Genomic DNA, 224,275 nt, shown 5'->3' with positions numbered 1-224,275 from the left:
CAACTTCATCTTCTTCCGCCTGCGTGTGAGTTGGGCGCAGATTGCCGGCGTCGTGCTGACCATCGCCGGCGTGATCCTGACCGCCTGCCACGGCGACCCGCGCCGGCTGCTGACGCTGGAGCTCAATTTCGGCGACGCCATCATGCTGGTCGCGGTTGTCCTCTACAGCGGCTATACGGTCGGCTTGCGGCTGAAGCCGGTGATGCACTGGCAGAGCCTGATGCTGTCCCTGGCAGTCGCCGCGCTCATCACCTCGCTGCCCTTCCTCCTGTGGGAGGTCGCCGCCGGCAAGGCCGTCGCGCCCGACGCGCGCGGCTGGACGGTGATCGTCTATACCGCGATCGGCGCTTCCGTCATCTCGCAGGTAACCTACATCAGGGGCAACGAGTTGATCGGCGCCAACCGCGCCGGCCTGTTCATCAACCTGGTGCCGATCTTCGGCACGCTGCTTTCGGTGCTGATCGTCGGCGAGACGTTCCAGCTCTATCAGGCACTGGCGCTGGTCCTCGTGCTGGGCGGCATCGCGCTTGCCGAATACAGCGGGCGAAAGGTGGCGATGCTGGACCGCCGATTTCGATAACGTGCTACTGCGGCAATTCCTTGCGGACCGACGCGATATCGTCGGATGAAACCGCCGGAGCTGAGTTGCCCCAGCTGCTGCGCACATAGGTCAAGACGTCGGCGATTTCCTGATCCTTCAGGCGCCACGCCAGCGAGGGCATGGCCGGTGTCGTTGGTGCGCTGGCCGTATGGACAGCCTGGCTTCCGGCGAGAATCACCCGGGCAAGCGTTTCAGTATTGCCCTGCGCGACGATCGAGTTGCCGGCCAGCGCCGGGAAAAGCGCCCCGGCCCCGGCACCATCGGCTCCATGGCAAGCCGAACAATTGTCATGGTAGATCGCCTCGCCCGCGATCATGCGCGCTTCGTCGGGCTTCGGTACAGGCACAATGGCAGTGTCCGGGCCCAGGCTCTTGAGATAAACGGCCACCGCCTTGAGGTCCTGATCGGTCATTTTCGAGGTCGAGTTTTCGATGGCCTCGGCCATCGGACCGGACGCGATCGAATGCGCGTTGACACCGGTCTTGAGGTAGCTGACCACATCATCCTGCGACCATTTCCCCAGGCCGGATTGGGCATTGTTGGTGATGTCGGGCGCGAACCAGCCCTGCAGCGATGCCCCTTGCAGGAAGCTGCTATCCTGGTCGGCTCCGAGGAAGGATTTGGGCGTATGGCAGGTGCCGCAGTGCCCGGCCCCCTGCACGATATAGGCGCCGCGATTCCATTCCGCCGACTTGGAAGGGTCCGGCTTGAAGCCGTCCTCGGTGAAGTTGAGGAGATTCCAGCCCCACATCGCCAGCCGGATGTTCAGAGGAAACGGCAGTTGATTGGCTTCGACCTTGTTGGACACCGGCTCGACCGTGGTGAGGTAGGCCCACAGGTCTGAAATGTCCTGCTCGTTCATCCTGGTATAGGCGGGGTATGGCATGGCGGGGTAGAGCCGCACGCCATCGTGGCCGATGCCTGACTTCATCATGCTGCGGAAATCGGCCTCCGACCAATTGCCGATGCCCGTTTCGTGGTCGGGGGTGATGTTGGGAGGCACCAGTGCGCCGAACGGCGTTTCGAGCGGCAGGCCGCCGGCGAGCGGCTTGCCGCCTGGCCTTGTGTGACAGCCCGCGCAGTCACCGAGAACGGCCTGGTACTGGCCGCGCATGATCTGGTCCGCCTGGTCGGCTGCGATTGCCGGAGCAATCGCCAGAAGCGCGGCGCCGGCGGCAAGCGTGACGGCGAGCCTCCTCATGCCTGCACCAGCGGCGTACCGGGATTGCGCAGATACTGGTTACGGATGGCGTCGGCGGCACGGAAGGCCAGCGCGCCTACCGTTCCGGTCGGGTTCTTGCCGGCATTCTGTGGAAAGGCCGATGCCCCGATGACGAAGACGTTGGGCACGTCCCAGCTTTGCAGGAAGCTGTTGACCGCGCTCTTCTTCGGATCCGTCCCCATGATGGCGCCACCTGTATTGTGGGTGCTTTGATAGGGGACGCTGTTCCAGCCCTTCTTGAGACGATTGACGTTGTACTGCTTGCCGCCAAGCGCCTTGGCGATCTCCTCCATCCGGTCGCTGACATAATTCGACATGCGGATATCGTTGTCGGGAAAATCGAACGTCATGCGCATCAGCGGCCGGCCGAAGCGATCCTTGTAGGTCGGGTCGAGATCTAGGTAATTTGTGCGCGTCGCGTAGCTGCTGCCCTGCGACGAGTAGCCGAGCGTGCTCTTGTAGCCGTCGACGGTCGCCCTCTTCCAGGCGCTGCCCCATTTCGGCGTGCCGGGCAACGTTGGCCTCGTCCCGATCGGACGCCCGTTGGTCGGGATGCAGTTGATGCCCGCGCCGCCGACGAAATCGAGCGCTCCATGATCGAAGGCGTCGCCATTATAGTCATCGATCGTCTGGCCGAGCGCGCCGGCGGCGATGAACGGATTGAAATTCTTGTCGTCGAAGAACACCTGCGCGCCGGCATTGGTCTGGTAGCAGTAATTGCGGCCGACCGTTCCCTCGCCGGTGGCGGGATCGTAGATCTTGCCGATGCCCGACAGCATCATCAATCGCGCATTGTGCAGGCCGTAGGCGCACAACAGCACGAGATCGGCCGGCTGGAAGAATTCCTGCCCCGAGGAGTCCACATAGGTCACGCCGCGCGCCGACTTGCCGCCGGCGGCGAGATCGACATGCAGCACTTCGCTGTCTGTCCGGACCTCGAAATTGGCCTTCCTCATCAGCACGGGAAGGATGGTGGTCTGGGCGCTCGACTTGGAATAGTTGGCGCAGCCGAAACGCTCGCAGAAACCGCAATAGGTGCACTGCCCCATGGTGATGCCAAGCGGATTGACATAGGTCCGTGACATGTTGGCGGACGGCGTCGGGAACGGGTGCAGACCGATCGAGCGGCCAACATTGGCGAACAGGGTCGGCGCGTAGGTCATCTCCATCGGCGGGTTCGGATAGTCCCGCGCCCTTGGATCCTCGAACGGATTGCCGCCTTCCTGCAACTTGCCCTTGATATTGCCGGCCTTGCCCGAAATTCCCGCCAGATATTCAAACTGGTCGTAGTAGGGCTCCATTTCGGCACCGGTCACGCCCCAGTCCTCGACCTGAAGGTCCGCGATCCTTGCCGCCCCGTATTTCCGTGTCAGGTTGGTCTTGATCTGAAAGTCTGAATCCCAGAAGCGCCAGGTGTGGCCGTTCCAGTGCACGCCTGCGCCACCGACACCGTTGCCGGGCAGGAAGGACCCGAAATCGCGCATTGGCAGTGCCGTCTGCGACGTATCGTTGCGCATTGTCATGGTTTCCACGGCGGGCTGCAGGAACAGGTCGCGCCGAACGCTGTAGCGCAACTCATCCTGCGCATAGCCGATGTTGAAATCGGTTGCCGTGTCACGCCACGGACCGCGCTCGATTGCCAGCACGTCCAGCCCCTGATCGGTCAATTCATGCGCGAGAATTGACCCGGTCCAGCCGAGGCCGACGATGACGACATCTTTGCGGGGCAGGATCGTCGTCATGGGTCAGCTCCTTTTTACACGCCATTCCGGGCTGCCCTCGATGGACACGGGCGGCCTGGGATAAGGCTGATTGTGCTTGCTGACATGATCCCGATAATCATAGCGCGCGCCGGGAAAGCCGAGCATGCGCCACGACACCATGTCCTTGTTGCCGCCATAGACCGGATCGGCAAAGAACCCTTCCATGGTGTTCTGCAACAGAAGTCCGAAGAAGCCGGCGGCCTTGACGCCATCAGGCAATTCGACCTTTCCAGCCTCCATGTCGGTCAGGAATGCATCCTGCTCGGCCGGCTGAAGCTGGATAAATGTCTTGCCGTCCCGCTGCTTCAGGAAAGCGTCTATGGCCGCGAGCCCGGCGCGGTAACGCTGGGCGGGATTGGCCTCGTCCTGATATCCCTGCGTGGGCAATCCCGGCAGGAACGGCCCTTGCGTGTAGAGCCGGCTTGAAGTTCCGAACGCGCCCGTCAACTGACTGTCGATATAGACGGCGCAGCCGGCCTCCTTGCCGCCCACGCTGAGATCGTCGGCGGGAACGAGACGATCGACGATAGCCTCGACCAGGGCCGCCTCCTGCGGCGAGAAGAATTGCCAGCCGCCAGGGACGACCCGCATCGGCGGATTGGCCGACATGGGCGCCCAAGGCAAGGACCCCGAGAACGAGCGGGCAAGGCCGGCCGAGGTAGCCGTCACGGTAAACATCGCGACTGAAGACAGGAAAAGACGTCGGTTCAGTCGGACAGTATTGTGATGGTCCATCGTCGACACCTCGACAACAACGGGCGCACCTCTAAAAAGGGCGCACAAATCATGATGAAACTAGTAAAGTTTAATTCACGCGAGTCGATAGATGACAAAGTGAGGAAAGAAAGCGGGATCGTCAAGCAGATCACAAAATCGTTAGAGTGAGCCAGGCTTTCTGCTTGTCGGGCTTCCTAATTTACCGGGAGATGAAAGGTGATCCTTGGACTGGCTCCGCTGCTCGCCGGAGGTTAAACATAGCTGCACGAACGCCGAAATTGCCAGGAAACAGGCAAGCCAACGTTCGCCTCGAGGTGGCACGAGCTGCCAAAACTGAAACGGCCCACGTGCTTGCCAAAGCACGCGGGCCGCGTTTCAGGAGGATACGCTTGCCGGTTATGAGGATACCAGGTCTAGACCCCGCCCACGTCGAACTGCAGCCGCTTGGCCGAGTCGATCGACGTGTGCGCCCGCACCTGCTCCAGCACCTTTTCCGGGAACGGCGCATCGAGATAGAGCAGCGCGATGGCGTCGCCGCCCGGCCGGTTACGGCCAAGCTGGAAGTTCGCGATGTTGACGCCATTCTCGCCGCACACCGTGCCAAGCAGGCCGATGATGCCGGGCGCGTCGGCATTGGTCGTGTAGAGCATGTGCTGGCCAACCTCGGCGTCGAGGTTGATGCCCTTGATCTGGATGAAGCGCGGCTTGCCGTCGGAGAAGCAGGTGCCGGCGATCGAACGCGTCATGTGCTCGGTCTTGACGGTGAGCTTGATGTAGCCGTCGAATACGCCCGACTTGTCACGCTTGACCTCGGCGACGATGATGCCGCGCTCCTTCACCATGATCGGCGCCGAAACCATGTTGACGTCGGCGACCTGCGGCCGGATCAGCCCGGCAAGGGCGGCACTGATCAGCGCGCGCGTGTTCATCGTCGCGGTCGAGCCGTCGAACAGGATCTCGACCTCCTTGATCGGATCCTCGGTGACCTGGCCGACAAAGGCGCCGAGCACTTCGGCGAGCTTGACGAACGGCTTCAGCCGCGGCGCTTCTTCCGCCGTGATCGACGGCATGTTGATGGCATTGGAGACGGCGCCCTTGATCAGGTAGTCCGACATCTGTTCGGCGACCTGCAGCGCGACGTTCTCCTGCGCTTCCGCCGTGGAGGCGCCGAGATGCGGCGTGGCCACCACGTTTTCCATGCCGAACAGAGGGTTCTGCTCGGCCGGTTCGACCTCGAACACGTCGATGCCGGCGCCCGCCACCTTGCCGCTCTTCAGAGCCGCGATCAGATCGGCCTCGACGACCAGTCCGCCGCGGGCGCAATTGATGATGCGCACGCCGTTCTTCATCTTGGCGATTGCCCCGGCATCGATGATGTTGCGCGTCTTGTCGGTCAGCGGCGTGTGCAACGTGATGAAGTCCGCGCGGGCGAAGAGCTCGTCGAGCTCCACCTTGTCGACGCCGAGCTCCTCGGCGCGCTTGTCCGACAGGAACGGATCGAAGGCAACGACATGCATCTTCAGGCCGACGCCACGCGTGGCGACGATCGAACCGATGTTGCCGCAGCCGATGACGCCCAGCGTCTTGCCGGTGATCTCGACGCCCATGAAACGGTTCTTCTCCCACTTGCCGGCATGGGTCGAGGCGTTGGCTTCCGGGATCTGGCGGGCGAGCGCGAAGATCATCGCCACGGCGTGCTCGGCCGTCGTGATCGAATTGCCGAAGGGCGTGTTCATCACGATGATACCCTTGCGGCTCGCCGCCGGGATATCGACATTGTCGACGCCGATGCCGGCGCGTCCGATGACCTTGAGCCTGGTGGCGGCGTTGATCAGCTTTTCGGTGACCTTGGTCGCCGAGCGGATGGCGAGGCCGTCATACTGGCTGATCACCTCGAGCAACTTTTCCTTGTCCTTGCCGAGATCGGGCAGATAGTCGACCTCGACACCGCGATCCTTGAAGATTTGTACGGCGGTGGGAGAGAGTTTGTCGGAGACGAGAACACGGGGCGCCATGGCGACCTCCTTGAAAAATGGGATTGATCCGGGAATGGGCGGCCCGCGGGCCGCCACTGAAATCTCAGGCAGCCGCTTTCAGCGACGCCTTCTGTGCCGCGAAGGCCCAGTCGAGCCAGGGCAGCAGCGCTTCGAGATCGGAGGTCTCGACGGTCGCGCCACACCAGATGCGCAGGCCGGGAGGCGCGTCGCGGTAGGAGCCGATGTCGTAGGCGACCCCTTCCTTGTCGAGCGCCGACACAAGACCCTTGGCGAAAGCCGCCTGTCCGTCGGCGTCGAGCGCCGCGATATCCGGATCTGTGAAGGACAGGCAGATCGAAGTATTCGACCGCGTCGCCGGCAAGACGGCAAGATGGCCCAGCCAGGAGGATTTGCCGACAAAGCCATCGAGCACGGCGGCATTGGCATCCGCCCTTGCGACCAGCGCATCGAGGCCGCCGATCGACTTCGCCCAAAGGAGTGCGTCGAGATAGTCCTCGACACACAACATCGACGGCGTGTTGATGGTCTCGCCCTTGAAGATGCCTTCGATCAGCTTGCCGCCCGAGGTCAGGCGGAAGATTTTCGGCAGCGGCCATGTGGGCTTGTAGTTCTCCAGCCGCGCAACGGCACGCGGCGACAGGATCAGCATGCCATGCGCACCCTCGCCGCCCAGCACCTTCTGCCAGGAGAAGGTGACGACATCGAGTTTTTCGAAATCGAGCCTTTGCGCGAAGGCGGCCGAAGTCGCGTCGCAAATAGTCAGGCCCTTGCGGTCGGCGGGAATGAAATCGCCGTTCGGCACGCGCACGCCAGACGTCGTGCCGTTCCAGGTGAAGACCACGTCGCGGTCAAAGTCGATCTTGGTGAGATCCGGCAATTCGCCATAGCCGGCCTCGAGCTTGCGCACGTCGGGCAGCTTCAACTGCTTGACCACGTCGGTGACCCAGCCGGAACCAAAGCTTTCCCAGGCGACCATGTCGACGCCGCGCTCGCCGAGCAGCGACCACAGCGCCATCTCGACTGCACCGGTGTCCGACGCCGGCACGATGCCGATGCGGTAGTCCGCCGGGACCTGGAGGATTTCGCGCGTCAGCTCGATCGCCTGTTCGAGCTTGGTCTTGCCGATCTTGGCGCGATGGGAACGGCCGAGCGCGGCATTTTTGAGCGCCTCGACCGACCAGCCGGGACGTTTTGCGCAGGGACCTGAGGAGAAATTGGGGTTTGCCGGACGGAGTCCGGGCTTCGTATGCGTCGTCATCGTGGTCTATCCTTCCAGATAGTGGCCCCTCGTTGGGGAGGGGTGGCCCACGGACGGCGATATGCGTTCAGGCTTCGGGCGTCAAGAGGAAAGTTTTTGTCGCTGCCGGGATACCGGCGATCAGCAATCAGGATTGCGTGATTTCAAACGCAAACGGCGGACCGCAGGGATCCGCCGCCGAGGTCGTGGTTTGCCGCAGGCCTACCAGAGATCGTAGCGCAGCCCGACCTTGACCTGGTGATTGCTGATCCCCTTCTTGACCGGAAAGGAGGTCAGGCTTTCGGCCGTCACGTACTCCGCGCTCGGGGCGGAAAAATACTGATAGCCCAGATCGACGGAAACGTTCTTCGTCACCTGGTAGGCAAGGCCCGCATTCAGCGTATAGGCGAGGGAATACTGGGTCTTGCTATCATTAAGGGTGAAATCGTTGGTGGGGTCAGCCTCGTCGGTGTAGCTCGCCGAGACGCTGCGCTTGCTCCTAACTACACCGACACCCGCGCCGACATACGGTGTGATTCCGACATAGGTGCCAAGGTCGACATAGCCATTGAGTATGCCTGAGAACGCATAGTTCTTCAGGTTTCCCGATCCCGCGATCGACGTTCCAGCCGGTGCGGTCGTGGTATCGTCATAGCCGAAGCTGGCCTTGTTACCTGGCAAATAGCCGAAGTTGACATCGGCGCGGAGGTAATCGTTGAAATGATATCCGAAGCCGACGCTCGCAAAATATGCGTCTTCGCTCTCGCTGAAGTTCTCGTTGTTGATCGCCGACGGGAAGGTGAAATCCCCATTCTCGAAGCTCTTCTGCGCCAGGTACGAGACGTCGCCGCGCAGATACCAACCCGAGCCGACCTCGACCGGCACGTAGTCGGGCGCTTGGTCGACATAGATCGGCGGATCATAGTCGGCGGCCAATGCTGGCGTCAGCGGCAAAAGCCCGAATCCGGCAAGCGTCAGCACAATACGCGATGTGAGTGTCATGGTCCCCGACTCCCGGATTTGGCGGCGCTTGCAATCAAAGCGGCAGCCATCGTTTCAAGGACCATTGTTAACCATAGTGGTTAAGTCGCGGTTAAGGCTAACAGAGCATTAGCGAATTCATTATCGCTAATGCATGACGTCCTAAATTGTCTTTGCCTGCCTGGGCACTTCATTGGCGGCAGCTCAAACGAAAACCGCCCGGCCAGGCCGGGCGGTTCCACGTATATTCGAAGCAGTGGATTTCTTACTTGGTGTAGATCGGCTCGGGTTCGGGCTGGTAGGCCACCACCGGTGCCGCGCACCCATTGTTGCCGCCGAACTGATAGCGCAGGCCACCGCGCACCTCGTGGGTGTTGATGCCGCGGTCGAAGCCCGGGCCGGAGCTGGTCACATCCCACTCGAACATGCGGCCACCCTGGATATGGGAGAAGCGATAGCCGGCATCGAGGATGACCTTGTCGGTCAGGCAGTAGGACGCGCCGGCCATCAAGGCGTAGGCGAAACGCCAGTTGGATGCACCGGTATTGCGCTCGGTAGCGCCCGGGGTCGGGTCATAGACAGTATCCCACTTGACACGCGCGCCGCCGATGCCAGCGCCTACATAGGGCGTGATGCCGTGCCAGGTACCGATGTCGACATAGGCGTTGGCAAGCAGCAAAAGGGCACTCATTTTCGACGACTCAGCCGACGAGACCAAGACTGGCGAACCGCCAGCCGTGCCCGTTGTCTGACCGCTGAAATTCGACTTGAACCAGTAGTCGGCGGTCAAATCGGTGCGGAAGTGATCGTTGATCTTGTAGCCTACGCCGGCGCCGAGCGAGAAGCCGCCCTTGAGCTTGCCATAGTCGAAGCTCTTGCTGCCCGGCGTCACCGTACAATTACAGGGGTCGACGGTATAGGTCATATAGTCGATGCCGGACAGATTCGACTTGTGATAGTCGATATCGCCGCGGATATACCAGCCGCCGACGTCGACCGGCTGCTCGTAGACGGGCGGCGGCGCTTCTTCGACCTGCGGCTCTGGCAGGTCGGCTGCGAACACTGGCCAGGCAAGGCCCGCGAACAGCAACGCGAACAGGGCCTTTCTTGCTGTATTGAACATGCTTGTCACCCCTAGGAACCCTCGTAACGCGATCGCGTCCGAATGAGATTGGCTTTCAGGCGTGGATAATGAATTGCAAAAGTTAAAACGCGTTTAACCCTGTCGATTAACCACGAATCGCTAAAATCCAAGGGATTCAGAAGCTAGTTTCGACAACCGGAGACCGGCTCTCCGGCCAACAAGAAAGCCCGCCGGAAGGCGGGCCTGTATGCGGCAGAGGCGGCTATGACGCCCTGGGGGCGGCGGAAATCAGGCGGCGCTGCGGGTTTCCGATATGACTTCGACGATGTCGTTGACGACGGCCTCGACCAGTTGCGGATCGTCGCCCTCGGCCATGACCCGGATCAGCGGCTCGGTGCCGGAAGGACGGATGACCAGCCGGCCGGCCTTACCGAGACGGTTGCGCGCATCCTCGATCGCGGCCTTGACCGGAGCTTCCTCGAGCGGCTTGCCGCCGGCGATGCGAACGTTCTTCAGAAGTTGCGGCACCGGCTCGAACTTCTTCGACAACTCGCTGACCGGGCGGCCTTGCCGCTTGATGCAGGCCAGCACCTGCAGCGCCGACACGAGGCCATCGCCGGTGGTCGAGAAATCCGACAGCACGATGTGGCCCGACTGCTCGCCGCCGACATTGAGCCCATGGGCGCGCATATGTTCAACGACGTAGCGGTCACCGACCTTGGTGCGGTGGAGTTGCAACTTCATGTCGCCGAGGAAGCGTTCGAGACCGAGATTGGACATCACCGTCGACACGACGCCGCCGCCGGCAAGCCGTCCGCTCTGGTGCCAGGACTCGGCGATCAGCGCCATGATCTGGTCGCCATCGACGATCGCGCCATTCTCGTCGACGATGACGACACGGTCGGCATCGCCATCGAGCGCGATGCCGATATCAGCGCGCACTTCATGCACCTTCTTCTGCAGGCCGGCCGGATGGGTCGAGCCGCATTCCTTGTTGATGTTGAAGCCGTTGGGCTCGACGTTGATGGCCACGACTTCGGCGCCAAGCTCCCACAGCGCCTCGGGCGCCACCTTGTAGGCCGCGCCGTTGGCGCAATCGACGACGATCCGCAGACCCGAAAGCGACATCGAGCGCGGCAAGGTGCGCTTGGCGAATTCAATGTAGCGGTCATGCACGCCGTCGACGCGCTTGGCCCGGCCAAGCCCGTCGGAATCGGCGAGTGAGAGTTCGATATCCTTGTCGAGCATGCTCTCGATGCGCTCTTCGATCTCGTCGGAGAGCTTGTAGCCGTCTGGTCCGAACAGCTTGATGCCGTTGTCGTAGTAGGGGTTGTGCGATGCCGAGATCATGACACCGATATCGGCGCGCAGCGAACGAACCAGCATCGCGACAGCCGGCGTGGGAATCGGGCCGAGCAGGAACACATCCATGCCGGCGGCGCAAAGACCGGCCACCATGGCATTCTCGATCATGTAGCCGGAAAGCCTGGTGTCCTTGCCGAGAACGACACGATGGCGGTGGCTGCCGCGCTGGAAAGAAAGGCCGGCAGCCATGCCGACACGCATGGCGATTTCGGCGGTCATCGGAAACTTGTTGGCGCGTCCGCGAATGCCGTCCGTGCCGAAGTAATTCCCTGCCATGCTGGTTAGATTCCCTGACGGTTCTTTGCCGGCGTCTCATGCCACAATTGGGAGGTCCGCCATGATCACATTGTGTGATTATATGTTACCAATCCTTAGAAAATCCTTGTTGTGCACCGCACACAAGAACGCCCAGCGTAACATGATGGAACTGTAGCACTGCAACATACCAGTTATGCGAGCTATTCGGCGCGGGTGCACGCGGAAAATCTTGTTTCCAGCCCGGCAAGGGGCAATGATTTCATCACCTTATCGGGAGGATCGGCCCTCCGGCGATATATACCTCACTTAGCATCTGGCGCAACCGATCGTTGAGCGTTATTGATTCGCAGGGACGTATAATGGGCTGCAGCAACGGAGAAACGCTATGCTCATCCACCGACTTGCCACTCTGACCGGCCTCGCCGTAGTGACGTTGTTCCTGGCTGCGCCAGCCAACGCGCTGACGATGGCCGAGTGCAGCACGAAATATAACGCGGCCAAGGACGCGGGGACACTTGCTGGCGCCACCTGGAACCAGTTCCGCAAGGCGCAGTGCGGCACCGACGCGGCTGCCACCACGGACACCAAGCCGGCCGACACGAAGAAGGCGGCCGAGACCAAGCCGGCCAAGGCCGCCAAGGCAGCGGCCGCTGACGACAGCGCCGCCAAGGGCCTGACGGCCAAGGAATGCAGCGCCAAGTACCAGGCGGCCAAGGCCGCCGGCACGCTGAACGGCCAGAAGTGGAACGACTTCCGCAAGGCCGAGTGCGCCGCCGGCGCATCCGCCGCCGCCGCCACCACCAAGCCGGCGACCACCAAGGCCGCTGCTGCCGCCGACGGCAAGGGCCTGACCATGGCCGAGTGCAGCGCCAAGTACCAGGCGGCCAAAACGGCGAACACGTTGAAGGGCCAGAAGTGGAACGACTTCCGCAAGGCCGAGTGCGGTGCCGCCGCCTCGGATGACGACAGCGTGCCTGCTCCGAGCGAAGCGAACTACACCAACGAGCCGGCAAAGCCGACGACGGTTGCGCCCAAGGGCGTCACCTTCCCGTCCGCGATCTCGGCTAAGTATGCCAGCGAGACCCCCGGCAAGGGCCGCATGCATACCTGCCTCGACCAGTACTATGTGCTCAAGGATGCCAACGCGCTTGGCGGCCTGAAGTGGATCCAGAAGGGCGGCGGCTTCTACAGCCTGTGCAACGCCAAGCTGAAGGGCTGATCGCGTAGCCATTTTCCCCGAACGAAAGCCCGCGCATCTCGCGATGCGCGGGCTTTTTGTTACGCGCGAAGACGCCCGCGACCCTACCCGCATCTCCATATCACGGAAGCTGTCGGCATCATCAATTCGCTCACACTGCACAACGACAGTTGGCTGCCCCGCAAAGATTCTGGTTGAACATATGAAGAACAAACCATATACAAAGAGACGCCAAACTTGTTATCAACCAGGGAGGGTCTTATGCGTGGTTTGAAATTGGCGGTATTGGCTGTGACGGTATTGGTTGCTTGCGGCGTCGCCCCTGCAAGTGCACTGACGATGAAGGAATGCGGCGAGACCTATCGGACAGCCAAGGAAGGCGGCACTCTGAACGGCATGGACTGGGCCGCTTTCCGCAAGGAGAAATGCGCCACGCCAGCAGCGGAGAGTGTCAGCGCTGATACGGTCAAAACCGCGCTGCCGCCGGAAACGGAAACCAGCGCGGCGGTCGCCCCCAGCGTAGCCCCGGCGGGCGTGACATTCCCGACCACCCTCGCCGCCGAGTTCAAGACCGAAAAGCCCGCGAAGGCACGGATGAAGACGTGCCTGCAGGGTTATCACGGCAACAAGGAGGCGGGTACGTTGAACGGCCTTCGCTGGATCCAGAAGGGCGGCGGTTATTACAGCCTGTGCAATGCCAAGCTGAAGAGCTGATCGCCAGCGGCATCTGAAGAAATCAAAGGCCCGCGAGCCGCAAGGTTCGCGGGCTTTCCGTTGGCGGCTTCAGGAAGAATCCCATTCTGCGCTGGGGAGACGCGCGGCCGGCGACGCTGCCAATCTCCCCCACTGGGCCCCCCACGGGGGAGATCGGCTGAGCCCGGGTTTCTCCCGATCGCCAAAGCTTTGGACGCAAGATCGCTGACGAGTCGAAATCCAAACAAAAACGCCGCGGACCAAGCCGCGGCGTTTCTCGATCAGTCTCTCTCGCGCGAACCTCAGCTCGACGGCTGCGGTTCCATGCCGCCTTCGGGCTCGGGGCCCTTCTTGCGGCGACCGCCGGACTTCGGCACCGCCGACCCACGGCTGGGCGGCGTGTCGTCGCCGAGGTCGCGCGCGGGCTTCTGGCCGGCGATCAGCTGCTTGATCTCGTCGCCCGACAGCGTCTCGTATTCGAGCAGGCCCTGCGCCAGCGCGATCCATTCCTTCTTCTTCTTGGTCAGGATTGACTTCGCCGTCGAATAGGCCTCGTCGATCAGGCGGCGCACTTCGGCGTCGATGATCTGCGCGGTCTCTTCCGAGATGTTCTGCGTACGCGCCACCGAATGGCCGAGGAACACCTCTTCCTGGTTGTCGCCATAGGCGACATGGCCGAGCTTGTCGGAGAAGCCCCAGCGCGTGACCATGGCACGCGCCAGCTTGGTCGCCTGCTCGATGTCCGAGGACGCACCCGAGGTAATGTTCTCCTTGCCGAACTTGAACTCCTCGGCGACGCGGCCACCCATCATGATGGCGAGACGCGAGATCATGTACTTGTAGCTCATCGAATAGCGGTCGCCTTCCGGCAACTGCATGACCATGCCGAGCGCGCGGCCACGCGGGATGATGGTGGCCTTGTGCAGCGGGTCGGCCGACGGCACATTGAGCGCCAGGATGGCATGGCCGGCCTCGTGATAGGCGGTCAGCTCCTTCTCGGCCTGGGTCATGGCCGACGAGCGTCGCTCGGCGCCCATCATGATCTTGTCCTTGGCGTCCTCGAACTCGGCCATGGTGACAAGGCGCTTGTTGCGCCGCGCCGCCATCAGCGCGGATTCGTTGACTAGGTTCATCAGGTCGGCACCAGAGAAGCCCGGCGTGCCGCGCGCGACGACCTTGAGGTCGACATTGGGCGCCAGCGGCACGTTGCGCACATGTACCTTGAGGATCTTCTCGCGGCCGACGATATCGGGGTTCGGCACCACCACCTGGCGGTCGAAACGGCCCGGCCTGAGCAGCGCCGGATCGAGCACGTCGGGACGGTTGGTGGCCGCGATCAGGATGATGCTTTCGTTGGATTCGAAACCATCCATCTCGACCAGCAACTGGTTCAGTGTCTGCTCGCGTTCGTCATTGCCGCCGCCGAGACCGGCACCGCGATGGCGACCGACGGCGTCGATTTCGTCGATGAAGATGATGCAGGGCGCATTCTTCTTTGCCTGGTCGAACATGTCGCGGACACGGCTGGCGCCGACGCCAACGAACATCTCGACGAAGTCCGAACCGGAGATGGTGAAGAACGGCACGTTGGCTTCGCCGGCGACCGAGCGGGCGAGCAGCGTCTTGCCGGTACCCGGAGGGCCGACAAGCAGCACGCCGCGTGGGATCTTGCCGCCGAGGCGCTGGAACTTCTGCGGATCGCGCAGGAACTCGACGATCTCCTCCAGGTCTTCCTTGGCTTCATCGACGCCGGCGACGTCCTGGAAGGTGACGCGGCCATGCGCCTCCGTCAAAAGCTTGGCCTTCGACTTCCCAAAACCCATGGCCCGACCGGAGCCGGACTGCATCTGGCGCATGAAGAATATCCAGACGCCGAGGATCAGGATCATCGGCAGCCACGAGATCAGGTAGCCGAACAGCGAATTGGAGCCGTCGGTCTCGGGCCGCGCGTTGATGGTGACGTTCTTGTCCTGCAGCCGCGACACCAGCTGGGGATCGCCGGGCGAATAGGTCTGGAAGCCGCTGGAATTGTCGGTGTAGGTACCGGTGATGCGGGCACCCGCGATGGTCACCGTCTTGACCCGGCCGGCCGCGACATCCTGCAGGAACTGCGAATAAGGCACATCGCTCGAAGCCCCACGCGTCTGCGGCGTCTGGAACAGATTGAAGAGAGCGATGAGCAGGACCGCTATGATCGCCCAGAGCGCGAGGTTGCGATAGTTCGGATTCATCAATTGTCCCGTTGGTGTCCGCGGACGGACAGCATCATGAGAGGAAACTTGGGCCTAACATAGGGAGAGCGCCTCCCCTTGCCAAGCAGAACAGCACGTCTGGGTTAAGCTTTCGACCACCATCAGCCGGCACTGTGGCCGCTGAAAGGCGGGGCGGGAGGTGGCGGCGCGCCGATCAGTTCGGCGACGGCCCGCGCCGGCGCCAGATCGAAGGACGGCAGGAAGCGGGCAAAAGGTGCAACCACCGGCCGCACCGCAAACCCTTGGCGGGCCGGCTCGTCGCCTCGCGATCGAGCGTTTTCAACGGCTTGCCATAAGCTCGGTTCAGTGGCAGACGCGGCGCGCATCAGGCTTTGCGGTGTCTCTTCCCTGGCGGCTGCCAGCCGTCTCGTCGCCGCGCTCCCCAACGGTGCGATCAACAATGCGCCGGAACTGTCGTCCAATGTGATGTGGCGGCGGCCGTCCCAGATGGTGTTGTCGATGGCCGCGGCGGTGGGCGGCAATCCCCTTGCCTCGCGCCGCAGGAAGATGCCGGCGCGCCGGAAATCGACCACGGTCCGCGACAATGTGGCGCAAAGGAATCCGGCCTTCAGCCGGCCGAACAGAGCCTCGCTGCGCGCCTGGTCCGGAAGAAAGGCGACGCCTCCGGCTGTGGCCAGCAAGATACGCAACGCATAGATGGCCGCCCGGTCGACGCCGGCCGAAAGCAGGCGTGGATCGAGGCGGATAAGGCCGATGGCGGGCTGGCCGGCGAAACGACGGATCAGATCGGCGGCGCTTTCGCCAAGCCGCCTGCGTTCGACAGCCGCCTGGTTGGCCAGTGCCAACGCATCGTCCATACGCCGGAAACTGTCACCGGCAAGCGAGGCACGCATTCGCGGCCGCTCGAAGGCCTCGTCGATGTTGGTCGGATCCTCGGCCCAGCCGACATGTTCACGCCGCAGGAAATCGCGAAGCGCCGAGCGCCGCGTGCCCAGCAGCGGGCGAATGATCCATTCGCGCCAGTCGTAGAGGGTGGCCGGTGCCATGCCGGCAAGCCCACGGCTTGCCGTTTCGGCAAACTCCCGGGGCTCATCCCGCGCCTGCCGCATCAGCACCGTCTCGGCCTGGTCGTCGGCCGTATGGCCGGTCACAATCAGGCCGATGCCATGCGCGCGCGCCGCCTCTGCAAGCAGCCGATAGCGCGCTTCCCGCGCCGCCGCCGGTAGGCCGGCCGATGGTTTGTTTCCGACCCAGACCATGGTGTGGTGGGCAATGCCGCGCTCGGCGCACAGCTTCGCCACGGCTTGCGCCTCGGCCGCCGAACCGTGCCGAAGGCCATGGTCGACTGTCACGGCCAGCAGCCGCACGGAGGGCGCGGTTCGGTCAAGATGTTGTTTGAGAAGCAGGAGCAGGGCGGTCGAGTCGCTGCCGCCGGACACGGCCACCACGGCGCCGTGGGTAAAATCGATATGCGAAAAAAGTCTGGTCGAAAGATCAGGCTCGGTCTCGAGCATCAACGCGTGTCGCCCAAAAGTGGTCCCGGTTTCGGGAATAGGGCATGCGGGAGAAAAATCAGCAAGCAGCCAGGGCCTTCTCCTGCTTGACCCGTTCCTTGAGCGCATTGGAAATATCGGGGTAGCGCTTGCCGACCTCGCTGAAGGTGGCGCAGGCGACATCGTGCTGCTTGAGGCCGACCAGCGACACGCCGAGCTTCAAAAGCATGTCGGGTGCCTTCTTGGCCTTGGGATAGTCCTTGCTGGCGGCGAGGAACACCTCGGCCGCGTCGCGGTATTTCTGCTGGCCAAGCAGCGATTCACCCAGCCAGTAATGCGCGTCCGCCGTCTTCGCATCGCGGGGGAAGCGGGAAATATGATCGCGAAAACCCTGTTCGGCGGTGCTGTAGTCGCCCGACAGGATGAACTGGTAGGAATTGCGGTAGAGTTCTTCCGGGTCTTTGGTCGAAGGCAGTGCGGCAACCACCGTGCCGCCGGACTTGCCGGCCTTGGCCGGTGCGCCGGTGGCCGGGGCGGTGTCTTGCGCCGGGGCGGTTGCCTGTGTGCTGCCACCGGCATCGATCACGTTGCCGTTCTTGTCGACGGTGATGGAGCCAAAGGTTTTTTCCGGCGCTCCCGTGCCGGGGATCACCTTGCCGGGATCGCCATCGGGTGATTCGACGATGACATCCTCAACCGTCTTGCCGCCGCTCGACTGATCGCTGCCGGTGGCGGCGCCGGCATCAGCCGGCGCTTGGGTTGCTGGGGCCGCAGCCACGTCGGTGTTGGTGTCGGTGGTGGCGTCGGACTTCTTCTTTGGTGCCGCCGGTGCCTGTCCGCCCTGCGAGCCGCCTTCCAGCTGCTGGAAGCGGAACTCGTTGTCTTCCTGCTGCTTGCGGATTTGCTCCTGCATCTGCAGGACCTGGAAATTGAGTTCCTCGATCTTTCCGTTCATCTGCCGCAGCTGGTCTTGCAGGCTGGTGACGGCAGTAGGATCGGACTGCACCATCTGGACCTGATCCGGCTTCTTCTTTTCACCGAAAAGGCTGGGCAGCTCGATGCTGGGCAGATGGAAGGAAAAGCCGCTGTCGGTTGATTGCCCGGTGCCGCTGGCCCCCAGGCCACTAGCCGGGGCGGTGACGCCTGATAGGAGCAGCAGCGCAAGCGTGCCGCTCAGAACCGATCTCAAATGCATGTGCCTCTCGCCGTGTGTCGTTAGTCTTTTCGCGCCTTCCAACCAGAGTGGGACCAGCCAAGCGCCCTCGGCTCATAGCAGGGCCCGAGACTTCGGCCAAATTTTGTTTCAGGTGTCTAGACATGAAAAAGGCGACCCGAGGGCCGCCTTTCGCAAGGGTGTGTTGTATTTTTGTCGCTCGACGGCGCATCTCGCAACGCGCCGATCGGATGTATCCGACTCAGGAGCCGGCGCCGCTGAGCGTGGTGACCGCGCGGCGGTTCTGCGACCAGCAGGAGATGTCATCGCAGACAGCGACAGGACGCTCCTTGCCGTAGGAAATGGTCTTCAGGCGGCTGGAAGCCACACCCTTGGAGACCAGGAAGTCGCGGGTAGCGGCAGCGCGGCGGGCACCGAGCGCCAGATTGTATTCGCGCGTGCCTCGTTCGTCGGCATGGCCTTCGACGACGATGGCGTACTGCTTGTACTTGTTCAGCCACTGCGCCTGGCGCGAAAGCGTCTGCTGTGCGTCAGCCCTGATCGAGGTCGAGTCCGTATCGAAGAAGATGCGGTCGCCGATATTGACGGTGAAGTCCTGCGCGGAACCTGGCGTTGCCGCGCCGGCACCGTTGAGGCCAAGGTCTGCCGCGTTGTTCGGGGTCTTCTTCGAGGCGCAACCGGTGATGGCGAGCATCGCCACCAGCGCGATCATGACCGGGTTTGTGGTAAGTGCTGCGATACGGCCCATGCCGCCTCTCCTTCGTATTGCGAGTGATCGTATTCGAGTGATTTCGTTGATCACCCAGTAACCACGTTTGGGTTAACCGGCATTCAAGAAACACGGTTAAAAATTGGTTTAGCTGCCCGTCCGCAACCTGTTTGATCCGGGCCACAGTTGGCGCGGAGCCTAGGCGGAAATGCGGCCAAAACGCGACCAATACGTGGAAAAGGGGCCGAAACGGCCCCTTCCATCATGTGGCAATTCAGCCGACTCTTATTCCAGCAGCGGCGACCAGGCCGGGTCGGACGCGAAGTTCGCGGTCGGGATGGGCTGTTCGTTGCGGCCGGTAAGATCGACCGAAACCAGTTTCGGTCCGCCATTGGCGTCGCGGAAGAACATCAAGACGCGGCCATTCGGCGCCCAGGTCGGCCCTTCCTGCTGGAAGCCGGACGACAGGATGCGCTCGCCCGAACCGTCGGTCTTCATGACACCGATCTGGAATTCGCCGCCGGTCTGCTTGGTGAAGGCGATGAGATCGCCGCGCGGCGACCACACCGGCGTCGAGTAGACGCCATCGCCGAAGGAAATGCGGGTCTGGCCCGAGCCGTCGGCGCCCATGACATAGATCTGCGCGCGGCCGCCACGGTCGGAGGTGAACACCACCTTGCTGCCGTCGGGCGAATAGGAGGGCGAGGTGTCGATGGCGGTCGAGTTGGTCAGCCGCGTCGTCGAGCGGCTGCGCAGGTCCATGGCGAAGATGTTGGAATTGCCGTCGTCGCGCAGCAGGCTCATGATCACCTTCTGGCCGTCGGGCGAGAAGCGCGGCGCAAACGTCATGCCGGGGAAATTGCCTACCAGTTCGCGCTGTCCGGTCTCGATCTGCAGGAGATAGACGCGCGGCTGGCCGCTTTCGTACGACATATAGGTGATTTCCTGCCGGTTCGGCGAGAAACGCGGCGTCAGCACGATCGACCGGCCGTCGGAGAGATAGCGGACATTGGCGCCGTCCTGGTCCATGATGGCGAGGCGCTTCTTGCGCGCGTTCTTGGCGCCGGACTCGTCGATGAACACCACACGCGTGTCGAAATACCCCTTCTCGCCGGTCAGCCGCTCGTAGATGGCGTCGGCGATGATGTGGGCGACGCGCCGCTGATTGGCGTCATTGGCGAAGAACTGCTCGCCCGCCATCTGTTGGCCGGCAAAAGTGTCCCAAAGCCGGTACTGGGCGCGAATACGGCCGTCGGCTTCCTTGCTGACGCTGCCGGTGACCAGCGCCTGCGCGTTGATCACCTTCCAGTCGTCGAAGCGGGGTGCGGCATCCGGATTGGTGATCTTCTCGATAAAGGCGCTCTTGTCGATCGGCGCGAACAGGCCGGAGCGCTTCAGGTCGGCGGTGACGATCTGGGAAATCTGCGCGCCAAGCGCATCGCCGCCCTGGAAATCGGTGATCGCGATCGGCAGCGGCTCGACATTGCCCTTGTTGACGTTGAGCTCGACGAGCGCCAGCGCCGGCAGCGTGCCGGCAGCCGTCATGCCCATGGCCATGGCTGCTATCATCAGGAGCGGCTTGAGGATTGATTTCATGTCTTCTCGCTTCTCATACTGATTTTTTCGGATGTCAGGGCCTAGAGGCCCAGCATCTCCCTTGGATCGAACGTGACGCGGATGTCGTTCCAGATGTCCTGCTTGCCGGCGGGAACCTGCAGGCCGGCCACGTCGCATTTCTGAACCGCGCGAACCGCGCTTTCATCGAACTGCCGGTTGCCGCTCGACTTTTCGACCGATGGGCGACCGTCGAGCTTGCCCGAGTTGTCCAGGTTGAAGCGCACGACGACGACGAAATTCTCCGAGCCTTCCAGCCCGACCGGCAATGTCCAGCAACCGCCCAACTGGCTTTCCAGCGCGCCCTGCTCCGACTTCGACAGCTTCTGGCCTTGATCCTTGTCGCCGCCCAGCGACGCCTGTTGCGTCGAGCGCTTGGCGCCGCCGCCGGAAGGCTTCTGCTTGTCGAGCAGGGCGGAGATCTCGTTGGCGTTGAACTGCTTGTCGTCGGATTTCGGTTTCGACGACGCTTCCTTGACCGGCTTGTCGGCATTCTTGCGATCTGGCGCCTTGGCGCTTTCAGCCGGTGCCGGCTGCGGCTTCGGCCGCGCTTCCGGCGCCGGGGCCGAGCTCGGCAATTGCGTCTCTTCGGTAGGCGGATCCTTGGCTATGGCCTCGGCGACGGCATCCGGCTTGACCACGGGGGTCGGATCTATTGCCGCGGTCTTGTCCTGCGGCGGCGGGGTCGGTGCCGGCTTGGCCGGCGTCGGCTTGGGCTCCGTCTGCTTGACCGGCTCGGGCTTCACTTCTTCCTTGGGCTGCGGCGCCGGCGCCACCTCCGTCGCCGGAGTGGGTTTGGGCTTTTCCTGCGGCTTCGGCACGTCCTCGGTCTTCGGGATTTCCTTCGGCGTCGGCGCGGGCGGCGGAGCCGAGGTCGTGTCGACGGGCTTCGGCTTGGCCTCCGGCGTTATCGGCTTGTCGGTGTCGACGCTGTTTTCGCCAACCTTCTGGGCGGCCGGCACGATGTCGGGACGCTGCGTCGGCAGCGGCGCCGGCTTTTCATGCATCACGGCCTTCTTGTCGCCCTGCAAGGTCTGCGCAATGGCTTCCATCGGCACGATGTCGACCGCTACCGACTCCACGTCGGCGGACGGCAGCGCGGCCGGCGCCGACAGGGTGAACAGGCCGAAGGCCAGCACCGCCGTATGCAGTATCACCGATGTGGTGAGGCCGGTCTTCATCTCGCGTCTATTGATCCTGTTCCTGCAGCGAAACCAGGCCGATATTCTTGTAGCCGGCAGCCGAAATACGGGCCATCACCTTCATCGCCGTGCCATAGTCGGTGGCCTTGTCGCCACGGATGAAGATGCGTTCCTCATAGCCGGTCTTGGAGATCGCCTGCAGCTTGGCCACCAGGTCCTCGATCGGGATCTCGGTTTCCTGGAGATAGATCTGGCCGGCGGCATTGATCGAGACGGTGATCGGCTGCGTGTCGGCATTCATGGCCTTGGCCTGTGTGTCGGGCAGGTCGATCGGCACGCCGACCGTGAGCATCGGCGCCGCGACCATGAAGATGATCAACAGCACCAGCATGACGTCCACCATCGGCGTGACGTTGATCTCCGACATCAGCCCATGGTGGCGGCCGCGCCGCCTGTGGCCGCGCCCGCCGCGTCCCGACATGCCTACGGACATACCCATTAGTTACTCCTCAGGCCTTCGGCGCGACTTTTTCATCGATTTGGCGCGAGAGTATGGCGGAGAACTCGTCGGAGAACCCTTCCATGCGCACCGCGAGCTTGCTCGCATCGGATGACAGCTTGTTGTAGGCAATGACGGCCGGGATGGCTGCGAGCAGGCCGATCGCCGTCGCCAGCAACGCCTCGGCGATGCCGGGCGCGACAACCGCGAGGCTGGTGTTCTTGGAGCCGGCAATGGCCTGGAACGAGGTCATGATGCCGATCACGGTGCCGAACAGGCCGATGAAGGGGGCGGCCGAACCGGTGGTGGCGAGGAAGCCGAGGCGCCCCTCCAGCTTCTCCATCTCGCGGGTCAGAGCCAGGTCCATCGCCTTGTCGATGCGGGTCTGCAGGCCGAGCGGCGTCTTGGCGCCCTTCTCGAAGCTCTTCTTCCATTCGCGCATGGCGGCGACGAAAATGGCGCCCATGCCTGACGTCTTGCGGTCGGCGAGCGTGCGGTAGAGCTCCTCCAGCGATTGCCCGGACCAGAAGACCTGCTCGAAGCGGTTCAGCGCCAGCCGCATGCGGCCATAGGCAACCAGCTTGTCGATGATGATCGCCCAGGTCCAGACCGAGGCGCAAAGCAGCCCGATCATGACCAGCTTGACCACCCAGCTGGCCTGCATGAACAGCGACCAAATCGACAATTGCGCGCCCGGATCGGCGAGTGCGATATTTTCCATCGTTACGTCCTTAAGATTTTCCGGGCGAAGCTGGCGGCTGGCCCATGGCATCCCTTGTGGTCGGTTCGCACGCAGCTACCGGACACCCCAAACCGTGCCGTTGTCGGCCTTTTCAGGGCAAATATTGGTGAAAGGAAGGCGCCGGATTGCGCCGATCTTCACCAATCTCTTCATGAACCGTTATGGTTAAGGATGGGTTAGTGAATAAGGCGCGGCGCATTGCCGCGCCCAGCGGCGGAGCCGACGCACTTCCGCAGGCTAGGAGTCCGTTTCGTCCACGTGGGTGGGGTAATCCTGCCCGCCATAAAGGATACGCAGGATGAGAACCCGCTCTTCGTGGACCCGGAAGAGGATCGACGCGCGCCGTTAAAAGCCGACGACACGGATTCCGGATCCGATGGCATCGCGAACGATGCCACGTTCCGGGAACGTGGATAGCGCCATGCACGCCGCCTCGATGCGATCGATGTAGCCACCGGCACGCGCGGCACCGCTTTCCTTTTCGATATAGTTGTAAATGGCAAAGAGGTCGGAACGCGTCGAGGGTCTGAAAACGACCTTATGCCTCACGCTTGGCGACCTTCATGCGGTCCGCATGGTGCTGGCGCAATGCCTTGAACACATCCTCGGCCGGGATATCCGGGCGCGAATCGTCCAGAGCTTCCTGCACCTTGGCTCGCATGATGGCGATGATGACCTGCTCCTCGCGGTCAAGGGCGCGAAGCGCGGCACGCATGACTTCGCTGGCGGACTCGTACGCCCCCGACGCCAAGCGGGCGTCGAGGCTGCTCTGCTGGCGTCCGAGCGTCACGCTTATGGGTTTGCTGGTTCTCATGGCTACTGCCTTCCTTGTGTTACCCTTGTAGCACAAGGTATGACACTGTCATACTATTTCAATCAGCTGAAGCACGAGACCTTGGCATGAACGCTGCCACCCATTCCTTGGGAAAGCGCCGCGGCCGGCCATTCTCGCCGATGATCGCCGCCTCGACCCTGGCTTCGACCAGCACCTCGTCGCCGCGCTTGAGCTGCTGCGCCATGAAGATGCGCGCGCCGGAAATGGCGTCGGTGCGGGTGTCGATGGTCAAGATGTCGTCGATGCGGGCGGGGACGCGGAAGTCGATCTCCATGCGGCGCACCACCCAGACGATCTTCTCGCCATGCTTGCCGTCGGCGAGTTCCGTGTGATGCACGCCGGTGAGCCTGAGATAATCGGAGCGGCCGCGCTCGAGGAATTCGAGATAGCGCGCGTGATAGACGACACCCGAGAAATCGGTGTCGGCATAGTAGACCCGCGCCATCAGCCGGTGGCCAAACGCCGTCAGCGCGCCGGAAAGGCCGGCCAGCAGCGTCACTGATTCACCATGATCGCCCATTGCGCTTCCTTTTTCAGTCGCGGCGAGGCACCAGTTCCGCGCGTGACCTCGGGCAAACGGTTTTCTGTCTGTCCAGAGACCATGCTCCAGAAAGAAATAGATCAGGAAGACGGTTTCAACCAAACGTCATCCTGATCTGACATCGGATGGCACTGTTGACGGCGATGATCAAGAGTTTGATGGCGGTGCTGCTGATGCTGTCGGCCTTGGCGGTGCCCGGCCAGGCCGCGACCTTCTCGATGAAGCGCGGCCTCAACCTCGACCAATGGGTCACCTGGCCCGGCGAGGACCGGTGGAGAGATGCCAAGGCCATACTGCCTTATCCGGAATGGCGCAAATTCCTTCAGGAGGATGACCTCAAGGCGCTGAAGGAAGCGGGCTTCGATTTCCTGCGCATGCCGGTCGACCCCTCGCCTTTCCTGTCCGACCAGACAACGGCGCTGCGCGACGACCTCTACGCCAGCGTGCTGGACTCGGTGCGCATGATCAACCGCGCCGGCCTCAAGGTGATCGTCGACATGCACCTGATCCCGGCCGGCGGCAGCCGCAAGATCGGCATGGCGCAGGTGATGGACGATCCGCGGACTTTCGACAGCTACGTCGACACGATACGCACGATGGCACGCACCCTGGCCGGGGAGGACCCTGAAAAGGTTGCCTTCGAGCTGATGAACGAACCGATCGTCGACTGTGACAGCGCGGGCACCAGCCTCTGGCCGGACCGCCAACGGAAATTGTTCGCCGCGGCGCGATCGTCGGCGACGAAGCTGACCCTGGTTCTGACCGGCGCCTGCTATTCCGCCGCCTCGTCGCTGGAGAAGATCGATCCCAAGGCGATCCCTGACGACAACGTCATCTGGACCTTCCATTCCTATGATCCATTCCTGCTCACCCATCAGGGCGCGACCTGGGCCGGCGACTTCATCCCCTATGTGACCGGCCTGCCCTATCCGCTGACGTCGGTGCCCAAGGCGCGGCTCGACGTGACGCTGGACACGATCCGCGCCCGCATCAAGGCCGAGGCGCCGTGGACGCGGCGGAGCGGCCTGCTTGCCTATCTCGACGAGCAGGTCGCGAGCATGGACAGTCCCGCCAAGCTGGTTGGCCTGATGGACGCGCCATTCAACAAGGTCGAGGCGTGGGCCAAGGCCAACGGCATCAAGCCGGAAAACATCACCCTGGGCGAGTTCGGCATGATCCGCCAGGAATACGGCAATGCCTATGTGATGCCGGCCGAATACCGCGCCGCCTATGTCAAGGACATGATCGCGCGCGCCGAGGCGCATGGTTTCTCATGGTCGGTGTGGAGTTATGGTGGCGCCTTCGGCATCGTCGACGCCTTCAACGGCGACAAGGCCGAGCCGGACGTGATCGACGTGATCCGGTCACTTCACTAGAGCAGTTCCGGGAAACAAAGAGCTGTATTCAAATCAACCGAGGTCGATCTGCAGGATTTCCGGCCTCATGCCGAAACGCACCGGCAGGATGCTGAAGCCGAGCCCACCCGAGACGATCAGATTGCGGTCGTTCTCGACAACATGACCATAGGCGTAGCGATTGCCGAAACGCGACGGCACGACGGGCGAATAGCCGAACAGCCGCACCTGCCCGCCATGGGTATGGCCCGACAGGGTCAGCGAAACGCGCCATGGCACGGTCGGAAAAATATCAGGCTCATGGGCGAGCAGGATGATCGGCGCGCTGTCACCGACCTTGGCCAGCGTGCCGTCGAGATCGTCGAGCCCCTTGCACGGGTCGCCCCTCCTGGCCGGCAACAACGCCAGCTGGTCGGCCAGACCGGCGATCCAGACGCCATGACCATCCTTCTCCAGGCGCACGACATCGTTCTCCAGCACCGGGATGCCGACTTTCTCCAAGGCCTTGCGTGCTATGATCGGCCCGGCTCCGGCGCGCTGCGCGAAGCCATCGCTCCACCAATCGTGATTGCCAAGGATCGACAGCACGCCGAGCGGCGCCTTGAGGCCCGACAGCGCGGACGCCCATTGCGACGGCGTAACCGGCCCCGTCACCAGCGGCATGCCCGCAATATAGTCGCCAAGCAGCAAGATCAGGTCGGGCTGTAACGCGTTCGCATCGTCAACGAGCGAGGCAATTCGTTCCTGCGTCATCCAGGGCCGGCAGGCATGGATGTCGGCAAATGCCACGACCCGCAGCTTCAGGCCATCAGGCCAGTGCGGCGGCGTCAGCGCGTAGCGCTTCACATGCGCCAGCAGCATCGGCTCGATGCCGGCCGCGTAGGCGCCAAGCGCGACAGCCGTCAGGAAAGACCCGCCGATGAAGCGCAGGAACCCGCGTCTGCTTATCATTCAGTGGCTCCGGCACATGGATCGCGGCGGCATGCCGCGAGACAGTGCCGATAAAATCCACGATTGCGCCGGCAAATCGGCAAAGGCGAGCAGATTTTGCGCATTCACGCATGCTTGATCACTGGTCCGGGAACCAGCGCCTGCGTACCTACTCTTCCTGGAACAGGTTGATCTGCTGCTGCGCCAGGTCCTTCGGCGCATCGAGACCGAGATGGCGCCATGCATTGGCCGTCAGCATGCGGCCGCGCGGCGTGCGCTGGATGAAGCCCTGCTGGATCAGATAGGGCTCGATGATGTCCTCGATGGCGTCGCGCGGCTCCGACAGGCCGGCCGCGATCGTCTCGATGCCGACCGGTCCACCGCCGAAATTGCGGGCGATCATGGAGAGGTAGCGGCGGTCGAGCGCGTCGAGCCCGAGCGCGTCGACCTCCAGCCGTGTCAGCGCCTCGTCGGCGATCAGGCGGTCGACATGACCGTCGCCGGCGACCGAGGCGAAATCGCGCACGCGGCGCAACAGCCGTCCGGCGATACGCGGCGTGCCGCGCGCGCGCCGCGCGATCTCCAGCGCGCCATCGTCACCGAGCGGCATCTGCAGGATGCGCGCGCCGCGCCGCACGATCTGCTCCAGCTCCTCGACCGTGTAGAAATTGAGCCGCACCGGAATGCCGAACCGGTCGCGCAGAGGATTGGTGAGCAGGCCAAGCCGCGTGGTGGCGGCGACCAAGGTGAAACGGGCAAGGTCGATCTTGACCGAACGCGCCGCCGGGCCCTCGCCGATGATCAGGTCGAGCTGGAAATCCTCCATCGCCGGATAGAGGATTTCCTCCACCGCCGGGTTCAGCCGGTGGATCTCGTCGATGAACAGCACGTCGCCTTCCTCGAGATTGGTAAGCAGCGCGGCAAGATCGCCGGCCTTGGCGATGACCGGGCCGGAGGTCGAACGGAAATTGACGCCGAGTTCGCGCGCCATGATCTGTGCCAGCGTCGTCTTGCCCAGCCCCGGCGGCCCGACGAACAGCACGTGGTCAAGCGCCTCGTTGCGGCCCTTGGCGGCCTCGATGAAGACCTTGAGATTGGCCCGCACCGCCGCCTGGCCGACAAAGTCGGCAAGCGTTTGCGGCCGCAAGGTCTGGTCGGCGTCCTCGCCGCGTTTTTCCGGAGCAATGAGACGGGGCGACAGGCTCATGCTGCCTTCCTCGCATAAGGCAGAGGACCGGGCAAGCGAGCCCTCACCGCGCCAATTCCTTCAGCCCGAAGCGGATCAGCTTCGAGGCATCCGCGTCCTCGCCCGCCGTCTTCAACGCCGCGGCAACCGCATTGGCCGCGGTGTCGCGCGAATAGCCGAGATTGACCAGTGCCGAGACCGCGTCGGTGATCGGCGCGGCTGCCACGCCTTCGCCGAGCTCCTGCTTCAGGCCGATGGTCCCGGAGGCCGAACCCGCATAGGCCGGCGCCTTGTTCTTCAACTCGGTGACGATGCGCTCGGCCACCTTCTTGCCGACGCCTGGGGCGCGCGAAACCATGGCGATGTCGCGCAGCGCGATCGCATTGGCGAGGTCGGCCGGCGCCAATGTCGACAGGATGGCCAGCGCCACCTTGGCACCGACGCCTTGCACATTGCTCATCAACAGCCGGAACCATTCGCGCTCGAGCGCCGACTGGAAGCCGTAAAGCCGGATCATGTCCTCGCGCACATAGGTCTCGATGAACAGCACCACCGCCTCGCCGGGCGAAGGCAGGGCGGCCAGCGTGCGCGCCGAACAATAGGCGACGTACCCGACGCCGTGCACATCGACGAGGCAATGATCCTCGTCGATCTCATCCAGCGTGCCCTTGAGCTTGCCGATCATTTCCAGCAGCCTCTCATGACGCAAGCGCCATCCGATAGGCGGCGCTCTGCCGGTGATGCGCGTGGCAGATCGCGATGGCCAGCGCGTCGGCGGCATGTTCTGTATCGAAGGTCGCCTTCGGCAGCAGCACCTTCACCATCATGTGGATCTGCTTCTTGTCGCCATGGCCGACGCCGATCACGGCCTTCTTGACCGCATTGGGCGCGTATTCGGCGACGACGAGGCCGGCCCGCGCCGGCACCAGCATGGCGATGCCGCGTGCCTGGCCAAGCTTCAGCGTCGCCACGGCATCCTTGTTGACGAAGGTCTGTTCGACGGCCGCCTCATGCGGCATGGCCGCATGCAGGACTTCGGCGAGCCCGTCATGCAATTGGCAAAGCCGCGTCGCCAGCGCCGCCTTGTCCTCGGAGCGCACGGTGCCCGAGGCAACGAAGCGCAACGAATTGCCGAGGCTCTCGACGATGCCCCAGCCGGTGCGCCTGAGCCCCGGATCGATGCCAATGATGCGAATCGCGTCCCCCATCCGGTGACTTTACCCCCTGGGCGGACAGCGATGCCAGCGAAATGTGAACAAACCGGAAACAGCGGCCTGTCGAGCCGGAAAATTTCCGAAGTCGCCTAGTTGCGGGCGAACGCCGTATTGAGCAGGCTGATCTGATCCGAAACCGGATTGGGCCGGCGGCTCAACGGCTGCATGTCGACCACGGCGCCGTCGCCGTAGATTTCGTCATCCATGCGGCGCACCAGTGCCTGCAGGCGAAGCGAGCGGCTGACGAGGTCGAGGAAATCCTCGGGCAGTTCGGCCCAGCCGGCGGCTTCGTCATGCGCGGAAGCGGTATCGAGGCGGACCTTGGACTTTTCCGACGCGACCTGGTCCCGGGTCATTTCACCCGAATTCGCCGCGCGCTGCAAAAGCAACCAGGAGGCGACCTGCATCAGCCTGGTGGTCAGCCGCATCGATTCGGCCGCGTAGAGCGTGGCCGCCAGCCGCGACAGTTTCTTGGCCTCGGCGCGGCCCTTCCCATCAAGATATTCCGCCGCCTGTTCGACCAGTCCCATGCCTTCCTGGTAAAGCGGTTTGAAGGAGTGCGAAAAAACCCGGCGTTCCGCCAGCTTCACGGTTTTCGCGCTGCCCTTCGAAGGCTCGTTCATTGATACGCCCCTGCACTTGCGACCGGCCGATTCGGTTCACTGCCGATACACCCGGCACCCTATATAACTGAAGCTTGAAAATGCGCTTCGCCGGGGGTGAAGGCAAGCACATGTTTAACAGAAGGTTAACAGCCATCCGCCGCGCGGGGTACCGCCGGAATGCGGACAAAAAAAGAGCCGCGGATAAGGCGGCTCTCAGGAGTTTAACAGGGAGGCGTCAAACAAAGTGGCTCCAACCACTCGGTAAGAATCCAGATCACTGGATACGCATAGTAAACGCCTGTAAAGCTTAATGAACCTTTAACGGCCCCTAAGTTTTTTGATCGAACACCCGGTTCCTGTGCCGTAACAGCACAGGCCGGAAGTCCGCATCCGGCTCTGCTCAGGCCTTCTTCCAGACCACCGGCAAGGAGATGAAGGCAAACAGGAGCATGCCTGCATAGAAGCCGATCGAAGCGATCCCCAGCAGCGGCTCGATCGCCGGATTGCCGGCAAGCAGGATGTAGAGGCCGATCATGAGCCCGATCCCGCTGATTGCCGTCAGCCAGAAGTGAACGACGGCGATCGTCTTTTGCGCGACAGCCGGAAACAGATGGTAGAAGAAGGCGAAGACCGCCGACATCAGCCAGCCGGCCACCATCGTATGGGCGTGGGTCGGCATCTGGCCGTGGTCTTCGCTGATGGCCATGTGAATGCCGAGCGCCATCCCGCACAACGAATAGATGATGGCCAGCGTGAAGAAATTCCGTGCTACCCCTTGCATGCTTGTCCCCTCGAAATGCCTTTTCCCGTTTTCGGGAATGGGTTGATCGTCAGGCGATTTCCGTCGCCACCGGGCTTCCGGCTCGGCGCACTAGCATCGGCAATGTTTCTGGACGATGTCGCGCCGCCCCTTCCCGCACTTCCCACGATAGCAGAAAATGAAGCCGCGCATCGGCCTATGTCGAGAACCGGTGCCGGCCGAAAACCGCCGAAACAAAAGCTGTCTCTTCGCGACATCGTTCCGAAACAGGCGCCACGCTAAACGCCCGCTCCTCTGACGGCTGGCGGATATCCGCTCCGCCGCGAAAACCACCAGAAATACCCCAGGAGCAACCGATGGACTGGTATTCGATCGTCAAATTTCTCCACATCGTCTCGGCCATCTTGTGGGTCGGAGGCGGCTTCGTGCTGTTCCTGCTCGGCGTGCTTGCCGAGCGCGCCGGTCATGTCGAGGACAAGCTTCAGGCGATGCGTGCCAGCGGGCGGTTGGGCGGGTGTTTCTTCGCGCCGATGTCGATGCTCACCCTGATCTTCGGCGTCATCATGTGCGGCTTCTGGGTCGGCTTTTCCGACCTGTGGGTCATCATCGGCCTGGTCGGCTACGCCACGACCTTCTCGATCGGCATGTTCATCTTCAAGCCGACCGGCGAGCGCATGGGCGCGATGATCGCCAGGGACGGCGTCACGCCGGCCGTGCTTGCCATCGGCCAGCGCATGATGAGCGCGGCGCGATTTGACTATGCGGTGATGCTGGTGATCGTCGCCGACATGGTGCTCAAGCCGACCACGCATGACATCGGCATCCTCGCCGGCATGGCGCTTGTCATGGCAGTCGGCGCCATGCTGGCCCTTGGCGGCAACCGTCGCCTCGTGCCCAGCGCCGCCTGACCCCTTGACGGTGAGAGCGGCCGCCTCGCCTGCTACATCAGGCCTGCGAGGCCGTCCCACAGCAGCTTGACCGCCACGACGGCCACGGTCGCGTAGGTGAAGGGATAGAATATCTCCGGCCGCATGCGCCGCACCAGCCAGGCGCCGGCGATGGTCGACAGCGGCGCCAGGGGCATCAGCACGGCGGATGCCGTCAGATTGGCGGTGTCGAACTGGCCGAGCGCGAAGTAGGGGATGAGCTTCAACGCATTGGTCGCGGCAAAGAAGATCGCGGCCGTGCCCGACAGCACCTTCGGGTCGAGGCGGATCGGCAGCGCATAGACTTGGAAAGGCGGGCCACCGACATGGGCGACGAAGCTGGTGAAACCGGCGACCGTGCCCCAGATCGCGGCGGCCACGCGGTTGGGTTCGGCGGCATGGTCGGAGCCGTGGCGGAACTGCAGGTAAAGCCAGCGCAGCACGAAGATGATGGCGACGGCGCCGATGATGAGCCGCACCGCCTCCTCGGTGACGAGCGCGGCCGTCAGCCAGCCGAGCCCGATGCCGATGACGGCGCCCGGCATCATATCGACCAGCATCTTGCGGTCGTAGACGCCCCACCACGTCCACACCGAGACAATGTCCATCAGGCACAGGATTGGCAGCAGGATGGCGGCCGCTTGCACCGGCGGAATGGTCAGCGCCATCAGCGGCACGCCGACGAAACCGACAGCGCCGCCGAAACCGCCCTTGGACAGGCCGACCAGGATGACCGCCGGAACGGCGGCCGCATAGAACCACGGATCGAGAAGCAGGCCTGACATGGGAGGGACTGGTCTGGAGGGAAAGTGCGTCGCCGCCTGAATAGCTCAGAATCTTCAGCGGAGCGACAGCAAATCCAGACATGGCGCGTCTGGCCAGCAGCGCCTTGTCCTTTCGACTATCCTATCGACCCTATCGACGCGCCGAGACCAGCAGGAACATCGGCCGCTCGAGTTCTTCGGCCAGTTCGGGCCTGGCCGCGACCTGCGCATCCGTGGGCCGGAATTCCTCGACATGCCCGATCGTGAAGCCGGACTTGATCAGCGCGTTGAGCGTCGTGCCGATGGTGCGGTGGTGTTTCACCACGCCCTTGGCCAGCCAGTCTGTTTCGCGCGGACCTTCCACCAGATAGCGATCGACAGGCCATGTCCTGCGGCCCTCGGCGTCGATCACCCAGCCGGGCCTGGTCGGGGCCATGTAGATCGGATGTTCGGTGGAGAAGACGAAATGCCCGCCGGGCGACAAGGCCTGGTGCACCATGCTGAACAGGCGCGCCACATCCTCCACATAGTGCAGGGCAAGCGAGCTGTAGACGAGATCGAATCCGCCTGGCGGCAGGCTGAGATGGTCGAGGTCGGCCCGCTCATAGGCGATGCCGGTGTCCGGGCCGACGGCTCTTGCCCGGGCCAGCATCTTCTCCGACAGGTCTAGCCCAAGGACGTGGCTCGCTCCGTGCTCATGCGCCCAGCGGCAGAACCAGCCGAAACCGCAGCCGAGGTCGACGATCCGCAGGCCGCCGACTTCAGGGAGCATCGCGCGCAGCGCCGGCCATTCGGCGGCACCGTCCAGGCCTTCGATCGACCGGCCAAGCTGGCTGTAGCCCGCGAAGAACTCCGGCTGGTCGTAGATATTTTGCGCCATGTTTTCTTCCTCGTCTCTCAGCCAATCATCTGGCGGAAGACCGACATTTGGTGGACAAGCCGCGCATTCCCACCCCGGCCTTGCGGAGTCAAGACGATCAGGCCGGTACCCCGAGCGGTGGCGGCCGCCGCCGGATCGGCTGCGCCTTGATGATGGCGGTGCTTGTCTCGGCCTTGTCGGCAATGCGGTCGAGAATGCCGTCGAGCTCGCCGATGGAGCGCACGAACAGACGGGCGACGAAACAGTCGTCACCCGTCACCTTGTCGCATTCGCCAAACTCGGCGATCTCCTCGATCAATTTCTGGACGATGTGCAGCTTGCCCGGCAAAGGCTTGATGCGCACGATCGCCTGCAGCGTATAGCCGAGCGCCAGAGGATCGATCTCGACGGTGAACGCCCGGATGACGCCGCGCTCCTCGAGCCGCCGTAGCCGCTCCGAAACGCTCGGCGACGACAGCCCGACCTGGGCAGCCAGGTCCTTCAGCGAGGTCCGTGCATCGCGCACCAGGATTTCGAGGAGGTTTCGGTCGAGATCGTCCAGCATTTCAGATTTCTCACAGATTCGCGGCAGCAGCCTAATATAATTAGGCCATCTCTGGATACGACCTTTTCTCCAAGATGGAAAGCTGGCACCTCGCATGAGATTATGACGCCTCAACGGGCTCAGAGGTCTATCATGAACGATATGGTACGCGGCACGGTCGAAATGTCGGCCGCAATGGCGATCCTGGGCACGATCGGATGGTTCGTCATCATGTCCGGCCAGCCGATCATGGACGTCGTGTTCTGGCGCTGCGCGTTCGGCGCGGCGACCCTGCTTGTCATCTGCACTTCGCTCGGCTTGCTGCGCGACAGGCCGCCCCTGCGCATCATCGGCCTGGCCGCGCTTGGCGGCGCGGCCATCGTCGTCAACTGGCTGCTTCTGTTCGGCGCCTTCTCGCGCGCCTCGATCTCGATCGCCACCGCCGTCTACAACACCCAGCCCTTCATGCTGGTCGGGTTCGGCGCGCTCTTCTTCGCCGAACGGCTGACGCTGGCCAAGCTGACCTGGCTGACAATAGCCTTCGTCGGCATGGTGCTGATCGTCGAAGCCGCCCCTGACGCCGGCGATGTCGGCACCAACTATTTTGCTGGCATCCTGATGGCACTGGCCGCGGCCTTCTTCTGGGCCGTCGCGGCCATCGTCACCAAGAAGCTCAAGGGCACGCCGCCGCATCTGATCGCGCTGATCCAGGTCTGCGTCGGCGTCGTCATGCTGGCCCCCTTCGCCAATCTTTCGCATCCTCTCACCGACCCGTGGAGCTGGGCCATGCTGGCGACGCTGGGCATCGTCCACACCGGCCTGATGTACATATTGATGTACGGCGCCATCCAGAAGCTGCCGACGCATCTGCAGGGCTCGCTGTCCTTCATCTATCCGGTCGTCGCAATCCTGGTCGACGTCATCGCCTTCGGCCACCGGCTGCATCCGAGCCAGGTCGTCGGTGCCGCAGCCATCCTGATCGCCGCGGCCGGCATGAATCTCGGCTGGTCTTTGTGGAAGCCGAAACCGCGCGTCACGAGCCCCCAGCCGATCGAGTAGGGTCCGCCCGCTGGCTCCCCGCCGGCAAAAATCGCCATCCCGGCTGCCCGCCTGTTCAAAGCGGGCAGTTTGCTCTATGCCGCAATCCAACCATCTTCGCCCGGCATAGGCGAAACCCGGGATCGAAGAACCATGAACGACGCCACACCCCCAAATCGTTGCCGCATCGTGCTGATCGCGCCGCCCGGCGTGCCGGCCGCCCGCATCGCCGCCGCATTCGACGGCGGCGACGTCGCCTCGCTGATCCTGCCCGAGAACGGCATGGACGAGGCCTCCTTCCAGGCTTTTGCCGAGCAGATCGTGCCGACGGCCCAGGCCGCGGGCGTGGCCGTGATCATCGCCGGCGACACCCGCATCGCGGGCCGTGTCCAGGCCGACGGCATCCATGTCGAGGCGTCCAAGGCCGAACTCGCCGAAACGATCGAACATTTCCAGGCGAAGATGATGGTCGGCGCCGGCGGCGCCAAGAAGCGGGACGACGCACTGGAACTCGGTGAGGTCAGGCCGGATTACATCTTCTTCGGCCGCTTCGGCTACGACAACAAGCCGGAGCCGCATCCGCGCAATCTCTCGCTGGGCGAGTGGTGGGCGCAAATGATCCAGATCCCCTGCATCGTCATGGCCGGATCCGATCTGGCTTCTGTCGAGGAAGTGGCCGCCACCGGTGCCGAATTCGTCGCGCTGTCGAGCGCGGTGTTCGCCGATGGCGTCGATCCGCAAGCGGCAATAAGCTGGGCCAATGCGCTGCTCGACGAAACCGCGCCGCGCTTCGAGGACTGATGTGGCTCCGGTGAGGCTTCCCCTTCAGGCCTTGCTTGCAGCGGTCATGATCCAGGCCGCCGCCGCCGAAACGATTCCCTTGACGCAGCCCAAGCCCGAAACCGGCGTGCACACCGACAAGCCGATCGAAAAGCAGCTGCCGCAACCCGCCACCACGGCGGAGCCGGCGCCGCTGCCCTCGGCCGACAGCATCAATCCCGACCGCTTCGGGGCCAAGCCGGCGGACGCGGCCTACGGCGCCTTCCAGCGCGGGCTCTACAAGACGGCCTACAACCTTGCGCTGGTCCGCGCGAAAAATGGCGACCCGGCGGCGCAGACATTGGTGGCCGAGATCCTGTCGCGCGGGCTGGGCGTGCCGCTCAACACAGCGGAGGCGGCCAAATGGTACGCCGCCGCCGCCGAACAGGGCGTGCCGGAATCACAGTTCCAGTACGCGCTGATGCTGCTCGACGGCCGTTACGTCAAGAAGGACACGAAAGAGGCCTATGCCCTGATGCAGGCCGCGGCCGAAGCCGGCAACCAGCTGGCGCAGTTCAATTTCGCGCAGATGCTGGTCCAGCAGGATCCCGGCGACGCCGGCCTGACCAAAGCGGTCTCCTATTATGAGCGCGCCGCCGCGACCGGCCTCCCCGACGCGCAGTACGCCATGTCCCAGATCTACGCCAACGGCGTTGGCGGCAAGCCGCGCGACGATGCGCAGGCAAGGCGCTTCCTGGCGCAGGCCGCACGGCAGAACTATGACACCGCGCAGATCGATCTCGCCGCCTGGATGATCGAGGGTCGCGGGGGCGCCCGTGACCTGAAATCGGCTTTCGGCTGGACGAAGCAGGCTGCCGAGGGCGGCAATGTCGCCGCCCAGAACCGCCTGGCGAAACTCTATATGCAAGGCATCGGCACCGACCCGGACCTCGTGCTCGCCGGCGCCTGGTACATCGTCGCCCGCCGTGCCGGTCTCATCGACCCCGACATGGACGACTTCCTGCAAGGGCTGAGCGACGACCAGACCAAGCAGGCCCTGCAGAAGGCGAACCGCCTTCCCTGAGGCCAGCTCATCCGGTCATTGCGTGTGATCCAGGACGACCTTGCCGAAAGGCGACCCGTGCTCGAGGTGCCGGAAGGCCTCTGCCGCCTCCATCCAGGGAAAGACCCGATCGATGACCGGCCGCAGCCCGTTCACGAGAAGTGCCCGGTTCATTGCCTCGAAGGTTTCGCGCGAACCGACAGGTATGCCACGCGCCCTGACCTGGCGTCGGAAGATGTCCAGCGGATTGATCGCCCCGTCGCTGCCGCCGAGATAGCCGATGACATTGATCTGGGCGCCGCGCGCCGCGGCCTTCAGCGATTGGTCGAAACTTTGCGGCCCGCCGACTTCGATGATGTGGTCGGCACCTCGTCCGCCGGTCAGCGTCAAGACCGCCGTCGCCCAGTCCGGATCGCGGCGGTAATTGACGCCGTCATGCGCGCCGAGCGCCTTCGCCCGGGCGAGCTTGCCGTCGCTGCTTGAGGTGACGATGACGCGTGCGCCGGCCGCCGCGGCGAACTGCACCGCAAACAGCGAGACACCACCAGTGCCCAGGCTGAGCACGGTCTCGCCCGGCTTCAACCGCCCTTCGGTGAACAATGCATGCCAGGCCGTGACCGCGGCGCAAGGCAATGTCGCCGCTTCGATATCGCTGAGATGTGGTGGCGCGGGCACGGCCGCCTGTTCGTCCAGCCGCGCGAACTCGCTGAGCAGACCATCGATGGGGCCGCCACGCTGATAGGCAGGCTCGGCCATGGCGAAACTGCCGCCGACCCAGCGCTGCCAGAACGTGCCGCAGACGCGGTCGCCGACCTTGAAGCGGGTCACTTCGGCGCCAACCGCGACCACTTCGCCCACTCCGTCCGAAAGCGGTATCAGCGGGAGCGCAAAGGCGGTGTGGTAGCTGCCACGGGCGATCTCCACGTCACGGTAGTTGAGCGCGGTTGCCTTGACCTTGATGATCATCTCCTGGCGGCCCGGTTCAGGCTTCGGCCGCTCGACCATTCTGAGATTGTCGATGCCACCGGGAGCCTGCAATTCGATTGCCTTCATGGTCTTCCATTCCCTTTGCAAATCCGTCGAAGGGAAAATCGCTTGCAGGAACCATGATTTCAAATTCATAATAGTCAGAATGATTATGCATTCGGAGCATTGACGGAATGCTGGAGGAATTGCGCACGCTCGTCCTCTTCGCGGAGGAAGGTTCGATCCAGAAAGTGGCGCGGCGCCTGCCGCTGACGCAGCCTGCCGTCACGCGCCAGATGCAGCGACTGGAGGACATGCTCGGAACGACACTTCTCGATCGCCGGCAAAAGCCGCCGCGCCTGACCGCGGCGGGATTGGAGGTGCTGACACGCGCGAAAGACATACTGGCTTCGGTGGAAGCGCTGAAATCCTCGGCCGCCGACGCTGAGCCGCAGGGCGTGCTGCGTGTCGGTCTGGCGCACGGTTTGTCCGATGCAAGCGTTGCGGGCGCCGTCGCCGGCGCGGCCGTGCCGTTTCCAAGAATATCGTTGCGGCTCAAGACCGGCTGGAGCGCGGAGCTCATCGAGCAGTTCGAACGCGGTCAACTCGACATGGCGATCGTTCTGCGGCCTGCCGGTCATCAAGGCTCGGAAGTGCTCGGCACCGAACGTCTCTGCATCATAGCCCAGGCCGGCGCCCATCTCACGGACGCCCGGGGCCCCACGCCTTGGGTTCTCAGCCCCGAGCCTTGCGACGCGCGTCAGACGCTCCTCTCCGGCTTGGGCGGCGAACGGCATCGTCTTATCGTCGCGGCGGAAATTCAGGATCCGGCGATGCAGATGGAATGGGTCCGTCGGGGGCACGGCCTCGGCCTCATGCCGTTGCGGCTCGCGGCGCGAGGACTTCCCGACGGCCTCGCGCGTGTCGATCTCGAGGGTGTCGACCTTTCATTGCAGGTCGTGGCGCTGCGCTCGCCACATCTCAACCGGCTGGCGAAGGTCGTGGAAGCCATTGCAAGGACCGTCGGCGAAGCCATCAGGATCGAGGCCTGATACCGGCTGACCGGCTGCGGTCGATCCGGCGTCCCTTGCCTCTCCGGACGATTTGTGGTCTTGGGAGCCCCTAAATCGCTTGTCCCGGCGAAAATCTCATTCCGGATCCCATCATCATGGCCAAGATCAATGGCAACGAAATCCGTCCCGGCTACGTCATCGAGCACGATGGCGGCCTGTGGGTGGCGGTCAGGACCAACACCGTCAAGCCCGGCAAGGGCGGCGCCTACAACCAGGTCGAACTGAAGAACCTGATCAACGGCACCAAGCTCAACGAGCGCTTCCGCTCGGCTGAGACGGTCGAACAGATCCGGCTCGACCTGAAGGATTTTTCCTTCCTCTACGAGCAGGACGACGCGCTGGTGTTCATGGACACCCAGAGCTACGAACAGCTCGAACTGAACAAGGATTTCGTCGGCGACCGCGCCGCCTTCCTGCAGGACGGCATGATGGTGACGGTCCAGCTTTATGAGGAAAGGCCGATCGGCATCTCGCTGCCCGACTATGTGACCCTGACCATCACCGAGGCTGATCCGGTGGTGAAGGGCCAGACGGCGGCATCCTCGTACAAGCCAGCGGTCCTGGAGAACGGCATTCGCGTGTTGGTGCCGCCCTTCATCGGTGCCGGCGAACGCATCATCGTCGATACCAACGAAATCACTTACGTGCGCCGCGCCGACTAGAGCATGGTCCCGAAAAGTTGCAGACTTTTCGGACAAGATCATGCGCACAAAGACAAGCAGATGAAGCAGGGCCGCGATCCAATTTGAGTGATCCGCCCGGGCTTTTGGAGTTTCAACGATATGGCACGCTCAGCCCTTCTCAACGTCATGGTCCAGGCCGCAATGAAGGCCGGCCGCTCGCTGTCGCGCGACTTCGGCGAGGTCCAGAACCTGCAGGTCTCGCTGAAGGGTCCGGGCGACTATGTCAGCCAGGCCGACCGCAAGGCCGAGGACATCGTCTTCGCCGAATTGTCGAAGGCGCGCCCGGGCTACGGCTTCCTGATGGAAGAGCGCGGCGTGGTGGAAGGCGACGACAGCCAGCACCGCTGGATCGTCGATCCGCTCGACGGCACCACCAATTTCCTGCACGGCATCCCGCTTTTCGCCGTCTCGATCGCGCTGGAGCGCCAGGGCCAGATCGTCGCCGGCGTGATCTACAATCCGGCCATGGACGAGCTCTATACGACCGAGCGCGGCGGCGGCGCCTTCCTGAATGACCGCCGCCTGCGCGTCGCCGGCCGCACCAAGCTCGTCGACGCCGTCATCGGTTGCGGCGTGCCGCATCTGGGACGCGGCCAGCACGGTAATTTCCTGATCGAGTTGCGCCACGTCATGGCCGAGGTTTCCGGCATCAGGCGCCTTGGCTCGGCCTCGCTCGATCTTGCCTATGTGGCCGCCGGCCGCATGGACGGTTTCTGGGAAATCGGCCTGTCGGCCTGGGACATCGCCGCCGGGCTGCTGCTGATCCGGGAAGCCGGCGGTTTCGTCTCGGACATGGATGGCGGGCAGGACATGCTGGACAACGGCTCCGTCGTCGCCGGCAACGAGGTCATCCAGCGTGCGCTGCTGAAGACGGTGAAGAAGCCCCTCGCACCTCGCTGAAGCCTTCCGCAGCGCTGAACGGCCGCAGTCGCAAAACCGCCACCAAAGCTTGAAATACTGTCCGGTGGTTGCCCAGATATGGGGTGACGCAGGACGATCGATGGCAGACACACCGCCGCAACTCGAAATCCCCTTTGTCGGGCGCTGGCACTACTCCCGCGCGGAGATGATCGCCGACGGCATTGTCCATGCTGTCGGCATCGTGCTGGCGATCGCGGCCGGCTCGGCGCTGCTGGCGCTGGCGGCGTTTCGGGTCGGACCCGGCGAATACGTCGCCGCCGCCTTCTATGTCGTTTCGCTGCTCACCGTGCTCTCGGTGTCGCTGGCCTACAATCTGTGGCCGGTATCGTCACCGGCCAAATGGGTTCTGCGGCGCTTCGATCACGCCGCGATCTATCTTCTCATCGCCGCCACCTACACGCCTTTTCTGGCCCAGCTCGACGGCTCGCCGCTGGCCCGCTGGATGATCGCGCTGGTCTGGATCGCGGCGGCGACAGGCATCGTCATCAAGGTGTTCTTTCCCGGCCGTTTCGACCGGCTGGCGATCGTCTTCTATCTAGCCATCGGCTGGAGCGGCATTGTCCTGGTCAAGCCGCTCGTCGCGACACTGCCGACGACCTCGATCGTGCTCATCGTCGCCGGTGGCGTCGTCTATTCCAGCGGTGTCATTTTCTTCGCCTGGAAGGGGCTGCGTTTCCACAACGCGCTGTGGCACGGCTTCGTCGTCACTGGCGCTGGCCTGCATCTGGCGGCCATGGTCGACTGCCTGGTGATAAACCGCTTCTGATCCGCTCGCGGCATTATTGCCAAGCGCCATTCAATTTGGTCACAATTCCGTTTAGAGTCGCCAACTACGTGATCGGCGGCGCTGGAGCAATTCCAGGGAAAGTGTGAGCGGTTTCCCGTTCGGAATTGCGTAAAGGCAAATAGAGCATCGGAAACGGGGCACGGATGGCTTTTCTCAGATCCTTCGGCATGGGCAGGCGCTCCGACGTACTGATCTACGATCCGCATAAACTATCGAGTCCGCAGGTGTTCCTGCTGACCATGGTCATCTTCCTGGCCATCGTCGCCTTCATTGCCGCCATCCTGACCCGCCAGATCTCGACGGCTTTCGTCACCAATCCCGGCCTCAACGGCCTGATCATCGGCGTGCTGGTGGTCGGCATCCTGCTCGCTTTCGTCCAGGTCGGGCGGCTGTTTCGCGAGGTGCGCTGGGTCAACTCCTTCCGCGCCGGCTCGGAAACCACCGAACCGGTGCTGCTGGCCCCGATGAAAGCCATGATCGGCCGTTCCTCGACCATGGCCTTCTCGACCTCTTCCATGCGCACAATGCTGGATTCCATCGCCACGCGCCTCGACGAAAGCCGCGACACCTCGCGCTACCTGGTCGGCCTCCTGGTGTTCCTCGGCCTGCTCGGCACCTTCTGGGGCTTGTTGAACACGATCGGCTCGATTCGCGAGACCATCGAATCGCTCGATCCCGGCACGGGTGATGCAGCCGCGGTGCTCGATTCCCTGAAGCAGGGCCTGTCGGCGCCGTTGGCCGGCATGGGCACGGCCTTCTCATCCTCGCTGTTCGGCCTGTCCGGTTCGCTGGTGCTTGGCTTCCTCGATTTGCAGGCGGGCCGCGCCCAGACACGCTTCTACACCGAGCTTGAGAACTGGCTGTCCTCGGTCACGGATCTCTCTTCCGACATCGTCGTCTCCGATCCGGCCAAGTCCGAACCGTCGGACGAAATCCGCCTGTTGTCGGAGCGGCTACGCAGCATGCAGGAGAATGGCGGCGGCTCCAATCCTCGTGTCGCCACCGCCATGGCCAATCTCGCCGACGGCATTTCCGGCCTGGTCAAGAACATGCGCTCCGAGCAGCAGATCATGCGCGACTGGGTCGAGGCCCAGTCCGATGAACAGAAGGCGATGCGCAACACGCTGGAAAAGATCGCCGACGCCCTGAAGAAGCCCGGGGTGCACTGACATGGCGCTTGCCAGGGGCCGGCGTACCGATCGCCGCATCGACTACTGGCCGGGCTTTGTCGACGCTTTGTCGACGCTGCTGCTCGCCATCATGTTCCTGCTCACCGTTTTCGTGTTGGCGCAGTTCCTGCTCGGCCGCGAAATCTCCGGCAAGGACACGGTGCTCAATCGTCTCAACTCGCAGATCAACGAACTGACCCAGCTTCTGGCGCTGGAGCGCTCGACGGCACAGGACAAGGAGGATTCGCTCGCCAACCTGCAGGCGTCGCTGTCGGCGGCGGAGGCGGAAAAGAGCCGCCTCGAGCAATTGCTGGCGCAAGGTGCCGGTGCCGGCGACGCGGCCAACCAGCGTGCCGCGGAACTGGGCGGCGAACTCGACAACCAGCGCCAGATCAGCCAGCAGGCACTGAGCCAGGTCGAGATACTCAACCAGCAGATCGCCGCGCTTCGCAAGCAGATCGGAGCACTCGAGGACGCGCTCAACGTTTCGGAGGCCCGCGACCGCGATTCCAATACCAAGATCGCCGATCTCGGCCGCCGCCTCAACGTCGCCCTGGCGCAGCGCGTGCAGGAATTGAACCGCTACCGCTCCGACTTCTTCGGACGTCTGCGCGAGATCCTCGCCGACCGCGAGAACATCCGCATTGTCGGCGACCGTTTTGTCTTCCAGTCGGAAGTGCTGTTCCCGACCGGCTCCGAGGTCATCAACGATGCGGGCAAGGTCGAGATGAAAAAGCTCGCCGACGCCATCATCGAGTTGCAGAAGGAGATTCCGCCGGAGATCAACTGGGTGCTGCGTGTCGATGGCCACACCGACAACAAGCCGCTCTCGGGCACCGGCCGCTACCGCGACAATTGGGAGCTGTCGACGGCGCGTTCGACTTCGGTGGTCAAGTTCCTGATCGAGAACGGCGTGCCGGCCAACCGGCTGGTCGCCGCCGGCTTTGGCGAGTTCCAGCCGCTCGACCCTGCCGATACCGACGAGGCGCGCAACAAGAACCGCCGCATTGAACTGAAGCTCACCGAACGTTGAACCATCATCACGCGATGTCACGCGAATTTGTTCGACGGCTCAACTTTAGGGCGCAGACCGGTGTCGGCAAGGCCTGAAAAGATTATCTTTTTTTAATTCCACTTCGCGCCGGAGCGCTCCTAGCCTGCCGCCCAGGGCCGAGAACCGCCGGCGATGCCTCCCATCGCGACGCGACGGAACCCGACGGCCCGTGGCTGGAAGGCAGACGAAGGAACCGCTGCCTTTCCTCTTCTGGAGGAGACGCGACGATGCGCTCTTTTAACCCCACGCTCAGAACTGCGGCACTGACCGCATTCTTTATCGCCATTCCGCTCGCCGGCGCCTACGCCGCGGGCCATCACAAGGGCACTCTCGACGCGACGGATCCGACAGACATGACCGGCCCGCGTGTCGAGGCTCTCATGCAACAGGTTCAGGGTGTCCGCCAGGGCATTGTCGACGCCAGGCAGGCCAACAACATCACCCCGGCCGTGGCGGAGCGCCTGGAAATGCGTACCGTCCGCATCAACCAGGCAGCCGAGAAGATAGCCGCGTCGGATCACGGCAGGATACCGGCCGCGCAATATCATGAGCTGCTGCGCCGGCTCGACAATGTCGACCAGCGGCTCAGGGTCGACACCGGCAGCGGCTTCCTCATGGGCGATGGTTCCGACGGCGGAACCTATCCGAACGGCTGAGGCCTCTGGAACGGTCCACGAGGAAGCGACCTCCTGGCGCCTTCGGGACCCCGATCCCGCGGGCGTCCTTTTTCCTCACCGGCCCAGCCCGCCTACCAACCAAGCCAGAGCGCGACCAGGGCGACCACCGCCGGCACGGTCTGGATGAACAGGATCTTGCGGCCGACCGTCGCCGCGCCATAGAGGCCGGCAATGGCCACGCACAACAGGAAGAAGACCTTGACCTGAAAACCGGCAGCGCCGAGGTAAAGCCCCCAGATCAGGCCGGCGGCAAGAAATCCGTTGTAGAGGCCCTGATTGGCGGCGAGCACCTTCGAGGCCTGCGCGAATTCGGGCGTCAGGCGGAATGTCTTGTGCCCACGCGGCGTGTCCCAAAGCACCATCTCGAGATAGACGATGTAAACATGGATCAAGGCCACCAGCCCGACCAGGATGTCGCCGATCATTTTGCTCCCCCTGCACGCGTTGCCGCAGCATTTCATGTGTGGCATCGCCTGCGCAAGGTGCCATCCGCCGGACGGTATCCAGAGCAATTCCAGCAAAGGCGCGCAGCGCTTTCCCCGGGGAATTGCATCAAAGCAATGAGTCGGTGCAGGGTGCCGTTTCCGTGAAACGCTGAACCGCTCCGAGGGTTGCCAACGCTTTTGCGTTGGTGTCTTTTCGCGCCGTCCTCAATCACGGAATCCGCCATGTCCTTTCAGAAACTCGACGACCTCGGCCACAAGCTCGAAGCGCTTGAGCATGCGCTGGCCATCCTCGGCGCCGACGAAGCGACACATATGGCCGTCGGCGGCGGTGAGAAGCGTGCGGAGGCAATGGCGGCGCTGGCCGGCATGTACCACACCAGGGCGACCGCACCGGAGATATCGGACTGGATCGCCGCCGCGGAAGGCGAGGCGCTCGACGACGAGCAGCGCGCGGCGCTCGGCGAACTGCGGCGGCAGTATACCAACCTGACCTGCCTGCCTGTCGAATTCGTCGAACGCCAGACGACGGCGCGCATGCGTTGCGAGCAGCTATGGCGCGACCTGCGCGCCAAGAACGATTGGGCGGGCTTCCAGCCTGCGCTCGAGGGTGTCGTGGCGCTGGTGCGCGAAGAGGCGGCTCTGCGCTCCGACGTGCTCGGCCTCGCCCCCTACGATGCGCTGATGGAGCAATTCGACCCCGGCAACCGCACCGCGGACATCACCCCTGTCTTCGCCGACCTGAAAGCCTTCCTCAAGGGATTCGTACCGGAGGCACTGGCAATCCAGGAGGCGCGGCTGCGCAAGCATCCGCTGAAGCCGCTTTCGGGTACCTATGCGATCGACAAGCAGCGCGAACTCGGCCTTGCCATGATGGCTGCGGTCGGTTTCGACCTGACGCACGGCTCGCTGTCGGTGTCGCACCATCCCTTCTGCGGCGGCGTGCCCAGCGACGTGCGCATCACCACCCGCTACAAGACGTCCGATTTCCTGTCGGCGCTGATGGGTGTGCTGCACGAGACCGGCCATGCGCTCTATGAACAGAACCTGCCGAAAGCATGGTCGCATTGGCCGCTGGGCAAGGCGCGCGGCATGGCCGTGCACGAAAGCCAGAGCCTCTTCGTCGAAAAGCAGATCGGCCGCAATCCCGCCTTCTGGCGCTGGGCGCTGCCGGTGGTGGAGAAGCATCTCGGCGAGGCCTGGTCGCTCGACGACCTTCTACCGCATGTGCATCGCGTCGAGCGCGGCCTGATCCGCGTCGACGCCGACGAGGTGACCTATCCCCTGCATGTCATCCTGCGCTACGAACTGGAGCAGGAGCTGGTCTCGGGCAGGCTGGAGGTGGCTGATCTTCCCGAAGCGTGGGACGCCAAGATGCGCGACTATCTCGGCCTTTCCACCATCGACAATCCGGCCGACGGGCCGATGCAGGACGTGCATTGGCCGGGCGCGGCCTTCGGCTACTTCCCGTCCTACACGCTGGGCGCGATGATGGCGGCGCAGCAATGGGCCGCGCTGACCAGGGAACACCCCTCCGCCGATGACGACCTGGCGAAAGGGAATTTCGCCGCCATCAACGACTGGCGCCGCGATAAGATATGGTCACAGGGGTCGCGCTGGTCGACACCGGACCTGCTCGAGCGCGCTACCGGCGAAAGGCTCAACGCCGTGTATTTCGTCAATCACTTGAAGCAGCGCTACGGCGGATGAAATCCGCCACCGCCATCCGGTTTCGGTGATTGGCGACAAGCGCCGGCGAACAGCAAGGCGACGAGGTATTCGCCGTCCGGCCACCGGGCTTCCACGTCTTGCGGGATCGCCTCGCTTTTCCATCACTGGTGGTATCCGGCGGTTGCTGCAAGACGCTCCGATCATGCGGGCGAACTGACCGCCATGCCGGAAATGCCTACTCCGCCGCACCCCTGAAGGCGCTGGCGCCGGTCTCGAACTGCAGCTTGGCCAGCCTGGCATAGATGCCGCCCTTGGCGACAAGGCTCTGATGCGTGCCTTCCTCGACGATTCGGCCGCCATCCATGACGAGGATCCTGTCGGCCTTCAGCACCGTTGCCAGCCGGTGGGCGATGACGATTGTGGTGCGGCCCTGCATCAGCCGCTCCAGCGCCGTCTGCACCAGCGTCTCGCTTTCGGCGTCGAGCGCCGAGGTCGCTTCGTCGAGCAGCAGGATCGGCGCGTCGCGCAGGATGGCGCGGGCGATCGCCACGCGCTGGCGCTGGCCGCCGGACAGCGTCACGCCGCGCTCGCCGACCTGGCTGTCATAGCCATTTTCGAGCTTGAGGATGAATTCGTCGGCCAGCGCGTCCTTCGCGGCCGCCTCGATCTCGGCATTGCCGGCGCCCGGCCGGCCGAAGCCGATATTGTCGCGCGCGCTCGCCGCGAAAATGGTGACGTCCTGCGGCACGATGGCGATGCGCTCGCGCACCGAAACCGGATCGGCTTCGCGCACGTCGACGCCATCGATCAGGATCTTGCCGGTCTCTGGATCGTAGAAACGCAGGATCAGCGAAAACACCGTGCTCTTGCCGGCCCCGGAGGGACCGACGATGGCCACCGTCTCGCCGGGCATGACCTGAAAACTCAAGCCATGGACGGCGGCGCGGTCTGGCCTTGCCGGATAGGAGAAGGAGACGTCGTCGAAGACGATCGCGCCCTTGGCGATCGACGGCAGCGGCTTTGGATCGGCCGGCGCCTGGATCGCCGGCTTCTCGGCGAGGATTTCGGTCAGCCGTTCGGCGGCGCCAGCAGCCTGAGCCAGTTCGCCCCAGACCTCCGACAGCGCGCCGAGCGCACCGGCGGCGAACACCGAATAGAGCAGGAACTGGCCGAGCGTGCCTGGCGACAGATTGCCGTCGAGCACATCGCGCGAGCCGAACCACAGCACTGCCACGACAGACGAGAAGATGGTGAAAATGGCAAAGAAGGTGAGGAAGGAGCGTGCGAAGATCGAGGCGCGTGCAGCCTCGAAAGCAGCCTCCACCGCGCCCGAAAACCGCCCGGTGACCAGTTTCTCATTGGTGAAGGCCTGCAGCGTGCGCACCGCGCCGATCTGCTCGCTGGCGTAGGCTGTCGCCTCGGCAAGCGTATCCTGCGCCTGCCTTGACTTGCGCCGCACCGAGCGGCCGAAGGCGACCAGGGGCAGCACGATGATGGGAATGGCTGCGATGACCAGGCCGGACAGTTTTGGGCTGGTGATGACCATCATTCCCACCGCGCCGAGGCCGAGGATGACGTTGCGCAGCGCGACCGAGGCGGTCGCGCCGACCGCCGATTTGACCTGCGTGGTATCGGCGGCGAGCCGCGACACGATCTCGCCCGACTGCGCGGTGTCGAAAAAGGCAGGCGACAGCGTCGTCACATGGGCAAAGACATCGCGCCTGATATCGGCGACGACGCGTTCCCCCAGCGTGATGACGAAATAATAACGGCAGGCCGATGCCGCCGCCAGCATGGCGGCCATCGCCACCAGCGCGGCAAAGTATTCAGCAATGAAGGTGGTGCTGGAGGACGAGAAGCCGTGGTCGATCATGCGCCGTACGGCCAGCGGCAGCGCCAATGTCGTTGCCGCGGCGATGGCCAGCGAGATGAGGGCGCCGACGACCAGCGTGCGATATTGCGTGATATAGGGGAACAGGCGTCGGAGCGGCTTGAGCGAGCGTCGGCGCTCGTCTGCGCTGCTTGATTGCGCCATCTCGGTGTTTCCTCTAGCCGCTTCAGCTCTAGGCGTCGCAATATGCGCTTGCCGCGGCCTTGTGATTCAATTCCGCCTGATGTATAGGCTCGCCGACCGTTTTAGAAGCCGTGGCTCCTCAATAGCTGCGGCTTCGAGTTTTAAAAAGAGGCGCATCGACGCAGGCTTATGCCCGTCAGCCGCGCCGGCAAGCCAGGAACCGAGCCATGAAGAGCGCTATCCATCCCGACTACCACACCATCAAGGTCGTCATGACCGACGGCACCGAATACACGACCCGTTCGACCTGGGGCAAGGAAGGCGATACGATGAACCTCGATATCGACCCGACCACCCACCCGGCCTGGACCGGCGGCCAGCAGACCCTGCTCGACCGCGGCGGCCGCTTGTCGAAGTTCAAGAAGCGCTTCGAAGGTTTCGGCCTCTAAGCCGGACAAGCCCTTGCAGATCAAAGACCCGCCTTCGTGGCGGGTTTTTTGTTGACCAGTGCTCTCTTCTCCCCGTCACTATGCGGGGAGAAGGACGCAGTCGCAGGCGGTTTCGCTACCGATGCGGCAGAAACGCCAAAGTCGTCTCTACTCAGCCAGCAATTCCCGCAGCGCCATGCGCTTGTAGGCTGTGACCAGCCTGTCGCCCTCCTGTCGGTCGACGGAGATGGCCAGCCGTACCGCGGCCTCGCCCATTTGCCAAACCAGAAACGCCGTGGTTTCCAGGGCGACAGGGTCGGCGCCGGGACGTAGCCGTTTCAACACCGCGACAAGGAACTCCGCATTGGCCCGGCTGTCGGCGAGTTCGAGCTGGCGCAGCGCCTTGTCGGCTTGCGTGCCCGACCAGATGTCGCGCATCACCGGCTCGGCCAGGAACAGCCCGTAATAGATATCGACCAGCTCGGAGAAAGCCCGTCGCAGGCCTTCGGCATCGTCTACATTGGCGAGTGCCGCTGAAATGCAGGCCTGGCTCTCGGCCGTGTAGCGCTCGGCCAGCGCCCAGATGATCGCCCGCTTGTCGGGAAAGAACTGGTAGAGCGAGCCGATCGACACCCCTGCCCGCTCCGCCACCTCGCCCATGCGCATGGCATCGCTGCCTTGCTCCGTGATCAGCGCCGAGGCTGCGGCCAGCATGCGTTCCACCCGCTCGCGGCTGCGCTGCTGGCTTGGCGCCCGCCGTGGCGAAGCGATCTGCTCGTTGGCCGGCGTGCCTTCCATGGACTGTCTCCAATAACGCATTCGGCACAATCGCCGGAGAATGGCTTGACTCGCAAAATACGAGGGTTTATCACGTTTTGCAAATATGAGGATTACTCATGTTTTGAAACGGAGGAAAACCACCATGACCGACACCAAACCAATCCTGATCCTCGGCGGCACCGGCAAGACCGGCCGCCGTCTTGCCGAGCGGCTGAAGGCGCGGGGCATTCCGGTACGGATCGGCTCCCGTTCCGGCACGCCGCGCTTCGATTGGGAAGCTCCGGCAAGCTGGGCTCCTGCACTCGAGGACGTCAGCGCGGTCTACATCAGCTACTATCCCGACATTGCCGTGCCGGGTGCTGCCGAAGTGATCGGTGCCTTCACCCGCCTTGCCGTGGGGCATGGCGTCCGCCGGCTGGTGCTGTTGTCGGGCCGCGGCGAAACGGAAGCCCAGCGCGCCGAAGAGATGCTGAAGGCTTCCGGGGCCGACTGGACGATCCTGCGCTGCGCCTGGTTCTCGCAGAATTTCAGCGAGGGCTTTCTTGTCGAGCCGCTGCTGGCGGGCGAGGTGGCACTGCCGGTCGGACCTGTCGGCGAACCCTTTGTAGACGTCGACGACATCGCCGACGCCGCCGAAGTGGTGCTGACCCAGCCCGGTCATATCGGCCAGCTCTATGAGCTCACGGGGCCGCGGCTTTTGAGCTTCGCCGACGCGGTCGCCGAAATTGCCAAGGCGGCGGGACGCGAGATCCGCTTTGTCAGGATTTCGCATGACGAGTTCACGAACGCCGTCGCCTCGCATGGACTGCCACCCGAATTCGTCTGGCTGCTCGATGAACTGTTCACCCAGGTGCTCGACGGCCGCAACGAGTCGCTCACCGACGGTGTCCAGCGCGTGCTTGGCCGTGCGCCGAAAGACTTTTCCGCCTACGCAAGCGAAACCGCCGCCAGCCAAATCTGGAGCAACTGAGATGATCAAGCTTCTGCCCGCTCTCACCATCATTGCCGCGATGAGCTCGGGCCTCGTCGCCGGCGTATTCTTCGCCTTCTCCAATTTCGTCATGGCGGCGCTTGCCCGGCTGCCCGTCCCACAAGGCATCGCGGCGATGAACTCGATCAACGTCACGGTGATCACGCCGACTTTCATGACGGCGCTTTTCGGTACCGGCCTGCTCTGTCTGGTGCTTATCGCCGCCGCCATCATGGGCTGGAGCCAGTCCGGCTCGTACTGGCTGCTTGCCGGCGCGGTGATCTACCTGATCGGCAACCCGATCGTGACCATGGTCTTCAACGTGCCGCTCAACGACGCGCTTGCCACCGTCGACGCGGCCACCAGCAACGGCGCCGCCGTGTGGGCGAACCATCTGAGCCAATGGGTGATGTGGAACCACGTCCGCACCATCACCGCCATCGTGGCGATGGCCTGCTTTATCTTCGCGTTGCTCTAGAAAGCAATTCCAGGAAAAGTGTAGGCGGTTTTCCCGGGAGAGCGCGCGGCGCTTTCCCTTGGGAATTGCGTCAAACAAGGCAGTCGATGAAACGAAAAGACTTCAGGCGGGGTCTTTTTGCGCGTGCCCTTTTGACGTGTGGCCCTTGCGATCGGAATGACCGAGATCGCGATCCGGGTCGATCACGTCGCGCACCAGCTGCTTGAGCTTTGCCGCATCGGGAAAGCCGCCGTCGCGCTTGCGGTCCCAGACCAGCACGTCGTTGCAGGAGACGGTGAAGATCCCGCCGGTGCCGGGCACCAGCGTCACCTCGCCGAGGTCGGTGCCGAAGGTGGAGAGCAGCTCCTGTGCCATCCAGCCAGCGCGCAGCAGCCACTGGCACTGCGTGCAATAGGTGATGCGGATGGCGGGCAACGGCTTCTCGTTCATATCGGATTGAGCTCTGCTCATATCGGATTGAGCTCTGCTCATATCCCGCCGATCACGCCGCGCTGAGCTTGGCCAAGGTCTCGTCGTCGACCTCGAAATTGGCGTAGACGCTTTGCACGTCGTCGTCGTCCTCGAGCGTGGCGACCAGCTTCATCAGCGACTGTGCCCGTTCCTCATCGACCGGGACATTGGTCTGAGGCTGCCAGATCAGCTTCACCGATTCAGCCTCGCCGAGCGCGGTTTCCAGCGCCTTCGACACCTCGCCGAGATTCTCGAAGGCGCAATAGATCGTGTGGCCTTCCTCGTCCGACTCGACATCGTCGGCGCCGGCTTCGATCGCCGCTTCCATGACCTTGTCGGCGCTGCCGGCCGATGCCGGATAGTAGATCTCGCCGACACGGTCCCACATGAAGGATACCGAGCCGGTTTCACCCATCGCGCCGCCGGCCTTGGTGAAGGCGGCCCGCACATTCGACGCCGAGCGGTTGCGGTTGTCGGTCAAGGCCTCGACGATGACGGCGACGCCACCTGGGCCATAGCCTTCATAGCGCACAGCCTCGTAGTTCTCGGCATCGCCCATCGAGGCCTTGTTGATGGCGCGCTGGATATTGTCCTTCGGCATCGACACGGCCTTGGCGTTCTGGATCGCCAGCCGCAGGCGTGGATTCATCGATGGATCGGGCGTGCCGCTCTTGGCAGCAACGGTTATTTCGCGCGCCAGCTTGGAAAACATTTTCGACCGCACCGCGTCCTGACGGCCCTTGCGGTGCATGATGTTCTTGAACTGCGAATGGCCAGCCATGGCACCCCTGTCGTCTTCTCGGCTAGAGCATCCTGCAGCCAGGTGGATCACCTTGCCCTTCGCAAAAATGCTCGAATTCAAAATTTCAGAGCGTCCCAGGTGCAACCCACGGAAGCACGGCGTTCTCTGTCGGAATGGCCGGCTTATAGATAAATCGGCTCAATTCGTCCAGCGCGCCGTGTTGCGGCGATCTCTTGCAACGCGTTATGCCTCCAGATCGGACTTCAGCCGGTCGATGATACTGAGCGCATGGCCGGCATACTGACTGATCCAGCGGTCATGGATCTGCTTGATGGGCAGGGAATTGAGGTGGTTCCAGCGTTCGCGACCGTCGCGGCGCGCCACGATCAGCTCCGCCTCCTCCAGCACCTTGAGATGCAGCATGACGGTGCAGCGGTCGATGTCGGGAAAAGCATCGCACAGCATGCCGGTGGTCTTCGGCTCGTCCTTCAGCTGATCCAGCATTTCGCGCCGGCGCGGATGCGCCAGCGCCTTGAAAACATTGTCGTCTTGCGATCGGCTTGACATGTTATATTTCTATAACATATCCTCGAACCTATCAAGCAAGGAGCTGTGGATATGTCCCTTGGATTTCGGGTTTCAGGACGCATTGGCAGGCCGGTCGCCGAAGTCTTCGACGCGGTCGTCAATCCGAAGAAGCTGAGCGGCTATTTCACCACCATCGGCGGCGCCAGCGCGCCGCTGGAAACCGGTATTGGCGTCGTCTGGTGGGGCAAGGTGCCGGTCGAGGTCGACGAGGTGGTCAAGGACAGCCGCATCGTGCTGCGCTGGGACGCCACCGATGCCGACGGCAAGCCGGCCTACAAGACCCGCATCGAGATGAATTTCGAACCGCTGGATGATGGCGGCACCTTCGTCACCATTGCCGAGAGCGGCTGGCGGGAAGGCGCGGTCGGCCTGAAGAAATCCTACCTCAACTGCGAGGGCTGGTCGCAGATGCTGGCCTGCATGAAGGCCTATGTCGAATACGGCATCAATCTGCGCGACGGCTATTACCGCAGCGAGATGAAGGGCGAACCCGCCAACGAGACCAATGTTTGAGCAGGCAAAGAAGGAGGCCCGTGGTGATCAGAGTAACACCGTTCCTGATGTTCGAGGGCAAGGCCGAAGAGGCAATGACCCTCTATTGCGAGACCATTCCCGGCAGCAGCGTCGTTGACGTCACGCGCTATGGAGCCGGCGAGGACGGCCCGCAAGGAATGCTCAAACTGGCGCGCGTCTCCATCGCCGGCCTGGAGGTCACGGTCTACAACAGCCCCGTGCATCACGCCTTCACGTTCACGCCTTCGGTTTCGCTGTATGTGGATTGTTCCTCGGAGCAGGAATTGAACGCCATTGTCGAGGTCCTGGCAAAGGATGGCGGATTCCTTATGCCGCCGGACAATTACGGATTCAGCCGCCGGTTCGCCTGGCTGAACGACCGGTTCGGCGTCTCCTGGCAGATCAATCTGCCATAACCGCCTTAGGGCCGAGGGGACCGGCAGCACCTGAACACACGGAGCCAGCAATGACCCCAGGGATAACCGGCGGCATCAACATCGCCATGAAAGTGCCGCCTCATCAGTTCGAGGCAACGGTCGCCTTTTACCGCGACGTCATCGGCCTGAAGCCGTTCACCGCCAAGGCACCCGCCATCGGCTTCGAGCTCGGCCCCATCAGGCTGTGGATCGACGAGGCGCCGATGCTGAGCCAGGCCGAGGTGTGGCTGGAACTTTTCACCGACGATTTTGCCGCCGCCGCCGCGCACCTCGCCGGAGCCGGCGTCGTGCGTTGCGATGCCATCGAACCGTTGGGGGAGGCTTTCCGTGGTGGCTGGATCACCAATCCCGCCAACATTATTCACATGGTGCGTGAACCCGATGCCTGGTGAGCACCGAGCTTGAAAGGAAATCACCATGGACATTCATGACACGCCAACGGCCGAAGCAGGCATGCTGATCCGGCGACCGGTCGCCGAAGTCTTCGAGGCTATCGTCGATCCGGCCATCACCACCAAATTCTGGTTCACCCACGGCAGCGGCCGGCTGGACAGCAGCAAGGAGGTTCGCTGGGAATGGCGCATGTATGGCGTCTCGACGACAGTCCATGTCAGCGAGATCGTCCGGGACGAGAAAATCGTCATGACATGGAGCGACCCGCCGACCACGGTGGTCTGGACGTTCACCGCGATGCCTGACGAGGCGACCTTTCTGGAGGTCCATAACTTCGGTTTTGCCGGCACGGGCGACGAACAGGTGAAAGAAGCGATCGGCTCGACCGGCGGCTTCACACTGGTGCTGGCTGGCGCCAAGGCCTGGCTGGAGCAGGGCCTGACGCTGGGCCTGATCGGCGACCGTCATCCGAAGGGTGCGCCGGGACATTAGCCCGTCCCGGCGCGCCGGCCTCAATGCCCGTCGCCGGATTTCGCTTTCTTGCGCCGCCGTGCCAGCATGTTGAGCCCCTCGACCAGCGCCGAGAAACCCATCGCCGCGTAGATGTAGCCCTTCGGCACATGGTAGCCCATGCCATCGGCGATCAGCGTCATGCCGATCATCAACAGGAAGCCCAGCGCCAGCATGACGATGCTGGGGTTGCGGGCGATGAAATTGGCCAGCGGCCCCGCCGCCAGCATCATCACGGTGACGGCCACGATCACCGCGATGTACATGATGGCGATCTCGTCGGTCATGCCGACGGCGGTGATGATGGAATCGATCGAGAAGACCAGATCGAGCAGCAGGATCTGGAAGATGGCGCCGGCCAGCGAGATCTTGAGCGTCTCGCCCAGCATCGTGTCCTGATGGTCGTCCGGGTCGACGGTATGATGGATTTCCTTTGTCGCCTTCCACACCAGGAAAAGGCCGCCGGCGATCAGGATAAGGTCGCGCCAGGAGAAGCCATGGTCGAATGCGGTGAACACCGGCGTCGTCAGCTGGACGATGACCGAAATGGTGGCCAGCAGCACCAACCGCATGACCAGTGCCGCCGATATGCCGAGCCGGCGGGCGCGGGCCCGTTGCGCTTCCGGCAGCTTGTTGGTGAGGATCGAGATGAAGATCAGATTGTCGATGCCGAGCACGATCTCGAGCACCACCAAGGTCAGCAACGCGACCCAGGCCGTTGGATCGGATACAAAGTGAAAATGCGGCGCCAGGAACTCAATGAGCTGCATGGAGGTCGTCCCCTCTACGATCTAGAGCAGTGTCGCCGGCAGTTAGGTACTACAAACCTCTATATCAATGTCACGACCAGAAAGACGGAGCCGTTTCTTCAAGTCTTGGCCCGCGACGAAACGGCGCGATCTTTTCTGTCAGGCCCGTGCGGTCGGAAATAGTCACGCCGACACCGCACAATGTTGCAGGTCCAGTCGCAGCCTCGAAGCGGCCTTTCGGCACTTTCGACAGGAACCGGTTGAGCGGCTCCTCCTTGTCCATGCCGAGCGAGGAATCATAATCGCCGCACATGCCGGCGTCGGAAATGTAACCCGTGCCGCCGTTGAGGATCTGATGGTCGCCGGTCGGCTGGTGGGTATGGGTGCCGACGACGAGGCTGGCGCGGCCGTCGACGAAATGCGCGAAGCACATCTTCTCCGAGGTCGCTTCGGCGTGGAAGTCGATGACCACCGCATCGGCCTGCTCGCCGAGCGGACAGGCGGCAAGCTCGCGCTCGCCAGCCTGGAACGGATCGTCGAGCTCCGGATGCATGAACACCCGGCCCATGATGTTGGCGACCAAGACCCTGGCCCCGCTCCTGGCGATATAGACGCCGGATCCGCGCCCCGGCGTGCCCCTGGGAAAATTGGAGGGGCGCAGGAAGCGCTCTTCGCGCGGCGCGAAGGCGAGCGCGTCGCGCTGGTCCCAGACATGGTTGCCCGTGGTCACGACATCGGCGCCGGCCGCGATCGTCTCGCGAAAGATCTCCTCGGTGATGCCGAAACCGCCGGCGGCGTTCTCACCATTGACGATGACGAAGTCGAGTTTGAAATCCGAGATCAGGCCAGGCAGTTGTTCCCACACCGCCGTTCGTCCCGTTTTTCCAACCATGTCTCCGAGGAAGAGAAGTCTCATATGATCCCGCACCGAAAGTCAGCGAAGCAAAAGCTGCATGACGTCCGCGAAAAGATCATGCCTCCATTATCTACAATTTCGACGCGAAGCGGCGCAACCCGTTCTCTGTGAGTATTTCCGGGATGACGACGTCGTGAGGCTCATCCGGAACCTGCGGAACTTCCTGGCAGTCGAAGGCGATGCCGATCAGACGGGGCGTGTGCCCCTTGTCGACGAGCTTCGCGATGGCGCGGTCGTAGTAGCCGGCGCCATAGCCGATGCGGTGGCCGCGCGCATCGAACGCGGCGAGTGGCACAAGCATCACTTCGGGATCAAGCACCTCGGCCTCTTCATGGGGCCCAACCGTGCCGAAGCCCATGTCCACCATCGGCGCGCCGCGAACCAGCTCGCGAAAGACGATCGTGGTCTTGTCGAGAATGGCCGGCAGGCAAAGTCTCGCGCCCTTTTCGCGCAAGGCGAACATCAACGGCCTGACGTCGACTTCCGAACGCATCGGCCAGAAGCCGGATACGATCTGGCCGGGCTCGATAGCGAGATGATCGCGCGCCGTCTCGGCCATTTCGAGCGCTGCCTCGACCCGCCAGAATTCATCGAGCGCGTCGCGGCGTCCAAGCGCTTCGCGCCGCAGCTGTTTTTTCAGGTCTTTGAGAGATGTCATGCGCGGACGATAGAAAAGGCCGGATAGGGATGGCGTTTTAGGAGCGACGTTTTCTACCGCACCATCCACCGGAACGCATGGGCGCATGCGGGAAGTGACGATCCACGCAACCGGTGGAGAGAGCGATCCCGGGAACCTACAAAGTAGGTGGGCGCCGTGTGAGAAAACCCACGGGTCTTCCCAGGGACAGCTCCCTAAGGATCGTTAAGGCCCCGGGGAAAATGTTCTCCTGCCGGGAAGCGCAGACCGTCACACCCAATATAGGCCGATGGTCCCCTAAGCGCCAGAGAGCTGCCACTCTTTCCGTGCCGGGCTCGCGACGTCGCATCGCCGCCCCACTCTTGCGCAGGCCGAGCCGCCTCCTTACGGTCGCCCGGAATGAACGAAGGAGCAAAAATGCGTTTCGAAGGCACGGCGGCCTATGTCGCCGACAAGGACCTGATGGTGGCCGTCAACGCGGCGATCGCGCTGGAACGGCCCCTGCTGGTCAAGGGCGAGCCCGGCACCGGCAAGACCGAGCTTGCCCGCCAGGTGGCATCAGCCCTCGGCCTCGACCTCATCGAATGGCACGTCAAATCGACGACGCGGGCGCAGCAGGGTCTTTACGAGTACGACGCCGTGTCGCGGCTGCGCGACAGCCAGCTCGGCGATGCCAGGTTCAACGACATCAAGAACTACATCAAGCGCGGCAAGCTGTGGGAAGCGTTCGCGGCCGGCAAGAAGGTCGTGCTTTTGATCGACGAGATCGACAAGGCCGACATCGAATTCCCCAACGACCTTCTGCAGGAACTCGATCGCATGGAGTTCTTCGTCTACGAGACCGGCGAGACCATACGCGCCGCCGTCCGCCCCATCGTCATCATCACCTCCAACAACGAGAAGGAGCTGCCAGACGCCTTCCTGCGCCGCTGCTTCTTCCATTACATCCGCTTTCCCGACGTCGACACGCTGCACAGGATTGTCGACGTCCACTATCCGGGCATCAAGCAGAACCTGGTGCGGGCGGCCCTCACCCAGTTCTACGAGATCCGCGAGGTACCGGGGCTGAAGAAGAAGCCTTCGACCTCCGAGGCGCTCGACTGGATCCGCCTGCTGGTCGCCGACGACATCGCGCCCGAGGACTTGCGCGCCGACCCCAAGAACGCGCTGCCCAAACTGCATGGCGCGCTGCTGAAGAACGAACAGGACGTCCATCTGTTCGAGCGGCTGGCCTTCATGGCCAGAAGGCAGCAATAGGCAGGCCGCGACAGCGCTTTTCCCTGCTGTGGACCGTTGCTGCCGGCAGGACAGGAAGGCAGCTTCGGCCAGAACCCTTCGGAGGAATGAAATGTCTGAGATTATCGTCCGCCCGCTCGCGCAGTCCGACCACGCCGACTGGAAGCGCCTGTGGACCGACTACCTCACCTTCTACGAAACCAAGCTGCCGGAAGAGTTCTACGCCGTCACCTGGAAGCGGCTGTTCACGGCAGGCGAATTCGAGCCGAAGGGTTTTATCGCCACGCTCGACGGCAAGGCGGTCGGCCTCACCCACTATCTCTACCACCGCTCAGGCTGGTCGGAGAAAAACAACTGCTATCTGCAGGACCTGTTCGCCGACCCGGACGTGCGCGGCAAGGGCATCGGTGCGGCGCTTATCAAGGCGGTGAAGGACGCGGCGGAAAAAATCGGCGTCAAGAATGTCTACTGGATGACGCACGAAACCAACACCACCGCGCGCAAGCTCTATGACCATGTCGCGCGTCGCACCGGCTTCATCGAGTATGATCTGCTATAGATAGAAGATGTTCATCCCCTTCTTCCTCGAACTGAAGGCAGCGCGTGTTCCCGTCTCGCTGCGGGAATATCTGTCGCTGCTGGAAGGATTGGAAGCCGGGCTGGTCGACTATGACGTCGAGGGTTTTTATTACCTTGCCCGCGCCGCCCTGGTGAAGGACGAGCGCCATATCGACCGCTTCGACCAGGTGTTCGCGCATGTCTTCAAGGGCATCGAGGCGCTGGGCGGTCCGGATGCGGTCGACGTCGCCAATATTCCCGAGGAATGGCTGCGCCGACTCGCCGAAAAACACCTGACCGAAGAAGAGAAAAAGCTGGTCGAGGCGCTCGGCGGCTTCGAAAAGTTGATGGAGACCTTGAAGCAAAGGCTCGAGGAGCAGAAGGGCCGCCACCAGGGCGGCTCGAAATGGATCGGCACCGGCGGCACCTCACCTTTCGGCGCCTACGGCTATAATCCCGAAGGCGTGCGCATCGGCCAGCACGAAAGCCGCAACCGCCGTGCCGTGAAGGTGTGGGACAAGCGCGAGTTCCGGAATTTCGACGATGCCGTGGAACTCGGCACCCGCAACATCAAGATCGCGCTGAAGCGGCTGCGCCGCTGGGTGCGCGAGGGCGCCGAGGAGGAATTCGACCTGCCCGGCACCATCCACGCCACCGCCGAGCACGGCTATCTCGACGTGCAGACGCGGCCCGAGCGGCGCAATGCCGTGAAACTGCTGATGTTCTTCGATGTCGGCGGCTCGATGGACGACCATATCAAGAGCGTGGAGGAGCTGTTTTCGGCGGCACGAGCCGAATTCCGCCAGCTCGAATATTTCTATTTCCACAACTGCCTCTACGAAGGCGTGTGGAAGGACAACCGGCGCCGCCATGCCGAGGTGATTTCGACCTTGGACCTGCTCCACAAATACGGTCCGGACTACAAGGTGATCGTCGTCGGCGACGCCTCGATGAGCCCCTATGAAATCGCCCACCCGGGCGGTTCGGTCGAGCACTGGAACCCGGAGGCCGGAGCCGTCTGGCTCGGCCGCCTGCTGCAGCAATGGCCGAACGCGGTATGGCTCAATCCGGAGAACCAGAAGAACTGGGGCTACACCCATTCGATCGCGATGATCCGCGACATCTTCGGCGGCCGCATGTTCCCGCTGACGCTGGCCGGGCTTGAAGCCGCGACGAAGCAGCTTTCTCGGAAACATTGATCTTGTCGAAAGTCCGCCGCTGGGCGAACCTGTAACAAATGCCTATGTTGATGCGGATATGAGCTGCAACCAATAACGAGCCGCCAAGGCTGAGGAGATCAAATGGACACCCACACCTACCCTGTCACCCGCACCGATGCCGAATGGCGCGCCCGGTTGACGCCGGAGCAGTATGCGGTCATGCGCAACCACGGCACCGAGCGTCCCGGAAGCTGTGCCCTTCTCCACGAGAAGCGCGCCGGCACCTTCTTCTGCGTCGGATGCGACCAGCCGCTGTTCGAATCCAAGCTGAAGTTCGAAAGCGGCACCGGCTGGCCGAGTTTCAACGACCCGGTACCGGGTTCGATCGAGACCACGGTCGACCGCAGCTACGGCATGGTCCGCACCGAATGCCACTGTGCTCGCTGCGGCAGCCATCTCGGCCATGTCTTCGAGGACGGCCCGCCGCCGACCGGCCTGCGCTACTGCATCAACGGCGTGGCGCTGACCTTCGAGCCCGCGGCCTGAACGATATCCTGCAGCTTTCGGCAAGGGCGGCTTCGGCCGCCCTTTTCGTACGCGCTCAACTGACTATCGCCTCAGACGACAACCGTCGCGATCAGCCAGAGCGCCGAGCCCAGCATCATCAACAATGCCTTGGCGCCTGATGTCTCGGCCGTCCGCCAGACCGCGATGGTGAGAAAGATGTTGTAGGGCACCGGTGCGAAATGCACCGCCAGCACGAGGCCGAGCGGCATCTTCAGCCCCAGCAGGATCAGCGCTGCCGCGGACGATGAAATGCTGATCCCCGTCCCGACCATCAGCATGTCGCGCCAGAACAGCCGGTCGATCGGCACCTGGCCAAGCCAACGCGAGCGGAAGAAGGACCTGACGCCGTCCTGGGACACCGGCGCCCTACCCCTGCCCGAGCACTTCGGCGACGGCGCGCTCGACACGCGAGCATTCGGTCACCAGCCAGTCGGTCATCGCCGGCCAGTTATCCTCGGCAAAGCAATTGACCCGCCACATCGAATTGATGCCGAGGCCCTCGCAGCTTTGTTCCGGCCGGAGCTTCAGCCTGGCTTCGATCGCCGGTTGGAACGGCTTCAGCCGTGACCAGCTGTGCGTCGCGCCGAACTTCTCGTTGCGGCCGAAGAAGACGCCGACATGGTTCTGCGCCGGCGACATACATGGAAATGACCAGGGCGAAGTCGGGCAACCCGCGCTGCCAGAACCAGGGCCCGCGCCGTGCCAGCCGGGCTCTTTCTTCCGGATGCCGCTCAGCGAACAGCGTCCAGAAGCCGCGATGGCGGAATTCCGAGGCGCGGCGGCCGCCGAAGTCGAATTCGCTCATGGTTCAAACCAGATCTCCTGCAGGCGCATCGGGCTCCGGGCGGCCAAAGCAATTCCAGGAAACGTGTGAAACGGTTTCCCCTGGGAATTGCGTCGACAAAGAGATAGGCAGTTCGCCGTTTGCGTGAAACGGAGAACGCTCTGGTCCTACTCCATGCCGAGCGCGGCCATGTACAGATCGAGGATGGCGTCCTCTTCCTGGCGTTCGGCCTGGTCCTTCTTGCGCAGACGGATGATGGTGCGTATCGCCTTGGTGTCGAAGCCGGTGCCCTTGGCCTCGGCGAACACCTCTTTGATGTCGTCGGCGATCGTCTTCTTTTCTTCCTCGAGCCGCTCGATGCGCTCGATGAGGGCACGCAGCTGGCCGGCGGCAACAGTCTGGCTGGTCTCGGTGATATCGTCGGCCATGTTCTTCTCCAAGGATTGTTTCTGCGCCGCGACTCGCAAAGTTGCCGGCAGCGAATTTCAGCGGTTCGATGCCCGACCGGGGGCGGCGGGTCAAGCCGTTATCGAACAGCTCGCCAGGGCTGCCGACAGAAGCCGACAGCCTGCCCGCGCTTTCGCGAGCCTTCAGTTGAAGACGATCAGCAGATCCTTGGCATCGATCTGGTCGCCGGCCTTGACCAGCACCTCGGCGATGGTACCGTCGCGCTCGGCGTGCAGAGCCGTCTCCATCTTCATGGCTTCGATGGAGAGCAGCACGTCACCCGCCTTCACCGCCTGGCCGGTCGTGACGGAAAGGGCGGAGACCACGCCCGGCATCGGTGCGCCGACATGCGCCTCGTTGCCCGGCTCGGCCTTGCGGCGGGCCTTGGCGGCGGAAGCGCCATGCGCCCGGTCAGGCACCTTCACGCGACGCGGCTGGCCGTTGAGTTCGAAGAACACGGTGACCATGCCCTTCTCGTCGACATCGCCGATGGCGAGGCAACGCACGACCAGCGTCTTGCCTTTCTCGATGTCGATGAAGATCTCGTCTTCGGATTTCATGCCGTAGAAATAGGTCGGCGTCGGCAGGACGCTGACCGGGCCGTAGGTCTCTTGCGCGCCGGCAAAGTCGGTAAAGACCTTCGGATACATGAGCCACGAGGCGAACTCGTATTCCGACAGCTTGCGCTCCAGCTTCTCCTCGATTTCCTTGCGGCTGGCCTTGAGGTCGGCCGGCTTGAGCAGCGATCCGGGCCGCGCCGTGATCGGCTTGTCGCCCTTCAGCGCCTTCTTCTGCAGCGCCGCCGGCCAGCCCCCCGGCGACTGGCCGAGATCGCCGCGCAGCATCGAGACGACCGAGTCCGGGAAGGCGATATCCCTGGCCGGATTCTCGACATCGGCGACAGTCAGGTCCTGGCTCACCATCATCAGCGCCATGTCGCCGACGACCTTGGACGACGGCGTCACCTTGACGATGTCGCCGAACATCAGGTTGACGTCATGATAGGTCTGCGCCACCTCGTGCCAGCGTGTCTCCAGTCCGAGCGAACGCGCCTGTTCCTTGAGGTTGGTGAACTGTCCGCCCGGCATTTCGTGCAGGTAGACTTCCGAAGCCGGCCCTTTCAGGTCGCTTTCGAAGGCGGCATACTGGTTGCGCACCGCTTCCCAGTAGAACGAGATCTTGCGGATCCATTGCGGATCGAGGCCCGGGTCACGCTCGGTGCCCTTCAGCGCCTCGACGATCGACCCCAGGCAAGGCTGCGATGTGTTGCCGGAGAAGGCATCCATCGCCGCGTCGATGGCGTCGACGCCGCTCTCCACCGCCGCCAGCACGGTCGCCGCCGACAGGCCCGACGTGTCATGGGTATGGAAATGGATCGGCAGGTCGGTGGCCTCGCGCAGCGCCTTGAACAGCACGCGCGCCGCCGCCGGCTTCAGCAGTCCGGCCATGTCCTTGACAGCGATGATGTGGGCGCCGGCGGCCTGCAGTTCGCTCGCCAGCCCGACATAATATTTCAGGTCGTACTTGGCCCGCGCCGGGTCGAGAATGTCGCCGGTGTAGCACATCGCCGCTTCGATCAGCTTGCCCTCGGCGCCGACGGCGTCCATGGCGACGCGCATATTCTCGACCCAGTTCAGGCAATCGAAGACGCGGAACAGGTCGATACCGCCGCTCGCCGCCTGCTTGACGAAATGCTGCACGACATTGTCGGGATAGTTGGTGTAGCCGACACCGTTGGCGCCGCGCAGCAGCATCTGCAGCAAAAGGTTGGGGGCCGCCTCGCGCACCAGCGAGAGCCGCTCCCACGGATCCTCGGTGAGGAAGCGCATGGCGACGTCGAAGGTCGCACCGCCCCAGCATTCGAGCGACAGAAGCTGCGGCAGGGCGCGCGCATAGGTGCCGGCGATGCCGGCGATGTCGTGTGTGCGCACGCGCGTGGCCAGCAGCGACTGGTGGCCGTCACGCATCGTCGTGTCGGTGACCAGCACCTCTTTCTGTTCGCGCATCCAGGCGGCGAATTTCTCCGGCCCGAGCACGTCGAGCTTCTGCTTGCTACCAGCGGGCACATTGCCGTTGAGGTAAGGTACGACCGGTGCGGCCGCATCGGCCTTCGGCATCGGCCGGCCCCGCGTCTCGGGATGGCCATTGACGCTGACATCGGCCAGGTAGTTGAGCAGCTTGGTCGCGCGGTCCTGGCGCTTGACCTGCTGGAAAAGCTCCGGTGTCGTGTCGATGAACTTGGTCGTATAGGAATTGTCCGCGAAGCTCGGGTGGTTGATGATCGCTTCGAGGAAGGTGAGGTTGGTGGCGACGCCGCGGATGCGGAATTCGCGCAGCGCGCGGTTCATGCGGGCAATCGTCTCGGCCGGTGTTGGCGCCCACGCCGTCACCTTCTCCAGCAGCGGATCGTAGAAGCGGGTGATGACCGCGCCTGAATAGGCGGTGCCGCCATCGAGGCGGATGCCGAAGCCGGTGGCACCGCGATAGGCGGTGATGCGGCCATAGTCCGGAATGAAATTGTGCTCGGGATCCTCGGTGGTGATGCGGCACTGCAGGGCATGGCCATTCAGCCTGATGTCCCTCTGCGCCGGCACGCCCGATTGCGGTGTGCCGATGGCGAAGCCGTCGAGGATGTGTATCTGCGCCTTGACGATGTCGATGCCGGTCACCTGCTCGGTGACGGTATGCTCGACCTGGATGCGCGGATTGACCTCGATGAAATAGAATTTTCCGGTATCGGCATCCTGCAGGAACTCGACCGTGCCGGCACCGATATAGCTGGTTTCGCGCGCGATCTTCAGCGCATGGCCGCAAAGCTCCTCGCGCTGCAACATTTCGAGATAGGGAGCGGGCGCCCGTTCGACGACCTTCTGGTTGCGGCGCTGGATCGAGCAGTCGCGCTCGAACAGGTGCACGACATTGCCGTGCGTGTCGCCAAGCACCTGCACCTCGACATGGCGGGCGCGTTCGATCAGCTTTTCGAGATAGACCTCGTCCTTGCCGAAGGCGGCCTTGGCCTCGCGCTTGCCTTCCGTGACTTCGCGGGCGAGATCGGCCTCGGACCGGATGGCGCGCATGCCGCGTCCACCGCCGCCCCACGAGGCCTTCAGCATCACCGGATAGCCGATCTCCTTGGCCAGTTTCTTGACCGCCTCCATATCGTCCGGCAACGGATCCGTGGCTGGGATCACCGGCACGCCGACCTCGATGGCGAGGTTGCGCGCCGCGACCTTGTTGCCAAGGCGGCGCATCGTGTCCGGCTTCGGGCCGATGAAGGTGATGCCGGCTTGCGCGCAGGCTTCGGCGAATTCGGGGCTTTCGGACAGCAGCCCGTAGCCCGGGTGAATGGCATCGGCGCCTGAAAGCCTGGCGACGCGGATCACTTCCTCGATCGACAGATAACTCTCGATCGGCCCCATGTCCTTGTTGAGATGCGGGCCGCGCCCGACCTGGTAGCTTTCGTCGGCCTTGAAGCGGTGCAGCGAATATTTGTCTTCCTCGGCCCAGATCGCCACGGTTTTGAGGCCCAGTTCGTTGGCCGCGCGAAAGACGCGGATGGCGATTTCTGACCGGTTGGCGACGAGGATCTTCGTGATTGCCAAGGACTGGGCTCCAGTAGCGGAAGGGACGGGAAATCGGTGCAATGATTAGCGTGAAAATGCTGCAGTGCAAACAAAATCAATGCTGATTTAAACCGATTTAAATCAATTATCCGGCCAACACTCGCACGCCTTGGCCCGAACCGGCGGAACAAGGGCGACAATTCCAATCCTGGATGCGCTCTGGCCCGGCCAAGAAGAAGGTCATCGGCCGCTGCGGAGCGCCAAAGAAAATGCCCGGCGCAACGCGCCGGGCATCATGGATATCAGACTGCTGGAGCAGCTTATTTCGGGAACCAGGAATACTTTCCGTCGTCCTTCTTCTTCCACTCGTACATGATGTAGCCCGGCAGCTTCGGGTCGCCCTTGGCGTCATAGGCAAGATCGCCCAGAACGGTCGGGTACGGTCCGTTTTCATGCAGTGCCTTGGCAACAGCCTGCGGGTCGTTCGACTTGGCGTTGGTGGCAGCCTCGGCGATCGCCTGCACGGCGGCATAGGCGTAGAGCGTGTAGGCTTCAGGCTCGAAGCCCTGCGCACGGAACTTCTCGACGAGTTCCTTGTTGGCCGGGATCAGGCGCGGGTCGGGGCCGAACGTGTTGAGCGTGCCGGCGACGGCGTCGCCCGCGATCGCGGCAAGTTCGTCGGTGACGATGCCGTCACCCGACATCAGCGTGGCCTTGAGGCCCTGGTCCGCGGACTGGCGGATGATCAGGCCGGCTTCGGTGTGCAGGCCACCCCAGTAGATCAGGGTAACGCCGGCTTCCTTCATCTTGGCGATGAGCGCCGAGAAGTCCTTGTCGCCGACATTGACGCCTTCATACATCACTTCCTTGACGCCGGCGGCATTCATCGCCTTCTTGGTTTCGTCGGCGAGGCCCTGGCCGTAAGGCGTCTTGTCGTGCACGACGGCGACCTTGGCATCCTTGAAATTCGCGGCGATATAGGCGCCGGCGATGCCGCCCTGCTGGTCGTCGCGTCCGCAGGTACGGAACACGTTCCACAGGCCACGCTCGGTGAACTTCGGATTGGTCGCGGCCGGCGTGACTTCGACGATGTTGTTTTCAGCGTAGACTTCCGAGGCCGGGATCGAGACGCCCGAGTTGAAGTGGCCGACCACGAACTTGACGCCGTCGCCGACGAACTTGTTGGCGACCGAGATACCCTGCTTCGGATCGGAGACGTCGTCGCCGACTTCGAGCTTGATCTGCTCGCCATTGATGCCGCCCTTGGCATTGATTGCGGCGACGGCCGCTTCGGCGCCCTTCTGCAGCTGTGCGCCGAAGGCCGCGTTCGGACCGGTGATCGGACCGGCGACGCCGAACAGGACATCAGCCCACGCATTGCCGCTGAACGCGACCAGCGCGGTCAGGGCAACGGCGGACAAAAGTGACTTTTTCATTTAAACGCTCCCATTAACGGAGTGGGCGTGGATGAAGCTTTCATGCGATGCCCACCCTTATCGCAGAAAGCATAGTTTGCCGATTTTCAGGCACTTGTCACGCCGATTCATCCCTGACGCGGCGTTATTGATGAGCCTCAACCTTTCGGTTTCCAGCTCAAGATTGAGGCTCTTTCGTAGAGCCAATTATACTGTGTGACCATCTGGTTGGTTCGTGTGTATTGATAGCCGACGAAGCCCAGTATCATCAGTACGATGGTGTCGACGATATAGTAATGCAGCGAGAACATCGTGCCGTTGAACAGCGCATGGTGGATGAAGCGGATGCCGATGCCGAGCCCGAGCACATAAGCGAACAGCTGGATGAAGCTGCGCCATGTCTGGGCGCTGGCCTTGCCGGTCATCCAGGCTGCCCAGCCGCCGAGCAGGCAGGTGACGAAGAAGAACTGCCAGATCGACGGTTCCTCATAGAGAATGCCTTGCATGGTGAGGACTCCTGAAACTCAGTGATGTCCGCCTTCGAGATAGGCGGCGCGCACTTCCGGATTGGCGAGCAGTTCCTTGCCTGTGCCGCTCATCGTCACATTGCCGTTGACCATGACATAGCCGCGCGTGGCGAGCTTCAGCGCGCCGAAGGCGTTCTGCTCGACGAGGAACACGGTCAGCCCTTGGGTGCGGTTCAATTCGCGGATGGCATCGAATATCTGCTTGACGATCAGCGGCGCCAGCCCCAGCGACGGCTCGTCGAGCAGAAGCAGTTTCGGCCGCGCCATCAGCGCGCGTCCGATCGACAGCATTTGCTGCTCGCCGCCCGACAGCGTGCCGCCGCGCTGGGCGATGCGCTCCTTCAGCCGCGGGAACAACGTGAACACCTTCTCGACGTCCTCGTCATAGTGCTTGAGGTTGTCGAGGCTGGCGCCCATTTGCAGGTTTTCCATCACCGTCATGCGCGGGAAGATGCGCCGGCCTTCGGGTGATTGCGCGATGCGCATGCGCGCGATTTCGTGCGTCGGCATCTGGGTGATGTCCGTGCCGGCGAAGGTGATGGTGCCCGTGCGGGCGCGCGGAGCCCCAAAGATGGTCATCATCAGCGTCGACTTGCCGGCGCCGTTGGCGCCGATCAGCGCCACGATCTCGCCCTCATTGACGGAGACATCGACGCCGTTCAGCGCCCGGATGTTGCCGTAGTAGGTCTCAACGCCCTTGATATCGAGCAGCCTTGTCCCGGCCATTATTTGCCCCCTCCACGCTTGCTCGACACAGGTTTGGCCGCCGCCTTCCCCGAAGCCGCATTTGCGGTCTTCGAAGCCGCACTGGCACTCTTTGCCGAAGCATGGCTGGTCGCCACCTTGCCCGCGTCGACACGGCGCGAGAATTCCGTATCCTTGCCCTGACCGAGCAGCTTGGCCTGCTTGACCCACTCCTCGCGCGCTATGCGCCCGTCGAAGGCGAGATAGGCTTCGGCCGCCTCGACATCGGCCTTCTTCCAGGCGCCGATCTGGTCGAAGTGGAAGATGCCGTGTTCGTTGAGCTTCTTCTCGTTGACCGTGCCGATGCCCTTGATGCGGGTCAGATTGTCCGCCTTGCCGCCGCGAGGGGCGGCAAGGCGGTTCGAAATGCCTTCAGCCTTTGCCGCGGGCGCCTTGGCGGCGGTTTTCTTCGGTGCGGCCTTCGTCGCTCCGGCCTTCGCGGCCGGCCTTGATGGTGTCCCGACCGGTTTGCTCGCCACGGTGGCCGCGCGGGCATCGACCTGCGCCGCCTTCGAGGCGCCCTTCGACACAGTGACGCGCTCGCCGTCGCTGTGTCCGACGGTGTCGGTCACCGGTCCTGCCAGGTAGGACGACGATGTCCCCGGGCCATGCGCGGCATCCGGTCCAATGTCGAGCTGCTCGATGACGTCCTCGTCGCCGACCTCGGTCAGCACGGTCTCGACCTCCTCGTCGTCAACGCCGAGATAGGCGGCGATGACGCGCGGGTCGGTGCGCACCGACTGCGGATTGCCGTCGGAGATCTTGCGGCCGTATTCAAGCACCACGACGTGGTCGGAAATCTGCATGACCACCGACATGTCGTGCTCGATCAGGAGGATCGAGGTGCCGGTCGTATGCTTGATGTCCATCAGGAGTTCATTGAGTGCAGCCGATTCCTTCGGATTGAGGCCGGCCGCCGGCTCGTCGAGGCACAGAAGCTCGGGCCCGGTGCACATGGCACGCGCGATTTCGAGACGCCGCTGCGCGCCATATGGCAGGTCGCCGGCCGGATCGTCGGCCCGGTCGACGAGATCGGCCTTCTCGAGCCAGTGCCTGGCCAGGTCCACCGATTCGGCCGAGGCCTTGCGGTAGCCGCTGAAGCCGAACAGGCCCAGAATGGTATAGCCCGATGCCTTCATCAGCTTGTTGTGCTGGGCGACCAGAAGGTTCTCCAGCAGCGTCATGCCCGAGAACAGGCGGATGTTCTGGAAGGTACGCGCCACCTTGGCGCGCGCCGGGATCTCATGGTTGGGCAAACGTTCGAGCAAATAGCTCGAACCGTCGGCACGGTTGAGCGTGATCATGCCTTCCGACGGCTTGTAGAAGCCGGTGATGCAGTTGAACACGGTGGTCTTGCCGGCGCCGTTGGGGCCGATCAGCGCCGTGATCTCGCCGCGCCTGGCGGTGAAGGACAGGTCGCCGATGGCGACCAGGCCGCCGAACTTCATCGACAGATGATCGACCTGCAGGATGGCTTCTTTCATTTGCGTGGTCGCATTCATCAGCCGTGGCCCTCCTTGGTGAAGGAGCTTGAGACAGCTCTTCGTTCCTTGAGGAAGGCGGTTGGTTCACGACTGCCGACGAAGCCGCGCGGCTTCCACAGCATGACGATGACCATGGCCATGCCGAACAGAAGCATGCGGTAGAGTTCCGGGGTGAAATCAGGCCCGAAGACCTGCTTGAGGAAGTCGAGTTCGCGCAGCGCCTCGGTGCCGCCGATCATCACCATCGCGGCGACCGCGATGCCGACCAGCGACCCCATGCCGCCGAGCACGACGATGGCCAGGATGATTGCCGATTCCAGGAAGACGAAGGATTCGGGGCTGACGAAACCTTGCCGCGCGGCGAAGAACGAGCCGGCGAACCCGCCGAACATGGCGCCGGTGGCAAACGCCGTCAGCTTGGTCGTCGTCGTGTTGATGCCGAGCGAGCGGCAGGCGATCTCGTCCTCGCGCAGCGCTTCCCAGGCACGGCCGACAGGCATGCGCCGCAGCCGGATCGTGACGAAGGCGGTGAGCAGCGCCAGCGCCAGGATGAGGTAGTAGAGAAAAATCTTGTAGTAGGCGCTCGAGGTCGCGAGGTGCAGAACCTTGGCGATGTAGTTGGGGTCCGAAACGTTGAAGGTCATCAGGCCGAAGAAGGTGACTTTCGGAATGCCGGAGATGCCGGCCGAGCCGTTGGTGACGTCGCGCCAGTTGATCAGCACCAGGCGGATGATCTCACCGAAGGCCAGCGTCACGATCGCCAGGTAGTCGCCGCGCAGGCGCAGCACCGGGAACCCGAGCAATACCCCCCACAGCGCCGCCATGGCGCCCGCGGCCGGCAGCAGAATCCAGAACGACAGGCCGAAATGCGTGGCGAGCAGCGCATAGGCATAGGCGCCGACCGCGTAGAAGGCGACGTAGCCGAGGTCGAGCAGGCCGGCGAGGCCGACGACGATGTTCAGTCCCCAGGCCAGCATCACATAGATCAGGATCTGGATGCCGAAATTGTCGACCCATTTCAGTGAGCCCTGCAGCCCGGTGGCGACAGACCACGACATAAGCGACAGCACGGCGACGACAAGAATCGGATAGAGCACCAGCGCGGCAATGCCGAGCTTGGTGAAGTTGGCATGGATGAAGCCACGGAAGTAGTAGATCACGCAGGCCAGCGCATAGATGACCGCCAGGGCGCGCAGGAATTGCAGGTAGCCCGCTGGTTCCGCTCCCACCCATCCGGCGAGCGAGCTGTTGAACACGAACAACAGCACCGCCGCGACGATGGCCCCGATGAAGGCCGGCAGCGTGAAGAAACGCGACGCCACGCTGGCCGGCAACAGGCCGGTGGCTACGTTGGCGATCTTCTGGTTGGCCATGAAGGGTTGGCCATAGGCGACATATAGGAAGCGTCCGACCGCGGTCGCGATGACCACGGCGGCGAGCAGGCCCCAGCGCTGCACTACGACCAGTTCGTTGGACATGTTCTGGTCGGTTCTGAGTCCGATGAACAGCACGAACAGGCCAAGCGCGATGGCGCCGGCATAGAAGGCCTCGCGCAATGCGCGCGGCACGGGGTTGGCGACGGTGTCGCGGTCGGGAGAAACGGTCACGGCCATGGTCTCAGACCTTTTCGACTTCTGGCCGGCCCAATATGCCGGAAGGCAGGAAGATCAGCACGATGGCCAGGATCGAGAACGCCGCCACGTCCTTGTAGTCGATCGAGAAATAGGCCGACCACATGCTCTCGATGAAGCCGATCAGCAACCCGCCGAGCACGGCACCGGGAAGCGAGCCGATGCCGCCAAGCACCGCCGCGGTGAATGCCTTCACCCCCGGGACGAAGCCGTCGGAGAAGGCGATGACGCCGTAATACATCAGGAACAGCGTGCCGGCGACGGCGGCAAGGGCCGCGCCCATGATGAAGGTGATCGAGATCGTGCGGTCGACGTCGATGCCGAGCAGCGCGGCCATCTTGCGGTCCTGCTCGCAGGCGCGCTGGGCGCGCCCGAGCGAGGTCCTGTTGACCAGGTACCAGAACAGCACCAGAAGCAGCGCCGTGACGACGACGATGATGATCTGCTTGAGCGACACGCTGACGCCGTTGATGTTGTAGACCTGGCTGACCATCGGCGGGATCGGCTTGTTGCGCGGGCCTTGCGTGACCTGGACGAAGTTTGACAGGGCGATCGACATGCCGATGGCGGTGATCAGCGGCGCCAGCCGGAACGAACCGCGCAGCGGCCGGTAGGCCACCTTCTCGATCGTCCAGTTATAGAGGCTGGTGAGCAGCATCGCCACGATCATCATGACCAGCAGCGCGACGACCACGGGCACTGAATAAAACAGCGCGCCGAGGATGAGGAAGACGATCAGCGCCGTGAAGGCGCCCACCATGAAAATGTCGCCATGGGCGAAATTGATCATGCCGATGATGCCGTAGACCATCGTGTAGCCGATCGCGATCAGCCCATAGATCGATCCCAGCGTCAGCCCGTTGATAAGCTGCTGGACAAAGTACTGCATGTGTACATGGCTCCCCTGGAATGTCGCCCATGCAGACGCATTCCTTTTGGTATTTCCCCTAGTCGTAAAGTTTCGAGCCCGGATTGCAACGTGATTTTTTTGATCGCCCCGCGTGTTTCCGATTCACGTCGTTCCGACCGCCCATTCTTTGCACCCGACCCTGGACTATCGCGGACCCTATCATTGGCATAACGCAATGTCCTTGATGATTCAGACGTATAATGCGCTCCGTTTCGAAGAAACCGCCGTCAAAATTAGGTGATGGGACGAATCGTTGCGTTTCTGACAGCGTTCGTTCTTTTGCCACACACCTTTCCGCAAGGGCAGGATTCCTCCTACTTGACAACAAAACCATGCGCGAACGGATCGCGGTCGTCGATGAAGATCGTGTTCAGTCCAGTCATCCGTGCCCAGCCTCCGATCGAGGGAATGATTGCCGGCTTGCCGGCCACTGTGACCTCCTTTTCGACCTTGCCCTTGAACAGCGAACCGATGATCGATTCATGCACGAAGGCATCGCCGGCCTTCAGCTTGCCCTTGGCATGAAGTTGCGCCATGCGCGCCGAGGTGCCGGTGCCGCACGGTGAGCGGTCGATCGCCTTGTCGCCGTAGAAGACGGCATTGCGGGCATCGGCCCCTTCCACCGTCGGCTCGCCCGTCCACAGCATATGCGAGAGCCGGTTGATGCCGGGGTTTTCCGGATGCACGAAGGTGTATTTCTCGTTGAGCCGTTGCCGCACCACCGGGCTCCAGGCGATAAGGTCGCCGGCCGAATAGTCCGCCATGTCGCGAAAGTTCTTCTGCGGCTCCACGATGGCGTAGAAATTGCCGCCATAGGCGACATCGACGGTGATCTCGCCGAGCCCGGGACATTCGACCGTCAGGCCTTCGGCATGGAGGAACGACGGTACGTTGGTGATGCGCACCTCTTCGACATATTCGCCGACCTGTTTGTATTCGGCGATGACCAGGCCGGCAGGCGTGTCGAGCCTCAGCACACCTGGCGTCTTCGGCTTGATCAGCCCGTGTTCGATCGCCATCGTCACCGTGCCTATGGTGCCGTGGCCGCACATCGGCAGGCAGCCGGAGGTTTCGATGAACAGGATCGCGATGTCGCAATCCTCGCGCGTCGGCGGATAGAGGATCGAACCCGACATCACGTCATGGCCGCGCGGCTCGAACATCAGGCCGGTGCGGATCCAGTCATATTCGGCGAGGAAGTGCGCGCGCCTTTCCATCATGGTCGAGCCGGCGAGCAGCGGGCCGCCGCCCGCGACCAGCCGCACCGGATTGCCGCAAGTGTGGCCGTCGATGCAGAAGAAGGATTTCTTGGCCATGTCGCTCCTCGAAAATCAAAACCGTTGTGGGCTGAAAGGGGCCAGATCAACCGGCGGAGTCTGCCCCAGGACGAGCTCCCGGATCAACCGCCCGGTCGCCGCCGCCTGGGTCAGGCCGAGATGGCCGTGGCCGAAGGCATAGACAACCGACCGGCCTCCCGCCGCCTTGCCGATGACAGGCACCGAATCCGGCAGTGAGGGCCGGAACCCCATCCATTCGCGGCCGCCGGACGGGTTGAGCCCCGGCAGGAATTGCTGCGCCTTCCGCAACAGCGCTTTCGACCGGTTGAAATTGGGCGGCCGCTCGATACCGCCGAGTTCGACCGCGCCGCCGACGCGCAGGCCCGTTTCGAGCGGCGTGATGACGAAGCCATGGCCCGAGAAGATCAGTTGCCGCCTCACGTCGAAGGCGTTCCGCGGCAAGGTCGTGTTGTAGCCGCGCTCGGTCTCCAGCGGGATGCGGTCGCCGAGCTGCCGTGCCAAGAGATGCGACCAGGCGCCGGCGGCGACGACGAGCTGCCTGGCTTGCCGGCTCGTGCCGTCGGCCAGTGTCAGTGTCGCGCCATCCTGGTCCGTCGCCACGCGGTCGATGCGCGCCATTTCAAAACGGGCACCCCTGGCCTCGGCGTAGGCCCATATCGCCTTGCCGAGCAACTTTGGATCGGCGACCGTCTTCCAGCCCGGCACGAAGGTGCCCTTGATGAAGCGCGGTGAAAGGCCCGGCTGCAGATCCGCCAGACTTTCGCCCTCGACATGGCGGAAGCCGATGCCGAAACGTTCGCGCGCCGCCCAGCCCGGCAGCGAGGCGCGGAACTCGGCCTCGCTTTCATAGAATTCGAGCGAACCATCCTCGCGCAGCATGCGCCTTGTACCGGAACGGTCGAGCAGGCCCATCCATTCCGCTTCGGCGAGCTTCATCATGCCGGCCTGGGCGGCGAGGCTGGCCTCGTATTTCGCCGGTGCGCCGGCGCGCCAGAAGCGGATCAGCCAAGGCAGCAGCTTCGGCAGGTAGGCGGGTGGAATGCTGAGCGGGCCGAGCGGATCGGCCAGCCATTTCGGCAGATTCTTGATCATGCCCTTGTGCGCCAGCGGCAGCACGTCGGAGAAGGCAAAGGCGGCGGCATTGCCGGAACTCGTTTCCTCGCAGATCCCGGTGCGGTCGAAGACCGTTACGTTTCGCCCTGCCTCGGCAAGGAAGGCCGCCGCGCAGATGCCGATGATGCCGCCGCCAATGATGGCGATGTCTTCCGCTTCCCCCCGCTCACGGGGAGAAGGCGCCCGAAGGGGCGATGAGGGGCGGGGCGCCTCGTCTGAAGATTTGGAATTTCCCTGCACGTCGATGCTGCCTCTCCCCTGACCGCGACCATCTTCCCCCGGTGAACAGGAGAAGAAAGCCCTCAGAACCGCGGCAGCTTCGGACGAACCGCCAGAGCGTCCTTGATGATCTTCTCGACCGCCTTGCGGCGCTCGCCCGACAGGGGCTGGCGCGGCATGCGCACACGGTCATTGGTGTGGATGGCGAAGACTTCCGCGAGCTTGATGTTCTGCACCAGATAGGTCGAGACGTCGAGGTCGAGCAGCGGCCGGAACCAGCGGTAGATGGCGAGTGCCTCCTCGCGGCGGCCCTGCTTCATGAGCTGATAGATGGCGACGGTCTCGCGCGGGAACGCGGTGACCAGGCCGGCCACCCAGCCGATGGCGCCGACCGACAGTGCCTCGAAAGCCAGATTGTCGACACCGGTGAACAGGTCGTAACGGCTGCCCAGGCGGTTGATGATCTCGGTCGAGCGGCGGATGTCGTCGGAGGATTCCTTGATGGCGACGAAGCGCTTGTCGGATGCCAGCTCCTCCATCTGATCGACGGTAACGTCGACACGGTAGGCAAGGCGATTGGAATAGATCATGACCGGCAGGTCGCCAGCTTCGGCGACGGCGCGCAGCGCCGCGACCGTCTCTTCCGCATTGGTATGGTAGATCGGGCTCGGCACCACCATCAGGCCGTTTGCGCCTTCCTTGGCGGCGCGCTTGGCGATGCTGGCCGCCTCGCGTGTACCCGCCTCGTTGACCGTCAGCAGCACCGGCTTCTTGCCGGCGACTTTCTGCGCGGTCTTCAGCACCTCGATCTTCTCGTCATGCGACAGCATCGGCCCTTCGCCGAGCGAGCCGCAGACGATGATGCCATCGCAGCCGGCCTCCATCTGCAGGTTGAAGCAGCGCTCCATCTCGGCGTGATCGAGCCGATCGTCGGCGGTGAACTTGGTCGTGACTGCGGGGAAAACTCCGGTCCACATAGCTATCTCTCCATCTGATATATCAGTCGTATATCTATTAAGAAAGCCGCTGTCAATGCGGAATCCATTATGATATATTCTAGATATATCAGGAGACCGCCTTTGATATCCATCGAACCAGGATCAACATCCGAGCCGGCCGCGACAAAGGCCTACCGCGTGCTCGAGCATATGATCGTCACGCTCGAGCTGGCGCCTGCCAGCTTCGTCACCGAGGGCGCGCTCATCGAAAGGCTGGCGCTCGGCCGCACGCCGGTGCGCGAAGCGATCCAGCGGCTGGCCTGGGAAGGGCTGCTCGACGTCAGGCCACGCGCCGGCATCGCGATCGCACCGCTGCATCCCGGCGACTGGTTACGCGTTCTCGACGCCCGGCGCGGCGTCGAGGTGGTGCTTGCCCGCTCGGCCGCACGCTTCGTCACCCGCGAGGCCGCCGACCTGTTTCACGAGGCGGCGCTGGCCATGCAGAAGGCGGTCATATCAGGCAATGTGCTTGCCTTCGTCCAGGCCGACAAGGCGCTCGACGAAGCCCTGGCGCTGGCCGCCGACAATCCGTTCGCCGCCCGCCTGGCCGCGCCCCTGCAGACCCACAGCCGCCGCTTCTGGTTCCGCTACAAGGCGGATACGGGCCTGGCCGAGTCAGCCGAGCATCACGTCGCGCTGATCCGCTCGATCCTGGACGGCGACGAGGAGGCCGCGGCCAAGGATGCCAAGCGGCTCATGGCTCTGCTGCGCGGCCATGCCGAGACGGCGGCGACGCGCTGAACGGCGATCAGATCCCTTGCGCGGCGGCCATGGCGGTATTCTCCCATCCATCACCGGTCGCGAAGATACAGCTTCGGCCGTTCACATCGGTCACCAGCATGGACCAGGTCCCGCTCGCCGAAACATAGATCTCGACAATGGCGGCCTGGCCGACAACACCGTAGCCGATCTGCTTCTGTTGAAAGGCCCGCGCCAGTCCCGCGACGAGGTCGCTGTGGCCGCCGCAGATAAACTGCGCCTGCGCCGACAGCGTCGACAGCGCCAGCGCGGCGCCGATCACGGCTATCCTGATCCATCGAAATGAAAATTCGTGTGCCATTTGGCACCTCCTTCGCCTTGGCGTTCCGGCAAAGGGAGGCACATGGGGCAGCCTCAATTCACCGGAACGCTCCAGGCCGGATTCGACGTCTTCATCACGTCACTCCTTCTGGTTTCCGGTCTGTCGTCAGGGACCTTTATCATTCCCTGGAATCGATATGGTGAGGTCCCGATCCGAAAACAAGCGTCATTTCGGAGCTCGCGGCGCATTGCAGGCCGGCGACCTGCGTCAAGCTTCCGCAGGGTCGCGGAGTGCCGCCCATTTCAACAAGGCGTCGAGGGCCGGGCACAGGGCCTGGCCCCAATCGGTCAGGCAGTACTCGACCTTTGGCGGCACCTGGTGGTGCACGATACGGCGCACGATGCCGTCGCTCTCCATCTGTCGCAACTGCTGGATCAGCATTTTCTGCGAGATCGCCGGGATAGCCCGTTCGAGGTCGGAAAAGCGCAGCACCTTGCCGCCGAACAGGTGAAACAGGATCACCAGCTTCCAGCGGCCCTCGAGGATACGCAGCACATTCTCGACGCCGCTCGCCGCCGACAACGGCGTCAGCGTCTCGGACTTGCTTTCGGTCACAACCTTGCTTTCGGGCCCAACCTTACTTTCGGGTAAGTACCTTACTTTTTCGTCGGTTCTTGTCATTTCACCAGCATATCTCATTTTAGAAGCCGGACAAGCGCCGCCAGCCTCCGCCAGCGGCGGCAACCCGCACCGGAGACGACACCATGACCGCAAACCTTCCGCAGCCGCTGGCCAACTATTTCGCCGCCAAGAACAGGCATGACATCGATGCCATGCTGGCGCCCTTCGCGTCCGACGCCACGGTCAAGGACGAAGGCGAAACCCATCGGGGTCCGGCCGCCATCCGCGGCTGGATGGAGGAGACGACACGCAAATACCGGGTGACCGTCGAGGTCGCCGACGCGACGGTCCGTGGCGATGCATGGCGGATCGCCGGCATCGTCTCAGGCAATTTCCCAGGCAGCCCTGCGACGCTCCACTATGTCTTCACGCTGGCCGGCGACCGGATCGCGCGGCTGGAGATCGGCGCATGACCATCGTCCAGAAATTTGCGTTCGACGACCGGGAATTTGCCGGGAAGCGCGTTCTGGTCACCGGCGGCACCAAGGGCGCCGGCGAAGCCATCGTGCGCAGGCTTTCGGCGGCAGGCGCGATCGTTCTTACCACTGCCCGCTCAGCGACCGAAGCATCATCGCAGAAGCTGTTCGTGCAGGCCGATGTGAGTACCTTGGCGGGTACCGAGACAGTGGCCGCGGCTATAATGAAGCAGCTTGGTGGCATCGACATCATCGTGCACAGCGTCGGCGGTTCGAAGAGCCCCGGCGGCGGATTTGCCGGATTGACCGATCAGCTCTGGCAGGACGAGCTCAGCCTCAATCTGCTCGCGGCGGTGCGGCTCGATCGCTTGCTGATTCCCGGCATGATCGAGCAAGGCGCGGGCGTGATCATTCACATATCGTCGATCCAGCGCCGCCTGCCGCTGCACGAATCCACCATCGCCTATGCGGCGGCCAAGGCAGCCCTTTCAACCTACAGCAAGGCGTTGTCCAAGGAACTTGGCCCGAAAGGCATCCGGGTCAACAGCGTGGCCCCGGGCTGGATCCACACCAGCGCATCGGAAGCCATGGTGAAGCGGCTGGCATCCCACTCGGGTTCGGATGAGGCAACCGCCCGCCAGGGCATCATGGATGCGCTGGGCGGCATCCCGATCGGCCGGCCGGCATGGCCGCAAGAGGTCGCCGAACTGGTGGCTTTCCTCGTCTCCGACCGCGGCTCGGCGATCCACGGCACCGAATACGTCATCGATGGCGGCACGATTCCAACGGTGTGATGTCATGCAAAAAGGGCGCGACAAAAGCCGCGCCCTGATCGTGAAACAGACATCAGACCTTAGTTCATCGTCGGGATGACGAATTCCGCGCCGTCCTTGATACCGGACGGCCAGCGCGAGGTCACCGTCTTGGTCTTGGTGTAGAAGCGGAAGGCGTCCGAGCCATGCTGGTTGAGGTCGCCGAAGGACGACGCCTTCCAGCCGCCGAACGTGTAATAGGCGATCGGCACCGGGATCGGCACGTTGACGCCGACCATGCCGACCTGGACACGGCTTGCGAAGTCACGCGCGGCGTCGCCGTCGCGGGTGAAGATGGCGACGCCATTGCCCATTTCGTGGTCGTTGGCGAGCTTGATCGCGCTCTCATAGGTCGGGGCGCGCACCACCGAGAGCACCGGCCCGAAGATCTCTTCCTTGTAGATGCGCATGTCTGCCGTGACGTTGTCGAAGAGGCAGCCGCCCATGTAGTAGCCGTTCTCGTAGCCCTGCATCTTGAAGCCGCGGCCGTCGACGACCAGCTTGGCGCCTTCCTTGACGCCGGTGTCGACATAACCCTTCACGCGCTCCAGCGCCTGCGCCGTCACCAGCGGGCCGAAATCGGCGGCCGAATCCGTCGACGGGCCGACCTTCAGGCTTTCGACACGTGGAACCAGCTTCTCCATCAGCCTGTTGGCGGTATCGTTGCCGACCGGAACCGCCACCGAGATCGCCATGCAGCGTTCGCCGGCCGAGCCGTAGCCGGCGCCGATCAGCGCGTCGACGGTCTGGTCCATGTCGGCGTCGGGCATGATGATCATGTGGTTCTTGGCGCCTCCGAAGCACTGCACGCGCTTGCCGGCGGCCGTGCCGCGCGAATAGATGTAATGCGCGATCGGCGTCGAGCCGACGAAGCCGACGGCCTTGATGTCGGGGTCGTCGAGGATGGCGTCGACGACTTCCTTGTCGCCGTTGACGACGTTGAGGATGCCTGCCGGCAGCCCAGCCTCGAGGAACAATTCGGCGATGCGGATCGGCACGCCCGGATCACGCTCGGACGGCTTCAGGATGAAGGCGTTGCCGCATGCAATCGCAGGCGCGATCTTCCACAGCGGGATCATCGCCGGGAAGTTGAACGGCGTGATGCCGGCGACGACGCCGAGCGGCTGGCGCATCGAATAGACATCGATGCCGGGGCCGGCGCCATCGGTGAACTCGCCCTTCATCATATGCGGCGCGCCGATGCAGACCTCCACCACTTCAAGGCCGCGCTGGATGTCACCCTTGGCGTCGGCGATCGTCTTGCCGTGCTCGCGCGCCAGTATGTCGGCCAGTTCGTCATAGTCGCGGGCGACCAGTTCGAGGAATTTCATCAGCACGCGCACGCGACGCTGCGGGTTGGTGGCGGCCCATTTCGGCTGCGCCGCCTTGGCATTCTCGACCGCCGCGCGCAGTTCCGCCTGCGAGGCCAGCGCCACCGTGCCGCGCACGGAGCCGTCCATCGGCTGCATGACATCCTGCTTGCGGCCGCTGGTGCCGGCGACACGCTTGCCGCCGATGAAATGACCGTATTCGATCATGATTTCTCTCCCTGGGTTTGTGATGCCGCATTGTCCGCCTTTGCGGGGGCGAAGGCAACGCGAGGGAGAACGCAACCGTTGTGCGAAAATTAGATATCGATTGACGACCGCGCATCAATTCTCGCAAATAGCGGCCGCAAGACATCTCCTGAGGGCTTCCCATGAACTGGGATGACGTCCGCATCTTCCTCGCCGTCGCCCGCGCCGGCCAGATCCTTGGCGCCGCCAGGCGGCTGGAGCTCAACCACGCCACCGTCTCGCGGCGCATCGCCGCCCTCGAAGACGCGCTACGCACAAAGCTGTTTCGCCGCCTGACCACCGGCAGCGAACTGACGCCCGCCGGCGAGCGCTTCCTCGATATTGCCGAGCGCATGGAGGGCGACATGATCGCCGCGCGCTCGACCATTGCCGGCGAGGACGACGTATCGGGCACGGTGCGCATCGGAGCACCGGACGGCTTCGGCGTCGCCTTCCTGGCCAGGCGCCTCGGCGAACTGACCGCACTGCATCGCGAACTGACGATCCAACTCGTGCCGGTGCCGCGTTCCTTCTCCCTGTCCCGGCGCGAGGCCGACATCGCCATCACCGTCGAGCGGCCGACGGAGGGCCGGCTGGTGGCCGGAAAGCTGGTTGACTATTCGCTCGGCCTGTTTGCGTCGCGGGCCTATGCCGATTCCAATGGTCTGCCCAGGACCGCGGCCGAACTCGGCCAGCACACGCTCATCGGCTATGTTCCGGATCTTATCGTCAGCCCATCGCTCGACTACGCGGCCGAGTTCAGCGCCGACTGGCGCACCAGCTTCGCCATTTCCTCCGCCCTCGGCCAGGCCGAAGCGGTGCGCTCGGGCGCCGGGATCGGCATCCTGCACACCTTCGTCGCGCGTTCGATGCCGGAACTGGTGGCGGTCGATGTGGTGGCGCCCATCCGCCGCGCCTATTGGCTGGTCTATCACGAATCGGTCAGGCCGCTGCGTCGCATCCAGATCGTCGCCAGCTTCATCACCAAGGCGGTTGAGCGAGAAAGAAGCCTCTTCCAGTGAAACAATTCCAGGAAAGCGGCTTTCCCTGGCAAAAGCGCGTAGCGCTTTCCCCAGGGAATTGCGTCAAAGCAGAAATCTGCAGCGGCTCGGCGCTTCCCTGAAACGATAGACCGCCGCAGAATCGCCGTCAGGGGCCATCGAGAATGAACGAGCCCGCCACCCGTTCGGCCTCATCGGCCAGCGGTGCCCATTTCTGCTTGGTTTGCTCGACAGTGTCGCCCGTGAGCCCACACGTCACGAGGCCGAAGTGCATGCCGCGGATCGAAAGCACGACCTTGGCGTGGCCAGGGAAACCGGCGTTGCCGTCGTCGATCCGGAAATCCATGTCGGCCATGCGTGCCGGATAGCCATCCGGGAACCGTATCAACTTGTCGCTGCTGAAAACGGCCGAGTCGAAGGCGGCTCCGACCATCTCCTGCCAGGCTTCCCCTGACCATTCCGTTTCCATGAATGCCTTGGGATCGGCCGGCGAGCCGGACGCCTGCGGGTCGTAGCGGCCGACCGATACCCGGCAGGTAAGGCCCTGGTCGCCGGACTTTACCTTCAGCCGCATCGTCTCGCCGGAAGGCGGCTCGTTGGTCCATTCCTCCGGAAAAGTCAGCGAGAATCCGTTGTCGTGGTCATGGACGGTCTTGTCGGCGGCATTGGCCGCCGACACAAAGAACAGCAACGCGACAGCCATGGCCGGAAAGCCGATACGCATCACTGGTGCTCGCAAGATACCACGACGTGATTTGCGCCTTGACTAAGGCAGGTATGCGGCCGCGACAATAACACGGCAAGGTGAAACACGCCGCCTTTTCCTTGCCATAAAACCGACCAGTGTGGCATCAGGCATGCGGTCGTCGGCCACGAGGCAGGGCCACCGGGTGGGGAACATCGTTCAGAAAGCTGGCGCGGATAAAAATGCGAGCCGTTCTTGCCATCCTGCCGCTGGTTTTCGTCTCGGCCTGCGCCAATCCATGGACGAAGGTGCCGGAAGCCCAATTGCCCAAACCGATCCGCTACGTCATGGCCCGGCCCTCGCCTTTCGTTATCGGCAATTACTGCGGCCCCGGTACCCGCACCGGCGATCTGTCGGCCCGGCCGGTCAACCGCCTCGATGCGGTGTGCCGGACCCATGACGCCTGCTACATCGCCCGTCACAATCACTGCGACTGCGACGGCGCTCTCGTCGCCTCGGCCAGGACGATCCGCGACGACAAGACGGCGCCCCGCAAGATGCGCGATGAGGCGGAATTGCTGATCGCGACTTTCGCCATCCCCATCTGCAAGGTTTTTCCGCAGGGCTTCATGCCGCCGCGCGACCCGGCGCAGTTGAACGGCATGAAGACCGGAGCCGCCGGTTGAATCGCCGCATACCCATCATCCTTGCCCTGTTCGGATTGGCGGCTCTTGCCGGCTGTGCCGAGGCAGGCCGCGATGCCTGCGACCTCCTGCCTGGGCAGGAAACCTGCACACCGCCCTCGCCGTCGGCCAGCACGCCCGGGCCACAGGTGGCAGCGTCGCGGTTTTTCGGCGATGCAGGCACCAACGACTATGAAAGACGGTTCCTGGCACTGCTCGCCCACAACCAGCTTGGCGCCATGGATCGCGCCAACGGCACCGGCCCTTTCGGGCGCAACCGCCGCGATGTCCAAAATCGCGATTTCCAGGCGACCTATTCGACGCTGCAGCAACTGGCCGAACCGGTCGCCAAGGCGCATCTGCTGCCAGCCGGCGGCGGCAGCGGCGAAGGCCATTTCGCCGGACGCTGGCGGATGTCCCGGCAGACGCTCTACATCGATCCGTCCGCGCGCGCCTCGGCACCCAGGACTTTCGATTTCTCCGGCCTGCAGGCACGCAGCACCGAAATCATTGTGCGCCAGGCCGGCAAGCAGCCTGCCGACATCGAGAGCACCTGCGACGGCGCATTGGCGATCCGGACCGCTGGAGCCTCCCGCACCATCACCGCCGGCGCGGCATTCCGCTTTCGCCTGTCGGGCGAGGACGATGCGGTCAGCCTGTTTCCTGGCGACAGCCTGAGCCGCTGCACGGCGAGGATCCGCTCCAGCCTTGACCCGGCGGGCGCTCCGCTTACCATCCGGCGCGAAGAGACCGCCGATCCAGCACTCGCCAGCTTCGACAGCCGCTACCAGCGTTGCCCGGTTCCCGACAGCGCCGGCCTCGACGCGCTTGAGCGCGCCTTCTATGCCAGCCGCTGGCTGTCGCAGACCTGCGCCATGCCGATCGGCGCACCCAGGCTGCTGCGCAAGTCGCGCGAGGGCTTCAACGCCAAGGTCGAGGCGCTGATGGGCGCGCCGCTGTCCGATGCGGCGATAGACAAGGGCGACCCGGAACTGCCGCTCGATTTCTCCAGGGCGCCAAGGCTGAAGCTGATCTATCTGTCCTCGCTTGAATTCAAGGCGGACTTTTCCGGCCGCATCATCGAACGGTTGATCCGCCATCATGCGGCCCTTGGCACCAAGGTGCGCATCATGGTCACCGATGTGCTGGAACGCGACAAGGACGATGCCATGCTGCACCGGCTGGCGGCTGAGTTCCCCAACGTCCAGCTACAGGAATACCGCTGGCGCGCCGATCATGGCGCCCCGATCGACGAGCAGATATCGCAACTGCACAAGACCCATCACATCAAGATGCTGGCGACGCTGGCGCAGGACCCCGCGCGCTCGCGCGTCATCATAGGCGGCCGCAACATCCATGACGGCTTCCTGTTCCACCAGCCGATCGATCTGTCGCGCTATCCGGACCTGCAGCAATACGGCAAGACCGACGGCTTTTCGCTGAACTACTATTCGAACTGGAGCGACTTCGACATCGAGTTCGCGGACAGGCCGACGGTCGAGACACTCGCCGCGCATCTGTCGACGATATGGCTGCGCGATGCCGACACCAATCTGGCCCGCCCCTTCTCCGTCCCGGTTCGCGCCGATGGCCGCCCCCGGGGCAACGCCCGGCATTTCATTTCCGTGCCCTATGAGGACGACCATGCGCTGGAGGATTATTTCGTCGAGCTGGTCGACGCCGCCCAGCACCATATCCAGATCGTCAACCCCTACCTCAATCTGACGCCGAGCCTCGCCCGCGCCTTTGACCGGGCACTCGCCCGCGGCGTCAAGATCGACATTGTCGGCCGCATCGATCTCAAGGGCGATATCGGCGGCAAGTTCCTCACCGCGCTCAACAAGCTGTTTGTCGAGAAATATGGCGACCGCATCGACATACGCGAGTTCAAGGCGCCGGACGTGGTGCTGCATTCCAAGATCATGATGATCGACGAAAGGCTGGTCGCCATCTCCTCGGTCAACCTCAACAACCGCAGTTTCTTCCACGATTCAGAGAACGGCGTGATGGTGCTCGATCCCGCCTTCTATGTCAGGATGAAGCCGATCTATGACGACTATCTCGCCCACTCGAACCCGGTTTCCACCGAGGTGACGATCCCTTGGGCCTACCGGCTGCTGTTCGACGAGGCCTGGGTCAGGCAGGCGTTCTGATCCAATTCCAGGAAAAGTGTGAAGCGGTTTTCCGTCCGGAATTGCATCCACCCAACATGCCGAAGGAAGCCCGCTCCTATTTCAGGTAGCGTTCCTGGGCCAGCGCACGGGCATCGATCTCGGGAACCCGGTTCGACATGATGTCGGCCAGCACCTTGGCCGAGCCGCAGGCCATGGTCCAGCCGAGCGTGCCATGGCCGGTGTTGAGATAGAGATTGGAAAGCTCGGTGCGGCCGATCAGCGGTGGCCCATCCGGTGTCATCGGCCGCAGACCGCACCAGAAGGTCGCCTCGCGCATGGCGCCGGCGCCTGGAAAGAGATCGCCGACCGAATGTTCGAGCGTGCGGCGCCGCGATTCATGCAGCCTGAGGTCGAAGCCGGAGATCTCGGCCGTGCCGCCGACGCGGATGCGGTCGCCCAGCCGGGTGATCGCCACCTTGTAGGTTTCGTCCATCACCGTCGACACAGGCGCCAAGTCGGCATCCTTGATCGGCACGGTGATCGAGTAGCCCTTGACCGGATAGACCGGGATCGACCGCTTCATGCGACGCATGAAGCCCGCCGAGTAGCTGCCCAGCGCCATCACATAGGCGTCGGAGGCCTTGAAACCCTTGCTGGTGCTGAGGTTGGCGATGCGGTTACGGCTGCGGATGACGCGGTATATCGTCGTGTCGTACTCGAACTTCACGCCCCGCGCCACGCATAGTTCCGTCAATTTGTCGGTGAACATCTTGCAGTCGCCGGTCTCGTCATGCGGCAGCCGCAGCCCTCCGACGAATTTCTCACGCACGCCGGCCAGCGCCGGTTCCGCCGCGATGCAGCCCTCCGGGTCGAGGATTTCGTAAGGCACGCCATATTTCTTCAGCACATCGACGTCGCCCGCCGTGCCATCAAGCTGCTTTTGCGTGCGGAACAGCTGCAGCGTGCCCTGGGCCCGCTCGTCGTAGGTGATGCCGGTCGCCTCGCGCAGCGCCTTCAGCGTGTCGCGGCTGTATTCGGCCAGCGGCACCATGCGCGACTTGTTGACCGCATAGCGCTCGGCCGTGCAGTTGCGCAGCATCTTGACCAGCCAGGTCCACATATGCGGATCGAAAGCCGGCCGCACCACCAGCGGACCATGCTTCATCAACAGCCATTTGATCGCCTTGAGCGGAATGCCGGGGCCGGCCCAGGGCGAGGCATAACCGGGCGAAATCTCACCGGCATTGGCAAAGCTGGTCTCCAGTGCCGGGCCTTTCTGGCGATCGATCACCGTCACCTCATGGCCAGCCTCGGCGAGATAGTAGGCCGTGGTCACCCCGATGACGCCACTGCCCAGCACCATGATCTTCATCGTTCACTCCTTGCGCGCCGCGCGTCCCCAAGACGCCCGTGGTCGCGACCGCATTTCTCGATTTGCGCATGATCCCAGGTGAAAATCGATGCCGATTTTCGAGAACCATGCGCTGTGGCCTATTCACGCCGCCGAGGGACCGGGGTCGTCGTCTTCTGTCTGCCGCATTCCGGCCGTCTCGCCAAGAGGCCGCCAATCGGCTGCGGCGCTATAGACGAGAGTGAGCCCATGCGGTCGCTGCCCGTCTGCCCGGTCTTTCTGCCTGACCGCGCGCCGGGCAGCCTCCGGCTGGTAAAGCACGGCCTTGATGAGGATCGACTCCCGCCGGCCATCGGCGTGCTCGATCGAAGCCGTTTGGCCTTGCGCCATGCCAAGCATGCAGAGCCCTCGCCTGGTTGCCACCGACAGGCTCGAGCCGACCGGTCCGCGCACCTCGTTCTGCACCAGGGTGCGCGTCTCGGCGTGACCGGCGTCGACGCTGAACACCACCCTGCTGTTCAGCGTGACGATATCGGGGCCGACCGAATCGATCGGGACGACGTCGGCGCTTGAAAGCTTGTATTCGAGCATGTGCACGACCGGATCCGCGAATGCCCGCCGGCGCTCCAGCATGACTTCGAGGACAGCGAAGTCTTTCGTCGTCAGGCAGCAATTCGTGCTCGTCATCACCGCCTCCACGATCAGCGCCGCTGCTGGCCGGAGGCCGGCGAGTCGACGGCTTCGATCGTCACCGACAGTTCACGGCCGTCACGACTGCTCCAGCACACCGTCTGCCCGATCGCCGCTCCGATGAGCGCCGTTCCCATCGGCGTCAGCACCGAAATCCTGTTTTCGGCAATGTCGGCTTCGCCGGGATAGACCAGCGTGATGCGCTGGGTATCGCCGCCCTCGGTGCGGACCGTCACGATCGAACCCATGCGCACCACCCCGGCCGGCATCGTCGCCGCGTCCGTGATGATGGCCCGGTCCATTTCCGAAAGCAGTTCCTCGGCCGTCTCGGGGGCACGGTCGAGCAAGGCCCTCGCCAGGCCTGTCAACCTGTCATGGTCGGTGTTGCTGATCAGTATCTGGCTGCTTGGGCGCAGTCCTGTTGCATGTTGCATGGCAAACCTCATGGATCGGCGCGTCGAATGAATGCGCGCCTGCCGCCACGCTGGCGGCGCTACGAAAAGCCGCCAGCGGCAAAAGGCTGGACGGCTTGATGGCGATTTTGGATGTATGGATGCCCCGGTACGGACGGACGCCAAAAGGCGGCCGCGCCGGGGCTACGATCCCGCGATCGGGCAGACCCTGAACAAGGTTCTGATGTAAGCGAGGTTGCTCATGCCCCGAACCTTGCCGACAGGCGCCCGCTTGTCAAGCGTGGCCAAACCGCTCAACCGCCGACATAGCGCCGGTGAAAGCGGGGACCAAGACTGGCCAGGATTTCATAGCCGATGGTGCCGGCATGGCCGGCGGCATCGTCGACGCTCTGCGAAGGACCCAGCAGCTCGACAAGATCACCCTCGCGCAGCCTGCCGGGCGGCACTGCGGAAATATCGAGAATGATCGAATCCATAGACACGCGCCCGAGGAAAGGCAGGCGTATGCCTTCGAACCAGGCTGCCGAGGCGGAACGCCGCAGCCAGCCATCCGCATAGCCGAACGAAATCGTCGCCAGGCTCAACGGGCCGTCCGCGTAGTAAGTGTGTCCGTAGCCGATACCGGTGCCTTTTTCGACCCGGCGCGTCTGCGCCACCTTGGCTTGCAGCCGGACCACGGGCAGCATTGGATTGGGTGCGCCTGGCGTCGGATTGATGCCGTAGAGCGCCGCCCCCGGCCGGGCGAGATCATAGTGATAGGGCGGACCAAGAAAGATGCCGGAGGAGTTGGCAAGCGAAGCAGGCACCTCGGGCAGCATGGCGCGCAGCCGCTCGAAAGCCAGCCGCTGTTCTTCGTTGGCCGGATGGCGCGGTTCGTCCGCGCAAGCCAGATGGCTCATCACATATCTGACATCGATTCCATCGAGCGCGCCGGTATCCTTGGCCACGGCCTCGACCTCGGCTGGCGCCATGCCAAGCCGCGACATGCCGCTGTCGACCTGGATGGCGGCCGGAAGCCGGCGCCTGGCGTCACGCGCGGCCGCGCTCCAGGCCTTCAACTGCGCACCGCTGTTGATCACCGCGCACAGGCCGGCCGCCACGGCTTCCGGCTCGGAACCCGGCGGCAGTCCATTCAGCACGTAGATTTCCGGTTCGCTCCCAACCACCTCGCGCAGCGCGATGCCTTCGGCCAGCAGCGCGACGAAGAAGACGTCGCAGCCTTCTTTCATCAAGGCCGATGCCACCTGCGCGGCACCGAGACCATAGGCGTCGGCCTTGGCCACGCCGGCGCAGCGCACGCTGCCCAGCCTTGTCTTCAGTCGCCGGTAGTTTTCGCGGATCGCATCGAGATCGATGGTCAGGATTGCTCCGGCCGCCGCTTCACTTATGGCAACAACGTCCTCGGGCAGCAATTTTGTAGGGGCGTCGTTCATGGCGACCCTCCTTGTGGCGGATAAGCATCAATAGGACCGCTGGGCCGGCGCGGCAACTGCGGCCCTTCGAACCATGGCCGCCGGTCGTCCAGCTACGGCACGAGGTGCCGGAACGCCGCCACCACGTCTTCATAGACCTTGCGCTTGAACGGCACGATCAGGTCGGGCAGGTCCCGCATCGGCCGCCACGACCATTTGTCGAATTCGGCGGTGTGGCCACCAGGCGGCGGATTGATCTGGATTTCGTCGCTATCGCCATGAAAGCGGAAGGCGAACCATTTCTGCGTCTGGCCGCGATACCGCCCTTTCAGGGCAATGCCGACCAGATGGTCCGGCAGATCGTAGTTGATCCAGTCCGGAGCCTCGGCGAGCAGCGAGACGCCGCGCATGCCGGTTTCCTCATAGAGCTCCCGCTCCGCGGCCTGCAGCGGCTCCTCGCCCTTGTCGATGCCGCCTTGCGGCATCTGCCAGAGCTGCGTCGCGCCTGCGAATTCGCTGTCGGGTTCGACAATACGATGCCCGACCCAGACCAGGCCTTCGCCATTGAGGATCATCAGCCCGACACAGGGACGATAAGGCAGCGCTTCGCGGTCGACCTTTTTCGTCTTTGCCATTATCTGTCCTCCGAGCGGTTCGCGGCCAGGCGTGGCTAGCCTTTTTGCGGGTCTATGGCCACCGCCGAAATCGGCACGATCTCGATGCCGCGCTTCCTGGCCTCGGCAATCCAGGACGCAACGGTGTCGACGGTCAGGTCGAAGGCCGAGCCGATGCCGACGGCGGTGCCCTTGGCCCGCGCGGTGGCTTCGAGACTGTCCAGTTTCTTCAGGATGGCGCCGCGATCCTGCACCGCATCGATCGCCGTGTCGCCAGCGACGAAGGGCACGCCATCCTTCAGCGCCAGGTCGGGCGCCAGGCTGCGCGCCGACGAGCCATCGTCGACATAGGCAAGCCCCCGTTTGCCGAGTTCGGCCATGAACGGCTCCATCGCCGCCGGATCGGCGGAGAAACGGGCGCCCATATAGTTCATGACGCCGGTATAGTTCGTCGTTCGCGACAGCGCCCAGTGCAGGTTCTTGAGATTGTCTTCGGCACTCGCCGCCACCGTCAGCGTGTTGCGGCCGGGGTTGACGTTGGGATAGTCGAACGGTTCGAGCGGCACCTGCATGACGATCTCGTGGCCGCCCTGTCGGGCGGCCTGCATCCAGCGGCCAATGCTGTTGCCCTGCGGCGCGAAGGCCAGCGTCACTTCAGGGGGCAGCTTGGCGATCGCCGCCTGGGTGCCGGTCTGGGAGACGGCAAGCCCGCCAATGACGATCGCCACCCGCGCACCGCGCGCACCGGACCATGGCCGCGCATAGACATCGAACGGCCGCCTTCCGTCTGCGGAGCGTATCGGCAAGGGTCCGCTATCGCTGGCTTCGATCAGCGCCTTGTCGGGAAGATGCGCGATCTTCAGGTTCTGCCCGATACTCGACGGGTCGCGAATGACGATGGCCGCCTGCGGAGGACCATCGCCCTCCTGCTTCTGCACATGGATGATCTGCGGACCACCGGTCTTGGCTGGCGTTTCGACCTTTGGCGCCGCGACCGGGGCCAAAGCGGATGGCGCGGCGGCAGGCTCGGGCGCCGTCACTTTCGGCGTCGAAACGGCGACCTCTTGCGGCTTGCGAAACGGCTTTTCCCGGAGCGCGATCGCGGCTGAAACGCCGACCACCGCCAATACGACAACGCTCGCAGCGACAATGCCCGGGCTGACCTTGCCGGCGGCGCGCGGCACCCGGACGGTCTGTCCAAGCGGGCGTTCGATGTCCTTGCCGATATCAGCCAAGCCTTGTCCCCGGAGCGCACGGTTCCGAAGGCGACCCTTCGGCAGGACATGCGCAAATTCATCAACCCCGGCGCACCCCTGGCGCCATATCTGGAGGCCTTGCCTTGCCCCCGAATCAAACTGCCGGAACCTTTCGGCCCCGGCAGCATCGCATTGCTTCGTTCAGGCGGCCAGACTGTTGCTGGCCGTGAATTTTACTGGTTGAGCACGGCCTTTTCCGGATTGGGCGGGAAGGCCGGATCGGTCTTCTCGCCGCGCAGCAGCTGCTCGGCGAAGATCAGCTGCAGATCGTCCTTCGGATCCGGCGGCACATAGGCTGCCGAGCCCGATCCCGTCGAGCTCTCGTCGGCGCCCTTGATATGGCCCTTGAGATCGGACTCGCCGCGCGTCAGGTCCCTGCCCTGCAGTTCCGGCGGCAGAGGCTGGTCGACCTTGATGTCGGGCGTGATGCCCTTGCCCTGGATCGACTTGCCCGACGGCGTGTAATAGAGCGCCGTCGTCAGCCGGAGCGCGCCATTCTCGCCGAGCGGAATGATGGTCTGCACCGAACCCTTGCCGAAGGACTGCGTGCCGACCACGGTGACGCGGCGCAGATCCTGCAGCGCGCCGGCAACGATTTCGGAAGCGCTGGCCGAGCCGCCATTGACGAGCACGATCATCGGCTTGCCGTTGATGTCGTCGGTCTGCTTCGGCTTGGCGTCGAAGCGGGTGACGTCCTTGGGATCGCGCCCGCGCGTCGAGACGATCTCGCCGCGCTTCAGGAAGGCGTCGGACACGCTCACCGCCTGGTCGAGCAGACCACCCGGATTGAGGCGCAAGTCGAGCACATAGCCCTTCAGCTTGTCGTCCGGCACCTGCTTCTTGATGGTCTCGATGGCGTTCTCGAGGTCGTCATAGGTCTTTTCGGTGAAGGAGGTGATCTTCATGTAGCCGATGTCGTTCTCGACACGGAACTTGACCGCCTTGACCTTGATGATGTCGCGCACCACCGTCAACTCGATCGGCTTGTCGGCGCCCTGGCGCAGGATGGTGAGCTTGATCGGCGTGTTGACCAGGCCGCGCATCTTGTCGACCGCGTCGTTGAGCGTCAGGCCGCGGACCTCTTCGCCGTCGATCTTGGCGATGTAGTCACCTGCCAGCACGCCGGCCTTGGCGGCAGGTGTGTCGTCGATCGGCGTGATCACCTTGACCAGGTCGTTCTCCATGGTGACCTCGATGCCGAGGCCGCCGAACTCGCCCTTGGTCTGCACGCGCATATCCTGCGCCTGTTCAGCGTTCATGTACGAAGAGTGCGGATCGAGCGAGGAAAGCATGCCGTTGATGGCGTTCTCGACCAGCGACTTGTCGTCGGGCGGCGTGACATATTGCGCCCGGACCCGCTCGAAGATGTCGCCGAAGATCGCCAGCTGCTTGTAGGTCTCCGATCCCGCAGCGTTCGCCGACGAGCCAGGAGCACCATAGACAAGGCTCATGGCGGACGCGCCCATCAGCGCACCGGCAAACAGAAGCGACAGTTTCCGCATCATTTCACGTCCTTCCAGAAAAACGGTCCGCCCACCATGGGGCCGGATCGACGGGTTTTCCATCCTTGCGGAACTCGACATAGAGTTCCGGCGTGGCATTTACATTCTTCGAAACCGAGGTGCTTGCCACCCGGGCCTCTCCCATCGCGCCGACCGGCTCTCCTGCGAGCACCGACTGGCCAGTCACGACGCTGATTCTGCTCATCCCCGCCAGAACGACATGATAACCGTCGCCGGCATTGAGGATCAAGAGTTGACCATAGGAGCGAAACGGCCCCGCATAAAGCACATTCCCATCCGCCGGCGCGGTAACGATGGCTCCCGATTGTGTCGCAAGCATGTCGCCAAGCATCACTGCGCCGTTACCGTCATCGGCGCCGAAACGGCGCTTGATGCGGCCGGTGACCGGCAGCGCGATTTGCCCCTGCAGCGCCGAGAACGGAGCCGTCGCGGTGAGCCGGTTGCCTTCGGGGACAGGGATTGCCGCCAGCGATGCCGTTGTGTCGCCGCCAGTCTGATCGTCACCCGCCTGGCCCGCGGCGGCAGCCTTGGCGGCATCAGCGGCCTTGCGGGTCTTGTCGGCCTGCGCTTCGAGCGAGGCGATCAGGTCCTTCAGGCTGGAGGCCTTGGCCGCCAGTTGCTCTGAACGCTGCCGTTCGGCCGCCATTTGCGCCTGCGTATCGGCCTCGAGCTTCTGCTTGGCTTCGAGCAGCATGCCGAGCCGCTTCTTTTCCGCCACCTGCTCGCCGACCGCTTCCGTCAGCCGCGCCCGTTCGGCCTCAATCGAGGCCGTCACCCGGGTCTGCTCCTTGAGGTCGGCCAGCAGGCTGTCGGTCTGCTGGCGCAATTCCGGCACCACGGCGCCGAGCAGGATGGCGCTGCGCACCGACGACAGCGCGTCCTCCGGCTTGACCAGGATCGCCGGCGGCGGGTTGAGGCCCATGCGCTGCAACGCGCCCAGCACTTCGGCCAGCACGTCGCGCCGCGCCACAAGCGAGGCACGGATCTTCTGTTGCTGGCCCTTCAGCCCCTCCAGCTTGGCGCCGATATCCTCGATGTCCTGGCCAAGCTTCTGCTCGGTCATCGCCGACTGGATCAGCGCGGCGGTGATCGACGCATGGTCCTTCTTGACCGCGGCGATATCGGCGGCGAGCTTGGCCAGCCGTTCCGACGACAGCGTTATTTCCTTGGAGACCTGTTCGTACTCGGCGCGGCTCTGGTCCGGATCGGGCGCCATGTCGAGCGTGTTCTCGGCCCGTGCCGCGTGGAACGACAAAAGGATCGCAGCCGCCGCGACGCCGCAACGCGCGCGCCAGAAGCGCCCGGTTGATGAGCCCCTTGTTGAGCCCGGTGTCGATTTCCAGCCTTCAGACATTCCCGGTCGATTCTATCCGCGGCTTCGTTAACGAACCATCAACCATGTTGACGCCTGTCGCCCAGAACCGCGCGGTTGTCCTGGGATAACGGCATGCACATGGAAAAATAGTCCCAGCCCGGTCTCGCGCGGCATTGGGGCGGAATTCGGTGCGATCCGGGAGCTTTCAGGATCTGTGATAGGGGTGGCCTGACAGGATCGTCGCCACCCTGTAGAGCTGCTCCCCCACCATCACGCGCACCAGCTGATGCGGCCAGGTCAGCGCACCGAACGACAGCACCAGATCGGCTTGGCCGCGCAGCGATGGGTCGTGACCATCGGCGCCGCCTATGGCGAGCACCAGCGCCTTGCGCCCGCCATCGCGCAACTGTCCGATACGATCGGCGAAATCCTGCGAGGAAAGGCTCTTGCCGCGCTCATCGAGCAGGATAAGGGCCGTGCCCTGCTGCAACTGCGCCTGCAGCCTCGAGCTCTCGTCACGCTGGCGTTCGCTGGCGCTTTGCGCGCGGCCCTCGGCAATCTCGGTGACCCCGGAGAATTCGAGCCCGACCGCCGGCCCGCTCTTGGCGAAGCGCTCGAAATAGCGGTCGGCCAATTCCCTCTCGGGGCCGGCTTTCATTCGGCCCACGGCATGAACTGAAATCTTCATCCCGCCTCTATAAGCCGTTAATGCATGTCACCCAAAGGCGAAATCCGACTTCCGGGCAACGGCACAAGCAGCCTAGTGAAGGGTCTCTTCCTCGAGATCCGGCGCCTGCCACATCTTTTCGAGATTGTAGAATTCGCGGACTTCGGGGCGGAAGACGTGGACGATGATATCGCCCGAATCGATCAGGACCCAGTCGGCGCCGGAGAGCCCCTCGACGCGCGCCGTGCCGAGGCCGGCATCCTTGAGCGCCTTGAGGAGATGGTCGGCGACAGCCGAGACATGACGGTGCGATCGGCCCGACGCGACAACCATATAGTCGCCGAGGCTCGATTTCCCCTGAATGTCGATTGAGACAATATTTTCGGCCTTGGAGTCTTCCAGACTGGCAAGGACTGTCTTGATGGCACGGGACACGGCGTCGTCTACGCTGATCCCGGCCGGCGAAGGCATGATATCGGCCTTCTTCCGCAGTGCTGTTCTCAGTGTATTTCCTTTCGCAGCAAGAACAACCAAATCACCCCCAAAAGCAGGTGACACCACTTAGATAGGCAGAGTTCCGTTGCAGTTTCAAGACGCTGCCCGACTCATGCGAACTCGCCGATTGCCCTGTTGTTCCATGCGGCAGGCAAAAAGATCGGAACCCAGGCGCCGCGCGGCGGTTATCGGCTGACCGACCAGAAGCAATTCCAGGAAAAGTGTGAAGCGGTTTTCCGTTTGGAATTGCGTCAAAACAAAGTGGAATCCCGCCATGCCGATCGACCCGCAAGACACCATCCTCACCGTTCAGGCCGGCCTCGCACAGCTCAGCACGCTGATCGTCTCCTATTCCTTCTCCGCCATCGGCGCCGTCATCCTGCTGGTGGTCGGCTACATCGTCGCCGGCCTCGCCGAGCGTTCGATCTTTGCCGGCCTGGGTCACATCCACGGTTTCGATGCGACGTTGCGGCATTTCTTTTCCAAGATCGTCCGCTACGCCATCCTGATCCTCGTCGTCATCATGGTGCTCGGCCAGTTCGGCGTGCAGACCGCCTCGATCATCGCCGCCATCGGCGCCATCGGCCTCGCCATCGGGCTGGCGCTGCAAGGTACGCTGCAGAACATCGCCGCCGGCATCATGCTCCTGGCGCTGCGGCCGTTCCGCATCGGCGAATCCGTCGAGGTCGGTTCCATCGCCGGTTCGGTCGAGGAAATCGGCCTGTTCGCCACCAGGCTCAGGACCGCCGACGGCCTCTACATCCTGGCGCCCAATTCGACGCTGTGGAATCAGCCGGTGCGCAATTTCTCGCGCAATGGCGTGCGCCGCGCCGACATCAGCCTGAGCATCGGCTCGTGGAACGATATCGACGGCGCCCAGAAGACATTGCTCGCCCTTGCCGGCGCCGAGAAGCGCATCCGTCGCGAACCGGCGCCGATCGCCTTCGTGGCCGGCCTTGGCGATACGACCGTTTCGCTTACCTTGCGCTACTGGACCTCGGCGGTCGACTATTTCTCCACGAACATCGACATGACGAAACGCGCCAAACAGGCTTTCGACAGCGAGGGCATCTCCATTCCGCTGCCGCCACCGGAAGCGCCGGCGCCCGAAGCTCGCAAGCAGTAAGCAATTGCGGCGGGACAAACAGCCTTCAGTCCTTGGCCCGGCCTGCGGGCTCGTCCGGCGCATAGGCGAGTTCGACCGGAAGCGGGGCCTGCGCCGTCATCGGTGCGAAGCTGCCGGTCTCAGTGGCAGGCACGGCCTGTGTGGTGAACACACGCAACAGCACGAAAAGGCAGAAAGCACAGGCAGTGACGATTGCCACATAGATGAAGGCTTGCGTGCCGAAGACCGCCGACAGCGCCGTCACGATGCCCGGAACCACAAAACCGGCCAGCGACCAGGCGAACAAGAGCGAGCTGGACAGCGCCACCATGTCGTCCTTGCCGGCACGGTCGGCGGCATGCGCGCTGGACAGCGAATAGATCGATTCCGAGGCGCCGTCCCACAAGACGTAGATCACCAGCAGCGCCGGCAGCGCGCCGCCGTCGAAACCGAGCGCGAACATACCCGCCGCCGCAGCTAGCGCGGACGCTCCGATCAGCACGTAACGGCGGTCGGTGCGGTCGGAAATCCAGCCGAAGGGAAGCTGCAGGATCAGCGTGCCGAGCGGCATCACCGAAAGCAGCAGCGCCACATCGGCCTGGCTGTAACCCTTGGCCGTCGCATGGATCGGCGCGAAACCCGCGATCGACATGGACAGCCCGCCGACCGCCAGCATGCCGGCAACACCGACCGGCGAAATCCGCCAGGCGCGGCGCAGCGCCACCGAGGCCGCCTGAGGAGCGGGTGGCTGCGCCAGCCGCGTCATGCCGACGGGCAGGATCGACAGAGCGGTAAAGGCGATGCCGATCAGCGGCGCGTCCGCCGTTTTGATATCGACCAGCGCCAGCGTCGCATAGCCGACACCCAGCCCGGCGACGTAGGCGACGTAGAAAAAAGCCATCACCCTGCCGCGTATGGCATTGGCGACCGCATCGTTCAGCCAGCTCTGCGCGACGATGAACAGGCCGCATATGGCAAAGCCGTAAAGCGCACGGGCGGCGATCCACAAAACCGGATACGGCCCTGCGCCGACGGCGGCATTGGCGAGCGCGATCAGCGCCGACAACACCATGAAGGCCCGGGCATGGCCTACCCTGCGCACCAGTGGTCCGGTGAGGATGCAGCCGGCGAGGCCGCCGGCCGACAGGCCGGTTATGATCAGCCCGGCCCAGGTCGGATCGAAACCCTCGACGCCGAGCCGGACCGGGATGTAGGCGAACATCAGCCCGTTGCCGATGGCGATCAGCGCCATCGACACGATGACGCTGGCAATCGCGATCAGCGGCGTGGGCGCGCTGCCATGCTCCGGATCGACTGCGGGTTGGGTCTTGGTTTGAACTGCCATGTCAGGCCAGCATCGCTGATCGGCTGGACAAACGCCGCCGCAAAAGCGACATGGCCGGGCGGCCGAAACGCTGGCTCTTCTCTATCCCTTTGCCATCTTCCGGATCGCGCTCGACGACAGCGACGAGCGCGGGCCGTGGATGAAGGTCCAGGCCGGCGCCTTCATGCGGGCAAGCCGCGGCGCGTCGCCTTCATCGATGCGGGCATAGTCGAAGGTCTTGGGAACGACCGACGACAGGAACGACAGCGTCGCGCCCGTACACCGTTGAGCACGATCATGATCGATGGGCTTCAGACAATCCATCGGATGGGTCGCATCATAGATTGGTCCCAGATCATCAGAATCGCCAGGTCACCCCCAGCACCGGCCCAGACAATCGAGTATCGAAGACGTGACCGCCGGACTCGTAGTCGACACTGAGTACCTTGTAGCCGCCCGAGACGGAAAGATGGTCGTTTATGATGTAGTTGGCGGTTGCCAGCACCTGCCAGGTGGTTTTGGACCCGACGTTGAAGCCGCCGACATCCGCCTGAACCTGCGCCGAGAGTTTGTCCGTCATCCTGAGAAAGGCGCGCGCGCCAACGACCGGGTCAGCCCATCCAAAACTTTCCTTGTAGCTGCCCGACAACCCTGCCGCCTGCACGGTCACCCGGTTGGAGATATGCCAGAAGCGAACACCGCCCAGCGCATCCAGGGTGAAAGCTGGACTGTCATAGACACGATAGCCGGCCTGCAGTGTCGATGTGAATTCCTTGGTATCCACGCTGCCGCTGATGCTGGGGACTTGCGGCAATGGCGGGGGCAGGGGCGGAAGCGGGCCGGTTGCTTTCTCGTCTGCCGTGTCGACATACATGGCGTCGGCGGAGAAGACGAAGCGGTCGTAGCGCCCCCATACATTGATGAAGCCGCCAATGTTCAAATCATTCATGACATCCGAGAATGATTTGTCGACACCAATGGTCGGGGCCCTGCGGAAAGGCGATATGTCGCCGTTGATGCCCGCCGCCCAGAGATAGGGCGTGACCTGCAGGGCCCAGTTCTTTTCGCCATCCGCGGTCGTGTCGGCGCTTCCCGCAAGCACGTCAGCCGCCCTTGCTTCCATGGAAACGAAGGCGAAGGCGGCAAGCATGCCTATCCCAAGGATTGCTCGCAAGGTCATCCCCCCAGCGTGTTCTTGTGGATGCGCCCATCCTTCATGATGAGCTTCAACGTTCGTTCCGGATTTGCGATGAGGGAAATGTCCTCGAGCGGATTGCCATCGACGATGAGCATGTCGGCATAGGCGCCGGGTTCGATGCGTCCGAGTTTTCCCGGGTAAGGATTGCGCGGGCCGGAAAGGCCGGCAAGCTCGGCATTGCCGCTGGTCAGCAACCGCAACACATCCACATTTTCATACCACCGGCTGAACTTGGCGAGTTGCTTTCCCTGTGTCGAGGTGCCTTTCGGGTTGAACAGGATATCAGTGCCCAGGGCCATGTTGATTTTGTATTTACGTCCAAGCTCGACGGCCCGCGCCGTACCTTCGGCGATTGTCTGCTGCTGCGCGCGCTGTTCCGGCAAGGCGTAGGTGTTGGCATCCTCGTCGGCAAGGAAGGGCTGGATGCTCCACCATGCATCTGCATCGGCTATGCGTTTGGCGGTCTCCTCGTCGGCGAGTTGGCCATGCTCGATCGACTTCACACCGCTGGCGACCGCACGCTGCACGGCGGCGGGCGTATAGGCATGGATGCACACATAGGTGCCCCAGTCAGCCGCAGCGGATACCGCAGCCTTCATCTCGGCCTCAGTGTATTGCACAGCATCGATCGGGTCGTAGGGCGAGGCGACGCCTCCCCCGCCCATGATCTTGATCTGGCTCGCCCCCAGCATGAGCTGCTCGCGTACACGGCGCAGGACTTCCGCCTCGCCATCAGCGATCTCGGCGATGCCAGCCTGTTCCGCCAGGCTTGCGTTGCTTTGCGGAGTGCGCGGCAAATCCGTGCGCATGCGGAAGTCGCCATGCCCCGAAGTTTGCGAGATCATGGCGCCGGAAGGATAGATGCGGGGACCCACCAATCGCCCTTCATCGATGGCGCGCTTCAAAGCGAATGACGGGCCACCGACATCACGAACCGTCGTGAACCCGCGCAACACTGTCCGCTCGGCCTCCTGTGCGGCGACGAGATGAACATAAGGGACGTCGGCCGTCATGGCCGCGACCTGCGAGATACCGGCAAGCAAGGCATGCCAGTGGGCATCTATCATGCCCGGCATCAGCGTGCCGCCTGCGCAGTCGATAACCTCGGCATGGGCAACCGTTTCGCTGGCGCCAGGCAGAGCCTTGATCGTTTTCCCGTCGATAAGGACAGACTTGCCTTCGATGAGCTTGCTTGCCTGGCCGTCGAAGATCCTGGCATTGCTGAGCAGGATCGGCTTACCCGCTGCCTGCGCGAAGGATGGGGATGCAAGGCCAAGCGCCGAAACACCGAACATCCCGGCGATACCGGCAAGAACAGAGCGGCGTGAAATGTCTCTGTTCAATCGATCGAAGAGGTTGAGTGCAAGCGGACTATGACAAGGGCAGTCCAACCCGTGCGCCAAGCCCCCATACCTGTTGCCGAAACTAATTCTCACAACAACCCCCCGCCGAAAAGAGGTAAAAATTGATGTAGGCAGCGCTCGCACGCAATCAACTGTATCGCCGAAGAACTCGTCTTTGATGACAGAGGCACCGTTGCCCGTCAATATCAGGTTGGGATAGCAGTGAACGCTGCCGGACCGTTCACTTACTGTTGAGCGCTGCCGGTGATGCTGGGCCGATCACCCCTTTGCCATCTTCCGGATCGCGCTCGACGACAGCGACGAGCGCGGGCCGTGGATGAAGGTCCAGGCCGGCGCCTTCATGCGGGCGAGCCGCGGCGCGTCGCCTTCATCGATGCGGGCATAGTCGAAGGTCTTGGCGACGACCGACGACAGGAACGACAGCGTCGCGCCCGGGCGGTCGATGACCGCGATCGGGAAGGTGAGCACGATTTCGCGCCAGCGCTGCCAGCGGTGGAAGTCGCGCAAACTGTCCGCGCCCATGATCCAGACGAAATCGACGCCGGGATTGCGCGCCTTGACCAGGGCCAGCGTGTCGGCGGTATAGCGCACATGATGCGCCGCCTCGAAGGCGGTGACCTTGATTTTCGGGTTCTTGGCGATCCGCTCCGACAGGTGTAGCCGTTCGGTCAGCGGCGCCAGCTCGCGCGTGCTCTTCAACGGATTGCCTGGCGTGACCATCCACCATAACTGGTCGAGCGCCAGGCGCCTGAGCGCAATTTCGGCGACCAGTGCATGGCCCGCATGCGGCGGGTTGAACGAGCCGCCGAACAGGCCGACGGCCAGCCCTTTTTCGGCGTGCGGCATTTTCAAGTAGCGGGAAGGGACGGCGTTCTCACCCTCCCCCTTGTGGGGGTCCACAAGACGGGCAGGACCCGTGGCTTGCCCAGGTCGGTCGATCCGCGAAGCGGAGCGGGGTGGGGGTATCGTGGAATTCAGCGTCGTCCCCCCAGCCGGCTCGCCACCCCCTCCACAAGGGGGAGGGTAAGACCAGCGCTCAAGGCCTCACCTGTCCCGACCCGCGCACGCGGTATTTGAACGAGGTCAGCTGCTCGACGCCGACCGGCCCGCGCGCATGCATCTTTCCGGTGGCGATGCCGATCTCGGCGCCCATGCCGAACTCGCCGCCATCGGCGAATTGCGTCGAGGCATTGTGCAGCAGGATGGCCGAATCGATCTCTTTGAAGAACCGCTCCACCGCCTTCGCATCCTCGGCGATGATCGCCTCGGTGTGATGCGAGGAGAAGGTCTCGATGTGCTCGATGGCACCACCGATACCATCGACCAGCTTCACCGCGATGATGGCGTCGAGATATTCCGTCACCCAATCGGCATCGGTCGCCGGCTTGGCGTCGAAAAACACTTTCAGCACCTCCGCATCGGCGTGGATCTCGCAGCCGGCGGCGCGGAGCGCGTCGAGGATCGGCACCAGATGGGTTGATACCACCGCGCGGTCGACCAGCAGCGTCTCGGCCGCGCCACAGACTCCGGTGCGCCGCATCTTGGCGTTGACGGCGATCTTCAGCGCCATGTCGAGATCGGCCGAGCGGTCGATGTAGAGGTGGCAGATGCCTTCGAGATGGGCAAAGACCGGCACGCGCGCCTCGTTCTGCACCCGCCCGACAAGGCTTTTGCCGCCGCGCGGGATGATGACGTCGAGCGTACCGCCAAGCCCCTTGAGCATCTCCCCGACAGCGGCGCGATCGGTAGTCGGCACCAGCTGGATGGCATCTTCAGGCAGGCCGGCGGCCTTCAGGCCGTCGACCAGGCGGGCATGGATGGCGGCGGACGAATTGAGCGAATCCGAGCCGCCGCGCAGGATTACCGGATTGCCGGCCTTGAGACAGAGCGCACCGGCATCGGCCGTGACGTTGGGCCGACTCTCATAGATGACGCCGACGACACCCAGCGGCGTGCGCACGCGCTCGATATGAAGGCCGTTCGGTCGGTCCCACTCGGCGATGACGTCTCCGACGGGATCGCGCAGCGCGGCGATCTCGCGGATGCCATCCGCCATGGCGCGGATGCGCGCCGGATTGAGCTTCAGCCGATCCATGAAGGATGCCGACAGCCCCGATTCCTCGCCATTCGACACATCGATGGCGTTGGCGTCGAGAATGTCCTGTTCCCGGGCAAGGAGCGCGTCCGCCATGGCAAGGAGCGCGGCATTCTTGGCGGCGGTGGTCGCTATGGCCAGCGGTCGGGCGGCGGCGCGGGCGCGGCGGCCGATATCGGCCATCAGCGCCACGGTATCGTCCCCGGATTTTTCATGCAGCTTCAGCATGGCTCATCCTCCGCTTATATCGCCCCCGGCGTGACTCACCACGAGGTCGTCGCGGTGGATCATCGCCGAACGCGCTTCGTAACCGAGCACGGTTTCGATCTCGGCCGTCTTCAGGCCAGCGATCCTTACGGCATCGGCGGCATCGTAGGCAACCAGGCCGCGCGCGATCTCGCGGCCCTCGGGCGACAGGATCGCCACCGTGTCGCCGCGCGAAAAATTGCCGCTGACCAGCTTGACGCCGGCAGGCAGCAGCGATTTGCCCGATGTGAGCGCGCCAACGGCGCCGGCATCGACCGTCAGCCGGCCGGCCGGTTCGAGCTGGCCGGCGATCCAGGTCTTGTAGCCCTTGACCGGATTGGCGCTGGGCCGGAAGAAGGTCGCGCGCTCGCCGCGCTCGATCGCCATCAGCGGCGACAGCCGCGTGCCCGAAGTGATGATCATGGCGGTGCCGGCGGCGGTGGCGATCTTGCCGGCGTCGAGCTTGGTGCGCATGCCGCCGCGCGACAGCTCGGACGCGGCCGCTCCCGCCATCGCCTCGATATCTGGCGTGATGCGGTCGACCACCGGAATGAATTTGGCCTGGGGATCGCGCGCCGGCGGTGCGGTGTAGAGGCCGTCAATGTCGGAGAGCAGCACCAAAAGATCGGCGCCCATCATCGTCGCGACACGCGCGGCCAGCCGGTCATTGTCGCCATAGCGGATTTCGGAGGTGGCGACCGTGTCGTTCTCGTTGATGACCGGCACCGCCTTCATCTTGAGCAGCGTCGAGATCGTCGCCCGCGCGTTGAGATAGCGCCGGCGTTCCTCGGTGTCGCCAAGGGTCAAGAGAATCTGGCCCGATCTCAGGGCGCCCTTGCCGAGCGCATCCGACCAGGCGCCGGCGAGCGCGATCTGGCCGACGGCGGCAGCCGCCTGGCTCTCTTCGAGCTTCAGCGCGCGCTTGCCAAGGCCAAGGATGGTGCGGCCAAGCGCGATGGCACCGGACGACACGACGAGGATTTCGGCGCCGCCCTCGGCGAGCACGGCGATGTCGTCGGCGAGCGAAGCCAGCCAGTCGCGCTTCAGGCCGCTCGCGCGGTCGACCAGCAACGCCGAGCCGATCTTGACGGTGATGCGCCGGTATTTTTTCAGCGACTGCATGGCACTACTTTTCCCAGCGCGTCTCGACCACGGGCGCGGCCTCCGCGCGCGCCTCGGCAATCACGGTCATCAGCGCCCGCAGCACAGCCTCGACACCTTCGCCGGTGACGGCGGACAGAAGCATCGGCGCGCGGCCGGCGGCGCGCTTCAGCGAGGCGATCTTCTTCTTGCGCCCATCCGCATCGAGCGTGTCGACCTGGCTGAGCGCCAGGATCTCGACCTTGTCGGTCAGCCCCTGGCCATAGGCCTCCAATTCGGCGCGCACGGTCTTGTAGGCCTTGCCCGGATTTTCCTCCTGCGCCGAGACCAGATGCAGCAGCACGCGCGTGCGCTCGACATGGCCGAGGAAACGGTCGCCGATGCCGACGCCCTCATGCGCGCCTTCGATAAGGCCCGGAATGTCGGCGATGACGAATTCGCGCGCGTCGATGCGCGCGACCCCGAGGCCGGGATGCAGCGTCGTGAAGGGATAATCGGCGATCTTCGGCTTGGCCGCGGTGACGGCCGCGAGAAATGTCGACTTGCCGGCATTGGGCAGCCCGACCAGCCCGGCATCGGCGATCAGCTTCAGCCGCAGCCAGATGTTGAGTTCCTCACCCGGCAGGCCGGGATTGGCGCGGCGCGGCGCCTGGTTGGTCGAGGTCTTGAAATGCTGGTTGCCGAAGCCGCCATTGCCGCCCTTGGCAAGCAGGAAGCGCTGGCCGACCACGGTCAGGTCGCAGATCAGCGTCTCATTGTCTTCCTCGAAAACCTGGGTTCCGGCCGGCACTTTCAGCGTGACGTCGGCGCCCTTGGCGCCGGTCATGTTGCGGCCCATGCCGTGGACGCCGGTCTTGGCCTTGAAATGCTGCTGGTAGCGGTAGTCGATCAGCGTGTTCAGCCCGTCGACCGCTTCGAGCCAGACATCGCCGCCACGGCCGCCGTCGCCGCCGTCCGGCCCGCCGAACTCGATGAACTTCTCGCGCCGGAACGACACCGAGCCGGCGCCCCCGTCACCGGAGCGGACATAGACCTTGGCTTGATCGAGAAATTTCATGGGATCGCAGTTTCTTTTATTGGCCTTGCGGCATTGCTCTAAACCTTGGGCCTTGCTCTAAACCAAGGCGCGGCGAAGGGCGAGACCGTTTTGTGACGATGGCCGTGTGGGGTCGGTCGGAGAGATGTCGGTATGAAGCTTGTAACCTACAACATCCAGTACGGCATCGGTCTTGATGGGCACTACGATGTCGCGCGTATTGCCGACGCGGTGCGCGGCGCCGACGTGATCGCGCTGCAGGAGGTCACCCGCAACAACCCCAGGAACGGCAGCCGCGACATGGTCACCGAGATCGGCGAGGCGCTGCCCGACTATTTCGCCGTCTATGGCAGCAATTTCGAGGCCAATATCGGTTCGCGCGTCGAAAACGGCCGCGCCATCACCACGACCTTCCAGCTCGGCAACATGGTGCTGTCCAAGACGCCCATTCATCTGTCGCGCAACCTGCTTTTGCCGCGCAGCCGCAGCTTCGAGATGATGAACTTCCAGCGCGGCGCGCTGGAGGCACTGATCGAGACGTCGCTTGGTTTCATCCGTTTCTATTCCATCCATCTCGATCATCGCAGCCCTGTGGAGCGCGCCAGCCAGATCCAGTTCCTGCGCCGGCGCCTGTTGAACTACGCGCTCGAAGGCGGCGCGCTGTCCGGCGTCGCCGAGATCGGCCTGCCGGAACTGCCGCATCCGGAGGCCTTTGTGGCCATGGGCGATTTCAACATGCTGGCCGCCTCGCCCGAATATGTCGAACTCGCCGGCCGGCCGGACCATGAATTCGGCATGCCGCTGACCGCCGACTTCGCGGTCGACGCCGCCGTGCGCCTTGATGTCGCCGGCGCCGATCTCGTCAGCTGGGTCGACCCCAAGGACCCTGCCAATGCCAGCCGTCACAAGCGCATCGACTATGTCTTCACCAGCGCCTCGCTTGCCCGTTCGCTGCAGCGCCTGTGGGTCGACCGGAAAGCAGCGGGTTCGGACCACCTGCCCGTATGGGTCGAACTGGGCTGACGACTCTTCATCCGGCTGCGTTTTCGCGTTCGACGATCGCCATCATGATCGTATCGCCGTATTGCCCGTCGATACAGATAGCGTCGCGCTGCACACCTTCCCTGACAAACCCGACCTTGTCGTAAAGAGCGATGGCGCGGGCATTGTCGGCGTGTACGGACAGCTCGACGCGGACAAAGCCGGTCTTGCGTGCCTGCGCCAAGGCGGCATGGATAAGCCGCGATCCGAGCCCGCGCCCGCGATGGGAGGCAACAATTCCCATTCCGAGACTGCCGCGATGGGCATGGATGAGCCGGTCATGGCGGGTGATGTCGCACCAACCGACGACCTCGCCACGAATGACGGCCACGAACCCCGGATCGCCTTTCGCGATGCGGTCCAACGCAAATCGCCGGGTTTGATCCAGCGGTGGCGCCTCGAGGAAGGACAGGTACTTCCGCTCACGCGCAACGAGATCAAGCGCACGATGAAAGCTTTCGATGTCACCGGGCGTTATCGGCGCGATCGTTTCGATACCGTTGCTGTCGTAGACCATTGGCTTGACGGCGCCATCGCTCAAAAGTGTACCCAGTTGCGCAGGCTCGTCCATGTCTTGCGGTCCAGCCTGTAGCGCTCGACCGGCACCTGGCCGGCGACGATCGAGTTCAGCATGCCCTGGCCGGCATACTGGAAACCGCACTTGTGGATCACCCGACGCGAGGCCGGATTGATGACCCGCGTCGAGGCATGCAGCACCTGGATCGAGGTCTTCTGGAAGGCGAGGTCGACCAGCGCGTGGGCGGCCTCGGTGGCATAGCCCCGCTTCCAGTAGGGTTCGCCGATCCAGTAGCCGAGTTCCAGCCCGCGATCGGTGGTGTTCAAGCCCGCGCAGCCGACGAAAGTGTCGGTGCCGGCCAGCGTCAGGGCATAGGCAATGCCGGCCCGGCGCGACCTGGTCATGGCGAGGAAGGCGCGCGCCTCGTCCTCGCCATAGGGGTGCGGCATGCGCGCCAGCATTTCGGCGACATGACGGTTGTCGGCAAGCTCGACCAGTTGCGCGATGTCCTCTTCGCGCGGCGCCCGCATCACCAGCCGCTCGGTGACCAGCACCGGGCAGTCTATCGCGTAACTTTCGTCTTCACTGTCTTCCGCTTCGGCAACCATTTGAAAATCCTCCAGGCACAAGAAAAAGGGGAGATGGAAACCCATCTCCCCTGATCCTTTTCCTGGTTTTGCCAGACACCGGTTCCCGAGATGGGCGCCGGTGTTCTAGTGCGGAACCGGCTACTCCGCGGCTTTGGTAATCGGGTTGACCGATACGTAGGTTCGGCCGTTGGCTTTTTTGTTGAACGTCACGGCGCCGGATTCGAGCGCAAAAAGGGTATGGTCCGTGCCCATGCCGACATTGACGCCGGGATGCCAGGTGGTGCCGCGTTGACGAATGATGATGTTGCCCGGGATGACGGCTTCGCCGCCGAACTTCTTCACGCCCAGACGCTTGGAATGCGAGTCGCGACCGTTGCGCGACGAGCCGCCAGCTTTCTTGTGTGCCATCTAACTAACTCCGTTGCGCCGCAAGGCGCCTAAAAGGCCTTATGAACGCGTTCGCGTTCCGTTTCAAGTCCGATCCGGCTGATGTTTCGCCGGAAAAATTACTTCTTGGCCAGTTCCTTGGCCTGTTCGCGCCAGTCCTTGATCTGGTCGGCGCTGAACGGCATGTGCTCGTCGATCTTGGCGACGTCCTTGTCGGTCAGCTTGGCCAGTTGCGCGAAGGTGATAATGCCCTGCTCGGCGAGATCCTTGGCGGCGACCGGGCCGATGCCCTTGATCACGGTCAGGTCGTCCGGCTCGCCTTTCGGCGCCTTGAACAGCGGCGCGGCGGCCGTCTCGGCCTTCGCCTCGTCCTTCGGTGCAGCTTCCGCCTTGGCTTCCTTCTTGGCCTTGGCTTCCTTCGGCGCGGCCTCGGCGGCGACTTCGGCCTTGGCTTCCGCCTTCACGGCCGCCTTCTTGGTCGGCTTGGCGCCACCCAGCAGGATCTCGGAGATCCGCACGGTGGTCAAAAGCTGGCGATGGCCGATCTTGCGGCGCGAATTCTGGCGGCGGCGCTTCTTGAAAGCGATGACCGTGCGGTTCTTGCCCTGCTCGACGACTTCGGCGGTAACCAGGGCGCCATCGACGAACGGCGCGCCGAACGTGACATTCTCGCCCTCGCCATGCGCGAGCACGTGGCCGATCTCGACGATATCGCCGACATTGGCTTCGACTTTTTCGATCTTCAGGAGATCGTTGGCGGCGACGCGATACTGCTTGCCGCCCGTTTTAATGACTGCGAACATTTTTTGCCTTTCGCTGTTCGGTCGGCCTTGATGAACCGCGTCTGGCGGTTCGGCCGTCTTTTTGTCAGTCTGCGGGTTCAAAAAACAAGCGGCGCGGAAGAACCCTCCACGCCGATTGCGCGCTGTCCCTAACCGAAGGTTGAGCGGGAGTCAAGGCAACACCCGTTGCCGGGACTGCTTTGGCCGGCCGGCCGGCGATCTTTTGCGGCAAGGCCTGCGGCACGCTGGAGAAATCGGCGACGACCGTCAAGACCGCCATGCCCTGCCGGGCCAATGCCGCCCGTGAATCCCGTGCTTGTCGGGCAAGCCAAATATCGGTGGATTTGGCCTTGTAACCTGCCCGTTCAGCCGTTATCTAGTGCGCCGCGCCGGCAACGGCCGACCATGACCGCGGAGAGGTGGCAGAGTGGTCGAATGCACCGCACTCGAAATGCGGCATGGGTGCAAGCCCATCGGGGGTTCGAATCCCTCCCTCTCCGCCATACGCCGCCGATTATACGCCATAGTGCTTATCGCCGCCGATCACCGCATCGCCACCAACTGACATAGCGAACCGCCGATCCTACGCTACAGGCCGATATCTCGAGAGCGGCGACAGCGGCTTACGCCCCCATTTCTGACGTTGGTCGCCTAAAAGCGAATGCGTGAAACCCGCGTTCGCGATACATGCAGACCCCGACGAACCCCGACAAGCGCTCCAACACAAGAACGAGCTTCATGGTCCAGCACGGCTGCCTGGCTCGTCTTCGGCACCCAACCCCCTGAAGATGAGCGCTATTATCCTCGCTGCCTGTGCATCCCTCCCGCGATGGGATGGGATTTGCCAAAGGACTCCGAGAAGCATCAAAACATCGTCGGCATTTGCATCGCGATCAATCGCGCCGGCGGTCTCGCATGCGGCGATGAGTGAACGCACCGCCAACAGCATCTGCTGATAGGTTTCGCGTCCGTCATCCTCGGACGTGGCCCCTTGCAGGAGCCTTGCCACGCCGCGCTTCATGGCGCTGGAATCCGCCACCTGGGCACACCACAGACGAAACGCCTCCAGCGGCGGATGCTCCTGCACAAGCGTGGATGCGAGAGCCGCAAGGGCGTTGATCTCCTTGCGATAAATGGCAAGGGCCAGGGCTTCCCGGGTCGGGAAGTGGCGATAGAGCGTGCCTTGCCCAACTCCGGCTGCCTTGCCGATAGCGCTAAGCGGCGTTTCGGGATCGGCGGTCAGGGCCTTTCGTGCCACCTCAAGTATGCGATCTCGGTTGGCGCGGGCGTCTGCTCGCAATCCCTCCTCTTCTACAGCCATGTCGCCTCTTGACTAAACGGACAATTGTCCGTTACTTAACGCTAAGCGGACATTTGTCCGAATATAGCGGATGTGGAGACGGACATGCAATATGCCAAGCTCGGCCGGACGGGCCTCGATATTTCGCCTATCTGTATTGGCTGCATGGGGTTCGGGAATCCATCGCGAGGTTACCCCTCCTGGTCGCTCGACGAGGAAGCAAGTCGACGTCTCATTCGCCACGCACTCGAAGCGGGCATCAATTTCTTCGACACCGCCAATCTGTATTCAAACGGTTCCAGCGAGGAGATCCTCGGGCGGGCACTGAAGGACTTTGCGCACCGCGAAAACGTTGTGATCGCCACCAAACTCAGCGCACCAATGCGCGACGGACCCAATGGCATCGGGCTATCGCGCAAGGCGATCATGACCGAAGTCGATATGAGCCTGAGGCGCCTGGGCAGCGACTATATCGACCTCTACCAAATCCATCGTCGTGACAGGACCACCCCCTGGGAAGAAACGCTCGAGGCCCTGAACGATGTCGTCAAGGCCGGCAAGGTCCGCTATCTCGGCGCATCGTCCATGAAGGCCTGGGAATTCGGCAAAGCGCTACACCTGCAGAAATCCAACGGCTGGGCCCGCTTCGTGTCGATGCAGGATACCTACAATCTTCTCGACCGCGAGGAAGAGCGCGAGATGCATGCGCTTTGCATCGACGAAGGGGTGCAGACCATTGTCTACAGCCCTCTCAACCGCGGACGGCTGGCCCGGCCGTGGGGAGCGATCACCGCAAGGGCGAAAACCGAAGCCGTCTACAATCTGGGAGCAGCCACTGCCGACAGCGACAAGCTGATTGTCGATGCGGTGGGGGCGATTGCGAAAGAACGGGGCGTCGGCCGGTCAATGATTGCGCTGGCCTGGCTGCGTCGCAATCCTGTAGTGGCAGCTCCGATCGTCGGTGCGCTGAAACCAGACCATATCGACGACGCTGTGGCTTCCCTTTCGATCAGCCTCACCGACGACGAGGCAGCAAGGCTGGAGGCGCCTTATACGCCGCGGCTCGACCATCAGGGAGCGTCAGACCCGCGCATGCTCCGCCGCGCGGCTGAAGCCGCCACAGGCCACAGCATCAGCCGCCTCCCGATCCGTGAACTGAGCAAGGTGACATGAACCCTGCTCGTTCTGGCGACTGACATGTCAGGGATTAGGCGATACTGACGACAACTGTTTGACCGGATCAGAGCGACAGCCGGACCTGCAGGTCGTTAAGGAGCCACCGGCCGGCCGGGCCAGGTTCATGGTCCGCCATGCGAGCGGCGTAGATGGTCAGGGCGTTTGCCGGGTCACGGGCATCTTCGGCCAGCTCGAGCCGAACTAGAACGCTGGCTGCGAGATGATCGGCAATCAGATGCTCCGGCATCCGGCACCAGCCGAAGCCGGCCAGCAGGAAATCCAGCCTGCGGCCGAGGTCGACAAAGCGCCACCGCGTGGCGCTGGCCAGGCCGTAATTGTTCGCTTCCCGATCGACCGGGTCGGACAGGACGAGCTGGATATGGCGCTCCAGGTCGTTGCGGGTTGCCGGACGACCAAGCGCTGCCAATGGGTGATCGGCGCTGACCACAGGCGTCAGCGCCATGCGCAGCAGCGGCAATGCCACGACGTCCTCGGGCACCACCGGCAGCAGCAGGCAGAAGGCCAGTGCGACGTCGCCGCTGCGCAAACGACGCAGCGCCCCGCCCAGGCCCTCGGTCGAGAAGCTTATGGGAAGATGCGGATAGGCCTGGTGCAACGCGCGCAGGCTTTCGATAAGCGGGGCGGTGGGCACCAGCGGATCTATGGCTAGGGCAAGCTCGGGCTCGACCCCGCCTCGCGCCCCGGTCGCGACGGCCTCGAAGCGTGCCGCGCTCGAAAGCACCAGCCGGGCCTGATCGACCAGAACCCGGCCCGTTTCAGTCAGACGGGGGCGATGTGTGCTGCGGTCAAAGAGCTGGACGCCCTGCGCGGCTTCCAATGTCGCCACCGATTGGCTGATTGCCGATTGCGCGCGGCGCAATTGCCGCCCGGCCGCCGAAAAGCTGCCGGCATCAGCAATGGTCACCAGGATGCGCAACTGGTCGAGGCTGAGACTGCCGATCATGATCCATCATATTAGCCGATAGAGATGATCACTTTATTATCGCTCCTGCTGCTGGATAGAAAGCCTATATCGTCCGCATCTGTTCCGGCTGTTTAGCCCAAACCTTGAGGACGCCATGCCCAACCTTCTCGTTGTCGAAACCAGCGCGCGCGGCGAGGCTTCGATTTCCCGCCAGCTGACCAAACGCCTTGTCGCCAATTGGCTCGAGGTGCACCCGGATGGCGCGGTCGTGCGGCGCGACCTGGCCGTGGATGCGCTGCCGCACGTGACCATGCCGTGGTTGTCGGCCTATTTCACGTCACCGCATGCCCATACCTCGGACATGGCCGAGCAACTGCGTCTCTCGGACGCGCTGGTTGCCGAATTGCTGGCAGCTGACGAGCTTGTCATCGCCACGCCGGTCTACAACTACAATATCCCGGCCAGCCTCAAAGCCTGGATCGATCACATCGTGCGCAAGGGCGTAACGCTTGGCTTCGACGGCAAGGGACTGCTGATCGGCAAGAGAGCCACCGTGGTGCTGGCGTCCGGCGGCATCTATGGCGAGGCCTCGCCCATCAACCACCTCAATTTTGCCCCCCGATACCTCAAGGCCATTCTCAACGTCCTCGGCATCACCGACGTGAGGATTATCCATGGCGAAGGTGCCAAGGCCGTGGATATGGGTGAAGCAACGATGGACACGTTCATCGACGCCGTCGTTCCGAAACTCAATCGCGCTGCGGCCGCCTGATTGATCGGGAGTATGCGCCCCCGATGGAGCCCGCTTGCTTTCCACCGAGTTCAGGTGTGCCGCAAGATCGCCGCTGCCCGTCCTCACATCTTGCCTTCGGATCACTGTTCATGCCGAGAAGCAGACCGTGGTCACGCTCGTCCGATTTGGCAGTCTGCCTTGCAATAGCTAACCTCCGCTACCCACCCCAATTGTCGCCATTCGCTCAATTTTGGAGGGCTATGGAGTAGACGTAGTTCTCCGTTTCTTCGGCTTCGGCCCGCCAAGCATCGCCCGCCCATCCGGTCTGGCGGCACAGTCTGCCCAATCCCCTGTCGGTGGCGTATCTGGCAATGCGTATCCCGCCGATACGACTCGGCCGACGGCATCTCAGACACCGGCACCAAAGACAATCGCCTGCCGTCCTTCGGCGGTGCCCGCTTTCAACCGCCCCAGCGCGCTGGTCACTTCCGCGAGCGTGACGCGCTCGACCTGAGCCTCTAGCGGCTGCGCCTCGTGCAATTGCATCAGTTCACGCATCTGCGCGCGCGTGCCCACGCTGGTGCCGGTTATCCAGACACCGGTGGCGGTGAGCCATTCCTGGCTGAGGGGTACCGGTTGCGAGACCATGGCCGCGGCGATGATCCTGCCGCGCGGACGGATGGCCGCGGTCATCGCATCCCAGCTCGCCGGTGTCGGCGCAAAATTGATGCAGACATGGGCACGCAGCCGCGCCGGCCAATCACCAGCCAGACCGGGCGAGGCAAGAAGCGTGTGTTCGGCGCCAAGTGAAGCCGCGAGGCGGAGCTTGGCCTCATCCGTGTCGACGGCGATGACCACCGCGCCGAGCCGCCGGGCGATCTGGATCGCATAAAGGCCCAGGCCACCGCAGCCGAACACGGCACAGACCTCGCCGGCAACGACCTCCGCCCGCTTCAGCGCCCCGAAAGCGGTCAGGCCCGCGCACATCAAAGGCGCCAGCATGGCCGCATCGCCTTGGTCCGGCACGCGCGCAGCGAAACGCGCATCGGCCACGACATATTCGGCAAAAGTGCCCGCGACATCGAAGCCATGGGCGCGCTGGTGCTGGCAGAAGGATTCCATGTCGGCGTGGCATTCATCGCAGCAGCCGCAGGCGTCATGCAGCCAGGCGACGCCCGCCCGCTCGCCAACCCGCCAGCCCGTGACGCCGGCACCCGTCCGCACCACCCTGCCCACGCCCTCATGGCCAAGAATCGCCGCCGCTTGCCCCGAAGCCGGCCGCAGATGCCCTTGCCACACATGCACATCGGTATGGCATATGCCGCTGGCCTCCAGACGGACCAGTATTTCTCCGGGACCCGGTTCCGGCCGCGGCACGCTCATGATGTGCAACGGCTGGCCGGCGTGTTCCAGCACGGCCGCAAGCATGCTTTGCGTCATCTAAAGGCCGAGAGCGCTTTTCACGGCCGGCACGGCTGGCTGGCCGCCAAGGGTCGAGACGCCGTCCAGCCATTTGGCGAGCTTGTCCGGATTGCGCTTGATCATCTCGCGGGCGGCTTCGTCGGCGGATTTGCCCTCCCCCAGGATCATCCGCATGCCGTGGTTCTCGTAGTCGAGATCGAATACCAGATTGGCGAACAGTTTGGCCGCGTTGGGGCATTCCGCCGAGAATCCCTTGCGAGCGATGGTGCGCACCGTGGCGCCGCCGAAATTCGGTCCGAACTCGACGTCCCCGCCCGACAAATAGCTTATCTTGTAATCGAGATTCATCGGATGCGGTTCCCAGCCAAGGAAGACGACCCAGCTCTTGTCCGCCACGGAATTCGAGACCTGCGTCAGCATTGCTGCCTCGCTGGATTCGATAATCTGCCAATCGCCCATCCCGTGCCGGTTGGCGGCCACCATGTCGAGCAGCGGCTTGTTCGAGCCTGCCTCGATTCCGTAAATCTTGCGGCCGAACTTGTCGGCATGGGAAGCAAGATCGTCGAAGCTTTTGATCCCCTGGTCCGCGACATATTGCGGTACGGCCAGCGTGTACTTGGCACCCTCCAGGTTGACGCCCAGCACTTCGACCGATCCCTCGTCGAAGTAGGATTTGTATTCCTCGTCCTGGACCGGCCTCCAATTGCCCAGGAAGACATCCATGTCGTTTTCCTTCAGCGCCGAATAGGCGACCCCGAGGCCGAGCAAGGTTTGAGTGGCGTCATATCCCAAGGCATCGAGGATGACCTCGGCGGTGGTGTTGGTCAGGGCGATGTCGGTCCAGCCCAGATCCGCCATGCGGACCTTCCGACATTGCGATGCGTCGGCGGCCATGACCGGCGAGGCGACGAGCGCCGAAAGCAAGGCCAGAACGAGTCTCGTGCGCATTGTGGCTCCCCATTTTTTTCGTGAGACGAATTGCCCGCCAACGCTATGGCCTCTGCATTATATGTCAATATAGAATCTTGTATGAGCGTACAAAAATCTTATTTGCTAGAAAGAGCAATGACGACTCAGGGCAAGCGGACGAAAATCGAGGACATACGGCGCGTCGAGCTGATTGCCGCCGCCCGCCGCGTATTCCTCGAGCATGGGTTGCAAGGCATGACCTCGGCCCGCATATGCCGTGAAGCCGGCATGTCGCCCGGCATCCTTGCCTATTATTTCAAGGGTAAGGACGAGGTTCTGTTCGGCATGGTGCGCCACAACAATCGCCTGCTGATGGAAGACGTCATAGCGCGACTGGAGGCGGCGCGGACCGGTTGGGCACGGTTGGAAGCGATCGTTGAAGGAAACTTTCCCGCCTCGGCGTTCACCCGCCCCATCGCCAATGCGTGGCTGTCGGTCTGTGCCGAGGCGGGCGTAAATCCGCAATATGCCCGGCTCCAGCGGCTGTTTTACCGCCGATTGCGCTCAAACCTGGCTTCGGTGTTTGCAGGGATGTTCGATACAACACGCCTTCGCGAGGCGAGTTTTGTCATCGCTGCCCTGATCGATGGACTTTGGCTGCGCAAGGCAGTCGCCGACGATGTCGGGCGCGACGAAGCCATAACGCTGGTGTTCAGAGCGATCCGGTCCCTTCTTAGCACCGGGGAGGAACAGCAGTTGCGCCACCCGGCGGGTTGAACGGCATAGACCTCCCTCCCTCCCGCCAGTTTCATCCATCTCTTGTCACGTTGGCGGATGCCGGGGTTCCGCGCACGGTCATGCCGGGCTGGACGCTGCGGGTGACCACCGAGGCGGCGCCGACCGTTGCGCCGGCACCAATTTCCACCCCGGGCATCAATTGGACGGCGCTGCCGATACGGGCACCCTGCCGAACGACAACGGGACCGTCAGGTGTCCTCCCGTTGGGACTGAACGTGGTGGCGAGCGCGACGACGTAGGGCCCGATGGCACAGTCGCTTTCGATAATGGTCCCTGCCGGAAATCCGCAAAACCCCTGGATTCTTGTGTTTTCTCCGATGACGCACTTGCTTCCCACCGTACAGGAGAAACCGACGCTGCTCCTTTCCCCAAGACGCGCGCCTTCGCGGATCAGGGCATGGTCACCGATATAGGCGTCGGGGCCGGTCATCGCGCCGGAGCAGACGATGGCGTAGGCGCCAACGATGGTTCTCTCGCCTATGTCGGTCGGCTGCTGAACTGTTGGCTGGGCAACCGAACCGGGATTCGATTGGCTTGGTCTGCCTATTATGGCGCCATGCTCGATACGGGCTCCGCGGCCCAGTCGTGTTCCGGGATAGAGGACGACATAGGCGCCTATGGAGACGTCGTCGCCGATTTGAACATCGTCCGCGCACATAAGGTAGGGTGCGCGATCGGACTTCTTCAACTCGTTCATTCTGTCAGCCTTCGATAGTGCTTGCGTATCAGGCGCTTTATCTTCGCAATGACGACGCGACGATTGATCTGGGACATGTGGATCTTCACGCCCGGTTCATCCGTGGTGTTTTCGGACAACTTGCCCTGATCAGCCTCGAGGTCCCGGTCGACTTTCGCCGCCATCCGGCGCCGGAAGTCGTTTCGCTCCTCCCCGGTTGTCAGGATGTTGAGCTCCCTCGTCAGTTGCTCGATCGTGCGACGGTATTGTCCGTTCTCGGCGCGAAGCCGGCTGACTTCGTCTTCGGCCCTTTTGGCGCGCTCGGCCACCGGTCCAAATGCTATCCTGGCGGACAGCAACTTGGATTCCGACCTCCAGTTCGACGCCACCAATCTCGAGAGCTCAAGCTTGGGCGTGGTCCGGCTTGCCGTCGGCTTTGCCAGATCCGAACACAGATCGATCATCTGCTGGGCATGGATTCGCGCGTGGTGATGCATCATGACCAGTTTCCGATTAGCCATTCCCATGAGGGGATCATAGGCACCCAGATCGGTGACCAGTTGTGCGGGATCAAAGGGGCGCGATAGAGCGAGCCCCGCGAACGCGTCGGCCTCCATCGCCTCATAGACCTGTGGGGTTACCCAGCCGTCCGTCCCAAAGACATCGTACACATAGGCAGGCCGGCCGCAGGACATCGCATCCAGGATCGCCCGGGCCTTCCCCACAACGATATCGGCCTCCGCGATGGCTTGGACGATGTCGGCCGAATTGGTGCCGGCGGGGCTGCCGACCTGCATGAACTCGACCCCGGCGCCGCTCCACGCGTCGACCAGAAAGCGCTTTGCTTCGCCTTGCAGATAGTTCCCCAGCAGAAGCGCTTTCTTCGGCTGTTTGCGGGCTGCGCCGCGGGGCGCCAGCCTGTCCACATCGATCGGCTGGCGAAAGCGAACAATCCGGTGCTTCGTGGCCAGGGCACGAAGCCGATCTTCAAATCGCGCGCTCATGACAACAACCGCGCCGACCACACCAGGAACAGCCGGGGGCGTCTGCAATTCGAAAAGCGGACTATGGCAGATAAAAGCGTGAGGAACCTCTGGCCACCTGGCCGATATCTCATAAGCGACGACGCCGTCCTGACTGAGCACGACATCGGGCGTTGGAAGCTCGAGATCCGTTGCGATCCTGATCGCCCGCTCCCTGGCCACCTGAGCCATCTTCCCAGGTGCCTTCACATAGATCGTGATGTCGTGGCCAAGTTTCAGGAACTGTTCGGCAATCGTTATTGCATAGGTCTCGCTGCCGCCAACATCATCGAACTGATAGGTTCCTAGAACTATTCTCACAGATGGGTCCTGGCACAATTTTTCGGCGGCGGGCGAAGCCGGCCGGCACTGACGCCCGCCGGCAAACGATCTCACGACCATGGCAATTCAATCCGGTGAGGGAGGATATATCCGTGGCCGTCATATCAGCCCCCTTTCAAAGCCAGCATGACGTATTTTGGCAAAGCATGTCAAAACCGGAGTCGTCTCGGCGCCGTGAACCGTGGCCGCTATTGCCTGGTCAATGCCGGCGTAAAGAGCCGCCGTTCAAGCACCGCGCCGCGCGAGGCGGGCGCCCTCACCGTGCCGTAGCGCGGTCGATGGTCACCGTTGCGGAGGTCCCGGCAACCAGCCGTGCCTTGGTGGCCGCGTCGCTGTCGAGCACGATATGCACGGGAACGCGCTGCGCGAGCCGCACCCAGGTGAAGGTCGGATTGATGTCCGCCAGCAACGTGCCCGAGCTGCGTTCGCGGTCCGCGATCCCCGCGGCGATGCCTGCGACATGGCCGGACAGGGTGTTTGGCCATCCCATCAGCCTGATCGATGCCTTGGCGCCGATCCCTATGCGCGAAAGTTTCGTCTCCTCGAAATAGCCCTCGATGCGCATCGTATCGGTGTCGACGAGCGCCATGGTGGCCGTGCCGGGGGCGACATAGTCTCCCGGGCGAAGGCTGAGATTGGTGATGATGCCATTCACCGGCGCCCGGACTTCGGAACGGTCCAGATTGAGCTGCGCCAGGTCGCGCGATGCGCTGGCCTGCAGGCTTTCCGATTCCGCCTCGGCTACCGTCGACCGCGCTTCCTCGATCTGCTGGATGCTGACCGCCGAGGCGGTCAGGCGCTGAAGCCGGTCGAGGTTTCGCTTGGCCTGGTCGAGCGTTGCCCGCTTCCCCTCCACCACCGCCTGCGCCTGAGCGAGCGCCACCGCGAAGCGTTGGCGGTCGACCTGGAAAAGAGCATCGCCCTTCTTCACCGCCTGGTTGTCCTTGACCAGGACCTCGGCCACCAGGCCCGACACGTCAGGCGTGACGCCGACGACGTCGGCGCGGACATGCGCATCACGCGTCCATGGGGCATTCATGTTGTCGTCCCACAGCTTCCAGGCCGCGACGCAAGCGATGACAACGACGATAGCGGTGACGAGGATCCTGCCGGTAAGGCGCAGAAAGCGGTACTTCATGACAACAGCCGATTCGAAAGCGAGGACAATGCCCCGAGGATGAGGATGTAGAGCGCGAAATTGAAGAGTGCCCTGTGCCAGACGAAGGAATAGAGTCCCGTCCACGACAACACTTGCCAGACGATCCGCGCCACGACGAAGGCCGCCAGCATCAGGACGAGAAGACCCGGCAGATAGACGCCGCCTATGCTGATATCGCTTTGCATGATCGATCTACTCCGCCACCAGCAGCATGGGTTCCGACATTGTCGAATAAATCGGTGGCGCGGCGTTCCGGTACAGCGCCCGCCGCAGCCCGACCAGCGCGTCCGCCGACCGCCGGGCCGGCGTGGCCTGACGGCCCGCGACCGTGGCGAGGGCGCGATCGATACGCGCCAGCAGCCGCGGCGGCGCTGTGACGGCCGCGCCAAGGCGCAGGCGCTCCTTGAACAGCTCGGCGACGGCCGACAGGACGATGCCGACCTCGCGCCTCTCGTCGGGCGTGAGGCGGTTGCGCATCCGCTGCAGTTCCACGATGTTCAGGCCGAGCCTGATTTCCGCATAGCCATCGATTGTCGACAGCGCCTTGTTCTCCGTCCCCGCGAGCCTGGGCACGAGCTGGCCGAGACGATCGAGCATGCGGCCGGCGAGCCGGCGTTGGTCCTCGACGCGATCGCCGGCGGCGAGTTGGGCAAGGTCCGACCAGCCGGCATGCACCAGGCGCCGGGCTGCGATCTCCCCGCCGAATGGCCTCACCACCAGCGTCCACACCAGCGCGAAACCCACACCCGCCAGGGCGGCGAGGCCACCATCGGCGAACGAGACGAAATCGGCGGAAAACCGGTCGCTGAGGGCAATGAAGGATGCGGTGTTCACGGTGAGCAGCATCGCCAGCATGCTGAGCTGAGGCCTGGGAATGAGCGTGCCGAGCACGAGGAAAGGCGGCGCCAGTACGAGAACCAGCAAGGGGAAGCTTTGAACCATCGGCAGGATGGCGAACTGGTAGAGGGCGGTGACCGCCAGGCTGACCGTGCACCAGACGAACATCGACAGGAGAAGCGGCGCGGGCCGATCGGCGGCGGCGAAGAACGAACTCCCGACCGCCACCATCAGCACGAAGCCGGCGCCTTCCGCCCAGCCCGAATAAATCCACAGGGCGCTGGCCGCCAGCACGGCGAGGATCACGGAACCGGCATAGAAGAACAACATACCGTAGTCGTGATGGCGGGTGCGCGAGAAAGTGCGGCGACGGCGGAAGGCGAGCCTTTCGCCCCGCGAATCGCCTGTCGCGATCTGCTTTTTCAACACCAGGCAGTCGTGCCAGGCGTCGACGATCTCCCTCAGCCTGGCCAAGGCGCTGTCGAGGATGAGGCTGTCCCAGTCGACCGCGTGCGCGGCCGGCCGCAAATCAGCAATGCGGGAGCGGAACAGAACGGCGCGGTCAGGACCGTCCACCACTTGGAGCCAGGTTCCGACATCACCGAGAAGGGTGAAGAACTCCTCGTGGATCGCGCGGTCCTGCGACTTCAGGCCATGGATGCGGTCATCGAGCGACGACAGCAGCGGCAGCAGCAACATCAACCGCCCGCGCAACTGTCGCGCCTGTCGCGTGACGCCGCGCGTATGGGCATCGTAACCGAGCTGGCTGATGAGGATGTCGAGCCCTGAAATGTCCGATGCCAGCTTCTGCCGGGCCAGCAAGGTTACCCCAAGCCCGCCCTCGCCGCGCAGGATGTCGCTCGCCCATGCAGCGGCATCGCCAAGCCAGTTGGAAATGCGCGAGGACAAGAGCGAAGACAGCCCGATCGGGAACAGCAATTGCGCGACCACGCTGGCGCAAACGATGCCAAGGATGATCTCCTGGCTGCGGGCCGAGGCGATATCGAAGATCGTCTGGGGCGCATCGACCGCCGGCAGCGCGATCAGCGGAAGCGAATAGCCGGCCAGCATGAAGACATAGCTGCGCGGCGTCCGGTCCAGCATCGAAATATAAAGCAGCCCGCCAGTCCACAACGCCACGACCATGCTCAACAGCAGCGGCGAATTGACGAACATCGGCAAGAAAAGGACTGACGCCGACGCGCCTATCAGTGTGCCGAGCGCGCGGTAGAGCCCCTTGGAGGAGGTCGCGCCGGCAAGCGGATTGGCCACGACGTAGACAGCGGCCATGGCCCAGTAAGGGCGCGGCAGGTCGAATGACAGCGCGATATAGAGCGCCAGCATCGAGGCGATGAACGCCTTGATCGAAAACAGCCAGTCTTGCCAGGAAGGGAGCGTCATTGTGCGTCAGCTCTTTGACCCGCTCCTCCCAGGCGGGTCGGGAAAGCTCCTTGAACCTAATTGTTGATGTCGACATCCTTTGTCTCATTCCCGATCAACAAGGAGATCAGGGTGAGCACCGCCATGGCCGACAGATAAACGCCGACCCAGAAAGGTCCGCCTCCGGCGCTCCAGAGGGCTACCGCGATGAACGGCGCCACGGCCGCGCCGAGGATCGAGGATACATTGTAGGAGATGCCCGAGCCGGTGTAGCGGACATTGGCTGGAAACAGCTCGGGCAGCAGCGCCCCCATCGGGCCGAAGGTCATGCCCATCAGGCTGAAGCCGACGATGAGCCACGCCATGACGCCGACGGTGCCGGCATGAAGCATCGGCACCCACAGCAGGCCGAAGGCGGCGATCGCCAGAGTGATCCAGATCAGCGTGCGTCGGCGACCCCAGCGGTCGGCCCACGGGCCGGAGACCATGGTGAAGACGCCGAAGAAGACAACGCCGATGATCATCATCAGCACGAAGGTCGTGTAGCTGTAGCCGAGGCCCGGTACCGCCGCCGAGGGTGCCGCGCGGCCATAGCTCAACGAAAACGTCGTCATCAGGTAGAACAGCACATAGGTGGCGAGCATGTAGAAAGTGCCGAGTATGAGCTCTTTCCAATGCGTCTTGACCGCCGAAGCCAGCGGGAGCTTTCTGACCCGGCCAGTGCGCACCGTATTGTCGAACGCGGCGCTCTCGACCAGGTTGAGCCGGACCCACAGACCGATGGCCACCATGACCACCGAAAACAGGAACGGGATGCGCCATCCCCACGAAAGGAACGCCATCGACGGCCGCGAGGGGTCGTCCGAGGGCATCGCTGCGGCAATGCTCAGGAACAGGCCGTTGGCGATGATGAAGCCGATCGGCGCGCCGAGTTGGGGGAAAGTGCCGTAGACAGCGCGCTTTCCCTTCGGCGCGTTCTCCGTCGCCACCAGTGCGGCGCCGCTCCACTCTCCGCCGAGCGCAAAACCCTGAGCGAGGCGCAACACCACCAGCAGGGCCGGCGCCAGCCATCCGGCGCTCGCGTAGGTTGGGAGCAGGCCGATCAGGAATGTCGCCAGCCCCATGGTCAGCAGCGCGCCAACCAGCGTGATCTTGCGGCCGCGCCGGTCGCCCAGATGGCCGAAGAAGATCGCGCCGAGCGGGCGCGCAATCATCGCCGCGCCGAACACGGCGAAGGAAGCGAGAAGCGCCGTCGTGTCGTTGCCGGCCGGGAAGAACAGGTGAGGAAACACCAGCACGGCGGCCGTGGCGTAGACATAGAAGTCATAGAATTCGATCGTGGTGCCTATCAGGCTCGCCAGTATGACGCGCGAACGCGGATTTGCTGGAGTGGAAACTGAGGGCACTGCGCTAAAAGCGACGGACATCGGAAAACACCTAAAAGGGTCCGGCGAACGCCGATCCCTCACACTGAGAACGGACACCTGGCGGACAGATGGAACGATCGCCTTCGTCATCTCTCGCTGGTATCAATTGCATTCAAATAGATTGTATGCGAACCATTGGCAATGGAAAATGAGCGATCCAGAAGCCGCGAAACGATCGGCCAGCTGATAACCAATGTTGCGCGCCTTTGGCGTCGCACCGCCAACGAGCGATTGGATCGTTGCGGACTTTCGCATGCCGTGGCCATGCCGCTGCTGGCATTGTGGCAACTGGGCGGCGAGGCTCGCCAGGGAGCGGTCGCGGAACAGGCCGGCCTCGAAGGGCCTTCGCTGGTGCGTCTCGTCGATCTCCTGGTGGCCGAAGGCCTGATCACAAGGCGTGAGGATCCCAGCGACCGCAGGGCCAAGATATTGTCCTTGACCAAGGACGGTGAGGCGCGGATGAGTTCGATCAACACGGTGCTGGCCGAGCTTCGCCACGAGCTGGTCTCTCTCATTGGCGACGACGAGCTCGAGACCGCCTCGGCGGTGCTGCGGCAAATCCAGGCCGAACTCGCCACCAAGCTCGGGAGCTGACTTGCCGGCGTCGGCCTCGCCGGCACCTTCCGGCTGCGTGCATTCAACGCCAGGCCGATCGTCTTCCAGGTCCCGGCGAATGAAATCTGCCCTCGTAAGCTTCCGCTGGCGCGCCGCCGGAAGCCGTCAGCCGCTCACGCCCCTGACAGATGCGCCGCGATTGCGCTCAGGAATATCTCACCGAATTCCTTGAGCTTTGCCCCTCCCACACCGTTCACTTCCGCGAAAGCGTCGAGGTCGCGCGGGCAGCGCTCGGCCATGTCGATCAGCGTGCGGTCGGAAAACACCACATAGGCCGGCACCTGGCGCTCCTTGGCCAGCCGCAGCCGCAGGGATTTGAGCATGGCCAGCAGCGAAGCATCGATGCCTTCGGCATTCATGGCCGAACCGTCGGCCGCTCGCATCTTGCGCAAGGCGCGGGCGCGCACCTCGACTCGGTAGTGGAACGGGGTCTCGCCACGGCCAAGCGCGCGACCCTTCTCGGCGATGGCGAGGCCGCCATGGCCGCTCGGATCCGGCTCCAGGAAGCCGCCGGCGACGAGTTGCCGGATCAGCGACTGCCAGAAATCCTTCTTGTGCGCCGCGCCGCCGCCGAAGCTGGCCAGCCTCTCATGACCCCTGGCCAGCACCTTTTCGGTCTCATGGCCGAGCAGGATGTCGATGACATGGGCAGCGCCGAAGCGCTCGCCGCTCTGGCCGACGGCCGCCAGGATGATGCGCGCCTCGGCGGCGCCATCGGCGCGCGGCACCTGGTCGAGACAATTGTCGCAATTGCCGCAAGGCGAAGCTTCCTCGCCGAAATAGCCGAGCAGCACCTGGCGACGGCACTGCGCCGTCTCGCAATAGCCGATCAGCGTGTCGAGCCGGCGATGCGCCCGCCTCTTGTGCTCGGTGGACGCGTCCTCGTCGTCGATGAACAGCCTGCGCATGCGGATATCGCCAAGGCCGTAGAGCATGTGCGCCTCGGCCTTGCGTCCGTCACGGCCGGCGCGGCCGATCTCCTGGTAATACGCTTCCAGGCTGCCCGGCATGTCGGTGTGGAAGACATAGGCGACGTCGGGCTTATCGATGCCCATGCCGAAGGCGATGGTCGCCACCATGACCACGCCGGAGAGCGTCATGAAGGCGTTTTGGTTCGCCTCGCGCGCCTCCTTGCTCATGCCGGCATGATAGGCGAGCGCGGTGACGCCATTCTTCTCGAGGAAGGCCGCCATCTCCTCCGTCTTCTTGCGCGACAGGCAGTAGACGATGCCGCTCTTGCCGGCGTGACGCTCGATGAAACGCAGCAATTGTCGTTTGCTGTCCTGCTTGGATTCGATGGCCAGCTTGATGTTGGGCCGGTCGAAACCCAGCACCAGCGTTTCGACCCGCTCGGCGAACAGCCGGGCCTCGATGTCGCTGCGCGTGCTCTCGTCCGCCGTCGCCGTCACCGCGATGATCGGCACGTTGGGGAAGATGTGCCGCAGCCGCGACAGATCCTCATACTCGGGCCGGAACGCCGGTCCCCATTGCGAGATGCAATGCGCCTCGTCGATGGCGATCAGGCTGACATCGAGCCTCGAGAGCGCCTCGAGCATGCGCTCGGTCATCAGCCGCTCCGGCGCCAGATAGAGCAGCCGCGTCTGGCCGGACGCCACGCGGCGCCAGGCCGCGACATTGGCCTCGCGGTCGAGCGAGGAATTGATCGTGTCGGCGCCAACGCCCGCCAACCGTAGCGCGGCGACCTGATCCTGCATCAGTGCCACCAGCGGCGAAATGACGAGGGTGAGCCCGCCCATGACGAGCGCCGGGACCTGGTAGCAAAGCGACTTGCCGGCACCTGTCGGCATGACGGCCAGCACATGGCGCCCGCCGAGCAGCGCGTCCATGACATCGGCCTGGCCGGGGCGGAAATCGTCGAAGCCGAACACGTCCTTCAGCACGCGCCGCTTGCGATCCTCGGCCAGAATCCCGGTTGCCTGCGTCATTCAGCCAATTCCGTCGTCAATATGCCGGCCGAATTGTCATAGCCGAACTCCCGGCAGAAGCCGTCCACACGCTCGAGAAATGACGGCGGCAGGCCGCGCAGATAGGTCCTGAACGCTTCATTGCGCTCCCATTTTCTCAGCGAGGTGGACCTGATGGGATTGTTTGCATCGCGACTGAAGAGCGTAGCGGGCGCCAGGCCGAAGGATCGGGCAATCCTCGCCTGCACGATGTCCGGTTCGGCGATCACGTCCTCATAGCGTAAATAGGTGATGGCTCTCTCCGGCTGGGCCTGTCGCAGCCGCATCAAACCATCATATTCCGCCTCCCAACGCTCCATGGTCACGTGAAAGGGCCGCAGATCGACGGTCTCCGGATGAGAGCTGGTCAGCACGTCGAAAGGATGCCGCACGCAATAGATCAGGCCGACCGATGCGGGCAAATCCTCAAGATCCCTGTAGCTCACGAAAGTGCGTTTTACGACCAGGTTGGCTTGGTAGCGATCCAGTTTGACCAGTGTCTGGTATGGCGCTTCGTTGGTATGGACATATATATCCTCGAAACAGCCCATCAGATTGAGGCTGAGCGTGGTGCCGCTGCGCGCGCATCCGGCGATGAAAATTCTGTTTCGGGATTTCATTGCCGAAGGCAGCATTGGCGCCTTTTGTCGAAGGTGCCAGAAAAGCCGCCTTGCGCGGCGGCGTAACGCCACGACCGGCTTCCGGGGCGCCGCGGCTGGCACCTCGGAAAAGCCAAGCTCGGCCAGGGCGATCCCACTTTCTCCGGCGACCGCATAGAGCAGCCAGGTCTGATTATCCTGCTCGAAAATGGCTGGATCGCGTAGCGCGTTTTCCCTGCCCTGGGCCAGACCGATCCGACTGGGGCGGACCGGCAAGCCGGCCCCTTCGAACTCCGTCAGTGGCCGCAACACTTCGCTGTCGCCTCGCACGGTCCAGTCCCGCCAATCCTCGGCGAGATCGATTGTGCCGTAGAGGATCCGTTCCGGCGCGTCGCCCCGACGCGTGTAATAGACCCGCAGCCAGCGGCCGGATTTCTGCAGCGCGACATGCCGTGGGGCGAGGTCCTGCCGCATGGCAGGCAGCACGACCGGACCGCGTTGGAAATCCGAAATGCCGTTTCTCGATCGGTAGACGGTGATCGCTCCCGTTCCAAGCAAACCGTACCACCAGCCATCGTGGCGGAAGATGCGCGCGTAGAACGGCCCGAGCGGTTCGGAAAGCGGAGTGAAACGAAGCCCGTCGACGGATGTCGCGGCAAAGGTGATCTGGCCTTCACCGGATTTTGCCGGGCCGTGAAAATACATCACGAAATGGCGAAGCTTCTGGTCGATGTGCACATCGGGCGAGGCGATATGCCCGACGATGAACGGACATTGGTCAAGAGACAGCACACCGCCGGGGTGGATGCGCCAAGGCCCGTGCAGCGAATCGGAGTAGGCGAGGCGGATATAGGTCCCCGTGTGGTCGGCGAAGTAGAGATAGTAGGCACCAAGCCGACCGGGCACCCAGTCAGGCATGCTGATCAGCGACGGCCCGTTGATGTTGGCCCCGTCATCGCCGGGCAGCATCTCCGGCGTAATGACGGGTCCGTGTCGCATGGCGGTGACACGAATTTGCGGAATCATGCGCCACGCGCCCTTGTCGGAGATTTCAGCTTGCCGCATTCGATACAACGGCATGGATGCGAACGGAAGGTCAAACAGCCATGTGAGCCTCGCCTGTCCCTGCGCCATGTGCTCCTGGCTGGATTCAGGCTGGCCCTGATGTAAGCTGCGCGGGAGCAAGGAGCGCGCGCGATGCTGCAGGTGAGACAGGACGTTCTCGGCGAGCGGTTCGGCTTGCAGCGCGCCGCCTTCGAGAAACAGCCCTTTCCGGACCTTGGCGTGCGAAAAGACCGCCTGAAGCGCCTGCTGGCGCTGACCGAGCGGCACGAAGCCGACATTTGCGCCGCGATCAACGCTGATTTCGGCAGCCGCTCGACTCACGAGACCCGCCTCGCCGAATTGTTTGTCGTGCGCGCCGGCATCCGTCACGCGCTGTCTCACCTGAAAGGCTGGATGCGCGAGCGTCGCGTCGCCACCACCTTGCCGTTCCTGCCGGGCAAAAACCGCCTCGTGCCGCAGCCGCTCGGTGTGGTCGGCATCGTCTCACCATGGAACTATCCCTTCCAGCTCGCCGTCGCGCCAGTGACGGCGGCGCTCGCCGCCGGCAATCGCGTGCTGGTCAAGCCGTCCGAGCTGACGCCGGCTTTCTCGGAGTTGCTGGCCGGATTGGCCGTCGAGCATTTTTCGCCCGACGAGTTGAGCGTCATCACCGGCGATGCCGAGATGGGCAAGGCCTTCGTCTCGATGCCGTTCGATCATCTGCTGTTCACCGGCTCGACCGCGGTCGGCCGCCAGGTCGCGATCGCCGCCGCCGCCAATCTGACGCCGGTGACGCTCGAGCTCGGTGGCAAGTCGCCGGCGATCTTCGATCCCTCCTGCGATCTCGATGCGGCGACGGCCAGCGTTGCCTATGGCAAGCTGCTCAACGCCGGTCAGACCTGCATCGCGCCGGACTACCTGCTGGTGCCCAAGGGGCAGGCAGGCACGGTCACGGCCAAGCTCGCAGCCGCAGTGGCGCGGCTCTACCCCACGCTGCGCGACAATCCCGACTACACCGCCATCATCAGCGACCGGCACTTCCAGCGCCTGCGCGCCATGATCGCGGAAGCCCGCGATGCCGGCGCCGCCATCACCGAAATCAATCCGGCCGGCGAAGACCTCGATACAACAGGCCGGAAATTCGTGCCGACCCTGGTCGGCAATGCCAGCCCGGACCTGCGGCTGATGCGCGAGGAGATTTTCGGCCCGGTGCTGCCGATCGTCGAATATGCCACCGTCGACGAGGCGATCAGCCATGTGAACCAGGCCGATCGGCCACTGGCGCTCTACTGGTTCGGCAACGACAGCGCCAACCGCCAGCGCATCCTGCGCGAGACCGTCGCCGGCGGCGTGACCGTCAACGACTGCATGCTGCATCTGGTGCAGGAGTACCAGCCCTTCGGCGGCGTCGGCGCCAGCGGCATGGGCGCCTATCACGGTGAATGGGGATTCCGCACCTTCAGCAAGGAGAAGCCGGTTTTCCTGCAGTCGCGCCTGAGCGCCGGCGCACTGCTGCGCCCGCCCTATGGCAAGACGTTCGAGCGGCTTTTCGGCCTGCTCAGGCATATCACCTGACCGCGCCGAAGCGCGGACGGTCGGCGAATATCTCCGACACGCCAGTCGAGGCAATCCTCGAGGCCACGCATCGCCTGCTCGCCACCAGCCGTCGCGACCACCCGGCGCCGGCGCATTAAGTTTATATTCACTATGATCCGGCAGGTTTCCCATCCTGCGGTGATGTCTTGCGTACCGCGGCGCCACTGGCGCCCAGGCAACAAACCCGCGCCTTATCCGAGGCGCGGGTTCCCTGGCGAGCAGCCGGTTGGCCGGCAACGCCAAGTTGCCGCCCACGATGTGACCTTCCATCATCGGTTGTCGGGCGGCGTGCGGATCAGCGATCCTCTTCCGGCAGCAAAACACCTGTTATCCGCCGATGGCCGACCGGCCGCCTGGGCACGACCAGGCTTTGCCGGACAATGCGCGGCGCATGCGCCGCAGCCTCCACGGCGGGCAGCAGCCCGGCCGGTTGAAATCGTGCAGCCCAGGGCTGCCGCATGGCGGTTGTGCATGGTTCTGACTCCCTGTCGAATTCCTTGCGCTCGAACGCGAACTGCCTCCGAGCGCCTCCGGTGCGAATTTCAGGCAGCGAGCCCAAGTCTGCTGGAGAGGTCGCAAAAATCCTCACGCGACAGATGTGGCCGCGCCGCGAATTCGATGACGGCAGCGAACGCGTCGGCAGGCGCCGAGACCTTCATGCCTCCCAGAAGCGCGGCACGCTCGCTGCGGCTCATGGCGGGGATCATCAGGCGCATGAAGGCGAGGTTCTTCTCCGGCGTGAGCGACCCGATGATCGCCATTTCGATGCCTTGCAGTTCGGCATCCGTGAAGTTCGCCCATAGTTGCGGCGCGGTTACCGTCTCCTCCTCATGCATGTGTTCGAGATCGTGTCCGACAAAGACCGTGAAAGCGATGTAAAGCCGGCGACCAAGGCTGGCCCGGGCATCAAGGGGTGCCTCCTCTATCGCCCGGATCATGTCCTCGAGTTCTGCAAAGGCCAGCCGATGATCGTCGTGCTGGTGCTCGAGGCGGTCGGTCGAAGCCCGCACGCGCGCTTCGAGCGGCTGGTGGATATACCTGTCCTCATGGGCAAGATGGCTGGCCCCAAGCATAAGGATCGTACGAAGGTCGGCCAGCAATGGTGCGGTCGCCGCCGCATCGTCGAAATCCGCGCTGCCCAGGCGCGCAAGCAATTCGCATTGGGCCTTGCGAAGACCCTTGTGGATCAGGCCGTAAAGATCATAGCGGCCATTGAGGTCTGGTATTCTTGCATGTGTCATTGAAGATCTCCCGTCTGTGCGGCGTCCCGATTGTCACGATGACTGATCGCGCCGGCTTCGCGAGGCCTTCTAGTCAAGGGCTGAAGAACATGCTTCCTAAATGCTTCCTAAGCAGCATGCCTGTTCCTAAAACTTTCCTATCCGATTAGACTGTTTGCATGTAGGCAATGGGGCGGCCTTGATCAGCAAGGAAATAGACGACCTGCTCGCAGGTCCGGTGATGATTCTCATATCCACACGCAATGCCGCGTTTCGCCCAGCCATCGGCCGCGGCACCGGCGCCGCGCATGTCGCGAGCCTCGGATGTATCGACGTGCTCGTATCGCGGGCCCAATGGCCCGAAGTTGTCGAGAACGCCGCCTTGGATGCACCGGTGGCGGTCACGATGGTACGCCCGCACGACTATCGCGCCGTCCAGATCAAGGGCCGCATCCTGGCGGTGTCACCGGCCGACGATGCCGACAGGGCGAAAGCGCAAAACTACATTTCCGAGATGCTGGTGGTGATGGAAGCGCTTGGCGTGACCCGGCATCAACTCTCTCATACCCTCGTCGACAGTGATCTGCTTCGCATCCGTTTTCGGCCCACCGATGTCTTTTCGCAGTCACCCGGACCCGGTGCGGGCGAGAGGCTCCGGACACACTCGCCATGATCTCCCTCAGCGACATCCGCGACAGTTTTGAAGGCGTCATCCCATCGGTGATCGCGACCAGCGATGGCGACGGCATACCCAACATCTCGTATCTGTCTCATGTCTATTACGTCGATGAGAGCCATGTCGCGCTTTCGAACCAGTTCTTTTCCAAGACGGCCGCCAATGTGCGCGCCAGCGGCGTCGCCACGCTGATGGTCGTCGATGGACGAAGCGGCGTCCAACACATACTCGATCTGGAATTCCTGCATGCGCTCGACCATGGCGAGCTGTTCGAACGCATAAAATCGCATCTTTCGGTGATGAGTGCGCAACAGGGAATGGCGGGGATCATGAAACTGCGCAGCGCCGACTTGTACTTCGTGCGCGATTGCCGCGCGGTGGTCGGCGCCGTCCCGCCTGAACATCGCAATCCGGTCCCCGCGACAACGAACCACCTGCCCAAGGCCGCGCTTCTTGCCGCCGCCATCGGCTCGGAAGCCGATGCCGATGTTATGCTGGACAAGGCGCTGGCCGGACTTGAGAACAGCTTCGACTATCGGCATGCGATGGTTCTGGTGCCCGACGAGACCGCCCAGCGGCTAAGCACCCTGGCGAGTCGCGGATACAGCAGCCTTGGTGTCGGCGCGGAGATCGCGTTTGGTGAAGGCGTGATCGGCATCGCGGCCGCCACGCGCCAGCCGGTTCGTATCTGTGACCTGCGGCGTTCCCAACGCTATGCCTCAGCCATACTTTCGGCGTCCGAGCGCACACGCCATATCCCGCTTCCCGGACTTGCCGGTCCGCGCAGCCAGATGGCGGTGCCGATGCTTGCCCAGGGAAAATTGCGAGGCGTGCTGTTTGTCGAGTCCGAGGCCAGTTTCGCTTTCGGCCATCAGGATGAGGATGCCCTGATGCTGGTTGCGAGCCAACTGGCCGCGGGGTTGCGGCTTGCCGAACTGGAAGGTGGCCACCAAGCCAATGCCTTCGCGAAGTCGGCACAAGGCGGACATGCCTCGGATCAGGCCGGAGCACCCGCGTTCAAGATAAGATATTTCGCTTTCGACGACAGTGTCTTTATCGACGACGACTATCTGATCAAAGGCGTCCCCGGGCGGCTCCTGATCCACCTTGTCCGCACCTTCCTCGCCACGGGACGCCGCGATTTCTCCAATCGCGAGATCAGGCGGGACGCAACGCTGCGGCTTCCTGATATCAAGGACAATCTTGAAACCAGGCTCATCCTTCTGCGCAGGCGCCTTGACGAGAAAAGCGCACCGATCCGGCTGCTGCGGCCCGAGCGTGGGCATATCAGGCTGGAGCTGGCCGGCCTGCCGCTGCTGGAAGCTGAACCGTGACCCTCCCCGGATAGCGCCCTCAGGCGAGGAAATCGGCCCTGCACGGCGCAAAACTGTCGACCAGCCGCCCCGCTTCCAGCGCCCTGACGCCATGCACCAGGCCGGACGGCACGATGAAGCTGCCACCGGCCTCAAGGATCTCCGTCAGCCCGTCGATGGTCACCTCGAAGCGGCCCTCGGCGACATAGCTTGACTGGACATGCGGATGCGAATGCAGCGCACCGACACCGCCCTTGTCGAAGCCGAACTCGACCAGCATCAATTCATCGGTGGAGAGGAGAACGCGCCGCCTGTTGCCGTCGGGCGTCGGCGTCCAGGGCGCCTCGCCGGCATGGGCGAATATCTTCGTCATCGTCATCTCCTTGCCGTCAATGGCCGGCCAACGCCAGCCAGGCACGTCCCGTCAAAGCCGATAGGCTTTCTTGGCAAGCGTATAGGCCAATTCCCCGGCCAGTTCATGCGCCTCGTCCTCGCGCAGCCGATGCTCGGCGACCAGCCGCGCCAGGAATGCGCAGTCGACCCGCCGCGCCACGTCGTGACGGGCCGGGATCGAGGGGAAGGCGCGAGTGTCGTCGTTGAAGCCGACAGTGTTGTAGAAGCCCGCCGTCTCCGTGGTCATCTCTCGAAACCTGCGCATGCCTTCCGGACTGTCATGGAACCACCAGGCCGGACCGAGCCTGAGTGCCGGGTAGACGCCGGCCAGCGGCGCCAGCTCGCGCGCATAGCTGCTTTCGTCGAGCGTGAAGAGAATGACGGTCAGGTCGCGCTCCAGCCCGACGCAGTCGAGAAGCGGCTTCAGCGCCGTCACGTAGTCGGTCCGTGTCGGGATGTCGAAGCCCTTGTCGCGGCCGAACTTCTGGAAAACGGAAGCCGAATGATTGCGCTGGGAGCCAGGATGGATCTGCAGCACCAGCCCGTCATCCCTGCTCATCTTGGCCATCTCGGTCAGCATCTGGGCGCGAAACAGTTTTCGCTCGCGCTCGTCATCCGAGCCGCGGCGAATGCGGTTGAACAGTTCCTCGGCCGCCGCATCGGAAAGGTTGGCGGTCTCGGCTGTCGGATGGCCGTGGTCGGACGAGGTCGCGCCGAAGCCTTTGAAGAAGGCGCGCCGCTGGCGATGCGCGTCGAGATAGCCGGCCCAACCGCCGGTGTCGCAGCCGGTGATCTCGCCCAGCCGGTCGAGATTGGCCGCAAACCCTTCGAAATCGGGATCGACAACCGCGTCCGGCCGGTAGGCGGTGACGACACGGCCCTCCCAGCCGCTGTCGCGGATCATCTGGTGCCATTTGAGGTCGTCGAGCGCGCCTTCCGTCGTCGCGATCACCTCGATGTTGAAGCGCTCGAACAAGGCGCGCGGACGGAAATTCTCCCACTGCAGCAGCGTCGCGATCGTGTCGTAATGACGGTCGGCGGTCTCGGCGCTCAGCGGCTCCTCGATGCCGAACAGGTGCGCCAGCACATGGTCGAACCACAGCCGGGTCGGCGTGCCCCGGAACAGGTAATAGTGCTCGGCAAAGCGCCGCCAGATCGTCCTGCCGTCGCTCTCGACCGGGGCGCCGTCCAGGGTCGCCACGCCGAGATCCTCCAGCCGTACGCCATGGCTGAACAGCATGCGGAAGATGTAGTGGTCGGGCACGATGAGCAATTGTGCCGGATCCGGGAACGGCTCGTTTAGCGCATACCAGCGCGGATCGGTGTGGCCGTGCGGGCTGACAATGGGCAGGTTCCTGACCCCCACATAGAGGTCGCGGGCAAGCGAGCGCGAATGCGCTTCAGGCGGAAAAAGCAGGTCCGGATCGATCAGCGCGACCATGGGAAAGCAGCTCCTTCCAGTTGGGTATCGGTACGTTTGGGCCAACGCGATGTCAACGTGCCCCGGCAAAGCGGCATCCTTGCGGCAGGCGGGCGTAGGTGTTACGCCGCCTGTCATCGGCCGCGTCCCCAAAGCCCTCAGCCCCGGTATCGTGATGACCAGAAGCCATCTGTCCAACGCAACGCTGCAACTGCTGCCCGCGGCCGCCGAAATCCCCGCATATGACCGCGGCCGCGTTGCGCCCGGCATCGTGCATCTTGGCGTCGGTGCCTTCCACCGAGCCCATCAGGCCGCCTATGTCGACGACTGCCTGGCGGCGGGCGAGACGGACTGGGGCATCGTCGGCGTCTCCCTGCGCAGCCCCGACACGCGCGATGCGCTGGGGCCGCAGGACGGGCTCTATACGCTGGCGGTCCGCAGCAGTAGCGCGGAGGAGCTGCGCGTCGTCGGCTCGATTCAGTCGATGCTTGTGGCGCCGGAAGATCCGGCCGCGGTGCTGGCCGCGCTGATCGATCCGCGCGCCCGCATCGTCACGCTGACCATCACCGAGAAGGCCTATCTCAGGGCCGCGGGCGGCGGGCTGGACGCCGCTCACCCCGACATCGCCCACGATCTGGCAAATCCGCGAATGCCGAAGACGGCGCATGGTTTTCTCGCCGAGGCGCTGGCTCAACGACTGGCAGCCGGCACCCCGCCCTTCACCGTGCTGTGCTGCGACAACCTGCCAGCCAATGGCGCCACCTTGCATCGGCTGCTGACCGAATTCGCCGCGCTGCGCGATGCCAGGCTTGCCACGGCGGAGGTTCCCGGACTCTTCGACCACATCGCAAGCCAGGTCGCGTTTCCGTCGAGCATGGTCGACCGGATCGTGCCGGCAACCACCGACGCCGACCGGGCACGCGTCGCTGGCGAACTCGGTGTCGACGATGCCTGGCCCGTGATGACCGAGCCCTTCCGCCAATGGGTGATCGAGGACAATTTTTCCGCCGGCCGGCCGGCCTGGGAAAAGTTCGGCGTCACCATGGTCGGCGATGTCGGCCCCTTCGAGGACATGAAGCTCAGGCTTCTCAACGGAGCGCATTCGGGCATCGCCTATCTCGGCCTGCTCAGCGGCCACGCCACGGTCGACCGGGCCTTTGCCGATCCGGCGATCCGGCAATTTGTCGACGGGCTCTGGGCCGAAGCCATCCCGACATTGCCGGAGGACGCCGGGCTCGATACATCCACCTACACAGCCGAGCTTGCCGAGCGTTTTTCCAACACCGCGCTCGCCCATCGCACGGCGCAGATCGCCAATGACGGCAGCCAGAAACTCCCACAGCGCATCATCGCGTCCGCCATCGAGTGCCTCGAAGCGGGTACCGAGTTCGTGCATCTCACGCTGGTGGTGGCGGCCTGGATTGCCGCCTGTGCCGCGCGCGGCAAGACCTTGCCCGAAAACCATTTCACCGATCCGCTCGACGCGGCCCTGACGGCGCTTTTGGACCAGCAGCTGCCGGCGAACGAAACCGTGACGGCAGTGTTCGACCTGGCCGGCTTTGCCGGGGATCACGCCGAGCGCCAGACGCTGATTGAACTCACGGCGGTGCATCTGGTGCATTTGCGACGCGATGGCCCGACATTGGCCTTCGCCGCCTTGGGCATTTAAACAAAAAAGCGGGGCAAGGCCCCGCTTTTCATCAAGTCATCTGAACTGAATTTCAGGCCGGGATAAGCGCGCCTTCCAGCGTGGTGAGCTGGCTGAGGAACTGCTCCGCCTTGCTGCGCGCTTGGTCGTCCTTGGCGTCGGCGGCATCTTCCTTGGCTTCCTGGATGCGGCGGGCGAGATCCGCCCGGTCGACATCCTTCACCGCCACCGCTGATTCCGCCAGCAGCGTGCAGCCGGCCGGAACGATGTCGGCGAAACCGCCGAACACGACATAGCGTTCTTCGCCGCCCGAAGTGGTCTTCACCGTGACGACACCCGGCTTGATCGTGGTCATGACTGGCGCGTGATGCGCCATCACGGTCATCTCGCCTTCGGCGCCCGGGATGACGACGGATTCGACCTCGGCGGAAACCAGCAGGCGCTCCGGCGAGACCAGTTCGAATTTGAAAGCTTCAGCCATGTCGATTTAGTGAGTAGGGAATAGTGAGTAGGAAGTGGGGAGAAAGGGCAAATGCCCGGTCACCCGCCTGCTATTCACTACCGACTACTGACTACTCCCTATTCCCTTGATTAAGCTGCTTCAGCCGCCAGGCGCTGTGCCTTCTCGACCGCTTCGTCGATGCCGCCAACCATGTAGAAGGCAGCTTCCGGCAGGTGATCGTAGTCGCCGTTGCAGAGGCCCTTGAAGCCCTTGATGGTGTCGGCGAGATCGACCAGCTTGCCGGGCGCGCCGGTGAACACTTCGGCGACGAAGAACGGCTGCGACAGGAAGCGCTCGATCTTGCGGGCGCGGGCAACCGTCTGCTTGTCCTCTTCCGACAGCTCGTCCATGCCCAGGATGGCGATGATGTCCTGCAGCGACTTGTAGCGCTGGAGGATCGACTGCACCTGGCGAGCGACGGCATAGTGCTCTTCGCCGACGACCATCGGGTCGAGCATGCGCGAGGTCGAATCCAGCGGATCGACCGCCGGATAGATGCCCTTTTCGGCGATGGCGCGGTTCAGCGTCGTCGTCGCGTCAAGATGGGCGAACGAGGTCGCCGGCGCCGGGTCGGTCAAGTCGTCGGCGGGCACGTAGATAGCCTGCACCGAGGTGATCGAGCCCTTGGTGGTGGTGGTGATGCGTTCCTGCAGCGCGCCCATGTCGGTGGCGAGCGTCGGCTGATAGCCCACGGCCGACGGGATACGGCCGAGCAGAGCCGACACTTCCGAGCCCGCCTGCGTGAAGCGGAAGATGTTGTCGACGAAGAACAGCACGTCCTGGCCCTGGTCGCGGAAATATTCGGCGACCGTCAGGCCGGTCAGGCCGACGCGGGCGCGCGCGCCCGGCGGCTCGTTCATCTGGCCGTACACGAGGGCCGCCTTGGAGCCTTCGCCGCCGCCCTTCTTGTTGACGCCGGATTCGATGAACTCGTGATAGAGATCGTTGCCCTCACGGGTGCGCTCGCCGACGCCGGCGAACACCGAATAGCCGCCATGGGCCTTGGCGATGTTGTTGATCAGTTCCTGGATCAGCACGGTCTTGCCGACGCCGGCGCCGCCGAACAGGCCGATCTTGCCGCCCTTGGCGTAGGGAGCGAGCAGGTCGAGCACCTTGATGCCGGTGATCAGGATCTGCGCTTCCGTCGACTGCTCGACATAGGTCGGAGCCGGCTGATGGATGGAGCGCATTTCGATTGCGTCGACCGGGCCCTCTTCGTCGACCGGCTCGCCGATGACGTTGATGATGCGACCGAGCATGCCCGGACCGACCGGCACGGTGATCGGCGCGCCAGTGTCACGCACTTCCTGGCCGCGCACCAGACCCTCGGTGGAGTCCATGGCGATGCAGCGCACGGTGTTTTCACCCAGATGCTGGGCAACCTCGAGCACCAGACGGTTGCCGACATTGGTCGTCTCGAGCGCGTTCAGGATCGCCGGCAGGTGATCCCCGAACTGCACGTCGACGACGGCGCCGATGACCTGGCGGACCTTGCCGACAACACCGGTTGCCTTGGCAACCGCTGCCGATGTCTTGGCCGCGGCGGCCTTGGCCGGCGCTGCCGCCGTCTTTGCCGGAGCTGCCTTCGCGGCGGCTGCCGGAGCCTTGGCCGCCTTCGCGGGGGCTGCGGTCTTCGCGGCTGCGGCCTTGGGGGCTGCCGTCTTGGGGGTCGCTGCTTTCGCCATCGTCTTTACCCTTTTTCGTCCTTTGTTTCTCACGCGGTCCGGTCGCGGGCCAGATGGCCCACGGACCGCGCCTAGAGCGCCTCGGCGCCCGAAATGATTTCGATCAGTTCCTTGGTGATCTGCGCCTGCCGCTGACGGTTGTAGGTGATCGACAGCTTGTTGATCATCTCGCCGGCGTTGCGCGTCGCATTGTCCATGGCGCTCATCTTGGCACCCATTTCGCCGGCCGCGTTTTCAAGCAGCGCGCGGAAAATCTGCACGGAGATGTTGCGCGGGATGAGGTCGGACAGGATTTCGCCCGGCTCCGGCTCGTACTCATAGACGGCGCTGCCCCCATCCACCGCCTCGGCGGGAGCCGAAGCGACGCCGGCCGGAATGATCTGCTGCGCGGTCGGAACCTGGCTGATCACCGACTTGAACTGCGAATAAAACAGCGTGCAGATGTCGAAGCCGCCGTCGTTGAAAAGGTGGATGACCTTCTTGGCGATCGCGTCGGCATTGACGAAGCCGAGCGTCTTCACCTCGCGCAGATCGATGCGGTCGAGAATCATCGATGCATAGTCGCGGCGCAGGATGTCGAAACCCTTCTTGCCGACGCAGATGATCTTGACCTGCTTGCCGTCGGCCAGAAGCCGGCGGATGTGATCGCGGGCAAGGCGCGCGATCTGCGAATTGAAGCCGCCGCACAGGCCGCGCTCGGCCGTGCAGACGACCAGCAGGTGCACGTCGTCCTTGCCGGTGCCGGTCATCAGCGCCGGGGCATCGCCACCGCCGCCGATCGCCTGGGTGATGTTGGCCAGCACGGAACCCATGCGCTCCGAATAGGGGCGCGCCGCTTCCGCGGCCTCTTGCGCACGGCGCAGCTTCGCCGCGGCGACCATCTGCATCGCCTTGGTGATCTTCTGCGTCGCCTTGACCGAGGCGATACGGTTACGAAGGTCTTTTAATGAAGGCATGCTTCAAACCTGATCCCGTCTTGTCGCTTCGCTCAGGCGAAGGTCTTGGCGAAAGCGTCGATCTCTGCCTTCAGCTTGGCGCGCAGATCGTCCGACAGCGCCTTTTCCTTGCGGATGGCGTCGAGAACGTCCTTGCCCGCCGCACGCATGTGGCTGAGCAGACCGTGCTCGAACTTGCCGACCTGGTTGACCGGCAGCTTGTCGAGATAGCCGTTGACACCGGCGAAGATCACCGCGACCTGCTCTTCCGTCTTCAGCGGCGAGAACTGCGGCTGCTTCAGGAGTTCGGTCAGGCGCGATCCGCGGTTGAGCAGGCGCTGCGTGGCGGCGTCGAGATCCGAGCCGAACTGCGCGAAGGCCGCCATTTCGCGGTACTGCGCGAGCTCGCCCTTGATCGAGCCGGCAACCTGCTTCATCGCCTTGATCTGCGCCGAGGACCCGACGCGCGACACCGACAGGCCGACGTTGACGGCCGGACGGATGCCCTGGAAGAACAGGTTGGTTTCGAGGAAGATCTGGCCGTCGGTGATCGAGATCACGTTGGTCGGGATGTATGCCGACACGTCGTTGGCCTGCGTTTCGATGACCGGCAGGGCCGTCAGCGAGCCATTGCCCAGATCGTCGTTGAGCTTGGCGGCGCGCTCAAGCAGGCGCGAGTGCAGATAGAAGACGTCGCCCGGATAGGCTTCGCGGCCCGGCGGGCGGCGCAACAGCAGCGACATCTGGCGATAGGCGACGGCCTGCTTGGACAGATCGTCGTAGCTGATCAGCGCGTGCATGCCGTTGTCGCGGAAATATTCGCCCATGGTGCAGCCGGCGAACGGCGCCAGGAACTGCATCGGCGCCGGATCGGAAGCGGTGGCGGCGACGATGATCGAATATTCGAGCGCGCCGCGCTCTTCCAGCACCTTGACGAACTGCGCGACGGTCGAGCGCTTCTGGCCGACGGCGACGTAGACGCAGTACAGCTTTTCCTTCTCGGGGCCGTTGTCGTGCACCGACTTCTGGTTGAGCATGGTGTCGAGGATGATGGCGGTCTTGCCGGTCTGGCGGTCACCGATGACCAGCTCGCGCTGGCCGCGGCCGACCGGGATCAGCGCATCGATGGCCTTGAGGCCGGTCGACATCGGCTCATGCACCGACTTGCGCGGAATGATGCCGGGCGCCTTGACGTCGACGCGCTTGCGTTCGGTCGCCTTGATCGGGCCCTTGCCGTCGATCGGGTTGCCGAGCGCGTCGACGACGCGGCCGAGCAGGCCCGGACCGACCGGAACGTCGACGATGGCGCCGGTGCGCTTGACGGTATCGCCTTCCTTGATGTCACGGTCGGCGCCGAAGATGACGACGCCGACATTGTCGGCTTCGAGGTTGAGCGCCATGCCGCGGATGCCGCCGGGAAATTCGACCATTTCGCCGGCCTGGACGTTGTCGAGGCCGTAGACGCGGGCGATACCGTCACCGACGGACAGCACCTGTCCGACTTCGGAGACTTCTGCCTCCTTGCCGAAATTCTTGATCTGGTCTTTCAGAATTGCGGAAATTTCCGCGGCGCGGATGTCCATCAGCCGACCTCTTTCAGTGCAAGCTTGAGCGAATTGAGTTTGGTTTTGAGCGACGTATCGATCTGGCGCGAGCCCATCTTGACCACCAGCCCGCCAAGCAGCGACGGATCGACGGTGACGGAGATGGCCACGTCCTTGCCGGCAACGCTCTTCAGCGCCGCCTTGAGTTCTGTCTGCTGGGCGGCGGTCAGCTCATGAGCCGACGTCACTTCAGCAGCGGTTTCGCCGCGGTGTTCGGCCGCTATCTGGCGGAACGCCTTGATCATACCGGGCACGGCGAACAAGCGGCGGTTCCGTGCGACGACGCGCAGGAAATTGCCGGTGAGGCCGGTGATCTTGGCCTTGTCGGCGATCGCCGCGATGGCCTTGGCCTGATCCTCGCTAGAGAACACCGGGCTGTTGATCAGCCGGGTCAGGTCGGCGCTCCCCGCGAGCAGCGCTTCGAAACTGTTGAGGTCGGCCTCGACCTTGGCCACGGAATTTGCCTGCAGGGCGAGTTCGAACAGCGAACCCGCATAGCGTTCTGCGACACCTGAGATTGGCGATGACGATTGAGCCACGGACCGTCTTTTCTCTTGTCTGACAGGCCGCAGATTGTTGGCGCGAGCAAAAACTCTGGCTAAATCTTTGACCTTACTGCATTTTCTCAAGCACGGAGGCGCGGCTTCCGCTATCCCCGGCCGAAAGTCGATTGCCGTCTAGCACAGGCATTTTAAGACCGCAATGCGTCGTTCCGCATGCTTTTCAGGCACTATTGTCGCATCCGGCGAAAGACTCGGGTCTTGCGCGCCGGAATACCCTTGGATTCAGGGCACAAAGCCGAAGGCAAAGGCAAGCGGCAATGCCGCCAGGGCCAATTCCACCACAATGGAAACCCAATTGAAAGGTGTGTTGGCGCCGTCGGACATCATCGACAGCAGCCGGCCGAAGGCGGTGAACAGCCAGGAGAAGCCGAGCGCCATGTAAATCAGCGGCTGCGCCAGGAGGATACAGCACAGGCCGACGCCAAGATAAAAGCCCGACATCCTGCCGCGCCCCTCGGCGATCGCCGCCGCCTTCTCGGGCTTGGCCTGCAGGCGCAGGATGCGAAAGGCCAGGCCCGGCGCCAGGAAAAACAGAAGGCCGAGCAGCACCGTGAAGACCGCACTCGACCAAGCCAGCCATTCGCCCTGGCTCGTCGGCCATGGAAGCGCAAAATCCATTTTGTCCCCTCGAAATGCCTATTTTGAAATTGCGGGCATTCTACCGGAGGAAAAACGCCGCGCCAGATAGCTCTGGGCACTTTAGCGGAGATGCATCAACCCAGAGCGAATTCCACGGCCGCCTCGGCATGGATCTGCGTCGTGTCGAAGACGGGAATGTCGAAATCTCGCTGCCCGATCAGCATGGTTATCTCGGTGCAGCCCATGATCAGGCTGTCGGCGGCCTCTTCACGGCGCAGACGTTCGGCTTCTTCGATATAGGCAGTCTTCGAAGCGTCGCTGACAATGCCTCGGCAGAGCTCGTCATAGATGACGCGATGCACCATGTCGCGCCCTGCGGCATCGGGCACCACGGGTGAGAGGCCGTATTTGTCGGCCAGCCGGCCCTTGTAGAAATCCTGTTCCATGGTGAACCGCGTCGCCAGCAGCGCCGGGCGCTGCATGCCGGCGCGCTTGATCGCCACCGCGGTGGCGTCGGCGATGTGGATCAGCGGAATGGATAGCGACGCCTGCACCTGGTCAGCCAGCTTGTGCATGGTGTTGGTACACAAGAGCAGCCCTTCCGCGCCGCCCGCTTCGAGCTTGCGCGCGGCTTCGACCAGAAGCATGCCGGCACCATCCCAATCGCCATGATGCTGCCGCTCGGCGATCTCGGCGAAGTCGAACGACCAGAGCAGCAGTTTCGCCGAATGCAACCCGCCAAGCCGCTCGCGCACGATCTCGTTGAGCAGCCGATAGTAGATGGCGGTCGATTCCCAGCTCATGCCGCCCAGAAGGCCAAGGGTTTTCATGATGGGTTGTTCCTTCGCACGTGCAATTCCTATATTATGACCACATGAGACCACAAGGAGATTTGCCGTGAAAACAATGCAGGTTCGGGAGGCCAAGGCAGGGTTCTCGGCGCTGGTCGAGGCTGCGGAGAGCGGCGAGCCCACCATCATCACAAAGCACGGCAAGCCGGCGGCGGCCGTCGTTTCGGTCGAGGACTTACGAAAGCTTTATCCAGCCAAGCGACGAAACTTCGGAGAGTTTCTTCTGACCTATCCGGGAGGGATCGAGCTTGAAAGGAACGAGTCGCCGTCGAGGGACATCGATCTTTGAGCGGCTATCTTCTCGACACGTCCATTTTGTCCGCGTTCGCGCCCGGCGGGCCGCCAATTGCGAAAGACGTCGCCAATTGGGTCGTAACGCAAGGTGAGAAGCAAACGCTCTTCATACCGGTAATTGCAATCACCGAAATCGAGAAAGGCATACGCAAGCTCGATCGTGCTGGGGCCAAGGGGCGAGTGGATAGCCTCACTGTCTGGCTCAATGACACGATCGAAGGATTCGCAGATCAAATTCTAGGGATCAACGCCGATATAGCTCGAAGAGCGGGTCGAATGGAGGAAGCAGCCTCTGCGAAAGGGAAGAACCCGGGCCTGGCGGACACACTGATCGCTGCTACGGCGGCGGTTAACGGACTTACCGTGGTCACTACAAACGTCAGGCATTTTGAAGCGCTTGACGTTTTGTGCTGGAATATACTGCAAGACCCGCCAGGCTTCGACTAGTCGATCCCATTTTACAAAAAGCTCTGCGGATCGATGTCGACCTGCACCCGGACCGAACCGCGCTGTTTTGGCCCATTGGCCAGCATGGCCCGGATAAAACCTTGCATGTCGGCGCGGCGTTCACCCTGGATCAGCAGGCGGAAGCGATGGCGGCCGCCGAGCAGGGACAGTGGCGCTTCCGCCGGTCCCAATACAAACAGGTCCGATGCCTCCGGAGCGGCACGGCGCAGCCCGCGTGCATGGCCTTCGGCTTCGGCCCGCGTCACCGCGCTGACGATGACGCCGGCCAGCCGGCCGAAGGGCGGCAAGGCCGCCCGTTCGCGCTCGGCGATCTCGCGCTCGTAGAAAGCCTCGGCATCGCCCGAGACGATCGCCCGCATCACCGGATGGTCGGGTTGGAAGGTCTGCAGCAGGCCGAGGCTCTTCTTGCCGGTGCGCCCGGCGCGGCCGGTCACCTGGCTGAGCAGCTGGAAGGTTCGCTCGGCGGCGCGCGGATCGCCATTGGCGAGACCGAGATCGGCGTCGACGACGCCGACCAGGGTCATGTTGGGGAAGTTATGGCCCTTGGCGACGAGTTGCGTACCGATGACGATGTCGGCCTCGCCATCGGCGATCGCCTCAAGCTCCAGCCGCAGCCGCCGCACGCCGCCCATCAGGTCCGATGACAAGACGATTGTCCGCGCATCGGGGAAATGTGTGACCACCTCCTCGGCGATGCGCTCGACGCCCGGTCCGCAGGCGACCAGATGGTCGAGCGTGCCGCATTCCGGGCAGGCCTCGGGGCGGCGCTCATTGTGCCCGCAATGATGGCAGACCAGTTGGCCGCGAAAACGATGCTCGACCAGCCAGGCCGAGCACACCGGGCAGCCGAAACGGTGACCGCACACCCGGCACAGTGTCAGCGGCGCATAGCCGCGCCGGTTGAGGAACAAAAGCGACTGCTCCTTCTTTTCCAGCGTCCGGCGCATATGGTCGATCAGCACCGGCGACAGGAAGCCGCCGCGCGCCGGCGGCGCGCGCCGCATGTCGATCGACCTCAGCTGCGGCAGCGCCGCTTCGGCGAAACGGGCGGAAAGGACGGCCCTGTTGTATTTGCCCTGGCTCGCATTGACCCGGCTCTCGACCGATGGCGTCGCCGACGCCAGCACGACCGGAAAGCCGCCAATATGGCCGCGCACCACGGCCATGTCGCGGGCGTTGTAGAAGACGCGGTCTTCCTGCTTGTAGGCCGGGTCGTGCTCCTCGTCGACCACGATCAGGCCAAGTTCCTTGAAAGGCAGGAACAAAGCCGATCGGGCGCCGGCAACGACGCGCACCGTGCCCTCAGCCACTTGCCGCCAGACCTTTTCGCGCATCCTGGGCGGCAGGTCGGAATGCCATTCGCCCGGCTTGGCGCCGAAGCGCTGCTGGAAGCGCTCTAGGAAAGCGTGGGTCAGCGCGATTTCCGGCAAGAGGATCAGCACCTGCTTGCCCTGGTCGAGCGCCGCCGCCACCGCCTCGAAATAAACCTCCGTCTTGCCCGAACCGGTGACGCCGTCGAGCAGCGCGACATTGAAGGCGCCGGCCGCGACGTTGGCGCGCAGCATCGATGCTGCGTCGCTCTGATCCGGCATCAGCTCCGGCACGGCATAGCTTGGGTCGGGAGCGGCCACCACGGGGCGCGGCGGGATCATCACCGTCTCGAACACGCCCTGCGCCTTCAGCCCCTCGATCACCGTCGACGACACGCCGGCCGCATGCGCCAGGCCGGATCGCGTCCAGGCGAGCCCACCTTCGGCCGTCTCCAGCACGCGCGCCCGCGCATCCGTCATCCGGTCGGGAACGAGGAGCGTTCGCTGCAGCCCCTCGATCCAGGGCTCGGGGTCGAAGGCCTCCGGCGCGCGCAGCAGCATGCGTGCCACCATGCCCGGTGCCGACAGCGTGTATTGCGCCACCCAGTCGACGAAGCGGCGCATGGCGCGGTCGATCGGCGGGCAGTCGAAAACCTGTTCGATCGGGCGCAGCTTTTTCGCGTCGATGTTCTCGACCACGCCGTCCCAGACGATGCCGGCGACCTGGCGCGGGCCGAGCGGCACGCGCACGATCGACCCCGGAACCACGCGCATGCCGGCCGGCACGGCATAAGTGTAAGGGCGTTCGGCAGGCATCGGCACCAGCACCGGTGCGGCTGCGACAAAGGGCGAATCTTCGATCATGAGGCGTGACCTTGCCCCGACTTTGGTCTAGATCAAAGAGCAACGCTGAACGTGCCTTCCCAAGCACGACGAAATCGTCAGGAGACCGCCATGAAATTTTTTGTCGATACCGCCGATATCAAGGATATCCGTGAGCTCAACGATCTGGGACTGCTTGACGGAGTCACCACCAACCCGTCGCTGATCCTGAAATCCGGCGGCAAGATCGCCGACGTCACCAAGCAGATCTGCGATATCGTCGAAGGTCCGGTTTCAGCCGAAGTGGTGGCGACCGAATACAAGAACATGATGGCGGAGGCCGAGGTGTTGGCCAAGATCGCGCCCAATGTCTGCATCAAGGTGCCGCTGACGCTGGACGGCCTGAAGGCCTGCAAGACGATCCGCACCCAGATGAACCGCATGGTCAACGTCACGCTGTGCTTCTCGGCCAACCAGGCGCTGCTCGCCGCCAAGGCCGGCGCCTCGTTCATCTCGCCCTTCGTCGGCCGCATTGACGACACCGGCTCGGACGGCATGGAGCTGATCCAGGAGATCCGCCAGATCTATGACAATTACGATTTCCAGACCGAGATCCTGACCGCATCGGTGCGCACGGTAAACCACGTCAAGCAGGCGGCCCTGATCGGTGCCGACGTTGTCACCGCGCCGCCGGCGACGCTGAAGGCGCTGGTCAACCATCCGCTGACCGACAAGGGCCTCGCCACCTTCCTCGCCGACTGGGCCAAGACCGGCCAGAAGATCGGCTGAGGTCGCACTGCTTCCATGAAAAAGGGCCGGGCAACCGGCCTTTTTTATTTTCAGAGGAAGAACACCACCGAAAGGCTGCCGATCAGTCCGTGCCGTCGTCGTCGGGCGCGGCCACCGGCGGGCGCCGCCCCATGGTGATCTCGCGCTTGCCGACATGGTTCGGCGCGCCGACCAATCCCTCTTTCTCCATGCGTTCGACCAGGGAAGCGGCGCGGTTGTAACCGATGCCGAGCCGGCGCTGGATGTAGGACGTCGAACACTTCTTGTCGCGCAACACCACCTTGACCGCTTCGTCATAGCTGGAATCGCCGTCCTCGGCGGCGACCGATCCCTTGTCGAAGACCGCGCCCTGGTCGTCCTCGGCCTCTTCCTCGTCCTCATCGGCCGTCACGGTTTCCAGATATTCCGGGCGGCCCTGCGCCTTCAGGTGCGCCACGACATGCTCGACCTCCGCGTCGGACACAAAGGGGCCGTGCACGCGGGCGATGCGTCCGCCACCCATCATGTGCAGCATGTCGCCCTGGCCAAGCAGCTGTTCGGCGCCCTGCTCGCCCAGGATGGTTCGGCTGTCGATCTTCGACGTGACCTGGAAGGAGATACGGGTCGGGAAATTGGCCTTGATCGTGCCGGTGATGACATCGACCGAGGGGCGTTGCGTCGCCATGATCAGGTGGATGCCGGCCGCGCGCGCCATCTGCGCCAGGCGCTGGATGGCGCCTTCGATCTCCTTGCCGGCGACCATCATCAGGTCGGCCATCTCGTCGACGATGACGACGATGTAGGGCATCTGCGCAAGGTCGATTTCCTGCTGCTCGAAGAGCGGCGCGCCGGTGCCCTTTTCGAAGCCGGCCTGCACCGTCATGACGACCGCCTCGCCCTTGTCGCGGGCCTGGGCGGCGCGCTCATTGTAGCCGTCGATGTTGCGCACGCCGAGCCGCGCCATCTTGCGATAGCGATCCTCCATCTCGCGCACCGCCCATTTGAGCGCGGTGACCGCCTTCTTGGGATCGGTGACGACGGGCGTCAGAAGATGCGGGATGCCGTCATAGACGGAGAGCTCCAGCATCTTGGGATCGACCATGATCAGCCGGCACTCTTCCGGCTTCAGCCGGTAGAGCAGCGACAGGATCATGGTGTTGATGGCAACCGACTTGCCCGAGCCGGTGGTGCCGGCAACGAGCAGATGCGGCATCTTCGCCAGCTCGGCGATGACAGGCTCGCCGCCGATCGTCTTGCCGAGGCAAAGCGCCAGCTTGCAGCTGGTCTTTCGGAAACCCTGCGATTCGATCAGCTCGCGGAAATAGACCGTCTCGCGCGTCTCGTTCGGCAGCTCGATTCCGATGACGTTGCGGCCCGGCACGACGGCGACGCGCGCCGAAATCGCCGACATGGAGCGGGCAATGTCGTCGGCAAGACCGATGACGCGGGACGATTTGACGCCCGGCGCCGGCTCGAACTCATAGAGGGTCACGACCGGACCCGGGCGAACGTGGATGATCTCGCCCTTGACGCCGAAATCCTCGAGCACGCTTTCCAGGAGATCGGCATTCTGCTCGAGCCGCTCCTGCGACATGTAGAAGCCCTGCCCTTCCGGCGGCTGCTGCAGCAGCTCTTCGGAGGGAAGTTCGTATGCCTCGCCCGTCGTGGCCGGCACGATCTTGCCGACCCTGGGCAGCGTCGCGGATGCCCGCAAGGCTGGAGCCTGCACAGTCTCCTCCGCGCCTTGCGCGGCCTGGACCTGAACGGCGTTGCTTGTCGCGGCGACGGGACCCGCAGCCGCTGTCCGGGCATCCTGCGGCGCGTTGCTCGCGGCTTCGTTCGAATTGGCCGGACGGACATCCGGCAAGGAGGATGGGGCTTGCAGGCCCGGAAGCCACTCGATGACCCGAAACAACGCCGTCGGGTCATCCGTGGGCGTTGCGCGGATATCCACCCGTGGTGGGACAACCGGCGCGGCCGGCCGCGGAACCGGGACCGCCCGTGGCGCCGGCAACGGGCTCTCGATCATGTAGGGCGCCATGAGTTCGAAGAAGACGTGATCCGACAGGTAGGGCCAGCGTGCATTTCCGCGGCCTTGTGTTCTGACCTGTGACGCAACCTCGCGGGCAGACGCTGCCGGCGTGTATGCGCGTGCCGTTACCGCCGTCCTGGAGCCCGCCGGGGCAACAGTGCGCGCCTTTTCACCGGCATGCCCTGGCCGGGCGGATACAGGGGCAGTGGCAGCCTGCCTTTCATGAGTCGCCACCCTGTTGCTTGCGAGAGGCCGGGCGGCTTCCAGAGCGGGGTTTCTCATAGGCGATGGCGAGGACGAGCCGGCTTGGAGTGCCGCAGTCGGACGGGCGATTGCGTGCTGTGTCGGCGGCGTCAGGGGTTCACTTTCCTCGACGGCAACCTGCTCGTGCCGCGTATTGTTTGTGCTGGCGTCATAGTCCGGCGTGCGCGTGAACCGCACATTGGGCGCCAGGAAGAAATAATCCTGCCAGGCGGGGCTTTCGTTGCCACCAAGATGAACGGGCGGCTGGGAACTGCCGGCCTTGGCCGCTCCGGTCCGCTGGCTATCCGCCTTGTCGCTCCTGCCGCTGAAACGCTCTACTCCGGGGTCGTCGGGCGAGGTTGCCTTCAATGAATTGACCCGGGGAAAACGCTTGGATTCCATTCTCAAGACTCACTCTGAAACGTCTGCTGAGCAATAGGGAGCGAGTGGTTAACAGTTGCTTCCCTTGAGCGCCGCTAAAGCAACTGAAACGTATCTTTCACGACGATATGGAGTGATCGGGATTCGAGCCGTTGATCGTCATTCGGCGATCACTCGCTCATCCCTGCGTCGGGCTAAAAAGCGCGCAAAAAAAGGGCGCCCGGCTGCTACCGGGAGGCCTGACGCAAGGATCGAGATGGCGTCTTCGTAAAAACGAAGAGCGGCGTCAGCTGGCCGCCTTGCCGTGCCGGACCAGATCCTGGGCGATGGACAGTTGCAGGGCCTCGGCCAGTTCGCGCGCGGCGCGATTTTCGGCGTCGATCTGCGCCCGATACGAGGCGAATTCCTGACGCGGCCTGTCAAAGGAGGAGGTGATCGCGCGCTTGCCGACCGTGATGACGACACCGGTTTTCGCATCGGTCAGCGTATAGCTGGCGGTAAGTGTCACCGAACCGGCTGTCGGCTCGTCCTCATCGGTTCCGACCTGCACGAGGGCGGAGGATTCAACGGCTTCGGAGACGCTGAGATCAAGCGAATAAAGCGGCGATGCCGGTTCGCCGGCACCGCGCCCAAAGCCGAAGATCAGGTTGTTGCGCACCTGCTGGGCATAACGCGTCTTGACCGGCTTGATGGCGATCGATGCCAGTTCGGCATTGGCGCTCGAACCCGTCGTCAGCGGCGCGCTGGAATAGAGCGGCCGCACCGTGCAGGCCGAAACCAGCGCGAGCGACCCGACAAGGCCGGCAAGCGCCACACGGCGCAGCAAACGGCTCAGCTCTGTCTTTTCCCGATCAGGCAACGACATTGACGATCCTCTGCGGCACGATGATCACCTTGCGCGGAGCCTTACCTTCAAGTGCTTTCTGCACGAAGTCGAGAGCCAATACCGCTTTTTCGACCGCACCTTGGTCCGCGTCGCGGGCAATTGTCAAATCCCCCCGCTTCTTGCCGTTGACCTGCACCGGATAGGTGACTTCGTTGTCGATGACCAGCGCCGGATCGAAGACCGGCCACGGCCGTTCGGCGACCAGTTCGGTACCGCCGAGCGTCTCCCAGCACTCTTCGGCCAGATGCGGCATCACCGGCGCGATCAGATGCACCAGGATCTCCACGGCCTGGCGGCAGGCGCCTTGCAGCGCCGGATCGGCCTTGCCTTCGGCCACCTCGTTGAGCGGTGTGGTCAGCACGTTGGCCAGTTCATAGATGCGGGCGATGGCGCGGTTGAAGGCGAGCTTCTCGATGTCCTCGCCGACTGCCTTGAGGATCTTGTGCGTGGCCTTCGAGACCGCTCCCGCCTCGCCGGCGCCGGCCGCGGCAGGCTTGACGCCCGCCAGCGTCTCGGCCGCTGTCGACACCAGGCGCCAGATGCGCTGCATGAAGCGATGCGCGCCGGCGGCGCCATCGTCGGTCCATTCGACGTCGCGCTCGGGCGGTGAGTCCGACAGCATGAACCAGCGCGCCGTGTCGGCGCCGTAGCCGTCGGTGATGTCTTCCGGGCTAACCGTGTTCTTCTTCGACTTCGACATCTTTTCCAGCGGGCCAATGGTGACCGCTTCGCCAGTGGCGATGTCGATGGCGCGGCGCTTGCCGTCGACTTCCTCCAGCCGCACCTCGGTCGGTGCCAGCCAGCGGCCATTCGATGCCGAACCGACCCGGTAGGTCTCGTGCACCACCATGCCTTGCGTGAACAGGCCCTTGAAGGGCTCGGCGAGATCGACATGGCCGGTCTCGCGCATGGCGCGGGTGAAGAAGCGCGAATAGAGCAGGTGCAGGATCGCATGCTCGATGCCGCCAATATACTGGTCGACCGGCAGCCATTCGTTCGCCGCCTTGGGATCGGTCGGCTCGTGCGCCCAGGGCGCGGTGAAGCGGGCGAAATACCAGGACGAATCGACGAACGTATCCATCGTGTCGGTCTCGCGGCGCGCGTCCTTGCCGCATTGCGGGCATTTCACGTGCCGCCAGGTCGGATGCCGGTCGAGCGGATTGCCCGGCCGGTCGAAATCGACGTCGTCGGGCAGCTTGACCGGAAGGTCGGCCTTTGGAACCGGCACCACGCCGCAATCCTCGCAATGGATCATCGGGATCGGGCAGCCCCAGTAGCGCTGGCGCGAAATGCCCCAGTCGCGCAGGCGGAAATTCACCTTGCGCTCGGCCATCGGCCGGTTGCCGATCGTCTTCTGTTCCAGGAGCCTGGCCACTTCGTCAAAAGCCTGGGTCGGCTTCATCCCGTCGAGGAAGCGCGAATTGATCATCGCACCGTCGTCGCCATAGGCCACGTCGATGATCTGGAAGGTCGCCTGATTCTCGCCTTCCGGCATCACCACCGGCACCACCGTCAGGCCGTATTTGTTGGCGAAATCGAGGTCGCGCTGGTCATGCGCCGGGCAGCCGAAGATGGCGCCGGTGCCGTATTCCATCAAAACGAAATTGGCCACATAGACAGGCAGCGTCCAGCTGTCGTCGAAGGGATGGACGACGCGGATGCCGGTGTCGAACCCCTTCTTCTCCGCCGTCTCCAGCGCCGCCACCGAAGTGCCCATATGGCGGACCTCCTCGATGAACTTCGCCATCTCCGGATTGGTCTCGGCGGCTTTCTTGGCCAGCGGATGATCGGCGGCGATGGCCATGAAGGAGGCGCCGAAAATAGTGTCGGGCCGCGTCGTGTAGACTTCCAGCTCATGCTCGCCCGCAATGTCCGAGGCGAGCGGCCAGCGGATCAGCAGGCCTTCCGAACGGCCGATCCAGTTCTGCTGCATCAGCTTCACTTTTTCGGGCCATTCATCGAGGCCGTCGAGCGAATCCAGCAGGTCCTGCGCGAAATCGGTGATCTTGAAGAACCACTGCGTCAGCTCGCGCTGCTCGACCAGCGCGCCGGAGCGCCAGCCGCGCCCGTCGATGACCTGTTCGTTGGCGAGCACGGTCATGTCCTCCGGGTCCCAATTGACCTTGGAGGATTTGCGCGTCACCAGTCCTTTCTCGACGAAATCCAGGAACAGCATCTGCTGCCGGTGATAGTAGTCGACGTCGCAGGTGGCGAATTCGCGTGCCCAGTCCAGCGACAGGCCCATGACCTTGAGCTGCTCGCGCATGGTGGCGATGTTCTGGTAGGTCCATTCCTTGGGATGGACCTTGTTCTGCATGGCCGCGTTCTCGGCCGGCATGCCGAAGGCGTCCCAGCCCATCGGATGCAGCACGTTGAACCCCTTGGCCCGCTTGTAGCGCGCCACCACGTCACCCATCGTGTAGTTGCGGGTGTGGCCGATATGGATGCGCCCCGACGGATAGGGGAACATTTCCAGCACGTAGTATTTAGGCTTCGGGTCGTCATTGTGCGCTTCGAAAAGCTTCTTGGTGGCCCAGGCCTTCTGCCATTTGGGCTCTGACGCGCGCGGATTGTATCGTTCGGTTGCCATGGGACGTTTTTCACTTAAAAGCAGGCGCGAACCGCGGGCGACTGGCTCGGCGGTTCAGGGAATGTGGTCCGGGTGTTCACCATGGTTTGGCAAACCCGTCAACCATATGGGCATCGCGGCGGTTAAAAACGCGGGTCAAAACAGCGGGATTTGCATATGGGTGACACCGTTCAGCAGTTTTTCGCGGTCAAGGCGAGGATCGCCGCCGCCGAGCAGGAGGCCGCTCGCCAGGCCGGTGCCGTGACGCTGGTCGCGGTTTCCAAGACCTTTGACGCCGCCGACATCCAGCCGGTGATCGAGGCCGGCCAGCGGGTCTTCGGCGAGAATCGCGTCCAGGAAGCGCAAGGCAAATGGCCGGATTTGAAGCTGGCATTCCCCGACATCGAACTGCACCTGATCGGTCCGCTGCAATCGAACAAGGCGAAAGAGGCGGTCGCGCTGTTCGACGTCATCGAGACGGTCGACCGCGAGAAGATCGCCGCCGAACTCGCCAAGGAAATGGCCCGGCAAGGCCGCGCGCCGAAACTCTATGTCCAGGTCAACACCGGCTCCGAGCCGCAGAAGGCCGGCATCGAACCGCGCGATGCCGTGGCTTTCGTCACCCGCTGCCGCGATGTCCACGGCCTCGCCATCGAAGGCCTGATGTGCATCCCCCCGGCAGACGAAAATCCCGGCCCGCATTTCGCGCTGCTGGAGAAGCTTGGGCGCGAGGCCGGAGTCGAAAAGCTATCCATGGGCATGTCCGGCGACTACGAAACGGCCATCGCCTTCGGCGCTACCAGCGTCAGGGTCGGCTCGGCGATTTTTGGTAGCCGTTAGGCCCCAGACGCCAACACGGCATTCCTTGCCGCATCATCGGGCGAATGTTATATCTAGCCAAGCTAGCTAGGGGGCATTCAATGAACTGGCACCTTCAGGACGCAAAGAACAATTTCTCCAAGGTGGTTCAGCGTGCGCGCAGCGAGGGACCGCAGACGGTGACGTTGCGCGGCGAGCGCGCCGCAGTGGTGCTTTCCGCCGAGGATTACGACCGCCTGGCCGGAAAGAAGAAGTCGTTGGCCGAATATCTTTTGACTGGTCCGGTTTGGGACGATGATTTCGCCGAAGAGGTCAGCCGCCGCTCGGAGACGATGATCCGGGACGTCGATCTCTGATGTATCTGCTCGACACGAACATCGTTTCGGATGTGCAGAGGCGACTACCCAAGCCAACCGAATGGCTGGCTTCGGTGGATCCGACCTCGGTCAGCCTCAGCGTCATCACGCTTGGAGAGATCGAACGTGGGATCATCAAGCTACGCAAGGTCGACTCCGAAAAGGCAACACGCCTCGATCTGTGGCTACGGGAGCTTCGGCGCGACAATGCCGATCGTATTCTCGCCGTCACGGAAGATGTCGCGTTAACTTGGGGCCGCATCACCGCCCGCCGTACACGAGGCAGCGCCGATACCCTCATCGCGGCTACCGCTCTTGTCCATGATCTCATTCTTGTGACGCGCAATGTTGCCGACTTCGACGATACAGGCGTGACGGTGTTCAATCCCTGGGACGCCTAAGCCAGTTCGTTTTCGCCTCGTGGGCATCTCACCTCCGCTCATGCCTACAGCGTTGGGCCAATCCAGAAGCGTCATTACGCCAACACTGGAAACGAAACGTACCGTTCCTATTTGTTTTGCGTCATCACATTTTTTTGGAGCCTTCGCCATGCGTTACAACCAGCTTGGGAATACGGGGATGTTCGTCTCCGAACTCTGTCTCGGCACCATGACCTTCGGCGCTGCCGGCCAGAACGCCCAATGGGGCCTGATCGCGAGCCTCGACCAGAAGGGCGTCAATGAGATTGTCGGCCGCTCGATCGCCGCCGGCGTCAACTTCTTCGACACGGCCGATGTCTATTCCTTCGGTGAATCCGAGCGTCTGCTCGGCCAGTCCCTGCGGGACCTCGGCATTCCCAGATCGAGCGTGGTGATCGCCACCAAGGTCCATGGTACCATGGGCAACGGGCCGAACGACCGCGGCTCCTCGCGGGGTCACATCATGGATTCGGTCGATGCCAGCCTCGAACGGTTGCAACTCGACCATATCGATCTCTATCAGCTGCACGGTACCGACGCGGTGACCCCGATCGACGAAACGCTGCGGGCGCTCGACGATCTCGTTGCCAGCGGCAAGGTCCGCTATGTCGGGGTTTCCAACTGGCAGGCCTGGCGCATCGCCAAGGCGCTCGGCATCGCCGACCGCAAGGGTTTTGCTCGTTTCGAGACCATACAGTCCTATTATTCGATCGCCGGTCGCGATCTCGAACGTGAGATCGTGCCGCTCATCAACGAGGAGAAACTCGGCTTGATGGTGTGGTCGCCCATGGCCGGCGGCCTGCTGTCGGGCAAATACGGTCCCGGCGCGCCCGGCAATGGCGAGGGCCGCCGTGCGTCCTTCAACTTCCCGCCGGTCAACGAGGACCGTGCCTGGGCGGCCGTCGGCGTCATGCGCGAGATCGCCAAGAAGCACGACGTCAGCGTTGCCACCGTGGCGCTCGGCTATGTCCTGGCCAAGCCTTTCGTGATGAGCGTCATCATAGGCGCCAGCCGTATGGACCAGCTCGAACAGAACCTTGCCGCGGCTGAAGTGAAACTCGACGCGGACGATCTCGCCAAGCTCGACGAAGTCAGCGCGCTGCCGTCCGAATATCCAGCATGGATGCTGGAGCGGCAAGGCGCCGGCCGGCGCCCGGCGCCGTTCGTAACCAAGGCATAGGCAGCCGGCACAGACATTTCGGGAGCCGGCCGGCTCCCGAAAACCGTTCAGCCCAGCCGCACGCTCTCGCCCAGGAAATCGAGAAACGCCCTTACCCGTGCCGGCAGATGCCGGCCCTGGCCGACATAGACAGCATGCGTCGCCTCCTCGTCGCCCGGGTTGAAATCCTCCAGCAGCGGCACTAGCCGCCCGGCGGCGATGTCGGCCGCCACATGCCAGCGCGCCAGCCGGGAAATGCCTGCCCCGGCCAGCGTCATCAGCCGCATTGCCTCGCCGTCGCTGACCTGGGTGTTGCCGGTGATCGGGATCATGACGGCATTGCCCTGCGCGTCGAGGAACGGCCAGCCGTCAATGTGCCTGACGAAGCCGAAGCCCATCCGGTTGTGTGTGTCGAGATCGGCCGGCGTCAGCGGCGTGCCGTGCGGCTCGAGGTAGGAAGGGGCCGCAACGACGACCACCGGGCTCTGCCCGAGCTTGCGCGCCACCAGCCGTGACTCGCCAAGCGGCCCGGCCCGGATCGCCACATCGGCACGTTCGGCCATCAGGTCGATGACACTGTCGGTCAGCACCAGATCGACCGAGATTTCGGGATAGCGTTCGAGGAAGCGCGGCAGCAGCGGGATCAGCCGGTGCACCCCGAACGGCACGTAGGTGTTGACGCGCAGCCGCCCGCGCGGTGCGGCGCCCGCGGCCGCCTCGCGCTCTGCTGCTGCCATGTCGGCGAGGATGCGTAGTCCGCTTTCATAGAACGCCGCCCCTTCCGGGGTCAGCAGCAGCTTGCGCGTCGAGCGGCTGACCAGCCGCGCGCCGAGCCGGGATTCCAGCCTCGCGATTAGCTTGCTGACGGCCGACGGCGTCATGCGCAACGCGCGCGCCGCGGCGGAAAAGCTGCCTGCCTCGACGACGCGCACGAAGACTTCGATCTCGCCGGAACGGTTTATGTCGGGTCTGGCCATCTGTGAATCTATTTCACAGAAAATATGCCTTGATCAAGTCTGGTTCACAGCACCCGGCAACACGATCTTCCCGGTCGGGGCGCGGATTGGACAAGGGCGCTCATCGCCTTAACGGCCGTCTTTCAAAGTGGGAACCGCCATGCCTCTTGCTCTCTACGCCCTCGCCGCCGGTGCCTTCGGCATCGGCGTCACCGAATTCGTCATCATGGGCCTGCTGCTCGACGTCAGCAAGGATCTCGGCGTCTCGATCTCCGCCGCCGGGCAGCTCATTTCGGGCTACGCGCTCGGCGTCGTCATCGGCGCGCCGCTGCTCACCATCGCCACCGGCAATTGGCCGCGCAAGACCGTGCTTCTGGCGCTGATGGCGATCTTCACGCTGGGCAACCTCGCTTGTGCGCTGGCCCCCGACTACTGGACCCTGATGGGTGCGCGCGTCGTCACCGCCTTTGCCCACGGCACCTTCTTCGGCGTCGGCTCGGTGGTCGCCACCGGCCTGGTCGCGCCCAACAGGAAGGCCTCGGCGATCGCGCTGATGTTCACCGGGCTCACCATCGCCAACATCCTCGGCGTGCCTTTCGGCACCTGGCTTGGCCAGGCCTTCGGCTGGCGTGCGACCTTCTGGGCGGTCACCGCGGTCGGCCTGGCGGCCTTCGCCGTCATCCTGGCCCTGGTGCCGAGCAGCCAGGCCGCGCCCGAGAGGAGCGACCTGCGCGCCGATCTCGCCGTGCTGCGCCGCACGCCGGTCCTGCTCGGGCTTGCCACCACCGTGCTCGGCTATGCCGGCGTCTTCGCCGTCTTCACCTACATCGCGCCGCTGTTGACGCAGATCAGCGGCTTCGAGGAAGCCGCCGTGTCGCCGATCCTGCTCGTCTTCGGCGGCGGCCTCATCGCCGGCAACCTCGCCGGCGGCAAGGTCGCCGACCGCTGGCTGGTGCCGGCGGTGCTGGGCAGTCTCGTCGTGCTGGCCCTTGTGCTGGCGACCATGAGCTTCGCCATCCACAGCCAGGTTATGGCCGTCATCTATGTCGGCCTGTTGGGCGCCGCGGCCTTCGCCACGGTGGCGCCGCTGCAGATGTGGGTACTGGAAAAGGCGCAAGGCGCCGGCCAGAGCCTCGCCTCGTCCTTCAACATCGCCGCCTTCAATCTCGGCAACGCCTCCGGCGCCTGGCTTGGCGGCGTGGTCATCGCCCATGGCCTCGGATTGGGTTCGCTCACCTGGGTCGCCGCCCTGCTGCCAGTCGCCGCACTCGCCGTGGCCGCGCTGGCCCTGCGCCTCGATCGCACCAACGCGCTCGGCGAGCCTGTCTCCGTCCGGTCCTGACGCTCGTCGGCGAACCGGATTGCCTTTCCTCTTTCCAAACCACCAGGAGCAGAAAATGGATTATCGACGTCTCGGCGCATCGGGCCTGAAAGTGCCCGCACTCTCGTTCGGCGCGGGAACCTTCGGCGGCTCCGGCCCGCTGTTCGGTGCCTGGGGCAACAGCGACGCCAGGGAAGCGCGGCGGCTGATCGACATCTGCCTTGAAGCCGGCGTCAATCTGTTCGACACGGCCGACGTCTATTCGAGCGGCGCCTCGGAACAGGTGCTGGGCGAAGCGATCAAGGGCCGCCGCGACGCCGTGCTGATCTCGACCAAGACCTCGCTGCCGATGGGTGACGGGCCGGCCGACTACGGCTCGTCGCGTTCGCGGCTGATCAAGGCCACGGACGCCGCGCTGAAACGCCTCGGCACCGACTACATCGACCTGTTGCAACTGCATGCCTTTGATGCCGGCACGCCGATCGAGGAGGTGCTTTCGACGCTGGACGAACTCGTGCGCGCCGGCAAGCTGCGCTATGTCGGCGTCTCCAACTTCTCCGGCTGGCAAGTGATGAAGTCGCTGGCGGAGGCCGACAAGCACGGCTATCCCCGCTATGCCGCGCATCAGGTCTACTACTCGCTGGTCGGCCGCGACTATGAGTGGGAACTGATGCCGCTCGGCCTCGACCAGGGCGTCGGCGCACTGGTCTGGAGCCCCCTCGGCTGGGGCCGGCTGACCGGCAAGATCCGCCGTGGCCAGCCGCTGCCGGAAAAGAGCCGGCTGCATGACACGGCGGATTTCGGCCCGCCGGTCGAGGACGAGCATCTCTACCGGGTCATGGACGCGCTCGACGCGGTGGCGCAGGAGACCAGCAAGACGGTGCCGCAGATCGCCATCAACTGGCTGTTGCAGCGCCCGACCGTTTCCTCCGTCATCATCGGCGCCCGCAACGAGGAGCAGTTGCGCCAGAACCTCGGCGCGGTCGGCTGGGCGCTGACGCCGGATCAGGTGAAGAAACTCGACGCGGCGAGCGAAGTCACCGCGCCCTACCCGTATTTCCCCTATCGCCGCCAGGAAGGCTTCGCCCGGCTTAACCCACCGGCGGTGTGACATCTCCTGCCTGGGTCGCGTGGTACGCGACCCAGGACCCGGAACACGCTATCCCCAGATCGGCCAGAGTGCCGCGTGGCCGCTGCCGATGAGGGCGATGACGACTAGGCAGACGATCCACAACGCCGGATATTCCCAGCCGCCGCCCGCATTGGTGAACCAGAAACCATTCTTGCCGTGGACGAGCACGATCGTGCCCAGCATCAGCGGAATGAGCAGGATGGCCGCCAGCCGCGTGGCGACGCCGAAGATCAGGCCAAGCCCGCCGGCCGTTTCGGCGGCGATGGCGATCAAGCCGAAATAGCCGGGCACGCCGAGCGACTGGAAATAGTCGGTTGTGCCTTTCGGCGTGAAGACGGCGTATTTCAAATAGGCATGGGCAAGAAACAGGCCGCCGATGCTGACCCGAAGCAGCAGCGCGGCATAGTCGAAAGCGGTCATGTCCGTTCTCCCGATCGCGGACGCCGCCTTGGGGCACCCTGCCTTGCCGCGCCGCCAGCGAACAATAGACGACCGCCGCGTTGCTGTCGCCGCATGAGAATGGAAACAGACCGTCTGCGGTCGCGCTCAGTGCAGCACGAACTCCCCGTCCACCTTGCGCCATTCATTCGGCGCGACCAGCTTCTGGTGCGTGTAGACGACCGAATGCAGCGGCCCGTCGAGCTTCGCCCTCCAGAATTCGATGAAGCGGATCAATACCGGAAACTGCGGCGCCAGGTCGTAGTCCTGCCAGATGAAGCTCTGCAGGAGATGGGGATGGTCGGGAAAGTGATAAAGAATCTTGGCCGTGGTCAAGCCATAGCCCTTGAGCATCAGGTCCATTTCGGAATGGTCGCGCATGGCGGTCCCCAGGTTGAGTCTCCTTTCCTCCCAACGTCAGATTGTGCGCGCCGTTGCTTAACTGTCTATTGATTTTTCCTGATCGAAACAGGCTTTTCGATGCGAAAACATACAGTTAGCAGCGAACCGGTTCGAGTGCTGACAGCGCGTACGGGGCTCCCTGCGGCATCCCGCCGCGCGAATCCAACGTCTAATATTGCCGTTACGGCGGAACTGGTAATAATGCCGCCGAATTCGCGGCTGCGTCGCCGCGATCCCGCCGGCGTTTCAAGCCGGCGGATTGGTTCGGGAGGAAGATCAGGAATGTCCGAGGTTCATGTCCATCGCGTCCAGCCGGCGTGGAAGAAGAATGCGCTGATCGACAATGACACCTACCTGAAATGGTATGCCGACAGCATCAAGAACCCGGACAAATTCTGGGGCAAGCACGGCAAGCGCATCGACTGGTTCAAGCCCTTCAGCAAGGTCAAGAACACCTCCTTCGACGGCAAGGTCTCGATCAAGTGGTTCGAGGACGGGCTGACCAACGTCTCGTACAATTGCATCGACCGCCACCTGAAGAAGCGCGGCGACCAGACCGCCATCATCTGGGAAGGCGACAATCCCTACGACGACAAGAAGATCACCTACAACGAGCTGTACGAACATGTCTGCCGGCTCGCCAATGTGATGAAGAAGCACGGCGTCAAGAAAGGCGACCGCGTCACCATCTACATGCCGATGATCCCGGAAGCCGCCTATGCGATGCTGGCCTGCACGCGCATCGGCGCCATCCATTCGATCGTCTTCGGCGGCTTCTCGCCGGACGCGCTGGCCGGCCGCATCGTCGACTGCGAATCGACCTTCGTCATCACCGCCGACGAGGGTTTGCGCGGCGGCAAGCCGATCCCGCTGAAGGAGAACACCGACAAGGCGATCGACATTGCCGCCAGGCACCATGTGACGGTGAAGAACGTTGTCGTCGTGCGCCGCACCGGCGGCAAGATCGGCTGGGCGCCTGGCCGTGATGTCTGGTACCATGACGAAGTCGCGTCGGTGAAGGCCGAGTGCAAGCCCGAGAAGATGAAGGCGGAGGATCCGCTGTTCATCCTCTACACGTCCGGCTCGACCGGAAAGCCGAAGGGCGTGCTGCACACCACGGCCGGCTATCTCGTCTACGTATCGATGACGCACCAATATGTCTTCGACTACCATGATGGCGACATCTACTGGTGCACCGCCGATGTCGGCTGGGTCACCGGCCACAGCTACATCGTCTATGGCCCGCTCGCCAACGGCGCCACCACGCTGATGTTCGAAGGCGTGCCCAACTACCCGTCGCAGTCGCGCTTCTGGGAAGTCATCGACAAGCACAAGGTCAACATCTTCTACACCGCGCCGACGGCGCTGCGCGCGCTGATGGGGGCCGGCAACGACCCGGTGAAGAAGACCTCGCGCAACTCGCTGCGCGTTCTCGGTTCGGTCGGCGAGCCGATCAATCCGGAAGCCTGGGAGTGGTATTTCAACGTCGTCGGCAATGCCAAGGTGCCGATCGTCGACACCTGGTGGCAGACCGAGACCGGCGGCATTCTGATCACCCCGCTGCCTGGCGCCACCGACCTCAAGCCAGGCTCGGCGACAAGGCCTTTCTTCGGCGTCAAGCCGCAGCTGGTCGACGGCGAAGGCAAGGTGCTGGAAGGAGCCGCGGACGGCAATCTCTGCATCACCGATTCGTGGCCGGGCCAGATGCGCACCGTCTATGGTGATCACGACCGCTTCGTGCAGACCTATTTCTCGACCTACAAGGGCAAGTACTTCACCGGCGACGGCTGCCGCCGCGACGCCGACGGCTACTACTGGATCACCGGCCGCGTTGACGACGTCATCAATGTCTCCGGCCACCGCATGGGCACGGCCGAAGTCGAATCGGCGCTGGTCAGCCATGAGAAGGTTTCCGAGGCCGCGGTCGTCGGCTACCCGCACGACATCAAGGGCCAGGGCATCTACAGCTACGTTACCTTGATGAAAGGGCAAGAGCCGACCGAGGACCTGCGCAAGGAACTTATCGCCCATGTCCGCAAGGAGATCGGCGCCATCGCTTCGCCGGACAAGATCCAGTTCGCGCCGGGCCTGCCCAAGACGCGATCTGGCAAGATCATGCGCCGCATCCTGCGCAAGATCGCCGAGGACGATTTTGCCGCGCTTGGCGACACCTCGACGCTGGCCGACCCGGCGGTCGTCGACGACCTCGTTGCCAACCGGCAGAACAAGAAGGGCTGATGCGGGAAGACGCCGCATTGGGCTCGGTCAGCCAGCTCTGGCGCTATCCGGCAAGTTCGCTCGCCGGCGAGCGCCGGGACGCCATCATGGTCGGACCGGCGGGCATGGCGGGCGATCGCATGTTCGGCCTCGTCGATACCTCGGACAACGAGATCGCCCGGCCGGACCGCGACGCGAAATGGCACAAAGTGCCGCGCATCCGAACCCGGCTGGCCAATGATCGCGACCTGGAGGTCGCCGTCCCTGACGGCGACTGGCTGGCCGCGCCAGGCACCGAATGCGACGGCGCCGTATCGGCCTATCTCGGCTTTGCCGCCTCGATCCGACCATTCAGCCGGGAGAATGCACCACCGGCCTATGCCGGTCCGGTCACGCAGGCGCGTTACACCAAGGCGCCGATCCACCTCTTGACCACGGCTTCGCTTGCGCGGCTGAAGGCGCTGCATCCGGATGGGGCGGCCGACGCGCGCCGCTTCCGCCCCAACATCGTCGTCGACATGGCGGCGATGGAAGGCTCGTTTCCCGAAACGGAATGGATCGGCCGCAAGCTCGCGATCGGCGACCTGCTCCTGACGATTTCCGAACCATGCCGCCGCTGCGGCTTCACCATCATCGCCCAGGACGGCTTCGACAACGATCCGGCGATCCTTCGCAACCTGGTTCGCCACAACGCCCACAATCTCGGCGTCTACTGCACGGTGGATCGGCCGGCCGGCATCAAGGTCGGCGACGCGATGCGCTTCCTGTAGCTACCGATACAGATCCGCCCGCGTCGGCGGCAGGCCGCTCGGCCCCCGCGCGCGCTTGGTGGCGACGGTCTGGAATATCTGCGCCGAGCCGCGATCGAAGGTGATCGAACAGCCGGTCAGGTAAAGCAGCCATAGCCGCGCCTTGGGCTCGCCGACCTCGGCGATCGCTTCGTCGAAACGGGCATGCAGGCGCTCGGCCCACAGCCTGCAGGTGCGGGCATAGTGCTCACGCAGATTCTCGACATCGGCGACGAGAAAGCCGTGCGCCTCGAGATTGCCTGTTGTCATGCCGATCGTGTCGACCTCGCCGCCCGGGAAAATGTATTTGATCAGCGCCTTGTATTCCGCGCCCTTGCGCAGCGTCTTCCGCGTTCCGCCCTTGCCGCGGCGTGTGATGGCGTGGTGCAGGTAGATGCCGCCCGGCTTCAACAGCCGATGGACGGTCGAGAAGTAAGTTGCGTGGTTGGCGAGACCGACGGCCTCGAACATGCCGATCGACGATATCTTGTCATAGCTGCCGTCGAGTTCGGTATAGGACTTGATGTCGATGGTGATCTTGTCCTCCAGCCCTTCTGCGCGGATGCGTTCGCGCGCCAGCCGGGTCTGTTCCTCGGACAGCGAGACACCATGGCCGATGGCGCCATAGTGCTTCGCGGCATGGATCAGCATCGCCCCCCAGCCGCATCCGATGTCGAGCAGACGGTCGCCCGGCTTCAGCCGGAGCTTGCGGCAGATATGGTCGAGCTTGTCCTTCTGTGCCTGATCGATCCCATTGGCGAAATCGGTGAAATAGGCGCAGGTGTAGACCATGCGCTCGTCGAGGAAGAGCCGGTAGAATGCGTTCGAAATATCGTAGTGGTGTTCGATCGCCTGCTTGTTGGAACCGCTGACGAAGGGATTGCGGCCGGTCAGGTCGGCCCGTTTCGTCATTTGCCGTCGCGAGAACAGGACCGCGGGCAGGTCGCGCAGGATCGCCAGCTTCGGCAATGCCTTCAACCTCAGCTTTCCCTTCGAAGGCAAGGCGTAGAGATCGAACAGCGAGCCGTCCTCGACGTCGATCGTCCGGGAAATCCACATCTCCAGCAGCGTCGAGAAATTGGGCCGGCGGGCCAACTGCCAGACAATGTCCTGATCGTTGATGGCAAGCACCGGTCCCTCGGCGGGACCGATCCGTTCTCCGGTCCACAGGCGGACGGCAAAGCCCGGCTTCAGGGCCTCGATTACCGTTCGAACGATGCGCGCGGCTCTTTCGGTGGCATCCATGCTCGTTCCCCCCGCGGCCCGATCTCACAATCTTGTCCGTTCGGGACGTGGATCGCAAGCCGAAGCACGCGTATCTGCCCGGGCGGGATTTTCCGGCAGGCGCCTTTTTCAGCATGGCACCTTGTCATTTGCTGCAACGCACCCCATCATGAGCATGTGTTCAACAAATCGAAAGGAGGTGATCCGATGTCGAGTGATTTCGTTTTCCAGAACGTGGCCTCAGCGGATTGCACTTTCGGGAAGCAGTCTTCCCGTTAAGGCGCGAGATGCGCGGCAGGTAACCCGAAGGGGTTGCCGCCACAGGCCGCGCCATGGACGGAAACACGGAAGGCCGCCGGCTTCGAAAGAAGCGGCGGCCTTTTCCTTTTGCGGATTACTGGGTCAGTGCGACCTTCTCGGTGTTGCGGATGATTTCCTGGAAGGCGGCGTCCAATTCCACTCCGGTGGACACCTCGAAATAATGCCTGTCCGCGGCGGAGGCGTCTTTCGACGAACAGCCCTTCAGCACCGCCTTTGCCTGGTCCCGCTCGGTTGGCGACATGTCCTTGTCGTTCAGATCGAAGCCAATGGTGAAAATCTCGATGCCATCATTTTTCATGTTGCCGCACAGGGCTTCGGCGTTGCCACGTGCAAGGTTGCCCTGGCCGTTGTAGTTCCCCCCGGCTCCGGCGAAGGCGGTATTGAACTGGCCATCGGTCATCAGGATCGCGACCTTGGCAATTTTCTTTGCATTGGCATCCGAGGCGCCGTTGCCGAGACCGGCACTCTTGATCGCAGCCCGCCATTGCGGCGACAGCATGTAATAGGTCCACTGGATGGCGATCGCGCCGGCCGTATAACCACCGGCCCGGAAGGCCCCGATCGAATCAAGCAATGCGCCGGAATCAGCCGTCAGCGGGATCACTTCCGCGTCAGGGCATCTGTTCATGCTCCCGCCACCCAGATGATCATCCCGGTTGACCAGGGCGTAGTAGTTCTTGCCGGTCTTGTCGGTGCGAACCGTGTCCGGGCCGTCGGCACTCAAATCCGCATTGCCGTTCTTGTCCTTCCTCTCCGTCGCGCAATTGTCGGTCTTCGGCATTGCCGCGCCAACAATGGATTTGTAGTCGCCGAAGGACGGCAATGTCGTCTTGCCCGTCTTTGCGACGAGAAGCGAACTGCCGGCGACCGGCGGCAGATCAGAGCTCGCCTGCTTCTCGGCGTAGACGTTTTCCGCCAGCTTGCCGACGTTTACGCCGGATGCGTAAGGCACGATCGCGACGCGGATGCGGGGGTTCTTCGGATCCTGGTTCTGGAGCATCGTCTGGACGGCGTTCTTCGCGGCTGCTTTCAGATCGCCGATCTTGTCGACATTGCCTCGTTTCGCCATCGATCCCGTTATGTCGAGCATCATGGCGACCTCGACCTGCTTGTCCGAATAAAGTGCTGTGGTGGAGGCGGCGACGCGCCGCATGTCACTGATGCCGAACAACGGAAAATATAGGCTGACATCGACATGCACATCCGCCTGCACGGTTCTGGCCGTCGGGTTGACGGTGAGCCTGTCCAGCACGACCTGGTCGGCCGACAGGATGCCGGCCATGCTGTTGGCGTCGAGAAAGGCTTGCACTGCCTTGTCGGCATCGGCTTCCTTGACGGCGCCGGTCGTCAGGTCGCGCGCCGTTGACGTCACCGCGGCGTCGACCACGCCCTGCAGGCTCGATCTGGCATTGTAGAGCTGCGCGACGTTGACCGAGAAGCCGGCGGCCAGCGCCAGGACCGAGGCAGCAAAGCCGAACAGGACCGTGAAATTTCCACCCCTATGTCTGGCGAACCCGCCGACCGCGTGGACAAGACCCCCGTAATTTCGCATCCAACAACCTCCGCATGCCTCGGCCTCGTCGCCGCGATGAGGGCAATGCAGGATTCCAGCCGGACGGCTCCAATTATGCCCCGGAGCGGATTGGCCGATCTCAACCTGTTGTTTTTATTGGATTTCGATCCTTATAAAGGTGAACGATCGGTAAACAGGATCGCGCGACTTCGGTGGTGTTTACGGACCGCTTACCATGCCCGGATCAAAGCAATCACGCCGTGGTCGGCGCCGTCCTGTTGCGGCACAGCCCTTCTGTACCGAAGCGGATCACTGTCCCGATAATTGCGGACAGAAATGATGCGGCAGAGAACCGAGCTGCGTTGAGATTCAAGATCAGGCCGTTTGCAGGCCGGCATCGCCTGGATATCGATGCGCTTAAGCCAGCATCTGTGCGCTGACCGTCCTGTCGACGCCGTGATGGGGCGGATTGAACAGCTTGCCTTCCTGTTCGTAGGTCCACACCTTGAACAGGGTGAGCCGGTGTGGGCCGAAGCTGTGCAGCAAAGGCACATCGGTGGCGTCGCGGCCGCGTGCGATGACGACGCGGCCGGTCCTGGGCCGGTTGTGGCGTGGATCGAACGTGTACCACTTGCCGTCGAGGAACACCTCCATCCAGGCCGAGAAATCCATCGGCGCCGGATCGATCGGCACGCCGATGTCACCGAGATAGCCGTTCACATAACGCGCCGGAATGTTCATGCAGCGGCAAAGCGTGATCGCCAGATGGGCGAAGTCACGGCAGACCCCGACCCGTTCCTCATTCGCCTGCGCCGCCGTGCGGGTCGAACGCGCGTAGCCATAGCCGAACGACAACCGGTTGTGGACATAGTCGACGATCGCCTGCACCCGCGCCCAGCCGGGCGGAAGATGACCGAACAGTTGCCAGGCGAGGCTGCTGAGGTGATCTGTCTCGCAGTAGCGGCTGCCGAGGAGATAACCCAGCACCTCGTCGGGCAACTCGGCCACCGGCACTTCCCTGGCTAGCGTGTTGACTTCGTCCGTCTCGCCGCTGTCCTCGACGACCGCGTCATAGAGGATGCGAAACGTACCGGCAGGCGCGGTGAAGCGGCGGCAGCCATTGCCATGCAGGTCGTGATAGAGCCTGGTCGGCACCGCAGGCGAGGTCAGCACGCGCGTCTGTCGCTTGATGTCGGATTGCCTGTCCTTGTGTATCTCCAGCAGCGAAATCACGGGAGTGGCCTCGGCGCATTCAATAGCGATTTCGTAGCCGAGCCGGATCAGCATCGCACGTCCCCTTCGATCGTCATGGAAAGCAATGTCGTTGAAACGTCGCAATGTGGCGGTGGTTCCCTGCACCGCCCCAAAATACGCCTCGCGCCTTTCCATGTCGGTGGCTTGACGTTACGGTTGGGCCCTCCCTCGACACGCTCCCCCGGACTTCAAGGAAAATCATGTTTTCTGGCAGAAAATTCGCCGCCTTCCTCTTCGACATGGACGGCACCCTCATCAATTCCATCGCCTCGGCGGAGCGGGTGTGGAGCGATTGGGCACGCCGCCATGGTCTTGACGTCGCCGCCTTCCTGCCGACGATCCATGGCGTGCGGGCGATCGAGACCATCACGAACCTCGCCCTTCCAGGCGTCGATCCGGCGCATGAGGCCGACCTGTTGCTGAAGGCCGAGGCCGACGATCTGGATGGCATTGTCCAGATCCCCGGCGCCGTGGCGTTTCTCAATGCGTTGCCGAGCGCAAGCTGGGCGATCGTAACCTCGGCGCCACGTTCCTTGGCGCTGGCGCGCATGAAGGCCGCCGGCATTCCGGTTCCCGCCGTCCTCGTCGCCGCGGAAGACGTTTCCCGCGGCAAGCCGGCGCCCGATTGCTTCCGGCTGGGAGCGGAACGGCTCGGCGTCGATGCGCGCGACTGCCTTGTGTTCGAGGATGCTCCGGCCGGCATCTCGGCAGCCGAGGCCGCGCAAGCCGCGGTCATGGTGATCAGCGCCACCCACGCGCATCCGTCGCCGACGCACCATGCAGCCATCGCCGGCTACGACGATATCGGCATCACGATCGACGAGCGCGGCTGGCTGGCGCTTGAGCGGCAGCGCAACGCCGCCTAAGCAGCACTGGCCAGGGTGTGTTGGGATTCAGGTCAGGCCGAGCCGAAAATGGAGGCTTCCGAGAACCGGAGCGGAGCGTACTTTGGGTACGTGAGCACCGGAAGCGCAGGAAGCCGCCGTTTGCAGGTCGGCCTCGCCTGAATATCAACGCACCCTAGAAGTCGCTGGTCAGGCCCTTGACCTCCCAGTCGCCATAGCGGCCAGGTTCCTTGCCGCCACGGCCGCCGATCTCCTTCGGCAGGGCGGCTTCTTTCTCGCGATATTCGGTGCGCCGGGCCTCGGCCTCGGCCAGTGCCCGCCGTGCGGCCGGCGTCAGCTCCTTCGGCAAGGCGTCGCCATCGGTTTCGGCGGGTGTTTTACTGGTTTCGTCGGTCATGCGATATTCCCCGCGGATTGAAACAGCGGCAGGTCTTTCCCATCATATAGCCATGAACCCAGGACGATCGACCTCTTTTTGCCATCACGACAGGAGCAGACGATGAACACTATCCGCACCGCCATGCTTCTTGCCGCGATGACGGCTCTGTTCATGGGCGTCGGCTTCCTGATCGGCGGTTCGGGCGGCATGATGATCGCGCTGCTGATCGCCGCCGGCACCAATCTGTTCAGCTACTGGAACGCCGACAAGATGGTGCTGTCGATGAACCGTGCCGTCGAGGTCGACGAGAAGAACGCACCGGAATATTACGCCATCGTCCAGGCGCTGGCCAAGCAGGCCGGGCTGCCGATGCCCAGGACCTATCTGATCGACAATCCGCAGCCGAACGCCTTCGCCACCGGCCGCAATCCGCAGAACGCGGCGGTCGCCGCCTCGACCGGCCTGTTGCAGCGGCTGACCCATGAGGAGGTCGCGGCGGTCATGGCGCACGAGCTCGCCCATGTCCAGCACCGCGACACGCTGACCATGACCATCGTCGCCACCTTTGCCGGCGCGATCTCGATGCTCGGTAATTTCGCGTTTTTCCTCGGCGGCAATCGCGACAACAACAACCCGTTCGGCTTTGTCGGTGTGCTGGCGGCGATGATCGTGGCGCCCTTCGCCGCCATGATCGTGCAGATGGCGGTCAGCCGCACACGCGAATACGAGGCCGACCGGCGCGGCGCCGAAATCTGTGGACACCCGCTCTGGCTGGCATCCGCGCTTGACAAGATCGCCCGCGGCGCCGAACGCATTCCCAACCCCGATGCGGAGCGCAATCCGGCGATGGCGCATCTCTTCATCATCAATCCCCTGCATGGCGAGCGCATGGACAATCTGTTCTCCACCCACCCGAGCACCGAGAACCGCATCGCCGCGTTGCAGGAGATGGCGCGCGGGATGGGCGACGGTGCGGTACGCACCACCCAGCGTCAGGCGCCGGTTCCATCGCCAGCCGACGAACAGCAGTCGGCCGGCCCCTGGGGCAGGCCGGCCGCTGCCGAACCGCCGGCTGAACCGGCCAGGCCGAAACCCAATCCATGGGGTCGCAACCCGACCGGGCCCAAAGGCCGGTGGTCGTGAGCGTGGCAGGCAGAACACCTCGGCGCACAGGCTCAGGCGATCAGGACCACAACGGCGGCGAATTCGTCGCCGGTCTAGCCGCCCGCAAGGCGGCGGCACGGCTGCTTGCCGCCGTCATCGACGCAAGGACGCCGCTCGACGGCTTGACCGACCACGAAAACGGCCATCCGCAATACAGAGCGCTCGACCTGCGTGACCGTGGCCTGGTGCGCGCCATCCTGGTCACCGCGCTGCGCTACCGCATGACCGTCACCGGGTTGCTGGCAAGGCGCCTGGAAAAGCCGCTGCCGCCCAATGCCACCGCTTTGTCGCACATACTGCATGTGGCGGCGGCGCAGATCCTGTTCCTCGACATTCCCGACAGCGCCGCCGTCGACCTCGCGGTCACCCACGCCAAGTCCGATCCGCGCACGCAGCGTTTTTCCGGCCTGGTCAATGGCGTGCTGCGCACGCTGGCTAGAGCCAAGGAAACCGAACTGCCGGCCGCCCTTGCCGCCACGGACGAAGCGCCGAAATGGTTTTCCGACCGCCTGCAGGCCGCTTATGGCGCGGACAAGACCCGACAGATCCTGGCGGCGCATCGCCATGAGGCGCCCGTCGATTTCTCGGTCAAGGCCGATCCCGAACTGTGGGCCGAAAGGCTTGGTGGGATCGTGCTGCCGACCGGCACGGTGCGCGTGGAAAACCTTGTCGGCGCGGTCACCGACCTGCCGGGTTTCGCCGAAGGCGCCTGGTGGGTACAGGACGCGGCGGCCAGTCTGCCGGCAAAACTGTTCGGCGATGCCAGGGGATTGCGTGTGGCCGATCTCTGCGCGGCGCCCGGCGGCAAGACCGCCCAGCTGATCCTGGCCGGCGCCAGGGTCACCGCCATCGACACCTCGAAGAACCGGCTGGCGCGGCTGGCGCAGAATCTAGACCGCCTCGGCCTCTCGGCCGACATCGTCCAAGCCGACCTGCTCGAATACGAACCGGCGGAGCTGTTCGACGCCGTGCTCCTTGACGCGCCCTGTTCGTCAACCGGCACGGTGCGCCGCCACCCCGACGTGCCGTGGACCAAGACCATGGCCGATGTCGAAAAGCTCGCCGACCTGCAACGCAGGCTGCTCACCCGTGCCGTCACCCTGGTCAAGCCCGGTGGCAGGATCGTCCTTTCCAACTGTTCGCTCGACCCGCTCGAAGGCGAGGATCTTTATCGCGCTTTCCTCAAGCGATCGCCGGATGTCGTCGACGATCCGCTGCATCAGGGCGAGATCGCCAGCATCGATTCGTTCCTGACGAAACAAGGCACGCTGCGCACCACGCCAGCCGACCTCGATCTCGGCGCGCCGGAGCGCTCCGGCCTGGATGGCTTCTTCGCAGCCCGCATGCGGCGCGCTGGCTGAATATGTAAGCATCCGGATTTGCTGACTTTTTTAGGGAAGGGATGGGACAAAACCCGGTGAAACGGTCCCGATCCCAGGAATTCGCCTTCGCACGAGTCGTTCAATCATGTAAACTTGGTGCCGGGGTAGAGGACGACCAGGAGGGCTTTTGGCACTTGCTGCCGGCAACACGACGCGTCTGTGGACGCTGGTCGCGAAGGAGTTCTGGCGCAAAACGCGCCGGCGCCTGCGTGCCGGGCCCATTTATCGCTGGCGCTATTCCGGCCGCACGCCCGAACGCGTCCTGATCGCGCCACCGGACCTGCGCCTCGCCGACCCGCAGATCGCGCTTGAGATCTATTACGGCCGTTATCCCTTGTCGGGGCATCTGGTCGAAACCGGCGGCAAGTCGCCTTTCCAGATCAACGTGCCCAACCGCGGCTGGCAAAAGACGCTGCACGGGTTTCGCTGGCTGCGGCACATGCGCGCCGCCGGTACCGAGCTTGCCGCCGCCAATGCGCGTGCCCTGGTGTCCGACTGGATCGCCATGCATGGCAACAACATTGCCGGTGTCGCCTGGGAGCCCGGCACCACGGCCAAGCGCATCATCGCCTGGCTGCAGCATTCCTCCGTCGTGCTGCAGGGAGCCGAATTTCCCTTCTACCGCGCTTTCCTGAAATCGCTGGCCGTCCAGATCCGCTATCTCAGGTCGATGGCGCGCGAAATGCCCGACGGCAAGGACCGGCTGCGCGCCCGCATCGCGCTCGCCTTCGCCGCTCTTTCGCTGCCGGCGCCGGCTTCGGCGCTGCGCGGCGCAACCCGCAACCTCGCCGAGGAGCTCAACCGCCAGATCCTCGCCGATGGCGGCCATATCTCGCGCAATCCGATGGCGGTGCTGGAAATCCTCGCCGACCTTTTGCCGCTGCGCCAGACCTACGCCAACCAGGCCGAAACCCCGCCGCAGGCACTGATCGGCGCCATCGACCGCATGCTGCCGGCGCTGCGCTTCTTCCGCCACCAGGATGGCAGCCTCGCGCGCTTCAACGGCATGGGCGCCACCATCCATGACCGCATCGCCACCATCCTGCGCCATGACGACACCGCCGGCGCACCCCTGCTGCACGCGCCGCATTCGGGCTATGAGCGGCTGTCGATGGGCGGCGTCACGGTCATTGCCGACACCGGCCTGCCGCCGCCGGTCGACGTCTCCAACGCCGCGCACGCAGGCTGCCTCGCCTTCGAACTGTCGTCCGGTCGCCAGCATTATATCGTCAATGCCGGCATCGACACCTATGGCGCCGCCGAATTCCGGCCGCTGGCGCGCGCCACGGCCGCGCACTCGACCGCCACCATCAACGACACCTCGTCGGCTCGCTTCAGCCATTCGCTGCGGGTCAACGACCTGCTCGGTTCGCCGCTGATCGGCGGCCCGCAGCATGTGCCGTGCAAGCGCATCGACCAGAAGGGCGTCCAGGGCTTCATAGCCCGCCATGACGGCTATATCCAGCGGTTCGGCTTCCTGCATGAGCGTGAGCTGAAGCTGTCGACGAACGGCAATGTGCTGGCTGGCAGGGACAGGTTCCAGAGGCCGGGCAATGCCTCGATCCGCAACAATGGCCGCGACTTCATCACCGTGCGCTTCCATGTCCATCCCGACATCAATCTGCTGCAGGACGAGCACGACCGCCTGGTACTGACCGCCGACCAGGCCGACAGCTGGGTGTTCACGTCAAGCGAAGTGGTGCCGGAGGTCGAGGAATCGATCTATTTCGCCGGTCTTGGCGGCCCGCGCCGCAGCCGGCAGATCGTGCTTGCCTTCAAGGCCTCCGAGGTGTCCGAAGTCCACTGGCAGCTGACGCGCACCAGCATCGCCGGCTATCCGGAAAACAATTGATCGTGCCGGCCGCCGCTGGAGCGTGACGCCGAAAAGTGCGCGGCGCTGGCTTGCCGCTTGATTTCCTGATGTCATGTGCTACGGCGCGGGCTTGCCCCTCCAGCCGTGAAAGGCCGCCAGCCATGGCCGTCGCCGCCAAGAACATTCCCGCCCCGGACCTCGTCCCCGTGCGCCGCGCCCTGCTTTCGGTTTTCGACAAGACCGGCCTCATCGACTTCGCCAGGGCATTGGCGGCGGCCGGTGTCGAGCTGGTCTCGACCGGCGGCACCGCCAAGGCGATCGCCGAAGCCGGCATGGCGGTGCGCGACGTCTCCGAGCTCACCGGCTTTCCCGAGATCATGGACGGCCGCGTCAAGACCTTGCACCCGTCGGTGCATGGCGCGCTGCTTGGCGTCCGCGACGACCCCGAGCACGCCATGGCGATGCGCAAATACGGCATCGAGCCGATCGACCTCGTCGTCTCCAATCTCTATCCCTTCGAGGAAGTCCGCCGCTCCGGCGCCGACTATGCCGCGATCGTCGAGAACATCGACATTGGCGGCCCGGCAATGATCCGCGCCTCGGCCAAGAACCATGCCTATGTCGCCATCGTCACAGATCCCGGCGATTACGCTTCGGTGCTCAACGCGCTGGAGATGAACATCGGCTCGCTGTCGCTGGATTTTCGCAAGAAGCTGGCGGCCAAGGCCTTTGCCCGCACCGCCAGCTATGACGCGGCGATTTCCGGCTGGTTCGCCGAGGCGCTGGAGATCGAGCATCCGACCTGGCGCGCCTTCGGCGGCAGGCTGGCCGAGGTGATGCGCTACGGCGAAAACCCGCACCAGGGCGCCGGCTTCTATGTCAATGGCGACAAGCGTCCCGGCGTCGCCACGGCGCGACAGCTGCAGGGCAAGCAGCTGTCCTACAACAACATCAACGACACCGACGCCGCCTTCGAACTCACCGGCGAGTTCGATCCTGCCCGCTCCGCCGCTGTCGCCATCATCAAGCACGCCAACCCTTGCGGCGTCGCCGAGGGCGCCTCGCTGAAGGCAGCCTATGCCAAGGCGCTTGCCTGCGATCCGGTCTCTGCCTTCGGCGGCATCGTCGCCGTGAACCGCACCCTCGACGCCGAGGCGGCGGAGGAAATCGTGAAGACCTTCACCGAAGTGATCATCGCGCCCGACGCCACCGACGAAGCGGCGGCAATCGTCGCGGCGAAGAAGAACCTGCGCCTGCTGGTCACCGGCGGCCTGCCCGACCCGCGCTCGCCCGGCACGACGGTCAAGTCCGTCTCCGGCGGCCTGCTCGTTCAGGGTCGGGACAATGCCGTGGTCGACGACCTCGAGCTGAAGGTGGTGACGAAGCGGGCACCGACGCCGGCCGAAATGGCCGACCTCAAATTTGCCTTCCGCGTCGCCAAGCACGTCAAGTCGAATGCCATCGTCTATGCCAAGGACGGCGCCACCGTCGGCATCGGCGCCGGCCAGATGAGCCGGGTCGATTCCTCACGCATCGCCGCCCGCAAGGCGCTCGACGCGGCCGAGGCGGCAGGCTCGGCCGAACCGCTGACCAAGGGCTCGGTGGTCGCCTCCGACGCGTTCTTCCCCTTCGCCGACGGCCTGCTCTCGGCGATCGAAGCCGGCGCCACGGCGGTGATCCAGCCGGGTGGCTCGATGCGCGATGACGACGTCATCGCCGCGGCCGATGAACATGGCATCGCCATGGTGTTCACAGGGGTCAGGCATTTCAGGCACTGAGCGCGTTTACCCTCCCCTCGACGGGGAGGGTAAAGCGCTATTCCGCCGGCCGGTCCGCCGGATATGGCGTGCGAACCAGTATCGCCATGCCGATGCCGAGGAACAGGATGATCACCGCCATGCCAAGCCGCGCCGAGTCGCTCAGCGCGGTGATGGTCGCCACCAGGAACGGCGCCAGGAAACTGGTCGCTCGTCCGGCCAGTGCGTAGATGCCGAAATAGCGGCCGGATTCCGCCGCCGTGACGCTGCGCGCCATGTAGGAACGCGACGACGCCTGCACCGGACCGAAGGCCAGCCCGATCAGCAGGCCATACATGATGTAGGCCTTTTCGGCGGCCGTGCCGAACAGGCCACCTGAGTCGGTGGTCGGGAGCTGGATCAGGCCGAGCAAGGTGAAGCCAGGACCGGTCGAGACGACACCGATGGTGGCGACGGACAGCATGACCAGTGAAATCATCACCACCGCCTTGGAGCCGAGCGCGGTGTCGAGCCGGGCCGCGATCCAGCAGCCGAAGATGGCGACGACATTGAGGATGATGCCGAACATGCCGATCTCGGTGATCGACCAGTGGAACATGCCCGCCGCGAAGGTGCCGCCAAGCGCCAGCAAGGCGTTGACGCCGTCCTGGTAGATCATGCGGGCGACGAGGAAGCGGAAGATGCCGCCGCGCTTGCGTACCTCGGCCAGCGTCGATTTCAGCTCCGACAGGCCTTCACGCACCGCTGGCCCGATCGGAATGCCCTTGATGGCATCCGGCGTGAAGAAGAACATCGGCAGGATGAACAGGAAGTACCAGCCGGCCGACAGCGGCCCGGTGGCGCGCGCATCCTCGCCAAGCTTCGGGTCGAGCCCGAAAAGCGGGTTGATGCCGATGATCGTCTTGCCGGTCGCCGGCGAGCCGGCGAGACAGGTGACGACGAAGATCAGCGCGATCATGCCGCCGAGATAGCCGAGGCCCCAGGCGGTGTTGGAGATGCGGCCGATCTCGCTCTTCGGCACCAGCCGCGGCATCATCGAATCGTTGAACACGGTGGAGAATTCCGCCGCCACCGATGCCAGCGAAAACAGCGCCACGATCAGGAACAGGTTCGAGCCCGGCGCGGCGAACCAGAGCAAGGCGAGACTGGTGATCTTGATCGCGGCGAAGAAAGCGATCCATGGCTTGCGCGGACCGGTCTGGTCGGCGATCGAGCCGAGGACCGGCGACAGCACGGCAATGACCAGCCCGGCCGCCGCGATGCCGTAGCCCCAGACCGCCTGGCCGGTGTTGGGATCGCCAGCCATGCGCGAAACGAAATAGGGGCCGAAGATGAAGGTGGTGACGACCGTGAAGAACGGCTGCGCCGCCCAGTCGAAGAACATCCATCCCCAGATGCCGCGTCCGGACGCACGCTGCACAGTCTCTACCGCCATGATGATTCCTTTGGCCCGCCCGCGTCGGGCGCCATGTCTGCATTTTTTCCGATGCTCATGCAAATGACAAGCGTCGCGCCGCCCCTCATTGCCCTGCCGGGCATTTCTCCCCGTATAGTGACGGGGAGAAAGAGGCTGTTGCGGCGGATTTCACCAATTGTCTACGTCGCGGAATGGGCGCCGGCCTTGCGCCCTGTTCCCTTCTCCCCGTCACTATACGGGGAGAAGGTGGCGGCAGCCGGATGAGGGGCGGCGCCAGCTTGCGAAACGAACCTGCTCACATCCCCGTCAGGTCGCTCATCAGCCCTGACGCGACCGACAGCCGCGACACGGTGATGTCGCCGCCCTCGGTCAGCGCCTGCAGCCGCTCGCGTATGCGCGCCACGCGTTCGCCGCCGGCTTCCAGCCATGCAGCGACCGGATCCCCCGCCTTGGCATGACCGGTGAGTGCCGCGACCGCAATGCCGCGACGCGCCGCACCAATCGTGTCGGTAGCGCGCGAAAGCGCAAGCTGATCATAGTAGTCCGAAGGCGTGATCGAGCGCGCGGCATCCTCGACGCGGGGAATCCGGAAGGCATCGCTGACGGCAAAGAACGCCCTTGCCGCGGCGACGATGTCGGCATTTGCCATCCGCGCGGTCAGCGCGATGTCGGGGACGAGTTCCGCCACCTCGCTCAGCGCCAGCTGTTCGGCCAGCCGCTCAGGCGTGCCGGCCTTGAACAGCCCGTGCCGTTTCTCCTCGATGCGTTCGCGCGAAAACGCCGGCAGCAGCGAAACGAGCTTCGGCTCCAGCGCCCTGCGCGCCTCCTGCAGTTCCGCGATGCGCTGGCCAAGGGGTGCCATGCCGGTATCGTTCTTGAGATACCAGCCGCTGGTCACGTAGATCAGCCGGCTGACCATCTGGTAGAGATCGAGCTGCACCTGGCCGTCGATCTGGTTGTCGAGCGCGTCGATCTCGCGATAGAGCACCGGCAGCGCAAAGCCGTCACGCACCACGGCGAAAGTGCGCACCACGTCGGCGGCGGTGCGCCCCGTGGCCTCCTGCAGCCGGTTGACGAAGGAAGGGCCGCCGCGATTGACGAGGTCGTTGGCGACGACGCGGGCGATGATTTCGCGGCGCAGTCGGTGGCCATGTATCTCGGCCGCGTATTTCTTCGCCATCCGGTCCGGGAAATAGCCCATCAGATCGCGGTCGAAATGCGCGTCGTCGGGCACGTCGCTAGCGACGATGTCGGAGAACAGCACGATCTTGGCATAGGCGAGCAGCACGCCGAGCTCGGCCCTGGTCAGCGGCTCGCCACGTGCTTCGCGCTCGGCAAGGGCCGCCGGTGACGGCAGTGTTTCCACGGCACGGTCGAGCAGGCCGCGCGCTTCGAGCGCCGACATGAACCGGGCCTGGTGCGCGATGTCGGCGAGGCCGCGCTTGCGGGCGATCGAAAGCGCCAGCGTCTGCTGATAGTTGTTGGACAGCACCAGCCCGCCGACCTCTTCGGTCATCTCGGCCAGCAGCTTGTTGCGTGCAGGGCGCGTCAGCGATCCCTTGCGCATGGCCGACGCCAGCGCGATCTTGATGTTGACCTCGACGTCGGAGCAGTTGACGCCGCCCGAATTGTCGATGGCGTCGGAATTGCAGCGGCCGCCATTCATGCCGAACTCGATGCGCGCCCGCTGCGTGACGCCAAGATTGGCGCCCTCCCCGATCACCTTGGCACGCACGTCAAGCGCTGTGATGCGGATGGCATCGTTGGCGCGGTCGCCGACCTCGGCGTTGGTTTCGGTGGATGCCCTCAAGTAAGTGCCGATGCCGCCGAACCACAGGAGATCGACCGGCGCCTTCAGGATGGCGGTCATGATCTCGACCGGCGTGGCGGTCGTCTTGCCGAGGCCGATTGCCGCCGCCGCCGCGGCCGGCAAGGTGATCGACTTCTGATTGCGCGAGACGATGATACCGCCTTCCGACAGCTTGCTCTTGTCATAGTCCTGCCAGCTCGAGCGCGGCAGCGCGAACATGCGCTCGCGCTCGGCCATCGAGGCCGCCATGTCCGGATCGGGGTCGATGAAGATATCGCGGTGATCGAAGGCGGCGATCAGCCTGGTTTTCGGGGACAGAAGCATGCCGTTGCCGAACACGTCGCCCGACATGTCGCCGACACCGACGGCGGTGAAAGGCGATGTCTGGATGTCGCGGTTCATCTCGCGGAAATGCCGCTTGACCGCTTCCCAGGCACCCTTGGCGGTGATGCCCATCTTCTTGTGGTCATAGCCCGCCGAGCCGCCGCTGGCGAAGGCATCGTCGAGCCAGAAGCCGTGCTTCTCGGAGATGGCGTTGGCGGTGTCGGAGAAGGTCGCCGTGCCCTTGTCGGCGGCGACGACGAAATAGGGGTCGTCCTGGTCGCGGCGCACGACACCCGCTGGCGGAATGACACCGTCCAGCCCGATATTGTCGGTGATCGACAGCAGGCTGGAGACGAAATTCTTGTAGGCGGAGGTGCCCGCCTCGAAGATCGCGTCGCGGCTGCCGCCCGCCGGCAGGCGCTTGGGGAAGAAACCGCCCTTGGCGCCCACCGGCACGATGACGGCATTCTTGACCTGTTGCGCCTTGACCAGGCCGAGCACCTCGGTGCGATAGTCCTGGGCACGGTCCGACCAGCGCAGGCCGCCACGCGCCACCGGGCCAAAGCGCAGGTGCAGGCCCTCGACCTCCGACCCGTAGACGAAGATCTCGCGCCACGGCCGTGGCGCCGGTAGCCCTTCGACCGCCTGCGACTCGAGCTTGATCGCCAGGGACTGGCCTTTCTGCTTCGTATCGGCAACGAAATGATTGGTGCGCAGCGAGGCTTCGATCAGGTTGAGATAGCGGCGGATGATGGTGTCGTCATCGATGTTGGGCACATCCTCCAGCGCATCCTTGATCTTGGCCTTGAGATGCTTTGCCGCCACCACCCCTTCGCCCTCGGCCGTGGGGCCAAGCCGGGCAATGAACAGCGCATGCAGGCCGCGCGCGATCTCGGGATACCGATTGAGGGCGGCAGCGATGAAATCCTGGCTTTGCGGAATGCCGACCTGCTGCAGATAGCGGCCATAGGCGCGCAGGATGGTGATTTCACCGGACCACAGGCCGGCTGTCTGGGCGAGGCCGTTATAACCGTCATTGTCGACATCGCCGCGCCACACCGACAGGAACGCATCCTCGAACAGCGCGCCGCCATCGGTAAGGTCGATCGGCTTGCCGTAGCTGTTCTCCAGCTCCATGTCGTGGATGAAGACCAAGCCGGACTGGTCGTCGCCGACCTCGAAGGTGCGCTCGCTGATGACGCGGAAGCCGATGTTTTCCAGCACCGGCACCCGCCGCGACAGCGCCACCGGGCTGCCATGGTGATAGATCTTCAGCGCCGCCTGATGCGGCTTCTGCTCGGCATGGCGGTAGTAGTCGATGGCGATCGGATTGTCGGCGCTGATCCTGGCGATGCGCCCGGCATCGACCAGCGCCACCGCCGCGCTGAAGGAGTCGCGATAACTTTCCGGCAGCCTTGCGGCGATGGCCTTCAACGCCTGGTCGCCGCCATCGGCGTCCGCCGCGTCGGAAAGGGCATCCTCCCAGGTGCGCACGATGTCGCGGATCGCCGCCTCGATCGTCGCCTGCTCGACTTTCGGCGTCTTGCCGCCTGAGCGGCCGATGATGAAGTGCACGCGCGCCAGCCCGCCTTCGGGGAAGGCCGGGTAATAGGCCGACAGCCGGCCCTCGAACACGGTCTTGAGATAGGCGCCGATCTTCTCGCGCACGACGCTGTCGTAGCGGTCGCGCGGCACGAAGACGAGAATCGAGACGAAGCGGTCGAACTGGTCGGCGCGCACCAGCGCCCGAACGCGCGGCCGCTCGATCAGCCCCAGAATGGCCGCGGCGTGCTTGCGCAGGATCGGCACCGGCACCTGGAACAGTTCGTCGCGCGGATAGCTTTCCAGCACGTTGATCAGCGCCTTGCCGGAGTGGTCATGCCGGTCGAAGCCGGACTTGGCGATGATGGTCTCGGCCTTTGACCGGAGATACGGGATCTTCATCACCGACCGCGTGTAGGCGGTCGAGGTGAACAGGCCGACGATGCGCAGTTCACCCGACAACACGCCCTTGGCCGTGTAGGTCTTGACGCCGATGTAATCGAGATAGATGCGCCGGTGCACGGAAGACTTGGCATTGGCCTTGGTGACGATCAGCGGCTCCGGCCCATGCAGGAAGGCGCGAATCTCGGGCGTTGTCGTCACCGCTTCGGTGCCGCGCCTCAGCACCAGCACGTCGGGATCGCTGAGGATGCCGAGGCCGGGCTTGTCGGCGCGCTCCAGATTGCCGCTTTCCTCGCCGCCGGTGTATTTGAACTCGCGCATGCCGAGGAAAGTAAAATTGTCGTCGCGCAGCCATTCCAGGAAGGCGATCGCCTCGGCCACGCTCTTCTTGTCGAGCGGCACCGGCGAATAGCGAAACTCGGAGATCGCCTGGTCGAGCCGGGCCAGCATCGGCTTCCAGTCGTTGACGGCGGCGTGGACCTGGCCAAGCATCTTGCGCAACCGCTCGGTCAAGGCGTTTGCCGCGTCCGCCGTCAGCCGCGGGATATGGACGTGGATGACGCTCAGCCGGTCGTGATTGCCGTCGTCCTTGGCGAAATTGCCGTCTCCCAGAATTTCCTCGACACCGCGCTTGCCGTGACGCACGGTGATGACCGGGTGGGTGACCAATGTCGGCTCACCCGACGTCTCGGTAACCTCGCCGAGGATGGAATCGAACAGGAACGGCATGTTGTCGTTGACGACGGTAATGACCGTCACCGGCCGGCCTTCGCGAACGACGCCCGAATCGGCCTCGACGGCAACAACGCACGCGCCCTTCTTGTGCCTGGCGACCGCCTGGCCGGCGAGGTCGGCGGCGCGTTCGAGGTCGGCCACGTCATAGGCGGCGATGTCTTCGGCGGGCGCGCGCGCGAGCAGGTAATCGGCGAGCCGGGCAGGCCTTTCCTCGGTTTTTGTCGCTGATGTGGTTTTTTTCTTCGGCTTCGCTGCGGATTTCACGCTGGCCATGACGCTATTGCCTCCCGTCGAATGCTTTTACGACTATCGTAGCAGATGACCGCTGTTTGGCGACAAAGGTTTGACGGCTTGCCGAGAATTATCCGAATTCCGCGGCAAGGCCGCGCCCGAAGAGGAGAAAATGACCATGACCGGCAAGATCACCGCGCTTGATCTCGATTCAAGGGAACTGAGCGAACCGACAAAGGCCTATTTCGCCAAATGCGAGGAGAAGCTCGGCCTGGTTCCGAACGTGCTCAAGGCCTACGCCTTCGACGACAAGAAGCTGCGCGCCTTCACCGACATGTACAACGATCTGATGCTGGGTGATTCGGGCCTGTCGAAGCTGGAGCGCGAGATGATCGCGGTCGCGGTCTCCTCGATCAACCATTGCTATTACTGCCTGACCGCGCATGGCGCGGCGGTGCGCCAGCTGTCCGGCGACCCGGCGCTCGGCGAGATGATGGTGATGAATTTCCGCGCCGCCGCTCTTTCGTCGAGGCAGACCGCCATGCTCGAATTCGCGGTCAAGCTGACCGAGGAGCCGGCAAAAATCGTCGAGGCCGATCGGGCGGCTTTGCGTCAGGCCGGCTTCAGCGACCGCGACATCTGGGACATCGCCTCGACTTCGGCCTTCTTCAACATGTCGAACCGCGTGGCAGCGGCGATCGACATGCGCCCGAACGACGAATACCACGCCATGGCACGGTGAGGCTCGGCAGCAGCCCAACAACGCCTTACATTAGGCATCCCTCATTCTCGTTGCTTGTTTGCCGGTTTGGTCCGATGATCGGCAGGCGGCATGACCGCGTGCCGGTTCGATGCCGCTCATCAAGGGAGGAGAACATGGCGAAGTTTCTCTATGTCTATCACGGCTCCGGCAAGATGCCGACGAGTGAAGCCGAGCGAAAGGCGATGACCGACGCCTGGACAGGCTGGTTTGGAAAGCTTGGTTCGGCTGTTGTCGACCCTGGCAATCCGGTCGGCATGTCGAAGACCGTCATGCCGGGTGGCAAGATAGAAAACAATGGCGGCAGCAACCCGACCGGCGGCTACTCGATCATCGAGGCCAGGGATATCGACGATGCCGCCGAGAAGGCCAAGGGCTGCCCGATGCTGGCCATGCCGAACTGCAATGTCGAGATCGCCCCCATCATCAATATGATGGGCTGACGCCTCGCCTCAGGATCGTGCCGCGATCGCCGCGGCGGCACCGGCCATCGTGGTGGCGCTGACGCGGTTGGCGATCTTCATGGCGCGCTTGCTCTTCAGGAGCTTGCGCGCCTGCGATGCGGCAAGCACCCAGGCAAGGTCGATGGCGATCAGGACCACCGCCATGGTCGCCGTCAACTCAACCCAGCCGACAATGCTGACCGATGCCAGGTCGATGATGGTCGGCAGCAGCGCCAGGTAGAACATCATGATCTTGGGGTTGCCGAGCGTCACCGCCATGCCCGCGAAAAACAGCTTCGCCGGCGAATCCTCGCGCGGCATCTCGCCCTCTTTCGCGTCGACGGGCGCCGTCCACATCTTCCAGGCTAGGTAAGCGAGATAGGCGACACCGGCCCATTTCACCACGACAAAGGCGAAGTGAAAGGTCTGTGCCACCACGGCCAGCCCGAACACCGCCAGCGACAGCCAGATGCCCTCGCCGATCCACATGGCGAGCAGGAACGGAAACACGTCGCGAAAGCCCTTCGCGATGACACGCGCCACGAGTGCGGCGATCGACGGACCGGGCGAACCGGCGGCGACGAACAAGGCGGCGGCGAAAATCAGCAACGAGGTAAGATGCATGGCCAATATCTCTGTCTGACAAGCTCTTAAGCCTGACACTAGCGCATGCGGTCGACCTGCGGTAGCACCGACGAAAAAGACGCTTGTCGGCGCGGCGTCACGCCGCTAGAAGAGCCGCCGCGAAACAATTTCGAGCTTCACTTTGCCTCAGTAACCGCCGGTCTCGTCAACTCCCCCGACACACTCGCATGGCACCGCATCCGTGGTGCCTGTTTCATGTTCATGTGTTCTTCTGGGCGGCGGTTCGAGACCGGTTTGGCACTGCTGAACCGCTGTCGCGCGCTTTCCGCCGGCGACACCTGACTTCACCATCTCCGCAGCCTACCGCCACGCCGCGCCCGCATGGGCATCTCGACATTGCCGACCTGATGAACTTCCCGACGGGAAGGGCTTATCGGCATGTCTTCCGCTGTACGTATCCACTGGGCGATCACGCCCGCAATCGCACCTCAACCGCTCATCAACTGCAATCGCTGCGGCGGCGTGAAGGCCTATCGCTGCAGCGGCAAATTCCGCGTCAACGCCAATGGCAAGCGCATCGACGTGTGGCTGATCTACCGCTGCGTCGATTGCGACAATTCCTGGAATTTCGGCATTTTCGAACGCTGCAACCGCCGCGACATCGAACCCGCACTGCTGCAGGCACTCGAAAGCAACGACCCGGGGCTGGCGCGGCGCCATGCCTTCGACATCGTCGCCTTGCGCAACCGGGTGGGGCGTGTCGAGGAGTTTGCCGATGTCGCCGTCCGCAAGCGGTTGCTCGGCGATACCAGGGAAAGCCCGGCGATCCTGGAACTGCGGCTCGGGCTGGAAATGCCGACATCGCTCCGGCTCGATCGTCTGCTCGCCAATGAGCTCGGCATTTCGCGCTCGCGGCTTCAGGCGCTGGAGGAGCGGCGCCTGCTGGTCATCGATCCGGACGGAGCCAAGGCCTTGCGCAAGCCGGCCCGCCAGGGAATGACGATCCGCGTCGACCTGGCCGGCGAGCCGGACCACGAAGCGATCATCAGCGCGGCCGGCGGATGAACGAGAGAGGGGCGGAGCATGTGATGCTCCGCCCCTCTCAGAAATCGTCTGGAGAAAAATTTACGCCGCGCCGACCGCCTTGGCCGACTTCTCGAAGCGCTTGCGCTCGTTCGGATCGAGATAGAGCTTGCGCAGGCGGATGGTCTTCGGCGTCACCTCGACCAGCTCGTCGTCCTGGATCCAGGCCAGCGCGCGTTCGAGCGTCATGCGGATCGGCGGGGTGAGCTTGACCGCCTCATCCTTGCCGGCGGCACGGATGTTGGTCAGCTTCTTGCCCTTCAGAACGTTCACTTCGAGGTCGTTGTCGCGGGAGTGGATGCCGATGATCATGCCCTGATAGACCTTGACGCCCGGGTCGATGACCATAGGGCCGCGGTCTTCCAGGTTCCACATGGCGTAGGCGACCGATTCGCCCTGCTCGTTGGAGATCAGCACGCCGTTGGTGCGGCCTGGCAATTCGCCCTTGTAGGGCTCGTAGGCATGGAACAGCCGGTTCATCACGGCGGTGCCGCGCGTATCGGTCAACAGTTCCGACTGGTAGCCGATCAGGCCGCGCGTCGGCGCGTGGAACACGATGCGCTGGCGATTGCCGCCCGACGGGCGCAACTCGACCATCTCGGCCTTGCGCTCCGACATCTTCTGCACGACGACGCCGGCATGCTCCTCGTCGACGTCGATGACGACTTCCTCGACCGGCTCCAGCAATTCGCCGTTCTCGCCCTTCTGCATGACGACGCGCGGACGCGACACGGCGATCTCGAAGCCTTCGCGGCGCATGGTCTCGATCAGCACGGCGAGCTGCAATTCGCCACGGCCGGAGACGAAGAACGAATCCTTGTCGGGCGATTCCTCGATCTTGAGCGCGACATTGCCTTCGGCCTCGCGCAGCAGGCGGTCGCGGATGACGCGGCTGGTCACCTTGTCGCCTTCGGTTCCGGCGAGCGGGCTGTCATTGACGAGGAACGACATGGTCACGGTCGGCGGATCGATCGGCTGCGCATGCAGCGCCTCGGTAACCGCCAGGTCGCAGAACGTGTCGGCGACGGTGCCCTTCGACAGGCCCGCGATGGCGACGATGTCGCCCGCCTGGGCTTCCTCGATCGGCTGGCGCTCGAGGCCGCGGAAAGCCAGGATCTTCGAGATGCGGCCGGTTTCGATCTGGGTGCCGTCATGGTGCAGCACCTTGACCGCCTGGTTGGCCTTCAGCGTGCCGGATTCGATGCGGCCGGTGATGATGCGGCCGAGGAAGGGGTTGGCCTCCAGGATGGTGCCGATCATGCGGAACGGGCCGGGATGAACGGTCGGCGCCGGCACATGCTTGACGATGAGGTCGAACAGCGGCGCCAGCTGCTGGTCCTTCGGGCCTTCCGGATTTTCCGAAACCCAGCCATCACGGCCCGAACCATAGAGGATCGGGAAGTCGAGTTGCTCGTCGGTGGCGTCGAGCGCGGCGAACAGGTCGAACACCTCGTTGACCACCTCGACATGACGAGCGTCCGGGCGGTCGATCTTGTTGATGACGACGATCGGCTTCAGCCCGACCTTCAGCGCCTTGCCGACGACGAACTTGGTCTGCGGCATCGGACCCTCGGCGGCATCGACCAGCACGATGGCCGAATCCACCATCGACAGGATGCGCTCGACCTCGCCGCCGAAATCGGCGTGGCCGGGGGTGTCGACGATGTTGATGCGGGTATCCTTCCAGTCGACCGAGGTCGCCTTGGCCAGGATGGTGATGCCGCGTTCCTTTTCGAGGTCGTTGGAATCCATGGCGCGCTCGGCGACGCGCTGATTGTCGCGGAAGGAGCCGGACTGCTTCAAAAGCTGGTCGACAAGGGTTGTCTTTCCATGGTCGACGTGCGCGATAATCGCGATATTACGGAGTTTCATGTTCTGGTCTCGGGAGCGTTGCAGGCAGCAGGCCAAAGGCGCCGCCTCTTTCGGTTGCGCGGCTCATACAGGGTTTTTCGCATTTGCGAAAGAGGACGCGCGACACCAAATACTCATCAAATCTTAAGCATCTGCGTGTGAGATGATTTTGTTAACCAAGGCGGGAACCTTTCAGGACCCGGACAGTTCGAACATCATGACCGATAAACTCAATCGTTTTTGGCCGCTCATCGCATCCGCGGCCTTTGCCATGCTGCTGGCGGCCAATGCCGCACAGTCGGCCGCGACGCTTAAGGAGGCACGGCCGGCCTTGCCGTCCAATGCGCCGGCCGAACAGGTCTTCGCCGATGCGCCCGACGGCGTCGATCCGGTGGTGACCGGCCCGGTCACCGCCGCCTTCAAGCAGCGCCAGGACGCCGCCAACTGCGACACCGCCGTCTGGCCGAACATTCCAATGGTCTGCTACCCGGATTAGAATCCTCATCGCGGAACTGGCGGGGTCTAAGCTGCCAGTCTCCCCTCCTTGAGGGGGAGATGGCCGGCAGACCAGAGGGGGGGGTCGGTTCGACCGGGCTCAACTCATTTTCGCAGGCGCGGGACGTCAGCGCTTCACGCGCCAGCACCCCTCTGTCGCCTTCGGCGACATCTCCCCTCGAGTGGGGAGATTATAAGGCCTCACCACCTCAAGCTGCCTGCGGTTCCGGGTCGAATGCCGGCCGGCTGGTGTTGATCAGCAGCGAGATACAGGCCGCCGCGATCGCCGTCATGCCGGCGATGAGGAAGGCCAGTTCGTAATTGCCCTGCAGTTCGCGCATGGTGCCGCCAAAGGCGGCCGCGGCCGCGGCGCCGACCTGATGTCCGGCAACGATCCAGCCGAACACGATCGGGCCGCTGCGGTCGCCGAACGCCTCGTTGGCGAGCCGCAGCGTCGGCGGCACGGTTGCGATCCAGTCGAGACCGTAGAGCACGGCGAAAATGATCAGGCTGGTGGCCGAGAAGCCGGAATAGGGCAGGTAGATCAGCGACAGGCCACGGATGGCGTAGTAGACGCCGAGCAGCTTGCGCGGGTCGAAGCGGTCGGTGAGCCAGCCCGACAGCGTCGTGCCGATCAGGTCGAAAATACCCATCATAGACAACAGGCCCGCGGCCTGCACCTCGCCGATGCCCATATCGCCGCAAAAGGCGATCAGATGCGTGCCGACCAGCCCGTTGGTGGTGAAGCCGCAGACGAAGAAAGTGGCGAACAGGTACCAGAACACCCTCGTGCCGGCGGCGCGGCGCAGCGTGTTCAGCGTATGCGCCAGGAAATTGCCTTGCGATGCGGGCGAGACCGGCGGCACGTCATCGGCCTCGGCGCCATAGCGCACCATGCCGATCGAGGCCGGGCGCTCCGGCACCAGCAGCCAGACCAGCGGCAGAAGACAGGCGGTGGCGATCGCGACCGCGATGGCGACCGGCTTCCAGCCGCCGGATTGCGCCAGCGAGGCAAGCAGCGGCAAGAACACCAGCAGGCCGGTTGCACTTGAGGCCGACATCAAGCCCATGACCAGGCCGCGATTGGTCTTGAACCAGCGGTTGACGATAGTGGCGCCGAGCACGCTGGCGACAGCGCCCGAGCCGATACCCGAGAAGACACCCCAGGTGATGAACAGATGCCAGGGTTCGGTCATCAGCAGGCTGAGCGCCGTCGAGCCCGACATCACCACCAGCGACGCGATCAGCGTGCGGCGCAGCCCGATCCGCTCCATCAGCGCGGCGGCGAACGGACCAGTCAGGCCATAGAGCAGGATGCCGACGCCGGCCGCCAGCGAGATGACGTCGCGCCGCCAGCCAAAACTGTTTTCCAGCGGCAGCATCATGACGGCGGGCGCGGACCGCAGGCCGGCCGCGATCAGCAGGCAGAGGAAGATGACACCGACCACGACGAAAGCGTAGCGCTGGCCAAACGGACGGGATTGAGCTACCATGTTACTGACCGGTACGTTGCAATAAGGGAGCATGTATACGTACCGATCGGTAACATTGTCAATCGAGTCCCATGATGCCAACCGACAAAAATATTGAACTGACGATCAGCGACGGTCACGCACCGGCGCCGCCGAAGGCCGCCAAGAAGATCCTCGACGTGGCGTATGACCTGTTCTACCGGCGCGGCATCAGGGCGATCGGCGTCGACGAGATCGTCAGGCGCGCCGGCGTCACCAAGCCCAGCCTCTATCGCAGTTTCCCGTCCAAGGACGAATTGGCCGCTTCCTATCTCAGGCGGTACGACCTCGAGTTCTGGGGGCGTTTCGACGAGGCGGTCAACGCCCATCCCGGCGATCCACGGGCGCAGATCGGAGCCTTCCTGACCCGCATCGGCAAACGCACGCAGATGCCGGAATATCGCGGTTGCGGCATGACCAACGCGGCGGTCGAATATCCCGAGCGCGGCCATCCGGCGCGCGTGGTGAGTGAAGACAACAAGCAGGAACTGCGCCGCCGCCTGCGCGCCATGGCCGCGGCGATGGGCGCCGGCGACGCCGATACGCTGGGCGACGGGCTGCTGCTCTTGATCGAGGGCGCCTATATCAGCGGCCAGTTGTTCGGGCTCGGCGGCCCCGCGCAGTCGGTTGCCCGCAACGCCGATCTGCTGATCGAAGCGAGCTTGAAGAAATAGCGATTGGCGGTACGCTGGTCCGGCCCGAACCGGAGGTGTCCGTCATGCGTGCCGTTCTGATCCCGTTTGCCCTAGCCGGTCTCTGCCGGGCAGCCTTGGCCGGCGACATTTCCAGCGCCTACACCGACCTCGACTGGAAGAAGGACTGCGTGACCTACGCACAAGCCGGAGAAGGCGATGGCGACTGGGCCGATCTCGCCTGCTCCGGCTACCGCGGCTATCCCGTGCTGATCGCCTATGACGACGCCCGCGAATCGCTGTTTTACGGTTTTCCGCCGGGCGGCGACATGACGTCCGCATGGGAGAGTTTTTCAGGCTTCAATTCATCCGGAGCCAAGGTCGAATGGCGCATCGAAACCAATGGCGACAAGGCCGTGCCCTTCGCGGTCATCCACCGCCGCACGATCAGCAATGGCGAGGACGGGAACAAGTCGATCGACGTCCTGCTCGTAGCCAAGGTTGGCCAGATGGATGCGCGGGAAAGCTGCACGATCGGCCTTGTCCTCGCCACCGGTAACCCGCAAGCCAACGATCAGGCACGAAAACTCGCCGACGAAAAGGCGCGCACCTTTGCCTGCGGCAAGGACCGGCACACCGCCATCGGCGATGTGCCGCCCTTCGGCCGGGTGGATAATTAGGCACGTTGGAGATTGGCCGCAGCGCCCGTCACTTCGTCATTCCGGAGCGCAGCGATACGTCGCAGACCCCCGGGGACCGCGGGCACTGCGCAGAAATCACGGCATGGATACCAGGGGCTACACGACGCCGCTTCGCGGCTGCTCCGTCCTGGGATGACGAAAGCCGAGTCGCCTACTTGCTCTTCTTTGCCCGTTCGATCGCCTCGACGATCATCTTCTTGGCATATTTGGAATCGTGCCAGCCTTCGATCTTGACCCATTTGCCGGGCTCGAGATCCTTGTAGTGCTCGAAGAAGTGCTGCACCTGCTGGCGCGTGATGTCGGGCAGATGCGTGTATTCGGTGACGTTCTCGTAGCGCAGAGTCAGCTTCGGCGACGGCACCGCGATGACCTTTTCATCCTGACCGGCATTGTCTTCCATCACCAGCACGCCGATCGGCCTGACATTGATGACGCAGCCCGGCACCAGCGCGCGCGTGTTGCAGACCAGCACGTCGATCGGATCGCCGTCACCCGACAGCGTGTGCGGCACGAAGCCGTAATTGCCGGGGTAGCGCATCGAGGTGTGCAGGAAGCGGTCGACGAACAACGTGCCGGCCTCCTTGTCCATCTCATACTTGATCGGCTCGCCGCCGATCGGCACTTCGATGATGACGTTGATGTCCTCAGGCGGATTCTTTCCGATGGCTATGGCTTCAATGCGCATGGCTTTGTCCCTCTCTCGATTGGGAGGAGATAGCGGGCGGCGCGGAATGGTGCAATGCGGCGAATGGTGTTCACGAAGGTCAGGCGGGACGCGCCGGCATCCGGCGCGTTCAATCATCGGCACAAGATGTTTCAGTGCCGTGATTTGGCGTGCGATATGAACCGCGCACCGGCTTGGCTTGCCGCAATCATCCCCGAGCGGTCACTCCCAGACGAAAGCGACCTTCTTCAGCGCCTTCTGCTCGAAGATTTCGACACCCTCGGCGATATCGCGGCCACCGGCGCCGGCATAGAAGGCCAACGCGTTCTGGTTATCTTCCAGCGCCCACACCACCATGCCTTTCAGGCCATGGTCGGCAAGACGCGCCCTGGCTGCCGAAAACAGGCGACGGCCGAGACCGATGCCCTGATATTCCGGGCGCAGGTACAATTCGTAGATCTCGCCTTGCTGCTTGAGCTCGCGGGCGCGGTTCTTGCCGATCGTCGCATAGCCGGCGATCGTGCCGCCGATTTCAACCACCAGAACGGTGGCGGCGCGGCGAATCGCATTCGCCCACCAGTCGGCGCCGCGGCGGTTGATCATCGATGTCAGCGTGCGGTGTGGGATAATGCCGGAATAGGCGCCGCGCCAGGCTTCCAGATGCACCTCGGCGATGGCGCCTGCATCGCGCGGGTCGGCTTTCCGGATGTCGATCGTCAGCGTATTCATGATTTGTTAACCATAAACCCGCATGGCCCGATTGCAAGAGTCCGGGCGGCCCGTCGATCGCTTTCTCACAACCGATGCGGACACCACTGCCGTGGGGCAACGCATGTCCGCAAACAGGCCGGATCGGCAAGGTCGCGTTTGCAGGCAGGCCTTTCAGATTTCGACCAGATGGTCGTCCAGCTCGTTGGTATCGCCCGGGGTGACCGGGAAATGTTCGGCCAGCACCGCCCCCACCTGCTCGATCGCCTTGACGAAACCGTCGGCAAGCCGGTCGTCGCCGGCGTGCGCCGTGAGGTCGCGCACCACGCCGTCCCAGACATGCTGGCCGACCTTGGCGTCGATGCCCGAATCGGCGACCACCTCCGCGTAGCGCTCGGCGATCGAGACGAAGATCAGCACGCCGGTGCGCGCCGTGGTGCGATGGACGTTGCGGGCAAGGAACTGCTTGATCGCATTGGCGTGCGCCGCCTGATAGCGCAGCCGCCGTGGCACCATGTGGATGCGCAGGCCAGGCAACACCCACAGCAAGGCCAGCACGCAGGCCAGCGCCAAGAGCTGGGCGATGACAAAATGCGGCAGGCGGATGGTGAGCCACCATGCCTCCAGCCCGTAGGCTACGGCAAGGCTGACGACCAGCATGCCAAGCGTCGCCATCTGGGCGGCGGGGGCGAAATAGCCGTCGCTGGCATGCGCCACGACGCAGTAGATCTCGCCGTCGGTCTTGGCCTCGGCGGCGCGGATCGCATCGGCGATAAGCTCATGATCCTGCGGGCTGATCGGTCGTGTTGCCATTGTCTCACCAGCTTCCTGAAGAACCGCCACCACCGGACGAGCCACCGCCGCCCGAAAACCCGCCGCCGCTGCTCGACCCGGACGACCAGCCGGAGCTTCCCGACGACCAGCCGCCGCCCGACGAACCCGTTGTCCAGCCGCTGGAGCCCGAGGACGATCCGCTTGGTCCCCGGCCGTAACGGAACGTCATGCCCAGCCATCTATACACGCCCGGCGACAATTTCGTGCCGAACATCGGCGGCAGGAATGCCATCGCCAGGCCGCCGAGGAACATCGTCGCCCAAAGGATCAGGAACACCGCGACGATGGGATCGATGGGAGTGCTGTTGTCGGCGGGGTTGCGCTTGCCGCGCGCTTCCAGCTCCTCCGGGTTGCCTTCCAGCACCATGACCATGTCGTCCACGGCCTTGGAGATGCCGCCGGAGAAGTCGCCGGCGCGGAATGCCGGCACCATGTCGTTTTCGATGATCAGCTTGGTGTGCAGGTCGGTCAGCGTGCCTTCCAGCCCGTAGCCGACCTCGATGCGCATCTTGCGATCGTTCGGCGCGACCAGCAGCAGGACGCCGTTGTTCTCCTTGGCCTGGCCGAGTTTCCAGAAGCGGAACAGGCGGTTGGCGTAGGGCTCGATTTCCTCGCCGTCGAGGCTGGGGATGGTGGCGACGACGATCTGGTCGGAACCCTTTGTCTCGAAGTCGGCGAGTTTTTGCGTCAGCGCCGCCTTGGTCGAGGCGTCGATGATGCCCGCATCGTCGACGACGTGGCCGGTCAGGGCAGGCAGCTCGGCGGCGGAAAGCGCGAAGCAGAAGATCAGCAACGCCAGGGTCGTCAGGATAGCGTGGATCGCCGGGCTAAGGAAACCAGGCCTCGGCGTGCTGACGGTGCGTGTCGTCATGCCGTCACCAGCTTCCCGAGGAGCCACCACCGCCGGACGAGCCGCCGCCGCCGGAAAAGCCGCCACCGCCCCCACCCGAAGACCAGCCGCCGCCTGAGCTCCCCGAGGACCAGCCGCCCCCGGATGAGGAGCGCCGTCCGGGCTCGAAGGTCATGCCAAGCCAGCGATAGCGGCCTGGCCCGAGCTTCTGGCCAAAGATCGGCGGCAGGATGGAGGCGGCGATGCTGCCGAAGAAGATGATCGCCCAGATGCTGATGAAGATGGCGAAGAACAGGTTGTCGGAATTGAACGGCGCCTCCTGGTTGCGCTTGCCGCGCGCTTCCAGCTCCTCCGGGTTGCCTTCCAGCACCATGACCATGTCGTCCACGGCCTTGGAGATGCCACCGGAGAAGTCGCCGGCGCGGAATGCCGGCACCATGTCGTTTTCGATGATCAGCTTGGTGTGCAGGTCGGTCAGCGTGCCTTCCAGCCCGTAGCCGACCTCGATGCGCATCTTGCGATCGTTCGGCGCGACCAGCAGCAGGACGCCGTTGTTCTCCTTGGCCTGGCCAAGTTTCCAGAAGCGGAACAGCCGGTTGGCGTAGGGTTCGATTTCCTCGCCGTCGAGGCTGGGGATGGTGGCGACGACGATCTGGTCGGAACCCTTTGTCTCGAAGTCGGCGAGTTTTTGCGTCAGCGCCGCCTTGGTCGAGGCGTCGATAATGCCCGCATCGTCGACGACGCGGCCCGTGAGCGCCGGCAGATCCGCTGCGAAGGCCGCCAACGGAAGCGCCAGGATGAAGAGCATGGCTGCGACAAGGCGAGCCAGACGCCGTCCCTCATCGGCCTGCAAGATCACGACGTTTGGCTCCGGCTGTCACCCGCCCTGCTTCGTGCCGAAATCGACCTTCGGCGGCTGCATCTTGTCTTCGTCGACGGTGAAATTGGCGAAGGGCTCGTTGCCGCGGAACCAGAAGGTGGCCCAGAGCACGGACGGGAAGGTCTTCAGCGTCAGATTATAGTCCCTGACCGCCTGGATGTAGTCGCGCCGCGCCACCGCGATGCGGTTCTCGGTACCTTCAAGCTGTGCCTGCAGCGCCAGGAAATTCTGGTTGGCCTTGAGGTCGGGGTAGGCCTCCGACACCGCGATCAGCCGCGACAGCGCGCTGGTCAGCCCGGCCTGGACATCCTGGAATTTCTTGAGGGCTTCGGGATCCTTCAGCGTGTCCGGCGTCACCGTGATCTGCGTCGCCTTGGCGCGCGCCTCGACGACAGCGTCGAGCGTGTCCTTTTCATGCGAGGCATAGCCTTTGACCGTCTCGACCAGATTGGGGATGAGATCGGCGCGGCGCTGGTACTGGTTCAGCACCTCGCTCCATGCCGCCTTGGCATTCTCCTCCGCCGTCGGGATCGTGTTGTAGCCGCAGCCGGCAAGCAGCGGCAGCACGATCGCCATCATCAGGAAGGCGGGCAGCGTGCGGAATGTCGACGGTCGGGGAAGGCGCTGGGCAAGCATGATGGGGTCCCTCGGTAGAAGTTGCATGCGAAGCATTAGCACAATCAGCGCGCAAGAAAACGGCCTCGGCCTCTTGAGCCGCCCGACAATGTATCGTCCTGCCGCAAGGCCCTGTGATTGGCCGCGCGAACGCGGTAAGGTCCGGGCAAAACGGGACATCATCATGGCGGAACGCCCCGACAGCGACAGGGAATCGCGCCGTATCTTGGAGCGCGTCGCGCGAGAAACCGACCCGGCCGGCGCCTCCTTCGTGGCGCGGACGACGAAAGGTATGCGCGACCACGTCGCCGCAGCCGACGCCGACCGCACGGACCCGATCGAAGTCTGGGGCACGCGCATTGGCAGGATACTCGGCCTGTTTCTGGCGCTGGGCCTGATGGTCTGGCTCGTGCTTTTCCTCATCCGGGGCAGCTAGGAATCACAAAACAATGAGTGCCGAAAAACCCGACGCGCCGCGTGCGGTCATCGTCATTTCCAGCCATGTCGCGCGCGGTTCGGTCGGCAACCGTGCCGCCGTCTTCGCCTTGGAGACCCTCGGCTTTCCGGTCTGGGCGGTGCCGACGGTCATCCTGCCCTGGCATCCCGGCCACGGGCGGGCGACGCGTATCGTACCGCCACTCGACCAGTTCAAGGCGCTGATGGCCGATCTCGAGCGCGCGCCATGGCTGGGCGAGGTCGGCGCGGTGCTGTCCGGCTATCTCGGCGAAGCCGGCCAGGCCGAGGCCGTCGCTTCGCTGGTCGCCGCGGTGAAGGCCAGGACGCCTGACGCTGTCTATATCTGCGATCCGGTGATGGGTGATTCCGGCGGTCTCTATGTGCCGGAGCCGACCGCCGTCGCCATGCGCGACCGGCTGATGCCGATCGCCAACATCGCCACGCCCAATCGCTACGAACTCGAATGGATGGCCGGCGTTCCGTTGCCCGATCTGAAATCGGTGATTTCGGCGGCACTCCATGCCGGACCGTCGACCATGCTGGTCACCTCGGCACAGTCGATGATTTCAGGCGGTACTGGCAATCTGCTGCTCGACGGCACCCAGGCCCTGCTTGCGGAGCACCGCCTGATCGACAAGCCGCCGAACGGCCTGGGCGACCTGACAGCGGCCGTCTACCTCGCCCGCATCCTTTCCGGCCAGCCGCCGATCAAGGCGCTGCAGTCGACCACGGCGGCGGTCTACGAGATCCTGGCACGTACCGCCAAGCGGGGCGGCGACGAGCTGCAGCTCGAAACCGACGCCCAGAGCCTGTCGCACCCGATGGCCATGGTGCAACTGCGCCACCTCACGCATCCGGGGCGGGACCGCCGGGCGTGACTTCGACCGAGGTCGTGCTCGTCGGCGCCGATGGCTGCAAGGCCGGCTGGATCGCCGTGCGGCGCGAGCACGGCTCGACACCTCGTAACCCCGGTTCGACGCCTCGTAACCCCGGTTCGACGCCCCAAGTCGAGGTGTTCGCCAGCTTCGCTGCATTGCTCAAGGCAAGCCCGGACAATGCGATTGTCGCCGTCGACATGCCGATCGGCCTGCCCGAATTCTCCAGCAAAGGCGGGCGCGGACCGGAAGCGCTGGTCAGGCCGCTGCTTGGGGCACGCCAGTCCAGCGTCTTTTCGATCCCGTCCCGCGCCGCGCTCTATGCCGACACGAGCGATTTCACCACCGTCGAAGCCTGGTACGCCGGGCATCGCAAGGCAAGCGATTTGGCCAGGGCCACATCGGACCCGCCGCGCGGCGTTTCCATCCAGGCCTTCGGCATCTTTTCGAAGATCCGCGAGATCGACGCCTTGCTGATCGCGCGGCCGGATCTGCGCGGCCGCGTCTTCGAATCGCATCCGGAGGTCGCCTTCTGCCGCTTGAATGGCAATCAGGCCATGCAATTGCCGAAGAAGATCAGGGGCAGCATCAATCCGGCCGGCATGGCGGAGCGCAAGGCGCTGCTCTGCCGGCACGGTTATGACATGGGTTTTCTCGACCAGCCGCCGCCGCGCGGGGCGGCCGCGGACGATTTCCTCGACGCGGCTGTCATGATGCTGATCGCCGGCCGCATCGCCAGCGGCAGGGCGAAGCCATTTCCCAACCCGCCGCTCGCTGACGGTCGTGGCATACCGGTCGCCATCTGGGCATGAATATCGACACCCGCCCGCTTCGGCGCATGGCATTTATGCCCAGCTCCCACAATTCTGCATTGCTCGCGACCGGCATTTGCCGCTAGAGCCTTTCTCGACCGCAACGAGCTGCCGCCTCCAACCAAGGAAAGGCCTTAGCCGCCCATGCCTCATCTTCCCGACCACCTCCTCACCGGCTACCGCAATTTCATGAACGGCCGTTACCTCACCGAGAGCGGCCGCTATCGCGAGCTCGCCCGAGAGGGGCAGGCCCCCGAGACGATGATCGTCGCCTGCTGCGATTCCCGATCGGCCCCTGAAGCGATCTTCGACGCCGGGCCGGGCGAACTCTTCGTGCTGCGCAATGTCGGCAATCTGGTGCCCCCCTACGAGCCGGATGGCGAGTTCCACTCGACCTCGGCGGCGCTCGAATTCGCGGTGCAGAGCCTCAAGGTCAAGAATATCGTCGTCATGGGCCATGGCCGCTGCGGCGGCATCCGCGCCGCGCTCGACCCCAATTCGGCGCCGCTGTCCCCCGGCGACTTCATCGGCAAGTGGATGAGCCTGATCGCGCCAGCCGCCGAGACCGTCTCCTCCAGCACCTTCATGACGGCAACGGAGCGCCAGACAGCACTCGAGCGCATCTCGATCCGGTATTCCATCGCCAACCTCAGGACCTTTCCTTGCGTCTCGATCCTCGAGGGCAAGGGCCGGCTGTCGCTGCACGGGGCCTGGTTCGACATTTCGACCGGGGAGCTCTGGGTGATGAACAAGGACACCGGCGATTTCGAGCGGCCGGTGCTGGAATGAACGGGGCGGTGCGCCAGGTGATGAACGTCCGGTCGGTCGTTCTCACGGCGGCCGCGTTGCTGGTGGCAATTATCGCCGCCCGAGCCGATGACGGCGCCATCATCAGCCGCTGGTATGCGGCGCTCCTGGTCGCCGACCGTACAGAACTCGCCGACCTGCTTGCCGACGATGTCCGCATCAAGCTCGATGACCTCGGCATCGTTCAAGGCAAGCAGGAGTTCATCGCCTCGCTCGATGAGTGGAAAGGCGCGGTAGCGGGTGCCGCGATCCGCCACCGGATCGAGAAGAGCGAGGGCGGTGTCACCACGGTGATCGCCTGCTACGACTTCCCCAACAATGACATGCTGATGCAGGAAACCTTCGCGGTGACAGACAGCCGCATCACCGCAAGCTCGCAAGCGGCAATCGCCGAAAACTGCGAAGACTATTGAGGCGGATCGGCCAACTGCCATATTGCGGCCCCGCGGACCGCGCCCTACATCGGTGACACCCTCCTCATTGATGCCAGCGAAAGACCCTCCATGTCCTCCACGAAAGCCGTCGACCTCGCCGCCCATCCGCTGACCGCGTGGGAAGGCCCGCTCGGCCTGCCGGACTTCGCCCATATCGGCGACAGTGATTTTTCCCCGGTCTTCGACGCGGCGCTGAAGGCGCATGAGGCCGAGATCGACGCGATCGCCGCCAACAAGGAGGCACCGACCATCGAGAACACGCTTGAAGCGCTGGAGCTGGGCGGCGAGGCGCTCGATCACGTCTCGTCGATCTTCTGGTGCCGGGCCGGCGCCTACACCAACGATACGATCCAGGCGCTGGAGCGCGACATCTCGCCAAAAATGTCCAGGCATTTCTCGGCGATCTCGATGAACGAGAAACTCTTCGCCCGCATCGACGATCTCTACCAGCGCCGCGAGAGCCTCGGGCTCGACGCCGAGACCTTGCGGGTGCTGGAGAGGACCTGGAAGGGTTTTGTCCGCTCCGGCGCCAAGCTCGATGCCGAGGGCAAGAAGCGGCTGGCCAGGATCAATGAGGAACTGTCCTCGCTCGGCACGACTTTCGGCCAGAACGTGCTGGCCGACGAGCGCGACTGGGCACTGTTCCTCGACGAGGCCGATCTTGCCGGCCTGCCGGATTTCCTGAAAAGTTCGATGGCCGAGGCCGCCGAGATTCGCGGCCAGAAAGGCCGCTACGCCGTCACCCTGTCGCGCTCGATCTACGAGCCGTTCACGACCTTCTCGGAACGCCGCGACCTGCGCGAGATTGCCTTCCGCGCCTTCACCATGCGAGGCCAGAATGGCGGCGCCAGCGACAACACATCCGTGGTGCGCGACATGCTGAAGCTGCGCGCCGAAAAGGCGAAACTGCTCGGCTACGCTTCCTTCGCCGCGCTGAAGCTCGACGACACCATGGCCAAGACGCCGAAGGCGGTGCACGCGCTGCTCGATCCGGTGTGGGAAAAGGCGCTGGAAAAGGCCGCCGCCGACCAGAAGGAATTGGAACGGCTGGCGGCGGAAGCCGGCAGCAATGAAAAATTCGCCGCCTGGGACTGGCGCTTCTACCAGGAGAAGCTGCGCGCGGAAAAATTCGCTTTCGACGAGGCGGAACTGAAGCCCTATCTCCAGCTCGACCGGGTCATCGACGCCTGCTTCGACGTGGCGACCAAACTCTTCGGCATCACCTTCGAGGAGAAGAAGGGCATTGCAGCCTGGCATCCCGATGCGCGCGTCTTTGTGGTAAAGAATGCCGATGGCAGCGAGCGTGCCCTGTTCCTTGCCGACTATTTCGCGCGGCCCTCGAAGCGGTCCGGCGCCTGGATGAGCGCGCTGAAGTCCGGATACAAGCTTGGCCAAGGCTCGAAGCCGGTGATCTACAACATCATGAACTTCGCCAAGCCGCCGGCCGGCGAGCCGGCACTGCTGTCTGTCGACGAGGCGAAGACGCTGTTCCATGAATTCGGCCATGCGCTGCACGGCATGCTGACCGACGTCACCTGGCCGTCGGTCGCGGGCACTTCGGTCAGCCGCGATTTCGTCGAGCTGCCTTCGCAGCTCTACGAGCATTGGCTGACGGTGCCGGCGGTGCTGGAAAAGCACGCCCTGCATGTCAAGACAGGCAAGCCGATGCCGAAGGCGCTGCTCGACAAGATGCTGGCCACGCGCACGTTCGGGGCCGGCTTCGCCACGGTCGAATTCACGTCTTCCGCCTTGATGGACATGGCCTATCACGCTCGGCCCGATGCCCCGGCGGAGCCGCTTCGTTTCGAAGCCGAAACGCTCGACAGGCTCGACATGCCCGACACCATCGCCATGCGCCACCGCACCCCGCATTTCGGCCATGTCTTCTCGGGCGACGGCTACTCGGCCGGCTACTATTCCTACATGTGGTCGGAAGTGCTGGACGCCGATGCCTTCGCCGCCTTCGAGGAGACCGGCGATCCCTTCAACCCGGCGCTGGCCGAGCGGCTGAGGAAGAACATCTACGCCGCCGGCGGCTCGAAGGACCCGGAAGAGCTGTACACTGCGTTCCGCGGCAAGATGCCTTCGCCGGAAGCGATGATGGTGAAGCGCGGGCTGGTGTAGCGCCAGCCAATCTCCCCCCTCGAGGGGGAGATGGCCGCGAAGCGGCCAGAGGGGGTCGGTCCGACCGGGCTCGGCCTGCTGCAGCGGATGCGGGTTGGCGCTTCGCGTGAGGCGCCCTTCTTTGTCGCCTTCGGCGACATCTACCCCTCAACGGGGGAGATCATCAGCGCCGTTCTTCCACGGATCCTTCACCCTCGGCCACACCGGCCGTGTCAACTTCTTGTAATCCGTCACCGCGGGATTGCTCGGATAGGAACTCGGCGCAGAGACATAGATGATCTCGGCGGCTATCGGTTCGAATCCGGCATAGAAATGGTTGGTCGACTTGATCAGCAGCATGTCCTTGGCCAGCGGATCGACGCCGATGTTGGAGAAAATGTCCGGCTCGAAAGTCTGCGTGCGATTGGTGTTGAGGATGATGTCGACCTCGGTGCCTTCGATGCGGACCAAGGCGGCCGGCCCAAGTGTCACCCGGCTTGGCCCGAAACTCTGCCATCCCTCGTTGACGGCTTTCAGCACCTTGACGCGCGCATCGATCGGCTCACCCGCCTGGGGTCCTGCCTTGCCGCCGAAACGCAGGTCGATGACAGCGCCCTCGCCTGCCGCCAGGCAGAAGGTCACGGCAATCGGATCCCAGATCGTCGCCACGCCAAACTTGTCCAGGCCACGCGCCAGCATCTGGCGCAAGACGAAGGTGCCGTCGCCGGGAACGCCGCCGCCGGGATTGTCCCAGATGTCGGCGATGACCACGGGCTTGCCGGGATTCCCGGCACGTACGGCCAGCGCCCGGTCGATGCCGTCGGCGGTATCAAGCATCGTCATCGCCGTCTTTTCGCGCATGGCATAGAGTTCGCGTCCCAGCTGTTGCGCCAGCGCATCGCCTGCGGCCTTGTCGTTGTCGGTGACGACGAGGATGCGCGTGCCCATTTCCGGCACGTCGGCGGCCATGAAGCCGTGGATGACCGATACCGACAGCACGCCGTCCTTGCCGTGCATGGCCTTGATACGGTCCACGAAGGAGCGCATCGGCTCGCGGCTGGTCGGCAGCACCTGGATCATGCGGCAGTCGAAGGTCGAGATCACCGGCTTGATCTCGCCGCGCGCGGCAGCCAGGCCAAGCTCGACGACATGTTCGCCGCGTTCATAGAAGTCGGTGTGCGGGAATTCGAGGAAATAGGCCATGATATCGGAGGCCGCCACGCGCTTTGGCGTCAGATGGCTGTGCGGATCGAACTCGGAGGCGATCACCACCTTGGGTCCGACAATTGCCCGCACGCGCTCGAGCAGGTCGCCTTCGCAATCGTCATAGCCTTGCGCTACCATGGCGCCATGCAGGCCGAGGATGACCGCGTCGACCGGCAGTGCCGCCTCGAGTTGCCCGAGAATCTCGTCGCGCAGCGCCTCGAAGGTCTGCCGCTGCACCAGGCCGCCCGGCTCCGCCCAGGTGGCGGTGCCTTCGATCACGGTCAGTCCTTCGGCGGCCGCGCGGCGGCGCAAGGCCACGATCGGCGAGGAACACAAGGTCGGCGTCTCAGGATGCTTGCCCGGCCCGGCATAGAACGCCATCTCGAACGAGGCCCGGTCGGTCGGCACCGGCGAGAAGGTGTTGGTTTCCGTCGCCAGCGAGGCGGTGAAGATACGCATGAAGACTCCGTGGTGACGCTATCTGTTTCTTGCAATTCCAGTGGGAAACCGCTGCACACCTTTCTGGAATTGCTATTTGACCGCCCCGAGCGCCAGCCCGCGCACGAGATAGCGCTGCAGCCAGATGAACAGGATCGCCACAGGCAGTGTCGCCAGCAAAGTGGCGGCCATGACGTGATGCCACTCGATCGTGTAGCGGCCGGCGACGAGAGAAAAGACCTGGATCGGCAGCGTGTAGCTTTCCTGGCTGCGCAGCATGGTCAGCGCCACGACGAATTCGTTCCAGGCGTTGATGAAGGTGAAGATCGCCGTGACCGCGATCGCCGGCAGGCAGAGCGGCAGGAACACTTTGCGCAAGGTCAGCCAGCGGCCGGCGCCTTCCATCCAGGCGGCTTCCTCGAGATCGCGCGGAATGGTGTCGAAATAGCTCTGCAGCATCCACACGGTGAAGGCGACGTTGAAGGCCATGTAGATGAAGCCCAGCGCCGTCGTCGATTCGACCAGCCCCCAGGCGGCCATCAGCCGGAACAGGCCCAGCACCAGCACGATCGGTGAGATCATCTGCGAGATCAGCAGGAACTGGCGAAAGGCCCCGTAGCCGGCAAAGCGAAAGCGCGACATCGCATAGGCGGCGGGCACGGAGATGAGGATGGCGCCGACCGTGGCGATGACCGACACATAGAGCGAGTTGGCCAGCGCCTGGCCGAAACCGGTCGCCACCCACATGTCGGAGAAGTTCGACCAGCGGAACTCGCTCGGCCACCATGTCGGTGACAGCACTTCCTGCCGTGGCTTGACCGCGGTCAGGAACATCACCGCGAAGGGAAAGATCGTCACCACGATCAAGGGCGCCAAAAGCAGCCAGGCGATGACGGTGCGTTTGAGCTTGGGCGTCATGCGCGTTGCTCCCGCATGGCGAGGCGCACATAGATCATGGTGAAGACCAGCAATATGGCGAACATTACCAGCGACACCGCCGAGGCCTCGCCCAGTTTGCCGATGCGGAAGGCCAGCTTGTAGAGGTGGGTGACCAGGATGTCGGTCGAGTTGGCCGGCCCGCCCTGCGTCATCACCCAGATGATCGGGAACGAATTGAAGACATAGATGGTGTTGAGCACGATGGCGATGTTGATGAACGGTTTCAGCAGCGGAAAGGTGATCTCGCGGAACTGCTGCAGCGGCGTGGCGCCCTCAAGCGCGGCCGCCTCGTAAAGATCGTCCGGGATCGACGACAGGCCGCCGAGGAAGATCGTCGTGGTGAACGGGACCGTCACCAATATGCCGATCAGCACCTGCATCGGAAACGCCGTCTCGGCGCTGGCCAGCCACTGGATGTTATGGTCGATCAGGCCAAGCCCGAGCAGCGCGGAATTCAGCATGCCGCTTTCACCGCTCAGCGCCCAGCGCCAGACCACCGCCGTCATGGTCAGCGACACCGCCCAGGGCAGCATGATGATGACACGGGCAAGACCGCGTCCATAGAAATCGGTGTTGAGGATCATCGCCACCGGCACCGACAGCAGCAGTGCGCCGCCCACCACCAGCACGGTCCATAGGCCGGTGCGCCAGAGTGCCGCGACGAAGTCGGGATCGGCGGCAAGTGCCGCGAAATTGGCAAGGCCGCTGAATTCGCGCAACTGGCCGAAGCGGTTGACGTCATGCGTCGAGATCTGGATCAGGTCCCAGACCGGCCAGAAGATGACGACCGCCGCCAGGAACAGGCTGGGCAAGGTCAGGAGATAGGGCAAGAAGCGATTTTGCATCGGCTGGTTTGTACCGCGTTGCGAGGCATCAATGGCGCTGGCTTGCGAGCCAGGCTAATACTGACTTGTTCTTCTTAGGCGCTCGGTTCACAAACTCTTCCCAACGTTTGCGCCGCCCCTCACCTGCCTGCCGGCATCCTCTCTCCGTATAGTGACGGGGAGAGGGGCGCCTTCGTTGCCGCTTTCGCCAATCACCGGCGTCTCAAAAGAGGAGCCGAGATCGCGGCCAGCCCTTTCTCCCGTCACCATACGGGGAGAAATGCCCGGCAGGGCAATGAGGGGCGGCGCTGACGTTGGCGATTTATCCTTTTGTCCGGAGTGATTGCCTTGTCGGCCCTCGCCATCCCCATAGGGGAGCCGTTGCATGCTTCTTACAAGGGGAGTGGCGCGCCCCGCCTGAATCTGAGGCGCGCCACGGGCGCAGGGAGATACGCCCTATTCTTGGGCACGGCCCCTATTTCTTCAACACTGCGTTGGCCTTGGCCGCCGCGTCCTTCAGGCCTGCCTCGGGGTCGCCACCGAGATAGATCTTCTGCATTGCATCGGACGTGATCTGGGCGACCTCTTCCCAGCCCGGAATGACCGGCGCGAAGCGGGCGTCGGGCAAGAGCGCGGTGAAGGCGGCGAGGTCGGCATTGTTGACGTAATAGTCCATCTTGGCCTCTTCCTTGTTCACCGGCAGGAAGCCCTCGCCTTGCGTGAACTTGGCGCGCTGCTCCGTGGTGAACAGGAAGTCCATCAGCTTCCAGGCCTCATCCTTGTTCTTGGAGTTCTTGAACATGATCATCGAGTCTGTGACGCCATAAGTGCCGCGCGCCCCGGTCGGGCCGGCCGGAATGGCGGCGACGCCATATTTCAGGGTCGGCGCCTCGTCCTTGATCTGGTTGGACAGGAAGGGCGCGGTGATCATCATGCCGACCTTGCCCTGCTTGAACAGGTTCTGCACATCCTCGCGGTTGTTGGAGGTGACGCCCGGCTCGGTCAGGCCTTCGTCGATCATCGACTTGTAGAGCTTGGCGGCCTCGAGCGCGCCCGGCGTGCCGAGGCCCGACGTGCCATCCTTGTTCAGGATCTCGGTGCCCTGCGACCACATGGCGTAGTAGTAATAGACGTCGGTCTCGATCTCCTTGCCCTGCAGGCCGAACCCGAAAGTACCGGACCCCAGCGCCTTGATCTTGCGGGCATCGTCCTGCAACTCGGTCCAGGTTGCCGGCGGCTTGGCGATCCCGGCCTTCTCGAACAGTTCCTTGTTGTAATACATGGCGCGGGCAGACGCCGCGATCGGCAGGCCGTAGGTCTTGCCGTTCATGATCGAGGGCGACAGGAAGGTATCGATGAAACGCCCCTTGAATTCGGGCGTGATGTAGCTGTCGAGCGGCTCGGCGACATCCTGCTGGACGAAGTCGATCAGCCAGCGCGTGCCGATGATCGACAGGTCCGCATTGGTGCCGGCGGTGATGTCGGTGGTCAGCTTCTGCAGGAGCACGTCCCACGGCACGACTTCGAACTTGACGGTGATGCCTGGGTTCTTTGCCTCGAACTCCTTCTTCACTTCCTCGAAATAGGGGCCGGTCTTTGCGCTGTATTCGGCGACGGTGACGCGCACCTCACCCGCATTCGCCTGCGCCGCGAAGGCCAGCATGTTCATTCCGGCCATCAGGCCGACAGTCCATTTGGCAAGGCTCATCCGATCTCTCCCATTTGTTTCGCGCATTTGCGCTCCCTGTGCCGATGGCTGGGCACAAGATTTATGTGACTTTCCTACATTATCGATGAATTCGTGCCATGCAAGCAGATTATCATGTTGCTTAATTACATTCCTTTCTTTAGCCTGCCGGCATCTGCCTGACCTGCGGGAGGAGCAAGCGCCGTGGTTTCGAAAGCCGAATTCGCCGGCCGCACTGTCGTCGTCACCGGTGCCGGCGGCGGCCTTGGCTCGGCCATCGTCGCGCTGCTGGCCGACAGGGGCGCGCGGGTGGTCGGCTGTGACCAGTCCGAGGAGGCGCTGGCAAGCCCGCGGCTTGCCTCGCGCCATGTCTTCAACCTTCTCGACCGGGCTTCGATCGAGGCGGGGATCGCCGCTGTGCTGGACAAGGACGGCGTGCCCGATATCCTGATCAACAATGCCGGCTGGACGCGCGCCGAGACGATCTCCGCACTCAACGCCGACAATATCGAGCATGAACTCGACCTCAATCTGACCGGGGTCATGACCTTCGCCGACCCTATCGCCAAGGCGATGGCCGCGCGCGGCTCAGGCAGCATCGTCTTCATCTCTTCCGTCAACGCCATCGCGCATTTCGGCAATCCGGCCTATGCGGCCGCCAAGGCCGGCATCAACGCCTATGCCAAATCGATCGCGGTCGAGCTTGGCCGCAGCGGCGTGCGCGCCAATGTCGTCTGCCCGGGATCGATCCGCACCGCCGCCTGGGACCATCGCCTGGCCAAGGATCCGAAAATCCTGGGCAAGTTGCAGCGACTCTACCCGCTCGGCCGCATCGTCAATGCTTCGGAAGTGGCCGAAGCCGTGGCTTTTCTTGCGTCGGAGCGTGCCTCGGGCGTAACAGGCGTGGTGATGCCCGTGGATGCGGGGTTGACCGCCGGCTGCCTGCCGTTCATCGACGACATATTGGGAGCGTGACCATGACCGACGTCCTGTTTCGCAACCTGTCGAAATCCTTCGGCCAGCACAGGATCCTCGAGGACATCGGCCTCGACATCAAGAGCGGCGAATTCGTGGTGCTGGTCGGTCCGTCCGGCTGCGGCAAGTCGACCTTGCTGCGCATGCTGGCCGGCCTGGAGACGATCACGTCGGGCGATCTCCTGATCGGCGGCGTGCGCGCCAACGACCTGCCGCCGCAGCAGCGCAACATCGCCATGGTGTTTCAGTCCTATGCGCTGTTCCCGCATCTGAAAGCCTCCGACAATATCGGCTTCGGACCGAAGATCCGCGGCGAGACCCGCGCGACCATCGACCAGAAGGTCAAGAAGGCCTCGGGCGTCCTCAACCTGTTCTCCTATCTCGACCGCTATCCCCGGCAATTGTCGGGCGGCCAGCGCCAGCGCGTCGCCATGGGCCGCGCCATCGTGCGCGAACCGTCGGTGTTCCTGTTCGACGAACCGCTGTCCAACCTCGACGCCCAATTGCGCGTGCAGATGCGCACCGAGATCAAGGCGCTGCACCAGCGGCTGAAATCGACCATCGTCTACGTCACCCACGACCAGATCGAGGCCATGACCATGGCCGACCGCATCGTCGTGATGGACCGTGGCCGGATCCAGCAGGTCGGAGCGCCGCTCGAACTCTATGACAGGCCGGCCAACAAGTTCGTCGCCGGCTTCCTCGGCTCGCCGTCGATGAGCTTTGTGTCCGGGGCTCTGAAGACAACGCCTGAGAAGACATGGTTCGAATCGGCGGGCGGCGGGCGGCTGGCGCTTGCCGGCAAGGCGGTGCCGGCGGGCGGCGCCGTGGAGGCCGGCATCCGACCCGAGCACTTCATCATCGGTGAAGCCGCCGACGCCATGGCGCTCAAGGTGGATGTCGTCGAGCCGACCGGCGCCGAAACCCACGTCTATGGCGCCATCGGCGCCGATACGGTGCGCGCCGTGTTCCGCGACAGGGTGCCGGTCAGGCCGGGCGACCTGCTGCCGGTCTCGGTCGATCCTGGCAACATCCATCTGTTCGACAAGGCGACAGGCCTGCCGCTGTGAAACGAGAAGTGCCGACATGAAGACGAACACACGGGCATGAAGACGCCGGCCGACATCATCACGCGGCTGCAGCTGATGTCGCAGGACGGCACCAAGTCGGATCGCCGGCTGGCTGGCCTCGTGCTATCCGATCTCGATTTCGCCTCCAAGGCCGCGATCTCCGAGATCGCCGCGCGCGTCGGCGTCAGCGAGCCGACGGTGACGCGCTTCTGCCGCAATCTCGGCTGCGAGGGGCTGCGCGACTTCAAATTCTACCTGGCGCAGGCCATCGCCATCGGCGGCCAGTATCTGTCGCCCGAGCCGCTGAGCCGCGACGCCCGCGAACAGCGCATCGCCTCCGCCATCACCGAAGCCGCCATCTCGGCCATCCAGCGCGCCAGCGAGAACCTCGACATGACGACGCTGGTCGCTGTCGCCGAGCGGCTTGCGACGTCAGGCAATGTGCTGTGCATCGGCTCCGGCGGCATCTCCTCGATGATGGCGACCGAGATGCAGAACCGGCTGTTCCGGCTCGGCCTGCCGGTATTGGCCCAGATCGACGGCCAGTTGCAGCGCATGTACGCCGCCGTTGCCACGCCGGAAACCACGCTGGTCGCCTTTTCAGTGTCCGGCTATGCACGCTCGGTCATCGAGGCGGTGCAGGTCGCGCAGCAATACGGCGCCACCACGGTGGCCGTCACCGCACCCGATTCGACACTGGCCAAGGTGGCCGACACGGTCATACACCTGCAGCCGCTCGAGGATGGCAACATCTACAAGCCCACGTCGTCGCGCTACGCGCTGCTGGCGATCGTGGACATGATCGTGACTTCGGTCGCCGAGACGCGCGGCCCAAAGGTCTTGGAGAATTTGCGCCGCATCAAGCAAAGCGTGAACACGCTGAAGGTCGACGACCCGCGTCTGCCGCTGGGCGATTGAGGGTCGACGCCGAGGGTGCCGATCTCCCCTGAGGGAGATGTCCGGCAGGGCAGAGAGGGGGTGCTGTCCCGCCGACAGTCAGTCCGGAGTTGCCACAGCACTGATTGCGGATCAGCCCAGCGCCTCGACACGCTGCGCCAGCGCCCCTGGATCGCCCGCTATGCGAAGCGTCTTGAGCCGTGCCGTGCCGCCGGCGACGACCGACACGGCCGATGCCGGCACTCCCAGCGTCTTGGCGACCAGCTTCTCCAGCGCGTGATTGGCCGCGCCGTTTTCCGGCACCGCGCGGACCCGCGCCTTCAAATGGCTTCGCCCGTCCGCCGATGTTTCGAAGCCTTCCAACCTGTCCACGGAAGATTTTGGTGTCAGCCGCACGAACAGATCGATGCCGTTCTCGCGGATGCGCAGCGGCGCGCTCATGCAATTGTCGGGATCACAGCACCAGCGGGGCTACCGTGGTGAGAATGAACTGCCTGACGAAAAACAGGATCAAAAGCAGGATGATCGGCGAGATGTCGATGCCGCCAAGGTCAGGCATGAAGCGGCGGATGGGCCGCAGTGCCGGCTCGGTCAGCCGATAGAGCATGTTGCCGATGCTGCCGACGAACTGGTTGCGTGAATTGACGACGTTGAAGGCGTAGAGCCAGGAAAAGATCGCCGAGGCGATGATGATCCACCAGTAGAGGTCGAGCGCCATGACGATGGTTTGAATGAGGGCGAGCATGCCTGTCTCCGATTGTTGCCGACATGTAGCCATTGCACGCGAAACCGGCAAGGGCCGGCAGCCGCCGCGCCGGCCGACGAGCATTTCGGCAAAACGCCGCCTTGACAGAAATCCGCCGCGCCCGATAAATGCGCCATCCGTTGGACGGGGCTGTAGCTCAGCTGGGAGAGCGCGTCGTTCGCAATGACGAGGTCAGGAGTTCGATCCTCCTCAGCTCCACCATCGGAATAATCGCTTCTCCCTTTTTTGGCGCGCCGCCGGGGCGCAGGCACATGCGATGCATGGCGACGCGGCGTTCGGCGCGCCAAAGCCCCCCAAAAAAAGCCATAGGCGATTTGGCGAAGTCCGAGGCAAGAGAGATTGTCAATTGGACTTATGGCGATGGCCGTTGTCGGGATTGCGCTATTTTTTTTGAAAGCCGCCTCATTAGACTGCCGTTCTCAAATCAGTTTTTTCTGTGAGTTGCGGCAGGGCGTTTCGGCGGGGGGCGACCGAAGGCGCTATATGGATTCCGAGTCGGAATGAAGAATTCGCCTGCGAAAGCAAAGACGTGTCCATTCGCGAGAATCTCGCTGCAAATCTCAGACGGCTCTGCGAAAACCATGCCTCCGTCAGCGCGGTGTGCCGCGAGTTGGGTATCAACCGCACGCAGTTCGAACGTTACCTGCAGGGGCAGACCGTTCCGAACAAGGCCACTGCCAAACTGATCTGCGACTACTTCCGCATCGATGAAGCCGAACTGTACCGGGACCCGGGTCTTCCCGAGCCAATGGCCCCAGGCCTGCCGCCGATTTCGGAAAGCCTGTTCAAGCAGATGATCCGCCCGCCCGCTCCATCGATCGCGGGAGGCACCTATTTCACCTATTTTTCGATCCCGACCCGTTCCGACCTCTTGATGCGGTCGGTAACCTTCGTGCGTCGCGACGTCGAACTGGTCACATTCCGCAGAGTCACCGGGTGGTCGGAGCGCCGTGGCTCGACATGGGCTCGGGCGCGCGGCAATCATTATGGCGTGGCGATCTCTCGCCTGAACTGGATTTATTTCAGCGGCGTCAACCGTCGCCAGACCGGCGAGCCGTCGCTGATCTCCGTGCAATGGGCGCCGATCTCCGAACCGGTTCTGATCGGCAAGGCCATGCTCCTGACCGAGGCCGGGCCGGCATTCGTATCCGTCATCATGCGGCAGGACATGTCCGGCATCCGGCCACGGCATGCGATCCGCATGGCGCATGTCGTCAAGCTTGACGATCCGGGCATCGATCCGTTGGTCGTCAGCCTCGCTCGGGACGGGCAGGGCTGATCTCGCGCATCCAATTTACGCTAAATGAGAATAAGAATACCTCGAAAGAGCGTATGCTAGCGTATACCTACTCACTATCCGAGAAAAATCGATTTTTTAAACTTTGTCGCGAAGAAAGATATTTTAGATCGCGTGCCCTTTACTACGGTTTTAACAAATCATTAACTCTTTCGAACTTACCTTTCTTCTCGCGGATCCCACGGTGGGGATCCTTCAACAGATCCCATTGGGGGGTCGGGAAAGGGACGAAAATGGCCAAGAAAGTGAACAATGCCCCGAAGCTGACGGTTGCCGCGGGCACGCAGACCGTCTTCTTTTCGCAGGGCATGCACTACAACAAGCGCTGAAGTCGTTCGGCGCCGACGGGATGTTCGCCCGTCGGCGCCTCAAATTCACAAAACGGCATTCAGCATCATGAAAATGCGCTCTTCAAAAACGCTTGTCTTCTATCCCGGAACCAACAAGGTCACGGCCTGTAATTTCCTGACCAGAAGCGTCTTCGACTGCAGCCCCGAGGTGATCGGTCTTCTTGCGTCCTGGGACGAATGGGCCTCCACGGCGGAGATCGCACGCGCCCACGGATGGTCGAAATCCGATCTCAATGCCGTCGTGCCGCAATTGCTTGATTTTTCCGCCCTGGTCACCGCCGGCTCGCCGCTAGCCGAACAGGAAACGCAGTTCTCCGGGCAGTGGAGCTGGGGCATTCCGACGGCGCTGATGCATTTCTGCGTCCAGGACTCGGAGTTCATGACCATCGAACAGGCCGAGGCCCGCCAGATCGAACGCGCCGGGCACGTCGCGCAGCCCGACCTCATGCTCAAGAATGCCGCCGGCGCCATCCGGCTGCCGAACGCACTCGACGACAACGAACTGCTGAGCCTGATGGCGCGGCGCCGCACCAACCGCACCGCGGCCGCGCCCACCATCACCGCGAAACAGCTCTCCGATTGCCTGTTCGCGGGTATGGGCATTACCGGCGAGACCAGCAACTGTGTTGGCGCCCTGCCGCTGGGCATGACCCCTTCGGGTGGCGCGCGGAATCCTTACGAGGCCTATGTGGTCGCGCTTGGTGTCGAGGGTCTGGACCCCGGCGTCTATCATTATTCAGCCGCCGATCACGACCTCGGCAGGATTCCTGCCAACCATCTGCCGAAGATCTCCGAACTGGTCGGCGGGCAGGAATGGGCCGATACCATGCCATGCCTGATCCTGCTTTGTGCCAGGCTCGACCGCACCATGTGGAAATATGAGGATGCCAACGCCTATCGTGTCGTGCTGATCGAGGCCGGCCATATCGGCCAGAACATGATGTTGGCGGCGACCAGACATGGCTTGTCGGCCTGTCCCACGGCAGCGCTCAGCCATTCGGCGATCAAGCGCCTCCTTGGCCTAGACCGCCTCACGGACGCACCCGTTTACGCGTTGACCCTCTCGACCCCGGAACCAAGCCCGCATTCGGCGGGCCAGTCTATTAATTAGCCGACTTACTCTATTCTGTGTAGCCAGTACGCGTTCCCCGAGTTCCATCCGATAACAGGAGCAGCACGTGGCAAATCATTCACTAAGGCAGTCAGAGATCGATAGTCTTCAATATATCGCGTCGATGACCAATGAGCTGGTGCAGATGGCCGAAGCAAGCCGTTTTCCCATGATCTCCTATCTGCTGGGCATGGCCTATGCCGAAGCCTTCGACGTCCTGCGCGGCGCGCGGCCGGCAAGGCATGCGCAGCTCAGCGGCAACCCGATGCATCCCAGGCCGAATGTAAAGGAACACGCTCAGCCACGGAGAGCGTAGCGGATGCAACCGTCAGCCCTGTGCGCGCCGGCAGGCTCTCAGCCGAACCGGTGGGAGACAGTGTGTGCGCTGCAAACCCTGCTGCCGCTCCTGAAAAAGGCAGCCGGCGACCTTGAGCGTCCCGACATGGTCTACTGGTTCAAGCAGGCCGACGCGGAGCTTGCCAACATCATCAGGGGTCGGCCGTCCGATACCGCCGCTATCCCCGCCTTGATCGCCCGCAGCCCGCAGAATGGACATCATGCCTAGAGAATCGAGGGGGATCCGCCAATGAACATGATCGCACCCATCAGGAGCGCCGACGTCGGGGAAAGCGTCTTCGGCCGGCTCCATGTCCTGATCGCCAGTCGACCGGCATCACCGGATGCCGCGCGCGTCGAGGCCCGGCAACTGGTCGCAACGGCGATGACCGACACCTGGCAGGCCGACAGCCTCTGGGGCGCGGCGGACGCCTTTCACATCCATTTCGATTTCATGATGCAAACCATCGAGATCAACGGCGCCGACGATCCGAACCTCCGGGTCCTGCGCACGAAATGCCGTTTCTACCTGGAGCAGGTCGAGGCGCTCTGCCAGTCGATGAGTTGCTGATCGGCCGCTGTCCGCGCGAGGGTCCATGGCACCACCGTTTCGCCCCAGGACGCGCTAATTGCGCAGGTTGAAGACGAACGGCGCCGTGCGGCTTTGGCGCCCGCCAAGCTCCGGCGGAAGTGCCGGCACGGTGGCACCCTGGAGCACGGACAGGGCCGCCCGATCCAGGTCGGCATTGCCTGAGGAACGGGTCAGCCTGGCGGACAGAACCCGGCCGGATGAGTCGACCGTGAACGTGACGTAGGCACTGCCTTCGGCGCGTCGGGCTCTCGCCGCACTGGGATAGCGCGTGTGCCGATTGATCCATGAGCGCAGTTTTGAATCCCATTTGCTGGAGTCGCCGGTTCGCCCCGTCGCTTCCGCCGACTTAGGCGCCGCTGTCTTGGCCGCTGGCTTGGCATCTGCGCTGGCGGCGGTCACCGTCTTGGGCGGTGCCGTCTTTTCCTTCTTCGGTTTGGGCTTGTCGACAGGCTTTTTGGCTTTAGCCTCGACCGGTTTCTTTTGCTTCGGCGTCTCGACCGGCTTTGCCTGCGGCAACGGAATGACCACATCCGGGGCGACAGCCTCGACAATGTCCGGAATCACCTCGTTCAGCGGCGGCTGATCGACCTGGTCCGTCTTCTCGGTCTGGGTGGGTTCGGTCTCTTCGGGCGCGATCGCTTCCGGCCGTTCGGTAACCGGCTCCGCCTTCTCGACCTGTTCGGACGTTGGCTCGGTGGTCGGTGTTGGCGTTGGCTCGCTCTGGTCAGGCATCACTGCGTCCAGCGCCGCGACGTCTTCCTCCACGGCCGGCATCACCGTCATCGGTGCCATTTCGATCACCTGGGCCGGTGGCGGACCGCCATCCGCTTCATTGACCATGCTGAAGGTCTGCACGGCATAGGCAACCGCGACATGGGCTCCAAGGATAAGCGTCGCCGCCCCCGTCCAAAGACCAAGATCGCGCCAGCCGAAGCGCGACAGCTGTAGCGTGGGCAGGGCGGCGGACTGTGTCATGGCGCGGCGGCTCCCGCGGCTGCTGGTGCGTTGGCCACGGGCGCCGTCTCCAGGCCGACCAGCGCGATCTTCAGATAGCCGGCGCCCCGCAACAGGTTCATGGCCTCCATCAGGTCGCCATAGGCGACCGCCTTGTCGGCGCGCAGGAAGATGCGCGTCTGCTTGTCGCCCTTGGTCCTGCTCGCCAGCGTGGCCGCGAAGGCCGGGCGCGGCACGGTGTCATTGCCGATCGCCAGCGTAAGATCGTCCTTCAAGGTCAGGAACAGCGGCGTTTCGGGCCGGGGCGCGGGCGTTGCCGTCGACCCTGGCAGGTCGACGTTGACGTCTACCGTCGCTAGCGGCGCGGCGACCATGAAGATGATCAGCAGCACCAGGATGACATCGATGAAGGGCGTGACGTTGATCTCGTGGTTCTCCTCGAGATCGTCATCCATTGTCTGTCGGATTCTGCTTCCCATGGCGTCGCCCCGCTACGCCGCCGCCAGGGCTGTCGCCGGCGAGACAGCGCGGAAATCCAGGTCGCGGCTGACCAGCCGTTCGACGCCCGCCGAGGCGTCGGCGAGGATCTGCCGGTAGCCGGCTATCGAGCGGGCGAAGACGTTGTAGATCACCACTGCCGGTATCGCCGCGACGAGACCCATCGCGGTGGCCAGCAGCGCTTCGGCGATGCCCGGCGCGACCACGGCGAGATTGGTGGTCTGCGCCTGCGAGATGCCGATGAAGGCATTCATGATGCCCCAGACGGTGCCGAACAGGCCGACGAACGGCGCGGTGGAGCCGATCGTCGCCAGCACGCCGGTGCCGCGCGACATGCGCCGCGACGCCGCCGCCTCGATGCGCGACAGGCGCGAGGTGACGCGTTCCTTCAGTCCGTCGCCGCCGACATGGTCGAGCGCGCCAGCCGAAAGCGCGGTCTCCTCTTCCGCCGCCTTGACCAGAAGCGCGCCGGGGCCGCCGCTGCGGTCGAGCGCGCGGCTGGCCTGCTTCAGCGTCGCGGCATCGCCGATCGCGCGGACTGCCCGGCGTATACGAAGCTTGCCGCCGAAAATCTCCAGCGACTTGGCCAGCCATATCGTCCAGGTGACGAGCGAGGCGAAGGCCAGCCCGATCATCACCACCTTCACGATGATGTCGGCGGCCATGAACATGCCCCATGGCGACAAATCGTGCGGCAGGTTCAGTTCCATCGCCCCCGAGGGCGCGGCTCCGGCAGGCATCGCCGTGGCCGGCTGGCCAACTTGCTGCGCGGGTGCCATCGTGGCCGGTGCGGCGGGAGCGTCAGGAGCCTCGGCTGCGGGAGCAGTACCGGCCGGTTGCTCCTGGGCCAGGGCCCCGCCGCCTGCCAGGATCACCGATGCGACCAACGCCGCCAACAAACGAGTTCTAGACAACAGCTTCTTCCTTGTTCTCGCGGCGACCAGCCGCTTCCTATTGCGCCACCGCATCAAATCTCGTCACGGCACATAGCCGACGGGTTGTCCGGTGACCGGGTGCGCGAACACGCCCGTGTCCACACCGAAAATGCCTTTCAGCACATCGCCCGGCATGATTTCGCCTGGTGTGCCGCGCGTCAGCAGCTTGCCGTCCTTCAGCGCGATCAGCTCGTCGCGATAGCGCGCCGCCATGTTGGGATCGTGCAGCACCACGACGACGCAGAGGTCGCGCTTGCGGCTGAGTTCCTTGACTAGCCCCAGCACCTCGACCTGGTGGGCGATATCGAGTGCGGAGATCGGCTCGTCGAGCAGCATCACGCCGGCGTTCTGCGCCACCGGCACGGCAAGCCACGCGCGCTGGCGCTCGCCGCCGGACAATTCGTCGACCAGACGGTCTGGCGAAACCGTCCATGTCGGTCAGCACAAGCGCCTCGTCGACATGCGGCCTGTCCGGCCCGCTGAAGCGGCCAAGCGCGCTATGCCAAGGATAACGCCCAAGCGTCGCCAATTCGCGGACCGTGAGGCCCGTTGCCGCCGGCATCGTCTGCGACAGATAGGCGAGCGCGCGGGCGAGCTCACGAGCGCCCCATTTCGGCAACGGCCGCCTGGCGAAGGTGATGGCGCCGGAACTTGCCGGCTGCTGGCGCGCCAGCAGCTTGATCAGCGTCGACTTGCCCGAACCATTGTGGCCGATCAGCCCGTAGACGCGCGAGCGCCGCAGTTCGAGCGAGACAGGGCCAAGCAGCGTCCGCTCGCCGACGGCAAACCGCACCGCGTCGATATGGAAGGCGGTCTCGGCTCCAGCCACGGTCATGGTGTCTCCAGTGCGGCCACCCGCATTTCCAATTTCTGGCCTCGGCGGCCCAATGTCGGGTTGACTATGAAACATGACCTTAATAGTCAACATTTAAGATGACTGCAACAATCAACAAATCAGGCCCGTGGCGCCGACCGCATTGTCGTCGTCTCGGAAGCCGGCATTGCCGAACAGGGCTCGCACCGGAAGCTGATCCATGCCGATGGTGTCTGCCGGGGCCTGTATGACGCCCAGCATCTGGTATCGGCGCATTGAACCATTATGGTTGGTCGAAACCGGGAGCCATAAATGATCAAGGCAACGCCATTCGACTTCCCTTATGACGGCAGGCTTGTGGCCGAAAGCACAGCGCTTGTCGTCATCGACCTGCAGCAGGATTTCCTGTCGACGACGGGCTATTTCGCCAGGCAGGGATATGACCCCTCGCCGCTGCGGTCGATCCTGCCCACCGTGAACCGGCTGATATCAGCCGCGCGCGGAGCCGGCGTGAGGGTCATCCACACGAGGCAGGGTTATCGCGCCGACATGGCGGACATGACCCCCTACGAAAAATGGCGCCGCAAGCGCTCCGGCCTTGACGGAACCGAAATCCTGCTGCGCTCGGGACCGGGATTCCAGATCGTTCCGGAAATCGATGTCGCGCCTGATGACATCATCGTCGACAAGACCTGCAACAGCGCCTTTACCTATACGGACTTCGAGCTTGTGCTGCGCGCGCAAGGCATCACGCATCTCATGTTTTCGGGATGCACGACCGATGTCTGCGTCCACACCACGCTGCGCGAGGCCTGCGACCGCAATTTTCAGTGCCTGACGATCTCGGACGCCTGCGCCAGCGGCGACAGGCAGGCCCACGAGGCGGCGCTTCACATGGTGACGGTCGAGGACGGCGTCTTCGGGGTGTTGGCCGATTCAGCAGCCGTCATCGAGGGCCTGTCGCGGCTTGGCGACAGGCGGGGCGCGACAGATGATTGATCGGCTTCAGCCGGCAGCCCGCGTCTCCAGCCCTGCGCGAGGCGCATAGGCCCCCGGCCGGAAAGCATCATGGTCTTCGCGGCGCGCCAGGGAATTGCGCAGCAGGGCGATGGTCTCCCTGCCAACCGTCGCGATCTCACGCGGCGTGTCGACGCCGATGATCATGAATTCGTCGATCCCGAGCCCGGCATAGGCAAGCAACGACAGGGCGGCTTGGGCTGGCGGGCCGGACAGGTCGACCGCCTTGTAGCCGGCGATGGAAGCGCCCTGGTGGATCCTGACCGGAAGCGCGAAGCGCAGCTTGCCGGCCCGGCCGTGTTCGGCGGCGGCACCGCGCACCCGCTCCATCAGTTGCCGGACCTCATCAATCGAGCCCGGCGCCAGTTCGAAGACATCGGCATGCCGGCCGGCCACCTTCAGGGCCGTTCCCGATTGGCCGCCCATGCGGATGACAAGGTCGGCGCCATGCGGACCCTTGCGCGGCACATAGCCGCCCTTGATGCTGTAGAAGGCGCCTTCATGGTCGAAGGGCCGGTCGTTCGACCACAGCCGCTTCAAAAGCACCAGATATTCGTCGATGCGCTGCCAGATCACGCCATGTCCTACCGGCCGCGTCTCGGCGTCGTCGTCGTTCAACGGCTCGCTGATCATCCGAAGCGCCAACCGTCCGCCGCTCTCCCTGTCGATCGATGCCAGCTGGCGGGCCGCCACGGTCGGTTCGATCACGCCGGCCCAATGGGTCAACACCACTTCCAGCGACGCGGTGCGATTGAGCACCTGGGCACCAAGATCCATATTGGTCAGCAGTCCGGCCGGATCGTCGACGACGATCTTCTGGAAGCCGCCATCCTCGATCAGCCCGAGCTTGGTCGCGGTCTCGGCGAAATCGTAGAAGAAGGGAACGGCGGCGTCAGCGGACTTGCCTGGGACATGGGTGAATTCGATCGGCATTGTCATCTCCTCCATCGCTGGAATCATGGATGCTGTGAAATGCGAACCACGGTCGCGCGCAAACGCACCGGGATCCGGTTCATTCAACTCCGATTGCCTGAAGACAGTGGGGAAACTAACCCCTGCCGGTCTGACGCCTTAGGGAATAAGGCCCAGAACGACGGCCCCGGTGAACACGAACGCAAGGGCAAAGACGAGATAGGCGAAAGCTCCGGCATAGGCCGGGCGAAAGGTCTGGGCGTTGGCCAGCCTCTGGCCGCTGCTGTCAGTCTGAGCGTTCTGGATATAGGACATATCGACCTCCGTCTCGCCCGTTAATCTATAAAACTTGTAGACTTTGTCGATTGCTATTTTACGCCATTTACTGGAATAAATTTCTCAAAATCTCGGGAGAATCGGTATTCTCAACCGGGATTTAGCCTATCCGGGTCTGTTCGTCCGACGCAAAAAGCCAGCTGGATCACCGGCTTGCGATGTTCTTCAGGCCCATCGGCGGGTCATCGGCCCGCCAGCAGATGCTTGATGAACAGGTTGAACAGTTCCGTCTGGCTGGAAATGTCGAGTTTGGCATAGATGTGCTTGCGATGGATCTTCACCGTGCCCTCGGCGATCTCCAGGATGCGGCCGATCGACATCGAGGAATGGCCGCGCAGGATCAGGCTGACGATGCCTTGCTCGCGCCGCGTCAGCCGCGACGGCGCGAAGGTCTCGAACGCCTGTTCGACATCCTGGCCGGTGGGCTGCTGGGCCGGCTCGCTGTCCGAACCGGCCGGCGCCAGATGCTCCCAATGCCGTTGCGCCAGGCTGGTCACCATCGGCGCCGTCCGCTGCAGCCGCTCGAAGTCCTTCTCGCGGAAAGCCGGGCTGCCATTTGCCCGCAGCAGCGAATAGGCGATATAGAAGCTGCCCTGGACCGGAACGAGGAAGACGATCTCCTCCGCCAGCGTACCCGATTCCATCGAAATGCAGGGATGCACATCGGGCGAATTGTAATATTCGCCCTCGAAGAAAGCGTCCGGCGCCAGGTCGGCGAGGCGATGCAGCCCTTGCGGCGCGCGGCGCAGGCAGGCCGAATAGACGGCATCGAGCAGATAGGTTCCGTTGAGGTAATTGGTCATGATCTGGGTCGAGGACACCGCGCCCAGCCCATCGTGCAGGAACATCGGCCGGTCGCGGCCGGGATAGGCGAACGCACAGCTGAGATCGAAGGGGGCTACCTCGCGCAAGGCGCTATCGAGCCTTCCGGCAAAGCCCGGTTTTCCGATCATCGACACCAGCTCCGGCAAGGCATCATGCCAGCCCGCCAGCGCCGCCATTTCCAGTGAACCCATCCTCGCTTCCTTGCCTGCACATCCTGCGCGTCGCGGTTCGCGCGCAACATATCTCCTTGGGGATATATACGCTGGCGGCGTGCTCTTGAACTATGCCCCGATCGCAAGAGAGCGAAGCGGCCACGCTTCGCTGGAAACGAAGGGGAACAGCGATGACAGAGCAAGCAATGGAGCGCGGCACGGCCGGCGTTACCTACCAGACCGTCGACAAGCAGTATTTCGAACAGCGCCAATTGCAGCGCCACGCCGGCCTGTTCTCGCTGTGGATGATGGGCGTCGGCGCCGTGGTGGCCGGCGAATATTCCGGTTGGAACATCGGCCTCGCGCAAGGAGGCTTCGGCGGCATGCTGCTGGCCGCGTTGATCATCGGCTTCATGTATATCTGCCTGTGCTGCTCGATCGGCGAGATGAGCGCCGCCTTGCCGCATACTGGCGGCGCCTATTCCTTCTCGCGCACCGCGCTCGGCCCCTGGGGCGGCTTCACAACCGGCCTCGCCGAGAACATCGAGTTCGTGCTGGCGCCGGCCGCCAACATGTTCTTCATGAGCTCCTATCTCGCCGCGATCTTCGGCACGCCTCAAAGCGCGCTGCCGTTGTGGTGGGTGGCCGGCTACGTCGTGATGCTCGGCCTGTCGCTACGCGGCCTCGAACTGTCGATGAAGGTGGTGATCTATGTGACCGTCGCGGCGATCGCCGTGCTCGTGTTCTTCTTCGTCGTCGCCATCCCGCATGTCGACTTCTTCAGATACGCGCTGAACATCGGCGCGGCGGCGGACGGTCCGGCGGCACTGGCGGACGGCAACGGCCCCTGGTTGCCCTTCGGCTTCACCGGCGTGATGCTGGCCCTGCCCTTCGGCGTCTACATGTTCCTGGCCGTCGAACAGCTGCCGCTGACGGCCGAGGAGGCCAAGAACCCCACCCGCGACATGCCGCGTGCGCTGATCCTGTCGATCGTGACGCTGATCGCGCTGGCACTCGGGGTTCTGTTCTTCAGCGCCTCGATCCCGCATGGCGCGCACGCCATGGGCTCTTCCGGCGAACCCCTGCTTGACGGCTTCCGCACCATATTCGGCGACGGCTGGGCCAAGCTTTTGGCTTCGGTCGCGGTGCTCGGCCTTGCCGCGAGCTTTTTCGCCGGCAGTTTTGCCTCCGGCCGCAACATCTACTCCCTGTCGCGCGCCGGCTATCTGCCGACGGCACTTTCGGTGACTGGCGCCCGCACCAAGACACCCAACCGGGCGCTTGCCACCGGCTCCGCCATGGCGCTGCTGATGCTGCTCGTGGTCTGGTATCTCGGCGGCGAGAACAATGTCGCCTTCATGGGCGGCTTCCTGGTCTCGATGATCGTCTTCGCCGGGATGGTGTCCTACATCCTGCAGAGCATCGCATACCTGCGCCTGCGCACGCTCTATGCCTCGATTGCCCGCCCCTTCGCCAGCCCGCTCGGCAAGTTCGGCGCCTACGCCACGATCCTGATCTGCATCGTGACGCTGGCTTACCAGTTCTTCGATCCGCTCTACCGCTGGGCGGCGATCGCGGCGGCGGTGTGGTATGCGATCGGCCTCGCCTACTTCGCCTTCTACCGCCGCCATCGCCTGGTGCTGTCGCCGGAAGAGGAATTCGCTGTCTCCGGTGGCTCCCTTGGCCATCCCGAGCGCGAGGGATAGCATTGCGATCGAAGACGAAAAGTCACTGAAACGGGACGGGAGTAAAAAGTCATGGGCACAAGACTGGCCGGCAAGGTCGCCATCATCTCGGGCGGCGCGACGGGAATGGGCGGAGCGGCCTCGGAGCTGTTCGCGGTCGAAGGCGCCAAGGTGGCGATCATCGACCGCAATGGCGAGGCGGCCGCGGCAACGGCGGCGGCGATCCGCGCGCGCGGACACATAGCCGAGCATTTTGTCGCCGACGTATCCGACGAAGCCCAGGTTCAGGCGGCGGTAAAGGGCGCGGCGGAGAAACTCGGGCCGGTCACGGTGCTGTTCAACCATGCCGGCACCATCGTGATTAAGCCGTTCCTGGAGACGACCGTGCAGGAATGGGACTGGCTGCATGCCGTCAATGTCCGCTCCATGTTCCTGATGACCCGCGCCGTGCTGCCCGGCATGATCGCGGCCGGCGGCGGCTCGATCGTCTGCACCTCCTCGATCTCGGCGGTGGCGGCGACACCGATGGAGGTGCTCTACGACACCACCAAGGGCGCCTGCCACATGTTCGCCCGCGCCATCGCCGTCGAGTTCCGTGACCGCAACATCCGCTGCAACGCCGTCTGCCCCGGCTTTATCAGGACGCCGCACGGCCTGCGCGAGGTCGCCGACCTCGGCAAGCTTGGCGTCGACGTTTCGGATGCGGCACTCGCCGCGCAGCAGGGGCGCATCGGCGAGCCTGAAGAAGTGGCGAAGGCAGCGCTGTATCTCGCCAGTGACGAGGCCAGCTTCGTCAACGGCGCGCATCTGTTCGTCGACAACGGTTTTACCGCGATGTGAGGCTTTCCAAGGGACAGCTTGGCGCCCTTCCTCTACCCCGTCGATCGGGGGAGAGGAACCGGGTCCTACCGCTCTTCCCTTCGAAACGGCTTCAGCAGCGCCGACGGCGCCACCGCATTGCGCGACATCACAGCCATCGCGACGATGGTGAAGATGAAGGGCAGCATCAGGAATGCTTCGTAGGGTATATGCCCGAGCCCGCTCGCCTGCATGCGCAGCTGCAGCGCATCGACGAAGGCGAACAGCAGCGCCGCGCCCGCCGAGCGCCACGGGTCCCAGCGGCCGAACACGACGAGCGCGATCGCCACCCAGCCACGCCCCGACACCACGCCGAAGGTGAAGGCGTTGAACTGCGCCATCGACAGGAAGGCGCCGGCGAGCCCCATCAGCGCCCCGCCGAGAATGACGGCCTGGAAGCGGGTGGCAATGACGCTGACGCCAGCCGAGTCCGCCGCGCGCGGGTTCTCGCCGACCATGCGCACCGACAGGCCCCACGGCGTGCGGTAGAGCACGAAGGCGGCGAGCGGGATGGCAAGGATCGCCATGTAGACCAGGGCGAACTGGTTGAACACCGCCGGCCCTATCACCGGAATGTCGGAGAGGATCGGGATCGGCAGCGTCTGAAAACCCTTGATGCTTGGCGGCACCGATTGCTGGCCGAAAATCAGCCGGTAGAGGAAATAGGCAAGGCCCGACGAGAACAAAGTGACGCCGATGCCGCAGACATGCTGGCTGAGGCCAAGCGCCACCGTGAACAGCGCATGCAGCGCGCCCATCAGCATGCCCGTCAGCACCGCGACCAGCACGCCGAGCCACAAGCTGCCGCTCAGGCTGGTGGCGGTGAAGCCGGTCATCGCGCAAAGCAGCATGATGCCTTCGATGCCGAGATTGAGCACGCCAGCCCGCTCGGAGAACATTTCGCCCAGGGTGGCGAAGGCCAGCGGTGTGGCGATGCGGATGATGGCGGCCAGGAAGCCGACCTGGAAGATCTGTTCGAACACCGCGCTCATGAGGCTGTCCCCACGCGGCGGATGCGATAGGCGGTGAACAGCAGTGCCACCAGCATGGCGAGCAGCGCTGTCCCCTGGATGACATCGCTGAGGAAGGCCGGCACGCCGGTTGCCCGCGACATCGCCTCGGCGCCGGTCATCACGGCGGCGAGGAAGATCGCCGCCGGCACCACGCCCAGCGGGTTGAGGCGCGCCAGCATGGCAACGACGATGCCGGAATAGCCATAGCCCGGCGAGATGTCGCTCATCACCTGGAAATGCACGCCGCCGACTTCGCCGACGCCGGCAAGCCCGGCCAGCGCACCCGACAGCAGCGCGGTCGACAGCAGCACGCGTTCGACATGGATGCCGCCATAGCGTGCAGCTTCCGGATTCTCGCCGGTGACCCTGATCCTGAAGCCAAGCGTCGTGCGCGCGATCAGGAACCAGATCAGAGGCGCGGCGATCAGCGCCACCACGACGCCGAGATGCAGGCGCGTGCCTTCGATCAGCACCGGAAAGTTGGCCGAATCCTCGATCGGCGGCGAGATCGGATAGCCGCTGAAACTATCCTTCCACGGCCCTTCGATCAGCGCCATCAGCGCGTAGTAGATGACCGAGTTGAGCAGCAGCGAGCTGACCACATCGTCAACCCTGAACTTGACCCGCAGCGTCGCGGGAACAAGGGCGACGGCAGCTCCGGCGGCGGCACCCGCGACAGCCATCAGCAGCATGGCGAGCGCCCCCGGCATCGGGATCGCGCCGACGAAGCAGCTGGCGACCGCGCCGGCCAGCAATTGCCCTTCAGCGCCGATGTTCCAGAATTTGGCGCGGAAGGCGACGGCGACCGCCAGCCCGGTGAAGATCATCGGTGCGGCGCGCACCAGCGTTTCGGTGATAGCATAGCTGTCGCCGAGCGAGGCCGTGAACATCACCCCGTAGGATTCGAGCACGCCGGCGCCGGCCAGCGCGATGAGGCCGCTGCACAGGACAAGCGTGGCGCCGATCGCCAGCAACGGCAGTGCCAGATTGAACCAGGCGGGCGTGGAGGTGCGGACTTCCAGGCGAAACATCAGCTGTGGCCCTCCGCCCCGGTCATCATCAGGCCGAGCCGCGCGATCGTCGCATCAGCGCTGTCGAGCGTGCCGACGATGCGGCCCTCATACATCACCGCGATGCGGTCGCAGAGAACGAGCAGTTCTTCGAGATCCTCGCCGATGACGATGATGCCGCAGCCCTTGGTCCGCATGTCGAGAAATTTTTCGTGGATGAAGCGGGCGGCGCCGATGTCGAGGCCGCGCGTCGGCTGGGAAACGATCAGCACCTTCGGATCGAAGGCGAGCTCGCGCGCCAGGAGCGCCTTTTGCAGATTGCCGCCGGACAGCGCCCCGGCTCGGGTCATCGGCCCGGGGCACCTGATATCATAGGCCTTGATCTGCGCCTCGGCGAAGGCGCGGATCGCGTCAGGCTTGAGCAGGCCCTTGGCTGAAAACGCGGCGGTGCCAATGCGCGGCAGCACCATGGAATCGGCGAGCGGCAGATTGGTGACCAGGCCGGTCGTCATGCGGTCTTCCGGGATGCGGCCGAGGCCAAGCGCCTGCACCTCGCGCGGCGAGAACCGCGACACCTTCTGGCCGGCGATCGTCATCCGGCCGGCATCGGGCGCGCGCACGCCGGAGATCACCTCCGCCAGCGCCCGCTGGCCATTGCCCGACACGCCGGCAATGCCGAGGATTTCACCGGCGCGAACGGCAAGCGACACGTCGCGCAGCACTGTGCCTGAATGACGCGAGGTGGAAATGCCGTCGAGCGTCAGCACGTCGGCACCGGGCGTCGACGCGCCCCTTGCCGGCGGCACGATTTCGTGGCCGCACATCAGTTGCGCCATCGCCGCCGACGTGGTGTTGGCCGGATCGTCGACACGACCCGCGACACGGCCGTGCCGCAGCACGGTGCAGCGATGGGTGAGCGCCCGCACCTCGTTGAGCTTGTGCGAGATGAAGATGATGCCGAGGCCCTGTGCCGCCATCGAGCGCAGCGCTGAAAACAGTCCGTCGACCTCGCTTGGCGCGAGCACCGCCGTCGGCTCGTCGAGGATCAACAGCCTGGCGCCGCGAAACAGCGCCTTGACGATCTCCAGCCGCTGCTGTTCGCCGACCGACAGCGCCGAAACCGGCAGATCGGGATCAAGCGTCAGCCCATGCTGGCGGCTGATTTCGGCCAACCGCGCCAGCCCGCCGGCGCGATCGATCCGCCCGGATTTTCCCGGGATGCCGATGAGCAGATTTTCCAGGACCGTCAGCCGTGGCGCAAGATGAAAATGCTGGTGCACCATGCCGATGCCGGCGGCCAGCGCATCGGCCGAACTGGTGATCCTCACTGGCCGGCCCTGGATCAGGATTTCGCCGGCGTCCGGCGCGTAGGCGCCGAACAGCACGTTCATCAGCGTCGTCTTGCCGGCGCCGTTCTCACCCAGCAGGCCAAGGATCTCGCCCGGCGCGACGCTGAGGTCGACGGCCTCGTTCGCCTTGACGGCGCCGAAGCTCTTGGTGATGCCGCGCATTTCGATGAGTGGGGCGGGCAAGGGGACTCCTGCGGAGATGCCCCTCCCCCTCGAGGGGAGGGTGCCGAGCGAAGCGAGGCGGGAGGGGTAACCTCGGCTGCCTCAACCTATAACTTAACAAGATGGAGCGCGGCGCGGCGGACCCCACCGGTCCTGCGGGCCACCCTCCCCTCAAGGGGGAGGGAAATCCGCTCTAATCCGAAACCGGCGTGTTCTCGTCGACGTCGACGCGGAAATTGCCTTCCAGGATTTCGGCCTTCTTCTTCTCGACCAGGTCCTTGACGTCAGCCGGCAGCGTCTTGTCGAACTTGTGGTACGGGGCGAGATAGGAGCCGCCCTTGGCCATGCGCGAGAAATCGCCATAGTCCTGCGCGGTGTAGACCCCGGCCTTGACCAGTTTGATCGCCTGTTCGACGGTCGGATACATATCCCAGACCGGGCCGGTGATGACCGTGTCGGGGCCGAGGCTCGACTGGTCGGACATGTTGGAGATGGCGTAGATCTTCTTTTCGACCGCCGCCTCGATGACGCCGAAGCGCTCGGCATAGATGACGTCGACACCGGCATCGATCTGCGCCACCGCGGCCTCCTTGGCCTTCGGCGGATCGAAGAAGGAGCCGATGAAGGCGACCTTCTTCTTGACGTTCGGATTGACCTCCTTGGCGCCGGCAAAGAAAGCGTTGACCAGCCGGTTCACTTCCGGAATGCCCATCGCCGCCACGGCGCCGACCGTGCCCGATTTCGACATCTTGCCGGCGATCATGCCCGAGAGATAGGCCGGCTCATGGATCCAGTTGTCGAAGACACCGAAATTGGGCTCCGCCGGACCGGCGCCCGAGCCGAACAGCCAGGCCGTCTTGGGGAACTGCTTGGCCGTGCGGCGCGACTCGCGCTCGGCGGCGAAGGCGTCGCCCAGCACCAGCTGGTAGCCGCCTTGCGCATATTCGCGCATGACGCGGCTGAAATCGGCGGTCTGCACCTTCTCGGACCATTTGTATTCGATACCCAGTTCCTTCTCGGCCTTCTGCAGGGCGACATGGATCTGGTTGTCCCAGGGCTCCTCGATCGGCGTGGCGAAGATCGCCGCCACCTTCAGTTTCTTGTCCTTGGCGAAGGCTGCGCCCGGCAGCATCGCCGCTGCCAGGCCAAGCGCGCCGAGTTCCAGCACATTGCGTCGCGAAATCCCTTCGCGTGTCGATTGGAATTTGGTCTTCCGGTTTTCCATTGCAGTCCCCTCTGTTCGACAGCCGTGTCGAGCCGGCTGTTCTAGAAATCAGCCTACAGCGCCGCGCGTCCCTCGGACGCGCAAAGGACGCTGTAGCTTCTTAGTTCTGCGCATGATCCTTTCGGAAAATCGATTTCGATTTTCGGGGTCATGCGCGGGGAACTATGGAACGAGGCCGGGCTTTTGTCCACATGGTCAAATTTGGCGACGCGCCGAATCCGACCATGATTTCGGCAAGCCAGGGGAGCGCGCGATCAGACCGTTTCGAGCGCGATGGCGATGCCCTGGCCGACGCCGATGCACATGGTGGCCAGGGCATAGCGGCCGCCACGTTCGCGCAGTTCCAGCGCAGCCGTACCGGAGATGCGTGCGCCCGACATGCCCAGGGGATGGCCAAGCGCGATGGCGCCGCCATTCGGATTGACGTGCGGTGCATCCTCGGCGATGCCGAGCTGGCGCAGCACGGCGATGCCTTGCGAGGCAAAGGCTTCGTTGAGCTCGATGACATCGAATTCTTTTGGCGTCAGGCCAAGCCGGGCGCACAGTTTCTCGGTGGCCGGCGCCGGGCCGATGCCCATGATGCGCGGCGCGACGCCGGCGGCAGCGCCGCCAAGGATGCGGGCGATCGGCGTCAGGCCGTATTTCTTCACAGCGGCCTCGGAAGCAACGATCAGCGCCGCCGCTCCGTCATTGACGCCGGAGGCATTGCCGGCCGTCACCGTGCCGCCCTGACGGAACGGCGTCGGCAACTTGGCCAACGTCTCGACCGTGGTGCCGGCACGGGGATGCTCGTCCTTCGAGACGACGACGGCATCGCCCTTGCGCTGCGGGATCGTCACCGGCGTGATCTCCTTGGCCAGCCTTCCATTGGCCTGCGCGGCGACGGCCTTGTCCTGGCTGCGCACGGCAAAGGCGTCCTGGTCCGCGCGCGAAACGGCAAAATCCTCGGCGACGTTCTCGCCGGTTTCAGGCATCGAATCGACCCCGTACTGCTTTTTCATCAGCGGGTTGACGAAGCGCCAGCCGATGGTGGTGTCGTAAATCTCGGCATTGCGCGAAAACGCCGTGTCGGCCTTGGGCATGACGAATGGCGCCCGGCTCATCGATTCGACGCCGCCGGCGATCATCAATTCCGCCTCGCCGGCCTTGATGGCGCGGGCGGCGATGGTCAGCGCGTCCATGCCCGACCCGCACAGGCGGTTGACGGTCGAACCCGGGATCTCCTTCGGCAGGCCGGCCAGCAGCAGCGCCATGCGCGCGACGTTGCGGTTGTCCTCGCCGGCCTGGTTGGCGCAGCCATAGACGACATCATCGACCGCCTGCCACTCGATGCCGGCATTGCGCTCGATCAGCGCCTTCAGCGGGATGGCGCCGAGATCGTCCGCGCGTACCGAGGACAGCGAACCGCCGAAGCGGCCGATCGGCGTGCGGATATAGTCGCAGATATAGGCCTCGGCCATGTCATGCAGCCTTTGCTTTTCCGGTTCCCTCATGCGCCGCCCTGGTGCGGGCCTGCAGGTCGCGCAGTGTATTGAGTTCGAGTTCGCTTGGCGCCGGTGTTTCGTCAAGCGCCTCGGCGAACTTAACGACCCAGCCACAGCTTTCCTGCACCTGCTGGCGGGTGACGCCCGGATGCAGCGACACGACGGTGAATTCCTTGGTCACCGGGTCCGGCTTCCAGATGGCGAGATCGGTGATCAGCAAGGTCGGGCCCGATGTGTCGATGCCCAGCCGCTGGCGATGGTCGCCGCCCTCGCCATGGCCGAAGGACGTGAAGAAGTCGATCTTTTCGACCATGCCACGCTTGGTCTGCGCCATGGTGATGTAGATTTCCTTCGACGAGGTCGCGATCTCCGGCGCGCCGCCACCGCCGGGCAGCCTGGTCTTGGGATGGAAATAATCGCCGATCACCGTGGTGTTGATGTTGCCGAACTTGTCGAGCTGGGCAGCCCCCAGGAAACCGATCGAGATGCGGCCACCCTGCAGCCAGTAGCGGAACATTTCCGGCACCGCGACGGTGGTGACAGCGGTTTCGCACAATTCGCCATCGCCGATCGACAATGGCAGCACGTCAGGCGCGGTGCCGATCGTGCCGCTCTCATAGATCAGCGTGATGTCGGGCGCATGCGTCAGACGTGCCACATTGCAGGCGGCGGACGGCGCACCGATGCCGACGAAGCAGACATCGTCGTTCTTCAACGCGCGGCTGGCGGCAATGGTCATCATCTCGTTGGGGGTGAAGCCTGTCGCGCTCATGCCGCTTTCCTCAGATGCTCGACACGTCCGGCGAAGTCACCGGCGCTCTTCTCGATGACGTTTGCCTGCATCCAGGCCTGGAATTTCTCACGGTCGGCGGCGATCTCGTCCCACTCCAGATAGGCGGCGTTGTCGCGTGCGTAATAGCCATGCGCGTAGGATGGGTGCGATCCGCCCGGCACGACGGAGATCGCCGCGATCGTCCA

219 protein-coding genes, 2 tRNA genes, 1 other RNA gene and 4 pseudogenes (2 of these 226 only partly in view) are annotated in these 224,275 nt (G+C 63.8%); 84 read left to right on the top strand and 142 right to left on the bottom strand.

Annotated features, from left to right (window positions below):
* Positions 1-580, top strand: the 3' portion of a protein-coding gene (locus tag EB815_RS07150; RefSeq protein ID WP_056575492.1) for a DMT family transporter. The gene continues 329 nt to the left of window position 1, outside the view; only the last 580 of its 909 coding nucleotides appear in the window; its start codon lies off the left edge, out of view; its stop codon occupies positions 578-580.
* A 4-nt stretch (positions 581-584) separates the two neighbouring features.
* Here the strand turns inward: EB815_RS07150 and EB815_RS07145 are convergent, their stop codons facing one another.
* From EB815_RS07145 to glmM, 8 genes are all read right to left on the bottom strand, one after another.
* The gene (locus EB815_RS07145) at positions 585-1,802 is read right to left on the bottom strand and encodes a cytochrome c (RefSeq protein ID WP_056575487.1); all 1,218 of its coding nucleotides are present in this window, start codon (positions 1,800-1,802) and stop codon (positions 585-587) included.
* Complete coding sequence (locus EB815_RS07140) at positions 1,799-3,565, bottom strand: GMC family oxidoreductase (protein ID WP_056575485.1); 1,767 nt, start codon at positions 3,563-3,565, stop codon at positions 1,799-1,801. Before EB815_RS07140 ends, EB815_RS07145 begins: the two co-directional genes overlap by 4 nt.
* A 3-nt stretch (positions 3,566-3,568) precedes the next feature.
* On the bottom strand, positions 3,569-4,264 hold the full coding sequence (locus EB815_RS07135; RefSeq protein ID WP_244494133.1) for a gluconate 2-dehydrogenase subunit 3 family protein: 696 nt from the start codon (positions 4,262-4,264) through the stop codon (positions 3,569-3,571).
* Positions 4,265-4,716: 452 nt separating this feature from the next.
* Positions 4,717-6,318, bottom strand: coding sequence for a phosphoglycerate dehydrogenase (gene serA, locus EB815_RS07130; protein WP_056575479.1), 1,602 nt, complete (start codon positions 6,316-6,318; stop codon positions 4,717-4,719).
* A 64-nt stretch (positions 6,319-6,382) separates the two neighbouring features.
* Positions 6,383-7,558: a phosphoserine transaminase gene (locus EB815_RS07125; protein ID WP_056575476.1), complete on the bottom strand. Its 1,176-nt coding sequence runs from the start codon at positions 7,556-7,558 to the stop codon at positions 6,383-6,385.
* A gap of 201 nt (positions 7,559-7,759) precedes the next feature.
* A complete protein-coding gene (locus EB815_RS07120; protein WP_056575473.1) occupies positions 7,760-8,539 on the bottom strand; it encodes an outer membrane protein in 780 nt (259 codons plus the stop codon).
* Between the two features lie 244 nt (positions 8,540-8,783).
* Positions 8,784-9,641: an outer membrane protein gene (locus tag EB815_RS07115; RefSeq protein WP_056575471.1), complete on the bottom strand. Its 858-nt coding sequence runs from the start codon at positions 9,639-9,641 to the stop codon at positions 8,784-8,786.
* 249 nt (positions 9,642-9,890) lie between these two features.
* Positions 9,891-11,243: a phosphoglucosamine mutase gene (gene glmM, locus EB815_RS07110; protein ID WP_056575467.1), complete on the bottom strand. Its 1,353-nt coding sequence runs from the start codon at positions 11,241-11,243 to the stop codon at positions 9,891-9,893.
* A 367-nt stretch (positions 11,244-11,610) separates the two neighbouring features.
* Between glmM and EB815_RS07105 the strand changes: the two genes are divergently transcribed.
* Positions 11,611-12,444, top strand: coding sequence for a hypothetical protein (locus tag EB815_RS07105; RefSeq protein WP_056575464.1), 834 nt, complete (start codon positions 11,611-11,613; stop codon positions 12,442-12,444).
* Positions 12,445-12,684: 240 nt separating this feature from the next.
* Positions 12,685-13,137 (top strand): hypothetical protein, encoded by a 453-nt coding sequence (locus EB815_RS07100; RefSeq protein ID WP_065005507.1) that lies wholly within the window; start codon positions 12,685-12,687, stop codon positions 13,135-13,137.
* Between the two features lie 281 nt (positions 13,138-13,418).
* On the opposite strand, the gene ftsH is transcribed toward EB815_RS07100, so the two are convergent.
* The 11 genes from ftsH to ybgC form a co-directional block, all read right to left on the bottom strand.
* The gene (gene ftsH, locus EB815_RS07095) at positions 13,419-15,347 is read right to left on the bottom strand and encodes an ATP-dependent zinc metalloprotease FtsH (protein ID WP_056575458.1); all 1,929 of its coding nucleotides are present in this window, start codon (positions 15,345-15,347) and stop codon (positions 13,419-13,421) included.
* A 122-nt stretch (positions 15,348-15,469) separates the two neighbouring features.
* Positions 15,470-16,843 (bottom strand): tRNA lysidine(34) synthetase TilS, encoded by a 1,374-nt coding sequence (gene tilS, locus EB815_RS07090; protein WP_056575455.1) that lies wholly within the window; start codon positions 16,841-16,843, stop codon positions 15,470-15,472.
* Positions 16,844-16,901: 58 nt separating this feature from the next.
* On the bottom strand, positions 16,902-18,017 hold the full coding sequence (gene ybgF, locus EB815_RS07085) for a tol-pal system protein YbgF (protein WP_056575452.1): 1,116 nt from the start codon (positions 18,015-18,017) through the stop codon (positions 16,902-16,904).
* 220 nt (positions 18,018-18,237) lie between these two features.
* Positions 18,238-18,744 carry a peptidoglycan-associated lipoprotein Pal gene (gene pal / locus EB815_RS07080; protein ID WP_056575449.1) on the bottom strand — a complete coding sequence of 169 codons (507 nt, stop codon included), beginning with the start codon at positions 18,742-18,744 and terminating at the stop codon, positions 18,238-18,240.
* A 246-nt stretch (positions 18,745-18,990) separates the two neighbouring features.
* Entirely contained in the window at positions 18,991-20,301 is a 1,311-nt protein-coding gene (gene tolB, locus EB815_RS07075; protein ID WP_056575446.1) for a Tol-Pal system beta propeller repeat protein TolB, read from the bottom strand.
* Between the two features lie 41 nt (positions 20,302-20,342).
* Positions 20,343-21,500, bottom strand: coding sequence for an energy transducer TonB family protein (locus tag EB815_RS07070; protein WP_056575443.1), 1,158 nt, complete (start codon positions 21,498-21,500; stop codon positions 20,343-20,345).
* Between the two features lie 7 nt (positions 21,501-21,507).
* On the bottom strand, positions 21,508-21,960 hold the full coding sequence (tolR, locus tag EB815_RS07065; RefSeq protein ID WP_056575440.1) for a protein TolR: 453 nt from the start codon (positions 21,958-21,960) through the stop codon (positions 21,508-21,510).
* A 10-nt stretch (positions 21,961-21,970) separates the two neighbouring features.
* Complete coding sequence (gene tolQ, locus EB815_RS07060) at positions 21,971-22,681, bottom strand: protein TolQ (protein ID WP_056575438.1); 711 nt, start codon at positions 22,679-22,681, stop codon at positions 21,971-21,973.
* Between the two features lie 366 nt (positions 22,682-23,047).
* Positions 23,048-23,251, bottom strand: coding sequence for a type II toxin-antitoxin system RelE/ParE family toxin (locus EB815_RS07055; RefSeq protein WP_245303370.1), 204 nt, complete (start codon positions 23,249-23,251; stop codon positions 23,048-23,050).
* The gene (locus tag EB815_RS07050) at positions 23,241-23,516 is read right to left on the bottom strand and encodes a type II toxin-antitoxin system ParD family antitoxin (RefSeq protein WP_056575433.1); all 276 of its coding nucleotides are present in this window, start codon (positions 23,514-23,516) and stop codon (positions 23,241-23,243) included. Before EB815_RS07050 ends, EB815_RS07055 begins: the two co-directional genes overlap by 11 nt.
* Positions 23,517-23,574: 58 nt before the next feature.
* Positions 23,575-24,057 (bottom strand): tol-pal system-associated acyl-CoA thioesterase, encoded by a 483-nt coding sequence (gene ybgC / locus EB815_RS07045; protein ID WP_056575430.1) that lies wholly within the window; start codon positions 24,055-24,057, stop codon positions 23,575-23,577.
* Positions 24,058-24,203: 146 nt separating this feature from the next.
* Here ybgC and EB815_RS07040 point away from each other — a divergent pair, with 146 nt between their 5' ends.
* A complete protein-coding gene (locus EB815_RS07040; protein WP_056575427.1) occupies positions 24,204-25,454 on the top strand; it encodes a glycoside hydrolase family 5 protein in 1,251 nt (416 codons plus the stop codon).
* A 33-nt stretch (positions 25,455-25,487) separates the two neighbouring features.
* On the opposite strand, the gene EB815_RS07035 is transcribed toward EB815_RS07040, so the two are convergent.
* From EB815_RS07035 to EB815_RS07010, 6 genes are all read right to left on the bottom strand, one after another.
* Positions 25,488-26,384, bottom strand: coding sequence for a metallophosphoesterase (locus EB815_RS07035; RefSeq protein WP_056575424.1), 897 nt, complete (start codon positions 26,382-26,384; stop codon positions 25,488-25,490).
* Between the two features lie 148 nt (positions 26,385-26,532).
* A complete protein-coding gene (ruvB, locus tag EB815_RS07030; protein ID WP_010912034.1) occupies positions 26,533-27,570 on the bottom strand; it encodes a Holliday junction branch migration DNA helicase RuvB in 1,038 nt (345 codons plus the stop codon).
* A 43-nt stretch (positions 27,571-27,613) separates the two neighbouring features.
* A complete protein-coding gene (ruvA, locus tag EB815_RS07025; RefSeq protein WP_056575421.1) occupies positions 27,614-28,234 on the bottom strand; it encodes a Holliday junction branch migration protein RuvA in 621 nt (206 codons plus the stop codon).
* A 13-nt stretch (positions 28,235-28,247) separates the two neighbouring features.
* Entirely contained in the window at positions 28,248-28,757 is a 510-nt protein-coding gene (gene ruvC / locus EB815_RS07020; protein ID WP_056575418.1) for a crossover junction endodeoxyribonuclease RuvC, read from the bottom strand.
* Between the two features lie 95 nt (positions 28,758-28,852).
* Positions 28,853-29,386, bottom strand: coding sequence for a DUF1465 family protein (locus tag EB815_RS07015; protein ID WP_056575417.1), 534 nt, complete (start codon positions 29,384-29,386; stop codon positions 28,853-28,855).
* A 382-nt stretch (positions 29,387-29,768) separates the two neighbouring features.
* A complete protein-coding gene (locus EB815_RS07010) occupies positions 29,769-30,149 on the bottom strand; it encodes a hypothetical protein (RefSeq protein ID WP_056575414.1) in 381 nt (126 codons plus the stop codon).
* 335 nt (positions 30,150-30,484) lie between these two features.
* Between EB815_RS07010 and EB815_RS07005 the strand changes: the two genes are divergently transcribed.
* Positions 30,485-31,036 (top strand): DUF2269 family protein, encoded by a 552-nt coding sequence (locus EB815_RS07005; RefSeq protein WP_056575412.1) that lies wholly within the window; start codon positions 30,485-30,487, stop codon positions 31,034-31,036.
* A 32-nt stretch (positions 31,037-31,068) separates the two neighbouring features.
* On the opposite strand, the gene EB815_RS07000 is transcribed toward EB815_RS07005, so the two are convergent.
* From EB815_RS07000 to EB815_RS06990, 3 genes are all read right to left on the bottom strand, one after another.
* Positions 31,069-31,839 carry a sulfite exporter TauE/SafE family protein gene (locus EB815_RS07000; protein WP_056575411.1) on the bottom strand — a complete coding sequence of 257 codons (771 nt, stop codon included), beginning with the start codon at positions 31,837-31,839 and terminating at the stop codon, positions 31,069-31,071.
* Between the two features lie 130 nt (positions 31,840-31,969).
* Complete coding sequence (locus EB815_RS06995; protein ID WP_056575410.1) at positions 31,970-32,698, bottom strand: class I SAM-dependent methyltransferase; 729 nt, start codon at positions 32,696-32,698, stop codon at positions 31,970-31,972.
* A gap of 97 nt (positions 32,699-32,795) precedes the next feature.
* Positions 32,796-33,242, bottom strand: a complete 447-nt coding sequence (locus tag EB815_RS06990; RefSeq protein WP_056575409.1) for an Lrp/AsnC family transcriptional regulator — start codon at positions 33,240-33,242, stop codon at positions 32,796-32,798.
* 132 nt (positions 33,243-33,374) lie between these two features.
* Here EB815_RS06990 and EB815_RS06985 point away from each other — a divergent pair, with 132 nt between their 5' ends.
* The 3 genes from EB815_RS06985 to EB815_RS06975 all read left to right on the top strand — a co-directional run bounded on the left by EB815_RS06985 (position 33,375) and on the right by EB815_RS06975 (position 36,102).
* Positions 33,375-34,280: a DMT family transporter gene (locus EB815_RS06985; RefSeq protein ID WP_056575407.1), complete on the top strand. Its 906-nt coding sequence runs from the start codon at positions 33,375-33,377 to the stop codon at positions 34,278-34,280.
* A gap of 132 nt (positions 34,281-34,412) precedes the next feature.
* Complete coding sequence (locus EB815_RS06980) at positions 34,413-35,060, top strand: thiamine phosphate synthase (protein ID WP_056575404.1); 648 nt, start codon at positions 34,413-34,415, stop codon at positions 35,058-35,060.
* 1 nt (position 35,061) lies between these two features.
* Positions 35,062-36,102, top strand: a complete 1,041-nt coding sequence (locus EB815_RS06975; protein WP_056575399.1) for a tetratricopeptide repeat protein — start codon at positions 35,062-35,064, stop codon at positions 36,100-36,102.
* 15 nt (positions 36,103-36,117) lie between these two features.
* Here the strand turns inward: EB815_RS06975 and EB815_RS06970 are convergent, their stop codons facing one another.
* Complete coding sequence (locus EB815_RS06970; RefSeq protein ID WP_056576464.1) at positions 36,118-37,134, bottom strand: zinc-dependent alcohol dehydrogenase family protein; 1,017 nt, start codon at positions 37,132-37,134, stop codon at positions 36,118-36,120.
* 107 nt (positions 37,135-37,241) lie between these two features.
* Between EB815_RS06970 and EB815_RS06965 the strand changes: the two genes are divergently transcribed.
* The 7 genes from EB815_RS06965 to EB815_RS06935 all read left to right on the top strand — a co-directional run bounded on the left by EB815_RS06965 (position 37,242) and on the right by EB815_RS06935 (position 43,390).
* Positions 37,242-38,099, top strand: coding sequence for a LysR family transcriptional regulator (locus EB815_RS06965; RefSeq protein ID WP_056575396.1), 858 nt, complete (start codon positions 37,242-37,244; stop codon positions 38,097-38,099).
* A gap of 116 nt (positions 38,100-38,215) precedes the next feature.
* A complete protein-coding gene (gene efp / locus EB815_RS06960; RefSeq protein ID WP_019861758.1) occupies positions 38,216-38,782 on the top strand; it encodes an elongation factor P in 567 nt (188 codons plus the stop codon).
* Between the two features lie 120 nt (positions 38,783-38,902).
* A complete protein-coding gene (locus EB815_RS06955; protein ID WP_056575392.1) occupies positions 38,903-39,703 on the top strand; it encodes an inositol monophosphatase family protein in 801 nt (266 codons plus the stop codon).
* A 100-nt stretch (positions 39,704-39,803) separates the two neighbouring features.
* On the top strand, positions 39,804-40,490 hold the full coding sequence (trhA, locus tag EB815_RS06950; protein WP_056575389.1) for a PAQR family membrane homeostasis protein TrhA: 687 nt from the start codon (positions 39,804-39,806) through the stop codon (positions 40,488-40,490).
* A gap of 164 nt (positions 40,491-40,654) precedes the next feature.
* Entirely contained in the window at positions 40,655-41,680 is a 1,026-nt protein-coding gene (locus EB815_RS06945; RefSeq protein ID WP_056575385.1) for a MotA/TolQ/ExbB proton channel family protein, read from the top strand.
* 1 nt (position 41,681) lies between these two features.
* Positions 41,682-42,713 carry a peptidoglycan -binding protein gene (locus EB815_RS06940; protein WP_056575382.1) on the top strand — a complete coding sequence of 344 codons (1,032 nt, stop codon included), beginning with the start codon at positions 41,682-41,684 and terminating at the stop codon, positions 42,711-42,713.
* Positions 42,714-42,961: 248 nt separating this feature from the next.
* Entirely contained in the window at positions 42,962-43,390 is a 429-nt protein-coding gene (locus EB815_RS06935; RefSeq protein WP_056575379.1) for a hypothetical protein, read from the top strand.
* A 92-nt stretch (positions 43,391-43,482) separates the two neighbouring features.
* On the opposite strand, the gene EB815_RS06930 is transcribed toward EB815_RS06935, so the two are convergent.
* Complete coding sequence (locus EB815_RS06930) at positions 43,483-43,836, bottom strand: DUF1304 domain-containing protein (protein WP_056575376.1); 354 nt, start codon at positions 43,834-43,836, stop codon at positions 43,483-43,485.
* A gap of 243 nt (positions 43,837-44,079) precedes the next feature.
* Between EB815_RS06930 and EB815_RS06925 the strand changes: the two genes are divergently transcribed.
* Entirely contained in the window at positions 44,080-45,564 is a 1,485-nt protein-coding gene (locus tag EB815_RS06925; RefSeq protein WP_056575374.1) for a carboxypeptidase M32, read from the top strand.
* Between the two features lie 196 nt (positions 45,565-45,760).
* Here the strand turns inward: EB815_RS06925 and EB815_RS06920 are convergent, their stop codons facing one another.
* Complete coding sequence (locus EB815_RS06920) at positions 45,761-47,560, bottom strand: ABC transporter transmembrane domain-containing protein (RefSeq protein WP_056575370.1); 1,800 nt, start codon at positions 47,558-47,560, stop codon at positions 45,761-45,763.
* Positions 47,561-47,766: 206 nt separating this feature from the next.
* Here EB815_RS06920 and rpmE point away from each other — a divergent pair, with 206 nt between their 5' ends.
* Positions 47,767-47,988: a 50S ribosomal protein L31 gene (rpmE, locus tag EB815_RS06915; protein ID WP_010912060.1), complete on the top strand. Its 222-nt coding sequence runs from the start codon at positions 47,767-47,769 to the stop codon at positions 47,986-47,988.
* Between the two features lie 147 nt (positions 47,989-48,135).
* Here rpmE and EB815_RS06910 read toward each other — a convergent pair whose 3' ends face one another.
* Positions 48,136-48,765 carry a TetR/AcrR family transcriptional regulator gene (locus EB815_RS06910; protein ID WP_056575367.1) on the bottom strand — a complete coding sequence of 210 codons (630 nt, stop codon included), beginning with the start codon at positions 48,763-48,765 and terminating at the stop codon, positions 48,136-48,138.
* Between the two features lie 124 nt (positions 48,766-48,889).
* On the opposite strand from EB815_RS06910, the gene EB815_RS06905 reads away from it, so the two are divergent.
* Together EB815_RS06905 and EB815_RS06900 are read left to right on the top strand one after the other, a co-directional pair.
* Complete coding sequence (locus EB815_RS06905; protein ID WP_056575364.1) at positions 48,890-49,717, top strand: NAD(P)H-binding protein; 828 nt, start codon at positions 48,890-48,892, stop codon at positions 49,715-49,717.
* Between the two features lies 1 nt (position 49,718).
* Positions 49,719-50,195, top strand: a complete 477-nt coding sequence (locus EB815_RS06900) for a DUF1772 domain-containing protein (RefSeq protein ID WP_056575361.1) — start codon at positions 49,719-49,721, stop codon at positions 50,193-50,195.
* Between the two features lie 102 nt (positions 50,196-50,297).
* Here the strand turns inward: EB815_RS06900 and EB815_RS06895 are convergent, their stop codons facing one another.
* The 3 genes from EB815_RS06895 to EB815_RS06885 all read right to left on the bottom strand — a co-directional run bounded on the left by EB815_RS06895 (position 50,298) and on the right by EB815_RS06885 (position 51,954).
* Entirely contained in the window at positions 50,298-50,645 is a 348-nt protein-coding gene (locus EB815_RS06895) for a SelT/SelW/SelH family protein (RefSeq protein WP_056575358.1), read from the bottom strand.
* Positions 50,646-50,676: 31 nt separating this feature from the next.
* Positions 50,677-51,426, bottom strand: a complete 750-nt coding sequence (locus EB815_RS06890) for a YebC/PmpR family DNA-binding transcriptional regulator (RefSeq protein ID WP_056575355.1) — start codon at positions 51,424-51,426, stop codon at positions 50,677-50,679.
* A gap of 204 nt (positions 51,427-51,630) precedes the next feature.
* Entirely contained in the window at positions 51,631-51,954 is a 324-nt protein-coding gene (locus EB815_RS06885) for an ArsR/SmtB family transcription factor (protein ID WP_056575352.1), read from the bottom strand.
* Between the two features lie 51 nt (positions 51,955-52,005).
* Here EB815_RS06885 and EB815_RS06880 point away from each other — a divergent pair, with 51 nt between their 5' ends.
* From EB815_RS06880 to EB815_RS06865, 4 genes are read left to right on the top strand one after another with little or no spacing between them, the layout of a single operon-like run.
* The gene (locus tag EB815_RS06880) at positions 52,006-52,488 is read left to right on the top strand and encodes an SRPBCC domain-containing protein (RefSeq protein WP_056575349.1); all 483 of its coding nucleotides are present in this window, start codon (positions 52,006-52,008) and stop codon (positions 52,486-52,488) included.
* A 23-nt stretch (positions 52,489-52,511) separates the two neighbouring features.
* On the top strand, positions 52,512-52,904 hold the full coding sequence (locus EB815_RS06875; protein WP_081295069.1) for a VOC family protein: 393 nt from the start codon (positions 52,512-52,514) through the stop codon (positions 52,902-52,904).
* 50 nt (positions 52,905-52,954) lie between these two features.
* Entirely contained in the window at positions 52,955-53,317 is a 363-nt protein-coding gene (locus EB815_RS06870; RefSeq protein ID WP_056575343.1) for a hypothetical protein, read from the top strand.
* Between the two features lie 25 nt (positions 53,318-53,342).
* Positions 53,343-53,810, top strand: coding sequence for an SRPBCC family protein (locus EB815_RS06865; RefSeq protein WP_056575340.1), 468 nt, complete (start codon positions 53,343-53,345; stop codon positions 53,808-53,810).
* A 20-nt stretch (positions 53,811-53,830) separates the two neighbouring features.
* Here EB815_RS06865 and EB815_RS06860 read toward each other — a convergent pair whose 3' ends face one another.
* From EB815_RS06860 to ssrS, 4 genes are all read right to left on the bottom strand, one after another.
* Positions 53,831-54,598 carry a TerC family protein gene (locus tag EB815_RS06860; protein WP_056575337.1) on the bottom strand — a complete coding sequence of 256 codons (768 nt, stop codon included), beginning with the start codon at positions 54,596-54,598 and terminating at the stop codon, positions 53,831-53,833.
* 70 nt (positions 54,599-54,668) lie between these two features.
* Positions 54,669-55,493: a TIGR00282 family metallophosphoesterase gene (locus tag EB815_RS06855; RefSeq protein ID WP_056575335.1), complete on the bottom strand. Its 825-nt coding sequence runs from the start codon at positions 55,491-55,493 to the stop codon at positions 54,669-54,671.
* Positions 55,494-55,563: 70 nt separating this feature from the next.
* Complete coding sequence (locus EB815_RS06850; RefSeq protein WP_056575331.1) at positions 55,564-56,151, bottom strand: 5-formyltetrahydrofolate cyclo-ligase; 588 nt, start codon at positions 56,149-56,151, stop codon at positions 55,564-55,566.
* A 95-nt stretch (positions 56,152-56,246) separates the two neighbouring features.
* Positions 56,247-56,402: non-coding RNA, 6S RNA (gene ssrS, locus EB815_RS06845), on the bottom strand.
* A 145-nt stretch (positions 56,403-56,547) separates the two neighbouring features.
* Between ssrS and EB815_RS06840 the strand changes: the two genes are divergently transcribed.
* The 4 genes from EB815_RS06840 (at position 56,548) to msrB (ending at position 59,630) form a co-directional block, all read left to right on the top strand.
* The gene (locus EB815_RS06840) at positions 56,548-57,387 is read left to right on the top strand and encodes an AAA family ATPase (RefSeq protein WP_056575328.1); all 840 of its coding nucleotides are present in this window, start codon (positions 56,548-56,550) and stop codon (positions 57,385-57,387) included.
* Positions 57,388-57,478: 91 nt separating this feature from the next.
* Positions 57,479-57,925 carry a GNAT family N-acetyltransferase gene (locus tag EB815_RS06835; RefSeq protein WP_056575325.1) on the top strand — a complete coding sequence of 149 codons (447 nt, stop codon included), beginning with the start codon at positions 57,479-57,481 and terminating at the stop codon, positions 57,923-57,925.
* A gap of 7 nt (positions 57,926-57,932) precedes the next feature.
* Positions 57,933-59,123 (top strand): vWA domain-containing protein, encoded by a 1,191-nt coding sequence (locus EB815_RS06830; RefSeq protein WP_056575322.1) that lies wholly within the window; start codon positions 57,933-57,935, stop codon positions 59,121-59,123.
* A 102-nt stretch (positions 59,124-59,225) separates the two neighbouring features.
* Positions 59,226-59,630 (top strand): peptide-methionine (R)-S-oxide reductase MsrB, encoded by a 405-nt coding sequence (gene msrB / locus EB815_RS06825; RefSeq protein ID WP_056575320.1) that lies wholly within the window; start codon positions 59,226-59,228, stop codon positions 59,628-59,630.
* A gap of 71 nt (positions 59,631-59,701) precedes the next feature.
* On the opposite strand, the gene EB815_RS06820 is transcribed toward msrB, so the two are convergent.
* The 13 genes and pseudogenes from EB815_RS06820 to EB815_RS06760 form a co-directional block, all read right to left on the bottom strand.
* Positions 59,702-60,010 carry a hypothetical protein gene (locus EB815_RS06820; RefSeq protein ID WP_056575317.1) on the bottom strand — a complete coding sequence of 103 codons (309 nt, stop codon included), beginning with the start codon at positions 60,008-60,010 and terminating at the stop codon, positions 59,702-59,704.
* Between the two features lie 7 nt (positions 60,011-60,017).
* Positions 60,018-60,456: pseudogene (locus tag EB815_RS34115) on the bottom strand (hypothetical protein).
* A gap of 146 nt (positions 60,457-60,602) precedes the next feature.
* Complete coding sequence (locus EB815_RS06810) at positions 60,603-60,863, bottom strand: DUF2312 domain-containing protein (RefSeq protein WP_027053014.1); 261 nt, start codon at positions 60,861-60,863, stop codon at positions 60,603-60,605.
* 162 nt (positions 60,864-61,025) lie between these two features.
* On the bottom strand, positions 61,026-64,484 hold the full coding sequence (gene pyc / locus EB815_RS06805; protein WP_056575314.1) for a pyruvate carboxylase: 3,459 nt from the start codon (positions 64,482-64,484) through the stop codon (positions 61,026-61,028).
* Positions 64,485-64,765: 281 nt separating this feature from the next.
* Positions 64,766-65,881: a branched-chain amino acid ABC transporter substrate-binding protein gene (locus tag EB815_RS06800; RefSeq protein ID WP_056575311.1), complete on the bottom strand. Its 1,116-nt coding sequence runs from the start codon at positions 65,879-65,881 to the stop codon at positions 64,766-64,768.
* 137 nt (positions 65,882-66,018) lie between these two features.
* Positions 66,019-66,366, bottom strand: coding sequence for a DUF6867 family protein (locus EB815_RS06795; protein WP_056575307.1), 348 nt, complete (start codon positions 66,364-66,366; stop codon positions 66,019-66,021).
* An 18-nt stretch (positions 66,367-66,384) separates the two neighbouring features.
* A complete protein-coding gene (locus EB815_RS06790; protein ID WP_056575304.1) occupies positions 66,385-67,113 on the bottom strand; it encodes an ABC transporter ATP-binding protein in 729 nt (242 codons plus the stop codon).
* Complete coding sequence (locus tag EB815_RS06785; protein WP_056575302.1) at positions 67,113-68,633, bottom strand: ATP-binding cassette domain-containing protein; 1,521 nt, start codon at positions 68,631-68,633, stop codon at positions 67,113-67,115. The genes EB815_RS06790 and EB815_RS06785 overlap by 1 nt, the downstream gene beginning before the upstream one ends.
* Positions 68,633-70,228 (bottom strand): high-affinity branched-chain amino acid ABC transporter permease LivM, encoded by a 1,596-nt coding sequence (livM, locus tag EB815_RS06780; protein WP_056575299.1) that lies wholly within the window; start codon positions 70,226-70,228, stop codon positions 68,633-68,635. Before livM ends, EB815_RS06785 begins: the two co-directional genes overlap by 1 nt.
* Before the next feature lie 4 nt (positions 70,229-70,232).
* Positions 70,233-71,135, bottom strand: a complete 903-nt coding sequence (locus tag EB815_RS06775) for a branched-chain amino acid ABC transporter permease (RefSeq protein ID WP_056575296.1) — start codon at positions 71,133-71,135, stop codon at positions 70,233-70,235.
* Positions 71,136-71,470: 335 nt separating this feature from the next.
* Positions 71,471-72,472, bottom strand: coding sequence for a 4-hydroxyproline epimerase (locus EB815_RS06770; protein WP_056575294.1), 1,002 nt, complete (start codon positions 72,470-72,472; stop codon positions 71,471-71,473).
* A gap of 15 nt (positions 72,473-72,487) precedes the next feature.
* Entirely contained in the window at positions 72,488-73,807 is a 1,320-nt protein-coding gene (locus tag EB815_RS06765) for an NAD(P)/FAD-dependent oxidoreductase (protein ID WP_065005506.1), read from the bottom strand.
* Positions 73,808-73,869: 62 nt separating this feature from the next.
* On the bottom strand, positions 73,870-74,763 hold the full coding sequence (locus EB815_RS06760) for a dihydrodipicolinate synthase family protein (RefSeq protein ID WP_065005505.1): 894 nt from the start codon (positions 74,761-74,763) through the stop codon (positions 73,870-73,872).
* A 69-nt stretch (positions 74,764-74,832) separates the two neighbouring features.
* On the opposite strand from EB815_RS06760, the gene EB815_RS06755 reads away from it, so the two are divergent.
* Complete coding sequence (locus EB815_RS06755) at positions 74,833-75,525, top strand: GntR family transcriptional regulator (protein WP_056575285.1); 693 nt, start codon at positions 74,833-74,835, stop codon at positions 75,523-75,525.
* Positions 75,526-75,532: 7 nt separating this feature from the next.
* Here EB815_RS06755 and EB815_RS06750 read toward each other — a convergent pair whose 3' ends face one another.
* Both EB815_RS06750 and EB815_RS06745 read right to left on the bottom strand, forming a co-directional pair.
* Positions 75,533-75,805 carry a hypothetical protein gene (locus EB815_RS06750; RefSeq protein WP_081295016.1) on the bottom strand — a complete coding sequence of 91 codons (273 nt, stop codon included), beginning with the start codon at positions 75,803-75,805 and terminating at the stop codon, positions 75,533-75,535.
* Positions 75,806-76,072: 267 nt separating this feature from the next.
* A complete protein-coding gene (locus EB815_RS06745) occupies positions 76,073-76,396 on the bottom strand; it encodes a winged helix-turn-helix transcriptional regulator (protein ID WP_056576460.1) in 324 nt (107 codons plus the stop codon).
* Between the two features lie 173 nt (positions 76,397-76,569).
* Between EB815_RS06745 and EB815_RS06740 the strand changes: the two genes are divergently transcribed.
* Both EB815_RS06740 and EB815_RS06735 read left to right on the top strand, forming a co-directional pair.
* On the top strand, positions 76,570-76,899 hold the full coding sequence (locus EB815_RS06740) for a nuclear transport factor 2 family protein (protein WP_056575278.1): 330 nt from the start codon (positions 76,570-76,572) through the stop codon (positions 76,897-76,899).
* Positions 76,896-77,696, top strand: a complete 801-nt coding sequence (locus EB815_RS06735; protein WP_065005504.1) for an SDR family oxidoreductase — start codon at positions 76,896-76,898, stop codon at positions 77,694-77,696. Before EB815_RS06740 ends, EB815_RS06735 begins: the two co-directional genes overlap by 4 nt.
* Before the next feature lie 59 nt (positions 77,697-77,755).
* On the opposite strand, the gene EB815_RS06730 is transcribed toward EB815_RS06735, so the two are convergent.
* Complete coding sequence (locus tag EB815_RS06730) at positions 77,756-79,252, bottom strand: CoA-acylating methylmalonate-semialdehyde dehydrogenase (protein WP_056575272.1); 1,497 nt, start codon at positions 79,250-79,252, stop codon at positions 77,756-77,758.
* 161 nt (positions 79,253-79,413) lie between these two features.
* On the opposite strand from EB815_RS06730, the gene EB815_RS06725 reads away from it, so the two are divergent.
* A complete protein-coding gene (locus EB815_RS06725) occupies positions 79,414-80,292 on the top strand; it encodes a LysR family transcriptional regulator (protein WP_056575270.1) in 879 nt (292 codons plus the stop codon).
* Positions 80,293-80,419: 127 nt separating this feature from the next.
* Here EB815_RS06725 and EB815_RS06720 read toward each other — a convergent pair whose 3' ends face one another.
* On the bottom strand, positions 80,420-80,995 hold the full coding sequence (locus EB815_RS06720; protein ID WP_056575267.1) for a hypothetical protein: 576 nt from the start codon (positions 80,993-80,995) through the stop codon (positions 80,420-80,422).
* Between the two features lie 203 nt (positions 80,996-81,198).
* Between EB815_RS06720 and EB815_RS06715 the strand changes: the two genes are divergently transcribed.
* Positions 81,199-81,642, top strand: coding sequence for a hypothetical protein (locus EB815_RS06715; protein WP_056575264.1), 444 nt, complete (start codon positions 81,199-81,201; stop codon positions 81,640-81,642).
* On the top strand, positions 81,639-83,792 hold the full coding sequence (locus EB815_RS06710; RefSeq protein WP_065005503.1) for a phospholipase D-like domain-containing protein: 2,154 nt from the start codon (positions 81,639-81,641) through the stop codon (positions 83,790-83,792). Before EB815_RS06715 ends, EB815_RS06710 begins: the two co-directional genes overlap by 4 nt.
* Positions 83,793-83,868: 76 nt before the next feature.
* Here the strand turns inward: EB815_RS06710 and EB815_RS06705 are convergent, their stop codons facing one another.
* From EB815_RS06705 to rsfS, 10 genes are all read right to left on the bottom strand, one after another.
* Positions 83,869-85,125, bottom strand: coding sequence for a D-amino acid dehydrogenase (locus EB815_RS06705; protein ID WP_056575259.1), 1,257 nt, complete (start codon positions 85,123-85,125; stop codon positions 83,869-83,871).
* A 123-nt stretch (positions 85,126-85,248) separates the two neighbouring features.
* A complete protein-coding gene (locus EB815_RS06700; RefSeq protein WP_056576458.1) occupies positions 85,249-85,791 on the bottom strand; it encodes a hypothetical protein in 543 nt (180 codons plus the stop codon).
* Between the two features lie 14 nt (positions 85,792-85,805).
* On the bottom strand, positions 85,806-86,228 hold the full coding sequence (gene rnk / locus EB815_RS06695) for a nucleoside diphosphate kinase regulator (RefSeq protein WP_056576455.1): 423 nt from the start codon (positions 86,226-86,228) through the stop codon (positions 85,806-85,808).
* Positions 86,229-86,500: 272 nt separating this feature from the next.
* Complete coding sequence (alr, locus tag EB815_RS06690) at positions 86,501-87,640, bottom strand: alanine racemase (RefSeq protein ID WP_056575256.1); 1,140 nt, start codon at positions 87,638-87,640, stop codon at positions 86,501-86,503.
* A gap of 92 nt (positions 87,641-87,732) precedes the next feature.
* Complete coding sequence (locus tag EB815_RS06685; protein WP_056575254.1) at positions 87,733-88,254, bottom strand: RNA pyrophosphohydrolase; 522 nt, start codon at positions 88,252-88,254, stop codon at positions 87,733-87,735.
* A 35-nt stretch (positions 88,255-88,289) separates the two neighbouring features.
* Positions 88,290-89,468 (bottom strand): divergent polysaccharide deacetylase family protein, encoded by a 1,179-nt coding sequence (locus tag EB815_RS06680; protein WP_056575250.1) that lies wholly within the window; start codon positions 89,466-89,468, stop codon positions 88,290-88,292.
* 194 nt (positions 89,469-89,662) lie between these two features.
* The gene (locus tag EB815_RS06675; protein WP_056575247.1) at positions 89,663-90,994 is read right to left on the bottom strand and encodes a S41 family peptidase; all 1,332 of its coding nucleotides are present in this window, start codon (positions 90,992-90,994) and stop codon (positions 89,663-89,665) included.
* Between the two features lies 1 nt (position 90,995).
* Positions 90,996-92,366, bottom strand: coding sequence for a murein hydrolase activator EnvC family protein (locus tag EB815_RS06670; RefSeq protein ID WP_056575244.1), 1,371 nt, complete (start codon positions 92,364-92,366; stop codon positions 90,996-90,998).
* 166 nt (positions 92,367-92,532) lie between these two features.
* Positions 92,533-93,015 (bottom strand): 23S rRNA (pseudouridine(1915)-N(3))-methyltransferase RlmH, encoded by a 483-nt coding sequence (gene rlmH / locus EB815_RS06665; RefSeq protein WP_056575241.1) that lies wholly within the window; start codon positions 93,013-93,015, stop codon positions 92,533-92,535.
* Between the two features lie 72 nt (positions 93,016-93,087).
* Complete coding sequence (gene rsfS, locus EB815_RS06660; protein WP_023766075.1) at positions 93,088-93,465, bottom strand: ribosome silencing factor; 378 nt, start codon at positions 93,463-93,465, stop codon at positions 93,088-93,090.
* A 298-nt stretch (positions 93,466-93,763) separates the two neighbouring features.
* Here rsfS and EB815_RS06655 point away from each other — a divergent pair, with 298 nt between their 5' ends.
* Entirely contained in the window at positions 93,764-94,615 is an 852-nt protein-coding gene (locus EB815_RS06655; RefSeq protein WP_056575238.1) for a mechanosensitive ion channel family protein, read from the top strand.
* A gap of 25 nt (positions 94,616-94,640) precedes the next feature.
* Here the strand turns inward: EB815_RS06655 and EB815_RS06650 are convergent, their stop codons facing one another.
* The 8 genes and pseudogenes from EB815_RS06650 to obgE all read right to left on the bottom strand — a co-directional run bounded on the left by EB815_RS06650 (position 94,641) and on the right by obgE (position 102,979).
* Complete coding sequence (locus tag EB815_RS06650; protein ID WP_056575235.1) at positions 94,641-95,939, bottom strand: MFS transporter; 1,299 nt, start codon at positions 95,937-95,939, stop codon at positions 94,641-94,643.
* Positions 95,940-96,020: 81 nt separating this feature from the next.
* A pseudogene (locus tag EB815_RS06645) lies at positions 96,021-96,194 on the bottom strand (nicotinic acid mononucleotide adenylyltransferase); the annotation flags it as partial.
* Between the two features lie 82 nt (positions 96,195-96,276).
* A complete protein-coding gene (locus tag EB815_RS06640; protein ID WP_056575229.1) occupies positions 96,277-97,068 on the bottom strand; it encodes a hypothetical protein in 792 nt (263 codons plus the stop codon).
* Between the two features lie 26 nt (positions 97,069-97,094).
* The gene (locus tag EB815_RS06635; RefSeq protein WP_244494123.1) at positions 97,095-98,663 is read right to left on the bottom strand and encodes a metal-dependent hydrolase family protein; all 1,569 of its coding nucleotides are present in this window, start codon (positions 98,661-98,663) and stop codon (positions 97,095-97,097) included.
* Between the two features lie 75 nt (positions 98,664-98,738).
* Complete coding sequence (locus tag EB815_RS06630; RefSeq protein WP_056575225.1) at positions 98,739-99,326, bottom strand: nicotinate-nucleotide adenylyltransferase; 588 nt, start codon at positions 99,324-99,326, stop codon at positions 98,739-98,741.
* Positions 99,327-99,516: 190 nt separating this feature from the next.
* Complete coding sequence (locus EB815_RS06625; RefSeq protein ID WP_056575223.1) at positions 99,517-100,803, bottom strand: glutamate-5-semialdehyde dehydrogenase; 1,287 nt, start codon at positions 100,801-100,803, stop codon at positions 99,517-99,519.
* A 3-nt stretch (positions 100,804-100,806) separates the two neighbouring features.
* Complete coding sequence (gene proB / locus EB815_RS06620) at positions 100,807-101,943, bottom strand: glutamate 5-kinase (protein WP_056575221.1); 1,137 nt, start codon at positions 101,941-101,943, stop codon at positions 100,807-100,809.
* A gap of 4 nt (positions 101,944-101,947) precedes the next feature.
* On the bottom strand, positions 101,948-102,979 hold the full coding sequence (gene obgE / locus EB815_RS06615; protein ID WP_056575220.1) for a GTPase ObgE: 1,032 nt from the start codon (positions 102,977-102,979) through the stop codon (positions 101,948-101,950).
* 132 nt (positions 102,980-103,111) lie between these two features.
* Between obgE and EB815_RS06610 the strand changes: the two genes are divergently transcribed.
* A complete protein-coding gene (locus EB815_RS06610) occupies positions 103,112-103,981 on the top strand; it encodes an endonuclease/exonuclease/phosphatase family protein (RefSeq protein WP_056575217.1) in 870 nt (289 codons plus the stop codon).
* A 7-nt stretch (positions 103,982-103,988) separates the two neighbouring features.
* Here the strand turns inward: EB815_RS06610 and EB815_RS06605 are convergent, their stop codons facing one another.
* From EB815_RS06605 to EB815_RS06590, 4 genes are all read right to left on the bottom strand, one after another.
* Complete coding sequence (locus tag EB815_RS06605; RefSeq protein WP_056576451.1) at positions 103,989-104,516, bottom strand: GNAT family N-acetyltransferase; 528 nt, start codon at positions 104,514-104,516, stop codon at positions 103,989-103,991.
* Positions 104,517-104,536: 20 nt separating this feature from the next.
* Complete coding sequence (locus EB815_RS06600) at positions 104,537-105,124, bottom strand: GNAT family N-acetyltransferase (RefSeq protein ID WP_056575214.1); 588 nt, start codon at positions 105,122-105,124, stop codon at positions 104,537-104,539.
* Positions 105,125-105,244: 120 nt separating this feature from the next.
* Positions 105,245-105,514 (bottom strand): 50S ribosomal protein L27, encoded by a 270-nt coding sequence (gene rpmA, locus EB815_RS06595; RefSeq protein WP_010912120.1) that lies wholly within the window; start codon positions 105,512-105,514, stop codon positions 105,245-105,247.
* A gap of 98 nt (positions 105,515-105,612) precedes the next feature.
* A complete protein-coding gene (locus tag EB815_RS06590; protein ID WP_056576446.1) occupies positions 105,613-106,296 on the bottom strand; it encodes a 50S ribosomal protein L21 in 684 nt (227 codons plus the stop codon).
* A 392-nt stretch (positions 106,297-106,688) separates the two neighbouring features.
* Between EB815_RS06590 and EB815_RS06585 the strand changes: the two genes are divergently transcribed.
* A tRNA-Ser gene (locus EB815_RS06585) sits at positions 106,689-106,778 on the top strand.
* A gap of 233 nt (positions 106,779-107,011) precedes the next feature.
* On the opposite strand, the gene EB815_RS33935 is transcribed toward EB815_RS06585, so the two are convergent.
* Complete coding sequence (locus EB815_RS33935; protein WP_056575211.1) at positions 107,012-107,596, bottom strand: TetR/AcrR family transcriptional regulator; 585 nt, start codon at positions 107,594-107,596, stop codon at positions 107,012-107,014.
* A gap of 84 nt (positions 107,597-107,680) precedes the next feature.
* Between EB815_RS33935 and EB815_RS06575 the strand changes: the two are divergent.
* Positions 107,681-108,634 (top strand): annotated as a pseudogene (locus EB815_RS06575) (aldo/keto reductase); the annotation flags it as partial.
* 181 nt (positions 108,635-108,815) lie between these two features.
* Here the strand turns inward: EB815_RS06575 and EB815_RS06570 are convergent.
* Positions 108,816-109,715, bottom strand: coding sequence for a LysR family transcriptional regulator (locus EB815_RS06570; protein ID WP_056575206.1), 900 nt, complete (start codon positions 109,713-109,715; stop codon positions 108,816-108,818).
* Positions 109,716-109,830: 115 nt separating this feature from the next.
* On the opposite strand from EB815_RS06570, the gene EB815_RS06565 reads away from it, so the two are divergent.
* Positions 109,831-110,448, top strand: a complete 618-nt coding sequence (locus EB815_RS06565) for an FMN-dependent NADH-azoreductase (protein ID WP_056575204.1) — start codon at positions 109,831-109,833, stop codon at positions 110,446-110,448.
* A 369-nt stretch (positions 110,449-110,817) separates the two neighbouring features.
* Here EB815_RS06565 and EB815_RS06560 read toward each other — a convergent pair whose 3' ends face one another.
* A complete protein-coding gene (locus tag EB815_RS06560) occupies positions 110,818-111,837 on the bottom strand; it encodes an alcohol dehydrogenase catalytic domain-containing protein (RefSeq protein ID WP_244494122.1) in 1,020 nt (339 codons plus the stop codon).
* Between the two features lie 12 nt (positions 111,838-111,849).
* Positions 111,850-112,779: a choline ABC transporter substrate-binding protein gene (choX, locus tag EB815_RS06555; RefSeq protein WP_056575198.1), complete on the bottom strand. Its 930-nt coding sequence runs from the start codon at positions 112,777-112,779 to the stop codon at positions 111,850-111,852.
* 81 nt (positions 112,780-112,860) lie between these two features.
* Between choX and betI the strand changes: the two genes are divergently transcribed.
* Complete coding sequence (betI, locus tag EB815_RS06550; protein ID WP_162258939.1) at positions 112,861-113,517, top strand: transcriptional regulator BetI; 657 nt, start codon at positions 112,861-112,863, stop codon at positions 113,515-113,517.
* Between the two features lie 31 nt (positions 113,518-113,548).
* Here betI and EB815_RS33930 read toward each other — a convergent pair whose 3' ends face one another.
* The 6 genes from EB815_RS33930 to EB815_RS06520 all read right to left on the bottom strand — a co-directional run bounded on the left by EB815_RS33930 (position 113,549) and on the right by EB815_RS06520 (position 120,381).
* On the bottom strand, positions 113,549-114,235 hold the full coding sequence (locus EB815_RS33930) for a DapH/DapD/GlmU-related protein (RefSeq protein WP_056575192.1): 687 nt from the start codon (positions 114,233-114,235) through the stop codon (positions 113,549-113,551).
* The gene (locus EB815_RS06540; RefSeq protein WP_056575189.1) at positions 114,232-115,638 is read right to left on the bottom strand and encodes a hypothetical protein; all 1,407 of its coding nucleotides are present in this window, start codon (positions 115,636-115,638) and stop codon (positions 114,232-114,234) included. Before EB815_RS06540 ends, EB815_RS33930 begins: the two co-directional genes overlap by 4 nt.
* A gap of 196 nt (positions 115,639-115,834) precedes the next feature.
* Positions 115,835-116,716: an efflux RND transporter periplasmic adaptor subunit gene (locus tag EB815_RS06535; protein WP_065005502.1), complete on the bottom strand. Its 882-nt coding sequence runs from the start codon at positions 116,714-116,716 to the stop codon at positions 115,835-115,837.
* Complete coding sequence (locus EB815_RS06530) at positions 116,713-116,922, bottom strand: DUF1656 domain-containing protein (protein ID WP_056575183.1); 210 nt, start codon at positions 116,920-116,922, stop codon at positions 116,713-116,715. The genes EB815_RS06535 and EB815_RS06530 overlap by 4 nt, the downstream gene beginning before the upstream one ends.
* Positions 116,923-116,929: 7 nt before the next feature.
* Entirely contained in the window at positions 116,930-118,975 is a 2,046-nt protein-coding gene (locus tag EB815_RS06525) for an FUSC family protein (RefSeq protein WP_056575180.1), read from the bottom strand.
* A gap of 56 nt (positions 118,976-119,031) precedes the next feature.
* Positions 119,032-120,381, bottom strand: a complete 1,350-nt coding sequence (locus EB815_RS06520) for an MFS transporter (RefSeq protein WP_056575178.1) — start codon at positions 120,379-120,381, stop codon at positions 119,032-119,034.
* A 264-nt stretch (positions 120,382-120,645) separates the two neighbouring features.
* On the opposite strand from EB815_RS06520, the gene EB815_RS06515 reads away from it, so the two are divergent.
* Positions 120,646-120,975, top strand: coding sequence for a MarR family winged helix-turn-helix transcriptional regulator (locus tag EB815_RS06515; protein WP_244494131.1), 330 nt, complete (start codon positions 120,646-120,648; stop codon positions 120,973-120,975).
* A gap of 134 nt (positions 120,976-121,109) precedes the next feature.
* On the opposite strand, the gene recQ is transcribed toward EB815_RS06515, so the two are convergent.
* Together recQ and EB815_RS06505 are read right to left on the bottom strand one after the other, a co-directional pair.
* A complete protein-coding gene (gene recQ / locus EB815_RS06510) occupies positions 121,110-122,942 on the bottom strand; it encodes a DNA helicase RecQ (protein ID WP_056575173.1) in 1,833 nt (610 codons plus the stop codon).
* Positions 122,939-124,693, bottom strand: coding sequence for a sulfotransferase (locus EB815_RS06505; protein WP_056575170.1), 1,755 nt, complete (start codon positions 124,691-124,693; stop codon positions 122,939-122,941). Before EB815_RS06505 ends, recQ begins: the two co-directional genes overlap by 4 nt.
* A 63-nt stretch (positions 124,694-124,756) precedes the next feature.
* Between EB815_RS06505 and EB815_RS06500 the strand changes: the two genes are divergently transcribed.
* Positions 124,757-126,178 carry a coniferyl aldehyde dehydrogenase gene (locus tag EB815_RS06500; RefSeq protein ID WP_056575163.1) on the top strand — a complete coding sequence of 474 codons (1,422 nt, stop codon included), beginning with the start codon at positions 124,757-124,759 and terminating at the stop codon, positions 126,176-126,178.
* A gap of 563 nt (positions 126,179-126,741) precedes the next feature.
* Here the strand turns inward: EB815_RS06500 and EB815_RS06495 are convergent.
* Positions 126,742-127,440 carry a hemerythrin domain-containing protein gene (locus tag EB815_RS06495; RefSeq protein ID WP_056575157.1) on the bottom strand — a complete coding sequence of 233 codons (699 nt, stop codon included), beginning with the start codon at positions 127,438-127,440 and terminating at the stop codon, positions 126,742-126,744.
* Between the two features lie 178 nt (positions 127,441-127,618).
* Between EB815_RS06495 and EB815_RS06490 the strand changes: the two genes are divergently transcribed.
* A complete protein-coding gene (locus EB815_RS06490) occupies positions 127,619-128,092 on the top strand; it encodes a hypothetical protein (protein WP_056576444.1) in 474 nt (157 codons plus the stop codon).
* Complete coding sequence (locus EB815_RS06485; RefSeq protein ID WP_056575146.1) at positions 128,089-129,429, top strand: GAF domain-containing protein; 1,341 nt, start codon at positions 128,089-128,091, stop codon at positions 129,427-129,429. Before EB815_RS06490 ends, EB815_RS06485 begins: the two co-directional genes overlap by 4 nt.
* 19 nt (positions 129,430-129,448) lie before the next feature.
* Here EB815_RS06485 and EB815_RS06480 read toward each other — a convergent pair whose 3' ends face one another.
* Entirely contained in the window at positions 129,449-129,787 is a 339-nt protein-coding gene (locus EB815_RS06480; protein ID WP_056576442.1) for a cupin domain-containing protein, read from the bottom strand.
* Between the two features lie 45 nt (positions 129,788-129,832).
* Positions 129,833-131,242 carry a glucuronate isomerase gene (gene uxaC, locus EB815_RS06475; protein WP_056575143.1) on the bottom strand — a complete coding sequence of 470 codons (1,410 nt, stop codon included), beginning with the start codon at positions 131,240-131,242 and terminating at the stop codon, positions 129,833-129,835.
* A gap of 154 nt (positions 131,243-131,396) precedes the next feature.
* On the opposite strand from uxaC, the gene EB815_RS06470 reads away from it, so the two are divergent.
* Positions 131,397-132,890, top strand: coding sequence for a mannitol dehydrogenase family protein (locus EB815_RS06470; protein ID WP_081295011.1), 1,494 nt, complete (start codon positions 131,397-131,399; stop codon positions 132,888-132,890).
* A gap of 52 nt (positions 132,891-132,942) precedes the next feature.
* Here the strand turns inward: EB815_RS06470 and EB815_RS06465 are convergent, their stop codons facing one another.
* The 7 genes from EB815_RS06465 to EB815_RS06435 form a co-directional block, all read right to left on the bottom strand.
* On the bottom strand, positions 132,943-133,350 hold the full coding sequence (locus EB815_RS06465; RefSeq protein ID WP_056575134.1) for a F0F1 ATP synthase subunit epsilon: 408 nt from the start codon (positions 133,348-133,350) through the stop codon (positions 132,943-132,945).
* A 110-nt stretch (positions 133,351-133,460) separates the two neighbouring features.
* The gene (atpD, locus tag EB815_RS06460) at positions 133,461-135,056 is read right to left on the bottom strand and encodes a F0F1 ATP synthase subunit beta (RefSeq protein ID WP_056575132.1); all 1,596 of its coding nucleotides are present in this window, start codon (positions 135,054-135,056) and stop codon (positions 133,461-133,463) included.
* A 71-nt stretch (positions 135,057-135,127) separates the two neighbouring features.
* Positions 135,128-136,012, bottom strand: a complete 885-nt coding sequence (locus EB815_RS06455) for a F0F1 ATP synthase subunit gamma (RefSeq protein ID WP_056575131.1) — start codon at positions 136,010-136,012, stop codon at positions 135,128-135,130.
* Positions 136,013-136,044: 32 nt separating this feature from the next.
* The gene (gene atpA / locus EB815_RS06450; RefSeq protein ID WP_019861845.1) at positions 136,045-137,574 is read right to left on the bottom strand and encodes a F0F1 ATP synthase subunit alpha; all 1,530 of its coding nucleotides are present in this window, start codon (positions 137,572-137,574) and stop codon (positions 136,045-136,047) included.
* Complete coding sequence (locus tag EB815_RS06445; RefSeq protein ID WP_056575126.1) at positions 137,574-138,134, bottom strand: F0F1 ATP synthase subunit delta; 561 nt, start codon at positions 138,132-138,134, stop codon at positions 137,574-137,576. The genes atpA and EB815_RS06445 overlap by 1 nt, the downstream gene beginning before the upstream one ends.
* A gap of 246 nt (positions 138,135-138,380) precedes the next feature.
* Positions 138,381-138,776 carry a DUF4345 family protein gene (locus tag EB815_RS06440; protein WP_056575124.1) on the bottom strand — a complete coding sequence of 132 codons (396 nt, stop codon included), beginning with the start codon at positions 138,774-138,776 and terminating at the stop codon, positions 138,381-138,383.
* 95 nt (positions 138,777-138,871) lie between these two features.
* Positions 138,872-139,567: an aspartate/glutamate racemase family protein gene (locus EB815_RS06435; protein WP_056575122.1), complete on the bottom strand. Its 696-nt coding sequence runs from the start codon at positions 139,565-139,567 to the stop codon at positions 138,872-138,874.
* 67 nt (positions 139,568-139,634) lie between these two features.
* Between EB815_RS06435 and EB815_RS06430 the strand changes: the two genes are divergently transcribed.
* Positions 139,635-139,877, top strand: coding sequence for a type II toxin-antitoxin system Phd/YefM family antitoxin (locus tag EB815_RS06430; protein ID WP_056575120.1), 243 nt, complete (start codon positions 139,635-139,637; stop codon positions 139,875-139,877).
* Positions 139,874-140,329 carry a type II toxin-antitoxin system VapC family toxin gene (locus EB815_RS06425; protein WP_056575118.1) on the top strand — a complete coding sequence of 152 codons (456 nt, stop codon included), beginning with the start codon at positions 139,874-139,876 and terminating at the stop codon, positions 140,327-140,329. The genes EB815_RS06430 and EB815_RS06425 overlap by 4 nt, the downstream gene beginning before the upstream one ends.
* A gap of 11 nt (positions 140,330-140,340) precedes the next feature.
* Here EB815_RS06425 and EB815_RS06420 read toward each other — a convergent pair whose 3' ends face one another.
* Positions 140,341-142,524, bottom strand: coding sequence for a primosomal protein N' (locus EB815_RS06420; protein WP_056575116.1), 2,184 nt, complete (start codon positions 142,522-142,524; stop codon positions 140,341-140,343).
* Positions 142,525-142,614: 90 nt separating this feature from the next.
* On the opposite strand from EB815_RS06420, the gene fsa reads away from it, so the two are divergent.
* Positions 142,615-143,271, top strand: coding sequence for a fructose-6-phosphate aldolase (gene fsa / locus EB815_RS06415; protein WP_056575113.1), 657 nt, complete (start codon positions 142,615-142,617; stop codon positions 143,269-143,271).
* A gap of 82 nt (positions 143,272-143,353) precedes the next feature.
* Here the strand turns inward: fsa and EB815_RS06410 are convergent, their stop codons facing one another.
* The 3 genes from EB815_RS06410 to leuS all read right to left on the bottom strand — a co-directional run bounded on the left by EB815_RS06410 (position 143,354) and on the right by leuS (position 149,382).
* Positions 143,354-145,927 (bottom strand): DNA translocase FtsK, encoded by a 2,574-nt coding sequence (locus EB815_RS06410; RefSeq protein WP_065005500.1) that lies wholly within the window; start codon positions 145,925-145,927, stop codon positions 143,354-143,356.
* Between the two features lie 265 nt (positions 145,928-146,192).
* The gene (gene lptE, locus EB815_RS06405; RefSeq protein ID WP_056575107.1) at positions 146,193-146,771 is read right to left on the bottom strand and encodes an LPS assembly lipoprotein LptE; all 579 of its coding nucleotides are present in this window, start codon (positions 146,769-146,771) and stop codon (positions 146,193-146,195) included.
* Complete coding sequence (gene leuS / locus EB815_RS06400; protein ID WP_065005499.1) at positions 146,758-149,382, bottom strand: leucine--tRNA ligase; 2,625 nt, start codon at positions 149,380-149,382, stop codon at positions 146,758-146,760. The genes lptE and leuS overlap by 14 nt, the downstream gene beginning before the upstream one ends.
* A gap of 156 nt (positions 149,383-149,538) precedes the next feature.
* Between leuS and EB815_RS06395 the strand changes: the two genes are divergently transcribed.
* The 4 genes from EB815_RS06395 to EB815_RS06380 all read left to right on the top strand — a co-directional run bounded on the left by EB815_RS06395 (position 149,539) and on the right by EB815_RS06380 (position 152,135).
* Entirely contained in the window at positions 149,539-150,201 is a 663-nt protein-coding gene (locus EB815_RS06395; protein ID WP_056575101.1) for a YggS family pyridoxal phosphate-dependent enzyme, read from the top strand.
* A gap of 80 nt (positions 150,202-150,281) precedes the next feature.
* Positions 150,282-150,536, top strand: a complete 255-nt coding sequence (locus EB815_RS06390; RefSeq protein WP_056575098.1) for a type II toxin-antitoxin system Phd/YefM family antitoxin — start codon at positions 150,282-150,284, stop codon at positions 150,534-150,536.
* Entirely contained in the window at positions 150,536-150,937 is a 402-nt protein-coding gene (locus tag EB815_RS06385) for a type II toxin-antitoxin system VapC family toxin (RefSeq protein WP_065005498.1), read from the top strand. Before EB815_RS06390 ends, EB815_RS06385 begins: the two co-directional genes overlap by 1 nt.
* Before the next feature lie 148 nt (positions 150,938-151,085).
* Positions 151,086-152,135 carry an aldo/keto reductase gene (locus tag EB815_RS06380; RefSeq protein WP_056575092.1) on the top strand — a complete coding sequence of 350 codons (1,050 nt, stop codon included), beginning with the start codon at positions 151,086-151,088 and terminating at the stop codon, positions 152,133-152,135.
* 47 nt (positions 152,136-152,182) lie between these two features.
* Here the strand turns inward: EB815_RS06380 and EB815_RS06375 are convergent, their stop codons facing one another.
* Positions 152,183-153,091, bottom strand: coding sequence for a LysR substrate-binding domain-containing protein (locus EB815_RS06375; protein ID WP_056575089.1), 909 nt, complete (start codon positions 153,089-153,091; stop codon positions 152,183-152,185).
* Positions 153,092-153,230: 139 nt separating this feature from the next.
* On the opposite strand from EB815_RS06375, the gene EB815_RS06370 reads away from it, so the two are divergent.
* Together EB815_RS06370 and EB815_RS06365 are read left to right on the top strand one after the other, a co-directional pair.
* Positions 153,231-154,412, top strand: a complete 1,182-nt coding sequence (locus tag EB815_RS06370) for an MFS transporter (protein ID WP_065005497.1) — start codon at positions 153,231-153,233, stop codon at positions 154,410-154,412.
* Between the two features lie 55 nt (positions 154,413-154,467).
* Entirely contained in the window at positions 154,468-155,502 is a 1,035-nt protein-coding gene (locus tag EB815_RS06365) for an aldo/keto reductase (RefSeq protein ID WP_056575085.1), read from the top strand.
* A gap of 48 nt (positions 155,503-155,550) precedes the next feature.
* Here the strand turns inward: EB815_RS06365 and EB815_RS06360 are convergent, their stop codons facing one another.
* Both EB815_RS06360 and EB815_RS06355 read right to left on the bottom strand, forming a co-directional pair.
* Positions 155,551-155,943, bottom strand: a complete 393-nt coding sequence (locus EB815_RS06360; protein ID WP_065005496.1) for a DoxX family protein — start codon at positions 155,941-155,943, stop codon at positions 155,551-155,553.
* A 126-nt stretch (positions 155,944-156,069) separates the two neighbouring features.
* The gene (locus EB815_RS06355; RefSeq protein ID WP_065005495.1) at positions 156,070-156,342 is read right to left on the bottom strand and encodes an usg protein; all 273 of its coding nucleotides are present in this window, start codon (positions 156,340-156,342) and stop codon (positions 156,070-156,072) included.
* A gap of 303 nt (positions 156,343-156,645) precedes the next feature.
* Between EB815_RS06355 and acs the strand changes: the two genes are divergently transcribed.
* Both acs and EB815_RS06345 read left to right on the top strand, forming a co-directional pair.
* Entirely contained in the window at positions 156,646-158,601 is a 1,956-nt protein-coding gene (acs, locus tag EB815_RS06350; protein ID WP_065005494.1) for an acetate--CoA ligase, read from the top strand.
* Positions 158,601-159,350 carry an MOSC domain-containing protein gene (locus tag EB815_RS06345; protein ID WP_056575073.1) on the top strand — a complete coding sequence of 250 codons (750 nt, stop codon included), beginning with the start codon at positions 158,601-158,603 and terminating at the stop codon, positions 159,348-159,350. Before acs ends, EB815_RS06345 begins: the two co-directional genes overlap by 1 nt.
* Here EB815_RS06345 and EB815_RS06340 read toward each other — a convergent pair whose 3' ends face one another.
* From EB815_RS06340 to EB815_RS06330, 3 genes are all read right to left on the bottom strand, one after another.
* Positions 159,351-160,613, bottom strand: a complete 1,263-nt coding sequence (locus tag EB815_RS06340) for an SAM-dependent methyltransferase (RefSeq protein WP_056575061.1) — start codon at positions 160,611-160,613, stop codon at positions 159,351-159,353. It abuts the gene before it with no gap.
* Between the two features lie 373 nt (positions 160,614-160,986).
* Positions 160,987-162,465 carry a TadE/TadG family type IV pilus assembly protein gene (locus tag EB815_RS06335; protein WP_056575058.1) on the bottom strand — a complete coding sequence of 493 codons (1,479 nt, stop codon included), beginning with the start codon at positions 162,463-162,465 and terminating at the stop codon, positions 160,987-160,989.
* Between the two features lie 378 nt (positions 162,466-162,843).
* The gene (locus tag EB815_RS06330) at positions 162,844-163,713 is read right to left on the bottom strand and encodes a transglutaminase-like domain-containing protein (RefSeq protein ID WP_056575048.1); all 870 of its coding nucleotides are present in this window, start codon (positions 163,711-163,713) and stop codon (positions 162,844-162,846) included.
* A gap of 167 nt (positions 163,714-163,880) precedes the next feature.
* Between EB815_RS06330 and EB815_RS06325 the strand changes: the two genes are divergently transcribed.
* A complete protein-coding gene (locus EB815_RS06325; RefSeq protein ID WP_056575045.1) occupies positions 163,881-164,546 on the top strand; it encodes an HAD-IA family hydrolase in 666 nt (221 codons plus the stop codon).
* Positions 164,547-164,700: 154 nt separating this feature from the next.
* On the opposite strand, the gene EB815_RS06320 is transcribed toward EB815_RS06325, so the two are convergent.
* Entirely contained in the window at positions 164,701-164,922 is a 222-nt protein-coding gene (locus EB815_RS06320; RefSeq protein ID WP_056575042.1) for a DUF1674 domain-containing protein, read from the bottom strand.
* Positions 164,923-165,024: 102 nt separating this feature from the next.
* Here EB815_RS06320 and htpX point away from each other — a divergent pair, with 102 nt between their 5' ends.
* From htpX to purH, 4 genes are all read left to right on the top strand, one after another.
* Entirely contained in the window at positions 165,025-166,047 is a 1,023-nt protein-coding gene (htpX, locus tag EB815_RS06315; protein WP_056575039.1) for a zinc metalloprotease HtpX, read from the top strand.
* On the top strand, positions 166,044-167,429 hold the full coding sequence (locus tag EB815_RS06310; protein WP_056576436.1) for an RsmB/NOP family class I SAM-dependent RNA methyltransferase: 1,386 nt from the start codon (positions 166,044-166,046) through the stop codon (positions 167,427-167,429). Before htpX ends, EB815_RS06310 begins: the two co-directional genes overlap by 4 nt.
* Before the next feature lie 148 nt (positions 167,430-167,577).
* The gene (locus EB815_RS06305) at positions 167,578-169,302 is read left to right on the top strand and encodes a heparinase II/III family protein (protein WP_056575036.1); all 1,725 of its coding nucleotides are present in this window, start codon (positions 167,578-167,580) and stop codon (positions 169,300-169,302) included.
* 122 nt (positions 169,303-169,424) lie between these two features.
* Entirely contained in the window at positions 169,425-171,041 is a 1,617-nt protein-coding gene (gene purH, locus EB815_RS06300) for a bifunctional phosphoribosylaminoimidazolecarboxamide formyltransferase/IMP cyclohydrolase (RefSeq protein ID WP_056575033.1), read from the top strand.
* A 37-nt stretch (positions 171,042-171,078) separates the two neighbouring features.
* Here purH and EB815_RS06295 read toward each other — a convergent pair whose 3' ends face one another.
* Both EB815_RS06295 and EB815_RS06290 read right to left on the bottom strand, forming a co-directional pair.
* Entirely contained in the window at positions 171,079-172,455 is a 1,377-nt protein-coding gene (locus EB815_RS06295; protein WP_056575031.1) for an MFS transporter, read from the bottom strand.
* A gap of 277 nt (positions 172,456-172,732) precedes the next feature.
* The gene (locus EB815_RS06290; RefSeq protein ID WP_056575030.1) at positions 172,733-177,523 is read right to left on the bottom strand and encodes an NAD-glutamate dehydrogenase; all 4,791 of its coding nucleotides are present in this window, start codon (positions 177,521-177,523) and stop codon (positions 172,733-172,735) included.
* A 136-nt stretch (positions 177,524-177,659) separates the two neighbouring features.
* On the opposite strand from EB815_RS06290, the gene EB815_RS06285 reads away from it, so the two are divergent.
* Positions 177,660-178,223, top strand: coding sequence for a peroxidase-related enzyme (locus EB815_RS06285; protein ID WP_056576433.1), 564 nt, complete (start codon positions 177,660-177,662; stop codon positions 178,221-178,223).
* A gap of 134 nt (positions 178,224-178,357) precedes the next feature.
* Complete coding sequence (locus EB815_RS06280; protein WP_056575027.1) at positions 178,358-178,684, top strand: YciI family protein; 327 nt, start codon at positions 178,358-178,360, stop codon at positions 178,682-178,684.
* A gap of 9 nt (positions 178,685-178,693) precedes the next feature.
* Here the strand turns inward: EB815_RS06280 and EB815_RS06275 are convergent, their stop codons facing one another.
* A complete protein-coding gene (locus EB815_RS06275; protein ID WP_056575019.1) occupies positions 178,694-179,308 on the bottom strand; it encodes a LysE family translocator in 615 nt (204 codons plus the stop codon).
* Between the two features lie 399 nt (positions 179,309-179,707).
* Here EB815_RS06275 and EB815_RS06270 point away from each other — a divergent pair, with 399 nt between their 5' ends.
* Positions 179,708-180,334, top strand: a complete 627-nt coding sequence (locus EB815_RS06270) for a DUF1062 domain-containing protein (RefSeq protein ID WP_056575016.1) — start codon at positions 179,708-179,710, stop codon at positions 180,332-180,334.
* A gap of 60 nt (positions 180,335-180,394) precedes the next feature.
* Here EB815_RS06270 and typA read toward each other — a convergent pair whose 3' ends face one another.
* A complete protein-coding gene (gene typA / locus EB815_RS06265; RefSeq protein ID WP_056575012.1) occupies positions 180,395-182,224 on the bottom strand; it encodes a translational GTPase TypA in 1,830 nt (609 codons plus the stop codon).
* 196 nt (positions 182,225-182,420) lie between these two features.
* On the opposite strand from typA, the gene EB815_RS06260 reads away from it, so the two are divergent.
* A complete protein-coding gene (locus tag EB815_RS06260; protein ID WP_244494121.1) occupies positions 182,421-182,699 on the top strand; it encodes a hypothetical protein in 279 nt (92 codons plus the stop codon).
* 208 nt (positions 182,700-182,907) lie between these two features.
* Here the strand turns inward: EB815_RS06260 and EB815_RS06255 are convergent, their stop codons facing one another.
* Positions 182,908-184,191, bottom strand: a complete 1,284-nt coding sequence (locus EB815_RS06255) for an MFS transporter (protein ID WP_056575005.1) — start codon at positions 184,189-184,191, stop codon at positions 182,908-182,910.
* 74 nt (positions 184,192-184,265) lie between these two features.
* On the opposite strand from EB815_RS06255, the gene EB815_RS06250 reads away from it, so the two are divergent.
* Both EB815_RS06250 and EB815_RS06245 read left to right on the top strand, forming a co-directional pair.
* On the top strand, positions 184,266-184,883 hold the full coding sequence (locus EB815_RS06250) for a TetR/AcrR family transcriptional regulator (RefSeq protein ID WP_056576428.1): 618 nt from the start codon (positions 184,266-184,268) through the stop codon (positions 184,881-184,883).
* 44 nt (positions 184,884-184,927) lie between these two features.
* A complete protein-coding gene (locus tag EB815_RS06245; protein ID WP_056576425.1) occupies positions 184,928-185,521 on the top strand; it encodes a hypothetical protein in 594 nt (197 codons plus the stop codon).
* A gap of 172 nt (positions 185,522-185,693) precedes the next feature.
* Here EB815_RS06245 and ppa read toward each other — a convergent pair whose 3' ends face one another.
* The 6 genes from ppa to EB815_RS06215 all read right to left on the bottom strand — a co-directional run bounded on the left by ppa (position 185,694) and on the right by EB815_RS06215 (position 190,114).
* Positions 185,694-186,227 (bottom strand): inorganic diphosphatase, encoded by a 534-nt coding sequence (gene ppa / locus EB815_RS06240; protein ID WP_056575002.1) that lies wholly within the window; start codon positions 186,225-186,227, stop codon positions 185,694-185,696.
* A gap of 201 nt (positions 186,228-186,428) precedes the next feature.
* Complete coding sequence (locus tag EB815_RS06235) at positions 186,429-186,935, bottom strand: GNAT family N-acetyltransferase (RefSeq protein WP_056575000.1); 507 nt, start codon at positions 186,933-186,935, stop codon at positions 186,429-186,431.
* 153 nt (positions 186,936-187,088) lie between these two features.
* Positions 187,089-187,727 (bottom strand): TPM domain-containing protein, encoded by a 639-nt coding sequence (locus tag EB815_RS06230; RefSeq protein ID WP_056574997.1) that lies wholly within the window; start codon positions 187,725-187,727, stop codon positions 187,089-187,091.
* 4 nt (positions 187,728-187,731) lie between these two features.
* A complete protein-coding gene (locus tag EB815_RS06225) occupies positions 187,732-188,619 on the bottom strand; it encodes a TPM domain-containing protein (protein WP_065005493.1) in 888 nt (295 codons plus the stop codon).
* Between the two features lie 4 nt (positions 188,620-188,623).
* On the bottom strand, positions 188,624-189,406 hold the full coding sequence (locus EB815_RS06220) for a TPM domain-containing protein (RefSeq protein ID WP_065005492.1): 783 nt from the start codon (positions 189,404-189,406) through the stop codon (positions 188,624-188,626).
* Positions 189,407-189,475: 69 nt separating this feature from the next.
* Entirely contained in the window at positions 189,476-190,114 is a 639-nt protein-coding gene (locus EB815_RS06215; protein ID WP_056574994.1) for a LemA family protein, read from the bottom strand.
* 163 nt (positions 190,115-190,277) lie between these two features.
* Here EB815_RS06215 and EB815_RS06210 point away from each other — a divergent pair, with 163 nt between their 5' ends.
* The 6 genes from EB815_RS06210 (at position 190,278) to EB815_RS06185 (ending at position 195,601) form a co-directional block, all read left to right on the top strand.
* Complete coding sequence (locus EB815_RS06210) at positions 190,278-190,529, top strand: hypothetical protein (protein ID WP_056574991.1); 252 nt, start codon at positions 190,278-190,280, stop codon at positions 190,527-190,529.
* A 13-nt stretch (positions 190,530-190,542) separates the two neighbouring features.
* Positions 190,543-191,427 carry a pyridoxal kinase PdxY gene (pdxY, locus tag EB815_RS06205; RefSeq protein WP_056574988.1) on the top strand — a complete coding sequence of 295 codons (885 nt, stop codon included), beginning with the start codon at positions 190,543-190,545 and terminating at the stop codon, positions 191,425-191,427.
* Positions 191,424-192,236 (top strand): DUF429 domain-containing protein, encoded by an 813-nt coding sequence (locus tag EB815_RS06200; protein ID WP_056574985.1) that lies wholly within the window; start codon positions 191,424-191,426, stop codon positions 192,234-192,236. Before pdxY ends, EB815_RS06200 begins: the two co-directional genes overlap by 4 nt.
* 144 nt (positions 192,237-192,380) lie before the next feature.
* Positions 192,381-193,025, top strand: a complete 645-nt coding sequence (locus EB815_RS06195; protein ID WP_056574982.1) for a carbonic anhydrase — start codon at positions 192,381-192,383, stop codon at positions 193,023-193,025.
* Positions 193,022-193,456: a hypothetical protein gene (locus EB815_RS06190; protein ID WP_056574979.1), complete on the top strand. Its 435-nt coding sequence runs from the start codon at positions 193,022-193,024 to the stop codon at positions 193,454-193,456. The genes EB815_RS06195 and EB815_RS06190 overlap by 4 nt, the downstream gene beginning before the upstream one ends.
* Before the next feature lie 90 nt (positions 193,457-193,546).
* A complete protein-coding gene (locus EB815_RS06185; protein ID WP_056574976.1) occupies positions 193,547-195,601 on the top strand; it encodes a M3 family metallopeptidase in 2,055 nt (684 codons plus the stop codon).
* Between the two features lie 147 nt (positions 195,602-195,748).
* Here the strand turns inward: EB815_RS06185 and EB815_RS06180 are convergent, their stop codons facing one another.
* From EB815_RS06180 to EB815_RS06165, 4 genes are all read right to left on the bottom strand, one after another.
* Positions 195,749-197,245, bottom strand: a complete 1,497-nt coding sequence (locus EB815_RS06180; protein ID WP_056574974.1) for a M81 family metallopeptidase — start codon at positions 197,243-197,245, stop codon at positions 195,749-195,751.
* Between the two features lie 72 nt (positions 197,246-197,317).
* Entirely contained in the window at positions 197,318-198,142 is an 825-nt protein-coding gene (locus tag EB815_RS06175; RefSeq protein ID WP_056574968.1) for a carbohydrate ABC transporter permease, read from the bottom strand.
* Positions 198,139-199,008: a carbohydrate ABC transporter permease gene (locus EB815_RS06170; protein WP_056574965.1), complete on the bottom strand. Its 870-nt coding sequence runs from the start codon at positions 199,006-199,008 to the stop codon at positions 198,139-198,141. Before EB815_RS06170 ends, EB815_RS06175 begins: the two co-directional genes overlap by 4 nt.
* Before the next feature lie 454 nt (positions 199,009-199,462).
* Positions 199,463-200,695 carry an ABC transporter substrate-binding protein gene (locus EB815_RS06165; RefSeq protein WP_056574963.1) on the bottom strand — a complete coding sequence of 411 codons (1,233 nt, stop codon included), beginning with the start codon at positions 200,693-200,695 and terminating at the stop codon, positions 199,463-199,465.
* Between the two features lie 183 nt (positions 200,696-200,878).
* On the opposite strand from EB815_RS06165, the gene EB815_RS06160 reads away from it, so the two are divergent.
* From EB815_RS06160 to EB815_RS06150, 3 genes are read left to right on the top strand one after another with little or no spacing between them, the layout of a single operon-like run.
* Positions 200,879-201,649, top strand: a complete 771-nt coding sequence (locus EB815_RS06160) for an SDR family NAD(P)-dependent oxidoreductase (protein ID WP_056574958.1) — start codon at positions 200,879-200,881, stop codon at positions 201,647-201,649.
* Between the two features lie 2 nt (positions 201,650-201,651).
* A complete protein-coding gene (locus EB815_RS06155; protein WP_056574955.1) occupies positions 201,652-202,719 on the top strand; it encodes an ABC transporter ATP-binding protein in 1,068 nt (355 codons plus the stop codon).
* Between the two features lie 36 nt (positions 202,720-202,755).
* The gene (locus tag EB815_RS06150; protein ID WP_056574952.1) at positions 202,756-203,637 is read left to right on the top strand and encodes a MurR/RpiR family transcriptional regulator; all 882 of its coding nucleotides are present in this window, start codon (positions 202,756-202,758) and stop codon (positions 203,635-203,637) included.
* Positions 203,638-203,748: 111 nt separating this feature from the next.
* On the opposite strand, the gene EB815_RS06145 is transcribed toward EB815_RS06150, so the two are convergent.
* The gene (locus EB815_RS06145; protein WP_056574941.1) at positions 203,749-204,057 is read right to left on the bottom strand and encodes a DUF167 domain-containing protein; all 309 of its coding nucleotides are present in this window, start codon (positions 204,055-204,057) and stop codon (positions 203,749-203,751) included.
* 13 nt (positions 204,058-204,070) lie between these two features.
* The gene (locus EB815_RS06140; RefSeq protein ID WP_027047523.1) at positions 204,071-204,361 is read right to left on the bottom strand and encodes a YggT family protein; all 291 of its coding nucleotides are present in this window, start codon (positions 204,359-204,361) and stop codon (positions 204,071-204,073) included.
* A gap of 146 nt (positions 204,362-204,507) precedes the next feature.
* Between EB815_RS06140 and EB815_RS06135 the strand changes: the two genes are divergently transcribed.
* The 6 genes from EB815_RS06135 (at position 204,508) to EB815_RS06110 (ending at position 208,047) form a co-directional block, all read left to right on the top strand.
* Positions 204,508-204,583: transfer RNA gene (locus tag EB815_RS06135), tRNA-Ala, on the top strand.
* 328 nt (positions 204,584-204,911) lie between these two features.
* Positions 204,912-205,661: a helix-turn-helix domain-containing protein gene (locus tag EB815_RS06130; RefSeq protein ID WP_056574938.1), complete on the top strand. Its 750-nt coding sequence runs from the start codon at positions 204,912-204,914 to the stop codon at positions 205,659-205,661.
* 420 nt (positions 205,662-206,081) lie between these two features.
* Positions 206,082-207,140: a SagB/ThcOx family dehydrogenase gene (locus EB815_RS06125; RefSeq protein ID WP_244494120.1), complete on the top strand. Its 1,059-nt coding sequence runs from the start codon at positions 206,082-206,084 to the stop codon at positions 207,138-207,140.
* 67 nt (positions 207,141-207,207) lie between these two features.
* Positions 207,208-207,456, top strand: a complete 249-nt coding sequence (locus tag EB815_RS06120; RefSeq protein WP_056574932.1) for a hypothetical protein — start codon at positions 207,208-207,210, stop codon at positions 207,454-207,456.
* Between the two features lie 60 nt (positions 207,457-207,516).
* Positions 207,517-207,705 carry a hypothetical protein gene (locus tag EB815_RS06115; protein ID WP_056574929.1) on the top strand — a complete coding sequence of 63 codons (189 nt, stop codon included), beginning with the start codon at positions 207,517-207,519 and terminating at the stop codon, positions 207,703-207,705.
* A 21-nt stretch (positions 207,706-207,726) separates the two neighbouring features.
* Positions 207,727-208,047, top strand: coding sequence for a hypothetical protein (locus EB815_RS06110; RefSeq protein WP_056574926.1), 321 nt, complete (start codon positions 207,727-207,729; stop codon positions 208,045-208,047).
* Positions 208,048-208,101: 54 nt separating this feature from the next.
* On the opposite strand, the gene EB815_RS06105 is transcribed toward EB815_RS06110, so the two are convergent.
* The 4 genes and pseudogenes from EB815_RS06105 to EB815_RS06090 all read right to left on the bottom strand — a co-directional run bounded on the left by EB815_RS06105 (position 208,102) and on the right by EB815_RS06090 (position 211,290).
* Complete coding sequence (locus EB815_RS06105; RefSeq protein ID WP_056574923.1) at positions 208,102-209,043, bottom strand: energy transducer TonB family protein; 942 nt, start codon at positions 209,041-209,043, stop codon at positions 208,102-208,104.
* Positions 209,040-209,501, bottom strand: coding sequence for a TonB system transport protein ExbD (gene exbD / locus EB815_RS06100; RefSeq protein ID WP_056574920.1), 462 nt, complete (start codon positions 209,499-209,501; stop codon positions 209,040-209,042). Before exbD ends, EB815_RS06105 begins: the two co-directional genes overlap by 4 nt.
* A gap of 12 nt (positions 209,502-209,513) precedes the next feature.
* On the bottom strand, positions 209,514-210,434 hold the full coding sequence (gene exbB, locus EB815_RS06095; protein ID WP_056576423.1) for a tonB-system energizer ExbB: 921 nt from the start codon (positions 210,432-210,434) through the stop codon (positions 209,514-209,516).
* 63 nt (positions 210,435-210,497) lie between these two features.
* A pseudogene (locus EB815_RS06090) lies at positions 210,498-211,290 on the bottom strand (ATP-binding cassette domain-containing protein).
* Positions 211,291-211,581: 291 nt separating this feature from the next.
* Here EB815_RS06090 and EB815_RS06080 point away from each other — a divergent pair.
* The gene (locus EB815_RS06080) at positions 211,582-212,268 is read left to right on the top strand and encodes a cysteine hydrolase family protein (protein WP_056574917.1); all 687 of its coding nucleotides are present in this window, start codon (positions 211,582-211,584) and stop codon (positions 212,266-212,268) included.
* Between the two features lie 6 nt (positions 212,269-212,274).
* Here EB815_RS06080 and EB815_RS06075 read toward each other — a convergent pair whose 3' ends face one another.
* The 3 genes from EB815_RS06075 to EB815_RS06065 all read right to left on the bottom strand — a co-directional run bounded on the left by EB815_RS06075 (position 212,275) and on the right by EB815_RS06065 (position 214,550).
* A complete protein-coding gene (locus EB815_RS06075; protein WP_056576420.1) occupies positions 212,275-213,219 on the bottom strand; it encodes an LLM class flavin-dependent oxidoreductase in 945 nt (314 codons plus the stop codon).
* A gap of 138 nt (positions 213,220-213,357) precedes the next feature.
* A complete protein-coding gene (locus tag EB815_RS06070) occupies positions 213,358-213,513 on the bottom strand; it encodes a hypothetical protein (RefSeq protein ID WP_010912229.1) in 156 nt (51 codons plus the stop codon).
* A 203-nt stretch (positions 213,514-213,716) separates the two neighbouring features.
* Complete coding sequence (locus EB815_RS06065; protein ID WP_065005491.1) at positions 213,717-214,550, bottom strand: helix-turn-helix transcriptional regulator; 834 nt, start codon at positions 214,548-214,550, stop codon at positions 213,717-213,719.
* Positions 214,551-214,717: 167 nt separating this feature from the next.
* Between EB815_RS06065 and EB815_RS06060 the strand changes: the two genes are divergently transcribed.
* The gene (locus EB815_RS06060) at positions 214,718-216,217 is read left to right on the top strand and encodes an amino acid permease (RefSeq protein ID WP_056574910.1); all 1,500 of its coding nucleotides are present in this window, start codon (positions 214,718-214,720) and stop codon (positions 216,215-216,217) included.
* Between the two features lie 51 nt (positions 216,218-216,268).
* Entirely contained in the window at positions 216,269-217,036 is a 768-nt protein-coding gene (locus EB815_RS06055) for an SDR family NAD(P)-dependent oxidoreductase (RefSeq protein ID WP_056574907.1), read from the top strand.
* Positions 217,037-217,101: 65 nt separating this feature from the next.
* On the opposite strand, the gene EB815_RS06050 is transcribed toward EB815_RS06055, so the two are convergent.
* From EB815_RS06050 to EB815_RS06020, 7 genes are all read right to left on the bottom strand, one after another.
* Entirely contained in the window at positions 217,102-218,046 is a 945-nt protein-coding gene (locus tag EB815_RS06050) for an ABC transporter permease (RefSeq protein ID WP_056574904.1), read from the bottom strand.
* On the bottom strand, positions 218,043-219,098 hold the full coding sequence (locus tag EB815_RS06045; protein ID WP_056574901.1) for an ABC transporter permease: 1,056 nt from the start codon (positions 219,096-219,098) through the stop codon (positions 218,043-218,045). The genes EB815_RS06050 and EB815_RS06045 overlap by 4 nt, the downstream gene beginning before the upstream one ends.
* Positions 219,098-220,609 carry an ABC transporter ATP-binding protein gene (locus tag EB815_RS06040; RefSeq protein WP_056574897.1) on the bottom strand — a complete coding sequence of 504 codons (1,512 nt, stop codon included), beginning with the start codon at positions 220,607-220,609 and terminating at the stop codon, positions 219,098-219,100. The genes EB815_RS06045 and EB815_RS06040 overlap by 1 nt, the downstream gene beginning before the upstream one ends.
* A gap of 172 nt (positions 220,610-220,781) precedes the next feature.
* Positions 220,782-221,813: a BMP family protein gene (locus EB815_RS06035; RefSeq protein WP_056574893.1), complete on the bottom strand. Its 1,032-nt coding sequence runs from the start codon at positions 221,811-221,813 to the stop codon at positions 220,782-220,784.
* A gap of 254 nt (positions 221,814-222,067) precedes the next feature.
* Positions 222,068-223,273, bottom strand: coding sequence for a 3-oxoadipyl-CoA thiolase (gene pcaF / locus EB815_RS06030; protein WP_056574891.1), 1,206 nt, complete (start codon positions 223,271-223,273; stop codon positions 222,068-222,070).
* Position 223,274: 1 nt separating this feature from the next.
* Positions 223,275-224,069, bottom strand: a complete 795-nt coding sequence (locus EB815_RS06025) for a CoA-transferase subunit beta (protein WP_056574888.1) — start codon at positions 224,067-224,069, stop codon at positions 223,275-223,277.
* On the bottom strand, positions 224,066-224,275 hold the 3' end of the coding sequence (locus EB815_RS06020) for a CoA transferase subunit A (RefSeq protein ID WP_056574885.1). It continues 648 nt past the right edge of the window; the window shows 210 of its 858 coding nt (coding positions 649-858); the start codon falls outside the window, past its right edge; the stop codon is at positions 224,066-224,068. Before EB815_RS06020 ends, EB815_RS06025 begins: the two co-directional genes overlap by 4 nt.

This window comes from Mesorhizobium loti, assembly GCF_013170705.1.
In the GTDB taxonomy this organism is placed as follows: domain Bacteria; phylum Pseudomonadota; class Alphaproteobacteria; order Rhizobiales; family Rhizobiaceae; genus Mesorhizobium; species Mesorhizobium loti_D.
This window is presented reverse-complemented; position numbering and strand designations above follow the sequence as displayed.

What these genes read in the sequence shown, in the direction of transcription:
- EB815_RS07145 (WP_056575487.1), bottom strand. Translation starts at nt 1,802, where the DNA reads ATGAGGAGGCTCGCCGTCACGCTTGCCGCCGGCGCCGCGCTTCTGGCG.
- EB815_RS07140 (WP_056575485.1), bottom strand. Translation starts at nt 3,565, where the DNA reads ATGACGACGATCCTGCCCCGCAAAGATGTCGTCATCGTCGGCCTCGGC.
- EB815_RS07135 (WP_244494133.1), bottom strand. Translation starts at nt 4,264, where the DNA reads ATGTTTACCGTGACGGCTACCTCGGCCGGCCTTGCCCGCTCGTTCTCG.
- serA (WP_056575479.1), bottom strand. Translation starts at nt 6,318, where the DNA reads ATGGCGCCCCGTGTTCTCGTCTCCGACAAACTCTCTCCCACCGCCGTA.
- EB815_RS07125 (WP_056575476.1), bottom strand. Translation starts at nt 7,558, where the DNA reads ATGACGACGCATACGAAGCCCGGACTCCGTCCGGCAAACCCCAATTTC.
- EB815_RS07120 (WP_056575473.1), bottom strand. Translation starts at nt 8,539, where the DNA reads ATGACACTCACATCGCGTATTGTGCTGACGCTTGCCGGATTCGGGCTT.
- EB815_RS07115 (WP_056575471.1), bottom strand. Translation starts at nt 9,641, where the DNA reads ATGTTCAATACAGCAAGAAAGGCCCTGTTCGCGTTGCTGTTCGCGGGC.
- glmM (WP_056575467.1), bottom strand. Translation starts at nt 11,243, where the DNA reads ATGGCAGGGAATTACTTCGGCACGGACGGCATTCGCGGACGCGCCAAC.
- EB815_RS07105 (WP_056575464.1), top strand. Translation starts at nt 11,611, where the DNA reads ATGCTCATCCACCGACTTGCCACTCTGACCGGCCTCGCCGTAGTGACG.
- EB815_RS07100 (WP_065005507.1), top strand. Translation starts at nt 12,685, where the DNA reads ATGCGTGGTTTGAAATTGGCGGTATTGGCTGTGACGGTATTGGTTGCT.
- ftsH (WP_056575458.1), bottom strand. Translation starts at nt 15,347, where the DNA reads ATGAATCCGAACTATCGCAACCTCGCGCTCTGGGCGATCATAGCGGTC.
- tilS (WP_056575455.1), bottom strand. Translation starts at nt 16,843, where the DNA reads ATGCTCGAGACCGAGCCTGATCTTTCGACCAGACTTTTTTCGCATATC.
- ybgF (WP_056575452.1), bottom strand. Translation starts at nt 18,017, where the DNA reads ATGCATTTGAGATCGGTTCTGAGCGGCACGCTTGCGCTGCTGCTCCTA.
- pal (WP_056575449.1), bottom strand. Translation starts at nt 18,744, where the DNA reads ATGGGCCGTATCGCAGCACTTACCACAAACCCGGTCATGATCGCGCTG.
- tolB (WP_056575446.1), bottom strand. Translation starts at nt 20,301, where the DNA reads ATGAAATCAATCCTCAAGCCGCTCCTGATGATAGCAGCCATGGCCATG.
- EB815_RS07070 (WP_056575443.1), bottom strand. Translation starts at nt 21,500, where the DNA reads ATGAAGACCGGCCTCACCACATCGGTGATACTGCATACGGCGGTGCTG.
- tolR (WP_056575440.1), bottom strand. Translation starts at nt 21,960, where the DNA reads ATGGGTATGTCCGTAGGCATGTCGGGACGCGGCGGGCGCGGCCACAGG.
- tolQ (WP_056575438.1), bottom strand. Translation starts at nt 22,681, where the DNA reads ATGGAAAATATCGCACTCGCCGATCCGGGCGCGCAATTGTCGATTTGG.
- EB815_RS07050 (WP_056575433.1), bottom strand. Translation starts at nt 23,516, where the DNA reads ATGAGAACCAGCAAACCCATAAGCGTGACGCTCGGACGCCAGCAGAGC.
- ybgC (WP_056575430.1), bottom strand. Translation starts at nt 24,057, where the DNA reads ATGGGCGATCATGGTGAATCAGTGACGCTGCTGGCCGGCCTTTCCGGC.
- EB815_RS07040 (WP_056575427.1), top strand. Translation starts at nt 24,204, where the DNA reads ATGGCACTGTTGACGGCGATGATCAAGAGTTTGATGGCGGTGCTGCTG.
- EB815_RS07035 (WP_056575424.1), bottom strand. Translation starts at nt 26,384, where the DNA reads ATGATAAGCAGACGCGGGTTCCTGCGCTTCATCGGCGGGTCTTTCCTG.
- ruvB (WP_010912034.1), bottom strand. Translation starts at nt 27,570, where the DNA reads ATGAGCCTGTCGCCCCGTCTCATTGCTCCGGAAAAACGCGGCGAGGAC.
- ruvA (WP_056575421.1), bottom strand. Translation starts at nt 28,234, where the DNA reads ATGATCGGCAAGCTCAAGGGCACGCTGGATGAGATCGACGAGGATCAT.
- ruvC (WP_056575418.1), bottom strand. Translation starts at nt 28,757, where the DNA reads ATGGGGGACGCGATTCGCATCATTGGCATCGATCCGGGGCTCAGGCGC.
- EB815_RS07015 (WP_056575417.1), bottom strand. Translation starts at nt 29,386, where the DNA reads ATGAACGAGCCTTCGAAGGGCAGCGCGAAAACCGTGAAGCTGGCGGAA.
- EB815_RS07010 (WP_056575414.1), bottom strand. Translation starts at nt 30,149, where the DNA reads ATGCAAGGGGTAGCACGGAATTTCTTCACGCTGGCCATCATCTATTCG.
- EB815_RS07005 (WP_056575412.1), top strand. Translation starts at nt 30,485, where the DNA reads ATGGACTGGTATTCGATCGTCAAATTTCTCCACATCGTCTCGGCCATC.
- EB815_RS07000 (WP_056575411.1), bottom strand. Translation starts at nt 31,839, where the DNA reads ATGTCAGGCCTGCTTCTCGATCCGTGGTTCTATGCGGCCGCCGTTCCG.
- EB815_RS06995 (WP_056575410.1), bottom strand. Translation starts at nt 32,698, where the DNA reads ATGGCGCAAAATATCTACGACCAGCCGGAGTTCTTCGCGGGCTACAGC.
- EB815_RS06990 (WP_056575409.1), bottom strand. Translation starts at nt 33,242, where the DNA reads ATGCTGGACGATCTCGACCGAAACCTCCTCGAAATCCTGGTGCGCGAT.
- EB815_RS06985 (WP_056575407.1), top strand. Translation starts at nt 33,375, where the DNA reads ATGAACGATATGGTACGCGGCACGGTCGAAATGTCGGCCGCAATGGCG.
- EB815_RS06980 (WP_056575404.1), top strand. Translation starts at nt 34,413, where the DNA reads ATGAACGACGCCACACCCCCAAATCGTTGCCGCATCGTGCTGATCGCG.
- EB815_RS06970 (WP_056576464.1), bottom strand. Translation starts at nt 37,134, where the DNA reads ATGAAGGCAATCGAATTGCAGGCTCCCGGTGGCATCGACAATCTCAGA.
- EB815_RS06965 (WP_056575396.1), top strand. Translation starts at nt 37,242, where the DNA reads ATGCTGGAGGAATTGCGCACGCTCGTCCTCTTCGCGGAGGAAGGTTCG.
- efp (WP_019861758.1), top strand. Translation starts at nt 38,216, where the DNA reads ATGGCCAAGATCAATGGCAACGAAATCCGTCCCGGCTACGTCATCGAG.
- EB815_RS06955 (WP_056575392.1), top strand. Translation starts at nt 38,903, where the DNA reads ATGGCACGCTCAGCCCTTCTCAACGTCATGGTCCAGGCCGCAATGAAG.
- trhA (WP_056575389.1), top strand. Translation starts at nt 39,804, where the DNA reads ATGGCAGACACACCGCCGCAACTCGAAATCCCCTTTGTCGGGCGCTGG.
- EB815_RS06945 (WP_056575385.1), top strand. Translation starts at nt 40,655, where the DNA reads ATGGCTTTTCTCAGATCCTTCGGCATGGGCAGGCGCTCCGACGTACTG.
- EB815_RS06940 (WP_056575382.1), top strand. Translation starts at nt 41,682, where the DNA reads ATGGCGCTTGCCAGGGGCCGGCGTACCGATCGCCGCATCGACTACTGG.
- EB815_RS06935 (WP_056575379.1), top strand. Translation starts at nt 42,962, where the DNA reads ATGCGCTCTTTTAACCCCACGCTCAGAACTGCGGCACTGACCGCATTC.
- EB815_RS06930 (WP_056575376.1), bottom strand. Translation starts at nt 43,836, where the DNA reads ATGATCGGCGACATCCTGGTCGGGCTGGTGGCCTTGATCCATGTTTAC.
- EB815_RS06925 (WP_056575374.1), top strand. Translation starts at nt 44,080, where the DNA reads ATGTCCTTTCAGAAACTCGACGACCTCGGCCACAAGCTCGAAGCGCTT.
- EB815_RS06920 (WP_056575370.1), bottom strand. Translation starts at nt 47,560, where the DNA reads ATGGCGCAATCAAGCAGCGCAGACGAGCGCCGACGCTCGCTCAAGCCG.
- rpmE (WP_010912060.1), top strand. Translation starts at nt 47,767, where the DNA reads ATGAAGAGCGCTATCCATCCCGACTACCACACCATCAAGGTCGTCATG.
- EB815_RS06910 (WP_056575367.1), bottom strand. Translation starts at nt 48,765, where the DNA reads ATGGAAGGCACGCCGGCCAACGAGCAGATCGCTTCGCCACGGCGGGCG.
- EB815_RS06905 (WP_056575364.1), top strand. Translation starts at nt 48,890, where the DNA reads ATGACCGACACCAAACCAATCCTGATCCTCGGCGGCACCGGCAAGACC.
- EB815_RS06900 (WP_056575361.1), top strand. Translation starts at nt 49,719, where the DNA reads ATGATCAAGCTTCTGCCCGCTCTCACCATCATTGCCGCGATGAGCTCG.
- EB815_RS06895 (WP_056575358.1), bottom strand. Translation starts at nt 50,645, where the DNA reads ATGAGCAGAGCTCAATCCGATATGAACGAGAAGCCGTTGCCCGCCATC.
- EB815_RS06890 (WP_056575355.1), bottom strand. Translation starts at nt 51,426, where the DNA reads ATGGCTGGCCATTCGCAGTTCAAGAACATCATGCACCGCAAGGGCCGT.
- EB815_RS06885 (WP_056575352.1), bottom strand. Translation starts at nt 51,954, where the DNA reads ATGTCAAGCCGATCGCAAGACGACAATGTTTTCAAGGCGCTGGCGCAT.
- EB815_RS06880 (WP_056575349.1), top strand. Translation starts at nt 52,006, where the DNA reads ATGTCCCTTGGATTTCGGGTTTCAGGACGCATTGGCAGGCCGGTCGCC.
- EB815_RS06870 (WP_056575343.1), top strand. Translation starts at nt 52,955, where the DNA reads ATGACCCCAGGGATAACCGGCGGCATCAACATCGCCATGAAAGTGCCG.
- EB815_RS06865 (WP_056575340.1), top strand. Translation starts at nt 53,343, where the DNA reads ATGGACATTCATGACACGCCAACGGCCGAAGCAGGCATGCTGATCCGG.
- EB815_RS06860 (WP_056575337.1), bottom strand. Translation starts at nt 54,598, where the DNA reads ATGCAGCTCATTGAGTTCCTGGCGCCGCATTTTCACTTTGTATCCGAT.
- EB815_RS06855 (WP_056575335.1), bottom strand. Translation starts at nt 55,493, where the DNA reads ATGAGACTTCTCTTCCTCGGAGACATGGTTGGAAAAACGGGACGAACG.
- EB815_RS06850 (WP_056575331.1), bottom strand. Translation starts at nt 56,151, where the DNA reads ATGACATCTCTCAAAGACCTGAAAAAACAGCTGCGGCGCGAAGCGCTT.
- EB815_RS06840 (WP_056575328.1), top strand. Translation starts at nt 56,548, where the DNA reads ATGCGTTTCGAAGGCACGGCGGCCTATGTCGCCGACAAGGACCTGATG.
- EB815_RS06835 (WP_056575325.1), top strand. Translation starts at nt 57,479, where the DNA reads ATGTCTGAGATTATCGTCCGCCCGCTCGCGCAGTCCGACCACGCCGAC.
- EB815_RS06830 (WP_056575322.1), top strand. Translation starts at nt 57,933, where the DNA reads ATGTTCATCCCCTTCTTCCTCGAACTGAAGGCAGCGCGTGTTCCCGTC.
- msrB (WP_056575320.1), top strand. Translation starts at nt 59,226, where the DNA reads ATGGACACCCACACCTACCCTGTCACCCGCACCGATGCCGAATGGCGC.
- EB815_RS06810 (WP_027053014.1), bottom strand. Translation starts at nt 60,863, where the DNA reads ATGGCCGACGATATCACCGAGACCAGCCAGACTGTTGCCGCCGGCCAG.
- EB815_RS06800 (WP_056575311.1), bottom strand. Translation starts at nt 65,881, where the DNA reads ATGAAAAAGTCACTTTTGTCCGCCGTTGCCCTGACCGCGCTGGTCGCG.
- EB815_RS06795 (WP_056575307.1), bottom strand. Translation starts at nt 66,366, where the DNA reads ATGCAAGGCATTCTCTATGAGGAACCGTCGATCTGGCAGTTCTTCTTC.
- EB815_RS06790 (WP_056575304.1), bottom strand. Translation starts at nt 67,113, where the DNA reads ATGGCCGGGACAAGGCTGCTCGATATCAAGGGCGTTGAGACCTACTAC.
- EB815_RS06785 (WP_056575302.1), bottom strand. Translation starts at nt 68,633, where the DNA reads ATGAATGCGACCACGCAAATGAAAGAAGCCATCCTGCAGGTCGATCAT.
- livM (WP_056575299.1), bottom strand. Translation starts at nt 70,228, where the DNA reads ATGGCCGTGACCGTTTCTCCCGACCGCGACACCGTCGCCAACCCCGTG.
- EB815_RS06775 (WP_056575296.1), bottom strand. Translation starts at nt 71,135, where the DNA reads ATGCAGTACTTTGTCCAGCAGCTTATCAACGGGCTGACGCTGGGATCG.
- EB815_RS06770 (WP_056575294.1), bottom strand. Translation starts at nt 72,472, where the DNA reads ATGGCCAAGAAATCCTTCTTCTGCATCGACGGCCACACTTGCGGCAAT.
- EB815_RS06760 (WP_065005505.1), bottom strand. Translation starts at nt 74,763, where the DNA reads ATGTGGACCGGAGTTTTCCCCGCAGTCACGACCAAGTTCACCGCCGAC.
- EB815_RS06755 (WP_056575285.1), top strand. Translation starts at nt 74,833, where the DNA reads ATGATATATTCTAGATATATCAGGAGACCGCCTTTGATATCCATCGAA.
- EB815_RS06740 (WP_056575278.1), top strand. Translation starts at nt 76,570, where the DNA reads ATGACCGCAAACCTTCCGCAGCCGCTGGCCAACTATTTCGCCGCCAAG.
- EB815_RS06735 (WP_065005504.1), top strand. Translation starts at nt 76,896, where the DNA reads ATGACCATCGTCCAGAAATTTGCGTTCGACGACCGGGAATTTGCCGGG.
- EB815_RS06730 (WP_056575272.1), bottom strand. Translation starts at nt 79,252, where the DNA reads ATGATCGAATACGGTCATTTCATCGGCGGCAAGCGTGTCGCCGGCACC.
- EB815_RS06725 (WP_056575270.1), top strand. Translation starts at nt 79,414, where the DNA reads ATGAACTGGGATGACGTCCGCATCTTCCTCGCCGTCGCCCGCGCCGGC.
- EB815_RS06720 (WP_056575267.1), bottom strand. Translation starts at nt 80,995, where the DNA reads ATGCGTATCGGCTTTCCGGCCATGGCTGTCGCGTTGCTGTTCTTTGTG.
- EB815_RS06715 (WP_056575264.1), top strand. Translation starts at nt 81,199, where the DNA reads ATGCGAGCCGTTCTTGCCATCCTGCCGCTGGTTTTCGTCTCGGCCTGC.
- EB815_RS06705 (WP_056575259.1), bottom strand. Translation starts at nt 85,125, where the DNA reads ATGAAGATCATGGTGCTGGGCAGTGGCGTCATCGGGGTGACCACGGCC.
- EB815_RS06700 (WP_056576458.1), bottom strand. Translation starts at nt 85,791, where the DNA reads ATGACGAGCACGAATTGCTGCCTGACGACGAAAGACTTCGCTGTCCTC.
- rnk (WP_056576455.1), bottom strand. Translation starts at nt 86,228, where the DNA reads ATGCAACATGCAACAGGACTGCGCCCAAGCAGCCAGATACTGATCAGC.
- alr (WP_056575256.1), bottom strand. Translation starts at nt 87,640, where the DNA reads ATGAACGACGCCCCTACAAAATTGCTGCCCGAGGACGTTGTTGCCATA.
- EB815_RS06685 (WP_056575254.1), bottom strand. Translation starts at nt 88,254, where the DNA reads ATGGCAAAGACGAAAAAGGTCGACCGCGAAGCGCTGCCTTATCGTCCC.
- EB815_RS06675 (WP_056575247.1), bottom strand. Translation starts at nt 90,994, where the DNA reads ATGATGCGGAAACTGTCGCTTCTGTTTGCCGGTGCGCTGATGGGCGCG.
- EB815_RS06670 (WP_056575244.1), bottom strand. Translation starts at nt 92,366, where the DNA reads ATGTCTGAAGGCTGGAAATCGACACCGGGCTCAACAAGGGGCTCATCA.
- rlmH (WP_056575241.1), bottom strand. Translation starts at nt 93,015, where the DNA reads ATGAAGATTTCAGTTCATGCCGTGGGCCGAATGAAAGCCGGCCCCGAG.
- rsfS (WP_023766075.1), bottom strand. Translation starts at nt 93,465, where the DNA reads ATGCCTTCGCCGGCCGGGATCAGCGTAGACGACGCCGTGTCCCGTGCC.
- EB815_RS06655 (WP_056575238.1), top strand. Translation starts at nt 93,764, where the DNA reads ATGCCGATCGACCCGCAAGACACCATCCTCACCGTTCAGGCCGGCCTC.
- EB815_RS06650 (WP_056575235.1), bottom strand. Translation starts at nt 95,939, where the DNA reads ATGGCAGTTCAAACCAAGACCCAACCCGCAGTCGATCCGGAGCATGGC.
- EB815_RS06640 (WP_056575229.1), bottom strand. Translation starts at nt 97,068, where the DNA reads ATGCTTGCCGCCTTCGCCTTCGTTTCCATGGAAGCAAGGGCGGCTGAC.
- EB815_RS06630 (WP_056575225.1), bottom strand. Translation starts at nt 99,326, where the DNA reads ATGCCGCACGCCGAAAAAGGGCTGGCCGTCGGCCTGTTCGGCGGCTCG.
- EB815_RS06625 (WP_056575223.1), bottom strand. Translation starts at nt 100,803, where the DNA reads ATGCTGAAGCTGCATGAAAAATCCGGGGACGATACCGTGGCGCTGATG.
- proB (WP_056575221.1), bottom strand. Translation starts at nt 101,943, where the DNA reads ATGCAGTCGCTGAAAAAATACCGGCGCATCACCGTCAAGATCGGCTCG.
- obgE (WP_056575220.1), bottom strand. Translation starts at nt 102,979, where the DNA reads ATGAAATTTCTCGATCAAGCCAAGGTCTATGTCCGCTCCGGTGACGGG.
- EB815_RS06610 (WP_056575217.1), top strand. Translation starts at nt 103,112, where the DNA reads ATGAAGCTTGTAACCTACAACATCCAGTACGGCATCGGTCTTGATGGG.
- EB815_RS06605 (WP_056576451.1), bottom strand. Translation starts at nt 104,516, where the DNA reads ATGGTCTACGACAGCAACGGTATCGAAACGATCGCGCCGATAACGCCC.
- EB815_RS06600 (WP_056575214.1), bottom strand. Translation starts at nt 105,124, where the DNA reads ATGGTTGCCGAAGCGGAAGACAGTGAAGACGAAAGTTACGCGATAGAC.
- rpmA (WP_010912120.1), bottom strand. Translation starts at nt 105,514, where the DNA reads ATGGCACACAAGAAAGCTGGCGGCTCGTCGCGCAACGGTCGCGACTCG.
- EB815_RS06590 (WP_056576446.1), bottom strand. Translation starts at nt 106,296, where the DNA reads ATGTTCGCAGTCATTAAAACGGGCGGCAAGCAGTATCGCGTCGCCGCC.
- EB815_RS33935 (WP_056575211.1), bottom strand. Translation starts at nt 107,596, where the DNA reads ATGGCTGTAGAAGAGGAGGGATTGCGAGCAGACGCCCGCGCCAACCGA.
- EB815_RS06570 (WP_056575206.1), bottom strand. Translation starts at nt 109,715, where the DNA reads ATGATCGGCAGTCTCAGCCTCGACCAGTTGCGCATCCTGGTGACCATT.
- EB815_RS06565 (WP_056575204.1), top strand. Translation starts at nt 109,831, where the DNA reads ATGCCCAACCTTCTCGTTGTCGAAACCAGCGCGCGCGGCGAGGCTTCG.
- EB815_RS06560 (WP_244494122.1), bottom strand. Translation starts at nt 111,837, where the DNA reads ATGCTTGCGGCCGTGCTGGAACACGCCGGCCAGCCGTTGCACATCATG.
- choX (WP_056575198.1), bottom strand. Translation starts at nt 112,779, where the DNA reads ATGCGCACGAGACTCGTTCTGGCCTTGCTTTCGGCGCTCGTCGCCTCG.
- betI (WP_162258939.1), top strand. Translation starts at nt 112,861, where the DNA reads ATGAGCGTACAAAAATCTTATTTGCTAGAAAGAGCAATGACGACTCAG.
- EB815_RS33930 (WP_056575192.1), bottom strand. Translation starts at nt 114,235, where the DNA reads ATGAACGAGTTGAAGAAGTCCGATCGCGCACCCTACCTTATGTGCGCG.
- EB815_RS06540 (WP_056575189.1), bottom strand. Translation starts at nt 115,638, where the DNA reads ATGGTCGTGAGATCGTTTGCCGGCGGGCGTCAGTGCCGGCCGGCTTCG.
- EB815_RS06535 (WP_065005502.1), bottom strand. Translation starts at nt 116,716, where the DNA reads ATGAAGTACCGCTTTCTGCGCCTTACCGGCAGGATCCTCGTCACCGCT.
- EB815_RS06530 (WP_056575183.1), bottom strand. Translation starts at nt 116,922, where the DNA reads ATGCAAAGCGATATCAGCATAGGCGGCGTCTATCTGCCGGGTCTTCTC.
- EB815_RS06525 (WP_056575180.1), bottom strand. Translation starts at nt 118,975, where the DNA reads ATGACGCTCCCTTCCTGGCAAGACTGGCTGTTTTCGATCAAGGCGTTC.
- EB815_RS06520 (WP_056575178.1), bottom strand. Translation starts at nt 120,381, where the DNA reads ATGTCCGTCGCTTTTAGCGCAGTGCCCTCAGTTTCCACTCCAGCAAAT.
- EB815_RS06515 (WP_244494131.1), top strand. Translation starts at nt 120,646, where the DNA reads ATGCCGCTGCTGGCATTGTGGCAACTGGGCGGCGAGGCTCGCCAGGGA.
- recQ (WP_056575173.1), bottom strand. Translation starts at nt 122,942, where the DNA reads ATGACGCAGGCAACCGGGATTCTGGCCGAGGATCGCAAGCGGCGCGTG.
- EB815_RS06505 (WP_056575170.1), bottom strand. Translation starts at nt 124,693, where the DNA reads ATGGCGCAGGGACAGGCGAGGCTCACATGGCTGTTTGACCTTCCGTTC.
- EB815_RS06500 (WP_056575163.1), top strand. Translation starts at nt 124,757, where the DNA reads ATGCTGCAGGTGAGACAGGACGTTCTCGGCGAGCGGTTCGGCTTGCAG.
- EB815_RS06495 (WP_056575157.1), bottom strand. Translation starts at nt 127,440, where the DNA reads ATGACACATGCAAGAATACCAGACCTCAATGGCCGCTATGATCTTTAC.
- EB815_RS06485 (WP_056575146.1), top strand. Translation starts at nt 128,089, where the DNA reads ATGATCTCCCTCAGCGACATCCGCGACAGTTTTGAAGGCGTCATCCCA.
- EB815_RS06480 (WP_056576442.1), bottom strand. Translation starts at nt 129,787, where the DNA reads ATGACGATGACGAAGATATTCGCCCATGCCGGCGAGGCGCCCTGGACG.
- uxaC (WP_056575143.1), bottom strand. Translation starts at nt 131,242, where the DNA reads ATGGTCGCGCTGATCGATCCGGACCTGCTTTTTCCGCCTGAAGCGCAT.
- EB815_RS06470 (WP_081295011.1), top strand. Translation starts at nt 131,397, where the DNA reads ATGACCAGAAGCCATCTGTCCAACGCAACGCTGCAACTGCTGCCCGCG.
- EB815_RS06465 (WP_056575134.1), bottom strand. Translation starts at nt 133,350, where the DNA reads ATGGCTGAAGCTTTCAAATTCGAACTGGTCTCGCCGGAGCGCCTGCTG.
- atpD (WP_056575132.1), bottom strand. Translation starts at nt 135,056, where the DNA reads ATGGCGAAAGCAGCGACCCCCAAGACGGCAGCCCCCAAGGCCGCAGCC.
- EB815_RS06455 (WP_056575131.1), bottom strand. Translation starts at nt 136,012, where the DNA reads ATGCCTTCATTAAAAGACCTTCGTAACCGTATCGCCTCGGTCAAGGCG.
- atpA (WP_019861845.1), bottom strand. Translation starts at nt 137,574, where the DNA reads ATGGACATCCGCGCCGCGGAAATTTCCGCAATTCTGAAAGACCAGATC.
- EB815_RS06440 (WP_056575124.1), bottom strand. Translation starts at nt 138,776, where the DNA reads ATGGATTTTGCGCTTCCATGGCCGACGAGCCAGGGCGAATGGCTGGCT.
- EB815_RS06435 (WP_056575122.1), bottom strand. Translation starts at nt 139,567, where the DNA reads ATGAAAACCCTTGGCCTTCTGGGCGGCATGAGCTGGGAATCGACCGCC.
- EB815_RS06420 (WP_056575116.1), bottom strand. Translation starts at nt 142,524, where the DNA reads ATGATCGAAGATTCGCCCTTTGTCGCAGCCGCACCGGTGCTGGTGCCG.
- fsa (WP_056575113.1), top strand. Translation starts at nt 142,615, where the DNA reads ATGAAATTTTTTGTCGATACCGCCGATATCAAGGATATCCGTGAGCTC.
- EB815_RS06410 (WP_065005500.1), bottom strand. Translation starts at nt 145,927, where the DNA reads ATGGAATCCAAGCGTTTTCCCCGGGTCAATTCATTGAAGGCAACCTCG.
- lptE (WP_056575107.1), bottom strand. Translation starts at nt 146,771, where the DNA reads ATGTCGTTGCCTGATCGGGAAAAGACAGAGCTGAGCCGTTTGCTGCGC.
- leuS (WP_065005499.1), bottom strand. Translation starts at nt 149,382, where the DNA reads ATGGCAACCGAACGATACAATCCGCGCGCGTCAGAGCCCAAATGGCAG.
- EB815_RS06395 (WP_056575101.1), top strand. Translation starts at nt 149,539, where the DNA reads ATGGGTGACACCGTTCAGCAGTTTTTCGCGGTCAAGGCGAGGATCGCC.
- EB815_RS06390 (WP_056575098.1), top strand. Translation starts at nt 150,282, where the DNA reads ATGAACTGGCACCTTCAGGACGCAAAGAACAATTTCTCCAAGGTGGTT.
- EB815_RS06385 (WP_065005498.1), top strand. Translation starts at nt 150,536, where the DNA reads ATGTATCTGCTCGACACGAACATCGTTTCGGATGTGCAGAGGCGACTA.
- EB815_RS06380 (WP_056575092.1), top strand. Translation starts at nt 151,086, where the DNA reads ATGCGTTACAACCAGCTTGGGAATACGGGGATGTTCGTCTCCGAACTC.
- EB815_RS06375 (WP_056575089.1), bottom strand. Translation starts at nt 153,091, where the DNA reads ATGGCCAGACCCGACATAAACCGTTCCGGCGAGATCGAAGTCTTCGTG.
- EB815_RS06370 (WP_065005497.1), top strand. Translation starts at nt 153,231, where the DNA reads ATGCCTCTTGCTCTCTACGCCCTCGCCGCCGGTGCCTTCGGCATCGGC.
- EB815_RS06365 (WP_056575085.1), top strand. Translation starts at nt 154,468, where the DNA reads ATGGATTATCGACGTCTCGGCGCATCGGGCCTGAAAGTGCCCGCACTC.
- EB815_RS06360 (WP_065005496.1), bottom strand. Translation starts at nt 155,943, where the DNA reads ATGACCGCTTTCGACTATGCCGCGCTGCTGCTTCGGGTCAGCATCGGC.
- EB815_RS06355 (WP_065005495.1), bottom strand. Translation starts at nt 156,342, where the DNA reads ATGCGCGACCATTCCGAAATGGACCTGATGCTCAAGGGCTATGGCTTG.
- acs (WP_065005494.1), top strand. Translation starts at nt 156,646, where the DNA reads ATGTCCGAGGTTCATGTCCATCGCGTCCAGCCGGCGTGGAAGAAGAAT.
- EB815_RS06345 (WP_056575073.1), top strand. Translation starts at nt 158,601, where the DNA reads ATGCGGGAAGACGCCGCATTGGGCTCGGTCAGCCAGCTCTGGCGCTAT.
- EB815_RS06340 (WP_056575061.1), bottom strand. Translation starts at nt 160,613, where the DNA reads ATGGATGCCACCGAAAGAGCCGCGCGCATCGTTCGAACGGTAATCGAG.
- EB815_RS06335 (WP_056575058.1), bottom strand. Translation starts at nt 162,465, where the DNA reads ATGCGAAATTACGGGGGTCTTGTCCACGCGGTCGGCGGGTTCGCCAGA.
- EB815_RS06330 (WP_056575048.1), bottom strand. Translation starts at nt 163,713, where the DNA reads ATGCTGATCCGGCTCGGCTACGAAATCGCTATTGAATGCGCCGAGGCC.
- EB815_RS06325 (WP_056575045.1), top strand. Translation starts at nt 163,881, where the DNA reads ATGTTTTCTGGCAGAAAATTCGCCGCCTTCCTCTTCGACATGGACGGC.
- EB815_RS06320 (WP_056575042.1), bottom strand. Translation starts at nt 164,922, where the DNA reads ATGACCGACGAAACCAGTAAAACACCCGCCGAAACCGATGGCGACGCC.
- htpX (WP_056575039.1), top strand. Translation starts at nt 165,025, where the DNA reads ATGAACACTATCCGCACCGCCATGCTTCTTGCCGCGATGACGGCTCTG.
- purH (WP_056575033.1), top strand. Translation starts at nt 169,425, where the DNA reads ATGGCCGTCGCCGCCAAGAACATTCCCGCCCCGGACCTCGTCCCCGTG.
- EB815_RS06295 (WP_056575031.1), bottom strand. Translation starts at nt 172,455, where the DNA reads ATGGCGGTAGAGACTGTGCAGCGTGCGTCCGGACGCGGCATCTGGGGA.
- EB815_RS06290 (WP_056575030.1), bottom strand. Translation starts at nt 177,523, where the DNA reads ATGGCCAGCGTGAAATCCGCAGCGAAGCCGAAGAAAAAAACCACATCA.
- EB815_RS06285 (WP_056576433.1), top strand. Translation starts at nt 177,660, where the DNA reads ATGACCGGCAAGATCACCGCGCTTGATCTCGATTCAAGGGAACTGAGC.
- EB815_RS06280 (WP_056575027.1), top strand. Translation starts at nt 178,358, where the DNA reads ATGGCGAAGTTTCTCTATGTCTATCACGGCTCCGGCAAGATGCCGACG.
- EB815_RS06275 (WP_056575019.1), bottom strand. Translation starts at nt 179,308, where the DNA reads ATGCATCTTACCTCGTTGCTGATTTTCGCCGCCGCCTTGTTCGTCGCC.
- EB815_RS06270 (WP_056575016.1), top strand. Translation starts at nt 179,708, where the DNA reads ATGTCTTCCGCTGTACGTATCCACTGGGCGATCACGCCCGCAATCGCA.
- typA (WP_056575012.1), bottom strand. Translation starts at nt 182,224, where the DNA reads ATGAAACTCCGTAATATCGCGATTATCGCGCACGTCGACCATGGAAAG.
- EB815_RS06260 (WP_244494121.1), top strand. Translation starts at nt 182,421, where the DNA reads ATGACCGATAAACTCAATCGTTTTTGGCCGCTCATCGCATCCGCGGCC.
- EB815_RS06255 (WP_056575005.1), bottom strand. Translation starts at nt 184,191, where the DNA reads ATGGTAGCTCAATCCCGTCCGTTTGGCCAGCGCTACGCTTTCGTCGTG.
- EB815_RS06250 (WP_056576428.1), top strand. Translation starts at nt 184,266, where the DNA reads ATGCCAACCGACAAAAATATTGAACTGACGATCAGCGACGGTCACGCA.
- EB815_RS06245 (WP_056576425.1), top strand. Translation starts at nt 184,928, where the DNA reads ATGCGTGCCGTTCTGATCCCGTTTGCCCTAGCCGGTCTCTGCCGGGCA.
- ppa (WP_056575002.1), bottom strand. Translation starts at nt 186,227, where the DNA reads ATGCGCATTGAAGCCATAGCCATCGGAAAGAATCCGCCTGAGGACATC.
- EB815_RS06235 (WP_056575000.1), bottom strand. Translation starts at nt 186,935, where the DNA reads ATGAATACGCTGACGATCGACATCCGGAAAGCCGACCCGCGCGATGCA.
- EB815_RS06230 (WP_056574997.1), bottom strand. Translation starts at nt 187,727, where the DNA reads ATGGCAACACGACCGATCAGCCCGCAGGATCATGAGCTTATCGCCGAT.
- EB815_RS06225 (WP_065005493.1), bottom strand. Translation starts at nt 188,619, where the DNA reads ATGACGACACGCACCGTCAGCACGCCGAGGCCTGGTTTCCTTAGCCCG.
- EB815_RS06220 (WP_065005492.1), bottom strand. Translation starts at nt 189,406, where the DNA reads ATGCTCTTCATCCTGGCGCTTCCGTTGGCGGCCTTCGCAGCGGATCTG.
- EB815_RS06215 (WP_056574994.1), bottom strand. Translation starts at nt 190,114, where the DNA reads ATGCTTGCCCAGCGCCTTCCCCGACCGTCGACATTCCGCACGCTGCCC.
- EB815_RS06210 (WP_056574991.1), top strand. Translation starts at nt 190,278, where the DNA reads ATGGCGGAACGCCCCGACAGCGACAGGGAATCGCGCCGTATCTTGGAG.
- pdxY (WP_056574988.1), top strand. Translation starts at nt 190,543, where the DNA reads ATGAGTGCCGAAAAACCCGACGCGCCGCGTGCGGTCATCGTCATTTCC.
- EB815_RS06195 (WP_056574982.1), top strand. Translation starts at nt 192,381, where the DNA reads ATGCCTCATCTTCCCGACCACCTCCTCACCGGCTACCGCAATTTCATG.
- EB815_RS06190 (WP_056574979.1), top strand. Translation starts at nt 193,022, where the DNA reads ATGAACGGGGCGGTGCGCCAGGTGATGAACGTCCGGTCGGTCGTTCTC.
- EB815_RS06185 (WP_056574976.1), top strand. Translation starts at nt 193,547, where the DNA reads ATGTCCTCCACGAAAGCCGTCGACCTCGCCGCCCATCCGCTGACCGCG.
- EB815_RS06180 (WP_056574974.1), bottom strand. Translation starts at nt 197,245, where the DNA reads ATGCGTATCTTCACCGCCTCGCTGGCGACGGAAACCAACACCTTCTCG.
- EB815_RS06175 (WP_056574968.1), bottom strand. Translation starts at nt 198,142, where the DNA reads ATGACGCCCAAGCTCAAACGCACCGTCATCGCCTGGCTGCTTTTGGCG.
- EB815_RS06170 (WP_056574965.1), bottom strand. Translation starts at nt 199,008, where the DNA reads ATGCAAAATCGCTTCTTGCCCTATCTCCTGACCTTGCCCAGCCTGTTC.
- EB815_RS06165 (WP_056574963.1), bottom strand. Translation starts at nt 200,695, where the DNA reads ATGAGCCTTGCCAAATGGACTGTCGGCCTGATGGCCGGAATGAACATG.
- EB815_RS06155 (WP_056574955.1), top strand. Translation starts at nt 201,652, where the DNA reads ATGACCGACGTCCTGTTTCGCAACCTGTCGAAATCCTTCGGCCAGCAC.
- EB815_RS06150 (WP_056574952.1), top strand. Translation starts at nt 202,756, where the DNA reads ATGAAGACGCCGGCCGACATCATCACGCGGCTGCAGCTGATGTCGCAG.
- EB815_RS06145 (WP_056574941.1), bottom strand. Translation starts at nt 204,057, where the DNA reads ATGAGCGCGCCGCTGCGCATCCGCGAGAACGGCATCGATCTGTTCGTG.
- EB815_RS06140 (WP_027047523.1), bottom strand. Translation starts at nt 204,361, where the DNA reads ATGCTCGCCCTCATTCAAACCATCGTCATGGCGCTCGACCTCTACTGG.
- EB815_RS06125 (WP_244494120.1), top strand. Translation starts at nt 206,082, where the DNA reads ATGCGCTCTTCAAAAACGCTTGTCTTCTATCCCGGAACCAACAAGGTC.
- EB815_RS06110 (WP_056574926.1), top strand. Translation starts at nt 207,727, where the DNA reads ATGAACATGATCGCACCCATCAGGAGCGCCGACGTCGGGGAAAGCGTC.
- EB815_RS06105 (WP_056574923.1), bottom strand. Translation starts at nt 209,043, where the DNA reads ATGACACAGTCCGCCGCCCTGCCCACGCTACAGCTGTCGCGCTTCGGC.
- exbD (WP_056574920.1), bottom strand. Translation starts at nt 209,501, where the DNA reads ATGGGAAGCAGAATCCGACAGACAATGGATGACGATCTCGAGGAGAAC.
- EB815_RS06080 (WP_056574917.1), top strand. Translation starts at nt 211,582, where the DNA reads ATGATCAAGGCAACGCCATTCGACTTCCCTTATGACGGCAGGCTTGTG.
- EB815_RS06075 (WP_056576420.1), bottom strand. Translation starts at nt 213,219, where the DNA reads ATGCCGATCGAATTCACCCATGTCCCAGGCAAGTCCGCTGACGCCGCC.
- EB815_RS06070 (WP_010912229.1), bottom strand. Translation starts at nt 213,513, where the DNA reads ATGTCCTATATCCAGAACGCTCAGACTGACAGCAGCGGCCAGAGGCTG.
- EB815_RS06065 (WP_065005491.1), bottom strand. Translation starts at nt 214,550, where the DNA reads ATGGGTTCACTGGAAATGGCGGCGCTGGCGGGCTGGCATGATGCCTTG.
- EB815_RS06060 (WP_056574910.1), top strand. Translation starts at nt 214,718, where the DNA reads ATGGAGCGCGGCACGGCCGGCGTTACCTACCAGACCGTCGACAAGCAG.
- EB815_RS06055 (WP_056574907.1), top strand. Translation starts at nt 216,269, where the DNA reads ATGGGCACAAGACTGGCCGGCAAGGTCGCCATCATCTCGGGCGGCGCG.
- EB815_RS06050 (WP_056574904.1), bottom strand. Translation starts at nt 218,046, where the DNA reads ATGAGCGCGGTGTTCGAACAGATCTTCCAGGTCGGCTTCCTGGCCGCC.
- EB815_RS06045 (WP_056574901.1), bottom strand. Translation starts at nt 219,098, where the DNA reads ATGTTTCGCCTGGAAGTCCGCACCTCCACGCCCGCCTGGTTCAATCTG.
- EB815_RS06035 (WP_056574893.1), bottom strand. Translation starts at nt 221,813, where the DNA reads ATGGAAAACCGGAAGACCAAATTCCAATCGACACGCGAAGGGATTTCG.
- pcaF (WP_056574891.1), bottom strand. Translation starts at nt 223,273, where the DNA reads ATGGCCGAGGCCTATATCTGCGACTATATCCGCACGCCGATCGGCCGC.
- EB815_RS06025 (WP_056574888.1), bottom strand. Translation starts at nt 224,069, where the DNA reads ATGAGCGCGACAGGCTTCACCCCCAACGAGATGATGACCATTGCCGCC.